Annotated in this window: 197 protein-coding genes, 2 tRNA genes and 5 pseudogenes (2 of these 204 running past the window's edge); 113 read left to right on the plus strand and 91 right to left on the minus strand. The window is 65.2% G+C overall.

From position 1 onward, the window contains the following. On the plus strand, positions 1-44 hold the 3' portion of the coding sequence (locus ACZY0R_RS05460) for an MFS transporter (RefSeq protein ID WP_488857481.1). 1282 nt of this gene lie to the left of the window's left edge; 44 of the gene's 1326 nt are visible here — the last part of the coding sequence; its start codon lies beyond the left edge, outside the window; it ends in the stop codon at positions 42-44. A gap of 252 nt (positions 45-296) precedes the next feature. Beyond that, positions 297-2381: pseudogene (locus tag ACZY0R_RS05465) on the plus strand (putative bifunctional diguanylate cyclase/phosphodiesterase). A gap of 40 nt (positions 2382-2421) precedes the next feature. Here the strand turns inward: ACZY0R_RS05465 and ACZY0R_RS05470 are convergent. From ACZY0R_RS05470 to ACZY0R_RS05520, 11 genes and pseudogenes are all read right to left on the minus strand, one after another. Continuing rightward, complete coding sequence (locus tag ACZY0R_RS05470; RefSeq protein ID WP_488857483.1) at positions 2422-3096, minus strand: MlaC/ttg2D family ABC transporter substrate-binding protein; 675 nt, start codon at positions 3094-3096, stop codon at positions 2422-2424. A gap of 122 nt (positions 3097-3218) precedes the next feature. Beyond that, positions 3219-4283, minus strand: coding sequence for a 2-aminoethylphosphonate aminotransferase (locus ACZY0R_RS05475; RefSeq protein WP_488857484.1), 1065 nt, complete (start codon positions 4281-4283; stop codon positions 3219-3221). Next, positions 4283-5479: a phosphonopyruvate decarboxylase gene (gene aepY / locus ACZY0R_RS05480; protein ID WP_488857486.1), complete on the minus strand. Its 1197-nt coding sequence runs from the start codon at positions 5477-5479 to the stop codon at positions 4283-4285. The genes ACZY0R_RS05475 and aepY overlap by 1 nt, the downstream gene beginning before the upstream one ends. Further along, the gene (gene aepX / locus ACZY0R_RS05485; RefSeq protein ID WP_488857488.1) at positions 5476-7182 is read right to left on the minus strand and encodes a phosphoenolpyruvate mutase; all 1707 of its coding nucleotides are present in this window, start codon (positions 7180-7182) and stop codon (positions 5476-5478) included. Before aepX ends, aepY begins: the two co-directional genes overlap by 4 nt. Beyond that, positions 7179-7943: a phosphocholine cytidylyltransferase family protein gene (locus ACZY0R_RS05490; protein WP_488857489.1), complete on the minus strand. Its 765-nt coding sequence runs from the start codon at positions 7941-7943 to the stop codon at positions 7179-7181. The genes aepX and ACZY0R_RS05490 overlap by 4 nt, the downstream gene beginning before the upstream one ends. 130 nt (positions 7944-8073) lie before the next feature. Next, positions 8074-9099, minus strand: coding sequence for a flippase-like domain-containing protein (locus tag ACZY0R_RS05495; protein WP_488857491.1), 1026 nt, complete (start codon positions 9097-9099; stop codon positions 8074-8076). Next, on the minus strand, positions 9096-9938 hold the full coding sequence (locus ACZY0R_RS05500; protein WP_488857492.1) for a HalD/BesD family halogenase: 843 nt from the start codon (positions 9936-9938) through the stop codon (positions 9096-9098). The genes ACZY0R_RS05495 and ACZY0R_RS05500 overlap by 4 nt, the downstream gene beginning before the upstream one ends. After that, on the minus strand, positions 9935-10621 hold the full coding sequence (locus tag ACZY0R_RS05505; RefSeq protein WP_488859517.1) for a CDP-alcohol phosphatidyltransferase family protein: 687 nt from the start codon (positions 10619-10621) through the stop codon (positions 9935-9937). Before ACZY0R_RS05505 ends, ACZY0R_RS05500 begins: the two co-directional genes overlap by 4 nt. A 307-nt stretch (positions 10622-10928) precedes the next feature. Then, on the minus strand, positions 10929-13400 hold the full coding sequence (locus ACZY0R_RS05510) for a penicillin-binding protein 1A (RefSeq protein ID WP_488857493.1): 2472 nt from the start codon (positions 13398-13400) through the stop codon (positions 10929-10931). A 233-nt stretch (positions 13401-13633) separates the two neighbouring features. Beyond that, positions 13634-14068, minus strand: coding sequence for a type VI secretion system baseplate subunit TssE (gene tssE, locus ACZY0R_RS05515; RefSeq protein WP_488857494.1), 435 nt, complete (start codon positions 14066-14068; stop codon positions 13634-13636). Next, positions 14065-15111 (minus strand): annotated as a pseudogene (locus ACZY0R_RS05520) (AAA family ATPase); the annotation flags it as partial. The gene tssE and the pseudogene ACZY0R_RS05520, both read right to left, overlap by 4 nt. Before the next feature lie 51 nt (positions 15112-15162). On the opposite strand from ACZY0R_RS05520, the gene ACZY0R_RS05525 reads away from it, so the two are divergent. The 4 genes from ACZY0R_RS05525 to ACZY0R_RS05540 all read left to right on the plus strand — a co-directional run bounded on the left by ACZY0R_RS05525 (position 15163) and on the right by ACZY0R_RS05540 (position 17435). Next, positions 15163-15444, plus strand: coding sequence for a hypothetical protein (locus tag ACZY0R_RS05525; RefSeq protein WP_488857495.1), 282 nt, complete (start codon positions 15163-15165; stop codon positions 15442-15444). Between the two features lie 135 nt (positions 15445-15579). After that, the gene (locus ACZY0R_RS05530; RefSeq protein ID WP_488857496.1) at positions 15580-16200 is read left to right on the plus strand and encodes a flavodoxin family protein; all 621 of its coding nucleotides are present in this window, start codon (positions 15580-15582) and stop codon (positions 16198-16200) included. Between the two features lie 299 nt (positions 16201-16499). Then, positions 16500-16628 (plus strand): hypothetical protein, encoded by a 129-nt coding sequence (locus tag ACZY0R_RS05535; protein WP_488857497.1) that lies wholly within the window; start codon positions 16500-16502, stop codon positions 16626-16628. 51 nt (positions 16629-16679) lie between these two features. Continuing rightward, complete coding sequence (locus ACZY0R_RS05540; RefSeq protein ID WP_488857498.1) at positions 16680-17435, plus strand: gamma-glutamylcyclotransferase; 756 nt, start codon at positions 16680-16682, stop codon at positions 17433-17435. Positions 17436-17616: 181 nt separating this feature from the next. Here ACZY0R_RS05540 and ACZY0R_RS05545 read toward each other — a convergent pair whose 3' ends face one another. Then, a complete protein-coding gene (locus tag ACZY0R_RS05545) occupies positions 17617-17997 on the minus strand; it encodes a VOC family protein (protein ID WP_035871754.1) in 381 nt (126 codons plus the stop codon). A 290-nt stretch (positions 17998-18287) separates the two neighbouring features. Between ACZY0R_RS05545 and ACZY0R_RS05550 the strand changes: the two genes are divergently transcribed. Continuing rightward, entirely contained in the window at positions 18288-19490 is a 1203-nt protein-coding gene (locus ACZY0R_RS05550; protein ID WP_488857499.1) for an MFS transporter, read from the plus strand. Positions 19491-19565: 75 nt separating this feature from the next. Here the strand turns inward: ACZY0R_RS05550 and ACZY0R_RS05555 are convergent, their stop codons facing one another. Together ACZY0R_RS05555 and ACZY0R_RS05560 are read right to left on the minus strand one after the other, a co-directional pair. Continuing rightward, entirely contained in the window at positions 19566-19883 is a 318-nt protein-coding gene (locus tag ACZY0R_RS05555) for a hypothetical protein (protein WP_488857500.1), read from the minus strand. Between the two features lie 253 nt (positions 19884-20136). After that, complete coding sequence (locus ACZY0R_RS05560; RefSeq protein WP_488859754.1) at positions 20137-20439, minus strand: hypothetical protein; 303 nt, start codon at positions 20437-20439, stop codon at positions 20137-20139. Positions 20440-20473: 34 nt separating this feature from the next. Between ACZY0R_RS05560 and ACZY0R_RS05565 the strand changes: the two genes are divergently transcribed. Beyond that, positions 20474-20677, plus strand: coding sequence for a hypothetical protein (locus ACZY0R_RS05565; RefSeq protein WP_488859756.1), 204 nt, complete (start codon positions 20474-20476; stop codon positions 20675-20677). A gap of 9 nt (positions 20678-20686) precedes the next feature. Here the strand turns inward: ACZY0R_RS05565 and ACZY0R_RS05570 are convergent. Both ACZY0R_RS05570 and ACZY0R_RS05575 read right to left on the minus strand, forming a co-directional pair. Then, positions 20687-21055 (minus strand): annotated as a pseudogene (locus tag ACZY0R_RS05570) (GyrI-like domain-containing protein); the annotation flags it as partial. A gap of 123 nt (positions 21056-21178) precedes the next feature. Further along, positions 21179-21568, minus strand: a complete 390-nt coding sequence (locus ACZY0R_RS05575) for a winged helix-turn-helix domain-containing protein (RefSeq protein ID WP_488857501.1) — start codon at positions 21566-21568, stop codon at positions 21179-21181. A gap of 203 nt (positions 21569-21771) precedes the next feature. On the opposite strand from ACZY0R_RS05575, the gene ACZY0R_RS05580 reads away from it, so the two are divergent. The 5 genes from ACZY0R_RS05580 (at position 21772) to ACZY0R_RS05600 (ending at position 26238) form a co-directional block, all read left to right on the plus strand. Then, on the plus strand, positions 21772-22626 hold the full coding sequence (locus ACZY0R_RS05580; RefSeq protein ID WP_488857502.1) for a hypothetical protein: 855 nt from the start codon (positions 21772-21774) through the stop codon (positions 22624-22626). Further along, the gene (locus ACZY0R_RS05585) at positions 22563-23042 is read left to right on the plus strand and encodes a DUF2325 domain-containing protein (RefSeq protein ID WP_488857503.1); all 480 of its coding nucleotides are present in this window, start codon (positions 22563-22565) and stop codon (positions 23040-23042) included. Before ACZY0R_RS05580 ends, ACZY0R_RS05585 begins: the two co-directional genes overlap by 64 nt. A gap of 170 nt (positions 23043-23212) precedes the next feature. Further along, the gene (locus ACZY0R_RS05590) at positions 23213-23713 is read left to right on the plus strand and encodes an ester cyclase (RefSeq protein WP_488857504.1); all 501 of its coding nucleotides are present in this window, start codon (positions 23213-23215) and stop codon (positions 23711-23713) included. A 69-nt stretch (positions 23714-23782) separates the two neighbouring features. Continuing rightward, on the plus strand, positions 23783-24895 hold the full coding sequence (locus ACZY0R_RS05595; protein WP_488857505.1) for an MBL fold metallo-hydrolase: 1113 nt from the start codon (positions 23783-23785) through the stop codon (positions 24893-24895). After that, positions 24892-26238, plus strand: a complete 1347-nt coding sequence (locus tag ACZY0R_RS05600; protein WP_488857506.1) for an MFS transporter — start codon at positions 24892-24894, stop codon at positions 26236-26238. Before ACZY0R_RS05595 ends, ACZY0R_RS05600 begins: the two co-directional genes overlap by 4 nt. 119 nt (positions 26239-26357) lie before the next feature. On the opposite strand, the gene ACZY0R_RS05605 is transcribed toward ACZY0R_RS05600, so the two are convergent. Both ACZY0R_RS05605 and ACZY0R_RS05610 read right to left on the minus strand, forming a co-directional pair. After that, entirely contained in the window at positions 26358-27860 is a 1503-nt protein-coding gene (locus ACZY0R_RS05605) for a sensor histidine kinase (RefSeq protein WP_488857507.1), read from the minus strand. Beyond that, positions 27857-28588, minus strand: a complete 732-nt coding sequence (locus ACZY0R_RS05610; protein ID WP_441626030.1) for a response regulator transcription factor — start codon at positions 28586-28588, stop codon at positions 27857-27859. The genes ACZY0R_RS05605 and ACZY0R_RS05610 overlap by 4 nt, the downstream gene beginning before the upstream one ends. Before the next feature lie 253 nt (positions 28589-28841). Here ACZY0R_RS05610 and msrB point away from each other — a divergent pair, with 253 nt between their 5' ends. The 4 genes from msrB (at position 28842) to ACZY0R_RS05630 (ending at position 33182) form a co-directional block, all read left to right on the plus strand. Next, positions 28842-29354, plus strand: a complete 513-nt coding sequence (gene msrB, locus ACZY0R_RS05615) for a peptide-methionine (R)-S-oxide reductase MsrB (RefSeq protein ID WP_488857508.1) — start codon at positions 28842-28844, stop codon at positions 29352-29354. A gap of 43 nt (positions 29355-29397) precedes the next feature. Then, complete coding sequence (locus ACZY0R_RS05620) at positions 29398-31191, plus strand: cytochrome c biogenesis protein DipZ (protein ID WP_488857509.1); 1794 nt, start codon at positions 29398-29400, stop codon at positions 31189-31191. Between the two features lie 65 nt (positions 31192-31256). After that, a complete protein-coding gene (msrA, locus tag ACZY0R_RS05625; RefSeq protein WP_488857510.1) occupies positions 31257-32000 on the plus strand; it encodes a peptide-methionine (S)-S-oxide reductase MsrA in 744 nt (247 codons plus the stop codon). 681 nt (positions 32001-32681) lie between these two features. After that, a complete protein-coding gene (locus ACZY0R_RS05630; protein WP_488857511.1) occupies positions 32682-33182 on the plus strand; it encodes a GAF domain-containing protein in 501 nt (166 codons plus the stop codon). 38 nt (positions 33183-33220) lie between these two features. Here the strand turns inward: ACZY0R_RS05630 and ACZY0R_RS05635 are convergent, their stop codons facing one another. After that, entirely contained in the window at positions 33221-34039 is an 819-nt protein-coding gene (locus ACZY0R_RS05635) for a class I SAM-dependent methyltransferase (RefSeq protein ID WP_488857512.1), read from the minus strand. A 375-nt stretch (positions 34040-34414) separates the two neighbouring features. Between ACZY0R_RS05635 and ACZY0R_RS05640 the strand changes: the two genes are divergently transcribed. Both ACZY0R_RS05640 and ACZY0R_RS05645 read left to right on the plus strand, forming a co-directional pair. Beyond that, complete coding sequence (locus ACZY0R_RS05640) at positions 34415-34798, plus strand: DUF2946 family protein (protein WP_488857513.1); 384 nt, start codon at positions 34415-34417, stop codon at positions 34796-34798. 90 nt (positions 34799-34888) lie between these two features. Then, positions 34889-37324: a TonB-dependent receptor gene (locus tag ACZY0R_RS05645; protein WP_488857514.1), complete on the plus strand. Its 2436-nt coding sequence runs from the start codon at positions 34889-34891 to the stop codon at positions 37322-37324. Positions 37325-37367: 43 nt separating this feature from the next. Here ACZY0R_RS05645 and ACZY0R_RS05650 read toward each other — a convergent pair whose 3' ends face one another. Further along, a complete protein-coding gene (locus ACZY0R_RS05650) occupies positions 37368-38327 on the minus strand; it encodes a Bug family tripartite tricarboxylate transporter substrate binding protein (RefSeq protein ID WP_488857515.1) in 960 nt (319 codons plus the stop codon). Positions 38328-38386: 59 nt separating this feature from the next. Beyond that, positions 38387-39340, minus strand: a complete 954-nt coding sequence (locus ACZY0R_RS05655; protein WP_488857516.1) for a 2-hydroxyacid dehydrogenase — start codon at positions 39338-39340, stop codon at positions 38387-38389. A 427-nt stretch (positions 39341-39767) separates the two neighbouring features. Between ACZY0R_RS05655 and ACZY0R_RS05660 the strand changes: the two genes are divergently transcribed. Both ACZY0R_RS05660 and ACZY0R_RS05665 read left to right on the plus strand, forming a co-directional pair. Continuing rightward, positions 39768-40961 (plus strand): M48 family metalloprotease, encoded by a 1194-nt coding sequence (locus ACZY0R_RS05660; RefSeq protein WP_488857517.1) that lies wholly within the window; start codon positions 39768-39770, stop codon positions 40959-40961. After that, positions 40958-46486 (plus strand): AAA domain-containing protein, encoded by a 5529-nt coding sequence (locus tag ACZY0R_RS05665; RefSeq protein ID WP_488857518.1) that lies wholly within the window; start codon positions 40958-40960, stop codon positions 46484-46486. The genes ACZY0R_RS05660 and ACZY0R_RS05665 overlap by 4 nt, the downstream gene beginning before the upstream one ends. Before the next feature lie 34 nt (positions 46487-46520). Here the strand turns inward: ACZY0R_RS05665 and ACZY0R_RS05670 are convergent, their stop codons facing one another. Further along, positions 46521-46694: a hypothetical protein gene (locus tag ACZY0R_RS05670; RefSeq protein WP_488857519.1), complete on the minus strand. Its 174-nt coding sequence runs from the start codon at positions 46692-46694 to the stop codon at positions 46521-46523. Between the two features lie 361 nt (positions 46695-47055). Between ACZY0R_RS05670 and ACZY0R_RS05675 the strand changes: the two genes are divergently transcribed. Continuing rightward, complete coding sequence (locus ACZY0R_RS05675) at positions 47056-49821, plus strand: UPF0182 family membrane protein (protein ID WP_488857520.1); 2766 nt, start codon at positions 47056-47058, stop codon at positions 49819-49821. A 258-nt stretch (positions 49822-50079) separates the two neighbouring features. Here ACZY0R_RS05675 and ACZY0R_RS05680 read toward each other — a convergent pair whose 3' ends face one another. Further along, complete coding sequence (locus tag ACZY0R_RS05680; RefSeq protein WP_488857521.1) at positions 50080-51612, minus strand: CYTH and CHAD domain-containing protein; 1533 nt, start codon at positions 51610-51612, stop codon at positions 50080-50082. Between the two features lie 307 nt (positions 51613-51919). Here ACZY0R_RS05680 and ACZY0R_RS05685 point away from each other — a divergent pair, with 307 nt between their 5' ends. The 7 genes from ACZY0R_RS05685 to ACZY0R_RS05715 all read left to right on the plus strand — a co-directional run bounded on the left by ACZY0R_RS05685 (position 51920) and on the right by ACZY0R_RS05715 (position 58206). Next, positions 51920-52174 (plus strand): hypothetical protein, encoded by a 255-nt coding sequence (locus ACZY0R_RS05685; RefSeq protein WP_488857522.1) that lies wholly within the window; start codon positions 51920-51922, stop codon positions 52172-52174. A gap of 89 nt (positions 52175-52263) precedes the next feature. Continuing rightward, positions 52264-52494 (plus strand): hypothetical protein, encoded by a 231-nt coding sequence (locus tag ACZY0R_RS05690; RefSeq protein WP_045236903.1) that lies wholly within the window; start codon positions 52264-52266, stop codon positions 52492-52494. Between the two features lie 439 nt (positions 52495-52933). Continuing rightward, positions 52934-53371, plus strand: a complete 438-nt coding sequence (locus tag ACZY0R_RS05695) for a MarR family winged helix-turn-helix transcriptional regulator (protein WP_488857523.1) — start codon at positions 52934-52936, stop codon at positions 53369-53371. Between the two features lie 37 nt (positions 53372-53408). Further along, positions 53409-54881, plus strand: a complete 1473-nt coding sequence (locus ACZY0R_RS05700; RefSeq protein ID WP_488857524.1) for an efflux transporter outer membrane subunit — start codon at positions 53409-53411, stop codon at positions 54879-54881. A gap of 45 nt (positions 54882-54926) precedes the next feature. After that, entirely contained in the window at positions 54927-56210 is a 1284-nt protein-coding gene (locus tag ACZY0R_RS05705) for an EmrA/EmrK family multidrug efflux transporter periplasmic adaptor subunit (protein WP_488857525.1), read from the plus strand. A gap of 119 nt (positions 56211-56329) precedes the next feature. Then, the gene (locus tag ACZY0R_RS05710) at positions 56330-57892 is read left to right on the plus strand and encodes a DHA2 family efflux MFS transporter permease subunit (RefSeq protein ID WP_488857526.1); all 1563 of its coding nucleotides are present in this window, start codon (positions 56330-56332) and stop codon (positions 57890-57892) included. A 95-nt stretch (positions 57893-57987) separates the two neighbouring features. After that, on the plus strand, positions 57988-58206 hold the full coding sequence (locus ACZY0R_RS05715) for a hypothetical protein (protein ID WP_488857527.1): 219 nt from the start codon (positions 57988-57990) through the stop codon (positions 58204-58206). Between the two features lie 97 nt (positions 58207-58303). On the opposite strand, the gene ACZY0R_RS05720 is transcribed toward ACZY0R_RS05715, so the two are convergent. Then, positions 58304-59890 carry a methyl-accepting chemotaxis protein gene (locus ACZY0R_RS05720; protein ID WP_488857528.1) on the minus strand — a complete coding sequence of 529 codons (1587 nt, stop codon included), beginning with the start codon at positions 59888-59890 and terminating at the stop codon, positions 58304-58306. Between the two features lie 158 nt (positions 59891-60048). On the opposite strand from ACZY0R_RS05720, the gene ACZY0R_RS05725 reads away from it, so the two are divergent. Together ACZY0R_RS05725 and ACZY0R_RS05730 are read left to right on the plus strand one after the other, a co-directional pair. Then, entirely contained in the window at positions 60049-61371 is a 1323-nt protein-coding gene (locus ACZY0R_RS05725; RefSeq protein WP_488859518.1) for an IS4 family transposase, read from the plus strand. 419 nt (positions 61372-61790) lie between these two features. Then, positions 61791-62876, plus strand: a complete 1086-nt coding sequence (locus ACZY0R_RS05730) for an IS630 family transposase (RefSeq protein WP_488857529.1) — start codon at positions 61791-61793, stop codon at positions 62874-62876. A 177-nt stretch (positions 62877-63053) separates the two neighbouring features. Here the strand turns inward: ACZY0R_RS05730 and ACZY0R_RS05735 are convergent, their stop codons facing one another. From ACZY0R_RS05735 to ACZY0R_RS05755, 5 genes are all read right to left on the minus strand, one after another. Further along, entirely contained in the window at positions 63054-63485 is a 432-nt protein-coding gene (locus tag ACZY0R_RS05735) for a hypothetical protein (RefSeq protein WP_488857530.1), read from the minus strand. A gap of 190 nt (positions 63486-63675) precedes the next feature. After that, positions 63676-64038 (minus strand): nuclear transport factor 2 family protein, encoded by a 363-nt coding sequence (locus ACZY0R_RS05740; protein WP_488857531.1) that lies wholly within the window; start codon positions 64036-64038, stop codon positions 63676-63678. 56 nt (positions 64039-64094) lie between these two features. Beyond that, positions 64095-65249, minus strand: a complete 1155-nt coding sequence (locus ACZY0R_RS05745; RefSeq protein ID WP_488857532.1) for a branched-chain amino acid ABC transporter substrate-binding protein — start codon at positions 65247-65249, stop codon at positions 64095-64097. Positions 65250-65327: 78 nt separating this feature from the next. Further along, positions 65328-66560, minus strand: coding sequence for an NAD(P)/FAD-dependent oxidoreductase (locus ACZY0R_RS05750; RefSeq protein WP_488857533.1), 1233 nt, complete (start codon positions 66558-66560; stop codon positions 65328-65330). Next, positions 66560-67915, minus strand: coding sequence for an amino acid permease (locus tag ACZY0R_RS05755; protein ID WP_488859519.1), 1356 nt, complete (start codon positions 67913-67915; stop codon positions 66560-66562). The genes ACZY0R_RS05750 and ACZY0R_RS05755 overlap by 1 nt, the downstream gene beginning before the upstream one ends. 382 nt (positions 67916-68297) lie before the next feature. Here ACZY0R_RS05755 and ACZY0R_RS05760 point away from each other — a divergent pair, with 382 nt between their 5' ends. Continuing rightward, entirely contained in the window at positions 68298-69719 is a 1422-nt protein-coding gene (locus ACZY0R_RS05760) for an aminotransferase-like domain-containing protein (RefSeq protein ID WP_488857534.1), read from the plus strand. Between the two features lie 49 nt (positions 69720-69768). Here the strand turns inward: ACZY0R_RS05760 and ACZY0R_RS05765 are convergent, their stop codons facing one another. Next, on the minus strand, positions 69769-70488 hold the full coding sequence (locus ACZY0R_RS05765; RefSeq protein ID WP_035874714.1) for a Coq4 family protein: 720 nt from the start codon (positions 70486-70488) through the stop codon (positions 69769-69771). Positions 70489-70676: 188 nt separating this feature from the next. Between ACZY0R_RS05765 and ACZY0R_RS05770 the strand changes: the two genes are divergently transcribed. Next, on the plus strand, positions 70677-71381 hold the full coding sequence (locus ACZY0R_RS05770; RefSeq protein WP_488857536.1) for a Crp/Fnr family transcriptional regulator: 705 nt from the start codon (positions 70677-70679) through the stop codon (positions 71379-71381). Between the two features lie 45 nt (positions 71382-71426). Here the strand turns inward: ACZY0R_RS05770 and ACZY0R_RS05775 are convergent, their stop codons facing one another. Further along, a complete protein-coding gene (locus ACZY0R_RS05775; RefSeq protein WP_488857537.1) occupies positions 71427-73001 on the minus strand; it encodes a methyl-accepting chemotaxis protein in 1575 nt (524 codons plus the stop codon). A 70-nt stretch (positions 73002-73071) separates the two neighbouring features. Then, the gene (locus ACZY0R_RS05780) at positions 73072-74835 is read right to left on the minus strand and encodes a putative bifunctional diguanylate cyclase/phosphodiesterase (RefSeq protein ID WP_488857538.1); all 1764 of its coding nucleotides are present in this window, start codon (positions 74833-74835) and stop codon (positions 73072-73074) included. A 338-nt stretch (positions 74836-75173) separates the two neighbouring features. Here ACZY0R_RS05780 and ACZY0R_RS05785 point away from each other — a divergent pair, with 338 nt between their 5' ends. Then, complete coding sequence (locus tag ACZY0R_RS05785; protein WP_488857539.1) at positions 75174-76052, plus strand: LysR family transcriptional regulator; 879 nt, start codon at positions 75174-75176, stop codon at positions 76050-76052. Between the two features lie 46 nt (positions 76053-76098). Here ACZY0R_RS05785 and ACZY0R_RS05790 read toward each other — a convergent pair whose 3' ends face one another. Then, on the minus strand, positions 76099-77004 hold the full coding sequence (locus ACZY0R_RS05790) for a LysR family transcriptional regulator (RefSeq protein WP_488857540.1): 906 nt from the start codon (positions 77002-77004) through the stop codon (positions 76099-76101). Between the two features lie 136 nt (positions 77005-77140). Here ACZY0R_RS05790 and ACZY0R_RS05795 point away from each other — a divergent pair, with 136 nt between their 5' ends. After that, a complete protein-coding gene (locus tag ACZY0R_RS05795) occupies positions 77141-78010 on the plus strand; it encodes an oxidoreductase (protein ID WP_488857541.1) in 870 nt (289 codons plus the stop codon). Between the two features lie 269 nt (positions 78011-78279). Here the strand turns inward: ACZY0R_RS05795 and ACZY0R_RS05800 are convergent, their stop codons facing one another. Beyond that, positions 78280-78468, minus strand: coding sequence for a hypothetical protein (locus tag ACZY0R_RS05800; protein WP_045236890.1), 189 nt, complete (start codon positions 78466-78468; stop codon positions 78280-78282). A gap of 471 nt (positions 78469-78939) precedes the next feature. On the opposite strand from ACZY0R_RS05800, the gene ACZY0R_RS05805 reads away from it, so the two are divergent. The 5 genes from ACZY0R_RS05805 (at position 78940) to ACZY0R_RS05825 (ending at position 88127) form a co-directional block, all read left to right on the plus strand. Next, the gene (locus tag ACZY0R_RS05805; RefSeq protein ID WP_488857542.1) at positions 78940-80994 is read left to right on the plus strand and encodes a CHAT domain-containing protein; all 2055 of its coding nucleotides are present in this window, start codon (positions 78940-78942) and stop codon (positions 80992-80994) included. 1 nt (position 80995) lies between these two features. After that, positions 80996-84796 (plus strand): WD40 repeat domain-containing protein, encoded by a 3801-nt coding sequence (locus ACZY0R_RS05810; protein ID WP_488857543.1) that lies wholly within the window; start codon positions 80996-80998, stop codon positions 84794-84796. 94 nt (positions 84797-84890) lie between these two features. Then, positions 84891-86213 (plus strand): hypothetical protein, encoded by a 1323-nt coding sequence (locus ACZY0R_RS05815; RefSeq protein ID WP_488857544.1) that lies wholly within the window; start codon positions 84891-84893, stop codon positions 86211-86213. Between the two features lie 44 nt (positions 86214-86257). Then, entirely contained in the window at positions 86258-87694 is a 1437-nt protein-coding gene (locus ACZY0R_RS05820; RefSeq protein WP_488857545.1) for a C25 family cysteine peptidase, read from the plus strand. A 280-nt stretch (positions 87695-87974) separates the two neighbouring features. Next, positions 87975-88127: a hypothetical protein gene (locus tag ACZY0R_RS05825; RefSeq protein WP_488857546.1), complete on the plus strand. Its 153-nt coding sequence runs from the start codon at positions 87975-87977 to the stop codon at positions 88125-88127. A gap of 14 nt (positions 88128-88141) precedes the next feature. Here the strand turns inward: ACZY0R_RS05825 and ACZY0R_RS05830 are convergent, their stop codons facing one another. The 10 genes from ACZY0R_RS05830 to ACZY0R_RS05875 all read right to left on the minus strand — a co-directional run bounded on the left by ACZY0R_RS05830 (position 88142) and on the right by ACZY0R_RS05875 (position 100212). Then, positions 88142-88459 (minus strand): chaperone modulator CbpM, encoded by a 318-nt coding sequence (locus ACZY0R_RS05830; protein WP_488857547.1) that lies wholly within the window; start codon positions 88457-88459, stop codon positions 88142-88144. Between the two features lie 4 nt (positions 88460-88463). Further along, complete coding sequence (locus ACZY0R_RS05835) at positions 88464-89414, minus strand: DnaJ C-terminal domain-containing protein (protein WP_488857548.1); 951 nt, start codon at positions 89412-89414, stop codon at positions 88464-88466. A gap of 126 nt (positions 89415-89540) precedes the next feature. Next, positions 89541-90665 carry a DUF294 nucleotidyltransferase-like domain-containing protein gene (locus tag ACZY0R_RS05840; protein WP_488857549.1) on the minus strand — a complete coding sequence of 375 codons (1125 nt, stop codon included), beginning with the start codon at positions 90663-90665 and terminating at the stop codon, positions 89541-89543. A 20-nt stretch (positions 90666-90685) separates the two neighbouring features. Further along, positions 90686-92839, minus strand: a complete 2154-nt coding sequence (locus tag ACZY0R_RS05845) for a 3'-5' exonuclease (protein ID WP_488857550.1) — start codon at positions 92837-92839, stop codon at positions 90686-90688. A gap of 14 nt (positions 92840-92853) precedes the next feature. Continuing rightward, positions 92854-93222, minus strand: a complete 369-nt coding sequence (locus ACZY0R_RS05850) for a response regulator transcription factor (protein ID WP_035874675.1) — start codon at positions 93220-93222, stop codon at positions 92854-92856. Next, positions 93219-95975 (minus strand): ATP-binding protein, encoded by a 2757-nt coding sequence (locus ACZY0R_RS05855; protein WP_488857551.1) that lies wholly within the window; start codon positions 95973-95975, stop codon positions 93219-93221. The genes ACZY0R_RS05850 and ACZY0R_RS05855 overlap by 4 nt, the downstream gene beginning before the upstream one ends. A 1-nt stretch (position 95976) precedes the next feature. Then, on the minus strand, positions 95977-96237 hold the full coding sequence (locus ACZY0R_RS05860) for a hypothetical protein (RefSeq protein ID WP_488857552.1): 261 nt from the start codon (positions 96235-96237) through the stop codon (positions 95977-95979). Between the two features lie 10 nt (positions 96238-96247). Further along, positions 96248-97912, minus strand: coding sequence for a cation acetate symporter (locus ACZY0R_RS05865; RefSeq protein ID WP_488857553.1), 1665 nt, complete (start codon positions 97910-97912; stop codon positions 96248-96250). Further along, positions 97912-98217 carry a DUF485 domain-containing protein gene (locus ACZY0R_RS05870; RefSeq protein WP_488857554.1) on the minus strand — a complete coding sequence of 102 codons (306 nt, stop codon included), beginning with the start codon at positions 98215-98217 and terminating at the stop codon, positions 97912-97914. Before ACZY0R_RS05870 ends, ACZY0R_RS05865 begins: the two co-directional genes overlap by 1 nt. 693 nt (positions 98218-98910) lie before the next feature. Then, entirely contained in the window at positions 98911-100212 is a 1302-nt protein-coding gene (locus ACZY0R_RS05875; protein WP_488857555.1) for a UDP-N-acetylglucosamine 1-carboxyvinyltransferase, read from the minus strand. A gap of 231 nt (positions 100213-100443) precedes the next feature. On the opposite strand from ACZY0R_RS05875, the gene ACZY0R_RS05880 reads away from it, so the two are divergent. Continuing rightward, positions 100444-101913: a dipeptidase gene (locus ACZY0R_RS05880; RefSeq protein WP_488857557.1), complete on the plus strand. Its 1470-nt coding sequence runs from the start codon at positions 100444-100446 to the stop codon at positions 101911-101913. A 27-nt stretch (positions 101914-101940) separates the two neighbouring features. On the opposite strand, the gene ACZY0R_RS05885 is transcribed toward ACZY0R_RS05880, so the two are convergent. The 5 genes from ACZY0R_RS05885 to cyoA form a co-directional block, all read right to left on the minus strand. Next, positions 101941-102699: an SURF1 family protein gene (locus ACZY0R_RS05885; RefSeq protein WP_488857558.1), complete on the minus strand. Its 759-nt coding sequence runs from the start codon at positions 102697-102699 to the stop codon at positions 101941-101943. Between the two features lie 65 nt (positions 102700-102764). Further along, on the minus strand, positions 102765-103163 hold the full coding sequence (gene cyoD / locus ACZY0R_RS05890) for a cytochrome o ubiquinol oxidase subunit IV (RefSeq protein ID WP_488857559.1): 399 nt from the start codon (positions 103161-103163) through the stop codon (positions 102765-102767). Beyond that, the gene (cyoC, locus tag ACZY0R_RS05895; protein WP_488857560.1) at positions 103160-103816 is read right to left on the minus strand and encodes a cytochrome o ubiquinol oxidase subunit III; all 657 of its coding nucleotides are present in this window, start codon (positions 103814-103816) and stop codon (positions 103160-103162) included. Before cyoC ends, cyoD begins: the two co-directional genes overlap by 4 nt. Next, entirely contained in the window at positions 103809-105812 is a 2004-nt protein-coding gene (cyoB, locus tag ACZY0R_RS05900) for a cytochrome o ubiquinol oxidase subunit I (protein WP_488857561.1), read from the minus strand. Before cyoB ends, cyoC begins: the two co-directional genes overlap by 8 nt. Positions 105813-105864: 52 nt before the next feature. Then, the gene (gene cyoA, locus ACZY0R_RS05905; RefSeq protein WP_488857562.1) at positions 105865-106938 is read right to left on the minus strand and encodes a ubiquinol oxidase subunit II; all 1074 of its coding nucleotides are present in this window, start codon (positions 106936-106938) and stop codon (positions 105865-105867) included. Positions 106939-107078: 140 nt separating this feature from the next. On the opposite strand from cyoA, the gene ACZY0R_RS05910 reads away from it, so the two are divergent. Next, entirely contained in the window at positions 107079-108404 is a 1326-nt protein-coding gene (locus tag ACZY0R_RS05910) for an MFS transporter (RefSeq protein ID WP_488859521.1), read from the plus strand. Between the two features lie 62 nt (positions 108405-108466). Here ACZY0R_RS05910 and ACZY0R_RS05915 read toward each other — a convergent pair whose 3' ends face one another. Then, the gene (locus ACZY0R_RS05915) at positions 108467-110062 is read right to left on the minus strand and encodes an alpha/beta hydrolase family protein (RefSeq protein ID WP_488857563.1); all 1596 of its coding nucleotides are present in this window, start codon (positions 110060-110062) and stop codon (positions 108467-108469) included. Positions 110063-110616: 554 nt separating this feature from the next. On the opposite strand from ACZY0R_RS05915, the gene ACZY0R_RS05920 reads away from it, so the two are divergent. Both ACZY0R_RS05920 and ACZY0R_RS05925 read left to right on the plus strand, forming a co-directional pair. Continuing rightward, on the plus strand, positions 110617-111315 hold the full coding sequence (locus tag ACZY0R_RS05920) for a YceH family protein (RefSeq protein WP_045236874.1): 699 nt from the start codon (positions 110617-110619) through the stop codon (positions 111313-111315). Positions 111316-111960: 645 nt separating this feature from the next. Further along, entirely contained in the window at positions 111961-112089 is a 129-nt protein-coding gene (locus ACZY0R_RS05925; protein WP_255350714.1) for a hypothetical protein, read from the plus strand. Between the two features lie 85 nt (positions 112090-112174). Here ACZY0R_RS05925 and ACZY0R_RS05930 read toward each other — a convergent pair whose 3' ends face one another. Further along, positions 112175-113065 (minus strand): LysR substrate-binding domain-containing protein, encoded by an 891-nt coding sequence (locus tag ACZY0R_RS05930; RefSeq protein WP_488857564.1) that lies wholly within the window; start codon positions 113063-113065, stop codon positions 112175-112177. A 144-nt stretch (positions 113066-113209) separates the two neighbouring features. Between ACZY0R_RS05930 and ACZY0R_RS05935 the strand changes: the two genes are divergently transcribed. The 4 genes and pseudogenes from ACZY0R_RS05935 to ACZY0R_RS05950 all read left to right on the plus strand — a co-directional run bounded on the left by ACZY0R_RS05935 (position 113210) and on the right by ACZY0R_RS05950 (position 116311). Continuing rightward, positions 113210-114331 (plus strand): TauD/TfdA family dioxygenase, encoded by a 1122-nt coding sequence (locus tag ACZY0R_RS05935; protein WP_488857565.1) that lies wholly within the window; start codon positions 113210-113212, stop codon positions 114329-114331. A gap of 234 nt (positions 114332-114565) precedes the next feature. Next, positions 114566-114748 (plus strand): annotated as a pseudogene (locus ACZY0R_RS05940) (tripartite tricarboxylate transporter substrate-binding protein); the annotation flags it as partial. A gap of 73 nt (positions 114749-114821) precedes the next feature. Continuing rightward, entirely contained in the window at positions 114822-115367 is a 546-nt protein-coding gene (locus ACZY0R_RS05945) for a tripartite tricarboxylate transporter substrate-binding protein (protein ID WP_488857566.1), read from the plus strand. A 77-nt stretch (positions 115368-115444) separates the two neighbouring features. After that, positions 115445-116311, plus strand: a complete 867-nt coding sequence (locus tag ACZY0R_RS05950) for an isocitrate lyase/PEP mutase family protein (protein ID WP_488857567.1) — start codon at positions 115445-115447, stop codon at positions 116309-116311. Positions 116312-116354: 43 nt separating this feature from the next. Here ACZY0R_RS05950 and ACZY0R_RS05955 read toward each other — a convergent pair whose 3' ends face one another. The 3 genes from ACZY0R_RS05955 to ACZY0R_RS05965 form a co-directional block, all read right to left on the minus strand. Beyond that, the gene (locus ACZY0R_RS05955) at positions 116355-117353 is read right to left on the minus strand and encodes a tripartite tricarboxylate transporter substrate-binding protein (protein WP_488857568.1); all 999 of its coding nucleotides are present in this window, start codon (positions 117351-117353) and stop codon (positions 116355-116357) included. Positions 117354-117429: 76 nt separating this feature from the next. Further along, a complete protein-coding gene (locus ACZY0R_RS05960) occupies positions 117430-118938 on the minus strand; it encodes a M81 family metallopeptidase (protein WP_488859523.1) in 1509 nt (502 codons plus the stop codon). A 25-nt stretch (positions 118939-118963) separates the two neighbouring features. Next, positions 118964-119941 carry a Bug family tripartite tricarboxylate transporter substrate binding protein gene (locus ACZY0R_RS05965; protein ID WP_488857569.1) on the minus strand — a complete coding sequence of 326 codons (978 nt, stop codon included), beginning with the start codon at positions 119939-119941 and terminating at the stop codon, positions 118964-118966. Between the two features lie 245 nt (positions 119942-120186). Here ACZY0R_RS05965 and ACZY0R_RS05970 point away from each other — a divergent pair, with 245 nt between their 5' ends. Both ACZY0R_RS05970 and ACZY0R_RS05975 read left to right on the plus strand, forming a co-directional pair. Further along, on the plus strand, positions 120187-121191 hold the full coding sequence (locus tag ACZY0R_RS05970) for a LysR family transcriptional regulator (protein ID WP_488857570.1): 1005 nt from the start codon (positions 120187-120189) through the stop codon (positions 121189-121191). A 77-nt stretch (positions 121192-121268) separates the two neighbouring features. Next, positions 121269-121631 carry a translation initiation factor Sui1 gene (locus ACZY0R_RS05975; RefSeq protein WP_488857571.1) on the plus strand — a complete coding sequence of 121 codons (363 nt, stop codon included), beginning with the start codon at positions 121269-121271 and terminating at the stop codon, positions 121629-121631. A gap of 21 nt (positions 121632-121652) precedes the next feature. Here the strand turns inward: ACZY0R_RS05975 and ACZY0R_RS05980 are convergent, their stop codons facing one another. Then, the gene (locus tag ACZY0R_RS05980) at positions 121653-121829 is read right to left on the minus strand and encodes a hypothetical protein (protein WP_200876849.1); all 177 of its coding nucleotides are present in this window, start codon (positions 121827-121829) and stop codon (positions 121653-121655) included. 419 nt (positions 121830-122248) lie between these two features. Between ACZY0R_RS05980 and ACZY0R_RS05985 the strand changes: the two genes are divergently transcribed. The 8 genes from ACZY0R_RS05985 (at position 122249) to ACZY0R_RS06020 (ending at position 129496) form a co-directional block, all read left to right on the plus strand. Further along, positions 122249-123439 carry an amine dehydrogenase large subunit gene (locus ACZY0R_RS05985; RefSeq protein ID WP_488857572.1) on the plus strand — a complete coding sequence of 397 codons (1191 nt, stop codon included), beginning with the start codon at positions 122249-122251 and terminating at the stop codon, positions 123437-123439. Further along, positions 123436-124041, plus strand: a complete 606-nt coding sequence (locus tag ACZY0R_RS05990) for a MauE/DoxX family redox-associated membrane protein (protein WP_488857573.1) — start codon at positions 123436-123438, stop codon at positions 124039-124041. The genes ACZY0R_RS05985 and ACZY0R_RS05990 overlap by 4 nt, the downstream gene beginning before the upstream one ends. A gap of 7 nt (positions 124042-124048) precedes the next feature. Beyond that, positions 124049-124636, plus strand: a complete 588-nt coding sequence (gene mauD, locus ACZY0R_RS05995; RefSeq protein ID WP_488857574.1) for a methylamine dehydrogenase accessory protein MauD — start codon at positions 124049-124051, stop codon at positions 124634-124636. A gap of 69 nt (positions 124637-124705) precedes the next feature. Next, a complete protein-coding gene (locus ACZY0R_RS06000; RefSeq protein WP_488857575.1) occupies positions 124706-125227 on the plus strand; it encodes a methylamine dehydrogenase light chain in 522 nt (173 codons plus the stop codon). Next, positions 125224-125709: a c-type cytochrome gene (locus tag ACZY0R_RS06005; protein ID WP_488857576.1), complete on the plus strand. Its 486-nt coding sequence runs from the start codon at positions 125224-125226 to the stop codon at positions 125707-125709. Before ACZY0R_RS06000 ends, ACZY0R_RS06005 begins: the two co-directional genes overlap by 4 nt. Before the next feature lies 1 nt (position 125710). Continuing rightward, complete coding sequence (locus ACZY0R_RS06010; RefSeq protein WP_488857577.1) at positions 125711-126217, plus strand: cytochrome C; 507 nt, start codon at positions 125711-125713, stop codon at positions 126215-126217. A 339-nt stretch (positions 126218-126556) separates the two neighbouring features. Further along, the gene (locus tag ACZY0R_RS06015) at positions 126557-127999 is read left to right on the plus strand and encodes an amidase (RefSeq protein ID WP_488859525.1); all 1443 of its coding nucleotides are present in this window, start codon (positions 126557-126559) and stop codon (positions 127997-127999) included. 504 nt (positions 128000-128503) lie between these two features. Further along, positions 128504-129496 carry a M35 family metalloendopeptidase gene (locus tag ACZY0R_RS06020; protein ID WP_488857578.1) on the plus strand — a complete coding sequence of 331 codons (993 nt, stop codon included), beginning with the start codon at positions 128504-128506 and terminating at the stop codon, positions 129494-129496. A gap of 171 nt (positions 129497-129667) precedes the next feature. Here the strand turns inward: ACZY0R_RS06020 and ACZY0R_RS06025 are convergent, their stop codons facing one another. Further along, a complete protein-coding gene (locus ACZY0R_RS06025) occupies positions 129668-131389 on the minus strand; it encodes an IS1634 family transposase (RefSeq protein WP_488857579.1) in 1722 nt (573 codons plus the stop codon). Between the two features lie 42 nt (positions 131390-131431). Between ACZY0R_RS06025 and ACZY0R_RS06030 the strand changes: the two genes are divergently transcribed. Together ACZY0R_RS06030 and ACZY0R_RS06035 are read left to right on the plus strand one after the other, a co-directional pair. Next, positions 131432-131782 (plus strand): DUF6788 family protein, encoded by a 351-nt coding sequence (locus tag ACZY0R_RS06030; RefSeq protein ID WP_488857120.1) that lies wholly within the window; start codon positions 131432-131434, stop codon positions 131780-131782. 803 nt (positions 131783-132585) lie between these two features. Then, entirely contained in the window at positions 132586-133620 is a 1035-nt protein-coding gene (locus ACZY0R_RS06035) for an IS630 family transposase (protein ID WP_477115608.1), read from the plus strand. Positions 133621-133688: 68 nt separating this feature from the next. Here ACZY0R_RS06035 and ACZY0R_RS06040 read toward each other — a convergent pair whose 3' ends face one another. After that, positions 133689-134681, minus strand: a complete 993-nt coding sequence (locus ACZY0R_RS06040) for a helix-turn-helix domain-containing protein (RefSeq protein WP_488857580.1) — start codon at positions 134679-134681, stop codon at positions 133689-133691. Positions 134682-134922: 241 nt separating this feature from the next. Here ACZY0R_RS06040 and ACZY0R_RS06045 point away from each other — a divergent pair, with 241 nt between their 5' ends. After that, positions 134923-135147 (plus strand): hypothetical protein, encoded by a 225-nt coding sequence (locus tag ACZY0R_RS06045; RefSeq protein WP_488857581.1) that lies wholly within the window; start codon positions 134923-134925, stop codon positions 135145-135147. Between the two features lie 17 nt (positions 135148-135164). Here ACZY0R_RS06045 and ACZY0R_RS06050 read toward each other — a convergent pair whose 3' ends face one another. From ACZY0R_RS06050 to ACZY0R_RS06095, 10 genes are all read right to left on the minus strand, one after another. Further along, a complete protein-coding gene (locus tag ACZY0R_RS06050; protein WP_488857582.1) occupies positions 135165-137579 on the minus strand; it encodes a CHASE2 domain-containing protein in 2415 nt (804 codons plus the stop codon). Continuing rightward, positions 137569-139335 carry a FecR family protein gene (locus tag ACZY0R_RS06055; RefSeq protein WP_488857583.1) on the minus strand — a complete coding sequence of 589 codons (1767 nt, stop codon included), beginning with the start codon at positions 139333-139335 and terminating at the stop codon, positions 137569-137571. Before ACZY0R_RS06055 ends, ACZY0R_RS06050 begins: the two co-directional genes overlap by 11 nt. Positions 139336-139411: 76 nt before the next feature. After that, positions 139412-140158: a response regulator transcription factor gene (locus ACZY0R_RS06060; protein ID WP_488857584.1), complete on the minus strand. Its 747-nt coding sequence runs from the start codon at positions 140156-140158 to the stop codon at positions 139412-139414. Positions 140159-140401: 243 nt separating this feature from the next. Next, entirely contained in the window at positions 140402-141772 is a 1371-nt protein-coding gene (gene pelG, locus ACZY0R_RS06065) for an exopolysaccharide Pel transporter PelG (protein WP_488857585.1), read from the minus strand. 1 nt (position 141773) lies between these two features. Further along, positions 141774-143375 (minus strand): GT4 family glycosyltransferase PelF, encoded by a 1602-nt coding sequence (gene pelF, locus ACZY0R_RS06070; protein WP_488857586.1) that lies wholly within the window; start codon positions 143373-143375, stop codon positions 141774-141776. After that, positions 143372-144358: a tetratricopeptide repeat protein gene (locus tag ACZY0R_RS06075; protein WP_488857587.1), complete on the minus strand. Its 987-nt coding sequence runs from the start codon at positions 144356-144358 to the stop codon at positions 143372-143374. The genes pelF and ACZY0R_RS06075 overlap by 4 nt, the downstream gene beginning before the upstream one ends. Continuing rightward, a complete protein-coding gene (locus tag ACZY0R_RS06080; protein WP_488857589.1) occupies positions 144351-145796 on the minus strand; it encodes a PelD GGDEF domain-containing protein in 1446 nt (481 codons plus the stop codon). Before ACZY0R_RS06080 ends, ACZY0R_RS06075 begins: the two co-directional genes overlap by 8 nt. A 13-nt stretch (positions 145797-145809) precedes the next feature. After that, positions 145810-146367: a penicillin-binding protein activator LpoB gene (locus ACZY0R_RS06085; protein ID WP_488857591.1), complete on the minus strand. Its 558-nt coding sequence runs from the start codon at positions 146365-146367 to the stop codon at positions 145810-145812. Between the two features lie 57 nt (positions 146368-146424). Beyond that, entirely contained in the window at positions 146425-150588 is a 4164-nt protein-coding gene (locus ACZY0R_RS06090) for a tetratricopeptide repeat protein (RefSeq protein ID WP_488857592.1), read from the minus strand. Next, the gene (locus ACZY0R_RS06095) at positions 150551-153421 is read right to left on the minus strand and encodes a bifunctional glycoside hydrolase/polysaccharide deacetylase family protein (protein ID WP_488857593.1); all 2871 of its coding nucleotides are present in this window, start codon (positions 153419-153421) and stop codon (positions 150551-150553) included. Before ACZY0R_RS06095 ends, ACZY0R_RS06090 begins: the two co-directional genes overlap by 38 nt. 925 nt (positions 153422-154346) lie before the next feature. Between ACZY0R_RS06095 and ACZY0R_RS06100 the strand changes: the two genes are divergently transcribed. The 3 genes from ACZY0R_RS06100 to ACZY0R_RS06110 all read left to right on the plus strand — a co-directional run bounded on the left by ACZY0R_RS06100 (position 154347) and on the right by ACZY0R_RS06110 (position 157015). Beyond that, a complete protein-coding gene (locus tag ACZY0R_RS06100; protein ID WP_488857594.1) occupies positions 154347-155465 on the plus strand; it encodes a GGDEF domain-containing protein in 1119 nt (372 codons plus the stop codon). Positions 155466-155719: 254 nt separating this feature from the next. Continuing rightward, a complete protein-coding gene (cysK, locus tag ACZY0R_RS06105; RefSeq protein WP_488857595.1) occupies positions 155720-156637 on the plus strand; it encodes a cysteine synthase A in 918 nt (305 codons plus the stop codon). Positions 156638-156814: 177 nt separating this feature from the next. Further along, entirely contained in the window at positions 156815-157015 is a 201-nt protein-coding gene (locus ACZY0R_RS06110; protein WP_035871790.1) for a hypothetical protein, read from the plus strand. Positions 157016-157087: 72 nt separating this feature from the next. Here the strand turns inward: ACZY0R_RS06110 and ACZY0R_RS06115 are convergent, their stop codons facing one another. Together ACZY0R_RS06115 and ACZY0R_RS06120 are read right to left on the minus strand one after the other, a co-directional pair. Further along, positions 157088-158833, minus strand: coding sequence for a M14 family metallopeptidase (locus tag ACZY0R_RS06115; protein ID WP_488857596.1), 1746 nt, complete (start codon positions 158831-158833; stop codon positions 157088-157090). Then, positions 158781-160250, minus strand: coding sequence for an SEL1-like repeat protein (locus ACZY0R_RS06120; protein WP_488857597.1), 1470 nt, complete (start codon positions 160248-160250; stop codon positions 158781-158783). Before ACZY0R_RS06120 ends, ACZY0R_RS06115 begins: the two co-directional genes overlap by 53 nt. Before the next feature lie 580 nt (positions 160251-160830). Between ACZY0R_RS06120 and ACZY0R_RS06125 the strand changes: the two genes are divergently transcribed. Further along, positions 160831-161841: an IS5 family transposase gene (locus ACZY0R_RS06125; RefSeq protein ID WP_488857598.1), complete on the plus strand. Its 1011-nt coding sequence runs from the start codon at positions 160831-160833 to the stop codon at positions 161839-161841. Between the two features lie 322 nt (positions 161842-162163). Here the strand turns inward: ACZY0R_RS06125 and ACZY0R_RS06130 are convergent. Both ACZY0R_RS06130 and ACZY0R_RS06135 read right to left on the minus strand, forming a co-directional pair. After that, a pseudogene (locus ACZY0R_RS06130) lies at positions 162164-162283 on the minus strand (H-NS family nucleoid-associated regulatory protein); the annotation flags it as partial. Positions 162284-162508: 225 nt separating this feature from the next. Continuing rightward, on the minus strand, positions 162509-163411 hold the full coding sequence (locus ACZY0R_RS06135) for a LysR family transcriptional regulator (protein ID WP_488857599.1): 903 nt from the start codon (positions 163409-163411) through the stop codon (positions 162509-162511). Between the two features lie 218 nt (positions 163412-163629). On the opposite strand from ACZY0R_RS06135, the gene ACZY0R_RS06140 reads away from it, so the two are divergent. The 8 genes from ACZY0R_RS06140 (at position 163630) to ACZY0R_RS06175 (ending at position 172423) form a co-directional block, all read left to right on the plus strand. Then, positions 163630-164778, plus strand: a complete 1149-nt coding sequence (locus tag ACZY0R_RS06140) for an alpha-hydroxy acid oxidase (protein ID WP_488859527.1) — start codon at positions 163630-163632, stop codon at positions 164776-164778. A 63-nt stretch (positions 164779-164841) separates the two neighbouring features. After that, positions 164842-165519: an RraA family protein gene (locus ACZY0R_RS06145; protein WP_488857600.1), complete on the plus strand. Its 678-nt coding sequence runs from the start codon at positions 164842-164844 to the stop codon at positions 165517-165519. Continuing rightward, a complete protein-coding gene (locus ACZY0R_RS06150) occupies positions 165516-166583 on the plus strand; it encodes a hydroxyacid dehydrogenase (RefSeq protein ID WP_488857601.1) in 1068 nt (355 codons plus the stop codon). The genes ACZY0R_RS06145 and ACZY0R_RS06150 overlap by 4 nt, the downstream gene beginning before the upstream one ends. Positions 166584-166641: 58 nt before the next feature. Then, on the plus strand, positions 166642-167649 hold the full coding sequence (locus tag ACZY0R_RS06155) for a tripartite tricarboxylate transporter substrate binding protein (RefSeq protein ID WP_488857602.1): 1008 nt from the start codon (positions 166642-166644) through the stop codon (positions 167647-167649). Beyond that, positions 167634-168614 (plus strand): Bug family tripartite tricarboxylate transporter substrate binding protein, encoded by a 981-nt coding sequence (locus tag ACZY0R_RS06160; protein WP_488857603.1) that lies wholly within the window; start codon positions 167634-167636, stop codon positions 168612-168614. Before ACZY0R_RS06155 ends, ACZY0R_RS06160 begins: the two co-directional genes overlap by 16 nt. 940 nt (positions 168615-169554) lie before the next feature. Beyond that, positions 169555-170877, plus strand: a complete 1323-nt coding sequence (locus ACZY0R_RS06165; RefSeq protein ID WP_488859529.1) for an IS4 family transposase — start codon at positions 169555-169557, stop codon at positions 170875-170877. A 401-nt stretch (positions 170878-171278) separates the two neighbouring features. Beyond that, on the plus strand, positions 171279-171614 hold the full coding sequence (locus ACZY0R_RS06170) for a helix-turn-helix domain-containing protein (protein ID WP_488857604.1): 336 nt from the start codon (positions 171279-171281) through the stop codon (positions 171612-171614). A 599-nt stretch (positions 171615-172213) separates the two neighbouring features. Continuing rightward, positions 172214-172423: a hypothetical protein gene (locus ACZY0R_RS06175; protein WP_488857605.1), complete on the plus strand. Its 210-nt coding sequence runs from the start codon at positions 172214-172216 to the stop codon at positions 172421-172423. Between the two features lie 211 nt (positions 172424-172634). On the opposite strand, the gene ACZY0R_RS06180 is transcribed toward ACZY0R_RS06175, so the two are convergent. Continuing rightward, entirely contained in the window at positions 172635-173669 is a 1035-nt protein-coding gene (locus ACZY0R_RS06180; protein WP_477115608.1) for an IS630 family transposase, read from the minus strand. Between the two features lie 267 nt (positions 173670-173936). Here ACZY0R_RS06180 and ACZY0R_RS06185 point away from each other — a divergent pair, with 267 nt between their 5' ends. The 5 genes from ACZY0R_RS06185 to ACZY0R_RS06205 all read left to right on the plus strand — a co-directional run bounded on the left by ACZY0R_RS06185 (position 173937) and on the right by ACZY0R_RS06205 (position 178784). After that, positions 173937-174095, plus strand: a complete 159-nt coding sequence (locus tag ACZY0R_RS06185) for a hypothetical protein (protein ID WP_488857606.1) — start codon at positions 173937-173939, stop codon at positions 174093-174095. Positions 174096-174259: 164 nt separating this feature from the next. Beyond that, complete coding sequence (locus ACZY0R_RS06190) at positions 174260-174541, plus strand: hypothetical protein (RefSeq protein WP_045238891.1); 282 nt, start codon at positions 174260-174262, stop codon at positions 174539-174541. Between the two features lie 313 nt (positions 174542-174854). Then, entirely contained in the window at positions 174855-176024 is a 1170-nt protein-coding gene (pobA, locus tag ACZY0R_RS06195) for a 4-hydroxybenzoate 3-monooxygenase (RefSeq protein ID WP_488857607.1), read from the plus strand. A gap of 71 nt (positions 176025-176095) precedes the next feature. After that, on the plus strand, positions 176096-177517 hold the full coding sequence (locus tag ACZY0R_RS06200) for an MFS transporter (protein WP_488857608.1): 1422 nt from the start codon (positions 176096-176098) through the stop codon (positions 177515-177517). A 433-nt stretch (positions 177518-177950) separates the two neighbouring features. Next, positions 177951-178784 (plus strand): hypothetical protein, encoded by an 834-nt coding sequence (locus tag ACZY0R_RS06205; RefSeq protein WP_488857609.1) that lies wholly within the window; start codon positions 177951-177953, stop codon positions 178782-178784. A 173-nt stretch (positions 178785-178957) separates the two neighbouring features. On the opposite strand, the gene ACZY0R_RS06210 is transcribed toward ACZY0R_RS06205, so the two are convergent. Further along, positions 178958-179485 (minus strand): metal-dependent hydrolase, encoded by a 528-nt coding sequence (locus ACZY0R_RS06210; RefSeq protein WP_045238894.1) that lies wholly within the window; start codon positions 179483-179485, stop codon positions 178958-178960. A gap of 181 nt (positions 179486-179666) precedes the next feature. Between ACZY0R_RS06210 and ACZY0R_RS06215 the strand changes: the two genes are divergently transcribed. Next, on the plus strand, positions 179667-180089 hold the full coding sequence (locus ACZY0R_RS06215; RefSeq protein ID WP_045238895.1) for a hypothetical protein: 423 nt from the start codon (positions 179667-179669) through the stop codon (positions 180087-180089). A 15-nt stretch (positions 180090-180104) separates the two neighbouring features. Here ACZY0R_RS06215 and ACZY0R_RS06220 read toward each other — a convergent pair whose 3' ends face one another. Next, positions 180105-180551, minus strand: coding sequence for a hypothetical protein (locus ACZY0R_RS06220; RefSeq protein WP_488857610.1), 447 nt, complete (start codon positions 180549-180551; stop codon positions 180105-180107). A gap of 195 nt (positions 180552-180746) precedes the next feature. Between ACZY0R_RS06220 and ACZY0R_RS06225 the strand changes: the two genes are divergently transcribed. Both ACZY0R_RS06225 and ACZY0R_RS06230 read left to right on the plus strand, forming a co-directional pair. Then, positions 180747-180822, plus strand: a tRNA-Glu gene (locus tag ACZY0R_RS06225). 77 nt (positions 180823-180899) lie between these two features. Next, positions 180900-180976, plus strand: a tRNA-Asp gene (locus tag ACZY0R_RS06230). A 247-nt stretch (positions 180977-181223) separates the two neighbouring features. Here ACZY0R_RS06230 and ACZY0R_RS06235 read toward each other — a convergent pair. Then, the gene (locus ACZY0R_RS06235) at positions 181224-182768 is read right to left on the minus strand and encodes a sensor histidine kinase (protein ID WP_488859531.1); all 1545 of its coding nucleotides are present in this window, start codon (positions 182766-182768) and stop codon (positions 181224-181226) included. A gap of 191 nt (positions 182769-182959) precedes the next feature. Between ACZY0R_RS06235 and ACZY0R_RS06240 the strand changes: the two genes are divergently transcribed. Continuing rightward, on the plus strand, positions 182960-183565 hold the full coding sequence (locus tag ACZY0R_RS06240) for a response regulator transcription factor (RefSeq protein ID WP_488857611.1): 606 nt from the start codon (positions 182960-182962) through the stop codon (positions 183563-183565). Positions 183566-183853: 288 nt separating this feature from the next. On the opposite strand, the gene ACZY0R_RS06245 is transcribed toward ACZY0R_RS06240, so the two are convergent. Next, positions 183854-185014, minus strand: coding sequence for an alpha/beta hydrolase family protein (locus ACZY0R_RS06245; protein WP_488857612.1), 1161 nt, complete (start codon positions 185012-185014; stop codon positions 183854-183856). A 232-nt stretch (positions 185015-185246) separates the two neighbouring features. Here ACZY0R_RS06245 and ACZY0R_RS06250 point away from each other — a divergent pair, with 232 nt between their 5' ends. Continuing rightward, entirely contained in the window at positions 185247-186086 is an 840-nt protein-coding gene (locus tag ACZY0R_RS06250) for a helix-turn-helix domain-containing protein (protein ID WP_488857613.1), read from the plus strand. A gap of 86 nt (positions 186087-186172) precedes the next feature. Here ACZY0R_RS06250 and ACZY0R_RS06255 read toward each other — a convergent pair whose 3' ends face one another. From ACZY0R_RS06255 to ACZY0R_RS06265, 3 genes are read right to left on the minus strand one after another with little or no spacing between them, the layout of a single operon-like run. Further along, entirely contained in the window at positions 186173-187321 is a 1149-nt protein-coding gene (locus ACZY0R_RS06255; RefSeq protein ID WP_488857614.1) for an acetamidase/formamidase family protein, read from the minus strand. A 42-nt stretch (positions 187322-187363) separates the two neighbouring features. Next, complete coding sequence (locus tag ACZY0R_RS06260; protein ID WP_488857615.1) at positions 187364-188011, minus strand: c-type cytochrome; 648 nt, start codon at positions 188009-188011, stop codon at positions 187364-187366. A 34-nt stretch (positions 188012-188045) separates the two neighbouring features. Then, complete coding sequence (locus ACZY0R_RS06265; RefSeq protein WP_488857616.1) at positions 188046-189041, minus strand: Bug family tripartite tricarboxylate transporter substrate binding protein; 996 nt, start codon at positions 189039-189041, stop codon at positions 188046-188048. Between the two features lie 293 nt (positions 189042-189334). On the opposite strand from ACZY0R_RS06265, the gene ACZY0R_RS06270 reads away from it, so the two are divergent. After that, complete coding sequence (locus ACZY0R_RS06270) at positions 189335-190099, plus strand: alpha/beta fold hydrolase (RefSeq protein WP_488857617.1); 765 nt, start codon at positions 189335-189337, stop codon at positions 190097-190099. Positions 190100-190236: 137 nt separating this feature from the next. Here ACZY0R_RS06270 and ACZY0R_RS06275 read toward each other — a convergent pair whose 3' ends face one another. The 3 genes from ACZY0R_RS06275 to ACZY0R_RS06285 form a co-directional block, all read right to left on the minus strand. Then, a complete protein-coding gene (locus ACZY0R_RS06275; RefSeq protein WP_488857618.1) occupies positions 190237-190896 on the minus strand; it encodes a GlcG/HbpS family heme-binding protein in 660 nt (219 codons plus the stop codon). Positions 190897-190928: 32 nt separating this feature from the next. Beyond that, positions 190929-192038 (minus strand): porin, encoded by a 1110-nt coding sequence (locus ACZY0R_RS06280; protein ID WP_488857619.1) that lies wholly within the window; start codon positions 192036-192038, stop codon positions 190929-190931. Between the two features lie 240 nt (positions 192039-192278). Further along, complete coding sequence (locus ACZY0R_RS06285; RefSeq protein WP_488859533.1) at positions 192279-192914, minus strand: sensor histidine kinase; 636 nt, start codon at positions 192912-192914, stop codon at positions 192279-192281. A gap of 368 nt (positions 192915-193282) precedes the next feature. Between ACZY0R_RS06285 and ACZY0R_RS06290 the strand changes: the two genes are divergently transcribed. The 7 genes from ACZY0R_RS06290 (at position 193283) to ACZY0R_RS06320 (ending at position 200587) form a co-directional block, all read left to right on the plus strand. Next, complete coding sequence (locus ACZY0R_RS06290) at positions 193283-193939, plus strand: response regulator (RefSeq protein ID WP_488857620.1); 657 nt, start codon at positions 193283-193285, stop codon at positions 193937-193939. Positions 193940-194061: 122 nt separating this feature from the next. After that, positions 194062-194202, plus strand: a complete 141-nt coding sequence (locus tag ACZY0R_RS06295) for a hypothetical protein (RefSeq protein ID WP_488857621.1) — start codon at positions 194062-194064, stop codon at positions 194200-194202. A 612-nt stretch (positions 194203-194814) separates the two neighbouring features. After that, positions 194815-195696: a hypothetical protein gene (locus ACZY0R_RS06300; protein ID WP_488857622.1), complete on the plus strand. Its 882-nt coding sequence runs from the start codon at positions 194815-194817 to the stop codon at positions 195694-195696. A gap of 512 nt (positions 195697-196208) precedes the next feature. Beyond that, positions 196209-197090 carry a hypothetical protein gene (locus tag ACZY0R_RS06305; protein ID WP_488857623.1) on the plus strand — a complete coding sequence of 294 codons (882 nt, stop codon included), beginning with the start codon at positions 196209-196211 and terminating at the stop codon, positions 197088-197090. Then, positions 197087-197923, plus strand: a complete 837-nt coding sequence (locus tag ACZY0R_RS06310; protein WP_488857624.1) for a hypothetical protein — start codon at positions 197087-197089, stop codon at positions 197921-197923. Before ACZY0R_RS06305 ends, ACZY0R_RS06310 begins: the two co-directional genes overlap by 4 nt. Positions 197924-198192: 269 nt before the next feature. Beyond that, positions 198193-199449, plus strand: coding sequence for a hypothetical protein (locus ACZY0R_RS06315; RefSeq protein WP_488857625.1), 1257 nt, complete (start codon positions 198193-198195; stop codon positions 199447-199449). Positions 199450-199876: 427 nt separating this feature from the next. Next, entirely contained in the window at positions 199877-200587 is a 711-nt protein-coding gene (locus tag ACZY0R_RS06320) for a DUF746 domain-containing protein (protein ID WP_488857626.1), read from the plus strand. Positions 200588-200662: 75 nt separating this feature from the next. Here ACZY0R_RS06320 and ACZY0R_RS06325 read toward each other — a convergent pair whose 3' ends face one another. Next, positions 200663-201562, minus strand: coding sequence for a LysR family transcriptional regulator (locus ACZY0R_RS06325; RefSeq protein WP_488857627.1), 900 nt, complete (start codon positions 201560-201562; stop codon positions 200663-200665). Between the two features lie 155 nt (positions 201563-201717). Between ACZY0R_RS06325 and ACZY0R_RS06330 the strand changes: the two genes are divergently transcribed. From ACZY0R_RS06330 to ACZY0R_RS06345, 4 genes are all read left to right on the plus strand, one after another. Then, a complete protein-coding gene (locus tag ACZY0R_RS06330; protein WP_488857628.1) occupies positions 201718-202476 on the plus strand; it encodes an SDR family oxidoreductase in 759 nt (252 codons plus the stop codon). Between the two features lie 58 nt (positions 202477-202534). Then, positions 202535-203440: an SDR family oxidoreductase gene (locus tag ACZY0R_RS06335; protein ID WP_488857629.1), complete on the plus strand. Its 906-nt coding sequence runs from the start codon at positions 202535-202537 to the stop codon at positions 203438-203440. A gap of 69 nt (positions 203441-203509) precedes the next feature. Then, complete coding sequence (locus ACZY0R_RS06340; RefSeq protein ID WP_488857630.1) at positions 203510-204091, plus strand: cyclic nucleotide-binding domain-containing protein; 582 nt, start codon at positions 203510-203512, stop codon at positions 204089-204091. Positions 204092-204196: 105 nt separating this feature from the next. Next, positions 204197-205039 carry a DUF3047 domain-containing protein gene (locus ACZY0R_RS06345; protein WP_488857631.1) on the plus strand — a complete coding sequence of 281 codons (843 nt, stop codon included), beginning with the start codon at positions 204197-204199 and terminating at the stop codon, positions 205037-205039. 69 nt (positions 205040-205108) lie between these two features. Here ACZY0R_RS06345 and ACZY0R_RS06350 read toward each other — a convergent pair whose 3' ends face one another. Both ACZY0R_RS06350 and ACZY0R_RS06355 read right to left on the minus strand, forming a co-directional pair. After that, positions 205109-205525 carry a type II toxin-antitoxin system VapC family toxin gene (locus ACZY0R_RS06350; RefSeq protein WP_488857632.1) on the minus strand — a complete coding sequence of 139 codons (417 nt, stop codon included), beginning with the start codon at positions 205523-205525 and terminating at the stop codon, positions 205109-205111. After that, positions 205512-205748: a FitA-like ribbon-helix-helix domain-containing protein gene (locus ACZY0R_RS06355; RefSeq protein WP_081862371.1), complete on the minus strand. Its 237-nt coding sequence runs from the start codon at positions 205746-205748 to the stop codon at positions 205512-205514. The genes ACZY0R_RS06350 and ACZY0R_RS06355 overlap by 14 nt, the downstream gene beginning before the upstream one ends. Positions 205749-205999: 251 nt before the next feature. On the opposite strand from ACZY0R_RS06355, the gene ACZY0R_RS06360 reads away from it, so the two are divergent. Further along, the gene (locus tag ACZY0R_RS06360) at positions 206000-207721 is read left to right on the plus strand and encodes an IS1634 family transposase (protein WP_488857633.1); all 1722 of its coding nucleotides are present in this window, start codon (positions 206000-206002) and stop codon (positions 207719-207721) included. A 123-nt stretch (positions 207722-207844) separates the two neighbouring features. Here ACZY0R_RS06360 and pcaD read toward each other — a convergent pair whose 3' ends face one another. From pcaD to ACZY0R_RS06380, 4 genes are all read right to left on the minus strand, one after another. Beyond that, entirely contained in the window at positions 207845-208630 is a 786-nt protein-coding gene (gene pcaD / locus ACZY0R_RS06365; protein WP_488857634.1) for a 3-oxoadipate enol-lactonase, read from the minus strand. A 7-nt stretch (positions 208631-208637) separates the two neighbouring features. Next, the gene (locus ACZY0R_RS06370) at positions 208638-209621 is read right to left on the minus strand and encodes a tripartite tricarboxylate transporter substrate binding protein (protein ID WP_488857635.1); all 984 of its coding nucleotides are present in this window, start codon (positions 209619-209621) and stop codon (positions 208638-208640) included. 141 nt (positions 209622-209762) lie between these two features. Continuing rightward, positions 209763-210041: a muconolactone Delta-isomerase gene (gene catC, locus ACZY0R_RS06375; protein WP_488857636.1), complete on the minus strand. Its 279-nt coding sequence runs from the start codon at positions 210039-210041 to the stop codon at positions 209763-209765. 50 nt (positions 210042-210091) lie between these two features. Further along, positions 210092-211213 carry a muconate/chloromuconate family cycloisomerase gene (locus tag ACZY0R_RS06380; protein ID WP_488857637.1) on the minus strand — a complete coding sequence of 374 codons (1122 nt, stop codon included), beginning with the start codon at positions 211211-211213 and terminating at the stop codon, positions 210092-210094. Positions 211214-211330: 117 nt separating this feature from the next. Between ACZY0R_RS06380 and ACZY0R_RS06385 the strand changes: the two genes are divergently transcribed. Both ACZY0R_RS06385 and ACZY0R_RS06390 read left to right on the plus strand, forming a co-directional pair. Continuing rightward, on the plus strand, positions 211331-212227 hold the full coding sequence (locus tag ACZY0R_RS06385) for a LysR family transcriptional regulator (RefSeq protein WP_488857638.1): 897 nt from the start codon (positions 211331-211333) through the stop codon (positions 212225-212227). A 175-nt stretch (positions 212228-212402) separates the two neighbouring features. Further along, positions 212403-212885 carry a hypothetical protein gene (locus tag ACZY0R_RS06390; protein ID WP_488857639.1) on the plus strand — a complete coding sequence of 161 codons (483 nt, stop codon included), beginning with the start codon at positions 212403-212405 and terminating at the stop codon, positions 212883-212885. A 67-nt stretch (positions 212886-212952) separates the two neighbouring features. Here the strand turns inward: ACZY0R_RS06390 and ACZY0R_RS06395 are convergent, their stop codons facing one another. Then, the gene (locus tag ACZY0R_RS06395) at positions 212953-213657 is read right to left on the minus strand and encodes a FadR/GntR family transcriptional regulator (protein WP_045238921.1); all 705 of its coding nucleotides are present in this window, start codon (positions 213655-213657) and stop codon (positions 212953-212955) included. A gap of 424 nt (positions 213658-214081) precedes the next feature. On the opposite strand from ACZY0R_RS06395, the gene ACZY0R_RS06400 reads away from it, so the two are divergent. From ACZY0R_RS06400 to ACZY0R_RS06470, 15 genes are all read left to right on the plus strand, one after another. Continuing rightward, positions 214082-215329 carry a branched-chain amino acid ABC transporter substrate-binding protein gene (locus ACZY0R_RS06400; protein ID WP_488857640.1) on the plus strand — a complete coding sequence of 416 codons (1248 nt, stop codon included), beginning with the start codon at positions 214082-214084 and terminating at the stop codon, positions 215327-215329. A 129-nt stretch (positions 215330-215458) separates the two neighbouring features. Next, entirely contained in the window at positions 215459-216400 is a 942-nt protein-coding gene (locus ACZY0R_RS06405; RefSeq protein WP_488857641.1) for a branched-chain amino acid ABC transporter permease, read from the plus strand. 2 nt (positions 216401-216402) lie between these two features. After that, entirely contained in the window at positions 216403-217698 is a 1296-nt protein-coding gene (locus ACZY0R_RS06410; protein WP_488857642.1) for a branched-chain amino acid ABC transporter permease, read from the plus strand. Beyond that, a complete protein-coding gene (locus tag ACZY0R_RS06415) occupies positions 217695-218453 on the plus strand; it encodes an ABC transporter ATP-binding protein (RefSeq protein WP_488857643.1) in 759 nt (252 codons plus the stop codon). The genes ACZY0R_RS06410 and ACZY0R_RS06415 overlap by 4 nt, the downstream gene beginning before the upstream one ends. Then, positions 218450-219184, plus strand: coding sequence for an ABC transporter ATP-binding protein (locus tag ACZY0R_RS06420; RefSeq protein ID WP_488857644.1), 735 nt, complete (start codon positions 218450-218452; stop codon positions 219182-219184). Before ACZY0R_RS06415 ends, ACZY0R_RS06420 begins: the two co-directional genes overlap by 4 nt. Beyond that, positions 219181-220005 (plus strand): SDR family NAD(P)-dependent oxidoreductase, encoded by an 825-nt coding sequence (locus ACZY0R_RS06425; protein ID WP_488857645.1) that lies wholly within the window; start codon positions 219181-219183, stop codon positions 220003-220005. Before ACZY0R_RS06420 ends, ACZY0R_RS06425 begins: the two co-directional genes overlap by 4 nt. A 59-nt stretch (positions 220006-220064) precedes the next feature. Further along, complete coding sequence (locus ACZY0R_RS06430) at positions 220065-222254, plus strand: alpha-ketoacid dehydrogenase subunit alpha/beta (RefSeq protein WP_488857646.1); 2190 nt, start codon at positions 220065-220067, stop codon at positions 222252-222254. A 57-nt stretch (positions 222255-222311) separates the two neighbouring features. Next, positions 222312-222800, plus strand: coding sequence for a VOC family protein (locus ACZY0R_RS06435; RefSeq protein WP_488857647.1), 489 nt, complete (start codon positions 222312-222314; stop codon positions 222798-222800). Position 222801: 1 nt separating this feature from the next. After that, positions 222802-224034 (plus strand): pyruvate dehydrogenase complex dihydrolipoamide acetyltransferase, encoded by a 1233-nt coding sequence (locus ACZY0R_RS06440; RefSeq protein ID WP_488857648.1) that lies wholly within the window; start codon positions 222802-222804, stop codon positions 224032-224034. A 10-nt stretch (positions 224035-224044) separates the two neighbouring features. Continuing rightward, the gene (lpdA, locus tag ACZY0R_RS06445; protein WP_488857649.1) at positions 224045-225445 is read left to right on the plus strand and encodes a dihydrolipoyl dehydrogenase; all 1401 of its coding nucleotides are present in this window, start codon (positions 224045-224047) and stop codon (positions 225443-225445) included. Positions 225446-225460: 15 nt separating this feature from the next. Beyond that, a complete protein-coding gene (locus ACZY0R_RS06450) occupies positions 225461-226201 on the plus strand; it encodes an SDR family NAD(P)-dependent oxidoreductase (RefSeq protein ID WP_488857650.1) in 741 nt (246 codons plus the stop codon). A gap of 103 nt (positions 226202-226304) precedes the next feature. After that, positions 226305-227753 carry an NADP-dependent succinate-semialdehyde dehydrogenase gene (gene gabD, locus ACZY0R_RS06455; protein ID WP_488857651.1) on the plus strand — a complete coding sequence of 483 codons (1449 nt, stop codon included), beginning with the start codon at positions 226305-226307 and terminating at the stop codon, positions 227751-227753. Positions 227754-227836: 83 nt separating this feature from the next. Next, positions 227837-228673 carry a shikimate dehydrogenase family protein gene (locus tag ACZY0R_RS06460; protein ID WP_488857652.1) on the plus strand — a complete coding sequence of 279 codons (837 nt, stop codon included), beginning with the start codon at positions 227837-227839 and terminating at the stop codon, positions 228671-228673. A 430-nt stretch (positions 228674-229103) separates the two neighbouring features. Beyond that, positions 229104-229382, plus strand: coding sequence for a type II toxin-antitoxin system RelE/ParE family toxin (locus tag ACZY0R_RS06465; protein ID WP_488859535.1), 279 nt, complete (start codon positions 229104-229106; stop codon positions 229380-229382). Positions 229383-229393: 11 nt separating this feature from the next. Beyond that, positions 229394-229696, plus strand: coding sequence for a HigA family addiction module antitoxin (locus ACZY0R_RS06470; protein ID WP_488857653.1), 303 nt, complete (start codon positions 229394-229396; stop codon positions 229694-229696). A 390-nt stretch (positions 229697-230086) separates the two neighbouring features. Here the strand turns inward: ACZY0R_RS06470 and ACZY0R_RS06475 are convergent, their stop codons facing one another. Further along, positions 230087-230686: the 3' portion of a CaiB/BaiF CoA transferase family protein gene (locus tag ACZY0R_RS06475; protein WP_488857654.1), read on the minus strand. 558 nt of this gene lie beyond the right edge of the window; 600 of the gene's 1158 nt are visible here — the last part of the coding sequence; its start codon lies off the right edge, out of view; the stop codon is at positions 230087-230089.

The raw sequence follows: 230686 nt of genomic DNA on the forward strand, positions 1-230686 counted from the left end.
TCGCCATGTGGGCCGGAGTGCCCAGGGGCGAGCCGCGGCACTGATCGCCGGCCGGCGCGGGACAAAAACCAACGCAGGCGTAGCGCCCGGCCGGTCGCCGGGCCTGCACGGAAAGCCGGACAACCTATTTTTCAAGCCTTACCTAAATTTGCCAGTTAACATGTCGTTATGAGCGGCGAACTGGCGCCTTCTCTATCACGCACCCGTGCGAGTGCACATCAGGCGAAATCCAGGCAGATCAAAGTCAACGTCTAGAAAGAGAAAGAGAAAGAGAAAGAGAAAGAGAAAGGGCCTCAATGCTTGCCGGCAGCCACAACAGTTCGCTCGTACTGATCTCGCTGCTTGTCGCGATCCTGGCCTCATACACCGCCCTTGACATGGCGGGGCGCATCGCCACCGCGCAGGGCCGCGCGGCGCATTGGTGGCTGGCCGGCGGCGCGTGCGCGATGGGAATCGGCATCTGGTCGATGCACTTTATCGCCATGCTGGCATTCCATCTGCCGATCCCGCTCGGCTACGACCTGCCGATCATCGGGGTCTCGCTGCTGATCGCCATCGCGTTGTCGGCGCTTGCGCTCTGGCTCGTGGGCCGGGAAACCTTGCCCTGGCGGCGCCTGGCCGGTGGCGCCTTGCTCATCGGCGCGGGCATCGCCGGCATGCACTACACGGGCATGGCCGCGCTGCAGATGTCGCCGGGCATCCGCTACATCCCGTCCTTGTTCATCCTTTCCATCGTGGTCGCGGTCCTGGACTCCGGCACGGCATTGTGGATCGCATTCAACCTGCGGCGGGAGTCGATCTGGGTGCGGCCCCTGCGCGCGGGCGCCGCTGTCATCATGGGCGTTGCCATCGTCGGGATGCATTACACCGGCATGGCGGCTGCAGAGTTCCCGCTCGGCAGCATTTGCGGGGCGGCGCGCGACGGGATGGATACGGGATGGCTGGCGGTGGTGATCATCGTCGTCACGCTGGCGGTGCTTGCCATTGCCCTGATCACCTCGGTGCTCGACGTGCGCATGGAGGCCCGCACCGCGATGCTATCGCTATCGCTGGCCGAGGCTAACCAGGAACTGACCTACCTGGCGCTGCACGACAACCTGACAAAACTGCCCAACCGGGTGTTGCTGGAAGACCGGCTCGACCGGGCAATCCAGGAGGCCGCGCAGAAGAACACCCGCTTTGCCCTGATGTTCATGGACCTGGACGGCTTCAAGGCGGTGAACGACGCCTATGGCCACCCTGTTGGCGACCAGTTGCTGGTCGAGGTCGCGCGGCGCATCGGGGCCACCGTGCGCGCGCAGGACACCATTGCCAGGCTGGGCGGCGACTAGTTCGTGCTGCTGGCCAGCGTCGGCGAGCCGGCGGACGCGGCGACTCTCGCCGAGAAGGTGTTGACGGCCATTCGCGAGCCCTTCCAGGTTACCGGCCGCGAGTTGCGCGTCTCCACCAGCATCGGCATTGCGATGTACCCCGGGGACGGCACCCTCCAGCACGACTTGTTGACCAACGCCGACGCGGCGATGTATCACGCGAAAGCGCTGGGCCGCAATACCATCTGCTTTTTCGAAGCGTCGATGAACGCCAACGTGCACGAGCAGCTGCAACTGGTGCAGGACCTGCGCCTGGCACTGGAGCGCAGGGAGCTGATCCTGCAATACCAGCCCAAGCTCACCGCGCCCAGCGGGCCGGTGGTCGGCGTGGAAGCGCTGGTGCGCTGGGCGCACCCCACCCGCGGCCTGATTGCCCCGGACCAGTTCATTGCCCAGGCCGAAAAGACCGGCCTGATCGTGCCGATGGGGAACTGGATCCTGGACGAAGCCTGCCGGCAGATGCGGGAGTGGCGCGATGCGGGCCATCCGCATTGGAGCGTGGCAGTCAACCTGTCGGCCCTGCAGTTCCGGCATGCCAGCCTGATCAAGACAGTGCGGGATACCCTGGCGCGGCACGCGCTGGAGCCAGGCCGCCTGACGCTCGAAGTCACCGAATCGACTGCGATGCGCGACACCGATGCCAGCCTGCAGATCCTGAAGCAGCTTCACGACATGGGCGTGCGCATCTCGATCGACGACTTTGGCACCGGTTATTCCAGCCTGCTGTACCTGAAGCGGCTGCCGGCCAGCGAGCTGAAGATCGATCGCGGCTTTATCCGGGATCTCGCCCGCGACACGGAAGATGCGGCGATCGTCTCGGCCATCGTGGCGCTGGGCCGCACGCTGAACCTGGACATCGTCGCGGAAGGGGTGGAGACGGCCAAGCAGCAGGAATTCCTGACGCGGCTGGGCTGCGATTCGCTACAGGGCTTCCTGCTGGGACGGCCGATGTCGGCGGAGACGCTGATCGCATCGCTCGCCGGCAACGATAAGCTGGCGAACGCCGCGTAGCCGCCAAAGCGCATAACCACATAGAGGCCAGCAGCAAGCCTCAGGCCGCGTTGTGGCTCGTCAGGTACTTGACCAGGCCATCGATGCCGCTGCGCGCCACGATGTCGGCGAACTGCTGCCGGTAGATCTCGATCAGCCAGGCACCGCTCATATTGATGTCGTAGATGGCCCAGCCCGCAGGGCCGCGCTGCAGGCGGTAATCGATCTGCACCACGTCCCCTTTGTTGATCATGCTGGTCTCCACCACCACGTCGTTGCCGCTGGTACGTGGCGGCTTATAGCGAAACTTCAGTGCCTGGTCACGCACTTGCGACAGGGACAAGGCGTAGCTGCGTACGAGCAACGTCTCGAACTGCTCGTAAAGTTGCTTTTGCTGCTCAGGCGAGGCGTTGCGCCAGGCGTTTCCCACGGCAAGCCGCGTGGTGTGCCGGAAATCGGTATAGGGCAGGAACTGCTTGCGCACCACGGCAGTGATCTTGTCGAGGTCGCCGCTGCGGGTGTCGGGATTGGCCTGGATGGTGCCGAGCACGCCCTCGACGGCGGCGCGGACCATGCGGTCCGGCGAGGAGCGGTCGACGCTGGCGGCGGCGGGCGCCGCGTCGGGGCCGGCAGCCGCTGCGCTCCCCGGCACGGCTGCGCCGAGGACAAGCACAGCCAGGACTGCAACGGCTGTGCCACCGGAACTGGCAAGGGCAAGGCGGAAATGGCGACGCATCGCAATGCTCCTCCGCAAGGGTTGGCTGGATGCGGCTGCGCCGCATCCATTACCCCATGCTAGTGCTTTGCCCGCAAAAACAAAATAGCGATCACAAATGGCGATGACGCCGGGCGGCGCGATTACTGCGTCAGATCCTTGAAGCCCTGCAGCAAACGATCGATGTCATCCAGCTGGATATTCCCCATCGTGGAAATACGGAACAGCTCTGCCGAGAGCCCGCCCTGCCCCGCGTAAATGACAAAACCGCGTTCCTTCAGGCCATCATGCAACTGCGCGTACGTCAGGCCGGCCGGCAAACGGTAGGCACGCAGCACCACGGAGGACTGCTCCGACGCCCACAGGGCCGGCATGCCCAGGGCCTCCAGCCCGGCGCGCGCACGTTCCGCCAGCGCCGCATAGCGCGCGTGGCGGGCGCGCCAGCCGCCCTCGTCCGCCAGCTCGCGCAAGGCTTCCACCAGTGCGTAATAGGCATGCACGGAGGGCGTGAACGGCGTATTGCGCTGGTCCTGCAGCCGCGCCAGGCGCCCCAGATCCAGGTAGTAAGTCCGGCTGGCGGCTTGCTCCAGCGCGTTGCGCCGCACAATGACGAAGGACGCGCCGGGCACGCCATGCAGGCACTTGTTGGCCGTGGCCGCCACCGCCGCAATGCTGCCGCCAAAATCGATCGCTTCGGCGCCAAAGCTGCTCACGCCATCGACCAGCAGGCGCACATCGCGCGCGCGGCACAGTGCGTCGAGCGCCTGGAGATCGTTCAGGCGTCCGGTGGTGGTTTCATGGTGGATCACCGCCACGTGGGTGATGGCGCGGTCCGCGTCGAGCGCGGCGGCAATGCGGCCGAGGTCGGGAGCCTGCATCCAGTCGTGCGCGACCACCTCGTGGGCAATGCGGTATTGCGTGGCGATCTGCGTAATGCGCTCGCCGTACACGCCGTTCTGCACGATCAGCAGCTTGCCCTGCTCGGGCACCAGCGCGGCGATCATGCTTTCCACCGCCGCCGTGCCTGAACCCGTCATCAGCACCGCGGCCCATTCGGCCGGATCCAGCTCATAGATATCCAGCAGCCGCGCGCGCGCCTCGTCCTGCAGGTCGAAGAACTCGCTTTCGCGATGGCACAGGTCCGGCTGCAACAGGCTCTGGCGCACACGCGCCGACAAGGTCACGGGGCCCGGGTTGAGTAGCAGCATTACTTCTCTCCTTGGTCGGCGCCTTGATCGGCGCCAATATGGCGCGCGAGGCGCGTCTTCACATCGACAGGGGTAATGGTCGGGCGCGGCAGGCCGTCCGGCGTGCCGGCGCGGATCGAAAGCGCCACGAAACGCGGCCCGGCAGCGGGCTCTTGCACCGCGGCAGCGAGCGCCTGGTCGAGCGTGCCGAGCCGATCGCCTTCCACCGCCGAGGCATAGCCGCAAGCGGCCGCCACGCCGGCGAACGAGACATTGGGCGACACGGTCGCCTGTCCGCCGGTGGAGTCATGGGCGCCGTTGTCGAGCAGCACGTGCGTGAGGTTAGACGGGCCATAGGCGCCGAGCGTGGCGAACACACCCATGCGCATCAGCGCCGCGCCGTCGCCGTCGACGGCCACCACGTTCAGGTCCGGACGCACGAGGGCAAGGCCCAGTGCGAACGGCGTAAGGCAACCCATCGAGCCCACCATGTACAACTGGTTGGCGCGGTCATCCAGCGCGTAGAGTTCGCGTCCGCAGAAGCCGGTGGATGCCAGCACCACGTTCTTGCCGGGGGGCGTATGTGCGATCACGCGCTGCAGGGCTTCGCGGCGCGTGGGCAAGCCGTCCTGCGAAGCGCCCGGCGCCGGCGAAACCGGCGTGCATCTGGGGCGCGGCGCGGGCCGCTCCTGCTGCTTCAGCTCATAAGGCGCGACACTGCCCTTCTGCATCACCAGCGCGTACGGACGGCCCGTGGCGTCCATATGCGCCACCGCGCGGTCCAGAGCCGGGCCCACCTCGGCCGCATCGGTCGGGAAGGTTTCCCATGGGATCTCCATGGTGTCGAGCATGGCCGGCGTGACCGGCCCCATCAGCGCGTGCTGCGGCTCATCGGCAACGCCGGGTTGCCCGCGCCAGGTGACGATCAGCAACTGCGGCAGGCGAAAGGTCCAGGTGAGCGAGGTCAGCGGGCTCACCGCGTTGCCCAGGCCGGAGTTCTGCATCATGGTGATGCCGCGCCGACCACCCTGCGCGCCCAGCGTCACGCCGGCGATCAGTGCCACCGCATCGCCTTCGTTCGCCGCCGATACGTAATGCAGCGACGGATCCTGCAGCACGTAGTTGATAAACGGCGTCAGGTACGAGCACGGCACCCCGGCATACCAGTCGAAACCGCGCGCGCGCGCGGCTTCGACAAACTGTGCCGCTTCGATCATCGGGCTTCCTCTGCATCCGTGCCGCCAACCGCGAACGGCGTCTGCGTGTGCGCGAAATCGCCGGCGCGGCGGAAGTCGTCGAGATCGTTCACGCCGCGCCAGTGGCCGTGCACGTACTTCACTTCGATCTCTTCGCCTGCTGCGACCAGCGCGTTGAGCAGCGCGGGCATATCCAGCGTGTTGAAATCGTCGCGCGTGCGCAGTTCGGCGATCAGCTTTTGCAGACGCTCGCGCCCTTCGCCACGCACATTCAGCAGGCCGATCCAGCGGCCGTGCGGCGCCTGCGCCTGGCCGGCGCCCGGCTCCTGGCCCTTGCTGGACACGTGGCGCAGCAAGACCTTCTGGCCGAACAGGTCGCGGTCGTCCGCCGCGGAGCAATACGCGAAGTCGCGCACGCTCTGGTTAGACTCGGTGGTCAGCGAGGAGTCGACGACGACGCTGAACGGCGCATCGCTCTCCAGCAGGTCGCGCAGGATATAGCTGCGGAACAGCAGGTCGCCGTAGGCGATCACGGTGTCGGTATGCAAGCCATCGGCCGCGCACGCCAGCGAGGCCAGTTCGCCGGTCTGCGCGTACTGCTCGTTGAGCACCAGCTTGATGCCCGCCGTGTCGATGGCCTTGGCCTGGTAGCCGCCGACCACGGTGATATCGTTGATCGACTGTTTCTTGAAGGCATCCACCAGCCAGCGCAGCAGCGGCTTGCCGGCCACCGGCAGCATCACCTTCGGCCTGTCCTCCGTGAGAGGCTCAAGCCCGGTGCCGCGGCTGGCCGCCAGCACCACCGCCGCGCCAGGCGCTTGCGAGCCGGACAGGTACATCTTCTCGGCGGCCGAGTATTCGTCGGCATCCTGCAGGCGGAAGATCTCGTTGACGGAGGCGATGCGGTCTTCGACGTTGACCAGCGTTTCGCTGTCGTGGATTTCCTTGGCCACGGCCTGCATCGACGAGGCCGCCACGCGGATCAGGTGATTGGCCCAGATCACCACGCTGATGCCGGCCTTACGGAAGACGTCGGTCGGCGTGCTGTAGTACTTGGTCGGCACGATCACCAGCGGGCCACGGCCAGCCCACTCACGCGCGAACGCCAGGATCTCGTCGGGGCGCGACAGCTTGCTGTGGATCAGGATGGCGTCGGCGCCCGCCTGGCGATAGGCTTCGGCGCGGCGCAGGGCTTCGTCCATGCCCCAGCCGGCGATCAGGGCTTCCACGCGGGCAACGATGGAGAAGTTGTCGTCCGACTGCGAATCCTTGCCGGCCTTGATCTTGCCGCAGAACTCGTCGATCTCGGCGAGCGGCTGGCGCTCGCCATCGATAAAGCTGTTGGTCTTGGGGAACTGCTTGTCCTCGATGCAGACGCCGGCAATGCCGCGCTGCTCGAGCTTGCGCACCAGGCGGCGCACATTGTTGAAGTTGCCGTAGCCGGTGTCGCCGTCCAGCAGGATCGGCAGGTCGCTGGCATCGGCCATGAATTCCAGCGTGTCGACGACCTGGGTCCAGCTCGCTTCGTTGTTGTCGCGCACACCGTACTGGGCCGAGATGGCCAGGCCGGAACCCCAGATGGCCTTGAAACCGGCTTCGCGCACGATCCGGGCGGACAGCCCGTTGTGCGCTTCCATCATGAATTCCAGCTCATTGCCGACGATCATCTGGCGCAGGCGGGCAGTGCGCGTGGCAGTCGAGAAAATCGGGTCAATCGCGTTCACTGTGCTACCCCCACAATCGGCTGAAGTTCAGGCAGGACTTCGTCGCGCGCGCGCGCGACATCGTTCGGAAAATCGATCTCGATCCACGGAGCGCCGCTCACGTCGGCGATATCGAACACATGGCCGCCTTCGAGCAGCAGGTCGCGCACCGCTTCTTCGTGCGGCATGTTCGAGCGGCCGCTGTCGACATAGCCCTGGACGATCTGCGCCAGGCGGCGCGCGGTCTGCTCCTGGAAGCGGAAGAACCCGACCGACTCGCCAATGGTGTCGTACTCCAGGCCAACCGCGAGCTGCTTGCGCAGCTCCACCGGAATGCCGCTCTTCACGCACAGCTTGACCGGCTCGTCGCCGGCTTCGAAATCGCGGTCGATCAGCAGGCGGTTGGTGGTGTCGCCGGCCACCAGGGCGCTGAGGATGCGCTCGTCGTACAGCACGTCGGCATCCATCAGCAGGACGTCGCCGCCGCGCGTAAGCGCATCGGCCACCGTATGCACGGTCAGCACGCTGCCCAGGTCGTAGCGCGGATTCAGCACGATCTCCGGGTAGGGGTCGCGCCCGAGCCGGTCGAGCTCGGCTTCCACGTGCTCCGGCTGGAAACCCAGCGCCAGCACGATCTCGTCCACACCCGCCGCATCCAGCATGCGCAGATGCCGCTCCAGCAGGGTGACACCGTCAAAACGCAGCAGGCACTTCGGGAACTGCTCCCCGGGCTGTTGCTGTAGTCGCAGGCCAAGGCCCGCGGCAAGGATGATTGCTCGCATTCGTTCTCCGCACCCATGCAAATTGCATCAATCAATCGGCAGCGTGCGGCCGGCTCGCTGAATCACTGAAACCGCCTGGTGCCTGGCCTGGCTTGCGCACGCGCCGCGGCGCCGCCAGGTCCGTCACCATCTATTTCAGGGACTCGGCAGGCATGGCCGCGCGCCGCCGCTGGAATTTCCGTTCGCTCAAATGTAAATACAGCAGGCCCGGCGCGCCGAGCCCGATCTCGCGCGCGCGCTTGGCCAGCGACAGCGCCAGCGCCGCCTCGGGCGGCAGTCCGACGATGGGGGCCAGCAGCAGGTAGCCGCCTTCCTGCGCACCCAGCGAGCCGGGAATGGCGAACGCCGCGCCGCGAATGGCCTGCCCGACGCTCTCCAGCAGCAAGGCGTCGAGCCAGCTGACCGGATGCCCCAGGAAATGCAGCGCCAGCCAGACTTCGCCGGTGCCGACCAGCCAGCCGGCCAGGCTCAGCGCGAAGGTGCCCGCCACCTTGCGGCGGTCGCGGTACATGCCATGCACGGCCGCGTCCACGGCATCGGCACGCATCGTCAGCCCGGACCAGTCGCGCTTGCCAAACAGCTTCGACAGCACGCGCAGGACCCGGCCGAACAAACCCCGCTTCTGGATAACGTAGAACGCCACGATGCACAGCGCCAGCACAGCCGTGACAATCAGGGTCGGCGTGCGCAGGTCCGAGAGCGCATCTTGCCCGCCGCGCCCGCCGTGTCCACCGTACAAGGCAAACAGCGCCAGGCCGATAAACGCGAACACCATCTGCGCGAGCGCCTGCATGGTGGTGCTGACCGTAATGGCGGCGGCGGCGTCGCGCATGCGCGTGCCGCGCTGCGCCAGGTAACGCACCATCAGCACCGGCCCGCCGATCTGCCCGGCGGGCAGCAGGCTGTTCACGGACTCGCCCGCCCAGCGCGCCAGCAGTGCGTTGCACATGGTGCCGCGCCCGGCCCGGCGGTCGAACAAGACGAAGATGGCGCCGGCGTCCAGCGCCAGCGGCAGCAGGTGGAATGCAGCGACCAGCGCCAGGCCCCAGCCTGCGGACATCAGCGTCGACGCGACGGAGCCGAATCCTTGCCAGGCGAGCAGCGCGACAAACAGCGCCGCGCCGATCGACAGCAGGAAGATGGCGGCACGGGTCATGCGCGGGGTTTCTGGCCTGGCGCCAGTCTCTTGAATACCTGCTTGAAGCCAAAATAGGCGATCGCGTCCTTCATATTGGAAATGAAGCGCAGCCACGGGCGCATGCCCGGATCGGTGACGTACTCAAACGTCAGCGACACCCGCATTTCGTTGGCGCCGGCCGGCGTAATGCGGTGCCGCAGCTTGTCGCCGTCGAAGAACACCAGGCCGCCAGGGGTGGTCTGCACCGAACCGGGCTCGTCGGGCACATCCGCATTGCGGGTGTGCAGTTCGTAGTCCAGGCGGCAGGAGGATTCTTCGATCACGCCCAGCAGCAGCGTGTAGCGGCGGCCATCGTAATAAGAGGTGTCGTAATGCCAGCCGATGTGATCGCCGGGACGCGTGTAGTAATAAAGCGCGTAGGCATGCGGGTCGGTGTCCGGGGACAGCAGCAGCTTTTCGCCGCACATCTGCTCCAGCCAGCCGATCAGCGCCTTCGACCGATACAGTTCGGCGATAAACGGGGCGAGTTCGTCGATGGTGTGGCGGCTGACGCTGCCGCCCTGCTTGTGGCCGGGCAGGTAGTTGCGGTTGATCTTGGGCACCAGCGCGCGGGCGCTGGCGACCAGTTGCGCGGTGACTTCCGGCGCCAGGAATTCCTCCAGGTGCAGGAAGGCGTCCTGGCGCCCGAAATCGGCGCGCAGCTTCACGTTGTCCAGCATGGCGGTGCGGCTGGCCACCGCGGAGTCGGGATCGGGCGTGCCGGTTGGCGTGGCCGGCTTCGGGCGTGGCGAAACCGTTGCGGCGGCCTGGACGGAAGGGGCGTCCAGCGTGATGTCGTTGGTAGCTTGCTCGCTCATCGGGTTCCTCGGATCTTCGTCGAAGTCGGAGCCGTGACCGGCCGGGGGCGCCGCATGACGCGCCAGTAGTCGAAGACGACCCATGCCGCGAATAGCGGCGCGCCGATCGACGCCGCCGTCAGGAACGGCGCGATGCCGCTGGTCAGCGTCACCAGCGGGAGCAGGTAAAGCACGTCTTCGGTCTCGAATCCCCCGGCAGATGCCTGCTTCGTCCCGCTTTTCCCCACGCGCTCTTCAATGCGCATGCGGAGAAAGAAGATCAGCGCCACGGCCACGCCCGCCAGCGTGCCTTGCAGCACCGGCGACAGCGCCCCATTTGAGGCCTGCTCCGAAATAGCCATGCCCATGCCCACGAACAGCAGCACCGTAATCAGCGCATCGCTCGCCAGGTCATAAAAATGGCCTATCTTGCTGGATTTGCCGCTAATTCGCGCCAACTCGCCGTCCGTATGGTCAACGAAGTTGGAGATCACGATCAGCAGGGCCCCGTAATTCGTCCACGCATAACCGCCCTGCATCAGGCAGGCAACACCGGCCAGGCCAATCAGCAGCCGCAGCGTGGTCAGGTGGTTAGGGGTGATCCAGGAGTCCTTGAGCGGGCGCACAAGCGCGCGCGCCAGACGGGCGTCCCAGGTACGTGGAGCGGGAGGCTCGCCGCGAGAATTCTTTGGATTGTTGTTCATCTGAAAAAAGGTCCACCGGCAGGAAAGCTGCCACACGGCTGGCATACTAGCGCCAGCTCCCGCGCCCTGCATTGCGGGAACTCAACGACTAGGCCGGCCGGATCGCTTTACAGGGATACCGCCAGTCAAACCGCTATGGTAAGCGATGTGACCCGCAACGGTACGCGCGCGGTGCCGGATTGACAAGTCCGGGCGCGCTTGCCGGCGCTGCGCTGCACCTTCATCGGCTTGCCTGCAAGCAGCCGGCGACCGGCATGGAGCAGGCGCCGGCAACAAGATAAACCGGCGCAGAGCGCGATGCCTGGCGTCAGGGCACGTTGCCCTCACTTGCCGGCGCCGCGGCTGCATCCTGCGCCGGCTTGGAAGCGCCGGCTGCCGGGGCTGCGGGCATATCCCGCACGCGCGGCGCGCCTGTCAAGGTCTCGACAGGCGCACTCGCCGGCGAACTTGCGGATACCGGCCCCGGCACGGCATCCGCAAATTCCCGCCCCAAGGGCGCGCTGGCGCCACCGGGCGGCAAGGCCGTTGGCGGTGCCGCCGCCACCGCGCTGGCCTCCATTGCAGGCGCCGGCTCCGGCGCCTGCGCCGAGTGTGCCGGGCGCCTGGGCGCGGGCGGGGCTTCAGGCTTCGAGGCCGGCCCGAAGAAGCGCTGGTACCAGCCGCGTATGGTCCAGCCCAGCGCCTCGAACAAGCCGGTCTCTTCGTGCTTCACGAAGCGGACGTTCGGGTCGATCACGCGGGCCCGGAGCGAACGCTGGAAGAAGTCACCCACCATGGGCAGCGCGCTGTGCGCGCCCTGCCCCCAGTAGTCGCTGCGCAGCGTCACCCGGCTGTCGTTGAACCCGACCCAGGCGCCGGCTACCAGTTGCGGATGCATCAGGATGAACCAGCCGTCGGCGTTGTCCTGCGTGGTGCCGGTCTTGCCGGCCACATCCGCGCGGATGCCGAAGCGCGTGCGGATGCTTGTACCCGTGCCCCGGTCGATCACGCCGCGCATGACATCCAGCAGCGTCTGCACTGTGGCGACGGGCAGCGCCTGCTCGGGCGACGCCTGGCGGAACGTCTCCAGCACCTCGCCCTTGCGGTCTTCGATGCGGGTGACCATCACCGGCTCCAGGTAAGCGCCCTGGTTGGCTATGGTGCCGTAGGCGGAGACCATCTCCTTCAATGTCACCGGGCTGGTGCCCAGCGCCAGCGAGGGTACGGTGTCGAGACGGCTCTGCCGCACGCCCATGGCTCGGGCCAGCCTGGCTACCTTGGCAGGGCCCACACTCTGCATCAACTGCGCGGTGATCGTGTTCTTGGAATACACCAGGCCGTCGCGCAGGCTTATGGCGCGCCCGCTCGGGGGGCCATCGTCGGAAGGCCGCCAGACCTCGCCGCCGGCCAGGGGGATTTCCACCGGCTGGTCGACGAAGGTATCGTCGGGACTGGCGCCTTGCTCGAACGCCGCGCCATAGACAAACGGCTTGAACGTGGAGCCCGGCTGGCGCTGTGCCTGCTGCACGTGGTCGAAGGCATCCTGGCTGAAATCGCGGCTGCCGACCCAGGCCTTGATCTCGCCGCTGCGCGGGTCCAGCGCGAGGAAACCGGCCTGGATGCGGGTCTTCGACTGCCGCAGCGCCTGCATGAAGGCACCGTCGGCCAGCAACTGCTTCATGGCCGCCTCGGGGGTCAGCCCGGATTCCCGCGCCGCCCGGTACTCCGGCGTCTCGCGCACGAAGGCCTGCACCAGCTCCTTGTTGGCAGCCCAGCCCGAGCGCGGCGCCCAGGCTGCATTCGCTATGCCCTGCAACTGGTTGCCCTGGCGCGCCACGGCCTGGTTGGCCATCGCCTGCAGGCGCGAATCGATGGTGGTGCGTACCACCAGCCCGTCGGTGTAGATGTTGTAGTCGTTGCGGTCCGCCCAGGTGATCAGCCATTTGCGCAGTTGCTGCGCGAAGTGCGGCGCGGGGCCCGGCGGCTCGGTCTGGCGCTCGAAATCGATGCGCAGCGGCCGCTTCTTCAGCGCCTCGTACTTGGCAGGATCCAGCTTCTCGTACTTGACCATCTGCGCCAGCACGGTATTGCGCCGCTGCACGGCACGCTCGGGATTGATGACCGGGTTGTAGTAGCTGTTGCCCTTGAGCATGCCGATCAGCGTGGCGCTCTCCAGTACGTCCAGCTTGCCGGCGGATTTGTCGAAGTAAGTACGCGCCGCCATCTCGATGCCGTACGCGTTGTACAGGAACGGTACGGTGTTGAGATAGGTCTCGAGGATCTCGTCCTTGGTATAGAGCGCCTCGATCTTCAGCGCGGTGATGGCTTCCTTGAGCTTGCGCGTGAGCGTGGGCGCGCGGCCGATCTCATCGGGGTAGAGATTGCGGGCAAGCTGCTGGGTAATGGTGGAACCACCCTGCCGGTTGCCGGAAAAGGTATGCAGCGCTGCCGACCCCATGCGCCGCCAGTCCAGGCCGAAGTGCTGGTAGAAGCGGTGATCCTCGGTGGCGATCAGCGCTGTCGTCACATTGGGCGAGATGTCAGCCAGCCGGACCCAGTCGCGGTTGGCCCATTTGAACACCGCCAGCTCCTTGCCGTCCGCCGAGAGCACTTGCGCAGGCTGGTCCGACTTGGCCTTGCGGATATCGCTGATGCCCGGCGTGAACGGGATCAACACCAGCACATACAGCAGGAACAGCGCCGGCACGGCAGCCAGCGCCTTGAGGACACCGCGCCGCGTAGGGCGCCGCAGGCGGGCAAGCCGCTCGGCGGCGAGGGTCTTGATCTGGGCCAGGTTCATGAAGCAAGCAACATCGGAGTCACATTCCGGCGCAACGCACTGGCACACCGTCGATGGAAAGGCCTGCATCCTACCAAAATCGCTCCGGACTTCCTTCGTCGGTGCGTTCCACGCGCCGCCCGGTGCCCGGCGGCCTTCGTCCCAAAGTGATTGCGTACCAACGCACAGTCACTTTTCCGCCATCTCGTGAACCGCCTGTCTATGACGAGCCGACGTTATCCGGTCACTCAAGGTCACTCACGGTCAAGTTCGGCCTTCAGCAGCTTGAGGCGCGTCTGCCCATCGGGCGTGAAGTGGGTGCCGAACCGCATCAGGCCGGCCTGATGCAGTTGACAACTCATGGTAAAGCTGAGCAGCATCCCCGGTTCGGTCTCTTCGATCGTGATGCCGATGGATTTCAGCCTCGGCTCGTAGCGCAGCAGCGTCGTTTCGATTTCGCGCTTGAGCGTGTGCGTCGACGCGGGTAGATGCCGGTAGATCCTGGACAGATCGCCAAGCCCGTAATCCGGCAGATGCGCCAGGCTGCCGCGGCGACTATTGAGGATGCGCTGGATGTTGTCCCGCACGGACAGGAACGTCTGCGTTGCCGCATCGAAATCGTCGACAGCCACGCCGTTCGCAAAGTATCCCGTCACCGCTTCAAAGAGTCCCGGCCCGCCCCGGGTCACGCGTCCGCCCCGGTTGTCGTTGCCGGCGCCTCGAAGTCCAGGCCGATGCCATCGTCCTCGGAGAACGACAGGTGAATCGATGCCAGCGCCTGCTGGCCCGCCAAGCGCACCAGCAGTTCACGCGACAGTACCGGCAGGATCTGCTGATCGAGCAGGCTGTCGATATTGCGGGCGCCGGAATCGGGCAGCAGGCAGGCCCGCACCATCTCGACCACCAGCGTGTCGTCGCACCGCAGTGGCACGCCAAAGCGGCGCGCGATGCGGTCAGCCACCTTGCCGAGCTTCATCCGCACGATCAATGCCATGGCGTCGGCCGACAGCGGTCGGTAGACAATGGTCTGGAAGCGTGCCAGCAGTGCCGGCTGGAAGTGCTCGATCAGCGTCGGGCGGATCGCTTCCATCAGCATGCCGTTGGCGAGTTCGGCGCCGGCCGCGACGGCGGCGTCGGCTGCCGCCAGAATCTGCTCGCTGCCCAGATTCGAGGTCATCAGGATGACGGTATTGCGGAAGTCGATCACCCTGCCTTCGCCGTCACGCATGAAGCCGCGATCGAAGACCTGGTAGAACAAATTCAGTACGTCACGGTGCGCCTTTTCGACCTCGTCGAGCAGGACGACGCTGTAGGGCCGCTGACGAACCGCCTCGGTCAGGACGCCACCTGCCCCGTAGCCGACATACCCCGGCGGCGAACCCTTCAGCTGTGAGACGGTGTGGGCTTCCTGGTATTCGGACAGGTTGATGGTGACCAGTGAACGCTCGCCGCCGAACATCAGGTCGGCCAGCGCGCGCGCTGTTTCGGTCTTGCCAACGCCCGAAGGGCCCACCAGCAGGAACACGCCCAGCGGCGCTTCCTCGGATTTGAGTCCTGCCTTGGCGGCCCGCAAGCTCTTGCCGAGCGCGGCTAGCGCCTCGTCCTGGCCGGCCACGATATGCCCCAAACGCCTTTCCAGTTCCAGCAGCGCGGCCAGCTCGCTGGACAGCAGGTTGTTGACCGGAACTCCCGTCCAGTCGGCAATCACCTGTGCAATGGCGGTTTCGCTGGAACTGGCGGGAGCCTCCTTTGACGGTCCTGCCCGTGGACGGTAGACGGCATCATGCTGGCCGGGATCGGGCCTGGGTACCGGTTCAGGGAAACATCGCGGATGCTGGCTATGCGCAGCTGGGTGCACGAGCGGACGATTCGCGATACGGCCGATGGTTTTTGCGAGGTACGCGACCGGCTGGCTTTCGAGTTGCGGGGGCCTGCAGCCTGGCTGCCAGGCTGTGAAGGCGCGATGGCCGCCGTGGTGAGATGCCTGTTCCGGCACCGGCACGCGCGGCTGGCGCGATGGGCCAGGCATACCAAGCTTCTCACGCCGCCCGTTCATTCAAAATAATTCAATAACTGGTTGATATTGTTCCCACCAGCTGCGCCGGCCGACGCCTAGACTTGCTTCACCGGCCCAGCAATCAAACGATCAATGCGATGCAGGCCACATTCAAATATTTCAAATTTCTTTGAGGCCCACATCATGAATGCCAACGCTACCCAGATCGCCATCGTCTACCACAGCGGCTACGGCCACACCGCCAAGCAGGCACAGGCGGTCGCTCGCGGCGCCGCCAGCATCGATGGCGTGGAGAGCCTGCTGATCAGTGTCGACGACATCGACCAGCACTGGGACACGCTCGAGAACGTGGATGGCATCATCTTCGGCACGCCCACCTACATGGGCAGCGCATCGGCGCAGTTCAAGGGATTTATGGACGCCACCTCGCGCAATGTCTTCGCCAAGGGCGGCAAGTGGGCCAACAAGGTGGCGGCGGGCTTCACCAACGCGGCATCGCGTTCGGGCGACAAGCTGGCCACGCTGCAGCAGATCTCGATCTTCGCCGCCCAGCACGGCATGCACTGGGTCAACCTTGGCCTGCCGCCGGGACACAACAACTCGAAGTCGACCGAGGATTCGCTGAATCGCCACGGTTTCTTCCTGGGCGCGGCGGCGCAGTCGAACGCTGACGAAAGCTCGGATGTGGTGCCCCCGCTGGCGGACCTGCGCACGGCCGAGCACCTGGGTGCGCGCGTCGCGGAAGTGGCGCAGCAACTGGCGGCTGGCCGGCAGGCGCTGGCGACGTTGAAGAAGGCGGCCTGAGGCGCTTACCGCAAGTCCGCTCCGCGCGATTGAATCGTTTCATGCCCATGCTACACAGCCGGCACAAGGAAACGACGACATCCGCGGAGACCCATGAAGAAGACCACTGAAGCGCAGCGCAAGCCGCCCCTGAAGGATCTGGCCGAGCAAGCGGGCGTTTCGGTGGGCACCGCATCCAATGCGATGGCGGGACGCGGCGCTCCCGGCTGGTGGCCTGCCTGGTGCCGGATATCACCAACCGCTCCTATGGCGTCATCGTACGCGCGGCCGAACACGTGCTGCGCGAAGCCGGCTAACTCTTGCTGCTGGTGGACACGCATAACGACACCGAGCTGCTGCTCGACGTTTCCCGCGTCGGCGTCGACGGCGTGCTGTTTGCGCCGGCACCTGGCCGGCCCAGCCTTGTTCTATGTTGCCGCGTGGTCTAGCGTTACAGCAGCCGAGCCACATCGCCGCGAGGCAGTGAATGGGGAGCACGGATGCAACCGCCCGCTACGACACATCAACACCGCTCGGCACCGCCGCGCCTGACGCCCGACCTGGTGGGGCGCATTGCGCGCAAGGTCGAGGACGCCGGGCCCGCCCCTGGCGTCGTCGTCCACAACGAGGCCGATTACGACGCATCCCTGGATGCGCTATTGGCCGCCGGTGCGTGGCACGGCCAGGACGTCTGGCTGTTCGCTTATGGCTCGCTGCTGTGGAACCCGGGCTTTGAGGTTGACGAACAGATGCCAGCCGCCCTGCACGGCTGGCATCGTGCCTTCTGCATTCGGCTCACACGGTTTCGCGGTACGCCCGAACAGCCCGGGCTGATGATGTCGCTGGTACCGGGTGGCAGTTGCCGTGGCGCGCTGTATCGAATCGCCGGGGACCGGGCCATGAAGGTCCTCCGCATCCTTTGGCGACGGGAGATGACCGTCAAGCCGCCCACCAGCCCACCCCGATGGGTGACCGCCAGGGCGGGACAGACCCCCGTGCGCGCCATCGTCTTTGCCGCCGATCGCAAGGGCCGCAATTTTGTCGGTGGCGTGACCAACGAGGAAATCGCAAGCGTGCTGAGCAAGGCAGTCGGCCATTGGGGATCCGGTGCCGAGTACCTGATGCAGACCGTTGATCACCTGGAGCGCCTTGGCATCCGGGATGCCAGTCTCTGGAACCTGCAGCGGCTTGTCGCCAGAAACCTGGCGGATCTTCGAGCCACCGGCACGCAGTCAGGCGCGGGACACCGCGCGTAGCCACGCCGTTTGCCAGCCTGTCAGGCAGGTTCATGGCCAGATACCAACGCCATCGTTTCAGTATTTTGAAAATTACCGAAACGATGGCTGGAAGTGGCATGAGCGGTCCTTCTTGCGTCCGCGATGTCACATCGGATATCGCGGAGAAATCTGCAGCAGCCCCGCTGCCTGCTGCAAAGACCTACATCGGTTCAAGCACCGAGAGGATGTTGCCCGCCGGATCCTTGAACCACGCAATGACCGGGCCGCCGCTGTCCCGGCAGACCCCGCGTTCGTCGGTCTTCAGTCCAGGCAGGTCGTAGATCTCGAACCGCACGCCGCGCTTGCCCAGTTGCTCCACGGCGCGGTCCACGCTTTCCACGGGAAAATTCAGCACGGTGAACGTGGCTGGAGAATGGTTTGCCTTGGGATAGAGCAACACGTTGTTGCCGCCAGCAAGGTACAGCGTCAGCACGCCCCCCGTCTTTGTCACTTCCAGGCCCAGCGTTCCGCCATAGAAGTCCGTCGCTTTTGCGATGTCGTCGACCGAGAATCCGCTGAATGCATGACTGTCGCGCAACATGGATCGCTCCTTGAGATGACTTCGGCATGCGCAGGTCCCGCCCACTCCGGCCTGCGAGCCTATGGCCCAGTATTGTTCATCGTGGCGGGGGACTCAAGCCGGCAACGCTGCGGCATGCACAGCGGGATGAATCCGTCCCGGGACATGGTGCATGTCCCGCACAAAGTGCGCGCTTTCGCGCAACAAGCGCCTGCTCTATGCTTGGTGGTGAAGGGTTTAGCGGCATGGGCATGTTGCCGCGCGGACGCGGGTGAATGACCGATTCCCTCGATGCATAGCCGGAGAGATCAATGCGCGCCCTGATCTTTTGTTCCGTGCAATTCCTGCTCGCGGTCACGTGGACGCTATATCTTGCGTTTCTTCCGCAACTGGCGCCGCAGGCGGGCATTCCCCGGGAACATGCCGCCTGGATCCTGTTGATGGACCAGGTGATCTTTGTCGCCATGGATTGCGCGCTGGGCATTGCCGCGGATCGTGTCGCGAATGCGATGCGGCATCTTGGCGGTTGGATACTGGCCATGACCGTGGCTTCGTGCGCCGCGTTTGTCCTGCTGCCGCACGCAACTTCACCAGTGCTCCTGATTGGCCTGACCGCGGTGTGGGCTGCGACATCTTCGGCGCTGCGCGCGCCACCCATGGTGATCATCAGCAGGAGCATGAAGACATCGGCCACGCCGTTTTTTGTGGCGTGCTCCTTTCTCGGCCTTGGCATCGCCGCCGCGCTGGCGCCCACGCTTACTGTCTGGTTGCGCGGTATATCGCCGACCTTGCCCTTTGTCGTTGCAAGCGCGGGCCTCGTCGTTGCTGTCGCAGCGCTACGCTGGGCCGAGACATTGCCTGCGCCCCTTGTTGACGATGCAGGAACGACAGCACGGGGTGCTGGGCGTGCGCGGATGATCTGGCTGTTCTTTGCTGCCGTCTGGTCCCTGGCGCTGGGATTTCAGATCCACACAACCGTCAACTCGGCGCCGGCATACCTGAAGTTCATGCCGGCGCCCGATCTGGTGCGCGTCATGCCGGCATTCTGGATCGGCTTTGCGCTGTGCGTGCTGTTGCCGGGAACCGCAGTCTTCAGACGCCTCCCGGCCTATGTTCTGCTGCTGGCAGCCACCGCGCTTGGCACGCTGGCCCTGTACGGATTCGCGTCGGCGGCTTCGCTTGCCGGGGTCCTGGCCATGCAATGCGTGACAGGCGGGCTGTGGGGAGTGATCTTCGGCACCGCTGCGAACGCCGCCATCGATGCAGGCCATGTCGGGCGTGAAGGCTGCTTCACCGGGCTGGTGTTCGCGCTGTCCGCGCTCGCTGCGTTCACACGGATTGCCATCGTCGCGTCAGGGGCCAGCAAGCATCCGGAGATAGCGGCCCTGTTGCCCTGGTTGCCACCGCTTGCCTGGAGCGTAGCTGCGATACTGCTGGCGCTGTTTGTCGCGCACAACCTTGCCTACCTCGCGGGGCGGATGCACGCGACGCGCTGCGCGGCCGATTCCGGATAGGCCGGGATCCAGCCCTCGCCAGGCCCGCATGCGCGGACCTGGCGAGATGCTGGCGTGGCGGGTGCCGCCAGCCACTCACGTATTGGCGCCGTCGGTGTAGACGTCGAAGCTGCGCGAAGGCTCGGCCGATACGCCCCTGCGGTCCATGCCCGAGACCATGCGTCCACCGTCGGTGTACGGATCGACCATGCGGGCGCCGTCACTGAAGGTGTCGAACTTGCCGGTACGGCCACCGTCGGTGAACGCGTCGGTCTTGCCAGCGCGGAAGTTGTAGCCGTATTTGTCACCGGAGACGGTACTGTCCCGCGGGCCAGAGGCGTAGGCGGTGCCTCCCAGGAGAGCGGCGGCAATTGCGGCGGCGGTGATGGCGGTACAGGCGGATTTGCGATTCATGATGTGCTCCTTCGAAGTAGGGAACGAACGCCGCGAAAGGCGCTCTACCTTCCCACAGAGCACACGCCATGCCATAGGCGTGAAGCCACGCGGTGTGCGCGGAGGAGCCCAAAACGGGGAGCAAATGATGGTGCGCGGCCAACACCCGGCTGAACGCGTCAGTCGCGGCCCAACACCCTGCGCGGATGGCCTTTTGGTGGCTGATGGCAAAAATACTGTCAAGCTCCCCGTGTGCGCCTGCGCGCCGGCTGCGCTATCGATTCTGGCTTGCCGTCTCGCCCGCTTCGGAGCGCTGGAGGGCGCGGCCGCATTTTTTCAGCAGCCTCCGGGGTGATTGCTCCTCGTCGAGTTCCTTCGCGGCAGCAGCCAGCATCTCTGGCAGAGCGGGGTCGCGCGCCGCCTCGGCCATGGCTTGCCGGTCCCCGGCGCCCAGCTTGCCAAGTTCCGCCTGCAGGGCTGCCGTGTAGCGAGCGGCATTCGCGGGATCCAGCTTCGCGCACGCCATCGGGAAGGCAACGATGGAGGCGTACATCGCCACCTTGAATTCCGGCTTCAAGGGGCCGCAGGACGCGTCGAGTGGACACTGTGCCGTGGCGAAGCTGCTTGCCGAATGCAGTATCAAGAACGTGACGCCGGCTGGCTTTCTGTACATGCTGGTAGCTAGTCCCTATACCGGCCCGCTCACTGCGTCCCTGAGCGGCAACCAGATTTCCACCGTGCCCGGTTCCGGCGACAGGATCGAAGTCCGCGCTATGGCGCTCGAAATCGGGAGCATGCCCCGACTGGAAGCCTGACGCCGGCAGCCACGTTTGCCAGATGGTGCGGCAGGTCACGTGCAGCGTCGAGATATCGCCAGCATGCTCGAACACGGCATAGCGCTGCGGGTCGACCTTGATACAGCGAAAGGACGGTAGCAGCCCGTCCGGGCTCTGCACCTCGACACCGGCGACATACTCGAAGCTGCCGTCCTTCCCGGGATTGCAGCACAAGCCGTAGGTGATCCAGCCAACCTGGCCCGGGACCTGTCCGATATAGGGAATGAACGTCTGCCAGAGTGCGGGGATGCCCGCGTGCGTGTCCGGCGTGAAACGGCCACTGAGTCCGGCTACCCATAGCGTCGGGCCGGTTTCGAAACGTGGCGAAGGGAGATCGGCGGCTTTCGGTTCTTGCATGCGTACAGGCTCCGTCAAGGGAATACTCAAGGAACGTCTCAAGGAACGACGATGGGCAACGCACGACAAGCGCTGCGCCGGGCATCACCGGAACCAGCCAGACAGCGCCCGCGGGGTCCCCCGTCAAGGCTTGGCCAGCAGCCTGATCAGGCCTTCGATCTCGCTCGCGGACGCCGTGGCCGCGCGCAGCTCGGCGGCCCGGTAGAGCCGGATCACTTCCTCGCCGACCGGGGTCAGCACAGTGCCGCCACCCTGCGCGCCGCCATGCTCGGAATCGACCGCCGGCCGATTCAGGGAACGATTGATCTCGTTGAGCAGATCCCAGGCCCGCTTGTAGGACATTTCCAGGCGCCTGGCCGCGGCGGAAATGGAGCCGCATTCGCGGATCGCTTCAAGTAGCGCGATCTTGCCGGGGCCAATGGCAATCGTATCGCCCAGCATGACGCGCATGCGAAACAGTGCCTGCGGCGTATCGGGGCTGACCGAGGTTCGGGAGCGAGCAAGTTTGACCATGGCGGCATGGTACCCCGGCGAGGCACTCCGGAGGAATACGCGTGCCCGCCGAGTCCATGGCGTCAGGGCTGAGAACTCGCCGGAACTACGCACCGTTATATTCAATGGTATATTTCGATGACCGGCAAGGGAAATCGGGGCTGCGCTGCGTCGCGGCACGGCAATGCCCGCTCCCGCCAGTTCTTCTCCGACGCGAGGTACGCATGCACACGCCCCCGTTTCGCCTTGCACGCGCGAACGGCATCGGCGCCGCCCTTGGCGACAAGCCATCGCCGGCGGCCGGATGCTGCACGCCGGCCGAACCGCAGAGCCGCGCCGGCCGGCGGCGCGTTCGCCTGGCGGAGCTGGATTCTCATCTGCATTGCTCGGTGATTGGCACCTGCATGACGACCAGCGAGCTGCGCAAGCTGGTGCCGCGCTTTACCTCGCTGGACCGGCAACGCGCCACGGACCTCGAGATTCACCACGAAGCGGTCAGGCTTTCCAGCGGCGGCGGCGAGGGCTGCAAGGCCCTCCAGAAAGCGCTGGACGAGCGCCATGCCCATGCCTTGCGCCGCTTCGGTGCCGCCCGGGATGCGGATGCCGTGCTGAAGCTGTGGGAAGACGCCGTACGCTGCGGCGATATCCCGCCGGCCTACTGGGCGGTGATGACACATCCCGACGCCACCACCGCGGTACGCCAGGCAGCGTTCGGCGAGGTGCATATGCTGTCGCATCTGGTGGGCGCCGCGAACCGTGCCGACATCCGCCGGCTGATCGCACTGGAGGAAGATAACGCCGCGCTGCGCGACAAACTCGAACGCCAGCAGGAACGTTTGCAGGAAGCGGGCGCGCGGCACGAAGCGGCGATCCGCCAGATGCGCGAGCATCTCAGCCTGTTGAGCGTCCGTGCGATACGGACGCTGAGTTGCGGACGCTGCGCGATACGTTGGCCGCCCGCGATAAAGACCTCGCGCTGCAGGCAAGCCGCCGCGAAGCCGCGGAGCAGCGCGCCATGCGCGAACACCAGGAGGCGCAGGCCGTGCGCGCGCAGCTCGACGATGCCCTGGCCCAGCTGAAGATCCGCCGCGCCGAGTCGGAGGCCATGGAACGCGCCATGTTTCCCGCCGCCCCGCAAGGCGAAGCGCGCCATCCCGGGCTGCGCCAGTTGCAGGGGAAACGCATCGTCTACGTCGGCGGGCGGCCCGGCTCCAACAACGCGCTGAAATCGCTGGTGGAATCCACCGGCGGCCAGTTCGTCGTGCACGACGGCGGCATCGAGGACCGCAAGGGCCTGCTGGCTGCCACCGTGGCGCGCGCGGACATGGTGGTATTTCCCGTCGACTGCATCGACCATGACTCGATGAGCATGCTCAAGCGCGTCTGCGACCGTCACGAGGTTGCCTACTACCCCTTGCGAACCGCGAGCGTAGCCAGCTTTGTCGAGCTGACGACGCGCATGGGCATGCCGGCGCAGGAAGCGGCGGACGCGTAGCCGCCGGCCCGCCGCCCGGGACTCATCAACCCCGCCACGGGGTTTATCCGGATCCGCAACTGCCAAGCCGCGACAGTCTTCCCCCGGTGCGCTGCAGATAATCGCTCCAGGCAACGGATGGCGGCACCGGCCGCAACCGATCCGCAGATTGCCCCGCATGGAGCTACAAGATGACCATTTCCTCCGATCTCAAGGCACACCGCGAACGCCTTGTGCTTGACCACTTTGCCGACGAAACGCGGCAGGATTTCGACGCGGTGCTCGCTACCTTTCCGCATCCGCACTATGAGCTGATCCCGAGCGGCGAAGTGCACGACGGCACCGATACCGTGCGCCAGTACTACATCGACAGCCGCAAGGCCTTCCCCGACCAACGGCACGAGATCATCCAGCTTCGTCACACGGACGATTCCGTCATCGTCGAGTTCTGGCTGCTTGGCACGCACCGCGGTCCGCTGCGTGGCCTGCCGCCGACAGGCAAGGCCTTTCGTTGCCGCATGATCGCGCTGTTCATCTTCGAAGACGAGCGGCTGGTTTGCGAACGCGTGTATTTCGACACGCTGACGATGATGCGTCAGCTGCTGGCCGGAACGCCGCCCGAGATGCTGCCCAGGCTGATCGGCGGCCTGCTGGGACAGCCGGAGGCGCGCCAGGCCGAACCTGCTTATTGAACATTGCCACGCTGGCGGGGAAAGAGAACAAACAAAAAGCGATAAAGCAAAGACCACAGGAGACACCGCATGAAACGTGAACCCGATCCGTCCGGCCCGTTGCCGCTCTCCGATTTCGACGGTGCCCGCGGCGCGCCCGCGCCGCAGGACCGCTTGCGCGCGCTGCGCCGCGCGGGGCAGCAGTTCCGCGAACAGTTCCTGGAGGCGCCGCCGGTACGGTTCGCGCGCAGCTTCAACCTTTTGCGGGTCCCGTACCCTGCCTGGTATGCGTTCAACGGCGTGTACTCGCAGCAGATGCTCAAGCCGCACCTGATCCACCTGTTATCGCGCATGACCTTGATCCAGTACGAGGACTTCGCGGGACAGTTGCGCACGCTGTTGTTCACCCCGGCGGACTTCGAGGCGGGCGCCGAGACGCCTTACTTCAAGCGCATGGGCGCGCGCACGCCGCAATTCCTGCATGGCACCATCGCGCCCGTCTATGCCACGGTGCCGCAGGCGCTCGAGCGCTGCGGCGTGGCGCCGGAGCAGATCGACTACATCACCTACGATCACCTGCACACGCAGGACGTGCGCCGCTGGCTCGGCGGCAATGGCCACGCCGGGCTGTTGCCGAACGCCAGGTTGCTGGTGCACCAGCAAGAACTGGCCAGCGTGCACGGGCTGCTACCAGTACAGGCCGACTGGTACTGTCCCAATGGCCTGGCGGGCGTGCAGCCGGAACGCATCGTCGCCTTCAACGGCAGCCTGCGCCTGGGGCGCGGCCTGGCACTCGTGCATACGCCAGGGCATACGGAAGGCAACCACTCGCTGGTGTACCGCACGCCAGACGGCATCCGCGTCAGCAGCGAAAACGGCGTCTCGGCGGATAGCTGGGCGCCAGCGAACTCGTGCCACAACGGCATCCGGCGCTTTGCCCGCGCCACCGGCGCGGAAGTGATCCTGAACGGCAATACCCAGGAGGGCAGCAACGACCAGTACCTGTCGATGGTGCTCGAGAAGACCATCGCGGGCACTTCGGACGCCCATCCGTTCAGCAATGTCGTGCCTTCGTCCGAGTGCACGCCGTACTGGCTGTTCCCCGGCGCGCCATCCAGCCACCTGTGGGGCGAGACCGCATTCGGCGAACTGGCAGGCGCAAAGACTGCCGCGCTCCAGGAAGACAGGAGCGCCGCGCAATGAATACTATCACCCTGACAAAGCCGGCCAGCATGGTGGCCGGCGATCCGGCCAGCGACAGCGAACTGTTCCGCAAGATCACCTGGCGGCTGCTTCCCCTGCTTTGCATCTGCTACGTTTTCAACTACCTGGACCGGACCAACGTCGGCTACGCGCAGTTGCAGATGCGCGAGGATCTCGGCTTCAGCGATGCCGTGTTCGGCCTGGGAGCCAGCATCTTCTTCCTCGGCTATGCGCTGTTCGAGGTCCCCAGCAACCTGATGCTGGCGAAGATCGGCGTGCGGGCCACGCTGCTGCGCATCATGGGCCTGTGGGGGCTGGCGTCGGCGGCCATGATCTTTGTCAGCACGCCCACGCAGTTCTATGCGCTGCGGTTCCTGATCGGGGTGCTGGAAGCCGGCTTCGCGCCGGGCGTGCTGTTCTACTTCACGCTGTGGTACCCGTCGCGGCGGCGGGCGCAGGCCACGGCGCTGTTTTTCATGGCTTACGGCGCCGCGCCGATCGTCGCGGGCCCGCTGGCCGGACTGGTGATGACCTTTCTCAACGGCACGTGGTCCTTGCGGGGATGGCAGTGGCTCTTCCTGCTGGAGGGCATCCCGAGCGTGCTGCTGGGCATCCTGGCCTTCTTCCTGCTGGCGGACGGGCCCGCCCGGGCAAGGTGGCTGACCGCCCCGGAACAGCAGCGGGTAGCCCGCCTGCTCGAAGAGGACCAGGCCACGAATGGCAACCGCACCAGCCACGGCTTCGGCGCCGCGATGCGCGACGGGCGCATGTGGCTGCTCGGCCTGATCTCCTTCCTGGTCATCCTGGGCATCTATGCCTTGTCTTTCTGGCAACCGACGTTGCTGAAGATGATGGGGCTGAGCGTGCTGCAGGTGGGTTTCTACGCAGTGGTGCCGGCGGTCGCCGGCATCGTGGCCTCCATCGCCGTGGGACGCCATTCGGACCGCACCGGGGAGCGCCGCTGGCATTTCGCCGTGGCGGCGCTGGTTGGCGCGCTCGGCTTGTCGCTCACCACGATGTTCATGCACAGCCCGCTTGCCGCGGTGTTTTGCCTGGCGCTGTCGTCGGCGGGCGTTGCCAGCGCCTTCACGATCCTGTGGACCGTTCCCGGCAGTATCCTGGCGAACCGCGGCGCGGCCGGCGGCATCGCCATGATCAGTACGATCGGCGGCAGCGCCGGCCTGGTCGCACCGGTCATGGTCGGCGCGATCAAGGCGGTGACAGGCGGCTTTGCCTATAGCCTGTACATCCTGAGCGCCGCGCTGGTGCTGGCCGCGCTGATCTTCGTGCTGGCGTTTCCGATGCGCGCATTCCGTCCGGCCGGCAACGGCCGCGTAGCGTGAAATCGCACCCGGCGGCGATCCAATCCCGGTACACCGGCGCTGCGTCAGCCGAAGGTCTTCCTGACGATGGTGGATGAGGGCAGCTTTGCCGGCCAGGCCGCGGGCTGAGCTCCGCCCCTTCAGCGGGATGCGCCACCAGACACCGGCAGCTCGAAGCAAAACACCGTCCCCCTGCCAGCCCTTTCCACCAGCCGGATCTGGCTGTGATGCAACTGCAGCATGCGCTGGACGATCAGCAAGCCCAGGCCGCCGCCGCGATGCGCGCCGCCGGAACTGAACGGCCGCTGGAACAGGCTGTCGCGCAGTTCCGGCGGAATCCCGGGGCCGGTATCGCTGACGGTGACCGACACTTTGCCCTCGCGCAGGGCCAGGTCGACGTCGATGGCGCCTTCGGCGGGCGTATGGCGGATGGCGTTGTCGAGCAGGTTGGTCAGCACGCGCTCGATCATGCCGAGGTCGGCCGTGACAGCGGGCAGCCGCTGCGGGATGCCCGCGCGCAGCCGCAGGTGCCGCGCTTCGGCAGGCAATTCGAACTTCTGGAAGACATCCTGTATCAGGTCCACCAGTGAAAAATCCTCCAGCGCCGGCTGGACGATGCCGTGCTCGAGCCGGGCCAGCTCGAAGAGCGATTGCGCCAGGCGGCCCACCTTGAGGCTTTGCGCGAGCGCAATGGACAGATAGCGCCTGCGTTCGGCTTCGCTGAGCTTGTCGGCCTTGAGCGACAGCGTCTCCAGGTAGCCATGCAGCGAGGCCAGCGGCGTACGCAGATCGTGGGAGATGTTGGCGACGAGTTCGCGCCGCTCCTGGTCCTGCTTGGTCAGCGCGCGCCATTGCTCGGCGATGCGGTCCGCCATCTGCGCGAACGCCGCCTCCAGCGCGACGATTTCATCGCGGGCGTTGGCGGACGGCGAGCGCGGCACGCGCGGCTGCGCGGGCGGCGCGGCGTCGGCATCGAAGCGGCGCATCGCTTCGGTCAGGCGGCGCAGCGGCCGGGTGATCAGCCCGAACGCCATCAGGCCCGCGAACAGCCCCAGCAGCGCCACCAGCCCCATCGACCATAAGGTCGTGCGCAGCACCGAGTTGGCCGACGCCCTCGCCGCCAGTTCGTCATGCGCCTCGCCCAGCAGCACCACGTAGATATAGCCGGAGGGCTCGCCGCCGCCCGCGCGCAGCGGCGCCGCGCTGAACACCTTGCGCCCGCCCGCGCTGCGCGGGTCGTCGCCGAGGATGGGCAGCGGCTCGCCGGCCAGCAGGCGTTGCACCGGTTTGAGGTCCACCTGCCCGCGCTGCAGGTGGCCGGCCGGCGCGTCGTGTCCCTGGATGCGCCCCTGGCTGTCCAGCAGGTACACCTCCACGCTCGGGTTCACCACCATCAACTGGCCGAACAAGCGGCGCAAGGCATCCGGCTTCAGCCCGTTCGCATCCATCAGCGACGCGTTGCGCGCGATGTGTCCGGCAAGCCCGCGCGACAGGTCCTGGATGACCTCTTTCTCGCGCATGTCGTTCGAGCGGACCTGCAGCCAGGCGGAGGCGCCGCAGCAGGCCAGCAGCAGCACGGAGAAAACAAGCGACAGCCGCTGCGTCAGGGTGAGGCGCCGGCTCAGGTTCAGGCCGAGGTTCACGGCGCATCCCCCTGCGCCGCCGCGGGTCCCGCCGCGAGCTTGTAGCCATGCCCCCAGACGGTCAGGATGCGGCTGGGTTGCGCCGGATCGGCTTCGATCTTGGTGCGCAGCCGGTTGATATGGGTATTGACCGTATGTTCGTAGCCCTCGTGCTGGTAGCCCCAGACGGCATTCAGCAGGTCCATGCGCGAGAACACCTTGCCCGGATGCCGGGCGAAGAAATACAACAGGTCGAACTCGCGCGGCGTCAGCTCGATGCGCCGGCCGTCCACGGTGGCCTCGCGCGTCAGCGGATCGATCGAGAGGCCGCCAAGCTCCAGGCTGCCAGCGTCGATCCGCAGATCCTTTGCCATCGCATCCACCCGCCGTAGCAGCGCCTTCACGCGCGCCACCAGTTCAAGCACCGAGAACGGCTTGGCGAGGTAGTCGTCGGCGCCGAGTTCCAGGCCGAGGATGCGGTGCACCTCGCTGGACCGCGCGCTGGTGATGATGATCGGCGTGTAGCGCGCCATGGCGCGGGCGCGCCGGCAGATCTCGAGGCCATCGACGCCGGGCAGCATCAGGTCAAGGATCAGCGCGTCCCAGTTGCCCTGCTCCAGCAGGCGCAAGCCCTCGTTGCCGTCGGCGCTGTGCACGACGTCATAGCGCTCGTCGCGCAGGTGCAGGCTGAGGATATTGGCGATGTCGACGTCGTCTTCGACAATCAGGATGCGCTTGGGGTGATCCACTTGGGGTGATCCGTTTGAGGTGATCCGTTTGAGGTGATCCGGTTCTGGCCTCGGGGCGCGATCCCGCTCGCGCCTGGCAGGGCAGCCGCGGCAAGTGCGCCGGCCTGACTATTGTGCAAAATTTCGAGGCTTTGAGTTATCACAATTAATTTAACCTTTCGTGAGGACTTCGGGATTGCGCCAGGCCTACGATGCGCCAACGATCAGCAACGGGCGGCCGCAGCGGCCTGCCAATCAAGGCCAGGAGCACATCATGGGAAGCAGAAGGCGCTTTTTGGTATCGGGGAGTGCCGCCATGGCGGCACTCGCAGCCGCCAGCGGCTGGCGGGCGCTGGCGGCCGGGCAGCCGGGCGCGGGCAAGCCCGCCGAAACCTTCGAGGTGGTCCGCTCCGACGAGCAATGGCGCCAGGTGCTGACGCCGGCCCAGTACAACGTGCTGCGGCAGGAAGGCACGGAGCGGCCCTACAGCAGCCCGCTGAACGACGAGCATCGTGCCGGCATCTTCGCCTGCGCGGGGTGCCAGCTGGATCTCTTCTCGTCGCGCACTAAATTCGACAGCCGCACCGGCTGGCCCAGCTTCTGGGCACCGCTCGACAACGCGGTCGGCACGCGCACGGACCGCTCCTTCGGCATGTCGCGCACGGAAGTGCACTGCCGCCGTTGCGGCGGCCACCTGGGCCACCTGTTCGACGACGGCCCCAAGCCAACCGGGCTGCGCTACTGCATGAACGGCCTGGCAATGGCGTTCAAGCCGCAAGCCGCCTGAGCCCCCGGGCATCCGGGCCTCCAACCCCAACCGCGAAGATTCCATGCTCCTCCTCGTCCTTGCCTATCTGGGCGGTGCGCTCACCATCCTGAGCCCGTGCATCCTGCCCGTCCTGCCCTTCGTGTTTTCGCGGGCCGACCAGCCATTCGTGCGCAGCGGCCTGCCGCTGCTGGCCGGCATGGCGCTGACTTTCGCAGGCGTGGCAACGCTGGCCGCCGTCGGCGGTGGATGGGTGACGCAGGCCAACCAGTACGGACGCTGGCTGGCGATTGCGCTGCTTGCCGTATTCGGCCTCACGCTGCTGCTGCCGCGCCTGGCGGACCGGCTGATGCACCCGCTGGTCAGCGCCGGCAGCCGGCTCTCCGCGTTTGCCCAGGCCGATGGCCAGCAAGTCCGGCCGGGCTCGTCGTTCCTGCTGGGCATCGCCACCGGTTTGCTGTGGGCACCCTGCGCCGGCCCGATCCTGGGCCTGGTGCTGACCGGGGCCGCGCTGCGCGGCGCCAGCGTCGGCACCACGCTGCTGCTGGTAGCCTACGCCGCCGGCGCGGCCACGTCGCTGGCGGTGGCGTTGCTGATTGGCGGCCGGGTCTTTACCGCGATGAAGCGTTCGCTGGGCGCGGGCGAATGGGTCCGGCGCGGGATCGGCGCCGCCATGCTGCTCGGCGTGGCCGCCATTGCGCTGGGGCTGGACACCGGCGTGCTGGCGCGCGTGTCGACCGTGGCCACCGGCGGGATCGAGCAGCACCTGGTCGACCGGCTGTCGGCAAGGCCCGCGCCCGCGCAGGACGCGCAAGCCGGCGCGGCGATGACCGCATCGTCCGGCGCGATGATGCGCGCGGCGCTCGGCGGCCCGGCAGCGCTGCCCGTGGAAGGCCAGCTGCCGGCGCTGACGGGAGCCGTGCAGTGGCTGAACTCTCCCCCGCTCACGGCGGAAGGCTTGCGCGGCAAGGTGGTACTGGTGGATTTCTGGACCTACTCCTGCATCAACTGCCTGCGCACCCTGCCGTACGTGAAAGCGTGGGCAGAGAAGTACCGCGACCAGGGGCTGGTGGTGATCGGCGTGCACGCGCCGGAGTTTGCCTTCGAGCGGAATATCGATAACGTGAAGAAGGCCACGCGCGACCTTGGCATCGACTACCCCGTCGCGGTCGACAACAACTACGCGATCTGGCGCGCCTTCAACAACCAGTATTGGCCGGCGCACTATTTCATCGATGCGCAGGGGCAGATCCGCTTCCACCACTTTGGCGAGGGCGAGTACGCGAAATCCGAGCAGGTGATCCAGCAACTGCTGGCGGAAGCCGGCCACGCCGGCGCGGCAAAGGTGGCCACGGGGCTGGGCCCCGCCGGCGCGCAAGGCGTGCAGATGGCTGCCGACAAGGCGGAGATTCAGTCCGGCGAAACCTATCTCGGCTACGAGCGGGCGGAGAACTTTGCGTCACCGGGCGGCGAGGCGCAAGACAAGGCGCACACTTACACCGCACCCGCGCAAACCGCGCTCAACGACTGGGGCCTGGCCGGCACCTGGAAGGTCGGGGCCGAGCACGCGACGCTGGCCGGCGCGTCCGGGCGTATCGTCTACCGCTTCCATGCGCGCGACCTGCACCTGGTGCTGGGGCCGGGCCAGGACGGCAAGCCGGTGCGCTTCCGCGTCACGATCGACGGCGCCGCGCCGGGCGACGCGCACGGCACCGACGTGGCGGCGGATGGCAGCGGCACGGTCACGGAGCAGCGGCTGTATCAACTGGTGCGGCAAAACGGCAAGGTCGCCGACCGCACCTTTGCCATCGAATTCCTCGACGCCGGTGTCGAAGCCTACGCATTCACCTTCGGCTGATGCGCGCACCGGCAACAGACAGCATCAACAGCATCACCAACGGCAATATTCAAGGACAGGCAATCATGACCACGAACTCTTCAGCCGGCGCCTCCTCCTGGTGGACGCGCTCGTCCACCACCAGGCTCGCGGGCCTCGTCATGCTGGCCGCTGGCATGCTGGCCTGGCAGCGCGCGGCGAACTCCGCCGAGGACGCCGTCAGGATCCCCCCACCCGCGCTGGACGAGAAGGCACCTTCTGCCCAGACCGAAACCGCCGTGTTCGCGGGCGGCTGCTTCTGGGGCGTGCAGGGCGTGTTCCAGCACGTGCGCGGCGTGAAGCAGGTGACGTCGGGCTATGCCGGCGGCGCGGCCGGCACGGCGCAGTACGAGACCGTCAGCGGCGGCGACACCGGCCATGCGGAATCCGTGCAAGTCACGTTCGACCCGGCGCAGGTCACCTATGGCAAGCTGCTGCAGGTCTTCTTCTCCGTCGCGCACAATCCCACGCAGCTCAACTACCAGGGTCCGGACCACGGCACGCAGTACCGCTCCGCGGTGTTCCCGCTTAGCGCCGAACAGCGCAGCATAGCGCAGGCGTACATCGCGCAACTGGGCAAGGCCAATGCCTTCAAGGCGCCGATCGTCACCCGCATCGAGGACTACAAGGCCTTCTACCCGGCGGAAAGCTATCACCAGAATTTCCTGACCAACCATCCCGCGCATCCCTATATCGTCATCAACGACCTGCCCAAGATCGGCTACCTGAAGCAGATGTTCCCCGACCTGTATCGCAACGATCCGGTGCTGCTGAAGGTGGCGGGCTCGTGATGGCGGCGGCGATCCGCCTGCGCAGGCGGATCGCCGTTCGATCAGGGCCGGCCCTTGAGAATGGAGGTGCCGGCGTACTGCGCCCGCGCGCCCAGCCTTCGCTCGATGCGGATCAACTCCCAAGCGCCGGAAAAGCCCCACGGGACGCACCAAAGCATAGCGAGCGCGCCCTGTCCCCCGGCCCCTCCCGCAAGCGGGAGCGTGGAGCAAACCAGTGGATGCCCGAAGGCAGTTCGCGTCGAACGTAGGACCGAAACGAAGGCCACGAAGGACCGAAGGATGTCAAAGAAAAGCGATATCGCCAGATCACGATTCGATGTAGCCGTGTGTAGCGCCCGAGGGGCGGGCCACACCAGCCCGCGATGCGAAGCGAGCCGTCAAGGTGTACCAGGCCGTATGGGGCGCCTCGTCGGCAGGCAAAAAGAGCGGAAAAGAGGGGGCCATGTCTGAGCATCGCCCTAAGGCGATGTGAGTTTGGCCCCCGGCCGCTCTTTTTGCCTGCCGACGAGGGGGGGTCGCCCCATCCGGCGCGCCTTTTTTGCCTACTTTTTTGGCAAGACAAAAAAGTAGGTCGCCGCCCCGAAGGGGTGGTGAAACTGCCTTTGACTTTAAGCCTTTGACGTTAATCTGTTGCAGTCGCAGTTGAAGTAAGCATCAGCAATCAGCCCATCGGACCCAACCATGTTCCAACAACCCACCACCCCCACCCCCAACTCCAAACCCGAGCAATACCAGAACCTCATCACCCAAGCACGCTCACTACTGGCAGACGAATCCAACCCCATCGCCAACGCCGCCAACTTCTCCGCCCTGGTATTCCACTCCTTGCAAGATCTCAACTGGGCAGGCTTCTACTTCTACGACGGCACCGATCTGGTCGTCGGTCCATTCCAGGGCAAACCCGCCTGCGTACGCATCGCACTCGGCAAAGGCGTCTGCGGCACCGCAGCCCAGACCCGCAGCACGCAAGTCGTCCGCGACGTCCACGCATTCCCCGGCCATATCGCCTGCGACGCCGCCTCCGAGTCCGAGATCGTGGTCCCGCTGATCGCCGCCAACGGCACGCTCATCGGCGTGTGGGACGTGGACAGCCCCATCGCTGGCCGTTTCGACGACGAAGACGCAGCGGGCATGGAAGCGCTGTGCAAGGTTTTCATCGAACTGGGTTGGCCGCAGGCATAACCGAACTGGATTACCTGATCACCTCGCGCGGCGGTTCTTCAAGCCTCAATCGTGACGATGTGCGCCTGGATCTTTCCGTCGACGGGGCCGGGCCCGAACTTCTCTGCCATTGCCGCCGAGCACACGTCCGTGGCTCGCGATAGTTCATTCGGGCCAAGTGCTTCGATTTCTTGCCTCAGCGGCGTTCCCTGGCAATAAGCGATCGCAGGCAGGCGGGCAGCGGCCGCACGGCTGCGCAATGCGATGGTTTCGAACATGGGTTCCGCGCGGAAGCCGCCAAGCCGCAGGTGCTGCCCGATTGCCTGCCGCTCGTGGTACCCGTGTGGCGTCCGGGCCAGGAAGGCGGGAGGGGCCGCGGGAAAGAGTCCAGCCAAGGCGCTTGTGACGACATACGCGAACTCGTTCTCTTCGATCCGATCCCAAACGTTGAAGAGAAATGTGCCTCCTGGCGCCAGTACGCGGCGCGCCTCGGCGAAAGCCCTTGATTTGTCGGGGAAGAACATGACGCCAAACTGGCATACGACCACATCGAACTGGCCATCGTCGAACGGCAATTGCATCGCATCTGCCTGACGCCACACCATGGTCCGGCGTACGCCTGCAGCCTGGGCGCGATCGAGCATGGGCTGGCTCAAGTCTGTCGCCACGATGGCGGTGCTATCGGGCAATGCCATGGCCAGCGCGCGTGTCACCACGCCCGTGCCAGCCGCTACCTCGAGCACGCTCCCTGGACACCTCGACGCGACGCGGCCGGCTAGGTCGAGCGCGTACGGCTCGAAGATCAACGGTACAAGGTATGTATCGTAAAGCCCGGGAATCGAGCCGGCGAAGACCTTGTCAGTGCCATGCGTGTCCATCGACCCAACCTCCACCTGGTGCACTTTTTGGGCGAGCGCGCCATCGAGCCGGGCATGCGAGCACGGGACAGGGCCGCAAGCCTCTCCGGCTACAGCGTGAATCGCTGCCGGAGCTGTATCGTGCCCAGCATCGCACGGCGCTCTCTCACAAAACGTGGCGAACCGTACACAACACAGGGAAATGCGCCGCAAGGGAACATAAGCTGACAGTATGCAAGGACACCGGCTGATTCCGATGCCTGGTGCTGCACATGCCTGTCCAGCGGCAGCGGGTGCGGCCCTGCGCCGCACCCCGATCCAGCGGAATCAGGCCTACAGCGCCCTTGCAGGCGGCGGCTCGCCACTATAATCGGCCACCCATTGTCTCCACACAATATGTCCCTCACCCGTCGACTCATTCTGTGGCTCGCGCTGCTCGGCATGGTGCTGCATGCACCGTGGCCGCAGATGGCCCACGGGCGGGTGGGCGGGCAGATGGCGGAAATGACGATCTGCAGCGCAAGCGGTATGCGCGTTGTCCCGATCGACGAGCAAACGCACCTCCGTGAGGACGCACCCGGCAGCCATCACAGCCTCGACGACGCCCTCTGCTGCCTGGTCTGCGCGGATCTTGGCAACACCAATGCGGTACCGCACGCGCCGTTTGCCTTTCTCCCCCACCTCACCCAGCTTGGTCTTGCGCGGCCGGCATTGCAGCGCAATGCCTACCAGCCTCCGGGCCTCCTGCGCGCAACGGCCCGGGCGCCACCCCTGGCATGATCGCCTTCGCCTGATCGCCCGCCCGCTCCGCGGGCGCGCGTCCATGCCACGAGCGGGCAAACGGTCCGCTCCAGACTTGCCCGGTACACCATGAATCCAGACCCTCGCGCCGGCATCGCCGGTGGCGCCTTGCCGTCACCGGCATTTGCATTAGCTTTCGTCAGCTGCGGCTGTACCTTGCTGTCGGCTGCCATCCTGGGGGCCGGCAGCGCCCACGCCCAGGACAGCGGCACAACGCCAGCCGTCGCGGCAGGCCAGGGGGCGGCGCCGGGGGAACGGACCCTGCCTGCGGTACAGGTCACCGAAACCCGCTCCTTCGCCGAAAAGAATCAACTGCCGCAAACGACCGAGGGCATCACGGCACAGCAGGCGGCCGAGACCATCAACGTCATGGGCACCGAAGACATGCTCAAGTACCTGCCGGACGTGCTGGTGCGCAAGCGGTTCATCGGCGACACCCAGTCGCCGATGGCCACGCGCACCACCGGCATCAATGCCAGTGCGCGCAGCCTGATCTACGCCGACGGCGTCCTGCTATCCACGCTGATCAATAACAACAACGGCAACGGGTCGCCCCAGTGGTTCATGGTGGCGCCGCAGCAAGTCGATCGCATCGACGTGATGTATGGCCCCTTCTCCGCGGCCTACCCCGGCAACTCGTATGGCGCCGTGACGGAAATCACCACACGCATGCCGAAGGCCTTCGAAGGCAGCCTGGAATTCACGGGCGCCGTGCAGCATTTCGGCAAATACGGCACCAGCGAGAACGAGCCGGCCCAGCAATACAGCGCCACACTGGGCGACCGCGTGGGCAAGCTGTCGTGGTGGTTCAATGCCAACCACCTCAACAGCTTCAGCCAGCCGCTCAGCATTGGTACTGTCGGCCAGTCGACGACCCCGGCCGGCGCCGGGCTGCCGGTCATCACCGGCGCCATCGCGGACCGCAACCGCACAGGCGGCGCGATCCAGGTGATCGGCGCGGGCAACTTCGTCCACACATTGCAGGACAACGCCGCCGTCAGGCTGGCCTATGACTTCACGCCGACGCTGAGCGCTGCCTACACGCTGGGCTACTGGCAGAACAGCTCGAAGGCAAACGCCCAGACCTACCTGAGCACCACCGCGGGCACGCCCTTCTATGGCGCCCAGAGCGGCAGCGTCAATATCGGCGGGTTCTCATACAACGCCAACACCATCGCCGGCCAGTTCTCGAGCAACAACATCGAGCAGCAGCACCTGATGCAGAGCCTGAAGGTGGAAACCCATACGAAGGGACTGTTCGACTGGGAGATGACCCTGAGCAATCTCTACTATCTGCGGGACCTGAGCCGCCTGTCCACCGGACTCTACCCGGGCGCGCAGAGCGGCGGCCCCGGCCGCGCCACCGACATGAGCGGGACCGGATGGACCACGGTCGATCTCAAGGGAACCTGGCGGCCGCAGGGCGCCGCGGGGGCGAACATCGTCAGCTTTGGCGCGCACTACGATCAGTTCAAGCTCTCCAGCCCTACGTACACGACGACGAACTGGACGTCGGGCAGCAGCGGCCCGCTGTTCAGCAACTCGCTCGGCAAGACACAGACCAGCGCGCTGTGGCTGCAGGACGTCTGGCGCGTGGCACCGGGCTGGCAGGCCACGCTGGGCGGCCGCTACGAATGGTGGCGCGCATATGACGGCTTCAATTTCTCGACGGGCAGCAATGGCGTGGGGGTGCCGATCAACCAGCCCGGCGTGGACAAGTCGGCCTTCTCTCCCAAGGCGTCGGTCACCTGGGACGCGACCGAGACGTGGTCGGTCACCGGCTCGTTCGGCAAGGCGTATCGGTTCCCCACCGTCGGCGAACTGTATCAATCCATCCAGACCGGCACGACTTTTGTCCAGGCGAATCCCTTCCTGCAGCCGGAGCGCGTCATGTCCGGCGAACTGGCCGTCGAGCACCATGCCAACGACGGCAAGATGCGTCTCTCGGTATTCAACGAGTACGTGTCGAACGCCCTGATCTCGCAAACGTCGACGATCCCCGGCTTTGCCACGCCGGTCTCCTTTACGCAGAACGTGGGCAAGACACGTCAGGTCGGCGTGGAGCTGGCAGGCCAGCAGGACAACGTGCTGATCCACGGCCTGTCGTTCTCGGGCAATGTGACCTACGTCGATTCACGCATACGGTCCAACGACAGTTACGTCCCCACCATTCCGGGCGCGACATCGGTCGGCAAGCGGGTCCCCTACGTGCCGACGTGGCGCAGCACGCTGGCGGTAACGTACCAGCCGGACAACAAATGGGCCTACACGCTGGCGGCGCGCTACAGCAGCCGCGTCTATGCGACGGTCGACAACACCGACATCAACCCCGCCACCTATCAAGGCTTCGAGAGCTTCTTCGTCATGGACGCGCGGGTGCGCTACCTGTTCGACAAGCACTGGAGCGGCGCGCTGGGCGTGGACAACCTCAACAACCGCAAGTATTTCCTGTTCCACCCGTTCCCGCAGCGCACGTTCTACCTGACGGTGAAGTACGCGCTGTAGGCGGTGGCGGCCCTGGCAGTACCCCACCACATACCGCTGGCTCCTATTCAGGCTGGATGCCCGCCGTCTTGATGATCTTGCCCCAGCGGTCCAGCTCGGCAAGCTGGAATCTGGCGAGTTCCTCGGGCGAAGACACCTTCACCTCCATGCCGTTCTCCGTCACGAAGCGGCGGATCGACTCGGTTGCCATGGCTTTGCGCATCAGGTCGTTGAGCCGGTTGATGACCGGCGCCGGCGTGCCCGCTGGCGCGTAGAGCGCGTTCCAGTAGCCGGACTCGTAGCCCGCCACGCCCTGCTCCGCGATGGTCGGCACGTTGGGCAGCAGCTGCGAGCGCTGCGGGCTGCTGACGCCGAGCGCGCGCAACTTGCCGGCCTTGACCTGCGGCAGGCTGGTGGTCAGGTCGACGATCATCACGTCGGTCTGTCCGGCGACAAGGTCAATCACGGCGGGCGGATTGGCCTTGTAGGGGACATATGTGAGTTTGGTCCCGGTCATGTGCTGGAACTGCTCGGTGGCAACCCGCGCCGACGATGAGCCGGAGCCGAACGTCAGCTTGCCCGGCTCCGTCTTCGCCAGTGCGATGAATTCGGATACGCTCCTGGCCTTCACGTTGGGGTTCACGACCATCAGCATGTAGCCCTGGACCACCTGGCCGATCGGTGCGAAGTCCTTGATGGGGTTGTAGGGCAGGTTCTTCACCAGATGCGGATTGGCGGCCTGCGTCGTGTTGGTGGTCATGAACAGCGTGTAGCCGTCAGGGGCCGAGCGCGCGACGAACTGCGCCGCGATGCCGCCGAATGCGCCGGGGCGGCTGTCGACGATGACCGGCTGGCCGGTTTCCCTGGTGATCTGGGCGCCCATGGCGCGGGCCAGGCCATCCGTGGTGCTGCCGGGACTGGAGCCGATCACGATGGTGATCGGCTTGGCCGGATAGGATTGCGCGCTGGCCATGCCGCACGCGAGCACGCCCATGGCGATGGCCGCCAGAAATTTGATTCGCATCTTGTCTCCTGTGATCCTGGTTATTGTCTTTTGGGGCGGGGGAAGGCGGCTGCCGGCGCTCAGGTGGTGAGGCTGAACTCCGGCCGTTGCCCAGCCAGCGCCTGGGCAATGCTTGCCAGGACCATCTCCCCCATGGCCGCCCGCGTCTGGTGCGTGGCGCTGGCGCGGTGCGCCTGCAGCGTGACGTTGTCCAGCGCGAACAGGGCTTCGGGCACGTTAGGCTCATCGACGAAAACATCCAGCCCGGCGCCCGCGATCCGGCCGGCAACCAGCGCCGCGACCAGATCGTCTTCCTTGACCAGCCGGCCGCGCGCGATGTTGATCAGGTAGCCATCCTTGCCCAACGCGTCGAGGACCTCGGCATTGACGATGCCCTCTGCCTTGTCCGCGGCGGCGGCAAGAATCAGCGCATCGCTCTGGCGGGCCAGTTGCACGAGGCCGGCCACGAAGGTGTGAGGGACATCCTCCATCGCCCTGAGGTCGGTGTAGGCGATGGGGCAGCCGAACGCCGCCATGCGGGCCGCGATGGCACGGCCCACGCGGCCCATGCCGACAATGCCCACGCGCATGCCGCTGACGCGGCGGGCCAGCGGGATAGCGCTTGGCTGCGGATGCCGGACCCAGTCGCCGGCGCGGATAAACCGGTCGCCCGGGCACATGCCCCGGCAAGTGGCGATCAGCAGGCCCACGGCGAGATCGGCGACGTCCTCGGTCAGCGCCCCGAACGTCCCGGTAACCGGCAGGCCGCGCGCACGGGCGTATTCGAGGTCGACCGCATCGGTGCCGACACCGTTGACCGCCACCACCTCGAGCGCGGGCAGCTGCTCCATCATCGCCCTGGCGATGCCGGTATGGCCGCCGGTGACGACCGCGCGGATCGAGGCGCCGTGCTCGCGCAGATAGGCATCCTTGTCGGCTTGCTCGAACAACCGGTGCACCGTGTAGAGCGAATCCAGCTTGTCGTTGATCGCAGGGACCAGGATCGGGTTGAGCTGGAGGATGTTGGCTTTCATATCGGGGGTCCTGTCAGGAGGGAACCGCGTTTGAGGTCCGGGCTTTCGGATCGGTCCTTGTTTCGGATTCTTTGGCGTAGGCTAGTTATCAGTCATCCTACGACATGGAGAGCATTCAGACAAGAAAGTGCGACGAGTTTCAGGGTTAACACCGGGGAATTCGGGATCATGACCAATATCTAGCTGAGGATTCTCCATCTCTTGTTGTAGGACAACGGAACATGTAAATGGGGAATCACGCGATCCCCAGGCCTTGGTCTGCCGGCGGGCATCTACTCCTTCAGTGCGGCGGATGATGCATCCCGAACCGGTCGCCGCGCTGGCAAAGCCAACCCACAAGAAGCGATGAAGCGGTGGTCCTGGCGAATCTCGCCGGCCATCCCGCCCCCTGTAGAATCAGCCTCCATGCAACCCTGGGATTTCCCGCATGGACTCTCACGCCCCGGATCGCAGCGCGCTGACGCCGCTGGCCTATCACGCAACGGTGGTCGACTACCTGCGCAGCCACGAGCCCGACGTCTGGCGCTGGGCCAGCGCGCGCACGACCCGCGCCGAGCACCTGGAGGCGCTGCGCCTGATGCTGTTGCGCGATACCTATCGCATCGATGCCGAGGCGCATGCCGATGTGCATGCGGCGCTGGCCCAGGCCATGGCGCGGCTGGGCGTCGATGCGCGGGCTACGCTGTACCAGTCACCCGGGCAGGAGATGAACGCCTCGCTGGTCTATGTGCCCGGCGAGGTCCACATCATCGTGCAAGGGCCGCTGCTGGAGCGCCTGTCGGCGGTTGAGCTGCTTGCGGTGTTTGGCCATGAGCTGGCCCATTACCTGCTGTGGTCGCGCGACGACGGCCGGTTCCTGGTGGCCGACCGCATCCTCAACGACGCGCTGGCCGCGCCCGGCACCAGCGGCAGCCATCGCGAGACCTACCGGCGCTATGCCCTGCACACCGAGCTGTTTGCCGACCGGGGTGGCGCGGTGGCCGCCGGCGCGGTGGCGCCGGCCGTGTCGACGCTGGTCAAGGTGCAGACGGGAATAGGCAGCGTCGATGCGGCGGCCTACCTGCGCCAGGCCGCCGAGATCGAGTCGCACGAGGCGGGGGCCAGCAACGCGCACAGCCATCCGGAGACCTTTATCCGCGCCCGCGCGCTGGCGCTGTGGTGGGAGGGCGCGGCCGGCCTGGACCAGTGGATCGAGACCCGGCTGCATGGTCCCCTGGCGCTGGAGCGGCTGGATCTGCCGGGGCAACGGCGGCTGCAGGCACTGACGCGCGGCTTCCTTGCCCATTACCTGGCCGGCACGCCGCTGGCGAGCGAGGCGGTGCTGGCACAGGTGCGCATGCTGTTTCCCGACTGGCGCGACGACGAGCCCGCAGTGGGCCCGGAGGCATTCGCCGCGGAGGTGGCCGGCGATGACGTGCGCGCCTACCTCAATGCGCTGATGATGGACCTGGCCCTGGCCGACCCCGACCAGCAGGAGGCGGCGCTGCTGCGCGCCGGCCGGGTGGCGCAGGCGCTGGGCAGCCTGGACGCGCTGCACGGCAACTTGCGCCGCGATGCCGGTTTCGGCAAGCGCGAGATGGACCGCTACAACCGCCAACTGGCCAAGGAGGCCCAGGCATGAACGACAGCACGATCGCCAACAGCGCGCCGCGTACCCTGCGTGCCTTGATCGAGGCGCAGGCGGGCGCGGCATTGCCCACCGACGACGTACTGGTGCTGATGCTGCCGCTGTTCCAGCAGGTCGCCGCGTTGCACGCGCAGGGCAGGGTCGCCTCGCTCGACGCCGACAGCATCCTGGTGGGCGAGGATGGCGCGCTCGGCCTGCGCCGGCCGGACGGCGAGCTGCCGGTCATGGATATCGGCGCGGTACACCGGGTGCAGCCGCATCCGGCCTCGGGCCTGAACATCGTCGGCACACTGCAGCGCGGCCGCGCCGACGACGGCCGCCGCGAGGAAACCGACCTGACGCTGCAACTGGATCCCGCGGCGCCGATCGAGCGCCCGGTGTACCTGCCCGGCCCGGCCAGCTGGGAGTTGCTGGTCGGCCACCACGACGAGATCGGCGACATCTTCCTGCTCGGCATGGCGCTGGCCAGCCTGGCTTGCGGCGCGGACCTCGCCGACGAGGACGATCTGCGCGAGTTCGTTGCCTGCCGCCGCAACCTGTTCCTGCTGCACGAGCGGCTGCACCCCATCGTGGCCGCGGTGATCGTGGAGATGACCGAGATCAACCGGCACGACCGCGCCACCGACGTGGCCTCGCTGGCCACGCGGCTGCGCACCTGGCGCGAGCAGCCGCTGGCCCTGGAGGTGGAGCGTGCGCTGGCCGGCGCCAGCGGTGCCGCGCCGCGCCGCACGGCGGTGCTCGCGCATCTGCGCGACCGCCTGTTCGACCTGTCCCGGCGCAACCGCCTGCTGTACTTCCGTCCCACCGCGGCCAGCGTCAACCTGACCGTGGCCAGCGTGCCGCTGATGCTGCAGATCGAAAGCGTGCGGCCGGAGCACATCTGCACATGGGGCGGCCCGTTCGCCGCCGAGCTGGTGGACGGCAAGCCGGTTTCGCTGCAGCGCTGGCTGCGCTTCGACGACCAGCCCTACCTGCCGGCGGCGCTGGACCGGCTGATCGCCGAAACGCGCCGCGACCGAGCCGAGTTCGGCTTCAGCAACCTGCGCCTGGTGGTGGCGTTCCTGCGCTGGCACAACCTCAAGGAAGCACCGGACGAGCGTATCGTGACGCCGCTGCTGTGGCTGCCGGTGGAACTGGTCAAGCGCAAGGGCGTGCGCGACCAGTACGTGATCCAGTGCACCAGCGGCGAGGCCGAGTTCAACCCGGTGCTGCGCCACCACCTGAGCCAGCTGTACGACATCCGCCTGGACGAGACGGTGGACCTGGGCAAGACCGCGCTGGCCGAGATCCATGCCAGTCTCCTCGCGCAGATCCGCGGCTCCGAGCCGTCGGTGGAGCTGCGCCTGGTGGACAAGGCCGCGGTGCGGCTGGTGCGGCAAAAGGCGCTGCAGCGCATGCAGCAGTTCCAGCGCCGCAAGCCGGGCGTGGCTTCCGCGCGCGCAAGCGGCGGTGGCTGGCTGCCGCCCTACAGCTATGCGCAGGACGACTACCGCCCGCTGGGGCGGGCGCTGTTCGAGCACTGGGTCCGGCCGAGCGAGCTGCCACAGCGCTTCGAGGCGGGCGCCGCGCCCGGCGCCGGCCCGCGCCAGCCGAACATGGCCCAGCCTGCCGCCGGCACCGCCGATGCTGCCGATGCCGGCGACCGCAAAGGCTTTGTGCTGCAGGAATCCGAAGGCCACCGCTATGCCTGGGACCTGGACCTGACCCAGGTGACGCTGGCCAACTTCAACTACAAGAAAATGTCGCTGGTGCGCGACTACGCGCAACTGCTGGACGATCCCGGGCCCAACCCCGCCTTCGACCGCGTGTTCTCGATCGAGCCGCGCGACATCGAGACCCAGGCGCCGGCACCGCTGGCGCCGGGCGAGCAGTGGAGCGTGGTGGCGTCCGACGCCACGCAGAACGCCGCCGTCGGCCTGGCGCGCAGCCAGCGCAGCTTCATCATCCAGGGCCCGCCCGGCACCGGCAAGTCGCAGACCATCACCAACCTGATCGCCGACTACGCCGGACGCGGCAAGCGCGTGCTGTTCGTCTGCGAGAAGCGCGCCGCGCTGGACGTGGTGTTCCACCGGCTCAAGCAAAGCGGGCTGGATCCGCTGTGCTGCCTGATCCACGACTCGCAGACCGACAAGAAGGCCTTTATCGCCGATCTGCGCGCCTGCTATGAGCAGTGGATCGCCCAGCCGCACGACGGCGACGCGGTGGCGGCGCGCCGGGCGCAGGTGGCCGGGGCCCTGGCGGGGCAACAGCAGCGTATCGACCGATTCGAGTCGGCGATGGCGGCCGCGCCCGAGGCGCTGGGCGATAGCGTGCGCGCGCTGCTGCGCCGCGTGGCCGGACTGCCCGCGGCGCCCGAGACCGGCCCGGCCATGCGGGAGCGCCTGCCGGCGCTGGCCAGCTGGGATCGCCAGCGCGAACTCACCCAGCGCGTGCACCGCGCCATGCGCGAGCGCTTTGGCATGGACGCGCTTGCCGCGCACCCGTTCGCCCGGCTGTCGCGGGAGCTGCTGGCCGACGAGCGCGCTTTCGGCCGCGCCGAGCAGTTGTGCAGCGATACCGAGGCGCTGTTCGACGCGCTGGACCCGCTGCTGGACAGCACCGCCAGCCTGATCGGCCACGACACCGCGCTGGAACAGGCCCGTGCGATCGCCGCCGATTGCCAATGGCTGCTCGAGACCGGCCTGGCCGCGCACCTGGACCTGCTCGATCCGGCCTCGCCGGCACAAGGCGCGCTGCGCCAGGTGCGGGCCGAACTTGAAACGCGCGCCCAGGCGCTCACCGCCGCCCAGGCGGCGACGTCGAACTGGCACGACAAGCTCAGCGCCGGCGACACCGAGTCGGCGCTGGCGCTGGTCCGGCGCCTGGAGCCGTCGCTGGCGCGCTGGCTGCAGCCGGCCTGGTGGCGCCTGCGCGGCGAACTGAAGCGCCGCTATGACTTCGGCAAGCACGCCGTGCATCCGGGCTTCGGCAAAGTGCTGCAGGCGCTGGCCGCCGAGCACGCGGCCAGCGCCGCGCTGGCCGCGAGCGATGCCGACAGCCGCCAGCGCTATGGCGTCAGCGCGATGCAGGACTTCCTGCGCGCGCTGGCCGAACTGGAGCGGCGCCTGCAGGCAGCCAGCGGTCCGCGTGAACTGGTTGCCCACCTGCGCCAGGCTGTCGATCCGGCCGCCACGGCGCGCGCGCAAGCCGGCGCGCGCGAGGCGCTGGACAAGCTGGCGCTGCGCGTGCGCGACGGACTGACACTGGCCCCGGACGCGCGCCTGGGCGACATTGCCGAGTTGCTGCGCGACCTGCGCGAAGCACTGGATGACCTGCCCGACCTGCTGCCACTGCTGCGCGCCGTCCATGCCGCCGATCCCGCCTGCGCCGCCACGCTGCAGTTGCTGGACCATGAACCGGCGCAACTGGAGGCGCTGGTCGCCGACGAGGCATTGCGCCGCCTGGAGCGCGAGAGCCCGGCGCTGGCGCACTTCAGCGGGGCGGCGCTGGCGCAGGCCGCGCGCGCGGTAGCGCAGGGCCAGCGCGAGCTGCTCGCCCTCAACGCCCAGGTGATACGCGCAACGTTGCACCGGCAGTTTGCCGAGCACGTGCGCCAGTCCTCGCTGTCGGCCACGCAACTGGATGCCGACGGCAAGGCGTTCAAGAAACGCTATGCCACCGGCCGCCGCGAACTGGAACACGAGTTCGGCAAGAGCATGCGCCACCGTTCGATCCGCGACCTCAGCGACGACGAGACCGGGCTGGTCATCAACGACCTGAAGCCGATCTGGCTGATGAGCCCGCTGTCGGTGTCCGACACGCTGCCGCTGTCGCCGGACCTGTTCGACGTGGTGATCTTCGACGAGGCCAGCCAGATTCCCACCGAGGAAGCCGTGCCTGCGCTGAGCCGGGCGCGCCAGGTGGTGGTGGTCGGCGACGAGATGCAGCTGCCGCCGACCAGCTTCTTCTCGGCCAGCGGCGCCGAGGGCGACGACGAGATCGTGGTGGAGGAGGAAGGCGAGCGCGTCGCCATCAACCTGGACTCGGACAGCCTGCTGAACCAGGCCGCGCGCAACCTGCCCGCCACGCTGCTGGCGTGGCACTACCGCAGCCGCCACGAATCGCTGATCAGCTTCTCCAACGCCGCCTTCTACGACGGCCGCCTGGTGACCATTCCCGACCGTCTGCTGGAGCAGGCCGAGGACGAGGCAGCGCCGCTGCGCTCGGACCAGGAAGACGCCGGCATCGCCGGGGCCGACGCGCTGCTGGGGCGGCCGGTCAGCTTCCACCGGCTGGGCGATGGCGTCTACCTCGACCGGCGCAACGCGCCGGAAGCGCGCTATATCGCCCAGACCGTGCGCGAGATGCTGCGCCGCGAGACCGGGCTGAGCCTGGGCATCGTCGCCTTCTCCGAGGCGCAGCAAACCGCCATCGAGTCCGCGCTGGAGGCGCTGGCCAGCGAGGACGCGGACTTTGCCATGCGCCTGGAGCGCGAGTACGTGCGCGAGGACGACGACCAGTTCAACGGCCTGTTCGTCAAGAACCTGGAGAACGTCCAGGGCGACGAGCGCGACGTGATCATCCTGAGCATCTGCTACGCGCCTGGCCCCGACGGCAAGATGCTGATGAACTTCGGCCCGATCAACCAGCGCGGCGGCGAGAAGCGCCTCAACGTGATTTTCAGCCGCGCGCGCCACCGCATGGCGGTGGTGTCGACGATCCAGGCGGAAGCCATCACCAATGTGCACAACGATGGCGCTGCCGCGCTGCGCGCCTTCCTGCAGTTCGCGCAAGCCAGCGCGCGCGGCCAGTTCGAACGCGCGCAGGCGGTGCTCGGCGCCCTGAACCTGGGCGCGCGCGATGCCTTCACGCGCCAGGCCGGGTCCGACAGCATCCGTGACGCGATGGCCGAGGCGCTGCGCTCGCGCGGCCACCAGGTGCACGTCAATGTCGGCCACTCCCAGTTCCGCTGCGACCTGGCCATCGCCGATCCGTCCGCGCAGGGCTATGCGCTGGCGATCCTGCTCGATGCGCCGGCCGAGGCCGTGGCGGACACCGCCGAGCGCTACGTGTTCCGTCCCGGCATCCTGCGCAGCTTCGGCTGGCGGGTGCTCGACATTCCCGGCAAGGACTGGCTGCACGATGCCGGCGCGGTACTGGCCCGCATCGAAGCCATGCTGGCCGATGGCGAGGACCGCGCGCTGCATGCGGAAGTCGAGCCGCAGGCACCGGTGCTGGCACCACCAGCGCAACCGGTGGCGCCGGCGTCGGCTTCGGATTCGGCCAACGACGCCAGCACCGGCACTTCCGCAACCGGCGCCAGGCAAGCGGAACTGGTGCGGGCGCTACGCTTCGAGCAGGGCAGTTCGCGCAAGTTCTGGCGCGCCAGCCTGAGCGGCACCGAGCTGAGCGTCAGCTACGGCCGCATCGGCAGCAGCGGGCAGGTCAACCTCAAGCAGTTCGACACTGCCGAGCGGGCCCGTCGCGAGATGGACAAGCTGGTGGCGGAGAAGCTGCGCAAAGGCTACGTAGAGGAGTAGGAGGGATCGCTGCGGGGGGCTCCCGCCCCCTCATTCACAAGGCGTACAACAGGCCAAGCACGAGCAGGCATCCGGCAAGCTTCAGGTAATAGCTGCCGCCGTGACAGGGTTCGCTTGTGCGCGGTGCTTTGGTGAAGTGCGGCGTCATATTGCTTACCAGGTTGGTCAGGGGAAGTACAGCCAATGCGCGCTCATGGCTCGTGAGCATGCCGGTTCCGCGGCACCACCGAATTGCCTGTCCTTGCAAGGTTAAGAACTGGCCCATGCAAATGGCGTAAAGAGGTATTGCCCTGCCATAAAACTTCCGTAAATCCCGACTCCGCCGCTGTGCAGTTTCATGTACTTGGGCGCAGACGGTATCCCGACGCGCCCTGGCAAGCGTGCTGCCCGGTGATTCCCCACCTACAATTGATTATCCGGGGTGATTCGGCGCGGACTTTTGCTTTGCTGCGAGCCGGCTATCGCGGTCACCCTGGCAACCCGTCCGGCCAGGTATCGGGCAGACCGGCAGCGCACCGTGGTCCGCTCGCAGCAGGCCATGGATGGCGTTCCGGCAAGGAGCACGATCGATGCGATCGCCAGGAGGACCCGGCACGCGGCTGAGACGCATTGCAGCCAGGATCGTGGCGGTCATCGCCGGGCTGGTCGTCGTCAGCCGCGTCACCGGCATGCTGGTTGACTGGCTGTGGTTTTCCTCCGTCGGCTACGTGGACGTTTTCTGGACGATCCTTGCCACCCAGGTGCTTCTTTTCGTCGCCGTCTTCGTGGCTTCGGCGGGCGCGATATGGGCGTCGGGATGGCTGGCGCACCGCTACGCGAGCCCTGGCGCCTGGAAGCTGGAGACGGCATCTCCGCCCGGGATGCCGGAGGTCCTGAGCGAACTGGTCGGCGACGTCGCGCCACACGTCCACTGGCGCACCGCCATCGCCGGGGCCGCCGTCCTCGTGGGCCTGTCCCTCGCCATCAGCGAAGCCTCGGACTGGGACATCGCGCTGCGCTATGTCAATCAGGTGCCCTTTGGCAAAGGCGATCCGATCTTTGGCAAGGACATCGGCTTCTACCTCTTCTCGCTGCCCGCCTATATCGCGCTCAGGAACTGGCTGCTATTGCTGCTCGGCTGCAGCGCGGGCGTCGCCGCCGTCGTGTACGGACTGCGCGGCGACATCGCATTCTTGCAGTCGCCGCGCGGGCTTTCGCCAGCGGCCGCCACCCACGGCTCTGTGCTGCTGGGACTGTTCTTCCTGCTGCAGGCCTGGTCTTACTGGCTCGACCGCTTCCTGCTGCTCTACGGCGACAACGGCGTCGTGGTGGGCGCCGGCTATACCGATGTCCATGTCGGGCTGCCGGTCCTGTGGCCGCTGATCGGCCTGGCCACCGCTGCCGCGATCGCCTCATGGGCCAATATGCGCTGGCGGAGCTATCGGATTCCTGCGGCGTCGGCGCTGATCGTGTTCGGCGGCGCATTCGTATTCGCCGTGGCCTACCCGGCGCTGTTCCAGCGCTTCTATGTCAAGCCGAACGAGCTGCAGCTGGAAACGCCCTATATCCAGCACAATATTGCGCTGACGCGGGAGGCCTATGGCCTGGCGCAGATTGCGGCAAAGCCGTTTCCGGCCCAACAGAACCTGAATCTCGCCACGCTCCAGGCCAATCGCCCGACCATCGACAACATCCGCCTGTGGGACCTGCAGCCGTTGCGGGATACCTATGCGCAGTTGCAGGAGATCAGGACCTATTACAAATTCCTGGCGACGGACATCGACCGCTACCGGTTTGACGCCGGCTATCAGCAGGTCATGCTTTCGGCTCGGGAACTGGAGCCGTCGTTGCTTCCGGCAAATGCCCAGACCTGGGTCAACCTGCATCTGCTGTTCACCCACGGCAACGGCGTCGTGATGTCGCCGGTCACGGAGAAATCCGCGGAGGGCTTGCCCTCCCTTTACCTGAAGGATATTCCGCCCGTCTCCAACGGCGGCCCCGCCATCCGTGAGCCACGCCTGTACTTCGGCGAAGGCGGCAAGGGCTACGTTATCGTCAACGGCAACGCGCCAGAGTTCGACTACCCCAAGGGCGACGAGAACGTCTATACGAACTACAGCGGGCGCGACGGCATCGGCATCGGCAGCCTGGCGCTGCAGGCCCTCTTCGCCTGGCAGTTCGACGATCCCAACATCCTGGTGACCGGCTACATCACACCCGCAAGCCGGATCCTGCTCCATCGCAACATCCAGGACCGGGTACGCACGATCGCCCCGTTCCTCAGCCTCGACCATGACCCCTACATCGTCGCGAGCGGCGGGCGGCTTTACTGGATTCAGGATGCCTATACCACCAGCCGCTGGTTCCCGTACTCCCAGCCGGCCAGCGAAGACGGCGACAATTACATACGCAATGCGGTCAAGGTGGTGATCGATGCGTACAACGGGACTGTCGACTTCTATGTCAGCGATCCCGCCGATCCCATCGTGCGGACGTACCAGCGCATTTTCCCGGGCCTGTTCAAGGCACTGGGCACGATGCCGCAGGACCTGCAGCAACATATCCGCTATCCCGAGGACCTGTTCCTGATCCAGGCGCAGATCTACCGCGCCTACCACATGGAAACGCCGGAAGTCTTCTACAACCGGGAGGATCTCTGGCAGTTCCCCCGCAAGCTGGCCGACATTGACGCCGGGACCGGGACCGGGACTGCCCCCGGCGCGCCGATGACGCCCTACTACATGATTGTGCGGCTCCCGGCGGAGCCGCGCGCCGAGTTCGTTCTCATGCTGCCGATGGTGCCAAGCCGGCGCGAAAACATGATTGCGTGGCTGGCGGCACGCTGCGATCCTCCCGACTACGGCAAGCTCGTCGTCTACGCGTTTCCCAAGGACAAGCTGATCTACGGGCCGTTCCAGATCGAAGCGCGCATCCAGCAGAACACCGAGATCTCTCAGCAGATTTCCCTGTGGAACCAGATGGGTTCGCGCGTCATCCGCGGCCATCTCCAGGTCGTGCCCATCGAGAACTCGATACTCTACGTCTCCCCGCTCTACCTGCGCGCCGAGTCCGGGCAATTGCCCGAGCTGAAGCGGGTGATCGCCGCCTACGGCGACCATGTGGTCATGGAGGAGACCTTGGGCGCCGCGCTGGCGGCGCTCTTCAAGGAAGCCGCCCCCGCGGCGGCGCAGCGCCAGGGCACGGCGGACAGCCGCGCCCGCGAGGCGCTCGCCCACTATGACCGCGCCATAGAGCGATTGAAGGCGGGCGACTGGACCGGTTTTGGCGCGGAACTCGATACCCTCCGGCCACTGCTCGAGGCGCTTGGCGCCGGGCGTTCCAATGAACAAAAATGACGGCCGGTCATTCCTTGGCCTCGAACGCCCCGTGGCAACGCACGGTGCCGGCGGGGGTTTCGGGGCGGATTGTCAGTGGGAAAGCCGCCGGGTAGTCTGCGCTCCGTCCTTGCGGGTGAAGCGCCAATTCCCGTCGTCGCCCGGCGTGCGGTCCCCCAGATCAAGAAACACTCAATCACGATCTGTGCGGATTTCAAGGTGGTGCGCCATGCCGCCCGCCGCTACCGGCAACCATGCCCGGGCAAAGTCGCACCTACCTTACTGTGGTCGTTCCGTGCGGCGGAACCGCTTCCAGAGCCGTCGCTGATTTTCCCGATCAGCGACGATGCGTGCCGCCAGGAATCCCCTGACATAGATTGCGCCGCATGCGACACTTTCGTTGGCCTGCTGAAGACAACCGAGGAGGTGGCCAGCCACGGCCATGTCATTGCCCCAGCCAAGGTCATCCTGCAGCCTGGCGAGCACGCCGCGATAATTGTCCAGCGACTTCCTCCGGAACAGCGACGCGAAAAATTCGGCTGCATAGCGCAGCTTCTTTGCGGCAATACGAGCGCGATGCCGCCGTGGCGCGTCCAGTTTGTGCAGCCCTCGCCCGCGACGGACAAGCTTGCGATGGCGCGCGCGCAGCACATCGCGAGCCAGCTCGCTTGCCGGCATCGTCAGCAGCATTTGCTTTGACGGTTCCGCATCACCCTGCCAGGACGCAACCGCCATCCAGTGTCCCAGCGCGAGAACCAGCCGCGCATAGCGCGCGGAATGAACCGCTTCGGCGGCATCAAGCCGTCGAGCTCTCGCAATCTCGGCGGCGGCCTCGCTGACACTCCGCAGGCCAGGGAGGTCCTCCTCCTCCGCCGAAACCTGAGGCAGCGTCGAATGGGCAAACACCTCCCAGTCCCTGGACTTGCCCAACTCGCCTGCAATCCATTTGAGTTCGTCCTGCAGTTCGGCGGGCAGCGTGACCACGCCGGAAAACATATCGAGCGCAGAGCGAAAACGGCGTAGCCCGACGCGCATCTGATGTACGCCCTCCGGTGACTGCGCGCTCGCGACTACAGCTTCGTTGGCGTGAACTTGCGCAAGGCAGTTCTGCGCGATCTCGCGGAAAGCATCGCCCACGGAGCCCTGCCGCTCCAGCACTAGCGGCTTCGCACGCACGGCTTTCGGCTTATCGCAGACAAGCAGCCCGTAGCCGCGATCGCCTTTGCTCGCCAGGCTAAGGCGCATCGGCACCGTGTCGGCCAGATTCAGCGCCAATACATAGAGGTGGTCCGCCTTACCACGCTTGAGTTCCAGCTCCAGTTCGGAAAATGACTGGCTTGATTCGCCGGCAACCACGGTACAGGTATCGATCGCGAGCTCGACTTCATCTCCCTCGGGAAGCCCTAGCAGCCACACGGTGCGACAAACGTCCGTACAGAACGCCGGTGCCAGCTGCTCCTGTAGCTGGTGCGTCTTCAGGACCGGTGAGAGTGGCGATGTCTCCGGCACGATCGCCAGCAATGCAGCAATATCGGGCGCGTTACCGGCAACCGGCGTTTCGTACTCTTCTCGCTCGAACAGGCCCGCATGGCGTGCGCCCGCTGACTTCAAGGTCTGCACATGATGACCGGCCGCCAGACGAACCCGGAGCGATGCGGCCTGCCGCCAGAGCAGCAGATCCGGCGTGTCGAAATAGTCGCTAAGCAACGCTTCCTCGTGCGGCGGTTCCACTTGCAATGTCGGGAGTAGGGGAAGGTCGCGCAGGACGTGAGACTGTTCTTGCGCAAGCTCGAACTTCAGTTCCCTCTCCATGGCATATCTCCCCGCCTGAACCACGAACGTGCGTTTGAAGGGCGCTACGGGATTCTCCGGCGGGCGGGGCGCCGCCCATGCCGCGCAAGCGGTCTCCGGGAAATTCCCTGAGGAACGCCAGCCTGCGAATTGATATCCTCAGGTTAGACCCTCGTTACTGCCAGGAGGGTCGCACATTGCGTCGGGGAGAAATCCACTCGCCCGCGTATGCACACCCAGGCAGCCCGGCGGGTGGGTCCGCAAGCTGAGCCGAAGTTCGCCACTGCGCGCTGGCGGACTCCGTGCACACCATAAAAGCGAGAAGTGCATGGAAAGTAACAAGCGCGCCGGTTATTACGAATTTAAAGCCTACACCGAGCCACTTACGAATGGAAAGCACCAGGGATTCGTTCTTGTCCGCCATCACACACTTGCCGGGACACTGCAGACGGTGTTTCGCGCGGGACGGCCTTCCATGGAAGAAACCGAGGCCTTTTCCATAGCCGAGGCGCGGGTCGCCGATCTCATTGAACTGATCGGCAGCGGTCGGCTGCCCCCGTCTTCGCGGGCGCTTCCCGGCTAGCTGCCTTGGGACGAACGCCGTGGAAGTGGTTGCTACGCCAGTTGAAATTCGAGCCCCCATTTACAACAGCACTGAGAGCCCCGGAACCTATGTCCAAGACCATCAAGAAGCAGTACCTGAAGGCGCTCAACCGACGCCTGAAGAAGGAATCGGCAGGCCGGTTCGATACGGTGTTTGTCTTCTATCCGGTCGGCTCAAAGCCGAAAAAGGCGACCGGCGTGACAGCAAGCGCGCCCGCGGATGAGCGCGTCCTTGCAGTCATGGACGCCGTCCAGGCTCGGGTATTCGCCAGGTTCGAGGATTCGGCAAAGCGCGGATAGGCAGATATTCCGGCGGCGGCAGGCCGCGTCGACTCCCTGACGCAAATGCAACCCGAGTCGAGGACTAGTTCCTTTTTCTTGCCCCGGCGCCTCTTCGCCTGCGCGATGAGGTTCCAGGCCTCATGCTGCTGAAAGCTCCCTGCCACGACCCGGATTCCGGTCAACGCGACGCTCCCGCCGATATGTCCGGGAGCGCTCTTCGGCGTTGATACGTCATGCGCTGCCGGCGCTTGAAGCACTCGCGCCGGCGAATGAATTGCGGTCGCGCCGCCAGGTCTGGTGCTGGCTGTGCCAACCCATGCTACCTAAAGTAGTCACCATACAAATCAGCGGCTTGGACGAGATCAACCGTCGCGCAGCGCTTCAGGCCAAAATTCTATCTTGCATATATCTGACTTATCAACTACTGTTCCGTCAACAACATCGATGAGGTCTCGCCGTGGATCATTACTCGAAGGAGAACTATCAGCTCATGCAGAGCGTCGGGTTCTTTCTTAACCGCGCCCGCGACGGCCTCCTGTGCGAAATGGATGCGGCTCTGAGAGACCTGGAAATCACTGCCCAGCATATGGGGATTCTGCTCCTCCTGACGCGTGGCGTGGCCCACACGCCGTTCGAGATGAGCAAGCTGCTCTGCATCGACAGCGGCCTGATGACCCGCATGCTGGACAAACTGGAAAGCAAGGGCCTGCTGGCGCGCAGCCGTAGCGTCGACGATCGCAGGATGGTCAACCTCGCGCTGACGGAGAAAGGCATGGCCGTCGCAGAGCGCATTCCGGAAGTGGCGCCAAAGGTGCTCAATGCCCGATTGAAGATGTTCAGCCCGGAGGAATTCACCGAATTTCGCCGGCTCCTTGCCAAATTTGCGAATATTTGATCGCTTTTTTTTGCTCATTTAACTGACAGGTCAAATAATGTACAATCAGATTACCTCCTCGACACGTCGCTTCGCAGGCCCCGCGCTCTCGGTGCTGATGGCGGCGGTCCTGGCCGGCTGCGCCAACTATGCCGGCATCCACAGCGACAAGCACATCGCCGAAGCCACTTCCTACGCCACCACGCAGAGCATCCCCGCCGAGCAAGGCCGCTGGCCTTCGGCGGACTGGACCGACCAGTTCGGCGACGCCCAGCTCAAGGCACTGATCGGCGAAGCGCTGCAAGGCAGCCCGTCGCTGGAAAAGGCCCGGGCTCGCGTGGCTTCCGCCACGGCGCTCAGCGAGGGTGCCAACGCCAATACGCTGCCGCAGGTGGGCGCCGGCTATTCCTGGACGCGTCAACGTTTCTCGGAAAGCACGCTCGTGCCGCCCCCGTTTGCCGGGTCCTGGCAATCGGAAAACAAGGCGGTCATCAACGCCTCTTATGAACTCGATCTGTGGGGCAAGAACCGCGAAGCCCTGAAGTCCGCTGTATCCGCGGTGCACGCCAGCGAGGCCGAGGCGGAACAGGTGAAGCTGACGCTAAGCAGCGCGATTGCCCGGGCCTACAATGAGCTGGCCCGCCTCTACGCGTTGCACGACATTGCGCAGGACGAAGTGAAGCAGCGCCGTGGCGTGCTGCGCGTGACCAGCGGGCGCGTGACCATGGGACTGGAGACCGAGGTCGAGAAGCGCACCGCCGAAGCCAATCTGGCCGCCAGCGAAGTCGCGCTCTCCTCGCTCGACGGCAATATCCAGCGCACGCGCTACCAACTGGGCGCGCTGCTCGGCCAGGGTCCGGACCGTGGCCTGGCGATCAGCCGCCCTGCCCTGGCCACCGGCGAGGAAGTCCGCCTGCCCGACAACCTGCCGGCCGATCTGGTCTCGCGCCGCCCCGACATCGTCGCCGCCCGCTGGCGCGTCGATGCCACCCTGCACGACATCAAGGTGGCCAAGGCGGAGTTCTATCCGGACATCAACCTGTCCGCCGCGATCGGCCTCGACGCCTTTGGCTGGGGCCGCTTCCTGCGCGCCGCCAGCCGCACGGCCTCGGCCGGTCCCGCGATCCACCTGCCGATCTTCGATGGCGGCGCGCTGCGCGCGCAGCTCAAGGGCCGCTACGCCGAATTCGACTTTGCCGTCGCGAACTACAACGAAACCCTGGTGAACGCCCTGACCGATGTTGCGACCCAGCTCTCCGATATTCGCGCCACCGACGCGCAGATCGACAGCGCGATCCGCAGCGACACCGCCGCGCAGCGCGCGCTGACCCTGGCCCTGGCGCAGTACAAGGCAGGCCTGACCAACCAGCTCACCGTGCTGAACGCGCAGACCAATGCGCTCTCCAGCAGCCAGGCGGTAGCCAACCTGCGCATGAATCGCCGCGACCGGCAGATTGCCCTCGCCGCGGCGCTGGGTGGCGGCTATACGGATGCCTCTGACTCGACCAAACAGGCGGCACAGTCCCGCTAACTCCGCTCTCAACGAACACGAAAACGAAAACGAACAGGTGACACCATGAACGAAACGACCAAGACCGACCAGGCTACCGCCGAAGCCCAACCCGCCAAGTCCCCCAGGCAAAACACCCGCAAGCGCCTGCTTGCCTTGCTCGGCCTGGCCAGCGCGCTCGCCGTGGCCGGCTACGGCGCCTACTACTACAGCGTGGCGCGCTTTCACGAGGAGACCGATGACGCCTATGTCAACGGCAACCTGGTCCAGCTCACGCCGCAAGTCATCGGCACGGTGATCGCGGTCAATGCCGACGACACGCAGATCGTGAAGGCCGGCGAGCCGGTGGTGTCCCTCGACGCCGCCGATGCCAGGGTTGCGCTCGCCAGCGCCGAAGCCGCGCTGGGCCAGACCGTACGCCAGGTCAGCGCCCTCTATGTCAACAACAACGTGCTCGACGCCACGGTGCGGCAACGCCAGGCGGACCTCGCCCGCGCCAGGGACGACCTGCGCCGCCGTACCGAGGTGGGCGAAGCCGGCGCCGTAGCCGCCGAAGACGTGGCGCACGCCCGCGATGCGGTCAAGGCCGCCGAAGCCGCGCTCGAAAGCGCTCGCCAGCAACTGGCCTCTAACCATGCGTTGACGGACCAGGCGTCCGTTGCCGACCACCCCAGCGTGCTCGCCTCCGCGGCCAAGGTGCGTGACGCGTATCTGGCCAATGCCCGCAACACGCTTCCCGCCCCGGTCACGGGATACGTAGCGCGGCGTTCGGTGCAGGTAGGCCAACGCGTTGCCCCCGGCACGCCGCTAATGGCGATCGTGCCGCTCGACGGCGTTTGGGTGGACGCCAATTTCAAGGAAGTCCAGCTCAAGCACATCCGCATGGGCCAGCCGGTCGAACTGCATGCCGACCTGTACGGCGGCGGCGTGACCTACCACGGCAAGGTGGTGGGCTTCTCGGCCGGCACCGGCAGCGCCTTCTCCGCGCTGCCCGCGCAGAACGCCACCGGCAACTGGATCAAGGTCGTGCAGCGCCTGCCCGTGCGTATCCAGCTCGATCCGGCGGAACTGCGCGCGCACCCGCTGCAGATCGGCCTGTCGATGCAGGTCGACGTAGCAACGCACACGGCCACCGGTTCGCAGCTCGCCGCCGGCGGCGAAACGCCGTATCGCACGACCTATCGCACCGATGTGTTCCAGCGCTATGGCGAAGAGGCCGACCGCGAGATCACGCGGATCATTGCGCAGAACAGCAACGGCAAGTCCGGCGCGGACGTGGCGAAACTGCCGGCGCAGCGTACGGAGCAAGGCGCGAAGCCTCAGCCGCTCATGCAAGCGGCCGGGGCCTGAGCACTGCATTGCACCAGCCCTCTCTCGCCCATTTATCTGACATATCAGATTACTAGCCGGGCCGCCGCCGCAGATCGTGCGGCGGCTTCCCCAGAGCGAATCTCTTTCGGAACGCCCCCATGCAATCCCCAGCCCAGACCCAGACCGCACCCGCCCCGCTCACCGGCGGCAAGCTCGTGCTGGGAAGCTTCGCCGTGGCCCTGGCCACCTTCATGAACGTGCTGGACTCGTCGATCGCCAACGTCGCGATCCCGACCATCTCCGGCAACCTCGGTGTGTCGATCGACGAAGGCACCTGGGTGATCACATTGTTCGCCGCGGCCAACGCCGTCGCGATTCCGTTGACGGGTTGGCTGACCCAGCGTGTGGGTCAGATCCGCCTGTTCGTCACCGCGATCCTCCTGTTCGTGCTGTCGTCCTGGCTGTGTGGCATTGCCCCCAACCTGACCGTGCTGCTCGCCGCGCGGATCCTGCAGGGCGCGGTGGCAGGACCGCTGATCCCGTTGTCGCAATCCATCCTGCTGGGCTCGTATCCCAAGGAGAAGAGCGCCGTGGCGCTGGCGCTGTGGGCCATGACCGCCACCGTGGGCCCGATCGCCGGCCCCGCGCTGGGCGGCTGGATGACCGACAGCTACTCGTGGTCCTGGATCTTCTACATCAACGTGCCGGTCGGCCTGTTTGCCGCAGCCGTTACGTGGGCCGTCTACCGCGACCGCGAGACGCCGGCCCGCAAGCTGCCGATCGACCTGGTGGGCCTGGCCTCGCTGATTACCTGGGTCGCCTCGTTGCAGATCATGCTCGACAAAGGCAAGGACCTGGACTGGTTCAGCTCCCCGGTCATCATCATCCTGGCCGTGGTGGCGCTGCTCAGCTTCCTCTTCTTCGTGATCTGGGAGTTGACCGAAGAGAATCCGATCATCGACCTGCGCCTGTTCAAGGGACGCAACTTCCTGGCCGGCACCGTCGCCATCTCGGTTGCCTTCGCGGTCTTCTTTGCCAACCTGGTCGTGTTGCCGCAATGGATGCAGCAGTACCTGGCCTACCCGGCCGTCAACGCCGGCCTTGCGACCGCACCGCTGGGGATCTTCGCCGTGCTGCTCACGCCGGTGCTGGGCAAGCTGATGCCCAAGGCGGAATTGCGTGTGCTTGCCACGCTCTCCTTCGTCGGCTTCGCGGCTGTCTTCTTCATGCGCTCCCACTACACCACCGGCGTGGATACCTTCACCCTGGTGCTGCCCACCTTGCTGCAAGGCATTCCGACCGCGCTCTTCTTCGTGCCGCTGACCGCGATCATCCTCTCGGGCCAGCCGCCTGAGAAGATTCCCGTAGCCGCCGGCCTGTCCAACTTCGCCCGCGTGTTCTGCGGGGCGGTCGGTACGTCGCTGGCCACGACCGGCTGGAACAACCGCGCCGTGCTGCACCACGCCCAACTGGCCGAGCAAGCCAGTCCGAACAACCCGCTGTACGGTGCCGCCCTCCAGTCGATCCAATCGACGCTGGGCTTCACGCCGGGCCAGGCCGTCGCGTACTTCGAGCGCAGCCTGAACACGCAAGCCATCATGCTGGGCCTGAACGACATCTTCTGGATCTCGGGCGTGATCTTCATCATGATCGTGCCGCTGATCTGGCTCACCAAGCCGGTCAAGGGCCAGGTATCGGAGGCCGCCGCGGCCGCGCACTGAAGCGTCCGTTTCGCATGAGGTGAATCTGTCTGCGCGCGCCGCAAGGACGGATTGCCTCCCAGCAAGGACCATCCACTGATAAGCCGGAGCCATCGATGATGCAACGCACTTTCCCCATCGCCGCCGGCAAGCGAATCGGCCGTGCGTCGTACCGCCTTGCCGCCGCTAGCTGGCGCAGCGCGACCTTCCTGTCGGTGATGGCAACGCAAACGATGACCGCTTCGATGGTGGGCGCCCTGCTGCTGATGACACTGGCGTGCTCGTTGTACGCCATCGGAATGGGACTGGGACATGTGGGCGGCATCCTGCGCTAGCGCGGCCGGGCAAGCGCGGGGCGGGATCCTCACAACAGCACAGCCAGCGGTTGGACTAATCCGAATGATCGGAGCCGGTCACGCTCGTTTAAGTGCTTTAGGCCCCAAGCTTGAAAGTTGCCGCATCCGCGGCAAGACCTTCGGCTTGCTGATGCAGCATGCTTGCCGCAGAAGCAACTTGCTCAACCAAAGCAGAGTTCTGCTGTGTTGATTCGTCCATCGCATGCACCGCTGTGCGAAGCTTCTCAAGCCTGTCGGCCTGACCCTGGCTAGTCGCCTGCATCGCGGTTGCGAACGCCACTGTTCGCTCGACCGAGTGCCGGACACCGGCCATCGAAACCGTAGCATCGCGAGCCAGGGCCGCACCGGCACTCACGTCCGCGACGGTTTTCGAGATGACGCCACCAATCTCCTTTGCCGCGGCGGCGCAGCGTTGAGCCAGCGTCCGGACCTCGGCGGCAACGACAGCAAAGCCCCGCCCCTGGCTACCTGCCCTGGCCGCTTCCACGGAAGCGTTCAGGGCCAGTATGTTGGTCTGGAAAGCGATGGTCTCGATAAGCTGCACAATCTCTGCAACCGCGCGGGAATGGCCATGCAGGTCGGCCATCTTTCCGGCCAGGCGCTCTGTGACCCGACTCCCATCCGCCGTCGCCTCCAGCATTGCTGCCGCGATCGCGCTGGACTCCTTGGCTTCGTCGTTGGCACGGTTAACGTCCTCAAGCAATTCCTGCATTGACGTCGCTGCCCGCTCGAGCAACACCGCCTGCTGCTCAGTGCGCAACGACAGGTCCTGATTGCCGGACGATATCTCTTTCGTCGCGACCGAGACAGAGGCCGCCGCATCCGTAATGCCAGACAGGGTGCTCTTGAGTGCCGACTGCATCTTGGCCAGATTTGCCAGCATGCTGGAGGTATCCCCTTTTCTCACTGCAATAGGCAGGCTAAGGTCACCGACGGCGATACGGTCGACAGCGCGCGTCGCGTCCGCCGGTTCACCACCGAGTTCCCGCTTGACCTGACGAGCAATGACATAGGCCATAACCACCGAAGCAAGCAGGCTCACGGCAAGCAGCCCGACCATGATGATCTGGGCTGAGCGCTGCGACGCCGAAGCGGTTGCCATCGTAGCCTTCGCCTGCGCCAACTGCTGGTCCTTGAGTCGCCGGACGGTTTCCGTTAGGTGTTGCAGTTGTTCCGCAAGGAAATGGCCATCCACGGATACGGTGGCATCGAACTGGATTGCATCGAGTGGCTGTCGCAGCATCAGGTCGATATAGGCGAGAGCCATCTCCCTCGCCTTTTTGTGTTGGCTGCGCGCGTGTGCGACAACGCTGTTCGAGGCAAGGCGGGAGTCTGCCAGCAGGGCATCGAGTGTCGTCAACCCGTTCAACATCTCCTGCTTTGCGACCTCGCGCTCCTCCCCGCTCGTGGCGGCCGTCAATGAAAGCTGAGCACGGGCGGTCTCTGCAATGACGGATTGCGCCTGCTCCGTAATCAAGGCACCACCGAGGTCGTTATCGTATAGATGGTCTGCCGTATGCCTGACGAATGCCAGGCTTCCAATCCCGGTCACGCCGACGGCCGCGCCGAATACATAGACAAAAGCGAGGGCAAGGCACAGCCGGGCGATGAGCGATAGCGAGCGGAAACGCCGCACCAGAAGGGGTTGGGTAGGCAGAGACATAGTGAACCTAGTGAAGGCAGTACAGCCCTTAACGCCCACCCCTTTCAAGGTGACGAAAATTAGGGCACCCTCCGTGTTCTCGAACAGAAACCGGAGTCAATGTCGTGGTACTGGACGCAGTGGTGGAACGCTTTCTCGAACACAGCCCGATCAGCGTGATGGCGCGCCTGGGGTTGCAACGCGCCCTTGATCCGGCCTGGATCGACGAGTTGTTCGAGCAAGAGCGTGAAACGCAGTACACGCGGGAGTTATTGTTCTCGACGACGGTGGAAATCATGTCGCTGGTCGCCGTGGGGCTGCGCCCGTCGGTGCATGCGGCAGCCAAGGCCAGTCCGGCGCTGCCGGTTTCCATCACCGCGCTGTACGACAAGCTCAGCCGGACCGAGCCGGGGCTGGTTCGTGCCCTGGTGCAAGGCAGTGCGCAGCGGTTGGGGCCGGTCGTGCAACCGATGTTGCGCAAGCAGTCGCCATCGGTGAATGGCTATCGCCTGCGCATCGTGGATGGCAGCCATTTGCCTGCGAGCGAAAAGCGCCTGAAACCATTGCGGGGGTTTCGGGGTGCGGCCTTGCCAGGGCAGTCATTGGTGGTCTATGACCCGGACACGGCGATGATCGTCGATCTGGTGCCCTGTGAAGATGCGCATGCCCAGGAGCGGGCCATCATGGAAACCCTGCTCGCATCGGCCCAGCCGGCCGAACTGTGGATCGCCGATCGCAACTTCAGCACCCGGGCGATTCTTGCCGGGTGGCAGCGTCGCGGCAGCGCCTTCATCGTGCGGGAGCACGGCCGCAATCCGAGCCCCAGCGAGCTGGAGCCGTTACGCGAAATGGGCCGGGTCGAAACCGGCATCGTGTACGAGCAAGCGGTCAGCATCCCAGATGAATCGAACGCGCCGCTGGTGCTGCGGCGCATCGAGCTGCGTCTGGATGGCGCCACCGAGGATGGTGACACCGTCATCCGCCTGCTGACCAATGTCCCGGCCGCCCATCTGACGGCCGAGGCAGTCGCCCGGCTATACCGACGACGCTGGAGCATAGAGAATCTGTTTCAGCGGCTGGAATCGGTGCTCAATAGTGAGATTCGTTCGTTGAGCCAACCGCGCGCGGCGCTGCTGGCCTTCGGCGTGGCGGCGCTCGCGTATAACGTACTGAGCGTGATTGCGACTGCGGTGAGAATCCGGCATGAGCTGGATACCAGCGACATCGAGCTCTCACCGTATTACCTCGCCAGCGAAATCCGGGCAACTTATGCCGGCATGATGATCGCGGTGCCGCCCGAGGTGTGGCAGGCCTATGACCTCCTCACCCCAGCTCAGCTCGGTCGCGAGTTGATCAGGATGGCGACGCACGTTGATCCCCGCGCGATGCGCAAACATACGCGGGGACCGAAAGCGCCGAAGAAGAAAGGCTATGTGGCCGGATGCGTAGCACGGCGGCATGTTTCTACCGCCCGTGTCATCAAGGCTGGACGTGTCGTCTAATCACCTTGAAAGGGGTGCCCTTAACGCCAGGACTTGCGCCTCTTTTAGGTTATGTCACAAAAACTTCATAAAACCGGGGCGCTCCCAGTGTCATTCACGGCGATCGCTCGATGCCGGCGGCGCACTGCTGGGAGAATTTGGGTTGAGTTCCGCGTTGCGCGCGGGAACTTAGAATGCTTAGCGTGCTGAGCGAGCGGCAAACTTCGCTTCGCAGAATGACTTGCTCGGGTATTTAGCATTGCGCGCAGGCGCGCGGCAGGGGCTCATCGATACGGATTTCGTCAAAAAATTGCCTCCCCGAGAGGGTGGTGTACCGACGGCCCCTCTTAAGCAGGCTAGTGTAGTGTTGCACTCTTGAATGAACGTATAATATTCGCATGCCTCCAAGGTTCCACTATGAGGCAGAGTGGAGAGAGTGAATGCGAGTTGCCCCTGAGATTGTGCTGACCGACGAAGAGCGCGCCGAATTGACGAGACTGGTTCGTTCGAAGCTGACCAGTGTGAGGCTGGTACAGCGTGCGCACATCGTGCTGCTTGCGGCTGAGGGGATGCAGAGCAAGGACATTGCCGCGCAACTGAGCGTGGGCCGGGTGCAGGTCTCGCGCTGGCGCGAGCGCTATGCCCAATCGCGGCTGGCGGGCATTGAGCGCGACCGTCCACGTGGCGCGCCGCCGGTCAAGGTGGACGTCTCTCGCCTCGTGACGCTGACCACCCAGAGCCAGCCCGAAGCGGCCACGCACTGGAGCACGCGCAAGATGGCCGCCGAGTTGGGCGTGAGCGCCAGCACCGTCATGCGCCATTGGCACGCCCACGGGTTGAAGCCGCACATCGTGCGCGGCTTCAAGGTCTCGCGCGATCCGAAGTTCGTCGAGAAGCTTGAAGACATCGTGGGCCTCTACATGTCGCCACCCGAGCACGCGCTTGTGCTGTGCTGCGATGAGAAGAGCCAGGTGCAGGCGCTGGATCGCACACAGCCCGGGCTGCCGCTGAAGAATGGGCGCGCGGCCACCATGACTCACGACTACAAGCGCAACGGCACGACCACGCTGTTTGCCGCGCTCAACGTGCTCGATGGCCAGGTCATCGCCCAGTGCCAGCAGCGCCACCGCCATACCGAGTGGTTGACGTTCCTGCGCAAGATCGACCGCGAGACGCCCAAGGACAAAACGCTGCATCTGATCGCCGACAACTACGCCACGCACAAGCATCCTGCGGTGCAGGACTGGCTGGCCAAGCATCCGCGATTCAACATGCACTTCACGCCCACCTCGGCATCATGGCTGAACATGGTCGAGCGGTTCTTTCGCGACATCACAACCGAGCGACTTCGCCGCGGCGTATTCACCAGCGTGCCGGAACTGGTCGCCGCCATTAACGAGTACATCGCTCACCACAACACCAACCCCAAGCCGTTCATCTGGACCAAGAGCGCTCGCGACATCCTGCAGAAGGTCATTCGCGCCAACCGCCGCTTAAGTTCCAAACAGAATGCAACACTACACTAGCCGATGCATATGACATTTCCGAGAACCCCTGAGAACCCGGAATCAACGTCAAAGGCAATCAGCAAGCAGTACCTGACGCTCAGCCGGCGCCTGAAGCAGGAATTGGCAGGCTGCTTCGACGCCATGACGCATGCGAGGCTGGCCGACCGGCGAGCCGCGCAGGCACGCTACAAGCGCCTAGGCCTTCGGTGGACGCCCGGTCTTGACGGCTTCGACTTTTGAGACCGCAGCCAGCAATTGCTTTGGCGACGTCGCGGCAAGAAGCAGCAAGCCTGCTCGCAGAAGCTCGCTCTTCTTGATGTGCACACCCGCATCGAGGCATCGCTGCTTGAGTTCGTCGATTCTTGCGTAGTCGGACTTTGGCATCGTGAAGCTGTCACGCAGCACCTTTTCCTTCTTGGCACCAGGCGCCTTTTTCGGCGCGGCCGAGCCGGCGCGAGCTTCCACCTTTGGTGGCTTGCTCTTGTCGGCCTTCGTCACTGGTTTCTTGCTATCCGAGCCCCGCGGCGCTTTGCCCTTGGTTGCGGATGCGGCACTAGCGGCCACGTCCCCGCTCTTCGGAAAATGAAATGCCTCTTTCGTGGGCGACTTGATGATCGGTGAGTTCACGGCGAATTTCGAAGGAGAACAGGATAAACAGTATATACCGTTTATCGGCGATTTCCCGCGCCGTGCCAGTTCGAGTTCGCCGGTGCGTTGCAGCCGGTGCCCCGGCGACCAGGCTCAGATGCACGCTTCGGTGGACGAGCGAGCATCCGGGATCTGCCTGCGAAAGGCCACAAGTTGCACCGTCCTCCGCTTATCTGGTTTTTTCTTGCGGCGCTGCGCTGAACGTCTTGTTGGAAATCTTCCACACGCCATCGATCTCCAGCAGCGTCATATAGTCCGTGAATGTCACTTCCGGATATTGCAGTACAACCTTGGCGCTGCCGGCATTGCCGACGACGTCGAAATGCGTAATGAAGCGTTTGCGCTGAGCTTCATCAGGTGCGGGTTGGCCCTGAAAACGAGCGGAGAATTCATCGACGCTCAGGGAATGCAGCACGCCGTCGCGAAACGAGACAATCCTCGCGTCCGGGCGCCTTTTATTGGCTGGCGGCTCTTCGTGGCAAGCCTGGGAAACGGACCGAGATACTGAAATGAAGGCATTTGCCTGCGCCATCCCACCTTGACGCTATCGGGACTCTCTTCCTGCCCCCGGTCCGGGACCAGGCGCGGTCAGTTCTCTCCCTCGCCGCCCAGCGTCCTGACGCTCTTCCACTGCCCCTGCCGGACTTCGAACAGCGTATAGGGCGGCTTGATCAGGTCACCGTAGGGATCGAATGCGATCTTGCCGGTGACGCCAGTCACGGTCACCTTCGCCAGGCTGTCGACGATCTTCTTCCGGTCGAGCGAGTTGGCATCGTGGATGGCCTTGATCATCGCGAGCGCCGCGTCGTAGGCAAACGGCGCGTACAGTTCGACATCCTGGTTGAAGCGCGCCTTGTAGCGCTTGCCGAACTCCTGCGCCGCGGGCAGCTTGTCCAGCGCGGGTCCGGGCTCCAGGTCCTGCGTGCCCTCGCCGGCCGCGCCGGCGATCTGCAGGAAGGCATTGCTCTTGAGCGCGCCGGCGCCGAACAATTGCGCCTGCATGCCCAGCGAGCGCATCTGCTTGACCACCATCGCGCCTTGCGCGTCCAGGCCGCCGAAGAAGATCACGTCGACATTCCGGCCCTTGAGCGTGGTCAGGATGGGGCGGAAATCGACGGCCTTGTCGTTGGTGAACTCGCGGCGGACGATGCTGCCCCTGGCTTCCTTCACGCCCTTCTCGAAGGCATCCGCGAGGCCTTGCCCGAAGGCCGTGCTGTCATCGATGATGCCGATCCGCCGGGCCTTGACCTGTTCGACCACGAAGCGCCCGGCAACGACGCCGCCCACGCCGTCATGCCCCATCGTGCGGAACACATTCCTGAAGCCTTGCTTGGTTAGTTGCGGATTGGTCGAGCCGGGCGTGATCATGGCGATACTGGCCTGGTGATACACCGCCGATGCGGGGATGCTGCATCCCGAGTTGTAGTGGCCGATCACACCCACGACGCCGTCGTCGTCCAGTTTCTGCGCAACCTGCATGGCCACGCGCGGGTCCGCCTGGTCGTCCTGCACATCCAGCACGAACTTGACCGGCGTGCCGCCGATCATCGGGTTCCTGGCGTTCTCCTCGTCGAGCGCCAGTTGCGCGCCATACTGCAGATCCTTGCCGACCCGCGCGACCGAGCCGGTCAGCGGCGCGACAAAGCCGATTTTCACAACCTTGGGCTCGGCGGCCCGGGTCAGCGGCGCTTGCGCGCACAGTGCGCAAACTGCCAGGCTCAACAGACAATGGCGGCGATTCATGATGCGCTCCTTGCAAAATATGGTGTCGCGCCTGGGGATGATCGACCGGCCGATGCGCGACATGTCGGAGTCGTATGGCTAGAAACGGGTTGCCGCATACGGCGCAAGATCGAGCAAGGGGCTGCGCCGCGCGACCAGGTCCGCGACCACGCGGCCGCTGATGCCCGCCAGCGTCAGGCCCAGGTGCTGGTGGCCGAATGCGTAGATCACGCGGTCGCTGGCACGTGAATGCCCCAGCACCGGCACGCCATCGGGCAGCGTCGGGCGAAAGCCCAGCCAGCTGCTGTCCGGCGCCCTGAGCGCGGGCAAGGCGCGCCGCGAGGAAAATGCCAGCAGGTCCAGCAGCGAGCGATTGCGCGTGTCGCTGAATCCGCCCAGTTCGACCGTGCCCGCCACCCGGATGCCGTCGCTCATCGGCGTCATGTAGAAGCCGCGTTCGGCCCAGCCGACCGGCCGCGAGATCAGTTGCGCCGCGCCGGCATAGCGCACGTGATAGCCGCGCTCCGTATCGAGCGGCACCGTGTCGCCGCACTGCTTTGCGAACTTCGCCGAACGCGCGCCAGTGGCGATCACCACATGATCGTAGCCACGCTGCGCCATGCCTTCGGCAACCACCGTCACGCCGCCCGCGGTGGGTTGCACGGCGCTTACCCCGGCATGTTCGAGTTTCAACCCGCGTACGGCCAATTGCGCGTAGAGCGCCAGCAGGAAAGCATGCGGATCGGAGAAGTGCCAGCTGTCGCTGAAGAGAACGCCGCGCTCGAAGATCGGCGCAAGCGCGGGTTCGAGCTGTTGGATATCGCCCGCGCCGACAACGTCGAATTTCACGCCCAGTTTGCGCCGCAAATCCAGCGCGGGCCGTGCCGCGTCGAACGCGGACGCACTGGAGTAGAGGTACAGGCATTCCCGCGCCCGCACGAAATGCGCAAGGCCGGGATCGGCCAGCAGCGGCGCATATCCGTCCTGCGCATGACTCAGCAAAGCGGCCAGGGCACCGGCGCTGGCCTCATAGCGGCGCGGTAGCGAACTCATCATGAAGCGGGCGAGCCAGGGCGCAAGCTGCGGCAGGTAGCCCCAGCGCAGCCGGAACGGGCTCTGGCTTGACAACAGGAAGCGCGGCAGGTCCCGGAACACGGATGGGTTGTTCACGGGAATGCACCCATAGTGCGCGAACGTGCCCGCGTTGCCGTACGACGCGCCCTGCCCCACGCCGGACGGGTCGAACAGGGTCACGTCGTGCGCGTCACGCATCAGCCAGGCGGCGCTGGCAAGCCCGATGAAGCCGGCGCCGATGATGGCGACTTTCGCCATTACTTTCTCCCTTGCAGTACGGGCACGCCGATGGCCGAACGGTAGCCGGTTGCCGTCGCGCCGTCGGTGCGGCGCTTCGCACACAGCCAGTATGCCGCCAGCGCAACCGCAAGACTCGCGACGCTGGCCAGCAGTTGCGGCCGCAACTCCGCATCGGCGGCCATCGCCAGCAGCACGCCGGCGATGGCCGCTACCACAGCGTACGACAACCACGGGAACAGCCACATCTTGAGCGTCAGGCGCTGGGGCGCGGCGGCCTCGATGCTCCTGCGCAGGCGTATCTGCGAGACCGCGATCGCCAGGTAGACGAAGAGCATGATCGCACCCGACGCATTGACGAGATAGAGGAACACGCCTTGCGGCGAGACAATGGCCGCGACGATGGCAACATAGCCGACCACGCTGCTCAGCAGCACGCCCAGGCGCGGTACCTTGTGCGCCGAGAGCTTCAGCAGGCGGCCCGGCGCATCGCCGCGCTGGGCCAGGCGGAACAGGATGCGCGACGACACATACAGCCCGGAATTCAGCGCCGACAGCACGGCGACCAGCACGATCGCGTTCATGATGTCCGCGGCGCCGGGCACGTGCATCGTTTCCAGCGCGGTGACGAAGGGCGAATAGCCGACCTTGATCTGCGCCCACGGCACGATGCAGGCAATGACGAACATCGAACCGACGTAAAACGTGATCACGCGCAGGATCACGGAGCGCGTCATCGCCGCAACGCTCTTGCCGGGGTCGTCGGATTCGGCGGCGGCAATGGTTGCGATTTCCGCGCCGCCCACTGCGAAGATCACGGTCGGCACCCCGGCAAAGATCGACATGGCGCCGAAGGGCAGGAAGCCGCGGTCGCCGGTCAGGTGCGCGGCCGTTTCGTGCCACGACGAAAAGCCAAGCAGGTAGCCCGCGCCGATCGCGATAAACACGATGATCGCCGCTACCTTGATCGATGCGAACCAGTACTCGAACTCGCCATATGACTTCACCGACATCAGGTTGATGACGGTCATCACCGACAGCAGCACGAGGCCGATCGCCCACACCGGCGCGGGTATCCAGCGCTGCAGGATGGCGGCGCCGGCCACCGCCTCCACGGCGACCACGATGACCCAGAAATACCAGTACAGCCAGCCATTGGTGAAGCCGGCCCAGTTGCCCAGCCCGAGGCGCGTGTATTCGGTGAACGAACCGATGCCGGGGTTGGCGAGCGCCATTTCGCCAAGCATCCGCATGACGAACAGCACGACGATGCCGGCCAGCAGGTAGCTCAGGCATGCCGCCGGCCCCATCGCGCTGATCGTGGCGCTGCTGCCGACGAACAGCCCTGCGCCGATGATGCCGCCGAGCGAAATCATCGTCACATGCCGTTGCCGCAGGGACTTGCCAAGGTCGGCCGGGGCCGGGGGGTTGGATGGGGCCGGCGTCGGGCGTGCCGGTCGCGATAATGCTTGATCTGCCACGGGTGTCTCCTCCTGTAATACAGTTCGGGTCGTGCTGCCGGACTGAGGGCATACAAACGACACAACAATCGTCACACAAAACTTTTTTGAGTGCAATTTGTTTGTCTTTGTGTGGACGTCGGTATTTTCCCTGAGCCCAGTGGAATTGTTGCGTGGAAAGCCCGCCGCCATGGCCGGACAGCGACGCGAAGGGTTAATATGTGGCTAGCGCGTGGATCTGCCTCTCCGCGCGGCGCAACCGCAGGCCAAAGGGTATTTGTATGGAGATCACGACGGGATGAATACTGAGACACACCACACAAACGACGGCGACGATCTCCAGACAAAAGTACGTCAGGCGCCATACCTGGAAGTCTCGCGTGCGCTGGAAGAGAAGGTGCGCAGCGGCGTCTACCCCACTGGCAGCCGGCTGCCCGCGCAGCGCGACCTGGCCGTGGAGCTGGGCATCAATGTCTCGACCGTATCGCGGGCCTACAAGGAATTGCAGGCCCGCGGCCTGATCGTGGCCAGCAAGCGGCGCGGCTCCGTCGTCACCGGGGGTGCGATGCCGTCCGTCCAGGCCAGGCCGGCGCGCAGCGCGACCGGCGAAGCGTCGAATACCGTCATCGACCTCACGGTCAACCGGCCGGCAACGGGCGAGTTCCTGGCGCAGCTTGCGCGGACGATGGGTGCCGTCCCGCGCGATCCGCGCTATCCGGAAACGCAGGAGTACCAGCCGCCGCAGGGGCCGGACTGGGCGCGCGCCGCGGGCGCGCGATGGATGGCGGCGCCGGGCTTCACGCCCGCGCCGGAGAACGTGGTCGTCACCAGTGGCGCGCAGCATGGTCTCTACGCAGTGCTGAGCAGCCTGATGGGCAACGACGGCGTGATCCTGTCCGACCAGCTCACCTACTACGGGCTGAAGGCGCTCGCACCGGTGTTCCAGTTTGAACTCGTCGGCATTCCCAGCGACGACGAAGGCCTGTTGCCCGAGCAACTCGAGGATGCGTGCAGGCGCCTGCGCGTCAAGGCCATCTTCACCGTGCCCAACCTGCAGAACCCGACGGTAGTGACGATGAGCCTGGCGCGGCGCGCGGCGCTGGTCGACATTGCGCGCCGGCACCACATCGCCATCATCGAGGACGATGTCTACGGCCCGCTGTTGCGCACGCGCCTGCCCACGATTGCCAGCCTGTGTCCGGAGCTGACCTTCCATGTCACGTCGACATCGAAGGTCCTCGCGCCGGGACTGCGGGTGGGCTATGTGCTGACGCCGCCCAACGGCGCCGCGCTGGCGGCTGAAGCGGTGCGTACCACGGCGTGGATGCCCGCGCCGCTATCGACGCTGATCGCCACGCGCTGGATCGAGGACGGCACGGCGCAGTGCATTCTCGATGCCCAGCGCGCGGAGCTGGCGGTGCGGCAGGAGCTTGCGCGCGAACTGCTGCCCAAGGAGCATCTGAAGAGCGATCCGGCCTGCATGTTCGTCTGGCTGCGCGTGCCGGCGCCGTGGCGCTCGGACGACTTCGCGGCGAATGCGCTGGCGCGCGGCGTCAACACGATGCCGGCCTCGGCATTCGCCGTGGACCGCTCGACCAGCGAGCACGGCGTGCGGATCAACCTTGCCTGCGCCGCCTCGCGCGATCAACTGGTGAGCGCATTGCGGATCGTGGCGCAGACGCTGCGCGACCGGCCGCGCGCGCTGTTCGGGACCATCTGAGGCTGGCCGCCCGGCATGGTGCGGCCATTGGCCGGTCTCGCCGGCCCGGTCAGGCCCATTGCTTCTCGGGACAATCCAGGTACGCAACGGGTTCGGCGATGCCGAGCCGTGCGCGCGCCGCGTCGAGCGGCTCGTGCAAGAGCGCCTCATAATCCTCGCCGAGCAGCCACTTTGCCTTGCGGCCGTTGCGATACCCCTCGATCACGGCACGCGCATAGGCGGTGGTGCCAGTCTTGCGCAGACTCTTCAGCGCGGCGGCTGCCGCAATGAACGCCCAGCCAAGGCCGCCGGTCTGCGCGTAGCTGAACGCCACCAGCGCCGCCTCACCCAGGTTCTCGTCGGCCTTGTAGCCGGTCAGCGCGTGCCAGATGTCGTGGACGTCGCGGGTTCGCCTGGCGCTCCAGGCGTAGGGACTCTCGATGAGCGGCTCCCGGTTGATGTTCGAGACTTCGGCGAGGCCGGCGGCGCTGTATCCCGTTTCCTCGAGAAACGCGCGGTAGGCCGCGCCGAGCGTACCCGGCGCGAAGCTCGCGATAAACGCCGGATCGGAGAACCGCTCCGCCAGCTCGACGCGCCGATAGGCCAGCTTGCGCCCCTGCGGCGTCTTCATGAGCCGGTCGAAATTCTTCGCCGCGGCGGGCCCGTTGAGCGCGCGCATGATGAGGAACACCTGCGTCGTATCGTCGCCGTTCGCGAGCAGCTTGCGGATCGCGCGAAATGCGGCGGGTAAATCACGCTTGTAGAGATCGGGGGCGGTCTGGGTGGCCATTGCCTCGTTCCTGTTGATGACGTCATTGCCGGGACCGCGACGCCGCCAGCCGCTGACGTTGCGGTTTTCATGCTCGCGCCCTCGTTTCCGAGGGTTTTTATCTAGGGGTCGTCACGACAAGTGAAGATCTTTGCCGGGAATGGCCGAATACAATGTCGTCTTCCTGACATAAAGCCAAGATTGACGCTGTGTCAAAGCCATTTACCACTGAAGACCGCCTGGCCGCACTGAAATCCAGTGCCTGGTTTGCAGGCCTGACTGCCGGGCTTCAAGGGTGGATCGCCGAGCATTCAAGGGTCAGGGCCCTGGCCGCCGGCGAGCCCCTGTTCCGCCGCGGCGATGCGCCCGACGGCCTCTACTTCGTGGTGGATGGCGCGGTCCGGATGACAAGGACCTCCGAGCAGGGCAAGGAGGCGCTGCTTGCCTTTGCCGAGGCGCCGCAATGGTTCGGGGAAATTTCCCTGTTCGACGGCTTGCCGCGCACCCACGATGCATGGGTGCAAAGCGATGCGCTGCTGCTGCACACACCCCAGTCGGATCTGCTTCACTTTCTTGCGCAAAACCCATCGCACTGGAGAGCGTTCGGGCTCCTGCTGACGCAAAAGCTGAGACTGACGCTAAACGCCATCGAAGCATCGGCATTGCTGCCGGCGCCGGTCAGGCTGGCCCACCGGCTACTGGCCATAGCCGGGGGCTACGGCGAGCGGCATGGCCGCAGCAAGCGGGTCATCCACGTGCAGCAGGAGGAACTCGGGCTGATGCTCTCCGTCTCCCGGCAGACGGTGAACCAGATTCTCAAGGATCTCGAACTGCGGGGCGTGTTGCACCGCACGCGAGGCGCAATCGAGATCCTGGATATCGAGCAGTTGCGGGCGTTTGCGAATGCGGGCTAATGTCCCGGGCCTGAAACACTGAGCGCCCGATCCCTGCGCGGCAGCTCATTCGGTCAGCATGAATACATTGACGCAGTCCTCCAGATGCTGCGCCTGCTGACCCAATCTGGATGCTGACTCAGCGGCCTGCTCGACGAGACCCGCATTCCGTTGCGTCAGCTGCGCGACTTGTCCTACCGCCAGATCGATATGCCCGATCTCCTGGCTCTGCTCCCTGCTGGCGCTGGCGATGACCGATACAGACTCCATCAGCGCCCTCACCTTCTCTTCGACGCCCGCCATCGCCCCGCCTGCGCATACGGCCACTTCCCCGGCCTTGGATATGGCTTGATTTGAATCGTCGATCAGGAGCTTGATCTCCTTGGCTGCGCTTGCCGTCTTGGTTGACAAGCCTCGAACCTCGGTAGCCACGACAGAGAAACTCCTGCCGCTTTCGCCTGCCCTGGCGGCTTCGACAGCGGCGTTCAGCGCAAGAATGTTCGTTTGAAACGCAATGCCGTCAATCATGGACGTTATGTCAGCGATCTTCCTGGACTGACGGTCCAGATCGCCCATGAGGTTCGCCAGCTTGCGAACATCGCTTGCCGCAGACATCGCCGCGCTGGAAGCCGCCTGTGCCGCCTCGTTGACATGTTCCGCGCCCAGTGCGTTCCGCCGCGCCGTTTCAGTGATCTGCGACAGGCTTCCTGTCGTTTCTTCAATTGAACTCGCCGTTTCTTCATTGCGCCGGGAGAGATCCGCATTGCCGCGCTCCTGGTTTGCCGCCGCCACACGGATGGTATCGACGGCCGCCCTCGTATCCAGCAAGACGCCTACCAGCTTGGCGTTCATCTGGTTCAATACGCGTCCCAACATCTTTGCCTGAACGTCGCCGTGCTCCGGGAACCGGGCCTGTACCTGCCCCGAAGAAACGGCAAAGGCCGTCTCATTCAGCCTTTTGAGTGGCTCCAGGACCTGCCGCGAAAGATAGAACGCCGCCCCGAGGCCAATCACCACGCCGGATGCGGTGAGCATCCATATCCATTCCACGAGGATGCCAGCCTCCGCTTTCAGGAGGCTGACGCCGATGGCTTGTGCCAACAAAATGCCTACGAGCACAAGCATGACGGCCCAGAGACGGATGCCGACAGGCAGTCCCAGAATCCGGCTCGCGAGGCCAGCGAGTCCTACGCGCTTTACTTCGCCATGTTGCAACCGGAAATGCTTGTCCTCCCCCTCCCGAATCCGCCTGTAGAGCTCGGTTGCCGTTGCCACTTGCTCCCTGGATGGCTTGGTCCGCACTGACATATAGCCAACCTTCTGCCCCGATTTGAAGACGGGCGTGACATTTGCGACCACCCAATAGAACCCGCCGTCCCTGCGCCGATTCTTGACGACCCCTGTCCACGGACGGTCATCCTGCAGCGTTGCCCACATATCTTCGAACGCCTTTGCCGGCATGTCCGGATGGCGGACGATGTTCTGCGGCTCGCCGATGATTTCAGCCCTGGCGAATCCGCTGCTCCTGACAAACGCTTCGTTAGCATAAGTAATGCGGCTGAAAATATCCGTGCGTGTAATGATGACCTCACCATCCGGCAGCACGTACTCTTCATTTTTGACTGGAAAATTCCCGCGCATTGCGTTTATCCGACAAGTATTCCGTTACATATAAAATACGCAGAAATAAGATCACGTGTTTTGACACATCTTACTTCTCATTTCCAGTGCCGCCTCTCAACCGATCTGCTTCCTTGCTATATGAATTCATATAGTTAATAAGATCTCCTATCGGCATAGGGCGGGCAATCAGGAATCCTTGTATAAGACAACAGCCTTCTTCCTCCAGGAACTCCAGTTCACTTGAAGTTTCGACACCCTCGGCTATCACCCCAACGCCGAAATTCGAGGCGAGCATCATGATTGCCCGGATTATCTTTTTTGAATTCTCGCTTCGTCCGCTTTTCTCAATGAATGAGCGCGCGATCTTCAGTGAACTTACGGGAAGGGTACTTAAGTAGCCGAGATTCGAGTACCCCGTTCCGAAGTCATCGATCACGATCTCGACGCCGGCGTTCGCGAGCGCCTCCAGTGCGGAGGTAGAAGACTCCCCCTGGGGGATGAGCGCACTTTCTGTAATCTCGACCTTCAGCGAGGTCGGTGCAAGCGCGCTCCTGCGCAGCGCCGCCTCAACCTTGCCCGCAAATCCGGGAGCATGCAGCTCTTCGGCCGGGACATTTACCGCCACGGTCAGGGACACGTCGAGTTCCGCGTTGGCGCGAGCGATATCGGAGGATGCTTTCTCGAGAACGAAGTCCGTGAGCTTGTGGCCAAGCCCCAGGTCACAGACCACCGGGAGAAACTCGGCGGGCATGATCGTACCCAGGGTCTGGGAATTCCACCTGACGAGGGCTTCCACCCCGACCACCTTCCTGGCCTTCAGGTCAAAGACTGGCTGGTAGGCAACCCACAGTTCCCTGGCACCAAAGGCATGCCGCATCGCCTGGTAGATCTGGTGATATCGCTCGGCATTCTTTCTTAGCGCAGGGGAGTAGTGCTTCGCCCTGCCGCGCCCTTCACGCTTGGCCTCATACAGCGAAATGTCGGCCTGCTTGAAGAGCGCCTTGCTATCGCCGCCGTCGTCGGGGAACCGGCTTACGCCGATGCTGGCGCCTACATAGAGCGGCGTTCCGGATACCACGATCGGAACCTCGACCGTGGCGCAAATGCGCTGAAGAATCGACTCCCTGTCGGCATCCGTCAGCGGGCCGGCAAGAGCCACCGTGAATTCATCGCCCCCGAGCCTCGCAACGATATCGCCAAGCCGGGTGGCATCGACCAGGCGCTCCGCCACCTTGATCAGTACCTGGTCCCCTATGTCATGCCCCAACGCGTCATTGATGCCTTTGAAGCGGTCAAGGTCGATCAGCAGGAGCGTGACCCCGTTGCAGCGTTCGCTGCTGGCTGAGATCAGTACGTCAAGTTGCTCGAAGAAAGAAACCCTGTTGTATAGCTTCGTCAAATCGTCGAAGCACGCCAGCTCTCGCAGTCTGCGCTCGGATTCCAGGCGCGAGGTGACGTCCCTTCCCGCCGAGATGAAATGGGTAATCGCGCCGTTCAGATCGCGAAGCGGCGTGATGACTTTCTCTTCGGAAAATAGCCCGCCGTCAATTCTTCTGTTTACAAATATCCCTTTGAATGTCTCACCCGCGCCTAGAATCGACCATAGCCTCTCGTAGAACGATTCCGCCATCTTTCCCGACTTCACAATGCCGGGCGTATTGCCAATCGCCATCGAGCGGTCATAGCCCGTCTGGGCTTCGAACGCCTTGTTGACGTAGGTGATTTTTCCCATCGAGTCCGTAATCACGATGGAATCGGCCACTTGCTCCATCGCAAATGCGTACAAGGACAAATTGTCCACACCCCATGTTGACTCGATTCGCTCCACCGCATCGCCGCACAAATCGACCATCCTGTTGCAACCCCCCGTAAAGCCCGCGTCGCCGTGAGGACGACGCCTGCACCCGAAAGCCCCGACAATTGAGGCCCATTTTTTTACCGGATGCGCCGGGTATGAGCGAGTCACGAACGGACCAGGGGTAGCATAACCCCGCAACTAATTCAGCAGCCTCTGGCCCTATGCAGCCGACTCTTGGGTCGATTTGCATGTTCTCTACACACTTCGATTTACACCGCTATCGTAAAGACAATCCTTTTTTGACATAGGTCATCCCGGCGCGCCGCCAGTATGGCGTAGACTGCGCCGACGAATAAAGCAAGAAAAATTGATGGGGTGGACAAACTTCGCTTATGGGCCGTAGACCTAGCATCGAGCAACTTCGGGTTTTTCTGGCAGCCGCAGACCGTCAGAGCTTTACGCTTGCAGCGCGGGCTTGTCACAAGACGCAAGCTGCTGTGAGCATGCAGATGCGCCAACTGGAGCAAATGGCCGAGGCCAAGTTGTTCTGTCGGGAGAATAGACAGCTAAAGCTGACCGCTTCCGGGGAAGCGCTTTACGCGTACGCGATGCGTGTGGTTGCGCTGGAGGAAGAAGCCTGGGTGGCAATTCGCGGCAGCGCGAAGCACCGTCTGCGCGTCGGGGCTCCCGACTTCTATGCGAACGGACTGCTTCCCATCGCAATCCGAAACTTTCATGCAATCCACCCGACGGTCCACATCGAGCTGGTTTGCGCATCGACCGCGCACCTGACCGGAAAGCTGCAGAGCGGCCAGGTGGACCTTGCAATCGGCGTGCGAGGGGCCCACATGGATGGAGACCTCCTGTGCACCCAGGAGCTACGCTGGGTCGCGCATCCGGACGGGCCTCACATCTGGCAGCGGAATCCAATACCCATTGGGCTGTACGAACTTGGGAGCACGGTCCGCGCCCATATCCTGGCCGCGTTGGAGACAGCCGAAGCCGACTATAGCTGCGTATATGAAAGTGCATCCGTACCCGGCATCCTGGCAGGGGTGAACGCTGGCATGGTGGTGGCGGCAGTACCCTCGCAGGCCGCCTGTGAAGACCTGCGGATCCTTGACCGCGACGATGGATTGGTGGATATCGAGCCGCTGGACATTGTCATGGCGACCAGTAATACCGTCGCCCCTCCCGAGGCAAGGCTGTTTGGCGAAATGCTGAGACTGGCAGCCCAACGCTGGAATGCAGTAGCTGCAGTGGCCGAATAGCAGGAATCCATCGCCGCTATCCTTGCATTGCATTTCGCAAAGCCGCTCAACCTGCCGGCGGCAGCACCATCTTGAGCACATCGATAAATGCGCGCAGCTTCGCCTGCGACTGCGTGCGCACCGGGAAATACAGGTACAAGCCATCGCTGCGCGGCACATACGGCGCCAGCACGGCCTCCAGCTCGCCCGCCGCGAGTTCCCGCCCGGCCTCGAACTCCGCGACGTAGGCCAGCCCAAGCCCCCTGCGGGCAAGATCAACCAGCGTGTTGCGATCGTTCACCGTGACCTTGCTGTCGATATCGACCCATACCTTGCGGCGGCCCACCTGGAAATCCCAGCGATGGATCAGGCCCGATTTGACGAAGCGATACTGGATGCCCTGGTGGCGCATCAGGTCCGCCGGCGCCTTCGGCCGCCCTGCCCTGGCGAAGTAGGCGGGGCTGCCGACCACGCACCAGGTGACGCCCGGCGTGAGCCGCAGCGCGACCATGTCCTTGGCCAGCGTCTCGCCCAGGCGTATCCCGGCATCGAAGCCGCTTTCCACCAGGTCGACGACGCCTTCGTCCAGCGTCAGGTCCAGGTGTACCTCGGGATGCAGCAGGCGAAAGCGCTCGATCATCGGCTCGACCAGCAGCGCGCAGGCCGCACGGGTCATGGTGATGCGCAAGGTGCCAGAGGCATGGGTGCTGAAGCCGCCGAGCGCTTCCAGCGCGCCGCCGATTTCCTCCACCGCGGGACGTAGCCGCGCGTACAGCGAGGCGCCGGCCTCGGTCAGGGCCACCCTGCGGGTCGTGCGCTGGAACAGCGGCACGCCGTGCCGCCGCTCCAGCAGCCGGATCGCCTTGCTGACGGCGGTCGGCGAGACCTGCAGCCGGCTGCCGGCAACCGTAAAGCTCTTGTGTTCCGCCACCGCCAGGAACATGGCGATACCGTCGAAGGCGTCCTTGTCCATTGCTCACTCCATTATGAACCTCTGGTTCATGACGAATGTACCTCGTTCCGCTTTTTGCCGGGCAATCGGATGCGTAGGATTTGCTTCATCGGCACCGGCTCTTCCGGTTGCCGAACCCGACCAAGGAGCAACGAACATGAGCAAGCAACAAACTCAACAAACGCAAACCCAATTCAAGCGCGTCTGGCTGATCACGGGCGCATCGCGCGGCATCGGCGCGGAGATCGTCTCGGCGGCGCTCGCCCACGGCGACGCCGTCGTGGCGACCGCGCGGAATTCGAAGACCGTGGCCGGCAAGTTCGGCGCCTTGCCGGGCCTGCTGGCGGTGGACCTCGATGTCACCGACGAAGCGTCCGCACGGGAAGCGGCGAAGCTGGCGGTGGAACGATTTGGCCGTATCGACGTGCTCGTCAACAACGCGGGCTTTGGCATGGCCGGCGCGGTGGAGGAGGCCAGCGCGGCCGAAGTCCGCAATCTCTTTGAAACCAATGTGATGGGCCTGCTCAACGTGACGCGCGCCGTGCTGCCGCAGATGCGCAGCCAGCGCGCGGGGCACGTGATCAATGTGTCGTCACTGGGCGGTTACCGGGCAGCCGCCGGTTTCGGTGTCTATAGCTCGACCAAGTTTGCCGTCGAAGGCCTGTCGGAAGCGCTGCATGACGAGCTTGCACCGCTTGGCATCCACGTCACCGTGATCGAGCCTGGTTACTTCCGCACCGACTTCCTGGATGCTGCCTCGGTAGTGGAGTCCGCCACGGTGATCGGCGATTACGCCGGGACGGCAGGCAAGGTGCGCATCACGGCCAAGGCCTATAACCACCGGCAGCCCGGCGACCCCAGGAAACTCGCGCAGGGATTGCTTGAGCTGGTAGCGGCACAGCAGCCTCCGCAGCGCCTTCAGTTCGGCACCGACGCGGTGAACCGCGTGCGCGAAAAACATGCGCTGGTGGAGCAAGAACTGCAGGCGTGGGAAGCGCTGTCGCGGTCGCCTGACTTCCCGGCCTGAGTGCGTGCGGCTCGAATGCGGCTGACGTGGCACGGGGCCGCGCCACGTCAGCCGCATCGGGCTCGCGTTCAAGGCCTGCCTGTTGGTACTAGCCGCCGTTGCCTGACGATGCGGCTACGCGGCTGCGGCCACCATGCAAGCTGGCGCGTCTCGCACCGGCAAGCGTCCACACGCTCCAGCGTGCGCTGCCCGGCGGACAGCGCGATCGGGCAGGCCGGGCTGCTGGTGCCCGGTTCGGCCGGGTCTCCCACTGGGGGCGGCGTCATCGCTCAGGCCGGTCCGGGATGCAGGCGGCCATCGTCGCCGAGGATCATGCCTTGCCAGGTGGCCGGCTTGCCCGACAGCTCCCACGCAAGGATCTGCACAGGCGTTCTGCCGATGCCACCGCGCACCTCCGCCATCGCTTTCTCGTCCAGCGCTTCGGACGCCGGCAGGTCTTTAATGTCTATCGTGTTCATCACAGTCTCCTGAGAATCGGCAAAACAGGTCGGGATGTTGAAGTGTTGGATCGGGGGATCCGTGTCGAGCCTATTGCGAGGCTTGAGGTCATAGGAGCATGGAGCGTGCCAATCGCGCGCATGCTCTGTCTGCGCCACGTGTGGGGCGCACTGCTGCGGCACTTCCCGGACAAACCCGCTCAATGCGGCTGAAGCGGCCTATTCCGTGTTCGACGCCGGTCCGTGCGGCGAGAAGCGATGTTGGCTTGCCGGCAACAGAAGTGCGGGGTGTGGCGTTCCGGCCAACAGTTGCGCCATGGCGGATGCAGCTTGCATCACCACAGGCATCCTCCAGATCCGTGCGGCAGCGACGCAAATTGCATTTTTCGCAAATATCATATTCATTAGTTCTTGGGCAGGCGTGTCTGGATCAGGACACCCGTCGCCGGCAACGCATTCCGGCCCCGCGTCACGGACTCCGCGAGACGGCCTATGCCACGCAACTACTCCGAGCTAGAAATCGTCATCGACAACGATGGCGGCGGCAGGTACGAGGTGGAAGCACGTCATCGGGTGCCTGAAGGAGACGCCATTACGCCGCGCGTGCCACTGGCGCTGTCACCGGATGACCCGGCCCTGCGCGATGCGGACCCGCAGGTGTGCGGGCGCGCACTGGCGGCCAGCCTGTTCGCGGCGCCGGCCGTGCGCGATGCCTTTGTCGCCGCGCAGACCGCGGCGGGGGAGCGCCGCCTGGACCTGCGCGTGCGCCTGCGCATCAGCATCGATGCGCACGAACTGCACGCGCTGCCATGGGAGACCTTGTTCGACCCCGCCGGCGAGCATCCCCTCTTTATCGGGCAACACTGCTTTTTCTCGCGTTACCTGTTCGCGCGGGAGATGCGCCTGCCCAAGCTGCGTGCAAAGAGCGATGTGACAGCGCTGGTGGTGGTGGCAAACCCAAGCGGGCTCGGCCCGGAGATGGCGGCGATCGATGCCGCCGGGGAAGCCGCGCGCGCGGCTGCCGCACTCGCCCCGGTCCCGGTGACCACGCTGGCCGAGCCGGGACACGCCACCGTGGAGCGAATCCTCGCCGCCTTGCGCGACGGCGTGGACGTGCTCTATATCGTGTGCCACGGCGCACTTGTGGACGACACGCCCATGTTGTGGCTCGAACGCACTGACGGCACGCGCGACCTGGTGGCCGGCAGCGTGCTGGTGGACCGCATCGGCACGCTGGAGCGCCCGCCCAGCCTGGTGGTGCTGTGTTCCTGCCAGAGCGCCGGCGCGGGCGCGGCGCGCGGCGGCAGCACGCTGATGGCGCTCGGCCCGCTGCTGGCACAGGCCGGCGTGCCGGCAGTCCTCGCCATGCAGGGCAATGTGAGCGTGGCCACCATGGACGCCTTCATGCCGGTGTTCTTTACCGAACTGCGCGACCACGGCGAGGTGGACCGCGCCGCGGGCATCGCGCGCGCGGCGGTCAGCCAGCAGCCCGACTGGTGGATGCCGGCGGTGTTCACGCGGCTCGACAGCGGCCGCATCTTTTATCCGCCGGGCTTCGGACCCGACGAAGGCGATGGCGCCGATGCCTGGCGCGCCGTCATCGAGAACATCCAGCATGGCGAGACCACGCCGATCCTCGGACCGGCCATGAGCGAGACGGTCTTCGGTTCGCGCCTGCAACTGGCGCAGATGTGGGCCGAGGCCTATCACTTCCCGATGGCGGCGCACGAACGCGATGAGCTGCCGCAGGTGGCGCAGTACCTGGCCGTGTCCCAGCAAGGGGTGTTCCCGCGGCGGCTTTTCTTCAAGTTCGCATACCAGCACCTGAGCCAGCAGTACCGCGACATCCTGCCACCCGCACTGTCGGCGCTGCGCAACGAAGACATCATCGCGCAGCTTGGCGAGGTGGTTTGCACCGTGGGCCGCGCGCAGCGCCAGCAGGATCCCGCTAACCCCTACCGCGCGATGGCGCGGCTCAAGCTGCCGGTGTACCTGACGACGGATCCCAGCGACCTGCTTGCCGATGCCCTGCGCGAGGGCGGCGCCGACCCCGGCATCCGGCTGTGCCGCTGGAACCGCCAGGCCGAAGCTTGCGACGACGTGCTGTCCGAAGGCCGCAAGCGCGCGAATCCCACCGCGCAGGCGCCGATGGTGCTCAAGCTGTTCGGCGACCTGCGCGAGCCCGGCTCGCTGGTGCTGACCGAGGACCAGTATTTCGATTACCTCACCAGCGTGTCGATGAACCGCAACGCCATCCCGCTGGCCGTGCGGGCGCGGCTCAACGACAGCGCGCTGCTGTTCGTCGGCTTCGACGTGCAGTCGTGGGAATTCCGCATCCTGTTCCGCAGCCTCCTCAACCTGGAGGGTGCGGACCTGCGCCAGGAATACCAGCACCTTTCCGCGCAGCTCGACCCCAACAGCATCGTCGACCCGGTGAGCGCGCGCCGCTACCTGGAGCGCTACTTCCAGGACAAGGCCCGGCTCAAGCTGTACTGGGGCGACGTCGGCATGTTCACCGCCGAACTGCTGCGGCGCCTGGAGGGGTGAGATGGCGGCCAATCCCGAACTTCCGGACACGGCACACAAGGCGCACAACGCGGCACGCAGCGCCCACGGCCCGTACATCGGCCCCATGCCGCTGGACGAGACGGACCCCATCTTCGGCCGCGATGCCGAGATTGAGGAACTGCGCGACCGCCTGATCGCCGACCGCGTCGTCTTGCTGTATTCGCCCTCAGGCGCGGGCAAGACCTCGCTGATCGAGGCCGGCCTGCGCCCGCGCCTGGCGGATCGCTTCGACGTGCTGCCCACCGCGCGGGTCAGCGTGCCGTATGAAGGCAGCAACCGCTATGTCACCAGCGTGCTGCACTGCTGGGCTGCGCGCGCCGAACTGAAGCCGCGCGCGGACGATACGCTGCTGTCCTGCCTGTCCCGCCTGGAAGACCACAATCCGGGTGGCCGCGCGCGGCGGCTGCTGATCGTGCTCGACCAGTTCGAGGAGATCTTCACGCTCGACAGCACCGACACCGGCGCCAAGCAGGTGTTCTTCACGCAGCTGGGCGAACTGCTGGATCGCAGCGGCAGCCCGGTATGGGCCCTGGTGGCGATGCGCGAGGAATACTTCTCGTGGCTCGATGCCTATCGCGACCTGGTGCCGACGCACCTGATGAACACCATGCGGATCGACCTGCTGTCGCGCGACCAGGCGCTGGAGGCGCTGCGCGGACCGGCGCTGGCGGCGGGCGTGGATTTTCGCGAGGACGCGGCGCGGCAGCTGGTGAAGGATCTGGCCCAGGTGCGCACGCGCGACGCGGCCGGCCAGGTAAGCCTGCGCGAGGGGCGCTTTGTCGAGCCGGTGCAATTGCAGGTGGTCGGCCTGAGCCTGTGGCAAGCCTGCTTCGGCCAGGATGGGCCAGCGTCCGGCGGGGGCGCCATCACGCTCGAGCAGGTTCGGCGCCTGGACACCGGCGCGGCGCTGGCTTCGTATTGCAATACGGTGTTCGACACGGCCGCCGCCACGCGCCCACGGCAGCGCGTGGTACGCGACTGGGTCGAGAGCCGCCTGATCACCGCCACCAACATGCGCGCCCAGGCAACGCTGGATGCCGGCTCGCGCAGCGCACCCACGGCGGCCGAACTCGACCGCTTGCAGCAGTATCACCTGGTGCGCGCGCAAAGCCGGCAGGACGCGCAGTGGCTCGAGCTTGCGCACGACCGGCTGATCGAACCGGTGCGCGCCAGCAACGCGCAATGGCGCACCCAGTACCTGCCGCACTGGAAGCAGCTGGCGCGCGCCTGGGCCCTGTCCGGCGAGAATCCCGGCGTCTTCGGCAAGCTCAGTTCCACCGAGGAACTCGACGACACCTTGCTCGAAGCCGAGGACCGGCACAGCGAAGCGGAAAACCGTTTCCTGGCGGCCTACCAGCGCTTTCGCGCGGAGCAGGAGCGCGCGCGGCGCTGGCATATCCTTGGCTATTCGCTGGCGTTCATCACGTTCGTGGTTCTGATCGGCGTTGCGATACTGGCCTGGCAACTGCGCGCCACCAAGCAAGACATCGCCCGGCAAAACGCCCTTTTCTCGCTGCTCGGCTCGCGGCCCGCGCCGGACGCCGCGCTGCTGGCGGCCGTGGAGGGCACGCGCGACCTGCATGGCCACTCCCCGCCGGCGGGCTTCGATTTCCGGCGCTCACTGGTCAGCACCATGAATCGTGCCCGCCATATCGAGGCCTACCTGGCGCGCGCGGATGAGCAAACCCTGGAGGTGCAGGCCGATACCGGCTATCGGGTCAGCGCCAGGCTCGGCGCGAATCACTGGATCGTGGACGTCACCGGGCTTGGTCCCGGCGCCCGCACGGTGCGGCTGGACGAGGCCGCGCTGCGCAACCAGCATCCCGACGGCGTGCGCGTGCTGGCGCTGACCGGTGCCGGCACGCTGGCCACGGGCGGCCAGGACGGCAGCGTGGCGTTGTGGAACATCGCGCAGCCCGCGCGTGCCACGGTGCTGCAGCCGCCGGGGGCGAGCCGCGCAAGCGGATGGGGACCGGTCTCGGCCCTGTCCGGCGACGGCCAGCGCCTGGTCGCGGGCTACGACGGCGGCCGCGTCGCCGTGTGGGATCTCGCCAAGGGCGGCGACACCTGGCGGCGCCCGGTGGCAAGCGGGCGCGCGCATGCCTTGCGCATCACCGACGTGGCGCTGTTCGATCAAGGCCGGCAGCTCGCCACCGCGTCGCGCGACGGCAAGGCCCGGCTGTGGCGCCTGCCGTCCGACCCCGGGGCGGACCCGGCCGTGTTGAAGACCCCCGCACGGGAACTGTCGGCGCCCGCGGACAATACCGACTGGTTTGCGGGCTACCACAGCATCGCCGTCAGTCCGGACGGCAGCCTGGCCGTGGCCGGCACGCGCGGCGGCCGCATCAGCGTGTGGCGCACCGCCGATGGCGTGCTGTGGCCGCGCGCGCTGCTGGGCCACGACGATGCCGTGGTGCGGCTGGTCTTCACCGACGACAAGCAATTGCTCTCCGGCGGCTGGGATGGCCGCGTGATCCGCTGGCGGCTCGACCCCGAGCGTATGCAGTTCACGCGCAACGAGCTCCTGGACCTGCCGAGCCAGATCACCGGACTGGCGCTGGCCGGCCGCGACCAGCGCCTGTTTGCCTCCACCGAACAGGGCGAGCTGCTGCAGATGCGCTTCGACGCGCCGCGCCATCCGATGGCCCGGATCCTCTCGCGCGGGCAGGACGGAGCGCCGCCGCTACTGCTGGCGCTGACGGGCGTCACCCCGCCGGTGGCCGCCGCGACCGAAAGCGGCAGGCTGGTCATATTGCAGGCGGAGGCCGGCAATCCAGCCAGCCGGCGGCCGGTTGCCATGCCGGCCGCGCCGGTGCGCGCGCTGGACTGGGCACGTGGCGCGCGGCGCCTTGTGGTGGCGGACGACAACGGACAGGTCTGGATGCTTGCGGCCGATGGCACCGGCAATGCGATCCTGCCTGGCGTGATGGCGGGCACCAGCGCGCGCCTGACGCTCAGCGACGATGCGCGCCTGCTGGCAATCCGTTCGGGCGAACCCGCCGAAGCCCGGCGCCTGGAACTATGGCGTCTGCCGCCCGACGCCGGCGCAGCCGCGCCTGCCGCGGCCGCTGCATCCGCCACTGAAGCCACCACCGAAGCCGGCGCCTGCCGGATCCCGCTGCCCGAGCCGCTGGCGCGCGCGGCCTATGCCACCTTCCGGCCCGGCGCCAGCGAACTTGCCGTGGCCGAGGACGACAGCATCGGCCTGTGGCGGATCGAGCTCGCCGGGACCGATTGCGCCGACGCCAGGGCGGTCATGGTCCAGCGTTTCGAAGACCTGCCGCGCGGCCAGATCACCAGCCTTGCCTTCGGCGCGCGCGGCGACACGCTGGTGGCCGGCAACTATCTGGGCAAGGTGTACCGCCTGGCATTGCCGAAGTCCCCGGCATCGCCGGGCCAGCCGGTGCGGGCCCGGGCCACCATCCTCAAGCAGGACGCCGCGGGCGTCATCACCGCGCTGGCCGCGCCAGACGCGCCGTTTGTCGTCGCCGGGGACGACCATGGCAATCTCTTCCTGCTCGACCGCGAGACCGACCGGCCACTGCCGATCCCGCAGACGCTCTATCGCGACCCGCGGCAACCCGTGGCCTCCCTCTCCGTCAGCGACGACGGACGCTGGCTGTATGCGGCCGGCACCGGGCTTGCGGCGATCTGGGATCTCGATATGGAGCAATGGCGCAAGCAGGCCTGCGCCATTGCCGGCGGTGGCTTTACGGCCCGGCAGAAAGCCGATTTCTTCAAGGGCGATACGCCATCGCCGACCGCATGTGAAGCACGTTGAATGCGGTGAATGTGGTGAATGCGTTGATCAACAGGTTTATCGACGCCTTTATCGACGCCTTTATCGACTGAGTTGACCGGAAGAGGAGCACGCCATGCCCATCCAGACCATTGCGGGTACCAGTGCCAGCTATGCGCTGCTGGCACTGGACGCCGCCGGCAACGAACGCAACGGCGACCCGGACGGCGTCGCCGGACGTTTGTCCGAGCGTCTGCTGCCGCAATGGCGGGACAGCGCGCCCACCGACGTCTTTCTCTGGAGCCACGGCTGGCAGGGCGACCTGCCAGCGGCGCGCAACCAGTACGACCGCTGGATCGGCGCCTTCGCGCGCAGCGTCGGCGACGAGCAGGAGATGCGCGCGCGGCACCCGGATTTCGCCGTTGCCCATATCGGCGTGCACTGGCCCAGCCTGCCGTGGGGCGACGAGGAACTGGGCGGCGATGCCAGCTTTGCCCCGTTCGCAGGGGCGGGCGCGCAAGCCATGATCGATGCTTATGCGCAGCGCCTGGGCGACACGCCGCCAGTGCGTGCCGCGCTGGCCGCCATCTTCGAGGCCGCGCGCACCCAGGCGGATGCCGCCAGCCTGCCGGAAGCCGCGCGCCTGGCCTACCTGCAACTCGACCAGGCGCTCGCGCTTGGCAACGAGGGGGTGGGAGGCGATGCCGGCGCCGACCGCCTGCCGTTCGATCCCGATGCCTCCTTTGCCGAAGCCACCCAGCTGGGCACCGCGTTCGGCGGCTCCGTGCTGGGCGGCTTGCTGGCACCGCTGCGGCAGCTGTCCTTCTGGAATATGAAGAAGCGCGCCCAGACCGTCGGCGAAAACGGCGTGCATCCCCTGGTCAACCGCATCAGCGATGCCTTGCCGGCGGCGCGCATCCACCTGATGGGCCACAGCTTCGGCGCCGTCGTCATGTCCGCCGCGCTGGGCGGGCCGGGCGGCACGGCGGCGCTGCGGCGCCCGGTGGCGTCGTGCGTGCTGGTACAGGGCGCGATGTCGCTGTGGGCCTACGCGCCGGATATCCCCGTGCGGCCCGGCACGGCGGGCTACTGCCACCAGGTGCTGCCGGACGGCAAGGTCAGCGGGCCGCTGGTGGTGACCCGCTCGCGGCACGACACGGCAGTCGGCTCGCTGTATCCCTGGGCCGCCGGCGTGGCTGGCCAGGTCGCGTTCGAACCCGCGCAGGCCTATCCCGCCTTCGGCGCCATCGGCGCGTTCGGCATCCAGGGCATCGACGGCGCCACGGACGCGCCCCTGCAGCCCTACGACGGCCGCTACACCATGACTGGCGGCAAGGTGCTGAACATCGAGGCCAGCGAGTACATCTGCCACAAGTGCGGCGTCTCGGGCGCGCACAACGACATCGACGGCCCCGAAGTCGCCCACCTGATCTGGCAGGCCGCGCTGGCGGGGGCCTGAATCCGAACCTGAGCGAAATTGCGAGCGCGACCAGGAACACCACCATGACCATGTCCGACGAATCCATGCCCATCCCGCTCGGCATCCAGGCCGACACCGGACGCCCGCTCGCGGAGATCGACGCGCAGGCTGTCGCCGCGTTCACCGCGCACGAGCACGTGGGACGCCGCGCGCCAGAACGCGCCGCGGAAAAAGCCAGGCAGGCCGAGACCTACGCCGTGCTGGGCGATGTCGACGGCGACAAGCTGGACGAAGCCGGCTGGGGCTTGCTGTTTCCCTCCGACGTCGATCCCGCGCCTTACCTGGACGCCCTTGCCCCGCTGATCGCCTGGCGGCACCGGGAAGCCGGACAGGTCACGATATTCCAGGGCGCGGACGGTTGCCTGCCCGGCGAGAGCGCCGCCACCTGGCTGGCGCGGCACAAGGTTTCGCTCAACGTGGTCGATCCGGCCCTGGGCGTGCCCTACTATCTTGTGCTGGTCGGGCCGCCCGACAAGATATCGTTTGCCTTCCAATACACACTCGACCTGTACTGGGCGGTGGGACGGCTGGATTTTCCGCAACTGGCTGATTTTCGCAGCTACGCGGACAGCGTGACGGCCTATGAAACCATGGCCAGCGTGACGGCCCGCCGCCGGATCGCGCTGTTCGCCACCTGCCACGATTTCGATCGCGCCACGCAGTTGCTCACGCGGCAACTGGCCACCCCGCTCAGCCTTGGCACCGCGCAAGCCAAAGCCCTTGGCGAGCGCCAGGGCTTTGCCATGCAGGCCTTGCTGGGCGAAGCCGCCACCAAATCCGCCCTGGCCGAAGTCTTGCGCGGCAAAGGCCCGGACGGCCCGCCCGCCCTGCTCTTCACCGGCTCCCACGGCATGGGCTTTCGCGCGGACGATGCGCGCCTTGCCGGAGCCCAGGGCGCCATCGTCTGCCAGGACTGGCCTGGCTACGGGGCGATCGGCCCCGAGCACTGGTTCGCCGCGCAGGATATGCCCGACGACGCGCAGTGCCACGGCCTCATCCAGTTCTGCTTTGCGTGCTATGGCGCCGGCTGCCCCGAGTTCGACAATTTCGGCCGCGACGCCAGCGCCCCCGCGCGGCTCGCGCCGGCCCCCTTCACCGCCCGCCTGCCGCAGCGGCTGCTTGCCCATCCCCACGGCGGCGCGCTGGCGGTGCTCGGGCATGTCGACCGGGCCTGGGCTTACGGCTTCCAGTCAGAGCGCGCGGACCCGCAGACCCAGGGATTCCGCGACGTGATCGGCAGCCTGCTGCGGGGCGAGCGAGTCGGGCAGGCCACGGATCGCTTCAACATCCGCTGGGCCGCGCTCAGCACGGAACTGGCGGAGTTGCTGCACGACCGCGGCGCGGGCGCCGCCGTTTCCGATGCCGAGATCGCGCTACGCTGGGTGGCGCGGGATGATGCGCGCAATTACGTGGTGCTGGGCGACCCGGCGGTACGGCTGAGAGTGCGCGACATCGCCTGACCTTCGCCTATCGGGGCGTCGCCCATTGGCCCGACCGGTCATCCGGGGGCGTCATGCACTGTCGCGCCCAGACATACACAAGCCGCCAGGACTGTGTGGCACAGCCCAACGACTCCTCCTCCGCGTGTATCCCCTGAAGCACAATCCGGCGCCAGTGTCGCCTGCCGGACGCGGGCATGAGAAATGCGTACAGACGTGTGAGCACCGGCCCCGGTGCTTGAGGCCTCGTCAGGAGAACGCACATGCCATCGACGTCTAACGATTGCCGGAGGGCTTAGCCATGCAAAAGCTATCCATCCTGACGCTCTGCCTGCTTGCCACCCTCGCATGCATGACCGTGTTTATCTGCCTGTCCGGTGCATTCACCTCGCGCGATACCGAATATGGCAGCGGCACGGCCGTGTTCTGCTACATCGACGAGCAGCTTCGCTAAGACGCGGATGCCACTCAGGCCAGGTTGGCGCGGCGTAGCTTCGCCTTGAGCGCCTCGATCTCGTCCAGCAGGTCAAGCACGAGGGCAACGCCCGCTGGCCGCAGCTCCAGGTCGCGTGTCAAACGCAGCGCCGCACGGGCGCGCGACAGGGCGGTGCCGTCAAAAAGCCACCCTTGCACGTCCTCGCCACGCGGCGTCAGCACGCCTTCCTCGACAAGGGCCACCACCTGCTCCATGTCGGCATGACAGGCGAAGCTCAACTCGACCAGCGTGAACTGAACCTCTTCCTCGACAAGCACGCCCTGCAGCGTCGAACCACTTTGATCGCTCATCGCATCAAGCCTCCGTTGAACGGCGCGGGGAAAAGCCGCCAAAGGTCTTGGCCATCTCCCGGTACGCCTGCCTGGCCTGCTCCGTGTCGGCGGGCGGCAAGACAATGGAGAGCACCGCGTACAGGTCGCCGGGCGGCGTGCTGGGCAGGCCCTTGCCCCTGAGCCGCAGCTTGCGGCCCGCCGACGAGCCGGGCGGCACGCTGAGTTGAAGCACGCGGCCGTCCGGCGTGGGTATGTCGACGCTGGCGCCCAGGGCAGCGTCCCAGGGGGCGACCGGCAGGTCCAGGTAGACGTCGCGATCGTCGACGCGGAAGCGCGGGTGGGGCGCGATCTCGATCTCGAGATACAGGTCGCCGGCAGGCGCGTCTCCAATCCCCGGTCCGCCTTGCCCGGCAAGCCGGAGATGCTGTCCGCCGCGAATGCCCTTGGGAATATTCACGTCCAGTTGCCGCTCCTGCAAGCGGACATGGCCGTTGGCATCCACCTGCGGCGTTCGCAGCGAAATGGTGCGGTTCCCGCCCCGATAGGCGTCCTCCAGATCGATCCGCACCTTGGCGTGATGATCCGCCCCGGCCATGCGGCCGGCATGACGCGCGCCGCGGCCCTGCGCCCGCCTTGCCCCGAACAGCGACTCGAAGAAATCGCTGTAATCCATCTCCGGGTCGCGACCGGCATCGCCGCCACTGAACTCGAAGCCGCTATCCCATCCCGGCGGCGGGGTGAACTCGCGGCCATGCTTGTACCGCGCACCCACGTCGTCGTAGGCCGCGCGCTTTTCCGCGTCCTTCAGCGCCTCATACGCTTCGGCCACGTCCTTGAACCGGGCTTCCGCATCCGGCTCCTTGCTGACGTCAGGGTGATACTTGCGCGCGAGCTTGCGGTAGGCACGCTTGATGTCATCCTGCGTGGCCGTGCGCTCCACGCCCAGCATCGCGTAGTAGTCCTTGAACTCCATCAGTGCCCCTCCGGCGGCTCGCGTGCGGGACGCGCACGGCGCTTGCGAACAACTTGTCCCTGAGTATAGGCAAAAGGCACGGCGTGCGCCTCTCAGGACGCACGCGGCTGGCCAGCGCCGGCGGGATCAGATGCCCTGGCGAAAGCCGAGGTAATCCAGCGCGAGGTGTCTTTGCAGTGCGCGGGCCTGGCGCAAGGCGTCGAGCAATGCGCGCCGCTCGTCCGCGTCCAGTTCATTCGGGTCCACATGATTGTGCATGGCCTTGCCGCGTTCGAAACAGCGCTGCTGTGTCTTCATGCGCAACATCTGGATGCGGTTGAACGCGCCGATCCATGCTTGCACATGATGTGGTTCCAGCCGCCGCGTCTCGCCGGCGCGCCGGAGGCGATCGGCCGTATTGCTGGCGCGGGCGCGGCAAGCCAGGCCGTAAATGCGGGCCGCGTCGACGAACAGCGTGGCGGCGTCCAGTTTCAGATCGATCGTGCCGGCGAAAGCCCCGCTCTTCGCCACCGCGAAGTCGCGCAGCAGGCCGAGCGGCGGTTTGCGTCGCAGCGCATTCTCGGTCATCTGGTACAGAAAGCGCGGGCTGTCCGGCGCCATGTCCGCGAGCCAGTCGGTCAGCGCCTGCGCCAGATCGTGGGCGCCATGAAGCGGCCGCAGGTCGAAGAAGATGGTGGCATTGAGCAGCGCCCGCGGATCGCCTTCGATGATCCAGCTCGCGAAGCGCTCCCGCCATTCGTGCAGGTCGAGGCACCACTGCGGATTGCTTGCCATGATTTGCCCGGTGCACAGCGGGAACCCGCAGGCATCGAGCGCTTCGTTGATGCGTAGCGCCAGCGGCAGCATCCGTTCGCGCAGTGCCTGGGCGCTGCCTCTGCCGCTGCCAGCCAGGATGATCCCGTTGTCCTGATCGCTCGACAGCGTCTGTTCCTCGCGGCCTTCGCTGCCGAGCGCGATCCAGCACCAGCGTACGTCCTGCAACTGCTGCCCCACGCAGGCCAGGTCGATCACGCGCCGCGTCAAGGCATCGTTCAGCGCCGAGATCAACCGCATGAGCGCCTGCGCTTCCGCCTCGCCCGCCACGCGATGCCAGAGCGCCCGGATCTCCGCGGCGGCCCGTTGCAGCCCGCTTCCGTCCTGCGCGGCGGCGATACGGCGGCGGGCGTCCTCCATGTCTCGCATGAATGCGCTCGCCTGGACATTGGCCGGATCGAAAGCGGCATCGGGACGGATCGTGGGCGGCTCGTTCATGGGCTGTGCGTTCCTCGTCCTCAGTACCGGACCCGCGCGTACAGGGTCTGTTGCGCGGCATCGCGGGCATCCTTCAGCGTGACAATGCTTTTTTCCGCGAGCAACGGGACCATCCTGAGAAAGATCTCTCCGGTGACGATCGCGTCGCCCAGGGCGGTGTGGCGGCCAATGACCGCCACACCGAGGCGGCTGGCGATCGCTTCCAGTGAGTGCTCGGCCTGATGGGGGTGGATCACCTGCGATAGCAGCAGCGTATCGAGGACGGGTTGCGTGAAGGCGGTGCCGGTTCTTTCCTCCAGCATTTGCAGGAACTTCATGTCGAACGCGGCATTGTGCGCGACGAGCACGGTATCCGCGGCGAAACGGTGAAACTGCGGCAACACGGTTTCGATCGGCGGCTGGCCGTTGAGCATCGCGTGCGTGATGCCGTGAACCGCGATCGACGAGGCGCTCAGTGCGCCCCGCGGCTGGATCAGCTGCTCGAAACTCTCCCGCTGCAACAACCGGCCGTTGACGATGCGCAGGGCGCCGATGGAGATGATTTCATCGCCGGCGGCAGGCGCCAGCCCCGTGGTCTCGGTATCGAACACCGTGTAGCTGAGTTGCGAGAGCCGGCACTGGTCGATCCCGGCGTTTTGTCCCGGCTGGTGGAACAGGTCGAAATCGTAGAACTCCGGGCGGCCTTGCTGTGCCGGCAGTCTGTCCAGCGCCGACCGGGGCTCGGAAACCGGCAGCATCAGACGATAGCGCGCCGTGTCGGGCGATGCACCGGACGAGCACACGGTCTCGCCGCCCTGACGCGCCATCAGCGCGCTCAGTGACAGCGCCGAGCCGGCTTGCAATGGCGCGTTTTCCCAAGCCCGCAGCATATCGGCGGTGGGGGGCGCGCCGTGCCAGGTGAGGTCGAGATAGGCCAGCCGCCCGGCACGGCACAGGCCGAAGCGCAACTCGGTAACGCCGGCTTCGGTGGCGAGCCGCTGCGCCAGATAAGCCAGCGCCTGGGTCAAGGCATAGCTGTCCACCCTGAGCCACAGCGTGGCATCGACCGCATCGCTGGCGGCTACGCTGAGCGACGGGCTGCCGATCCGCCGCAGCAGCAGTGCAAGCAGGTCGGCGCCCCGCATCTCTTCGAGCTCCTGATGGCTGTCCATCCCGGCGCCGCGCTGATCCACGGCGCGGCCGATCTGGCCCACCAGGCGTTGCGATTCGTCGTCGATGATGCCGGTAAGCTGGGCTCGCTTCCCGGCGTTCATATCAGGGAACGCCTGGATGGTTTCCACCGCCGCAAGCAGATTCGCCAGCGTGGCGCGCGCATCTTGCGTGAGCGACTGCAGCAACGCGTCGCGGCGGTTGTCGGCCTCGACGTTGCGGGTGATGTCTTCCAGCGTCAGCACGAAGCCGTTGAGGGTGTGCACGTTGTCGAACACGGGTGCCATGTGCGCGCGCACGATCTGGCCCTGTGAGAGCGTGGCGACGAATCCCGATACCGGCCGAGCCGCGCCGGTCCCGCCCTCCCGGAGCTGGTGCTGGAGCTGTTCCAGCGCGTGCAGGATGAGCCCCCGCTCGATCACGCCGAACACGGAGCGGCCCAGGCCGATTGCCGCAGTGCCAGCCACTGACGCGCCGGCCCCGCCAGCTTCCAGCAACTGCCTGGCGCTGTCGTTGTACAGCAGTATTCGCCCTTCGATATTGCAGACCAGCACGCTCAGCGCGAGCTCCGCCATGAGCGCGGCGAGCCGGTTCTTCTCCTCGGCCAGCGCGCGGTTCGCCAGCGCGATCCTGGCCTGCACGTCGTCGTGCACGGCCTGATGGGAAGCCGCCAGCAGGTTAAGCTTGTCGGCGAGGACGCGCACGTCGCGCGCGCCTTGCGGCGCGATGCGATGACCAGGGTTGGCCGCAAGCAGCACGGCATCTTCGGCCAGGCGCGCGACCGGCGTCAGGTAAGCGTCGAACAGCGCTTTCAGGCCGATGCCCAGGCCGAGCAGCAGCAGCAACGCGAGGGCAATCCATAGCGCGCCGCGCTGCAGCAGCAACGCGCGCATCCATGTGCGCTGCGCGTCCGGCAGGTCGATCGCGAGCGGTAAGAGGATCGCGCCGGCGAGAAGCAACTGCGCCAGGAAGAGCAGCGCCAATGTCACGCCGAAGCGGTGTCCGGCGATCCAAGTCCGAAACATTCGAGGTCTCTCTGTCAGCTCGCGAGCAATGCGCCCACCTTTTCAACCAGCTCCCTGGTGGAAAACGGCTTGGTGATGTACGCATCGGCGCCCAGCGCGAGGCCCTTGCTCACCTCAAGCTCCCGCCCCTTCGCCGATAGCATGACCACCCTGACCCGATCCCAGGCCTTGTTCTCGCGGATCTTCTGGCAGACCTCGAAGCCGCTGCGCAGCGGCAGCATGATGTCGAGCAGGACAAGATCGGGCTGGAACGCGGTCATCTGCGCCAGGGCTTCCTCCCCGTCGCGAGCGATGCCCACTTCGTAGCCGCTCTGCTGCATCAGGAATTCCAGGGAGATCACGATGTTCGGTTCGTCGTCGGCGATGAGGACTTTGTGGGTCATGACGTTGTCTCCGGTGCATTCGGCAGCGGCAGCGTGAATACGAATACCGCACCGTTGTCCTGCGTCGCCTCCAGCCACAGCGCACCGCCGAAATGGCGAACGATTTCCCGGCTGATCGGCAATCCGAGCCCGGTGCCCTGTGGCTTGCCCGCCAGCCTGTCGCCGCCCTGGCGGAACTTGTCGAAGATCAGCTCCCGATCCTGCGGGCGCACGCCGCAACCGTTGTCGCGCACCGCGACACGCAAATTGCCGCCTGCGGCCTCCAGGCTCACCGCGACCCGGCCGTCCGCCCGGTCGCAGAACTTTGCCGCGTTCGACAGCAGGTTGAGCATCACTTGCATCAGCCGGTCGGGGTCGGCCAGTATCACAGGGACCTGCGGCGGCAGGTGCAACTCAAGCTGAATGCGCTGGTCCGCGAACAGTTGCCGGGTGGCGCTTACCGCATCCTCTATCACTTGTTTCAAGTCTAGTGGCACGGTGCGCCATCCGGTGCCGCCGGATTCGATCTTGGCAAGATCGAGCACGTTGTTGATGAGACGTGTGAGGCGCTCGCTTTCCCTGATCACAATGTCAAGGTATTCGCTGCGCCTGGCAGCGGCAAGATCGGGATGGTCGCGAAGAATCTCGGAGAATGCGCGGATTGACGTGAGTGGCGTGCGCAACTCGTGGGTCACGGTCGAAATGAAGTCGTCCTTCATGCGGTCGAGTTCGGTGAGCCGCAGGTTGGCCGCCTTGAGTCCGGCCGAGACCGTTTCCAGTTCGCGCGATTTCTGTTCCAGTTGCCGGCTGTAGGCGACCGCTTGCGAGGTCTCATCCAGTATCGCCATGACTTCGTCCAGGCCGAGCGGCTCTTCATTCACCGCCGAGGCGATCATGGCGCGCGCCGATGCGGCACCGATCGCACCGGCCAGCTGGATTTCCGCGAAATGCACCAGCGCGGCGTCGGCCGCCAGCGGGCTGGCGCCGGCGCGCTCGCGGTGGAATCGCGCGTACGCTTCGTCGGCCCTGGCGCCGCCAAGGAAACGCCGCAACAACGCGAGTACCGCTTCGGCCGAAGCGCTGCCGCGCCACACATGGGAACCGAGCGCGCTGCCGCTGTGGGCGTAGGCATCCACGAACAGGATGGCCTGCACCCGTTCCGCCGCGCTTTGCGGACTCGTGAGCGACACGCCGGCATAGCTGCCGGCATTCGCCAGCATGCTCCAGAACAGCGCATGCGAGACCGGGTCCAGCCCGGCCAGGCCAAACAGTTGCTGCGGCTTCAGCCACCCGATGCCGAACGGCCCGTATTCGACAAAGCTGGCCGGCAGCCAGCCGGACTGCGCGAACGATGGCAGCAGGAGCGTGTACAGCCAGATCAGGAACCCCACGCCCAGGCCGGCCAGCGCGCCGCGCCGCGTGCCGTTTTTCCAATAGATGGCGCCCAGCATCGCGGGCCCGAACTGCGCCACGGCCGCGAATGAGATCAGGCCGATCGAAACCAGCGCGTACGCTTCGCCGGCGAGCCGGAAGTAGGCATATCCGAGCATCATCAACAGCACGATGGCCGCGCGCCTGATCGCGAGCAGCATCGCGCTGATATCGGCGCGATGGCCGAACCGCAAGGGCTTCAGGCGCAGCAGCAAGGGCATCACCAGGTCATTGCAGACCATGGTGCTGAGCGCAATGGTTTCGACGATAACCATGCCGGTCGCGGCCGACAGCCCGCCGATAAACACAAGGAGCGTCAGCGCCGGAGAGCTTTCCTGCAGCGGCAACGCCAGCACGAACATATCCGGGTCGACCTGGCCGCCCGGAAAGCGCAGCACCCCTGCGAAAGCGATCGGCAGTACAAAGAGATTGATCGCCAGGAGGTACAAGGGCAGCAGCCAGATGGCTTTCCTGAGGTGGTTCTCGTCGACGTTCTCGACCACGGCGATCTGGAACTGGCGCGGCAGGAGCAGGATCGACAGCATCGACAGGAATACCAGCGCGGCCCACCTGCCGAACGTCACGGTACCGCCACCCGCCGCGCCGCCATCCAGCGTCAGGAGCGCCTTCAGCGCGGGAACCGCGCCGGCACGCCCGAACAGATCCCCGAAGCCATCGTACAGGCCAAAGGTAACGAAGATCCCCACCGAGAGGAATGCCGCCAGCTTTACCAGCGATTCAAAGGCAATCGCGGCGACCATGCCCTCATGGCGCTCCGCCGCATCGATATGGCGGGTGCCGAACAGGATGGTGAACATGGCCAGCATCAGCGCGAGGTACAGCGTGGTGTCCGACCACACCGGCCCTGCCGCGCCGCGCGGGATGCCGAGGTTGGCGGAATGCACCAGTACCGCCACGCTCGCCGAGACGGCCTTCAGTTGCAGCGCGATATATGGCACGATGCCCACTACCGACACCAGGGTGACAAGGCCGCCAAGCAGCGCGCTCTTGCCGTAGCGCGAAGCCAGGAAATCGGCAATCGACGTGATGCGGTTGTTCTTGCTGATACGGATGATCTTGCGCAGCACGGTCCACCAGAGCGCCGCCATCAGCGTGGGGCCGAGGTAGATGGGCAAAAAGCCGATGCCGCTGACGGCGGCGCGGCCGACGCTGCCGTAGTATGTCCACGAGGTGGCGTACACGGCCAGCGACAACGCATACAGGTACGGGTTGTTGATGACGCTGGCGCCCGCGTCCGAGCGCTTGTCGCCGTAATACGCAATGGCGAACAGCACGCCGAGGTACGCGAACGACGCCAGCGCAACGACCCAGCCCTGCAGCATGTCAGTCTCTCGGCGCGGGTGCGGGCGGGGCGGGCTGTGGGTTTCCCTGTGGGTTTCCTTTTCGCGGTGCTTCCTGTTCCGCGGTGAATGCCAGCAGAACGATAAGCACCGCCCATGCGGCAAACAGATAGGCGTACAACCGCGGGATGCCGAACCAGGTGAGCGTGTTGTTGAACAGGGCCAGCAGCGGATAGTTGAACAGCAGCCAGCCCAGGGCAAACAGCGCGATCAGGCGGTGTCCGGCGAGGTTACGGCGCAACATGGCAAATCCTTCAGTGGCCGGAAGCGCCCGCCGCGCCAATGCCGGTTTCCGACCGGACTCTCTGCGCCTCGTAACCTTCGCGGTCGACGCGGGCACGATCGCTCCTGTCGAGAACCGAGAACAGCCAGATGCCGACAAAGCCGGCGGTCATCGAAAACAAGGCAGGCGACGTGTACGGAAAGATCGCATCCTTGTAACCGAATACATCCACCCAGACCGACTTGGAGACGATGGTCAGCCCGACCGCGGTAATCAGGCCGAGAAAGCCGCCGATGGTCGCGCCGCGTGTCGTGCAGTCTTTCCACAGCACGGCCATGAACAACACGGGGAAGGTAGCCGATGCCGCAACAGCAAAGGCCAGCGACACCATGAAGGCGATGTTCTGCTTCTCGAACGCGATCCCGAGAATCACCGCCACGATGCCCAGCGCCACTGTCGTATACCGCGAAACGCGCAATTCCTTATCGCTGGTCGCCTTGCCTTTCTTGAACACGGTCGCGTAAAGGTCATGGGACACGGCGGTAGCGCCGGACAGCGTCAATCCGGCGACCACGGCAAGAATCGTGGCGAAGGCCACGGCGGAGATAAAGCCGAGGAACACGTTGCCGCCGACGGCGTTCGCAAGGTGGATGGCCGCCATGTTGTTGCCGCCCAGCAAGCCGCCAAGCGCATCCTTGTAGACCGGGTTGGTGCTGACCAGCACGATGGCGCCAAAGCCGATGATGAACGTCAGCACGTAGAAGTAGGCGATCCACGTCGTCGCCCAGAACACGGACTTGCGTGCTTCCTTGGCGCTTGGCACGGTAAAGAATCGCATCAGGATGTGCGGCAGCCCCGCCGTGCCGAACATCAGCGCCATGCCGAATGAAATGGCGGAAATCGGATCCTTGATGAAGGTGCCGGGGCCCATGATGGCGTCCTTCTTGGCATGGACGTCGACCGCCTTGGCAAACAGCGCTTCAGGATTGAAATGGAACTGCGCGAGCACCATGACTGCCATGAACGTCGCGCCCGCGAGCAGCAGGCCGGCCTTGATGATCTGGACCCATGTGGTCGCCGTCATGCCCCCGAACAGCACATAGACCATCATCAGCGTGCCGACGATCACCACGGCAAGCCAGTACTCCAGGCCAAACAGCAGCTTGATCAGCTGTCCGGCGCCGACCATCTGGGCAATCAGGTAGAACGCCACCACCACCAGCGTGCCCGAGGCCGCGAATACGCGGATCGGCGTCTGCTCGAAGCGATAGGCAGCCACGTCGGCGAAGGTGAAGCGGCCGAGGTTGCGCAACCGCTCGGCCATCAGGAAGGTGATGACGGGCCAGCCGACCAGAAAGCCGATCGAATAAATCAGGCCGTCATAGCCGTTCGCATAAACCGCAGCCGATATCCCCAGGAAAGAAGCCGCGGACATATAGTCGCCCGCGATTGCCAGGCCATTCTGGAAGCCGGTGATGCCGCCGCCGGCCGTATAGAAATCCGCGGCGGACTTCGTTCTGCTAGCCGCCCATTTCGTGATGAACAGGGTGAACACCACAAAGACAGCGAACATGGCAATCGCCGTCCAGTTGGTCGGCTGCTTCTGCATCTGGCCAAGGTCGCCACCGGCTCCCCAGGCCGCCCCGCACAGGGCAAGCGGCGTCAGTGTGCTCAGGATGCGGCTCCGGGTCGACATTAGAGCACCTCCTTGCGAATCTGAGCCGTCAGGTCATCGAATTCGCGATTGGCGCGCCAGACGTAGATGCCGGTGATCGCCACGGTAAATACGATCACAAAGAGTCCGATCGGAATGCCCCAGGTCATCACGCCGCTGCCGATCCTGATGGAGAGCAGGGTCTTGCCGAAGGCAACCAGGAGGATGTAGCCGTAATACACAACCATCATCATCCCGGCGAGCACCCATCCGTAGGTGGAACGGGTCGAAACCAGCCGCTGATAGTTGGGATTGGACCGTATCCGCTGAACGAGATCTTCTTCCATTTTTTATCTCCGGTTCTTCGGGCAGGAGGTGCGCATGCGACACGCTGTCTTCAGTCTTATGTCGAACAGCGGCAACAATCAATGGGGATATGCATGAGGCCCATGGGCAAGTGCCGTAAAGCCGATTTTCACCGCAATCTTGTCCGTGCCATCCGACATGTGCGGACAATCGAAGGGAAAGCGGCGAACTCATGATCGCGATCGAATCGCGATTGAAATAGGAATCGGTACGGTCCCGGCCCCACGAAACGGGAGGGGAGCTACGGCAGTGCAGGAATTAGCCCAGCGATAAATCGACCCACACAAAAGTCGGATGAACTCATTCTTTGAACTTATCGACTCCATAGACGCTATCCCGGCGCCTGGTTCGATGTAGTGCTGCCGCAGGGGCGTATTACGCTGGTGTTGCACGATTGCGGATCGGCGCCGGGCTTTCACCAGGCGCGCCGCCATCCGCTCCGCGTGCGCGCCGTCGCCTATATGCGCGGCGCCGCGATACGCGAGCGCTGCGGACTCGCGGCCGCGCTCGTGCCCGGCAAGGGGGCATTTTCGAAGTCACGGTCGGCGACAAGGTGGTCGCGCAGCGAACCAGGACGAGCTTTCCCGGCGAGGCGGAAATCGCCGAGGTGGTCGCCGCAGCGTCTCGTTGCAGGCAGCGGGCCGCGCCTGCGGAAGACCCGTGTTGCCCTGCCCTTAATCTTCGCTCGTCCACTCCACCTGCACGCCAAGGCTGCGCAGGTTCTCGACGAAGCGGGGATGGGCCCGGCGGATCGGCGCGGCGTTGCGGATCTCGGACCGGCCGTCGATGCTGGCGGCCACCATGAACAGTGCGATCGCCACCCGGATGATGTACGGGCTTTCCACCACCGCCGGCGTCAGCGGATTGCCGCCGAAGGTGATGAGCCGGTGCGGGTCGGACGAGAACACATGGGCGCCGAACTTCGACAGTTCGCCGGTCCAGCCCAGCGCGCCGTCGTACACCTTGTTCCAGAACATGGCGTTGCCCTGCGCGCGCACGCCCAGCGCGATAAAGATCGGCAGCAGGTCCACCGGGAAGTACGGCCATGGCGCGGCCTCGACCTTGGTGAGTACGTTGCTGGTGAAAGGCGTCTGCACTTTCAGCGGGCCGGCGCAGGTGGCCCGCGACCAGCCGTCCTCGTGCGTGATCTGCACGCCGAACTTGGCAAAGGTCCGGTCGATCAGCGGAAAATTGCCGGGTGCGCTGTTGCGCACGACAACATCGCCGCCGGTGATGGCGCCCAGCGCCAGGAAGGTCGTGATCTCGTGGAAATCCTCGTCGAAGGTGAACTCCCCGCCACGCAGGGTATTGCCGCCGTGCACCGTCAGGCGCGAGGTGCCAATGCCTTCGATGCGCGCGCCGATCATCGCCATGAAGCGGCAGAACTCCTGCACATGCGGCTCCGATGCCGCATTGGTCAGCGTGGAGGTGCCGCCCGCGGCGGCCGCGCACAGCACGAAGTTCTCCGTGGTGGTGACCGATGCGTAGTCCAGCCAGTGATCGGTCGGTTTCAGCAGGCCGGCACTGCGCACGAGCAGCGAGCCGTCGACGCGCTCCACCTCGCCGCCGAAGCGGCGGAAGACTTCGACGTGCGGATCGATCTCGCGCACGCCAAGCGTACAGCCCTTGACGTTGTCCTCCAGCCGGGCAACGCCGAAGCGCGCCAGCAACGGGGGCACCAGCATGATGGAGGAGCGCATTTCCTCGGGCAGCCGATGGCGGGCGGCGTCGAAGACCGTTTCGCAATGGTGCAGTTCCAGCGTGCCGGTCGCGTGGTCCATATGCACCTTGCTGCCCAAAGCGCGGAAAATCTCGAGGATCTTGCGCACGTCGGTGATATCGGGCACGCCATGCAGGCGCAAAGGCTCATCGGTGAGCAGCGTGGCGCAGAGCACGGGCAGCACTGCATTCTTGTTGGCCGAGGGAGTAATGCGGCCACGGAGCGGCTTGCCGCCGTGCACGATGAGATTGGACATGGAATCAGGTATAGCGGGGCGGACCCGGACAGTCCGGGACGAAGCCCAGCATTGTACTTGCTATGCGAGTGATGGGAATGGCGCGGAGACGGGTCCCGGTGCAGGCAAAGGCGCTTGTGGCCCCGCCGGCACCGCCGCCCGCGTATTTCGCCGCGATATCATGTGGATCGCAAGCCAGCCGTGCCTGACCGGCCAACGCTCAGGTCCGAATGCCCAACGCGTGGAGCGGCAATGCAGATTGAGCAGATTGACTGGACGACAATCCGTACCGGCGCGGCCGACGCGCTGCATGGCACGCTGGTCGAGGTGACAGGCTGGATGATGCCGCTGGATCCCGCGGGCGAGACCGCCGACTATGCCTTGATCACCGCCGAGGCGCCATGCTGCGGCGGGTGCGTGCCGCGCGATCCGCTGGCCAGCATCGAGGTGTACCTTGCGGCGCCGCTCGCGCGGCAAGAGCGCGCCGTTTGCCTGCGGGGGCGTTTGCTGCGGCTGCGCGACGATCCGGCGGGCTGGCGCTATCAGATGGTGGAAGCCTCGGCGCTTGCGCCCGCGCCGCAAGCAGGGGCAGCGCCGATCACCCGGCGCGTGTTCCTGGCGTCCGGCGCGGCGCTCGGGCTTGCCGCCTGCGCGCCGGGGCGCTTCGCCGGCTACACCGAAGCGCGCGAGCCATCCGCGGCATCCACCCCACAAGCGGCTGACGCCGCCGCCAGATGGACGCCGCCCGCCAACGCGCTGACGATCGACATGCACAGCCACGGCGGCCGCGTGACCGTCTCGCGCGATCCCGCCATCGGCGCGGACCGTCCCTTCCAGCCTCTCGCCTCGCCGATGCGCGCCGGCGGCATGAACGTGATCTGCCTGGCGATCGTGACCGACACCACCGTCACGCGCGTGTCTGCGGACCGCACGCGCTTCGAAGCGTGGCGAGCCCCGCAGGAGGGCGAGCTTTACGCACTCGGCGTGACCGAGTTCGCGCGCGCGCATCGGCTGATCGAGCGTGAGCAGATGCATGTGGTGATAGACGCGGCATCCCTGGCCGCCCGCGGTCGCGCCGGGCCGTGCGCGATCATCGCTTCTGAAGGCGCCGATTTTCTTGAAGGCAGGCTGGAACGCGTCGACGAAGCGTACGCGATGCATCAGTTGCGCCACCTGCAGCTGACGCACTACCGCGTCAACGAACTCGGCGATATCCAGACCGAGGCGCCGGTGCACGGCGGCCTGACGGATTTTGGCGCGGAGGTGGTGCGGCGCTGCAATGCGCGAGGCATCGTCGTCGACGTCGCGCACGGCACCTATGCGCTGGTGAAGCGCGCCGCGGCGACGTCCACCAGGCCGCTGGTGATCTCGCACTCCGCGCTGGCGACGCGTCCAGGCACGCGCAGCCGGCTGATCACGCCCGACCACGCCCGCGTGATCGCCGGCACCGGCGGCGTGATCGGCGTCTGGCCCAGTTCGGGCACCTTCCGCGACCTGCGCGCGATGGCCGAGGGCATCAAGCGGATGGCCGACGTGGTTGGCGTCGAACACGTCGGCCTGGGCACGGACATGCTCGGCTTTATTTCCCCGCCGGTGTTCAGGAGTTACGAGCAATTGCCTTCGCTGGCCGATGCGCTGCTGGCGGCGGGCTTCACGCAAGACGAAACGAACGGGATTCTCGGCGGCAACTACCGGCGGGTATTCGAAGCCTCGGTCGGCTAGGCGCCGCGCGAGCTGGACGGCGGCGCGCTATTGCCGCCTGCGCTGCCCGTCTTCTCCCTTGCCCTGCCCGGCGCCGCCGCGCAGCCGCCGGTATTCCTCGCGGCCAACGTAGCACGCGGCGCCAGCCGCCATCAGCGCCAGTACATACCAGGTAATGGCATAGCTGAGATGGTTGTTGTTGAAGGTGACCACCGTCAGGCCGCCTTCCGGCCAGACGCGCTTGCCGCCGTCGCCGGCCGGCGCGGCCGCATCCGCGTCGATGAAATACGGCGCCACGTTCGTGAGCGCGCGGGCGGCGGCGATGGCGGGCACATCGCGTCCGTACCAGCGGCCGGCCGCCGGGTCATTGTTGCGCAGGAATCCGTTGCCGGGCTCGCTGAAGCGCAACAGACCGGTCACCGTGGTCTCTCCGGCCGGGTCGCTCCCGCTGCGTGTGGCGCGATCGCGCTGCTCCGGCGGCACAAAGCCCCGGTTGACCAGCACCACGCTGCCGTCCGCCGTGCGCAGCGGCGTCAGCACCCAGAAGCCGCCACCCAGTTCCGTCACGGCCTGGACCAGGGTTTCGCGGTCATGCAGGAAAGTGCCGGTCACTTGCACGCGCCGGTATTCGTCGTCCGTCTTGTTCAGGCGCGGCCACTGAGCGGGGCCCGGCGCCGCCGTGGCGGGAGCATGCACCCGCTGGTTCACACGCTCGATGAGGTCGAGCTTCCAGGCGCGCCGCTGGACTTGCCAGGTGCCAAGCGCAAGCAGCCCGGCGACCGCGATAGCGGCAACCAGGGCCAGCACTATCAGTGCACCGGCGGTTCGTCTGCGAGTGGGGGTCGGGCGGGCTAAATCTTGTTGCGGGAGAGTCAAGGCAGGTTCTTCATATCGTGCATCGGCATCATGTTCTGGTCGAGGTGGAACATCACCCATAGCGAGCCAGTCAGCGCGATGACCACCAGCACGATGGTGAAAATCAGCGCCAGCATGGTCCAACCGCCTTCCGACCTGGCATTCATATGCAGGAAATATATCATGTGCACGACGATCTGCACCGAGGCGCAGGCCAGCACGAGCAGCGCCGTGGTGCTGGACTTGTCGAACACCTTTGCCATCACCAGCCAGAAGGGGATGGCCGTCAGGACCACCGCGAGCACGAAGCCCGTCATGTAGCCCCTGAAGGTGCTGGGGGCGTGGTCGTCGTGGCCATGGTGGTCATGTCCATGGGCATCGCCGGCCCCGGCGAGGGCATTGTCATGCGCGCTCATGGCAGCACTCCCATCAGGTAGACGAAGGTGAATACGCCGATCCAGACCACGTCCAGGAAGTGCCAGAACATGGACAGGCACATCAGGCGGCGCTTGTTTTCCGGAATCAGCCCATGCTGCCCGACCTGCGCCATCAGCGTGATCAGCCAGACGATGCCCACGGTCACGTGCGTGCCGTGCGTGCCCACCAGCGTGAAGAACGAGGACAGGAAAGCGCTGCGCTGCGGCCCCGCTCCGTCGTGGACCAGGTGCGCGAACTCATGGAGTTCGATACCGATGAAGGTGGCGCCCAGCAGGCCGGTAATGCCGAGCCAGATCAGCGTCGTGCGCACCTTGTCCTTCTGCATCTCCAGCACGGCAAAGCCATAGGTGATCGACGACAGCAGCAGCATGGTGGTGTTGAGGGCGACCAGCGGCAGTTCGAACAACTCCGCGCCCGTGGGACCTCCGGCATAACGGCGGCCCAGCACGCCATACACGGCGAACAGGCAGGCAAAGATGAGGCAGTCGCTCATCAGGTACAGCCAGAAGCCGAGCAACGTGCCGTTCTGCGGATGCACCTCGCTCGGTTCATGAAAGCGGAGCGCTTCCGCGCGCGTCCGCTCAGGCAGGCTGGTGTCGCCGCTGCCGTAGGGGAGAGAGGTTTCAACCATGGCTGGCAAGCAGGCGCGAGCGCTCTGCCTCGGTGCGGACTACGACGTCGGCCGGGATGTAGTAGTCGCGCTTGTAGTTGAAGGTATGGCCGATTGCCACTACCAGGGTGGCGACGAACGAGACCACGGCGATCAGCCACATATGCCAGATCATGGCAAAGCCGAACAACGTGCTAAGCCCCGCGATAATAATCCCGGCGGCGGTGTTCTTCGGCATGTGGATCGGTATGAAACCCTGCTGCGGGCGCTGGTATTGCAGGGACTTCATCTGCCACCATGCGTCGTTGTCGTGGATGATCGGCGTAAAGGCGAAGTTATAGGCGGGCGGCGGCGAAGAGGTGGACCACTCCAGCGTGCGGCCGTCCCACGGATCTCCGGTGGTGTCGCGCAGCGACTCGCGCCGGCGGAAGCTGACCACCAGCTGGATCAGGAAGCTGCCGATGCCGAGCGCGATCAGCAGGGCGCCAAAGGCCGCGAGCTGGAACCAGATCTGCAGGGACGCATCCTCGAAATGGCTCATGCGGCGCGTGATGCCCATCAGGCCGAGCACATAGAGCGGCATGAAGGCAACGTAGAAGCCAACCAGCCAGAACCAGAACGAGCACTTGCCCCAGAAGGGATCGAGCCGGTAGCCGAAGGCCTTGGGGAACCAGTAGGTAATGCCGGCCATCATCCCGAACAGCACGCCGCCGATGATCACGTTATGGAAGTGCGCGATCAGGAAGAGGCTGTTGTGCAGCGAGAAATCCGCGGGCGGCACGGCCAGCAGCACGCCGGTCATGCCACCGATGACAAAGGTCACCATGAAGCCGATGGTCCAGAGCATCGGCACTTCGAAGCGGATGCGGCCGTGGTACATGGTGAACAGCCAGTTGAACATCTTCGCCCCGGTCGGGATCGAGATGATCATGGTGGTGATGCCGAAAAAGGAATTGACGCTGGCGCCCGATCCCATGGTGAAGAAGTGATGCAGCCAGACGAGATAGGACAGCACCGTGATCACCACCGTGGCGTACACCATCGACGCATAGCCAAAGAGGCGCTTGCCGCAGAAGGTCGACACCACTTCCGAGAAGATGCCGAAGGCGGGCAGGATCAGGATGTACACCTCCGGGTGGCCCCAGATCCAGATCAGGTTGACGTACATCATGGCGTTGCCGCCGAGATCGTTGGTGAAGAAGTTAAAGCCCGCGTAGCGGTCCAGCGCCAGCAGGGCCAGCACGGCGGTCAGCACCGGGAAAGCAGCGATGATTAGCACGTTGGTGCACAGCGCCGTCCACGTAAAGACCGGCATCTTCATCATGGTCATGCCCGGCGCGCGCATCTTCACGATGGTCACGAGCAGGTTGATGCCCGAGAGCAGCGTCCCCAGCCCCGCGACCTGCAAGCCCCATATGTAGTAATCCACGCCCACATCCGGACTTTGCAGGATGCCGGACAGCGGCGGATAGGCCAGCCAGCCGGTGCGCGCGAACTCGCCCACGAACAGCGACATCATCACCAGCACGGCACCGCCGACGGTCATCCAGAAACTGAAATTATTGAGGAAGGGAAAGGCCACGTCGCGCGCGCCGATCTGCAACGGCACCACGAAGTTCATGAGCCCGGTGACCAGCGGCATGGCCACGAAGAAGATCATGATCACGCCGTGCGCGCTGAAGATCTGGTCATAGTGGTGCGGCGGCAGGTAGCCCAGCGAATCGCCAAAGGAGATCGACTGCTGCAGGCGCATCATGATCGCGTCGGCAAAGCCTCGCAGCAGCATGACGATGCCGAGCACGACATACATGACGCCGATCTTCTTGTGGTCGATGCTGGTGAACCACTCGTGCCACAGGTACCCCCACACCCGGAAGTACGTCAGCGCGCCGACCAGCGCCAGGCCGCCGGCCGCGACCACCAGGAAGGTCACCAGCAGGATGGGCTCGTGGAAGGGAATCGCTTCCCAGGTCAGGCGGCCGAATATCAGCTTCGCGAGGTCAAGGTGCTCGGGCATGGTGGTCACCAGGGCCGCAGGGGCGTTGTTGCGGGAATCGGGGAGCGGCGGGTCATCGCGGCGACACCCTCGCGGATGCTGCGGCGGGACCATTGCCAATGCCGGCGGGGTCGCCCGCGGTGCAGATGGCGCCGGTTCGTGTTCCGGCCCCGCCCTCGAGCGCGGCCACATCGAAGGACCGCGGCTTGCCCTGCCCGCGGCTCGCGCTCATGGCCATCATGTCCTTGATGCAAGTGCGATTGGGTTCCACGCAGCGGTTCAGGATCGCATCGTACAAGCCTGGCGCCACGCTGGCGTAACGGCGTACCGGCTCCAGTTCGCTGGGTTTTTCCAGCTGCAAGTAGGCGTCGCGCGTCAATACGCCGCCTCCGGCCCTGGCTTGCCGGACCCAGCGCTCGAACTCCTCGGTGCTCATGCCATGGAACTTGAAGTACATGCCGGAGAAGCCCGCGCCGCTGTAGTTGGCGGAGAAGCCCTCGTAGACCCCGGGCCGGTTGATGACAGCGTGGAGCTGGGTCTCCATGCCGGGCATGGCATAGACCTGTCCCGCCAGCGAGGGGATGAAGAAGGAATTCATCACCGTGGAGGCCGTGATCTTGAAACGGATCGGCTGGTCCACCGGCGCCGCCAGTTCGTTGACCGTGGCGATGCCCAGCTCGGGGTAGAAGAAAAGCCACTTCCAGTCCAGCGCAACCACCTCGACCGTCATTGGCGCCACCCCCATGGGCACATCGCGCTGTGCGTCGATGCGGCTCAGCGACTGGTAAGGGTCCAGCTTGTGGGTGCTGACCCAGGTCAGCGCGCCCAGGGCGATGATGATGAGCAGCGGCGCGGCCCAGATCACCAGTTCCAGCAAGGTGGAATGGTCCCAGTCCGGCTCATAGACCGCCTCCCGGTTGGAGGCGCGGTAGCGCCACGCGAACAGCAGCGTCAGGGCGATCACCGGCAGGATGATCAGCAGCATCAAGCCGGTTGAAATGATGATTAGATCACGCTGCCTGACCGCAAGGTCGCCGGCCGGGGCTAGCAATACCGCGTTGCAGCCCGTCAACAGCAGGATGGCAGGAAGCAACAGCCACCCTCGCCTTGCGTAGCGGGATGGCACTCTCCGAATGCGAAATTGCATAGCCGTGGAAGTGATCGTTGAAACTACGCCGGTGGTCTGGCCGCGGAAACTCAACATTTCCTATGGCACTGTAGTCAAAGAAGTGCCATTCTTAAAGGAGTGACACAAAACGCCACCCCGAACCACGAGAGGGCCTGATGATGTCAAGCGTTACGCACCAGCACGACCCGTCACCATCCCCCGCCCTGACAGAGCGCGAAGCCATGCACCGGGAGGTCGCTCCGGGAGAGATCGCCGCCGGCGTCGTCATCGGACGCGCTTCCGAGTATTTCGACTTCTTCGTGTACGGCATCGCCTCGGTGCTGGTCTTTCCCTCCGTCTTCTTCCCCTTCGTCAGACAGCTTGACGGACTGCTGCTCTCCTTCACCATCTTCTCCTTCGCGTTCATCGCCCGGCCCTTCGGGACGGCGCTGTTCATGGCCATCCAGCACCGCTGGGGGCGCAGCATCAAGCTGACGGCGGCGCTGTTCGTACTGGGCACGGCTACCGCGGGAATGGCGTTCCTGCCTGGCTTCGACACGCTCGGGCGTACGTCCATCGTATTGCTGGCCCTCCTTCGCATCCTGCAGGGCATTGCGCTGGGCGGCTCGTGGGACGGGTTGCCTTCGCTGCTGGCGCTGAATGCCCCGCCACACCGCCGGGGCTGGTATTCGATGCTGGGACAGCTAGGCGCGCCAATCGGCTTTCTGATCGCCGGCTCGTTGTTCCTCTTCCTGCGCGTTACCCTGGAGTTCGATGAGTTCCTGGACTGGGGCTGGCGCTATCCGTTCTACGTAGCGTTCGCGATCAACGTGGTTGCCCTTTTCGCGCGCCTGAGGCTGGTGGTGACCCGTGAGTACACCGAGTTGCTCGACGAGGGAGAACTGGAGCCGATCAACCCGGTCGCATTGCTTCGCGAGCAGGGCTATAACCTCTTCATCGGTGCGTTCGCCGCGCTGGCGAGCTATGCGCTGTTCCATCTGGTCACCGTGTTCCCGCTGTCGTGGGTCGCGCTGCACGAGACGCAGGACATCAGCTCCGTGCTCATCGTCCAGATCGCGGGCGCGGGGATCGCCATGGCGGCCACCATCGCATCCGGCCTGATCGCGGACCGCATCGGCAGACGCACGACGCTGGCGCTGATGGCGATCCTGATCGCCATCTTCAGCTTGTTCGCGCCCTATCTGATGGATGGCGGACCGGCCCGGCAAGACACGTTCATCCTGATCGGCTTCGGCTTGCTGGGCCTGTCTTATGGGCAGGCCGCGGGCGCCGTCACGGCGAACTTCGACGCCAGGTTCCGCTATACCGGCGCGGCGCTGACTTCCGATTTCGCGTGGCTGTTCGGGGCGGCATTTGCGCCGCTGGTCGCGCTGGGGTTGTCGGTGGAGTTCGGGCTGGTTGCTGTCAGCGGCTATCTGCTTTCCGGAGCGGTCTGTACATTGCTGGCGCTTTGGTTTAACCGGAAGATGGAGGCGCGCGACTAGCTCGGCCGATGGCTGGGCGGGACAATCCGCGGCACGTACCGGCCGCGGTCGCCCCGCCAATCTCAGAAATTCTGGAAGAAGCCCCGCGCGGCAACCATGCAGAACGGCGCCACCAGTTCGTCGTGGTAGGCCTGCAGCACCGCTGACGCACCACCATCCCTGGCGCCTCCCGCTACCGCCTGCGCAGCGAACGTTGCCTTCGCGAGCGCGAAGCCCTGCTTGATCGCGGCATAAGGATCGCCAGGCCCGGAGACAGGTGCGTCGACATCCAGCACAGAGGTCAACTGCGCCGGCACCTTCGCGCTCTGCCAGTACGCCTGCTGAACGGTCGCGTTGAAAAAATACACCGTCGGGTCGAATCGCCCGCCGCAGAGCTGGACCGGGACACGCGGTGCCCAGTTACGCAGATCGTTTCGCTTGAATGCCTGGCGCAGCGGGGTCGCCGGGCTGCTTGCAGGCGCCATTGCCGCCGTGGTGGCCGGGAACGCGCCATCCGGATTCACCAGTTGGTCTTCCAGCAGCCTGAGACGGTAGGTGTTACGCACCAGGTGGGGCCTGCCGAATCCAAGGGTAAAGAATGCCGTCAGCTCGGGGGGCACAAGCGGGGGCGAAGCCGGCGGCGTCATCGAGGCGAACTGCGGGGCGGGAGTGTGGGGGCTGAAGAGCGCCGTGGCGGGGAGTTCTCCGTTGCCGATCAGGGTATCGATCGGCGTTACGCTGGGCAGGAGATCCTCGATGCCGCGCACGTAGGCGGGCTCATAGAAGTCGCCGGGCCTGCGGTAGAGGTTGCCGTAGGCATTCTGGTAACTCGTTGCCACCAACGTCGTGAACACGGTAGCGCCAAGGTTCACCTCGCCCGCAATCAGCGCGTCGCCCGTAGCGGCCAGGGCATAAGGCCCTGAACCCGTCGAGGCCGCCGTTACGTTGATGCCCGCCGCCTGCAGCGCGCGGTGCGTGGCCATGGCAACGTGGCCGCCCTGCGAATATCCCGTTATAAAGAGCTTGCCGTTTTCGCGGGCCGCCTTTCCCGCGTCGGCATTGCTCAGGGCAACCCGCGCGGCCCGGAGCGAGTCGATCATGTCGGCCGACTGCTGATCGGCATTCAGGTAGGGGTGATAGGACAGATCGGAGCCCGCGTATCCCGCGTAGTTGCTTGCCACCACGATATAGCCCTGGGCGGCGTACATGGCGGCAACGCTGATGCCTTCCAGGGCGCCGTCGCCGTTTCCTTCATCTTTTTGCGTCAGGTCGGCGAGATTGTAATTGCGGTAGGTTGTGGTGCCGTGCGCGTACATCAAGGTCGGGCGGGGTCCGCCGCATGCGCTGCCTCCCGGGATCATCAGGGCGCCGCTGGCGTTGGTGGCTTCGCGCGCGCCGCCGATGGTGCGGTAACGGAAGTAGACGATCTCGAGGTCGCAGGTTGGGGTGCCGGCGATCTGTAGTAGCTGGCGGCCTGAGTCGCTTGCGTTCAGGAGACCTGTGAGCGCGCTCGCGCTCAGGCGGAGCGTGGTTTTCTGGTCCAGGAGTTGGCCGCGTCCACTGTCATTGCCGTTGCAGCCGCCCGCGCCGCACCATGACGCCGACTGGGCGATTACGCCTGCGCTAAGGGCGAAACACATCAGGGCTGCGAAGCCCACCTTCCGCATGGTCAAACGCATCTTGGGTCTCCCCGCTGTTGTTGGTGTATGTCTGCCGCCGGATTTAACCGGCTGGCGGAGTGTAGGTAAACGGATTAATGCGCCACCAGCGTCATGGCCAAGGATTTTTCATTGTGAAACAGGAAAAGACGAGCGACGAAAACAGGATGGCATCCCGTTTCACGGATGTAGCATTTTTGTTTTCGTGAATACCAGAATTAGATAATGCTTAATCCATTCCGCTCCAGACCTCGGAGACACCGTAAATCGTGCCTGCCTCATCTGTATCTTTCGGAAACACCAAATGATTTTATCCAGTTTATTTTCAAACGCTGGAATTATTTTCATAACGCGCAAGCCTTGCAGAACTGCGAGATCGTTGCAAGGAACCTGGCCGAGATACGCCGGCGCACGCCGCGGAAATTTCGCGGCAAACAGCAAGCCGCCTTGCCCGCGATCACTCCGCCCCGGCTGCTCGCAACGTCCGACCGGATATCATATGGCCACCAAACAAAGCGCTCCTGACTGACCCACGACCGGGCCGGAGCAAGTAGCTTCACCTAGCGATGCGAACAATGACCCCCGATTCCGACACCCCTGCGCGCCCAGCCATTCGTTCCCTGACCCAGCTTGAGGGCCGCGTGCTGGCCGTGCTGCTCGAAAAGCAGCACACCGTGCCAGACACTTACCCGCTGTCGCTCAACGCGCTGACTTCGGGCTGCAACCAGAAAACCGCGCGCTCTCCGGTGATGAATGCCACCGAGGCCGAGATACTCACCGCCATCGATGGCCTGAAACGCCTGAGCCTGGTGATGGAAGGCAGCAGCAGCCGCGTGCCGCGCTTCGAGCAGAACATGAAGCGCGTGCTGGGCGTGCCAAGCCAGTCGGTCGCGCTGCTCGCGACGCTGCTGCTGCGCGGTCCGCAGACGGTAGCGGAGTTGCGGCTGAACTCCGCGCGCCTGCATGCCTTTGCCGACATCTCCTCGGTCGAAGTGTTCCTGGAAGAACTCGCCTCGGCCGAGCCGCCTTTCGTGGTAAAGCTGCCGCGCGCGCCCGGCGGACGCGAGAATCGCTGGATGCACCTGCTGTGCGGCGAGGTCAGCCTGGAGGATATGCCCGACCGCGGCACCGCCGACGAGTCGATCCCGCCTTCGGAGTTCGAGGCTCTGAAGGCCGAGCAGAAGGAGTTGGCCGAGAAGGTGGCACGGCTGCAGGCGCTGGTTGAGCGCATGGCTGGCGAATTGGGGATATCGCTCGACAAGACCGGCCTATAGCCCAAGGGACCCGGCGTCAGTGACATGAATGCCGGACTCCGTCCTGCGAATCCGAGGCGGACCGGCTTAGCCGAAGATTGATTTCGCCCGGCGATAGACGTGGACAGGTGTCCCGACTGCCAGCCACCCCCAGCCGCAAAAACTGACCCAGAAGAAAATCGGATGGAGGTGGAACTGCGGCATTCAAGCGATGCCAGTCTGGCATCAGGTCCGCGTGGAATACGGGATCAGGCGTCCTGGTAACCGCCTTTGTGGAGGAAGCCAGCGGGAGGCTATCACACGCTTGTGACGCAAGCGGCGCTCGCAGACCTGTATAAACGCCACAACAGTCGACATTGGCTCGGCAAGGACTTGCGGCGTATGATCGTGAATAGCCGCTCCAGATCAACGGCGACGCCGCAAACCAGAACTGCCGCGGCTTCGCCAGGCGCCTCATTGCAGGCACCATATTGGCGCTGCAGCCGGGCACACTACTTGTCACAATAGTGTCGTTTGAAGGCAGCGATAATTTGCAGTCCAAACACGTTGAGGCCGTTGACGATGCGCGTGACGATTCGCACCATTACGATTCCGGGAAGCCAGGGCCGGGCCGCCCTTCACCAGGCCGTTGTGTACGCGACTACGGAGCAGGAGGCTACGCCACTCATGACGAGTGACTGGAGCCAGCGCGAACCGGAAGTCTTCATGGCTGCCCAGACCTGGGCCAGGCGCAATACCTATATCGTATCCAACCCCCGCACCGGCGCGTATTACGGCAGTCCTGCCGCCCGCTAGTCCGGGGCCACACGGCGCCTTCGGCCATGCCGATAATGTATGGACATGGCGCATTGCCCGCGCGCGGCCGCGCATTGCCCGCAATCTACATTGCCGCATAGGCGGAACGCCCGCCCAGCGTTGCGGTCATGGCCTCGTGCAGCGCCAGCAGCAGGCGGCTGTCTTCGTCGGCCTTGCGGATGACCAGTGAGATCCGCAGCGTAGGCGCGTCGGCGCCCAGCCGCACGATCCGCACCGGATAGATCTGGCAGATACCGGGATCCATCAACTGCACCAGCGAGACGCCAAGCCCGGCGCTGACCATGGCGACGATGGCGGGCACGGTGTCGAGTTCCAGGGTGCTGCGCTTATCGGGCATGCGGGCGTGGACATAGCGCGCAGCCATTGCGCCGGTGGCCGTGCCGCGGTCGTAGCGGATCCAGTCATGCCTGCGCAGCAGCGCCTCCGCCGAATCCGGGCGCTCCCCCGGTGGGGCCACCAACACGATTTCCCGTTGCGTGAGCGGGTGCCAGCGCAGGCTGGCCAGGCGGCCTTTCTCGGGCTGGGCCACCACCGCCGCATCGAGTTGGCCAGCCTTGACGGCATCCATCAATCCCGCGCTGCGCCCGCGCATGGGCCGCACCGCCAGGCGCGGGTAACGATCCTTCAGGTAGCGCATGGTGCCGGGCAACAGCACCGGCTGGATCGATTCGATCATCCCCAGGCGCAAGGTGCCCTCGATGGCGACCGACGTGCGTCGCCGCAAGGCATTGAGATGGTGCAGCCCGTCGCGCATCGCTGCCACCACCTCAACGGCCGCCGCGGTCGGGCGCACCTGCAGGCCGGAGCGGTCGAAGAGCGTCTGGCCCACGTACTGCTCCAGCTGCTTCATCTGCATGCTCACGGCGCTGGGGGTGAGATGCATCACCGCCGCGGCCGCGGCGAACGAGCCCTCTTCGATCACCGCCTGGAGGGTGGAAAACGCCTCGATCTTCATCAAGATTCCTTATGTAAGGCGCGAATTTTCATCACTATTTCTTGGCTCTCGCGCAGCTTAGACTGGTCTCAGGGCACAACGCAAGATCGGCAAGGCCGCTGCGATTGCGCCAGCGATACCCATCAAACGGAGACCAAACCCGCCATGACCGCCTTCAGCCCCGCCGCCTGGTATGCCCCGGATGCGCAAAGAAATACCTCGTGGATTCAACGCCTGACGGCCGATGAGGTGGCCAGTTTCGACGCCGCGCTGGCGCATGCCAAGGCCACCGGCAAGTCCTTTCTCGACCTGGCGCAGGAAGACTTTCCACTCAGCCCGGCGGCGCGGGCAGCGCTGGACCGGGCCATCGCCGCCACGCAAGGCCGGTGGGGCATGTGCCTGCTCAAGGGCTTCCCGGTCGGCAAGTGGACCGAGGACGACACGCGCCTGGCCTACTGGTGCATGGGCCTGCACATGGGCGTGGCGCGCACGCAAAACCGCGCCAGCGAATTCCTCAATGATGTGCGCGATATCGGCGCGGCCTACAAGACCAGGAACGGGCGCGGCTACAACACCAATGCCGCGCTGGATTTCCACACGGACTCCAGCGACGTGGTTGCCCTGCTGTGCCGCCGGGCGGCCAAGAGCGGCGGGGAGAGCAAGGTGGTCAGCTCGATCGCATTGCGCGACGAGGTACGGCGCAGGCGGCCGGACCTGGAGCCGGTGCTGCGCCAGCGCTTCTACTTCAGCTACCAGGGCGCGCAGGATCCGGCCCAGCCGCCCTATTACGGCTTGTCCATCCTGGGCAATCACCCGGACCATTTTGCGTTCCGCACCAACCGGAAGAATATCGTCGCCGCGCAAGCGGACTTCGACACCGTGCCTCGCCTGACCGGCCCGCAGCAAGACGCGCTGGACCTGCTCGACGAACTGCTGACGGACCCGCAACTCTGCTTCTCGATGTCGCTGGAACCCGGCGACATGCAATTGCTGAACAACTACGTGACGGTGCACTCGCGGACCCATTTCGAGGACTACGAGGAGATGGACCGCAAGCGCCATCTGTTGCGCCTGTGGCTGGCCGTGCCGTCGGCGCAGGCCTTGCCCGATGACTGGGCCGAGTATTTTGACGACGTGCGTGCCGGCGCGGTCAGGGGCGGCCTGCGCGGCGCCGCGCGGCCGGAGGCGTTTGCCGTGTTCGAAGCGCGGCAGGCTGCGGCGATGGGCATGCCGTTGCGGGCATGGACGCCCGGCGTGCCGGCGCCAGCATCGGCAATGGCCGACTGATCCTGCCGCCAGGTAGCAAGTAGCAAACACGCCCCACGCGGCGGGCTCGATCCCGCCGACGCACTATAACGACAAGCAAGAGATGGAGACAACATGCAACGACGCGACTTCATGGCGCTGCTGTCCGCGGCCCTGCTGATCCCGCCCGACCTGAGGGCGGCGACCACCGTGACCAAGCTGCTGGTCGGCGCAACGCCGGGCGGCGGCACCGACATCGTGGCGCGTTCGCTTGCGATGGAACTGGAAAGCCGGCTGGGGCGCACCTTCATCGTCGACAACAAGCCGGGCGCCGCAGGCAACATCGCGGCGGGTGCGGTGGCCAAGGCCGAGCCCGACGGCGGTACGCTGTTGCTGAGCTATACCAGCCATGCGATCAACCCGTCGCTGTTCCAGAAGCTGCCGTTCGACACGCTCAAGGATTTCACGCCCATCAGCCTGATCGCCAGCTCTCCGCTGATCCTGGTCGCCCGGCCCTCGCTCAAGGCCGGCAGTGATCGCACTGGCCAAGGCGCAGCCCGGCCACCTGAGCCTGGCCGTGGCGGGCGTGGGCAGCGCCAACCATCTCGCGGGCGAGATGCTGAAAGCCGAAGCCGGAGTCGACATCATCAGCGTGCCGTACAAGGGCGCGGGACCGGCCGTGGCCGATGTGGTCGGCGGCCAGGCAGACCTGCTGCTCGGCAATGTCGCCACCGTTCAGCCCTTGCTGAGCGCGGGCAAGCTCAAGGCCATCGCCGTCAGCACGCCGCAACGGCTGCAGGCGTTCCCCGATGTGGCACCGATCGCGGAAGTGTTGCCCGGCTTCGATTACAGTTCATGGTATGGCCTGTTCGGCCCGGCCAATATGCCGGCCGACCTGGTCCGGCAAATCGAGAAAGCCGCGCGCGCGGCGGTCGCGTCGCCAGCCACGCGCCAGCGCTTGCTCAAGGAGGGACTGGTTCCGGTGGGGAGCAGCGCGCAGGAGTTCGCGCAGTTCGTGCGCAAGGAGATCGACCGCTGGGCCAAGGTAGTCGCCGTGACCCATACCAAGGTTGCCTGACGATGCAGCCTGACGATGCGCCTGATTACGTTGCCTGATGACTTTGCCGCCATACGCGGCCACACCTGGAAAATACAATGACCACCCCATTGCTCGAACACCGCCTGCGCGAACCGCGCGTGCTGCTGGCGCCCGGCGTCTATGACGCGTTCTCGGCGCTGGTGGCCGCGCAAGCGGGATTCGAAGCCCTCTACCTGTCCGGCGCCGCCGTGGCCTACACCCAGCTTGGCCGCTCCGACGTGGGGCTGACCACCGCGACGGAGACGGCGGACATCGTCGGCAGGATCACCGACCGCGTCGGCGTGCCCCTGATCGTCGATGCCGATACCGGCTACGGCAACGCGCTCAACGTCATCCGCACCGTGCGTTCGCTCGAACGCGCCGGCGCCGCCATGATCCAGATCGAGGACCAGACCTTCCCCAAACGGTGCGGCCACCTGGACAACAAGCGCGTGGTCCCCACCGCCGAGATGTGCGGCAAGCTGAAAGCCGCCCTGGACTCGCGCACCTCGCCGCAAACCCTGATCCTTGCCCGTACCGACGCGGTTGCCATTGAAGGACTCGATGCGGCAATCGAGCGCGCCGAGGCCTATGTGGAATGCGGTGTCGATGCGCTCTTTATCGAGGCGCTGCGCACCGAGGAAGACATGGCCCTCGTGTGCGAGCGCTTCGCGGGACGCATTCCGCTGCTTGCCAATATGGTGGAAGGCGGCAAGACACCCGTGCAGAGTGCTGCCGCGCTCGGCAACAAAGGCTTCCGGATCGTGATCTTCCCTGGCGGCGTCGTGCGCTTCCTCGGTGCGCAGATGAAGCACTACTACTCGACGCTGCTTGAGCATGGCACTACCGCCCCGATGCGCGATGCCATGCTGGACTTTGACGGGCTGAATGCCGTGATCGGCACCCCGGAACTGATCGCGCGGGGCCAGCGCTACGGCGAGTGAGGGCGGCGGCCATCTCCCGGGAGATAGCCGGTTCCGCCTGGCATCAGTCGTCGGCCGTAAAGCCGGAAGCCTCCACGATGGGCTTCCACTGCGCGCGCTGCGCCTGGATGGTCTTGCGGGCTTGCGCGCCGGGCTGTCCCGCCATCTCCATGCCGAGCGCCGCCATCCTGGCGCGCACGTCAGGCTCCTTCACCGCGTCTAGCAATGCCTTCTCCAGACGTGCCACGGTCGCCGCGTTTGTGCCCGCGGGCACAAACGCGGAATACCAGCCCGATGCCATGTCGAACCCCGGTACGCCGGCCTCCTGCAGCGTTGGTACATCGGGCAGCAATGCCGAGCGCTTCGTGCCGGTCACGCCGAGAAAGCGGATCTTGCCCGCCCTGTGCAGTTCCATCTGGCCGCCTATCGCATCGACGCCGATGGGCAGCGTGCCCCCGATCTCATCCGTCAACATCATCGCCGCGCCACGGTAGGCCGTCGGGGTCAGCGGCACATCGATGGCGTTGCGCAGCGTGAGCACACCGAAGTGAACGGTGCCGCCCAGCGTGACCAGGCCAAACCCCGTGGATGCCGGATTGCGTTTCACCCACGCGATGTACTCCGGCATCGTCTTGTAAGGCTGGCTGACACTGGCAGAGGCGACCAGGGGCACGTCCGCCAGGTAGGCGACGGGCACGAGATCCTTGTCGGGATCGTAGGGCAGCCGCTTGTAGGTCAGCGGAAAAATGGTGAACGGAGGCGCGGGCGAGATGAGGATGGTTTTTCCATCCGGCGCGGCACGCTTCACGGATTCGAGCGCCAGCCGGGCTGAAGCGCCGGGCCGGTTCTCGACCAGAATGGTTTCGCCAAGCGAGACGCGCAGCTTTTCCGCGACCGTGCGCGCGAACACGTCCAGTGCTCCGCCCGGTGCAAAGCCGATGACGATGCGTGTGGGGGTGTCGGCGCTGGCGGCACCGGCCGCAGCCGGCACGCCCACCGCGACCACGGCAACGGCGGCCGCGAGCGCGGTTGCCAGCTTAGGCCAAGAGAAGCGATTGTGCATGTCTGAGTCCTGTGTGGTGTGTGGTGTGCGGTGTGGTGTGCCGTGTGGTGTGCCGTGTGGTGTGTGGTGTGCCGGGTCATGCCGCGGCCGGCTCAAGCGTCGTGTCCGGCTCCAGCGGATATATCGGCCGCCGGAGGTTCTCGAACGGAAACAAGCTGTAGTCCGAGCTGCAAACCCCCGGTCCGGCCACCAGCACGATATGCCGGGCAATCGGGCCGAACCCTGCGCGGAAGTGCTGGCGCGACTTGATCAGGATGTACTTCTTGCGCGCCAGGTCGATGCCCGCATGCGTGAACACGCCGGTATCGAACGGCTCCTGCGGCTTCTCGCAGACCATCACCAGGACGCCGCCCGCCTCGAGCACCGCGACCCGGCCAAGGCTTAGCCGTACGCCGGTGAACATCGGCCCGGTCACCAGGTAGTTGCCATCGGTAATGCACTTCACCCGCCCGGTCAGCGTCAGGGGCTGGCCTTTGAGGCGCAACGCGGGCATGTCGGTCCTGCCGCCCACCGCGACCGTGATCTGCTGGCCTATGCCCGCCCGGATCATCTGTTCGACGGCGGCCGGGTCCCAGAACGGGCCGGCCACGACATCGTCGAGGCCCTGGCGCATCACTTCGGCCAGCACGCTCATCTGGTCGGTCGGGCCGCCGGCCCCGCAATTGTCGCCATGGTCCACCAGCACCACGGGGCCGCCCTCGAGCGTCCTGGCATGCGCCACCGACTCCGCCATCGGCTCGATCGGGAAGACAAAGTCGGCGCGGCGTGCCCAGGCCATTGCCGTCAGTTCGTCCAGCAACTGGCGTGCGGCATGCTCGCGCCCGGCATCGGCCACGATCACCACGGTCAGGCCAACGTGCGGGATATCGGCGAGCGGAAATCCGCCAAACACCGAGGCATTGAGCACTTCGCCATCGCGCTCCGCCGCCATGGCGCGGTCCATGATGTCTTTCATGGGCTGATCCTGCGGGGTCTGCCGCAGCATATGCGTGAGCATCGGCAAGGTGCGCGACAGGATGACCGGCGTGGCCTCGCCGCGCAGCGCGGCCATCAAGGTACGCGCCGCCCGGGCGCCGGTCTCGTACACGTCTACGTGGGGATAGGTGCAGTAGCCGGCGATGGCCGTCGCATTGCCCACCAGCGCATCGCTGAAGTTGGCGTGGAAATCCAGCGCCACCGCAATGGGCACGCCCGGCGCCACGGCACGGATGCGCCTGAGCAGTTCGCCCTCGGCATCGGGATAGCCCTGCGCCACCATCGCGCCGTGCAGGTCGAGCATGACCGCGTCGCAGCCTTCGCGCACCGCCGCCACGATGGCCCCGGCCATCGATTCGAACGCTTCGGCGGTCACGATGCCGCTCGGCACCGCGTTGGCCAGCAGCGGCATGGCGAACTCGTCGCCCTGGCTGCGCACCATGTCGATAAAGGCCGCGGCGGCATTGTTGGTGCCTTCGCAGGCGCGGACGGCAGCCTCGCCGGATACCGGCCCATCCACGCCCGTGCCCCGGCAGAACGACGAGAGCGGCGTCGCGATAGGGGAGAAAGTATTGGTTTCATGCCGCATCAGGGCAATGACAAAGCGCATCTTCTTATCCTTAGGGTGCATGGCTTTAGTTTGCATCGAGGTTGACTGCCTTCGCGATCGTGCCATAGCGGGCGGACTCGGCCTGGAGGAACTTGCGGGCCTGCGCGGGCGGGCTCAGCACGGGTTCGTAAGCCAGCGACTGCAGGCGTGCGATGAAGTCAGGCTCTTCCACGCTGCTCTTCACTTCCTTGTACAACCGCTCGATGATCGGCTGGGGCGTGCCGGTCCTCACCACCAGCGCCAGGTTGGCGCGCACCAGCAGTGCATCGGGGCTATCGGCCTTTTGCGTCTCCAGCCTGGAGAACTGCGTGACGGCGTGGCCCTGCAGCGTGGCCAAGGGCTTGACCTTGCCGTCGGTGACATAGGCCGCCGAGGAACCGATCACGTCGACGTGCGCGTCGGTCTGGCCGCCGATGAGATCGGCCATGGCCGGCGGCGAGCCGCGATAGGGAACGATGGTGAAGTCCAGGCCATTGCTTTGCTTCCAGCTGGCCAGACCCAGGTGGGCCGCACCGGCCACCGTGTTGATGCTGATCGAGACCTTGCCGGGGTTGCTGCGGATGTACGCCTTCAGGTCGGTCAGGCTTCCCTCCTTGCGGTCGGAGCGGGCGACGATCCAGTGCGGCACCGTGCTCAGGATGGTGACCGGCGTCAGGTCGGTGTCCGGGTTGTAGCGCAGGCCCTTGATGACGTACTGGTTGATGTTGAGCGAGCCATCGCTGGCGAGCAGCAGGGTATAGCCCTCCGCCTTGTCCTTCAGGGCCGACATGACGCCAGGCACGGTGGCGCCACCCGCGATGTTCTCGACCACGACGGTTTGCCCGAGCCGCTTCCCCAGCTTCTGGGACAGCGTGCGCGCGACGATGTCGTAGGACCCGCCCGCGGGGAACGGCACGACCAGCCGCAACGGCCGCTCTGGCCAGGCTGCATGGACCGCGAAACTCGCGGAGAGAAGGCTGGCGCCGGCGATGGCCGCCTTGACTGCTGCACTGAACTTGATCACTTGCTTGTCTCCTGACCTTGGATCTTTGTGCTTCCCGTTGCCGCGGGGGCGGCGGCGCGGCGCAGGCTTGCCGGGGAAGAAGCGTGCTCATGACGGCACTCCGATGGCTCACTATAGAGGACCCCACAATCAACCAAAAGCGAATTAAAATTGATTGTTGTTTAGCATTTGGTTAATGATCTGGTTAATGCCGCGGCGCGGTCTTCCTGCTTTTTTATCGCCGCAGATCTCCCTCGGAATCCCCCATGCCGCCCGCCGTCCATCCCGTTCACGCCCTGCTCGCCCGCCTCAAGTTCCGGCACCTGCGCGTCATCCTTGCGCTGGACGAGCTGCAGAGTGCGGCCGAAGTCGCGGCACGGTTCCATATCAGCCCGGCGGCGGTGTCGAAGACATTGGGAGAAGTGGAGGCCATCGTGGGCATGCCCTTGTTCGAACGCGGGCGCCGCGGCATGCGCGCCACCGACATCGGCCGGGAGATGATCGACGGCGCAGCATTGGTGACGGCGCAACTAAGCCGCCTGGCCGAGTCCCTGCAAGCCGTGCGCGAGGGCGCGCGAGGCCAGATGAGCCTGGCCTACCGGACCACCTCGGTCCAGCCTGCCCTGGCGCAGCTGCTCTGCGCCTTTCATGCGGGCAATCCAGGGGTGGATATCAGCGTGATCGATGGCGGCATCATGGACCTGATCAGCCAGGTCGAAGAAGGCGAACTCGATCTGTTGTTTGCCTACGAAGACCCACGCCTCGAGCGCAAGGACTTGCGCCATGCGCCCATCATTCCCGGACAGAAACTGGTCATCGTCGCCAGCACGACGCATCCGCTGCTAGGGCGCGCGCGCATCACCGCGCAGGACCTGGCCGACCAGCAGTGGTGCATTCCGGCGCATGGCGCGCGCATGCTGCACCACCTGCACACCGCATTCCGCGCGCTGGACATGCCGCCACCGGAGCGCGGCATCCGGACCAGCGACGTGACCATGACGGTCAACCTGCTCCAGGCCGCGCACTTCCTGGCCGTGTACCCCGAGCGCATCGCCGCCCAGCTGGCGGCGGCGAATCTGGCCAGGGTACTGCCGTTCAAGCTGGCAAGCCAGGTGGAACCGGTGGTCATGGTGTGGAATGGCGCGCTGGCGCCGCGAGCCCCGGCACGCGCCTTCCGCGATTTCATCCTGCAGCACGCGGCGGAGATGCCGGCGGATCCGTCGGCCTGGCTGGCCAATGTGGGATTGATGAAACCGGCGAACGGCTCGTGACAAGCGGCGCGCGCCTCTTGCAGCGCGCGCACGCTTGCCGTACGCTGCCTGCCCTGCCCGCCAACCGGATCCCGGACATGTCACAGCAAAAACCCGCCAGCTCGCTGGTCTACTCCACCGAACACGGCCGCATGTGCCCCGGCTGCGGCAATGCGCTGGTGGCCTGCACCTGCGGCAAGGCCCGGCCGGTCGCGCAGGGCGACGGCATCGTGCGGGTTTCGCGGGAGACCAAGGGCCGCAAGGGCAAAGGGGTGACCCTGGTGCGCGGCATGGCGCTGGACGCGCTGGCGCTGGCGCAACTGGCCAAGGAACTGAAAGCCGCCTGTGGCTCGGGCGGCACCGTCAAGGATGGCGTGATCGAGATCCAGGGCGACCACTGCGACACGGTGATGGAAAAACTCCGTCAGCGCGGCATGACCGTGAAGCGGGCCGGTGGCTGAGCAAGAGGCCGCGGGATCCGCTTACCTGGTGCGCTGCTTGTAAACGATGCTGCCGTCGGCCTTGCGCTGGGGCACGACCGGGTTGCGGGAATTGCACACCGGGCAGCGGAACAGCGGGCCCTGGCCTTCGTCCTTGACCGTCACGTCCTTGGGGTCCCAACGCGTCTGGCACGACTGGTTCTGGCAAGTAAAAAACATCTTCATTCTCCGTAATAGGCGCGGATCGTAGCACGGCGGGCGAATGCGGCCCCGGCTGGTGCGCCATCCTGCGCATCGGCGTCCCTGCCTCGCCTCCTTCGCGCTCTCTGCCTATTCTGCTCCGTTTCCGAAAACGGATAGCCCTGCGCCCGCGCGCCAGCCCGCCGCGCAGCTGGCCGCGCACAGCCGCGGTGCAGGATCGCGCGGCGGCCAGATGGCGAGCACCCCGGCGGGCGCAGCCAAGTTGGCGGCCCGGCGGCCATGTACCCGTTGTGGCGCTGAAGGCATGTGCTGCGGAAAGCCATCGCCCGCCGGCATTGGTGAATATCCCCGTGCCGCGGTTGCCGATTTCGGATAACGCCCCTGCCACGCGCGTTCGTAGACTGGCCCCATTGCAAAGCGCACCAAGGAGCCAGCAAGTGAACGAGGTAAGCACCAGGGCCTTCACGCGACGGCCGGGCACGGGACTGGCGGCAGCGGCGATATTGAGCGCGCTCGCCATGCCTGCCCCCACCGCCAACGCCGCCGAATTGCCGCCCGAAACCCTTTCCGTGCAGGCGCTGGCGCCTGCCGACGACAACCGCCTCTATATCTCCGATGTGGCGTTCAAGCACATGGTGGACGGGCGCCTGCACGTGGTGGATGGCAAGCGCATGCGCTACCTCGGGCTGGTGCCCACCGCGTTCGGCGGGCAGAGCGTGCTGTCGCCGGACAAGCGCACGCTGTATGTGATCTCCACGTTCTACACGCGGCTGGCGCGCGGCGAGCGCACCGACGTGGTCAGCCTCTATGACACCGCCACGCTGGCCTACCGCAGCGAGATCGTGATCCCGCCCAAACATGCGCAGTCGCTGAACTACCGGGGCATCGCCACCGTGTCCGCCGACGGGCATTTCCTCTACGTGCAGAACGCCACGCCAGCCACCTCGGTCAGCATCGTTGACCTGCAGGCCGGCAAGTTCGTGGCGGAGGCGCAAACCCCGGGCTGCTGGGGCGTGTTTGCCACGGAGGCTTCCAGCCTGCGCTTTCGCACCCTGTGCGGCGACGGCACCATGCTGACAGTGACGCATGACGCCAGTGGCCAGCCCAGCGGTCAAAAGCGCAGCGCGCGCATGTTCGATCCCGATACCGATCCGGTCTTCCTGCACAGCGAGCGCGTCGGCAACACGCTGACCTTCGTGTCCTTCAACGGCAATGTGTACAGCGCCGACCTCTCGGACGAGACGCCAGCGTTCGCGCAGCCCTGGCCTGTGGTCGGCGCCGCCGACCGCAAGGCTGGCTGGAAGCCGGGCGGCTACCAGTTGTTCGCGCTGCACGCCGCCAGCGGCCGCCTGTACCTGGGCATGCATCCGCGCGCCAGGGACGGATCGCACAAGTCGCCCGCCGCCGAGATCTGGACCATCGACCTGGCCCAGCGCAAGCGCGTTGCCCGCGCGCCGGGGCAAAACGCGCTGGCGCTCACGATCACGCAAGGTCCCCAGCCAACGCTCTACGTGCTGGACGCGGCAAAAGCCGGTGTGGTGTCGCTGGACCCGGCCCGCGGACTGAAGCCGATATCCCGCCTGGACCAGGTGGCGGAGAACGCGGTGCAACTGGAGCTGCATCAATGAGCGCCGCCGCCGGAATCTCCGACGTATTGCGCGATCCCGTCGTGGTGGCGGCCTGCTCCGCCGCCGCCGCACTGGTGCTGGCGCATTCCCTCTGGCCCAAGCTGCGCGACTTCGCCGGCTTCCGGGGCGCCATGAGCGCTTACCGGCTGGTGCCGCAGGCATGGTCGGGCTGGGTGGCGCTGGCCTATGCCGGCGCCGAGGCGGCCAGCGTGGCGGCGCTGGTAGCCGCGCCGCTGCAGCCGGGCGCGGCGCTGCTGGCGGCCCTGGTGGTGGCGATCGCCAGCGGCGCGGTGGGCATCAACCTGCTGCGCGGCCGGCGCGACATCCGCTGCGGCTGCGGCAGCGCCGCCGACAGCCTGCGCCTTTCGCCGGGCCTGCTGGCGCGCAACCTTGGACTGCTTGCGGTGCTGGGGCTGGCCGCGGCAACGGCGGCCGGCCTGGCAGCGGATGCGGCGCCGCGCGCGTTCACCTTGCTCGACTACCTGGCGGCCGGCTTCTGCGCGCTTGCGCTGCTGTTGCTGTGGCTCGGCGCCACGCAAGTGCTGGTCAATGCCGATCGCGCCGCCGCGCCCTCTCGCCGCACCCATTCAACCTACTCGTGAGACTGCCATGACTGCCCTTGTGATTGCCAATATCGTGCTGTGGATCGCCGTGCTGGCGCTGCTGTTCGGCTTCTACGCGCTGGCCCGCCAGGTCGGCATCCTGTTCGAACGGGTTGCGCCGATGGGCGCGCTGGTGATCGACGCCGGCCCGCGCGTGGGCGATGCGCTGCCGCCCTTTGCCCTGCGGGACGTGCGCGGCGGCCCGGTTGCGGTGGGCGGCGCGCAGCCGCGCAGCACGCTGCTGTTCTTTCTCTCGCCCACCTGCCCGGTGTGCAAGAAGCTGCTGCCGGTGCTGAAGTCGATGCAGGCCAGCGAGGCCGGCTGGCTGCGCGTGGTGCTCGCCTCGGACGGCGAGCAGCCGGAGCACCTCGCCTTCCTGCGCCAGGCCGGGCTGGAGGCCTTCCCCTATGTGCTGTCGCCCGAGCTAGGCATGCACCTGCAGATCGGCAAGCTGCCGTATGGCGTGCTGATGGACGAGCAAGGCACGCTGCGCGCCAAGGGCCTGGTGAATTCGCGCGAGCAGCTGGAGAGCCTGTTCACCGCGATGGACCTGAATGTGAGTTCGGTGCAGCAGTTCCTGGAAACGCGCGCCTGAACGCGCCTGAACGCGGCTGAACCTGACTGAACCCGAGTGAACCTGACTGAAGGCAGGAGAGAACAAGCAATGTGGCTTGACCGATTTTTCGAACACCAGACGCGGCGCGCGGCGCAGCGCACCGGCCGGCGCAGCATGCTGGCCACGCTTGGCAAGGTCATGGTGGGCACGATGGCATTGCCCGTCCTGCCCTTCGACCGCAGCGCACATGCGGCGGGCGCGCATGGCGGCAAGGCCGGCGGCCCGCAGGCAAAGGACGAGACCGCCTGCGACTACTGGAAATACTGCGCCGTGGACGGCTTCCTGTGCTCGTGCTGCGGCGGCAGTTCCACCACCTGCCCGCCCGGCACCGAGCCCTCCCGCGTCTCGTGGGTAGGCACCTGCCACAACCCGGCCGACGGCAAGGACTACATGGTCAGCTACAACGATTGCTGCGGCAAGACCACCTGCGGGCGCTGCGAATGCAATACCAACGAGCGCGAGCGGCCGGGCTACCGGCTGGGCGTGCACAACGATGTCAACTGGTGCATGAGCAACGACAGCACCATGTTCCATTGCACTACCTCGATCATCCTCGGAGTCCAGGAATGAAGCTGTCCTTGCCGTGGCTGCCGCCACGCTCCGTTCCCGCTCGCCTGCTGGCCGTGTGCATGGCTTGCGCAGCGCCCGCGGGCACCGCCCTTGCCGACTCGCTGGCCGATCAGGGCAAGGCTTTGTTCGGCACCCATTGCGCCGCTTGCCACAATGCCGACGGATCCGGCATTGCCGGCGTGGCGCCCCCGCTGGCCGGCGCGCTGCGCGAGCGGCTGGCATCGCCGGCGGGGCAATCCTATCTGGCCAATGTACTGACCCATGGACTCGCCGGCCCGATCCAGTCGCAGGGCCAGTCGTTCAACGGCATCATGCCCAGCTTCGCCAGCCTGCCCGACGATTCGCTCGCCGCCGTGCTGTCCTGGCTGGCCGCGAGCAACGGCGTGCCGGAGCAAGCGGTGAGCCCCGATGCGCTGGCCCGCGCACGCGCCGAGCGCAAGACCCCCGGCGCCGTGCGCAAGCTGCGCGATGCAGGGCAATGACATGGCAGCGCCGCGACCACGCTCCTTGCGTCCGGCCACGCTGCGCGGCCTCGCATTCGTGGCGCTGGCCACGCTGTCGGCCGCCGCGAGCGCGCAGGCCGAGCTGCGCCACGCGCGCGACAACTATCTGCTGCACTGCTCCGGCTGCCACCAGCCCGACGGCCGCGGCAAACCCGCGGCCGGCATTCCCGACATGCGCGAGACCGCGCCGCTGCTGCTTGCCACGCCGGCCGGCCGCGCCTTCCTGATCCAGGTGCCCGGCACCTCGGCCTCCGCGCTGAGCGACAGCGAGATCGCCGGCCTGATGAACTGGCTGCTGCCCGAGCTGACCGGACACCGCGATGTGGCCGCGTTCAGCACCGAGGAAGTGGGACGCTATCGCCGCCAGCCGCTCGACGACGTAAGCGCGCATCGCGCCGCCATCCTGGGCGGCGCCGGTGCCCTACCTGATGCAACACCTGCGGCAACGCCGGGCACCACCGCCCGCGCGAGCCCGCGGCCGATGTGACAGACTCACGTACCCAGGCGCATCATCGCGGCAGGACAAGCCAGAGACGCGGGACAAAGACAAAGACCGAGGAATGAGACGATGAACCCCATTGGCAACACCACCAATAGCGGCAAACCACAAGACGCAGGCACCAGCGCCGCGCCGGCCAGTCCCGAACAACGCTCGCGGCGCGACTTGCTGGGCCGTCTTGCGGGCGCGACGCTTGCCGGCATGGCAGCGGGCGTAGCCGCGAGCGGCGCCAGCGCGGCGCCTCCCGCCGGCAGCGGCGGCGCATCGAACGCATCCGGCACGTCCTCGCCCGGCCCCGCGGCAGGCGGTCCGAACCCCATCGTGATGATGCCGGCATGGCAGCTCTCGCGCGCCATCCATGCACGCCAGCTTTCCAGCCGCGAAGTGATGACCGCCTACCTGGACCATATCGCGCGGGTCAATCCCGGCGCCAATGCCATCGTGGCGCTGCGCGAGCGCGAGGTGCTCCTGCAGGAAGCCGCCGCCTGCGACCAGGCGCTCGCCGCCGGACGCCCTGCAGGCTGGATGCACGGCATGCCGCAGGCACCCAAGGACCTGGCGCTCACACGCGGCATCCGCACTACCTTCGGCACCCCGATCTTTCGCGACAACGTACCGACCGTGGACGCCATCATCGTAGAGCGCGCACGCGCCGCCGGCGCGGTGCTCATCGGCAAGACCAACACGCCGGAATTCGGGCTGGGATCGCAAACCTTCAACCCGGTCTATGGCGCCACCCGCAACCCGTTCGACGCCGGCCGCACCGCCGGCGGCAGCAGCGGCGGCGCGGCCGCGGCGCTGTCGCTACGCATGCTGCCGGTAGCTGACGGCAGCGACTTCGGCGGCTCGCTGCGCAACCCGGCCGGCTTCTGCAACGTCTACGGCATGCGCCCCTCCGCCGGCCGCGTGCCCTACGGGCCGGCCGCCGAAGTCTTCATCCAGCAACTCGGCTACGAAGGGCCGATGGCACGCACCGTAGCCGACGTGGCACTGCTGCTCGCCACGCAAGCCGGGCCCGATCCGCGCACACCGCAAGCGCTGGCGCAAGACCCCGTGCTGGCCACGCTCACTCCCGCCAACGTAGCCGACGCGCTGAAGACCAACCTCAAGGGCAGGCGCGTGGCATGGCTGGGTGACTGGAATGGCTACCTGCCGATGGAAGCCGGCATCCTGCCGCTGTGCGAAGACGCGCTGAAGGCCTTCCCGGCCTTCGGCGTCAGCGTGGAAGCCATCAAGCCACCGTTCTCGCCCGAGCGGCTCTGGAAGACGTGGCTGGTGCACCGTCATTTCCTGGTCGGCAACGGCATGCTGGCCTTCTACCAGGACCCGGCCAAGCGCGCGCTGCTCAAGGACGCCGCGATCTGGGAAATCGAAGGCATGCTCAAGCTCGGCGCCAGCGACATCTACGCCGCCAGCATGGAACGCACCGCGTGGTATCAGGCACTGCTCGGTGTATTCAAGGATTTCGACTACATCGCCGTACCGACCGCGCAGGTGTTTCCCTTCGACGTGAACCAGCCCTGGCCGAAGCAGATCGCCGGCCGCGAGATGGATACCTATCATCGCTGGATGGAAGTGGTGTTCCCGTGGACGCTGTCGGGATGCCCCGCGATCAGCGTCCCGGTGGGATTCGGGCCGCAGGGGTTGCCGATGGGGATGCAGCTGATTGGAAGGCCGCGGGATGATCTGTCGGTGTTGCGCCTAGCGCGGGCTTATGAAGAAGAGCGGGATTGGGTGGGTAAGCGGTTGCCGTCGGCGATGATGGTGTGAAGGACGGCATAAGGATTATGCATTCAACGGGTCAGCAGTAGGTGGGGTTCGAGCAGAGCACTGCGTGCAGTTGGTCACGGCCCGGCCTTCGCTGTCCTTGTGGGGAGCGTTCCCGCCGCTGCCAGCGTTGCCTGTCTTGAAGTTCAAGATGTGAACGTGGCAAACCGGGCAGCGCTCTTGCAGCTCGGGATTTCGCGGAGCGCAGCCGTCTTGCAATCCTGCGCGTGCAACCAGCAGCGGTGTCGCACCTTCCGAATAGCGCCGTGCAGCCGTGGCCCTGCTGCTTCCACGCATCTCTTCGCAATTTGATCCCCGCTTACCACCTCGGCAGGCTTGGCTTCGCTAGCGACTCCCGCGATCTGCCCATTTTTTGCATTCTTGCGGATTTTTCCTAAGAAATATCCACCATTTTCTCGGTATAAATTCGTAGTTTTCAACCCACTCGAAAGACCATTGCTTGACACAGCAACGGACCAACCAGAGGCCAGCAAGGAGAAACTGCCAATGCCTGATATCCGACGTGCACTATTGAACGGAAACAGAACGACTTCTGGAGGCGCACTCATTGGTTCATGCGAAACGATGTCGCATCACGGCACGCGGGTAGCTGTTCAAGGCGATTTTGCGACTTGTCCAGCGTGCAAGAATGGAGGCCCGGTGTTCAACGACTGCGAGCCAAACTTCAATCTAATGGGGCAATCCATTCTCGTTGAGGGTGCTCGCGTCCACTGTAAATGCCCGGAGAAGCCATACGTCATTCCCTCCCAGAATGACTTTCCTATTGAGGTTAATCGTGGAAGCGGCGTTCGCGTTCCAGCAGATACGTCTAGCGCCATGACGCCAGAGGCGTCTAACAAGCTGGTGGCGGCCATGCAAGACAAGACGTTCGCGGAGGATCAGACGCTTATTTGTCCGAACATGCCCAATGCGGAGTTCCGCGCATTGATGCTTCGATTGCGCGATAAGGCTGTGAAGGACGTAGACAATCGGCTCAGGGAGATTTCTACCTGGGGCAAGACAGATCAGGCAAAGATGGCGCTGTATTTTGGCCCTCCAGACAGCGACCTGCGATCAAGGCTGAAGGACGGGCTCGCGAGGATCCGGGCGTTGCTGGTATCACTGTCTGAGAGCAACTTTGAACGGTACTCAGAAGAGAGCCTCGCGCGGACCGGGTGCGTGCCGAAGGCTCCCAAAGACAATCTTGGGGCGGCTTCCGTCTGCGGGCCCGACGGACTGCACCGTATTTTCATCTGGCCGGCGTTCTGCAGGCTACCTGACGAACTCAAAGACTCGAAGGGGAACCCTGTCGATGGGGATAGTAAGCTGCTCCCTCTCATTCATGAGGTCTCTCACTTCCAGGATGCAATGGGAACGAGAGATGTCTGGTATAGCACCCGCAACTCGCGCTGGAAGGCGGCTAACGCCAATCGCTTCTGCATCGAAAACGCCGAGAATATCGCAGCGTACACAGTTGGGATTTGGGATGATCGAGTATAAGACGCTCCTGGCTGGAGCATGCCTACTCTTGTCGCTAGACGTTTTTGCCTGCAAACCACCAGGGCTTGACACCGAGGTTCAGTTCGCCGGGGGTGCTTCGAAACTCTCAGCCACAAATATCGGGACTTACATTCCGCACGTCGAGGACACAATTTGACGCGAATTTCGTTGCTAGCCTGGCGTCCGAAAGGCGTGCTCTGAGACGCCGAGTAACGTGAGCACCTGACGCTGCAGATCCGTGAGCGGCACGTCAAAGACTTGCACGGTGTGCGCACCTTCGATCAACTTGTGGCGCTCAGCGAGACTGAATAAACGTAAGATTTGTTCGGTAGTGGGGCGTCTGCACTGACGCTGCTCCGGGTACAGAGGAAGTTCATCGATGTGCTCGCGCTTCATAGCAAGACGTAGCTCGCGCTCGATGAGCGCCTGCACGAGTAGCGCGAGGAAGTAGAGGGTGAAGAGCGCCTCGATTCTGCCCTCGTCCTTCAGGAACACGGGCGCGATCTCGTGCACGGTCTTGACCTGTTCGAAGCGCTTTTCGATCATGGGCTGGCCCTTGTGGGCTTCCAGCACCTGGGCCGGTGACAGGCTGCGATCGTTGGTCATCAGCGGGTACATGCCATCGCTTTTGTGGTCATAGGCGATCGCCTCATCGTCCGTGGTCCACTCGATGTCAAAGCGCCGCTTGGTGATCTTGCGGTAAGCGGTCTCGGGTCCGGGGCGACCCCGCTGCGTCTGCTTGTACTGATGTTCTTCGCGCACGGTGCGGCGGACTTTCAGGTAGCGGCCGACGTGGTGCTTCTCGAGAATCCCCTTGATCTGCAGATCGATCTCGGCGGCGCCCCGCAGTCTCGTCTTCGCGCCGGCGAGCCGCGCGCGTAACTGTTGGAGCGCTTCAATGGCCGCGGCAATGTTTCTGCGCCGCCGGGCCTCCTGGCGTAGCGTGAGTAGCGGGCTCCAGACCCACACGACTGGCCAGGCTTCGGCAGACGGTAACGGCGCCCGATAGACATACCAGCAGTCGCGCGGCCCGTCGCTGTGGCGTCGATTGGGGTGGTCGCACACACAGGTCCAATCAGGGGTGTTGGTCTGGATCCAGTGGCGGAACTCGCTGTCTTCCAACCGGTTGCGGGGCATCACGGTAACAAAGCGCCCGCCCGCGCGATCAATGTAGTCCGTGTTTTCTCGCGAACACAGTTTTGAATCGGCCACATAGAGAAAGTCGCTGCGCCCTGCCACGGCGCGCAGCGTATTCCAGGTCTCGATGTGGGTACGCGAGTCGCTCGCGTTGCCGTCGGCACAGCGAAACGCGATGGGGATGTTGCCGTCGGCGGTCATGGTGAGGATGAACAGCAACTGCTTCAGATCGGGGCGATGGTCCTTTGAGTGGCCATAGGTGATCACCGGTGCGGTTCGCCCGCGAATCTTGCGGCCTGAGGCGCCACGATAGCTGCCGCAGAAGCGGATCGAAGTGCTGTCGTTATGGCACTCGTCGAAGTTCACGCCGAAACGCTCCCCGACTGCCAACGCCACCTCGGTCAACAAGGCCGCCCGGTCGGCGTCAAACAGCCGATCCAGCGCGCGTCCGAGCCGATCATCGCCGAGGTGCGCCATCTCCTCCGCATGGATGCCGAACATCCCACTGGCGAAGCCGTGCACGGTGTCGTGTTGGCGGTAAATCGGCTCGCGTTCGACGATGATCGAGCGCAGCAGGACGCCCAGGGCTCTGGCGTGAGGAACCGCACAGCGTGCGTCCGAGGGGACGTGTCGATCGAGCACGTCCTCCAGGCCAATGCGTTGAATGAAGTGATTGATGAGGGGTAAAGGACCCAATCGCTCGCTGCGAAGGATGAAGCGAGCCTTGTGCGGAGAAGGTTCTTGCGTGCCTTTCATTCTGTCGCTAAGCTTAGCGACAGACGCCTAAAAGTCAAGTTTATGCCACGCCGTCCCGAAACCATCATCAAGCAAGCTCGCGAGCGGATCGAGCGCATCCGGGAGAGGCTAAATGCGATCGACTATCTGTGTTCCGGGACGCTACTGGAACGCATGAAGGTCTGCGGCAAACCGGGCTGCCGCTGCGCGCAGGATCCCGACGCACGCCACGGCCCGTACTATGAGTGGGGGCACATGAAAGACGGCAAGCTTGTCCATCGGACGGTCTCACCCGAGCAAGCCGCCGTGTTACGGCGTGCCATCGCCAACTACCGGCAGGCGAAGAGGCTGATGCAGGCCTGGGAGGACGAAACCGAACGCCTGATAGACGCCGAAGCGCCCCGCAAACCCTGACCTACCGGCGCCCGGGAAATTACGCGGAAATTCAATCGGCGACCTGCGGAAAGTAAGCCTGGAATGCGCTGATCATCGCAAACTTCCAGACCAAGGGACGCTACCTCGTGGAAGTCAAGACTGCGCCTTCCCTCGGCGTGTCGAGAGGTCTGTCTGAGCAACGCCAGACCCACCTGAGGAACCTCCTGTCCCAGTTTGGTGCTGAGCCTGGGCAGATCGAAAACAGATCGTTCGCGTTCAAGGGGTCGAACTCCGAACGCGCCAATTTGGCGGGGATATCTTTCGAGCCCGCGTGCCCCCATCCATGCTGCCCCGGCCCCGAACCCATAGAGGAAAGGTAAGGGCAAGGAACTGGTTTGAGAGGGGAGCAAACCAGCGGCTGCCAAGCGGTAGCGCCCGTCTCTCCCGCAGGCGGCGCAAAGAAGAGCGATGGCGCCAGATCACGACTCGGTGTCGCCGTGTGGAGCGCCCCCAAGGGCGGGCCACACCCCAGCGCGATGCGAAGCGAGCCGTCAAGGTGTACCAGGCCGGCCGTATGGGGCGCCTCGTCGGCAGGCAAAAAGAGCGGAAAAGAGGGACCCATGTTTGAGTATCGCCTTAAGGCGATGCGAGTTTGGGTCCCGGCCGCTCTTTTTGCCTGCCGACGAGGGGGGTCGCCCCATCCGGCGCGCCTTTTTTGCCTACTTTTTTGGCAAGACAAAAAAGTAGGTCGCCCCCCGCAGGGGGGTGAAACCGCCTTTGACTTTGCAGTTAAGCAGTTACTAACCTTTTAGAAAGTATTGTCATGTGAGACAATGCATTTCATGAAATGCAAACGAAACTCGGACGCTCGGTCGATCGAGCATCAAGCCTTGCAGGTAATGCGGCAGCAGGCAGTGAAGGCTATTCGCGAAGGCCAGACGGTAGAAAGCGTGGCTGCGGCCTTTGGTGTCAATGTGCGCAGCGTCTATCGCTGGCTGGCCGACTTTGCCAACGGCGGGCAGACGGCGCTGCTGGCTAAGCCGATACCCGGCCGCCCACCAAAGATCAGCGCCGAGGAAATGCGCTGGCTGGCCAAGGCAATCAGGGACAACACGCCGCTGCAGTACAAGTTCGAGTTCGGGCTGTGGACGCTGTCGCTGATCGGTGAGCTGATCCATCGCCAATTCGGCAAGAAGTTGTCGCTGGCCTCGGTCAGCCGGATCATGAAGCTGCTGGGATTTAGTGCGCAGAAGCCGCTCTATCAGGCTTGGCAGCAGGACGCCAAGCTGGTGCGGCAGTGGGAAATTGAGACCTATCCGGAGATCCGGGCTCAGGCGCGAGCGGCGGGCGCAACGATCTACTTCGTGGATGAGGCGGGCATTCGCTCGGATTATCACACCGGTACGACTTGGGCGCCGCGTGGCCAGACACCTGTGGTTGGCGTGACCGGCCGGCGCTTCTCGCTGAACATGATCTCGGCAGTCAGTCCACGTGGGGAGTTCCGTTTCATGGTGCATGACGGCTCCGTCAATACGACGGTGTTTATCGAGTTTCTCAAGCGATTGATGATCGGCGCGACCAAGCCGGTTTTTGTGGTGGTGGACGGGCATCCGGTACACAGAAGCAAGCTAGTCAAAACATACGTCGAAAGTGAGCAAGGCCGGCTGAAGCTGTTCTACCTGCCGCCGTATTCTCCTCACCTGAACCCCGACGAGCAGGTGTGGGCGCACGTGAAGCGGCAAGTCTCCAAGCGTTTAGTCCAGGGAAAGAACGAAATGAAGAAATTGGCGAGAAGTGCGTTACGTCGCATTCAACGACTGCCTGAGTTAGTCAAGTCGTTCTTTCGCCAGCCGGAGTGCCAATACGCTGCGGCCTGACAATACTTTCTGAAAAGTTAGTAAGCAGTTAAGCAGTTAAGCAGTTAAGCAGTTAAGCAGTTAAGCAGTTAAGCCTTTGACGTTGACCTAGAAACAGTCACCGATGGCAACTCCCCAAAAAACGCCCGATACTGCGCCGCAAACCGCGGCAAATGCGTAAACCCCCACCGCGCCGCCACAGCCCCCACCCCTTCCAACTCCGGCGCCTGCCGCCCCCGCAACGCCTGCCGCACCCCATTCATCCTCACCGCCCGCACAAACTCCAGCGGAGCCAGCCCGGTAACCTCGTTAAAGCTGTATTGCAACGTCCGCCGGGAAACCCCGAGCCGCTCGCACAGCGCCAGCACGCTCCACGGCGCCTCCGGCGCAGCCCGCACCATTTCATAGGCCTGCGCAACCAGCCGCCGCCGCGCCGGCGGCGTAGGCAGCAAGGCATCGCCGCTGTCATGCGCAAGGGTGGAGACCACCGCCATCAGCAACGCATCCCGCATCGCGCTTTCAACAAACCGTTGATTGAACAAGTCGCTCTGCACCGCCGCCGCGGCCAGCACCGCCAGCATCGCCGCGCGGAACTCTTCCGAAGCGGCACGCCGCACCTCGGTAGCCGGCTGCAAGCGCATCAGCAGACCGGCCTCCCCTTCGCGTTCCAGCACGCGCTCCAGCGCAGGCAAGGGCAAGGTCACGCCAAGCAGGTCCAGCCCCGGTGGCGTGCGCATGGCCAGCGGCTTGCCATTGCCTGCCTGCAGCACGGTATCGCCGCTCATGCGGTAGCCGGCGAACCAGCCGTCCTGGCACTCGCGGTGCGGCAGCGCGATCGAGAGATAGCCGCGCCGCGCCTCGCCCTCTTCCAGCAAGGCCTGGTTGGTCTGTTCGCGGAATACGTGGACGTCGCCGTAGGTAGCCTGCTGTACTTCGGCAAGAAAACGCCCCGGCGTGAGTTGCTGGTAGCGCTGCTGCCAGCCGTCGAGGCCGCCTGCCGCCATGGCTGCCTCGGTGGCTACCAGGTGGCGTACCGGGCGCGCGCTGGCGCCTGTGTCGAGGGGCTCGGTGTTGCTGGGCATGGGTGGCAGCCTGTGGGGGCCAATCAACACCATCGGCGCCGGCCTGGCATGGCCACGCGCGCCAAGGCTTTCAGGTGCGGGACTGCGCAACGATTGTATCGCCGGCCCGGACCGCCGTCGATGCGCGGCGCAACAAGCCGGCGCAACGGCAGGCATTGCCCGGAACCCGCCTTTGCATTTGTTGACAATAACCGAGGCAAAGGCCGCCTAGAATGCGGCGCTATTCAAAGCGGGCATCGATATGGGATCCAATCGCAACAAGTTGCTGGGCTACGTCGCGCTTTGCATGGTGGCGTTCGCGCTGATCACCGTGCTGTGCGTCACGCTGCAGGACGACAACGAGCAGCGCGCTGCCCGCAAGGTCCGGCAGATGGATAGCCGCGCCATCGCTTCCGCCACGGCCCCCACCACCGTGCCCGCCGCCGGCCAGGCTGGGCAGCATACGGCCGCGAACACGCCGCGCTGAGCGCCGGCGCACCCTGCTCAACAGGGCAGGATGATGGTAAAGGTGGCGCCGGCGCCCGCGGCGCTGGCCAGCCTGATCTCCCCGCCGTGGCGCTCCACCACCGTCTTGACGAACACCAGGCCAAGCCCGCTGCCGGCGGGCGCATCGCGGTCCGTGTCGTGCAGGCGCGCGAAGGGCTGGAACAGTCGCCCCTGGTCTTCCTTGGCAATGCCCCTGCCCTGGTCCGCCACATCGATCGCCAGCCCCTTGGGCACGCGGTACAGGCGCACCGTCACGGTGCTCTGCGGGGGGCTGAACTTGATCGCATTGTTGACGAGGTTGGCAATGGCCCGGACCAGCAGCACCGGCTCGGCCACCACCTGCGTCTGCTCCTCTTCCATCTCGATCTTCAGCGCGATGCGCGCGGCGCTGGCCAGCGCCCATAGTTCGTCGGTGGCGTCCAGCACCACGCCGGCCAGGTCGACTTCGATGAAGCTCAGGTGCGGCGCCTCGGCGCGGGCCAGCCGGATAAAGTCGTCGGCCAGGTCCAGCGTACGGCTGGCGTGCTCGCCGATGCGGGCCAGCAGGGTCGCCTCAGGCAGCGCCCGGGCGGGCTCGTTCTGCAGGTCGATCAGGGCGAGGATGGAGGACTGCGGGGATCGCATGTCATGCGAGATAAAGCGCAGGGACTCCTCGCGCCGCCGCTCGGCCACGCGCACCTGGGTGATATCGATGACGCTGACGATCAGGCCGGCCACGCCCCCGGTGTCGCTGCGCAGCGGTGCGCCGCGCAGCAGCATGGGACGTTCGTCGCGGGCTTCGATTTCCACGCCGGGCGGGGCCTGCACCGGCTCCGCATGGACGGCCTCGCCGTCGGCAAAAGCGCTGCGCAACTGGTCCCAATAGTCCAGCCCTGCCTTGGGCTGGGCGAATACTTCGTCGATCAGTTCGCGAATGCCGGGGCGCGGCGCGCTCATGTCGGCCAGCGGCCCGAGCGTGCGCGGCGCCAGCAGCAGGCCGCGCCGGTTGGCCAGCAGCACGTGCCCGGACGGATCGCAGATCACGGTGGCTTCGGGCAGGCCTTCCAGCCCGTCCGACAGGAACTGGCGCAGGTCGCGCAGGCGGGTGGTCATGCGGTACACCGCGCGCATGCGGGTATCCAGATTGCGGCCGGATTCGCTTGCGCCGGCGGGCATGGCCAGCAGAGCCGGCTCCTGCTCCAGCTGCGCCAGCTCATCCGTGAGGAACTTCAGCGCCGCTTCCTGGCGCCGCCAGCTCCACAGCGGGTAGAACAGGCTGCAACCCAGCAGGGCGCTGGACGGCGCGAACCAGAGATGCCCGAGCACCACCAGCAGCAGGCTGGCGGCCAGCGAGCCGATCAGGAGCACCGCGGTGACCAGCAGCGCGTTGCGCGGCGTCGTCGCCAGCGAGGCAAGGCTCGCCAGCAGTACCGGCAGCAGGGTGCATAGCCAGAACCACGGCGCAGGCAAGGTGACGATGGCGCTGCCGTTCTGCAGCGTCTGCATGGCGTTGGCGATGATTTCCACGCCACTCATGCCATGCCCGCTGCGCGATACCGGCGTGGGGAATACGTCGCCCAGCCCGCTCGCGTTCGCACCGATCAGCACCGATTTGCCGCGGAAGAAATCCGCGGGCAGCGCGCCGCCCAGCACATCGAGCACTGAAACCAGGCGGAACGTGCCGGGCGGCCCGGCAAACGGAATGCGCAACCGGTAGTTGCGCATCCAGCCATCGGCGCCCAGGTCGTTTGCCTGGTCGTCGTGCCGGTAGGTGGACACCGGCCGCGGCGGCTTGCCGAAACCGACCATCGCCGCCGAGAAATGATCGAGTTGCCGGCCCGGCAACCCTTCCTGCAGGAAGACCTGGCGGGCGATACCGTCGAGGTCTACCGCGATATTGATGTGCCCCACCCCGGCACCCAGGCCGGTCAGCGGATAGCGCACCATCAGGCCATCCTGCCCCGCTTCGGCCAGCGCGGGCAACACCACATTGCCCGCGCGCGCCATGCTGCCTGCCAGCGCGCGGTCGTCCTCGGGATGCAACTGGTCGGGCTCGGAGAGGATCACGTCGACGCCGATCACGCGTGGGGCATCGGCCGCGATGCGCCCGATCAGGTCGGCCAGCACCCAGCGGCGCCAGGGCCAGCGGCCAATGGCGGAGATGCTGGGATCGTCGATGGTGACGATGACAATGTCGTCGCTGGGCGCGTGATGCTGCGCCGCGACAGACAGGTCGTAGACCGCCTTGTCGGCGCGCTCGCTCCAGCCGAATGCGGCGCAAGCCACCACCAGCGCCAGCACCGCGGCCGTCAGCACGGCCCACTCGATCAGCGTGCGGCGCTGGTAGCCAGCCAGGATGCGCGCGAACACACGGCGCACGGAGTGCGCGAGCGAACCGGCGCGCGCGGCCAGCCGGGCCAGGCTAGTTGGCACGATTGAGCAGACGCCCGCCAGCGCTCACGGGCCGGCCCTGCACATCACGCACATACTGCTTCACCTCGATGCGCTGGGGCGCGGAGAAGTGCGTCCGCGCGGCCGGGCTGGCGGCGGCATCGGTTGCGGCAGCCGGTGCACCCTCACGCCCCACCCGCACGAAATACGTGCCGCCGCCAGGACGGGGCAAGCGGCCTTCGTTCGTTTCCGTGCGCACGTCCGCCACGATCTGCGTAAAGGCTTCGTCGGACGCCATCTGCAGCCGGTAGGCTTGCGCCGCGCCGGCGGCGCCGGCCGCGGGCCAGGCGATGCGCAGCGTGTCGCCGCCATCGTCCTCCAGGCGCGGCTGCGGCGGCGACGGTTCCAGCGCGAACGCCCCCGGCTCGCTCCAGGGACCGGGCTGGCCACCGGCGTCAAGCGAGCGTACCCGCCACCACCAGCGGCCCGGCGCGAGCGCCTGGCTGGCCGACGGCGCGGCGCTTCGCGCCTGCATGGCGCCCTGCCTGAAGTCCGCGTCGGCCGCCACCTCGAATTCGTATTGCGCCGCGCTAGCGACCTCGGCCCAGCCGAACGCGACCGTCTCGCCGTACGCAGTGCCATTGCGCTCGGGCTCCAGCGTAAAAGGCGGGGGCGGGTTGAGCCGTACCGCGAACGGCATCACCACGCCGGCGCCGCCGAGGTGCGTGGCATCCAGCGCGCTTACGCCCAGGTAGAGCTCGCCTTCGGGCAAGTCCTGAAGCGCGGCTTGCTCGGCGCTGACGGTCTGGGAGGACAGCAGCTCGGTCTGGGCCGCATCGCGCGAGACCACCACGCGGTAGCCGGCGGCTTTCGCCACCGGCGACCAGCTCACCGTGGCGCGGCTGGCCAGCAGAGGCTGGGGCAGCGGCGCCAGCACCGGCGCGGGCAATAGCGCGGCCGGCCGCGCCAGCACGCCCGTGGGCGATGCGCTGACGCCGTAGCCGGCGCGCACCACCGCCTGCTGGCCACGGCGCGAGCGTGCCTGCACTTGCCCTTCGAGCACGGCGCTCTGGCTGGCGCCAGCCTCGGTGCCGACGCGAAAACGCGTGCCGCGCACGCCAGTCACCAGCGAAGGGGTACGGATTTCGAAGCGCCCGACGCCCATGCCGCGCGGCGCCACGCGGGATTCCACCTCGCCCTGGCCGACGCCGAACACGGCGTCGGTCAGGCCCGTGCGGGCGAAGGCCCGCAGCCTACTGACTTCCATCCTGGAGGCGGGCGGCAGCGTGACGCGGGAGCCGTCGCCCAGTTCCATGGTGACGGTGCCGCCGGCGCCGGTTTCAATGCGGGCGCCTTCGGCGAGTTCCATGCCAGCCTGCAGCTCGCGGCCATCCGCGCTGGCCGGCCCTGTCACAAACACCACGCGGGCGGTGCCGTTGGTGACCGGGATGTGGACCAGCGGGATGCACAGGCGCATGCCGGGCGGCAGGCGGTAGGGGTCCGCCACCTTGTTCAGTGCCTGCAACTCGCGCCAGCGCGCGGGTTGCGCCATGAAACGGTCGGCCACGCCGATGAGCGTGTCGCCCGGGCGAACCAGATAGATAAAGTTGGCGCCCTCTGTGCCAGCTGCCTGCGCGGCGGCGTTGAGCGGCCATGCGGCCCCCAGCACACCAATCCATCCTGCCACGCCGATTGCACCGATTGCACCGATTGCGTCGATCGCGCCCTTCGCGCCCGCCTCGCCGGAACGCACTGCGATGTCGCTCTTCCTGCCTGCCGCCATGTCGAACCACTTCATAAACTCAGCTTTCCTGCTTATCCTGCAAACCCTGCGAATCCCACAAATCCGTCAACCCCTGCAAGTCCTGCAAACCCTACAAGTCCGGCTTGCCCAAAGCGTCCGGGGTATTCTGGTGCTCCTGCTTGTCGCCGTCTCCCGCGGCTTCGAAACGGTAGCCGTGCGAATACACGGAGGTCAGGCGCACGCCGTTCTCGGGCCGCAGCGCCAGCTTGATCCGCAAGCGCGAGATATGCGTGTCGAGCGTGCGCGAGCCCGCCCCGATGGCGCGGCCCCAGACAGCTTGCTCCATCACCTCGCGCGAGACCAGGCGGCCAAGGTTGCGGAACAGGAACAGCGCCAGGTCGAACTCGCGCGGCGAGATCTCCGCCTGATTCTCGCCGCAGGTCACGGTGCGCGCCTGCGGATCGAGGCGGTAATTGCCCACCCGGATCACCGCGCTGTCCTGCTGCGCCTGCGGATAGGTGCGGCGAAGCAAGGCGGACACACGCGCCACCAGCTCGGCGCGCCGGATCGGCTTGATCATGTAGTCGTCGGCACCGGCGCCCAGCCCCGCGACGATGTCTTCCTCCATCGAGCGGCTGGTCACGAACAGGATGGGCGGATTGGGGCCGGAGTTCTGCCGTACCCAGGTCACCACCTCGAGACCGCTCGTATCGGGCAGTTGCCAGTCCACGACAAGAAGGTCGAACGCCTGCTCGCGCAGCGCCCGCAGGAACGTGCTGCCATTGGCGAAGCACTCGCACTCATGGCCAGCCGAGACCAGGATCTGCTGGATCAGCTCGGACTGGCTCTTGTCGTCTTCCACCGAAGCTATTCTCATACTTACCTCTTCCTTGCCGCCATGTTCTGCCCCGCACGTCTTGCGCACCTCTTTGCGCAACTCCTGCGTTTATCCCGCGTTTTCCGTCAAGGAGAAAGCGCGAGCGCGGTCAGGCCAGGCGTGTAGGGGGGAATGGTACAGAATCGGGCGTCGCCACGCCAAGACTGGCGTGGCAGGGGTACCGCGGCACCGGCATCGCCCCCGCCCGCCTGGCATGCCCTGGCGCCCCGGGGCAGAGCACCATTATTGCAGCATGTAGGTTTCGTACTCGAGGCGATCGAGCTTGCGGTCAAGCATGTAGACGGCCAGCGCCACCACGACCAGCAGCGAGATCGCGAAACCGTAGCCGTACCAGGCCGGGCCCAGTTGCAGCGTCACCGCGGTGAGCGCCAGGTTGAGGATCACAAACAGCCCGGTGAGCAGCAGCACTTCGCGCCGGCGGTCGAGGTAGAAGTAGATATTGAGCACGCCGAGCAGCACCACCTGCAGGCTGGCGCCGATCACGTCCACATACAGCAGCGGCAGGTAAAGCTCCGAGATGCCCAGCGCCCCCAGCACCCAGCTGCCCACCACGAACAGCAGCAGCGCCGCGATGGCCTGCACCTTGACGATCTCGTACAGCCCCAGGCGGATCGTCTGCACCATGGTGTTGCGCATATCCTCGATATGCTCAAGCGAGCTGCCGCCGCGCACGGCGTTGTAGAAGGCGTCGTAGTACTCGACGAAGTCCGTCTCGATGCGCACCAGGAACACCGCCATGCCGGGGATGATCGCCAGGTAGGCCAGGAACACCGGGATGTCGTAGATGATCGATGCGTGCAACGGTCCGATCACTTGTTGCCCGGTGGACGGCGAATACCAGAACATGAACTTGTCGAGCCAGATGCCAAGGTTGTACAGCAGCCCGATCGCCATCAGGCTCGGGTAGGCATAGCGCCGCTGGAACACCTCGAACGACATGAAGCGCTGGCTGGTGTAGTTGCGGTAGATCAGCACCACCATCGCCGTCAGCAAGCTCAGCTGCCCGGCCACGAAACCCAGGAGCAGGCCTTCAAGGCCATAGCCGCGCAATGCCAGCGCCGCCACCACCGTCAGCGTATAGCCCAGCAGGAAGGTCCAGACAATGGCCTTGTACTGCTTCATGCCCGTCAGGAAGATCACCGCGATCCAGATATTGCTCATGACCACGAAGCCCGCGGTCATCAGCAGCCGGTAGAGCACCGACTGGCCCTGGAAGGCGAAGAGCGCGCAGCCGATGCCGGCCGCGCCCGCCAGCACCGTGACCAGCAGGGCCACCGCATGGTAGTTCGACAGCACCAGGCCATCGCGCTTCTCGAACAGACGGTCCGACGTGAAGCGGGTAAACGAGAGCTGCATCGGCCCGGTCAGGATCAGGCTGACCGCGATCAGGTAGGTCACCGACACCTGGAACTGTGTCACCAGGCTGCCCGGCACCACGAAAGGCAGGCTCAGCAGGCCGATCAGCAGGATGCCGACGATCGACAAGATCCACGGCCCGGAGCTGATGATGCCGGCATAAGCGTACGCGCCGAGCATGCCCGACAGGCTGTCCCGCCGCAGCATCTTGCGTAGTTCGAAACCAATCCCCGCCATTTCAGCGCCCTCCCTTCATGGGGCAGCCCGCGGCCCGGGCCGCCCTGGCGGGCGATGCGCCCGAAGAGGACGCCACCCGTGGCTGCGCCATCAGGCGCGTGTACAGTTCGCGGTAGCTGCCCACCATCATCTCCTGCGTGTAGTACCGCTCCACGCGCTGGATGCCGGCTTGCTGCGCGGCATGCCAGGCGCGCGGGGAACCTAGCAGGCCGATCGCCTTCTCGGCCAGCGCGGCCGGATCGGCGATACGCACCACGTCGCCGGCGGCGCCCAGCGCGGCATCCTCGCCTGGCAGGCCGAAGATCAGTTGCCGGCACGAGCCCACGTCGGTGGTCACGCACGGCACGCCAGCGGCGAAGCCTTCCAGCACCACCAGCGGCAATGCCTCGCTGATGGAGCTGAGTACCAGCACGCCCACCTTGGGCAGCAGGTCGTCGATGCGCTGGAAACCCAGGAACCTGACCTTCCCGGCGAGGCCCAGGCTCTCGGCGAGGCTACGGCATTCCCGCGCGTATTCGGGATCCTCGTCCTCGGGTCCTGCGATCCAGCCCTCGGCATCCGGGCATTGCCGCACCACGGTCAGCATGGCGCGGATAAAGGTCTTGATGTCCTTGATCGGCACGACCCGCCCGATCAGGCACAGCACGGGCGGCACGCCGGACGCGCGCCGGGTGCGCAGCGCGGACAGCCGCGGCAGGTTGATGCCGTTGGGAATATTGCGGGTGCGCTCGGTCCTGGCGCCGTCGGTCACCTGGCGCTGGCGGTTGCCCTCGTAGAGCGCGACGATGGTGTCGCCGGCGTCGTAGCACACGCGGCCCAGCGTTTCGAAGAAGCGCACCCACAGCTCGCGGAAATAGCTGATCTGCGAGATGTCGCGCTCGAACACGTTGCGGTTGTCGCGGATCCACTGGCTCTGGAACAGGTCGATCTTGCGTTCCTTGGTGTAGATGCCGTGCTCGGAAACCAGCAAGGGCCGGCCCGTGCGGTAGTGCAGCATGGCGCCGAGGAAGCCGGCATAGCCGGTGGAAACCGTGTGGTAGACCCTGGCCGGGATCAGCCCCTCGGCAATGCGCGCCAGTTGCCACAAGGGCTTGTGCATGATGCGCACGGTCCAGAAGTAATCGGTGAAGGACGGATCGGTGCAGTACTGGCGATATTGCTCGGTGATGGTGCGCCAGGCATTGCGGCTGTACAGGAATGCATCTTCCGACAGGTTGCCGCCGTCATTGAGCTCGGGCATCAGCTCGCGGATCAGCTCGCCGGCCTCCTGCTCGCGGCCGGGCTGGCGCAGCACCTCGTGCAGTTGCGCCGAGGCGGCGAAGGTGTCCGGATCGCCTTCGCTGCCGTGCACCAGCGGCGGCGGCGCGAAGTCGTAGAGGAAATGGGTCTCCAGGTGCACGACATTGTCCGGCAGCGCATAGACCATATCGCCGTAGTCTTCGCGGCGGCTGCCGATAAAGACGATGGCGAAGCGGATTTCCGGGAACGCCCGGATCATCTGGTTGACCCAGCTCGACACCCCGCCGCTCACATACGGAAAGGTGCCCTCAAGCAGCAGGGCCACATCGGCCGAATCGGCGCGGGGCGAAAGGGTATTCCTCATGATTGCCAGTAACGCAGCAGGGGCCGTACCAGTGGCAACGGCGATGGGCTGTCGAACGACAGCAGGATGGTGCGCACGGCGGCGTAGTCGCGCTCCAGGTAGGCGGCTTCGGCCAGCAGCGGCAGCGTGCGCTCGCGCGCAAAACCCAGCGCCTCGGCCCGCTCCAGCCACTCGCGCGCTTGCGCGGGCTCGTGGCGGTTCAGGGCCAGGCGGCCACGCATGTACCACAGCCCGGCCTGGTCGGGGTCCACCTCCAGCGCGGCGCGGGCGTAGCGCTCGACCTGGTCCGCGGTGTAGCGGTAGACGTCGCCTTGCACAAGGTTCTGGTAGATCAGCTCCCAGTGCAGGTCGGCCAGGCGCTTGTTGATCTCGCCGCGCTCGCTCGCGTCGAGGGCCTCTTCAAGACGCGGCAGCTCGGCCATGATCTGCTGGGTCAGTTGCTTCTCGGCGCCGTCCAGCATGCCGTAGGCCAGCAGGCGCACGTCGTCGGCGCTATCGGCCAGCAGTTCGCGCAACACCGGGCTGGATGTGCGCGCCGGCATCGATTGCATGGCCACCAGCGCGGTCATGCGCTCGGGCAGCGGCGCGCGCGTATTGCCAAGCTGCGCGCGCAAGCGGGCGCCTCCGCCATGGGTCACGCGCGAGATCAGGTGAGTGACGAACACCGGCAGTCCGACCAGGCCAATGCCGGCCGTCGGGCGCGGGCCCGGGAACAGGCGCGCGATCAGCAAGCTGCCGAGGCAGACGATGGCACCCGCCATCGGCACCAGGAAGCAGAACGCGAACAGATAGCCGTAGCTCCACGCGAACGGCACGCGGAAGCGCCGAGGCAGCAGGCGCCACAGCACCATCGCGATCATCGCGGCGGCAATCCCCTGCGACAGCAGGAAGGCTAGCAGCAACGGCGTGCTGGTACCGGCGCGCGCCAGCAGCGCCAGGGCTGCGATTTGTGCGGTGAAGCCGCCGACGCCGAGCTTACCCACGGGCAGCCTCGCCTAGTGCCACGGGCACCGGTACCGGCGCCGGTTGTCCATCCACATGACAACGGTGCAGCAGCCGGATCAGCGGCTCCACCGGCGCGCTGGCTGGCACGGCCAGCATATGCACGCCGATGCGCGCGGCTTCGAAATCCGTGCCGAACTGGGCTCGCAACATGTCCTCGATCCGCACCAGGTAGGCCGAGGCCGCCTCGTTGCCGGACAGTGGCATCAGGGTCAGCAGCGCGCGCTGGTGCACGCTGGTAAGCGGCCATGCCACGTCGAGCGCGCGGCGGCTGCGGATGACCTGCTCGAACAGCGCATCGCGGGATTCGTCCAGGTCGAACACCAGCGCAACGATCGTGCTTTCGATGCCGCTGTCGCGGCGCAGCCGGGACAAGCGGGCGTAGTCCAGCGCGAAGTCGTACGGGCAGCCTGGCACGGCCGCCTCGATGGCTCGGGTGGACGCGGCATGCTCGACGCCATCGGCGTAGTAGCCCATCAGCACCATCAGAAGTTGCAGGTTCTCATAGCTGAGCGACAGGAACGGCATGCGCTCTACCACCAGCAGGCCGACCAGCTTGTCGGCCCCGGACAGCACCGGTGCCACCGCCACATAGCGGGTCTGCGGATGATCCGGCGACTGGCGCGACAGCCCGCCGGCCTGCAGGTGCGCCAGCTGACGCGTCTCCAGGCAATGGCGCACCAGCGCATCGTTGGCGTCGAACCCGAATGCCGGGCCGACTTGCGCAGAGGCCTCCTCCGCCACCTTGTCGCCATCGACCGCGTACAGCGCGGCCGCTTCCACCTGGCAGGCCTGCGCCACCACTTGCAGCATGGGGCGCGCGCCAACCAGCGCACTGCCGGACGCGGCATCTTCCAGCGTCACGGCACGCATTTGCGACAGCGTATCGCGCAGCGTGGTGGGCCTGGCCAGCAGGTCGTTCTCCAGCCGCGCGTGGGATACGCGCAGCAGGTAGTGGTTCTTGGTCAGCGCGGCAAGTCGCTCTTCCAGGTAGCGATTGACAGCGCGCGCGCGCGCCAGCCGCGTGCCCCATACATCGCCGAACTGCCCGGCCACCAGCACCGTCAGCAGCCCTCCCAGGAAGAACAGGCGCGGGAATTCCCCCGGCTGCGCTCCGATCCGGTGAAAAAAGAACCAGCCACCCAGCATCATCAGCACGCTACCCACGCCAATCAGCGTGCCATAGCGCAGCGCCAGTATGATCGGCAGCAGCCATGCCCAGGGGAAACCCAGCCCGAGCAGCAGGGGGTTGTCGGGCAGGACCGCGTATCCCAGTCCCATCGCCAGGGCCATCGTCACCACCAGCTCGACCGCAGAGACCGGTCCGCTCGTGGCGGGCGCGAGCAACCGCAAATAGCGGCCGCCCGCGCCTATGCCTTGTCCTTCCCGTATCTTGTCGGCTGTATTGGCCACGATCACGCCCTCCCGCGACTCAACCCTGGCGCAGCGGCGCCAGCAGGCGGCGCAGCAGCTTCTGCGCGGTACCGGACAGCGATTCGCGGCTCCAGCCACTGTCGCTGCCGGTAGCGGTCCACACCACCTCGCCGGTACTCACGTCGAGCAGCTGCAGGGAAATGCCCACTGCCGGCTCGCCGTCCACGCCGACCTTGTAGCGCCATTCCTGCACCGCGCCGGTGAGGGCGTAGCGCATCTTCTGGGTACGCGCCCATTCCAGCGCCTTGCCCACCGATTCCCGCTCGGCCGGCTCGAACAGCGTTTCCGGGTTCAGGCTGGCCGGATAGCGCTTGACGTTGGCAATGCCGCCGGTCTTCAGCAAGCTCTCGGCAATCGCCTCGGCGCGCAGGCCCGCTTGCGGCGTCTCGGTGTAGTTGACGATCGGCAAGACCGCCAGCGATTCGCCGGCAGGCAGCGCGGGGGCGCGGCCCACGTCGGTCACCGCGCATCCGGCCAGCCAAAGGGCCGCGCCCAGCGCACCGCACCAGCCCGGCAGTCGTGCTGCGCGGTTCTGCTTCGTGCTAGTTTTTTCCATGACTCACTCCCCTTCTCGATTGCGTACAGTGAACCGGCACGCGTGTGCCCGCCCGGATTAAAAAAGCCATTTGTACAGCATGCCAACCTGGGTCAATGGCGTACCGCCATTGCGCGCGGCGGTTTCGTGCTGCACATACATGGACAGGTGATCGTTACCGAAAGCCCTGCCGGCCACGCCAAGCTGCACCCGGAAGTTCTGCCCCGCACGGGTATCGTGCAGCAGGCCGACTTCGGCAAACGGCCGCCACTTGCGTGTGTAGTCGTCGATCAGCTCGGTACCGAAACCGAACGTTACGCCGGCCTGCGTGAAGCTCTGGGGCATGTAGAACGCGGGCGTGGCTTCGCCACCGGCCGGCACCAGCGATGCCAGCTTGTTGCTGAGCGTGCCGCCGCTCGTGTTGTAGCTGCCGTGGGTGCCGACCAGGCGCACCGTGTAGTTCGGATAGGCGGTACGAATGCGATAGCCAAGCTCCACGTCGTACACCATGCCGTTGCCCAGGGACGTACCGTCCTGCCCGTGGAACCAGCTGTACTCGGCACGGCCGCCGACGAACTCGCGCAGGCCCGGGCGCCAGGTCGCCCCCAGCCCCAGCACGTCCTTGGCGCCGCCCACGCGCAGCGCCGCGGACTCGTCGGCACTCTGATTGAGGCCGGCCAGCGTGGTAAAGCTCAGCCGGCTGTCCTGGCGCCATTCGCCAAAAAAACGCGCGGTCGTCATCGTGTCCAGGCCGTCGCGGCGGCCCACGCCCAGACGCCAGCGCTGATGCTGGTCCCGGTAGCCGAGCGACAGCTCGGCGCGGCGGTCGGACGCGGGCACGCCGGCCAGCTGGGCCTCGTCGACGCTGCGCTGGGTGCGCCACGCGCCGCGCAAGTTGAGATCGTAGCCATCCCAAAGGCGTACGCCGCCGCCCAGACTGAAGTCGAAATACGCCAGCGGGGCCTGGCGCTGGTAGATCACGCGCGGCTCGATGGCTTGCGCATTGAACAGCAGCGCATCCTGCAGGGTCTCCTGCAGGCTGTCGTCGGTGCGGGCCACATCCTGGCTCTCGAAGGCCAGGGTCTGCGCGATGCCGAGGCGGTCGAGACGGACATTGGCTTCGATCCCGTTAGTGACCGGAATATGGCCGGTCTGGCGCGCCAGCACGCGATCTAGCGCGGCCAGGTCCTGGTCGGCCAGCGCCAGGGTGACCTCGGCATAGGCCGGGCGCTGCATCTGGCGCGCATACTGCCGGGCCAGCCAGGCCCGGGCCAGCTCATTGGATTCGCCCGATAGCGCCCAGGCGAGGGTCACTTCCTTGGCCGCGGCGGAAACAACGGCCTGCTGGCGCGCCTCGCGCTGTGCCAGCGCCGGCGGCAACTGGAGCGGCGGCAGGCCGGGCATATCCCCGAGGCGCGAGGCTGGCTGGGTGGCCTTGCCGCCCGCCGTGACGTTGCGGTCCGCGCGCAGCAACTCCATCACCAGGCGCCGCGAGACGTCGCCCGACGCAAAAATCTGACCCAGCGCCACGGTCTGGCGCCGCAACTCGGCAGGCGCGGGGCCGCCCCGCGCGTCTTCTTCCTCTTCCTCGGCCGCGGGATTGGCGCGCGGGTCGGAGGCGCGGCGCCCGGCCACTGCCTGGCCGGTGCGCAGCCCGATCCAGGCCTGGCGCCGGATGCCCCAGGCGGTATCGGTCTGGCCAATGGATTCATAGGCGTCCGCGGCCAGCCCCAGCCAGAGCGGATCGGCACTCCTGCCATCGGCCATCTTGCCCAGGTAGTGCAGCGTGGCGCGGCCGTCGCGAAAGCGCATGCTGCCGGCGGCGAACGGGCCCCAAAGTTCAGGGCTGTGCTCGGCCTCGCCCTTTAGCCGCAGCATCATCGCGCGTACTTCGGTATCGGTGCCCAGGTCCACCAGCGACCACATCAGCTCAGCCATCGTCTCGCCACTGGCATCCGGACGGCTGGCGGCAAGGCGCAGATCGGCCAGGGCCTGCTCGCGGTGGCCGCTGGCTTGCAGATACCTGGCCCGCATCGCCAGGAAGCGGCTGGATTGCTCGGCCTGCTGCCGCTGCCCGGCCGACATGCCCTGCAGCAGGCTGGCGACATGCGCGTAAGCGTGCGCACGGGTGTAGTAATGGACCGCCAGTTCAAGGAACTCAGGATTCCCGCTCTTGCGCCAGCCAGCTTCGGCAATGCGCCCGGCGTCGATCGGCGTGCCGTCGTAGAAGGCGATCAGGTTGGAGACATCGGATTGCTCGGTATCGCGCAGCTCGGACAGGCAATCGTTGCGCGCCCCGCCGGCGGGCATCGCAAGGCAGTGGTCGTCGTGCGGCTCGGCCATGGCCAGCATCATCTGCCGGTAGCCCTGCTCCAGCAGATCGTCGCGCTGATTCAGGCGCGCCAGTTCCGTCAAGGTGCGCCAGTACCCGATGTCGGTGGAGCGCGCGGTGCGCATGGACGGCACCATGGCCTGCAGCGCTTCGGCCAGTTTGCCGCGCACATAAAGCAGGTTGGCCTGCTTGAGCGCGTATTGCGGGCGCGGGCCGAAACGCTCCTGCAGTTCCGTATAGAGCGCGAAGGCGCGGTCATCCTTGCCGGCGCGCTCGGCCAGCGCCGCCTCGCGCTCCTTGATCTGGCGCGCGTTCGGGCCGTGGCTCAGGCGTTGCAGGAAGGCCAGGCCTTCCTCGGGCTCGCCCAGGCGTTCATAGGCGGCGACCACCTGGTCGAAGGTGGCGAGATCGCCGTTGCCGGCGCGATGGCGCAGCGCGGCCAGGTAGGCGCGATCGTCGTTCAGTCCGGGGGCCAGGCGCAGTACGGCCTTCCAGGCGGTCTCGTCGTTGGTGGCCTGGGCATATTCGAGCCAGCTCTTGAGCGCGACCGAGGGCTGGCGATTCCATTCCGCGACCTGGGCCAGGCGTTCGCGCCAGCGCGCGTCGCCGGGCAGGCGCCGCACGGCGGTCTCGGCGACGCGCTGGGCGTCGTCGAGCTTGCCGGCGGCCAGAAATACCTGGAATGCGAGTTCGTAGTCGTCGGCATTGAAGGCGCGCTCGGCGGCTGGCGGGGCGCCGGTGGGCGCGGCTGCAGGTGGCGACGCCACGGCTGGCTTGGGCTGGCCCGGCACGGCGGAGGCGGGCGTGCCAGCGCCGGCGGTGTACGCCACACGGCGCAGGTGCGGTATCGCGGCGCCGCCCATGGCACGGCGCAAGGCCAGCCCACGCGGGCCGTCCAGGAAAATCATGCCCTGCGCGACCCATGGCTGGGTAGCGGCCACGCGGCGCGCTTCGGCGCGTTGCAGCGAAGCGCCCAACGGCACGGGCTGCATGCTCGGCGGCAGGCGCAGCAAGCGCTGCACATAGCGCGCCGCCAGCTCGGGCCGGTTGGCGGCCAGCGCCAGCTTGGTCAGGTAGCGCAAGACTTCGGCGTTATCCAGCAGCTTGCCGCCGTGCTGCTCGGCCTGGGCCAGCGCCTTGTCGAGATCGTTGCCGGACTGCAGCGTCTTGAGCGCGGCCAGGAAGAGCCGGCGCTGCTCGGCAGGATCGGTGGCGCGTGCCTGCGCGGCAAACAGCGCGTCGGCCGCTTGCCGGTAGTCGCCACTGGCCAGCGCCGCCGAGGCGGCCTGCGCACTCCACAGCTCGGCGCGGGCGGGATCGCTCTTGGCCAGCGCGCGGTAGAAATGCTGCGCCGGCTTGAGCGCATTGATCGAGCGAGCAGTGGTGGCAAGCTCTTCCAGGTCGGTACGCCCCCATTGCATCGGCAATGCCTGGTCGAGCAACCCGGCGAGCCGTTCGATGTACTGCTTGCGCTCCGGCGCTTCCGGCAACGCGGCAAACGCGCGCTGCTGCGTGATCTCGATACGGGTGCGCAGGATCTGGTTGGGTAGCTCGGCATCGGCGGCGGTGCGCGCGCGCGCCGGCCCTTGCTGGCTGGCGGCGTGGCGCGCCTCCAGCCGGGCCAGCATGGCTTCGGCCTCGTCCAGGCGGCCGGTACGCGCATATTGCTCGGCAAGCACCGCCATGAAACCAGTCTCTTCCGGCGCGGCGCGCGACCAGGCTTCCAGGTAGGCCATGCTCAGGCCATCGACCGCGCGGCCTTCGCCCAGCAGGCGTTCGCGCAAGGTTTCGCGCGGAAACATCAGCGCCAGGCCGATCCCTACCATGGCGGTAAGGGTCAGCACGAACGCCGGCGGCAGCAGCCGCTCGCGCTCAGGCGGCGCAGGTGATTTCGACGCTTTGCTTGGCATTGTCGGGATTGGAAACGGGCATGGTATCGAAACGCAGCGTGCCGCGCTCCCGCACGCCCTGCACCGGCTTGCCATCGATGGCAACCCGGCAACGGTCCGCGCCTGCGAGACGGAAGAAAGGCTTGGTGTAGCCGCTGAACTCAAATCGGATCTGCAGTGCGCCGCCCTCGCCGGCGCGCTGCCAGTTCCGCACGAAGCCGCTGGCTTCCGCGATCTCCGGGCCGGCAGGCACGGCCGCTGCACTGGCGGCGCGCATCACGATGCGCGAGGCGCCGTCGGCCAGGTGCACGTAGACCCCGCCGCCGGGCGCCGCAGAGGTGCCGGTCACGCCTTGCGAGCCGGCCACGTCGACGCCCGTGCCGGTCCAGCGCACGTTGCGCAGGTTGCCGTCGCCGCGCACGATCCACGCGCCGGCTTGCTCGCCGTCGCCGCCAAGCTCGCGCGCCACCGCCATGCCTTGCCAGTCGATCACCTTGCGCACGTAGTCGGTGGCATGCAATGGCATCAGTGGCTGGCCCAGCACGTAGTCATAGACCTTGCGCAGCGCCCTGAGCGAAGCCACCTTGGTACCCGAGTAGCTGTGGTAGTAGATGTTGACCGGCTTGAAGCGCAGCGGCCGGTCGGTCAGTTCATAGGTTTCGATCACGCGCTCGAAACCATAGTAGGGTCCGTGCCAGAGATTGGTGTAGACGTTCTCGTTCTGGTTGGGAGCAAAGACCTGGAAGGTGCCGTCAGGCTTGTTGATGCCAAGCGGGGATATCTGGGTCCAGCTCGGGTTGCTGCGCGTGATCAGCGTGTCGCCGCCATTCATATTGAGTACGCCGGCCTGGTCGGCCAGTTTGATCGCAGCGGCCGGCGGCTGGCAATCGCCAGACCACAGCAGCAGGCTGACAGGCTTGCCCGCGGGCGCCAGGGTACGGTTGATATAGTCGATCGAGCCGCCGATCTCGCGCCGCAAGTCCATCCGGTAACCGGGAATCGCCAGGTGGAAGTCTCCGGCGCCTTCATTGGCGACTTCGTTATTATTTCCCGGGCGCGTCGCGGCTGGCACGGTGCGGCCCCACTCGAACGGATGCGAGAAGGTATGGCTGGCCACCTCGACATAAGGCTGCGCGAAGATCTTGCGCGCGATCGGCTCCAGTTCGGCGGTCAGCCTGGGATACATGCCGTCGCTGGCGACCTCGCCCTGGATAATCGACATCGTCATCGGCAAGCGGTAGCGGTCGAAGATCTCGCGAAACAGTACCTCGCCGGAAAAGCCGCCACCGGGGATCTCCGCGCGCGAGGCAAAGCCGTCGCCGTCGATGTGGATGATCAGCAGGCGCCGCCCGTTCTCGGTGGTGACATCGGGCACCGGCATCGCCGGCAGGCGCAGTGCCTCGCGCAGGAAAGACAGCGGCTGAAGGATCCAGCGGCTCTGGTCGGTACCCGCGCTCTGCCGCACGGCGTAGGGGCTGAGCACGTACCCGCCCCAAGGTGTGATCGCGGCAGCGTCGTAGGTCAGCGTGCCCGAGCGCAAGCGCAGCAGCGAGCGGCTGCCCCCTCCCTCCTGGACTTGCACGGCCACGGCCTGGGTCCGGTCCGGCGCTACCGGCATCTCGAATCCCATCATCGGGTCTTTCGACACGACCTCCACCGGCCCGCTCACCTTGCCCTTGACGGACTTGAGCTTCAGGGCGGCCGCCAGCGGGCCGCCAATGGGTCCGCCGAAGTCGTTCATGAACACCACCGGCACGCCCTGTTCGATCAGCTTCTGCACCCAGTTGGCGAACCGCATGGGCTGGTCGCGCGCGCCGCCCAGCCAGATCACCACGCCGGCGTAGCGATCCGGGCCGACCTCGGGCAACGGCTCGCTGGCTTCGGCGAAGTCCACGCGATAGCCCAGGTAGTTCAGCGGCATCGCCACGAAACGCGCGCCCGGGGAACGATCGACCAGCACGCCCGGGTCGCGGTCCTGCATCATCAGCACGCGGCGCGGCATCACCTCGATGTTGCCGATGCCGACCGTCTGCAAGCCAGGGTCGGCCACGTAGGGGATGATGTCCAGCGCCCGGATCCGCGCGGCGGTGTCGCGCGCGCATTTGCGGTCGGCGGGCGGGCAGTAGTCGATCGAGATCACCGGCAGGCGGTACTGCTCGCGGATAGTGCGGGCCTGGCCGAGCAGCCAGTTGCGATCGGCGTCGCTGACCTCGGTGTAGCGCTTGCCAGCCTGGTCCCAGCCGCGGTAGAGCGACTCGAACGCAACCGCGTACGCCAGTTGGCTGACCTGCGGCAGGATCTCGAAGCCGCGGTTGAAGATCAGCCTGGCCTCGGGATAGCAGGCCTTGATGGCACGGATCACCGCCACCATGCCGGCTTCCTGGCGGACGCGCTCGGCATCGGTCTTGGCAACGAGCTGGTAGGAATCGAGCGTGTCGAGGAAGAAGCCGCGGAAGCCGCGCTGCCACAGCGGCGTGATGACCTTGTCCACATAGAAGGCCGGCCAGCCCTCGGCCGCCTGGTCGACCACCTTGGCGCCCCAGGCGTCGTTGTTGCCGGTCAGCCATGCCTTGGGGATGTCCTTCAGGTAGGGGCGCGAAGGATAGACCTCGCCAATGCTGACGTAGGAGAACCATTGCGTCTTGGGCGTGGCAGCGGTACGCGGGTCGAAGCCGCTGTCGGGTTCGACCACCGCGATATCGAAGGCTTGCAGGGAGTCCACCGGCGGCTTGCTGCCGTAGTGGAAGGCAATGTTGGGGGTGCGCACACTGGCGGATGCCAACGTCTGCGCCTGCGCCGGGCTTAGCCAGGCAGCCAATGCGGCCAGCAGTGCGCCAAGCCAGGCTCTCGTCATTGACGTGCCCCGGCTTGCTTGGCGCAAGCCGGCCACACGGCGCATGACGCCGTCCAATCGCAACAAATTCACTTGCTGACCCCTATTCTTTTCATTTTTTCTGTCCCGCTCCGGAAGTGCTCGCCTGGCTCGCCTGCCTGCGCGCTTTCGCGCGCTGCCGCCAGGCGATGCATTCCGGGTATGGCTGATCCCATCTACGGCTTCCCGCGCTGCCGGAAATTCCGGCAGTCCCCCGCAGGTTATTTCTCAAAGCGCCATATTTAAAGTGCATATATAAGCACTAAAGACGCAAGATTCTGAGGCACTCGGGTAATCGTGGATATAAGCATTTCGGACTAGGAATGACGTACCAGGCAAACGCAAGCTGGTATTGCCTGGTAAATCATGCCTGACAAGTCCGCCCGCCTGGCGTTGCACACCTGGGGATGACCTGCGGCGGCGCACCCTGGCAGAGTGTTCCCGCGTTCGGCAAGCTTCTTACAGTTTCAGCCTTTTCTGCATTTTTGTTGTTTTCGCCCCGGCAAAGTTATCACAGTACGTGTCGAAAGCTCGACTCCGAACGTGTCTGGTGGGGACGAAAATCCACAAATCGCGCCATGGTCCCAGCCGGCATATAACGCTCCGCACCCGGTCGGCGCAACGAACAAGCGCATCTTAGATCACGCGTCTCGGCACTAATGTCAACAATTGTCACACACGGTGGATGCAAGGCATTTGCAGCACTTCGCTGTGTAGAATTTTCTCAAACAGAAAAATAACTTCACCTCGGCAAGACCACACCAGACATGCGCCGACGGCACGCCACATTCGGGAATGTCGCAACCCAACCAGGGCGCACAGACGGGCTCCACGCAACACGCGCGAACCCACCTTCGAAGGAAAACTCCGGCGCATCGACCACGCGCCGAACTCGATGGGGATTCTCATGCAGTCAGATGAGGGCACTGCCGTGATGGCATTGCTTGTCCTGTTCACCGCCACGCAATGCATCCTCGCGGCCCTGATAATGGCCCTGCGCCAGAGCGCGGCCGGCCGCGCCTGGGGTGCAGGACAGGTGTTCGCCTGCGCCGCGGGCCTGCTGGTCATCGATGCCCGCGGCGGGCCTGCCTGGTTCCTGCTGCTGGCGCCGCTCTTTGGCGTGGCCGCCCAGTTGCTGATCCATCGCGGCGTGTTGCTGGCCGATGGCCGCCCATCGGCGGACTCCCGCCCGCTCACTGCCGGTGCGCTCGCCATCGTCGCCGTGCTCGCTGCCGCCGCGCTGGGCAATGGCAGCCGCCTGGCCGAAATCACTGGCTACGCGGTGGCTGCCATCACCGCCGGCTTCACGCTCGCTTACCTGTTGCAACGGCCGCAAGCACTGACCCACCGCAGCCGTCCGCTGGTGCTGACGGCGTGCGGCCTGCAATGGCTGGCGCAGTGCTGCGGCCTGTATGCGGTACTCAAGGGGGGCGCCCCGGCGTCCAGCCTGGATACTGAGGTCCTGTCCCAACTGCGCCTGCTGCCTGCCTTCGTGGCAATCCTCGCCGGCCTGGCTGGATTTACGCTGATGACCATGGAGGGGATGCTGGCCGAACAAGAAAAGCAGGCGCGCCTCGATCCGTTGACCGGGCTGTTGAACCGCGGCGCCATGGATGACGCCGCCCGGGTGCTGTCCGCCGAATTCACGCGCCACGGCCATCCGCTGAGCTGCCTGGTGATCGACATCGATCGCTTCAAGCGCATCAATGACAGCAGCGGACACCGGGCGGGCGACTGCATCCTGCAGCAGATCGGCAAGATCCTGAAGGCAACGCACCGCGCCACGGACCTGGCGGGCCGTTATGGCGGGGAAGAATTCTGCGTGCTTTGCCCGCATACCACCGAAGCCGATGCCATCCTGCTGGCCAACCGCATCCTGCGAGGCATCCGCGCCATCGCGTTGCCGCACGAGCTTGGCGGATTCGCCAGCGCCAGCATCGGCGTGGCGCAGATCCGCGACGGCCAGGGCGGCGGGACAGCCACCTGGGACAAAGCTCTTTGGCGGCGCCGACCGCGCTCTGTATGAGGCCAAGCGGCGCGGCCGCAGCCGCGTCGTCCTCGCCTCGGAACTGGAGTCGCTGCCCGCGCGCGACCGCTGCCTGCCTGCGCACACTGAAGCCTGCCACTGAGCGCCGGGAAGCCGCGCGCCCGCCAGCGCTTGCCTGTGCCGATATGACGGGAAAATCGCATGGCCATCGACTGCCCGGCTAGAATCCCCCGGCGCATGCTAGTCCGGACGCACTCGCGAGTCCGGTTAGAAAACATCCCTGGAGATTCCGAATGAAGGTCGACAACATCCTGCAGACCATTGGCAATACGCCCCATATCCGCGTCCAGCGGCTCTTTGGCGATACGCATCAGGTCTGGATCAAGTCCGAGCGCTCTAACCCCGGAGGTTCCATCAAGGACCGGATCGCCCTGTCGATGGTCGAGGCAGCCGAGCAGTCCGGCCTGCTCAAGCCCGGCGGCACCATCATCGAGCCCACCTCGGGCAATACCGGGATCGGCCTGGCCATGGTGGCCGCGGTCAAAGGCTACAAGCTGGTGCTGGTGATGCCTGACAGCATGTCGGTGGAGCGCCGCCGCCTGATGCTGGCCTACGGCGCCACCTTCGACCTGACCCCGCGCGAAAAAGGCATGAAGGGCGCGATCGCCCGTGCCGAGGAACTGGTGGCGGCCACGCCCGGCGCATGGATGCCGCAGCAATTCGAGAATCCCGCCAATATCGAAGCACATGTCCGGGCCACGGCGCTGGAGATCCTGGCGGACTTCCCGGAGGGCATCGACGCGCTGATTACCGGCGTGGGCACGGGCGGCCATATCACCGGCTGCGCCCGCGTACTGAAACAGAAGTGGCCCGCGCTGAAGGTATTCGCGGTCGAGCCTGTGGCCTCGCCGGTCATTTCCGGCGGCGCGCCCGCACCGCACCCGATCCAGGGCATCGGCGCCGGCTTCATCCCCAGGAACCTGGATACCGAACTGCTGGACGGCGTCATCCAGGTCGACGCCGAGCCGGCACGCGAGATGGCGCGCCGCGCCGCACGCGAAGAGGGCATGCTGGTGGGTATCTCCTCCGGCGCCACCCTTGCCGCCATTGCCCAGAAGCTGCCCGACCTGCCGGCCGGTGCCACCGTGCTGGGCTTCAATTACGACACCGGCGAGCGCTATCTCACTGTGGAAGGCTTCCTGCCGGCATAAGGCCGTGTGCCGCCGCGGGATTCTCTTCGGGCAGCGCGGCCCGCGGTGAACCATACTGGAGATTGACAGGTGCCGGCGCAAGAGCGCGCCGGCTGCCGATTTTGCCGATCTGGCGCACCTCCGGTCCCGCTGCCCCGCGCGGCGGGGCCCGGTAAAGCGTTGACACAAGGAGTTGAGATGAGCATCCCAAGTTATGAAGTCGCACGACTGGCATCCCTGGCGGTGCGTCTTGCGTTATCGTCCGGCCTTTCGCATGAAGAGATGCAGGCTGCGCTCAGCCTCGCGGCCACCATGATCGAGCAAGACGAGGGCGCCACGCCCGAGAGCACGGCAGCGACAACGGTGCCGCACGTCAAGGTGACACGCACAATCCATTGAAGCCATCTGGCCGGGGCCCTTGCCCTGCCCCGCCACACACCCATCGGCATGCGGCCCCTGAGCCGCCTGGCCTCAGTTCAGCAGCCCCGCCCAATACAGTTCCGCCGCGGCCAGCACGGTCCGCATCTGCGTCGTATGCGCCAGTCGGAAGGCGTCACCATAGATGGTCTGGTCCGGGAATTCGGTGACCAGAGTGAAGGGCACCGTTGAGCGATGATCCTCGACGATCATGCAGGGAATCCCGTTAAGCACCGGGAATGGCACCTCGCCGGCATGGCTGCCCCAGGTGGCGAGTTGCCGGGCGTTGAATCCGGCCAGTTCCGGCGAGGCCGCGAGTTGCGCAGTCAGCGCCTGCATGAATGCCGTGCCGTCACGCCCCGCATGGTGGCGCAGGATCAGGAAGAAGCCCTTGGGAATGGTCCAGGTCTCGAAGCCGGGCGGCACATAGCCGGTAAGCGGGCGCGTCCATTCGTGGGCGGGATAGCCATGCAGGCTCATGTGCAGGCCCGCGCCGGTACGCTCGATCGCCTCCAGCCGCGCCGCCTTCTCCCCGAACGGCGGCGCCATGCGTGCCTCGAGGTCGTCGCCTAATGCCGTGTAGCGCGCGGCATGCGACATATGGTGGGGGTTGTCCTCGCGCAAATGCACATGCAAGGCCGCGCCGTCGGGATTTTCCAGCGCGATCAGGGCGAAGTGCGCATGCGGGCGCTGCTTCAGCGCGTGTGCCGCGCGTAGCGCACCCACCACGCCAGAGGTTTCGTTGGCATGCTGGCCACCGGAAATCACCAGCCCCGGCAGCGAGCCTTCGATGTGGGTGGCGTGGACCACGCGCCCCTGCGTGGACAGGACGCTGAAGCGCTTGCCGCCAAGCGCTTGCATCTCGACGGCGGCTTCATCCGGCGTCAGCGGCCGGGAGAGCCCCGCGAGCGCGTCGGCGGAAAGCGCCTCCCCGACAGCGTCGGCCGCCTCTACGCGCGGATGCGGCAGCAATTCCACGCGCACCCGTGTAGCGCCATCGGCGCCGTCCGCGCCGCGCACATCGGGCACGATCTGGCCGGGTTGCAAGGTACGATCGCCGCGCGGCAAGCCGGCGCGATCCTGGAAGAACTCCAGGATGGAGAAGTACAGGTCTTCGTGCAGGGCTTCGCGCGTACTGATGCACTCGTCCTGACAGGACAGCCGGCGCTCGATGCCGCCTGTGCCGATGCCAATGCGCAGGACATCGAAATAGGGTGCCTGCCCCCCCCAGCCATGGCTGCGGATCGCGTTCATGGCGGCGGCGAATGCCAGTTCGAACTCGGTCGCCAGCGGCCCATCCTCCAGGCAGGTGTCACCCTGCCACACACGCAGCCACCCGCACGGCGCGCCCGACGCCGCAAGCGGCACGAATACGCGATGGGCGACGCCGCCATCGAGCTGGACGGCATAGTGCCCCGGGTCGTCGCCTTCGCCCAGGCGCAGCCTGCCCTCAGGCAGCATGCCGGCGAGCGGATAGGCTTCCAGCCGGAAACGCTGTGTCGTTGCTGCCGCCGTTGCCGTCGTGGCGGCAGGCAGGCGCACGGCGATGTCGCGCGCGCCGGCAAGCGGGCCGCGATCGAGTTCCAGGCCCAGTTCATCAAGGAAGAAATGCAGCAGCGGCTTGTAAGCGCTGCGGATGACCGCCGCCACACCCGCTGCGGCCAGGCGATGCTCTGCAGCGCGGCGCGCGGCGGCATCCTCGAACACCCAGGCTTCCACGCGCGTGCCGGGCAGGGAGGCAAGGCGCTCAGTCAGGCAGTCCAATGTGCGTGAAATGGAGGTATCGAGCAGGATCGTCATGGCTGGCCTTGGCGCCGCGCGCGGCGCGCTGGGGATCGGATCCGGCATTATAGGCAGGCTCCCGATCCTGCGTGCGGCCCCATCCGGGCCCGTTGGCTGCCGCGCCGGGCAGCACCTTCCGCAGCCTCGGCCGGGCCAGTTCCAGCAGCAGGTCGAGGCGAGCCAGGCGATCACTTTCACCGCCTTCGCCAACCTCGCCGCCAGCCTTCCGCGCGCCCCTGAACAGCGTGCAGGCCTCGGCAAGTACGCGCTGCTGCAGCGCGCTGTCCAGCAGGATCAGTCGCGGCCTGGTGCGAAAGCAGGCGGCAGACACGTCGACAGCGAGACAGTGCCCGTGCCGGGCCTGCAGCGGATCCAGCCACATCATCTCGTTGCGCTCCAGCCCGAATGCCTGCGCCAGCCGTACCCGCATGCCCATGAGCCGCAGGGGGCCGCTCAGGGACATGCGCATGACGTAGCGCGCCGCCTGGTCCCACTGGCGCTGCGAGGCGAGGCGTGCGGGTTCGATCAGGCGGCGCAGCATGTCATCGGCCTGGGTCACGCCATTGCGTCCGCTCAGCCATAGCCAGGCACTGGCGTCCAGCCGGCTGGCCAGGTCCGCGCCGCGCCTGCGCCACAAGCGCCGGCCTAACTCGTATTGGGCCTCGGCATGGCCAAGCGCCGCGGCCTTGCCAAGCGCCTCGTCTGCAAGCCCCACGCTGTAACGCGTGAAGTGGCGGTTGCGGTAGAGGCAGGCCAGCGCGTAGCTTGCTTCGGCATGTCCCTGCGCCGCGGCACGCGACAGCCAGCGTTGGGCCTCGGTATGGCTGGCCTTGCCAATGCGGTCACCGGCATCGAGCGTGCGGGCCTGGCGATCCATCTGGCCATGCCAGAGCCCCAGCCGGAACTGGGCCTCGGCCGAACCGGTGCGCGCCGCGCGTTCGAGCAGCTGGCGCCCGAACCGGATCACGTCGGGATGCCTGTCGGCATGGTCAAGCAGCGCCTCGGCCTGCGCCAGCAAGCCAGGCGGATCGGCCGCTTCGGTGCCGCCAGCGGCTGGCCCGGCTCCGCCGGCCGGCGGGACCGCCGCGAGCCGCGCCAGCCGCGCCAGTTCGTCGGCATGCGTTGGCTGGGCAGGCTGCGCTCGCAGCCATGCCAACAGCCTGAAAGCTGCCTCGGCATGGCCCTCGTCGGCAAGTTCGCGCAACCATGCCAGCGCCAGCGCGCGATCGGATTGCGGCCGGGCATCCGGAGCCAGCGCCCATTGCGCGTAGCGCCAGCGTGCCACGCTCGAACCGGCCCGGCCGCCTTCCGCGTAGCAGGCCAGCGCCAGATCGGCTTGCAAAGAGCGGCGCGCCACTTCCAGCGCGATGTCTTCCCAGATCATCCGCCGCACCCAGGCCGCGCCGCCCTGCTCCGCACGCGCCAGCCAGAACAAAGCGCTGTGCTGGTTCGCGGCGGCACCGTCATGCCCGTAGAGATAGGCCTTGCCAAGCGCGATCTGCGCGGCGACATCGCCGCAGGCAAGCGCCCGTTACACATTCCAAGGTGCCCCTTGCGCTGTCGAGGTTAGAGGCGCGCTCCATGAGGGGATTTGTTCGCTGTCACCATCCATCGGCATCTGCTCCGGGGCTCACTGAGAATCTGAGCACCACCCATCTTCTCGCCCGGCTTCTGCTGGAGTTCGGCGATTTTCCCTACCCGCCCCAGACAGGGCTCAAGAAGGATGAAGAAGCCGCCCGCGTAGCGCAAACCATCCAGGCATCTCGATTGCTCGGCAGCACAACCCTGAGGCTGCGCTAGAAATACTCGGTGCTATCAGCATCCGGGACAACCAGTTTCACCGATTGAACAGAGGCATTTCGCGAGCTTGCAGTCTTTCTCTTGGCTCTGGGAGTGCCAGAGTCAGCCCCGGGCACCACTGGGTGTGTTAGGGAAATGCTGATCAATTCAGCCACAAGTCATCCGACGGAAAGTGTGGCGCGTTGAAGGGTGAGGCATGGGAAACAAAGACGAGCATGAAACAAACGAGCTTTGCAGATGTTGAGTTCGCGAAGAAGAAGCGCGTGACACGGCGCGAGAAGTTTCTCGGAGAGATGGATCGGATCGTGCCGTGGGCACGGTGGACGGCGTTGATCGAGCCGCTGTATCCGACGAGCGGCCGTGTTGGGCGGCAGCCGATTGGCGTGGAGAGGATGTTGCGGATGTACTGTCTGCAACAGTGGTTCAGTCTTAGTGATGAGGCCGTGGAGGACGCGCTCTACGACAGCCAGGCGTTGCGTCAATTCGTGGGGGTGGATCTGTCGCAAGAGTCGGCGCCGGATGCGACCACGCTGCTCAAGTTTCGCCGGCTGCTCGAGAAGCACGCGTTGACTGCCGCGATGTTCGACGAGGTCAAGGCGGTGCTCAGTGAACGCGGGCTGCTGATGCGAGAAGGCACGATGGTGGATGCGACGCTGCTCGCGGCACCGAGCTCGACCAAGAATAAAGACAAGTCGCGTGATCCGGAGATGCACCAGACGAAGAAGGGAAACGAGTGGCATTTTGGAATGAAGGCGCACATCGGTGCCGACGCGGACTCAGGACTGGTGCACAGCTTGCACACGACGGCGGCGAACGAAAGCGATATCGCTCACACCCATCACCTGCTGCATGGCGAGGAAAGCCAAGTGCATCTTGATGCGGGTTACACGGGTGTGGAGCGCAGGGATGAGATCAAACAAGCCCAAGGGCAAGGGACGATCCGCGCTGACATAAACTGGAACGTAGCGGCAAAGCGCAGCAAGATTGAAAAGATGCCGGCAGGTCGGTGGAAGGACCTGACGAAGGCAGTGGAACGCAAGAAGGCCCAGATTCGGGCGCGGGTGGAACATCCCTTTCACGTGGTGAAGAACTTGTTTGGCCACAAGAAGACCCGCTACAAGGGCTTGGCCAAGAACAAGGCACAGATGTTCAGCCTGTTTGGCCTGGCAAATCTGGTGATCGCCAAAAAGTCGTTACTGGCGTTTCAGGGGGGCAATCCGTCTTGATTACGCAAATCGGGCCCGAAAGGGCGCGAGATGGGGGGCATGCGGCTCGAAAACGGCCTCAGACCCCTCCCGTCTTCCGCATGGTGAAAATCAGACGCCAAACAGCCGCCGACCTCCAGCGCGACTGTTATTGATCAGCAATTCCTTAGAGCGGATACCTTCTCGTCATCATCTTGCGGTCGCTCTAGGATAAGCCTATAGCCCGCCTGAGTCGCACAAACAAAAAGCCCTTCTGTCACATCGAAGGGCTTTCTTGCTTCCAGACTTCTAAGTCAATGCTGCACGTCTGTACCAAGCAGCGGCAGATGCCGCTGCCTCGAGCTCACGCCTCTGGAATCAGAAATTTGTCGCGATTTTTACCGAGCCAAGCCGGTGCACGACCACGGCCAGTCCAAGTTGCACCCGTCTTGGGGTCTTGATACTTTGGCGGCAAGGCCGCTCGTCTGGGCAGTCAAAGAAGCATTGGGCCTTTGCATAGCACAACTACCGTGCTCCGATGTTGCAAACAGGAGCCTGTCGGACTTTCAGCGTCCGCTAAGCAATCGCCTAAATAGTAAGCACATTTCGCGAACTACAGGGCGATAGAACAGCTTCGCATCCAGTTTTGAATCGCTTTGTCGCTTTGTCGCTTTGTCGTGCGCATCTTTTGTTCAAGTCCGACAGTCTCCTAGACGAAACAACGCGGAGCTTGGAAGTCGATTACGCCACGGACAATCTCGCGCATCACCAGAATCAACGGCCGGGTGTCATCGCGGCGCCACTGCACTGCATAGTGAAGCGGCTCCAGAGCGTCGCTATCCGGCAAGATTCGGAATGCTCCCCGTTCGACAAGTGCGTCAGCCCACAACCTCGGAACGAATCCGAAACCCAGCCCTTCAACCAGCATTCCAACGACAGCGCCCCAGCTATTGCACATCAGGCGCCGGCTGACCATGAGCCCATGGCGAGCCAGCCATTGGTCGAGCACTCTGGTCCCCCCGGCACCAACGGGGAGCGTCAGCAACGTCTGCTCTCCCATCAGCATCCATGGTTCGTCGGTGCCGGCCGTCTTGAGGAACGACTGGCTAGCGACCCACGCAAAGTCCACCTGACCAATCCTCTCGGCTGCCAAGCTGCTGCGGGTGGACGGCCCAGCGAGAACTCCGATATCCAGCTCCCCGTCATGGAGGCGCTGCTCAAGGACCTGCCCAATATCGAGATGGGGCTCCAGCAACAGGCCCGGATGGCGTGACGACACTTCACGCACGAGCTTGGGCAACCAGGTAAGTCCGCTCAACTCGCCCAAGCCGATACGGCATCGTCCAATCAAGCCCTGACGCTGCCCTGCGGATTGCCGCAACTCTGCGGCGGCGTGCAGCATCGCGCGAATCTGCGGCAGCATCTGCTCGCCCTGGGCGGTCAGCTCGGCGCTTCGCCCGCTGCGGTCGAACAACTCCACGCCCAATGAGGCCTCCAGTTCGGCAATCCGTTTTGAGAGGGACGAGACGGACAGGTGGACGCGCTCCGCCGCCACCGTGAAGTTGACACAGGTTGCCGCCCAGTAGAAAGCTTCGAGTTGCTTAAGAGTCATAGCGAGTCCCAACGACCGATGGTCGACTTTTTCCAAAAAGCGAAATTATATCTTCGGTATTTTTCACTTTTTTCGTTGCGTGCGAGTTGCTAGATTTGCTCCAACCCATAGCAATCGCTCCCATGTCAGCCGCTCCCCTCTACGATGCCGCACAGACTTCTGCACTTCAACCCGGTGGCAACGATACGGTTGAAGCAAGTGGGCACGACATCGCCTGGATGAAGCAGCAGGTGTTGTCGCTGAAGGACTTCGAGCCGTTGGCTCGCAAGCGGCTGCCCAAGCCGTTGTACGCCTACGTAAGCGGCGCGGTCGAGGACAACATCTCCCTGGGTCAAAACCGACGGTCGTTCGAGGAAATCGCACTGCGACCACGCGTGCTGGTGGGCGTCTCTACACGAGACCTGAGCTTAACCCTGTTCGGCCAACAATATGCCGCGCCATTCGGTCTTGCACCCATGGGCATCTCCGCGCTTTTCGCGTACCGCGGGGACGTCATCATGGCACAGGCAGCTTGCCAGGCGTCCGTACCGGCCATCATGAGCGGTTCGTCCCTGATTCGGCTCGAAGAGGTCATGGAAGCCGCTCCAGGGACGTGGTTCCAGGCCTACCTGCCCGGTGACATGCGCCACATCGAGGGCCTGCTTGCGCGGGTTGAAGCGGCCCGGGTCGAGACCCTCGTCATCACAGTGGACACGCCGGTGGCGGGCAACCGCGAAAACAACGTGCGTGCGGGCTTTTCCACCCCGCTACGGCCTAGTGCTGCCCTCGCCTGGCAAGGCATCACCCATCCGCGCTGGCTGCTCGGCACCTTCGCCCGAACCCTGCTGCGCCACGGCGTGCCGCACTTCGAGAACGCCTACGCCCACCGCGGTGCACCCATCGTCTCGCGCGACGTGCAGCGGGATTTCTCGGACCGCGCCCATTTCACTTGGGACCACCTGGCGACCATCCGTCGCCGCTGGCGGGGGCAGCTCGTCGTCAAAGGCATCCTGACTGCAGAAGATGCGCGCCTCGCTCATCAGCACGGCGTCGACGGCATCATCGTCTCCAACCACGGTGGCAGACAGCTTGATGGCGCCATCGCTTCAATGCGGGCCCTGCCTGAAATCGTCGAGGCTGTCCCGCAACTGCCTGTGATGCTCGACAGTGGCGTGCGTCGCGGCACCGATGTCATCAAAGCACTTGCCCTGGGCGCCCGATGCGTTTTCATTGGACGACCGTTCGCCTATGCAGCGACGGTCGGTTCCTGCCATGGCGTTGCACATGGCATCGACCTGATGCAAGCCGAGATTTCTCGCGACCTGGCCATGCTGGGCATCACTCGCGTGACAGATGTTGATGCGCATTGCATCCAGCGCCCCTTCTGAACTGAGTTGCAACTTCCAAGTCAATCCAACAGGCCCTTCACGGCCGACACAGGAGACAGAACAATGACTTCGCCGCATGGTTTTCGCATCCATCCGCGCCCCGCACACCTTGTCAGTTCCTCGCTGATGGAACGGTACCGGAATTTCCCCGTCGCCAATGTCAGCGACGCGATGAGCCGCACGACCGGAACCAGTCAGCTGCGCCCGTTTCACCGCCGCGATGGCAACCTGGTCGGACGAGCGCTTACCGTTCGCACGCGTCCAGGCGACAACCTCATGGTCCACAAGGCGATTGACCTCTCTGGCCCTGGTGACGTTATCGTAGTAGATGCGGGTGGCGTGGGTCCTAATGCAATCATCGGCGAGATTATGCTTGCGCTCGCAATGTCGCGCGGAGCAGCCGGCTTTGTCATCGATGGCTTGATTCGCGACAGTGACGCAATTGGCAAGGAGCCGCTGCCTGTCTACGCGCGCGGTGTCTCGCACCGTGGCCCCTATAAGGATGGTCCGGGTGAACTCCACGTACCCGTCTCCATCGACGGCATGGTGGTCCGACCTGGCGACCTGATTATTGGCGATGGTGATGGACTGCTGGTTGTTCCCGCCGAAGGAGCCGAAGTGATAGCGGTCCACGTGGAAGAGGTACAGCGAGCCGAGGCCAGCATTCTGGAATCGATTGCACAGGGTCGCGCGGACCGCGCCTGGGTGGACCGCTCGCTGGCTGACAAGGGGGTACTGTGAGCCAGTCCATCACAACAATTCAAGGGCAGCGTCAGGTAGTGCGCTTTGACTACTGGCTCGACCCCGCCTTTAACCGGATTGTGGGCGAGCGCCCCGGCGTCAGTCTGCACACATGCCAACGCGAAGGCGCCGACGACGAGGCTTGGGCACGCCTATCTCAGGCACACGTGTACCAGATTACGGCCGCCAAGGACGAACTGCCCCGACGCTGGTTCATTACCGCGGAACTGCTTGCGCGTTGCCCGAATCTCATCGCAGTGTCATCAAGCGGGTCTGGCTGCGACACGATTGACATCGATGCCTGCACGGCGGCGGGCGTTGCCGTGATGAACCAGGCCGGCGGAAACGCCGATTCTGTAGCTGAAATGGCAGTGGGATTGATGTTGTCCGTAATGCGACGCATCCCCGAATCCGACCGTCGCATGAAAGCGCATAGCACCGGAAGCCGCGAGGACCTGATGGGCCACGAACTACGCGGGCGCACGCTGGGTCTGGTCGGGGTCGGACATGCAGGAAGTCGTGCTGCAGCACTTGGCCGTGCTTTCGGCATGCGCGTGATTGGCTATGACCCCCTTCTCGATAGTGCGGAGATGGCCAAGCGAGGCGCCGAGTTTGTCTCCTTCGGCGAGTTGCTGCGCACCGCTGACGTCGTTTCGCTGCACTGCCCCCGAGACGCCAGCACCCTGGGGATGATGAATGCAGACACCTTCGCGACAATGCGCCGTGGAAGCATATTCGTCAGTACGGCGCGTGGAGGCATCCACGACGAACAGGCCCTATATGCCGCGTTGTCGTGCGGCCACCTTGCCGGTGCCGGTCTGGACGTCTGGGACCAGGAGCCGCCAACGCCAAGCCATCCGCTCCTGACCCTTGAGAACGTCGTAGCCACCTTCCACACGGCTGGAGTAACGCATGACGCTCGTCGCAGGAACGCGACATTGGCCGCCACGCAAATTGTGGAGCTGCTCGCAACAGGCGAGAAGCCCGAGCGCCTTGTGAATCCCGAAGTCTGGCCCAGAGCGAGGCAACGGATAGAGGCCGCCTTGCTCGCTGCCGCCAACTGACTAAGCAATAGCCACAACAATACGCCGGCTTCATGAGGGCCGGCGAGGAGACAAAACCATGCATCCCACTTCCGACTCCCGTCGTCGGCGTCTATCCGTTCTCCTGGCTGCGTGCTCGCTCGCCGGCATGGTTGGCGCTCTTGCGCCAGTCGCAGCCAGGGCCGAAGCCGCACCATGGCCGAATCGCCCAATCGAGATGATTGTCGCGTACGCTCCTGGCGGCGGCACCGACCTGGTTGCCCGCTTGCTCGCACGACATCTCGAGAAGGAGCTAGGCGCAACCATTGTGGTCCAGAACAAGCCAGGCGCGGGTGGCGCCATTGGCTTTGCCGAGCTGGCACGCGCCGCACCGGACGGCTACACCGTCGGCTTCATCAACACGCCGAACCTGCTGACTATTCCGATTGAGCGCAAGACGACGTTCACCTGGAAGAGCTACGACCTCATCGGCAACCTGGTGGACGACCCGGGTGCCTTTACCGTCAATCAGTCCAGCAACCTTGATTCGCTGGCGACGCTTGTGAAGTACGCCAGGGCGAACCCTGGCGCGGTCACCGTGGGCACCACGGGCGTCGGCTCCGACGACCATCTCGCCATGCTGCTGTTTGAAAAGGCGTCTGGCGTAAAGATGACGCATGTGGGCTACAAGGGCGCCGGCGAAGTCCGTGGCGCCCTGGCTGGTCAGCAGATTACGATTGGTGCCATCAACGTCGGTGAGGCCTTGGCCTACCAGAAGGGTGGCACGCCGCTGAAGTTCCTGGGCCAAATGGGAGTTTCACGCGCGGTACTTGCGCCGAATGTGTCGACCTTCCGCGAGCAGGGCTACAACATCGAACTGGCTTCGTTGCGCGGGCTGGCGGCACCGAAGGGACTACCCGAGCCGGTAAAGAAGAAGCTCGTCGACGCCATGGCGAAGGTTGCAGCGGACCCGCAGTTCAAGCAACAATCTGACGCCATGTTTGCGCCCCTGCGCTATCTCGCACCTGCGGCCTATGCAGCCGAACTCGAGCGCGGTGAGGCGAGCTTCCGTCAACTGTGGAAGGAGATGCCATGGCAGGAAAAGTAAACCGACTCCTCCGTGTCGTGGCCGGCTCCGCGGCACTGGCCTGCTCCAGCCTCCTGTCGGCGCAGACGGCGTGTCCGCCCGGCTCAATTACCATAGTCGTCGGATGGCCTGCGGGTGGACCGTCGGACGCCGTTGCCCGTCTGGTGTCTTCGCAAATGTCCAAGGTGCTGGGGCAGTCCATCGTCATCGACAACCGTGCTGGGGCAGGCGGAAACATCGGCACGGATGTCGCCTCTCGCGCGAAACCCGATGGCAGCACCATCATGCTTGCCACAGCGACCTCGCACGGGCTCAATTCCGCGCTGTACAGCCGGCTCAACTACGACCCGATAAAGGACTTTTCGCCTATTGGCCTGATTACCACCTCGCCAGGCGTGATGCTCGTTCCCAAGGACTCTCCGTATCGTTCTGTCCGAGAACTGATTGAAAAGGCGCGCGCTCAGCCTGGTCAGCTGAACTACGGCTCAGGTGGTGTCGGCTCAAGCCAGCATCTCGCGGGCGCGGTATTCAGGAAGCTGGCCAAAGTGGACGTAGCACACATCCCGTTTAAAGGGACCGCCCCCGCAATGACCGACCTGATGGCCGGCCGGGTCGACTTCGTCATCACGACGGGAGCGCTTCCTTTCATCCGCTCTGGCAAGGTTCGTCCGCTTGCTGTGGCCGCGCATGAGCGACTGCCAGCGCTTCCCGACGTGCCAACATTCGAAGAAGCCGGTGTGAAGGGGTTCTATACCGATTCTTGGTATGGGTTGGTGGCGCCAGCGAACACTCCAAGGCCAGCGCTGGAGAAGCTGAACACTGCGCTGAACCAAGCATTGCGAGACCCTGAGCTTCATAAGCAGTTCTCGGAGCAAGGCTCACTGCCTGTCAAGCCGATGGGTGTGAATGAGTACTGGACCTTCGTCAAGAAGCAGATGCCCATCGCTGCAGAACAAGTTCGCATCTCCGGGGCAAAGGCGGACTAGAGAAGACTCGACAACGAGAATGGCTTGGGACGCTGGCGTTGAAGCAGCGCCTCTCGCCGGCGAGCCAGCCTACCCTTCGATACGCTCTTCGCGTAGCTCCTGGATGCGCGCACTTAGCCTGGGCACGGAAGGTGGTGGCGGCATTCTCTAGTGTGGGGGCCTCAGGCAATGTACGCCTTGGCGATACCATGATTGACCGCCCTCATCTCCGCCTGGCCCACAGAATACTTTGCCAAATCGACGGCGAGGATTGACTCCTCAAACCCAATGAGGAGCGAGGCCAGTTCGCTCCTCGGCGGGGTCGCGGCGAAGCAATGCACTGAGCGCTGTCAAAAATATCCATCCGGAATTCGGCGTCCTCCTGCGAGGGCCTTCTCGGCCCACGAGCGGTAGCCGGAACAATGTTGAACACCGATGAGGATAGGGTGGAAGCATTCCCGGATGCGGCCAATGTGGCGGTCGTACGTTTCAGGCGTTTTGGCGTTGTCCCTATACCCAGGTTACCTGAGCTTTCGGGGCCGAACCGATGCGACAGGGGCACTCGGCCATCCAGCAGTTCTGCGAGCCACTGCGAGCTTGACCGACATCAACAGGCGACCTGTCAGCTCGGCCGTATGGCTTTAGCGATGGGTAAGAACAGCTCATACCATCACTCCGACCAATTCCCGGAAGGTGGCATTCTCCAGACCCAACACCATCTTCCCTGCTCGGCGAGCCGTAGCCACAAGGCGTAGGCACCGGGCATTGGGACTCGCCCGTGGTGTAACGACGGGTTTCCGAAGTCGCGTATTGCGAAGAAAAAAGGGAGGTCTCACGCCCACCCCTTTCAAGGTGACGAGAAATAGGGCAGGCTCCGTGTTTTCGAACCGAAAACGGAGTCAGTGGCGTGGTACTGGACGCAGTGGTGGAACGCTTTATCGAACACAGCCCGATCAGCGTGATGGCGCGCCTGGGGTTGCAACGCGCGCTGGATCCAGCCTGGATCGACGAGTTGTTCGAGCAAGAGCGTGAAACGCAGTACACGCGGGAGTTACTGTTCTCGACCACGGTGGAAATCATGTCGCTGGTGGCCGTGGGGCTGCGCCCGTCGGTGCATGCAGCGGCCAAGGCCAGTCCGGTGCTGCCGGTATCCATTACCGCGCTGTATGACAAGATCAGCCGGACCGAGCCGGGACTGGTTCGTGCCCTGGTGCAAGGCAGCGCGCGGCGGCTGGGGCCGGTCGTGCAACCGATGTTGCGCAAGCAGCCGCACTCCGTGGACGGTTATCGCCTGCGCATCGTGGATGGCAGCCATTTGCCGGCGAGCGAAAAGCGCCTCAAGCCATTGCGTGAGTTTCGGGGCGCGGCCTTGCCGGGGCAATCATTGGTGGTCTATGACCCGGATACGGCGATGATCGTTGATCTGGTGCCCTGTGAAGATGCGCATGCCCAGGAGCGAGCCATCATGGGAACCCTGCTCGAATCGGCCCAGCCAGGCGAGTTGTGGATCGCCGATCGCAACTTCAGCACCCGGGCGATCCTTGCCGGCTGGCAGCGGCGCGGCAGCGCCTTCATCGTGCGGGAACACGGCCGTAATCCGGGCCCGAGCGAGCTGGAGCCGGTACGCGAAATGGGCCGGGTGGAGACCGGGCTCGTGTACGAGCAGGCGGTGAGCATCCCGGATGAATCGGACGCCCCTCTGGTGTTGCGGCGCATCGAGTTGCATCTGGATGGCGCTACCGAGGACGGTGACACCGTCATCCGCCTGCTGACCAATGTCCCCGCCACCCACCTGACAGCCGAGGCCGTGGCCAGGCGCTACCGGCAACGCTGGAGCATCGAGAATCTGTTTCAGCGACTCGAGTCCGTGCTCAATAGCGAGATCCGGTCGTTGAGTCAGCCGCGTGCGGCGCTGCTGGCCTTCGGCGTGGCGGCGCTCGCGTATAACGTGCTGAGCGTGATTGCGACGGCGGTGAGAATCCGCCATGAACTGGATAGCAGCGACATCGAGCTTTCGCCGTATTACCTCGCCAGCGAAATCCGGGCGACGTATGCCGGCATGATGATCGCGGTGCCGGCCGAGGTGTGGCATGTCTATGACGTCCTCACCCCGGCCCAACTCGCCCGCACGCTGCTCAAAATCGCGACGCACGTTGATCCCCGCGCGATGCGCAAACATGCGCGGGGACCGAAAACGCCCAAGAAGAAAGGCTATGTTGCCGGCTGCGTGGCACGACGGCATGTTTCTACGGCCCGTGTCATCAAGGCTGGACGTGTCGTTTGATCACCTTGAAAGGGGTGGGTCTGAGTAGTCGTCGGGCGTCGTGGCACCCGCCGAGCCGAATCTATAGCGGGCTATGAACGCGTACGGGGCCGTTACGGGCCTGCACACCGGTCGTCGGGACTTATGGTGGGTAGTCAACGTGTTCAGCAAGCCCTAGGCCTGCTTGCAAGTGTTGGGGACAAGGAACTGGCGACAAGCCTGGTTCAAGGGCTGCACACAGTCTTGGCCGACTTTGATTTCGGGCCGGCCGAAGACTGAGCGGACATCAAAAGCAGAAAAACCGCCTCGTTGTGTCCGGACGCAACGAGGCGTGAATACAAAAGGTGCCGCCTTCTGCTCATGGCGGTGTTGGTTGGATGATTGCGACATGTCCAACCACGCCGCATCTGCGGTCACCTCGTATGAACCTTGAACTCTTTTCGCAGCCGGACGAGCCCGGACGGAACTGGCCTAAGACTTCCCTGGCCAAAGCTATTACAAGGCAAGACCAGCTTGCTGCCATCTACGGCAAGACTCGCGGCAACCACCACACGACACAAACTGCACGGATGGCGATGGCCCTGAAAGAACTGGGGTCAGTGTCCACCTATGAGTGCCGCCAGCTTCTGGACATCTATTGCCCGCCTGCTCGCAAATTTGACCTTGTTCAGCAGGGCTACCAAATCGGGACCTACCGGGAGACCGTCCAGTTGGAAAGCGGCGAGTTGCATCGTGTTGGGTTGTACGTACTTAGTTAGCCGCGGCAGTTGCCCCGTCTTTGAAGAATTGAGACGGGGCACGCAGAAACTGTCAGTGCTCACAAACTTTCTGGCAGCAGGCAGCCCGTGGAGCCTCGAACGCTATTGGTTGTCATCATTCGCCCCGCTCCCGGAGCCACTGCAGCACGTCAAATTGCCGCCAGCGCAGCGGGAAATTTGGGCCCAAGTAGGCAACTGGCGGCAAGGTCCAGGGAGCCGTTCGAGCGCGGCGGAGGATGGTGGCGGGGGTGACGCCTAGTAGCGAGGCTAGGTCGTGGGCGTCGAGGTAGCGGAGAATGAGTTCCATGGTTGATATAGCAACCAGTCACTGCAGACATCCAATGGCACGTTCATCGTCATCATTCGCAATCCCGTGACGTCTTAGCCAAGCCCGTCCAACCACCTGCCAGCGAGACACGCGATGGGGCTCGCGATGTGCCCGCCTGTGCTACTAGAACGTATAAAGCCTGGCCCTATACAGACACGCTGGTAAGCGAGACAGCGGATGAAGATGCGGCGGCGCGGGACGAAAGCCATACAGAACAGTGTGACGCGGAGACCCCCGGTAAAGCAGTTCGGCGTCTATCCCAGGAGTAGCGGTGAAACTCAATCATTCTTCAGAGGACGTCGCGTTCAATTCGAAGCTTCTGCCAGGCAAACGACATTTCTGGGGCAGAAAATGGGGGGTAACTGACCGTTTACCTGGCGGGGTTATCACCGAGCTATCAGTTTCTGTTAACGGCATGCAGAGCAACGGTCCGAAAACAGACCAAGCCCTGCCATTAACAGGAACCAAGCTTGCTCGTTAACAGATACTAATTTTGCTCTCCATTGGCGCGAATCGACTCGAGGATAAACGGATGGTCGTCCACAGCCACAACGGATAACGGTTCTTCCACTTCGACTTGGTCCATATCAGCCCCTGTTAGCTAGCGTGCGATTTTGGCTGAGACTCTACCGAACAGGCTCTAGGAATTTTCTGCTATGAGGCGTGAATTACTAACTTTTCAGAAAGTATTGTCAGGCCGCAGCGTATTGGCACTCCGGCTGGCGAAAGAACGACTTGACTAACTCAGGCAGTCGTTGAATGCGACGTAACGCACTTCTCGCTAATTTCTTCATTTCGTTCTTTCCCTGGACTAAACGCTTGGAGACTTGCCGCTTCACGTGCGCCCACACCTGCTCGTCGGGGTTCAGGTGAGGAGAATACGGCGGCAGGTAGAACAGCTTCAGCCGGCCTTGCTCACTTTCGACGTATGTTTTGACTAGCTTGCTTCTGTGTACCGGATGCCCGTCCACCACCACAAAAACCGGCTTGGTCGCGCCGATCATCAATCGCTTGAGAAACTCGATAAACACCGTCGTATTGACGGAGCCGTCATGCACCATGAAACGAAACTCCCCACGTGGACTGACTGCCGAGATCATGTTCAGCGAGAAGCGCCGGCCGGTCACGCCAACCACAGGTGTCTGGCCACGCGGCGCCCAAGTCGTACCGGTGTGATAATCCGAGCGAATGCCCGCCTCATCCACGAAGTAGATCGTTGCGCCCGCCGCTCGCGCCTGAGCCCGGATCTCCGGATAGGTCTCTATTTCCCACTGCCGCACCAGCTTGGCGTCCTGCTGCCAAGCCTGATAGAGCGGCTTCTGCGCACTAAACCCCAGCAGCTTCATGATCCGGCTGACCGAGGCCAGCGACAACTTCTTGCCGAATTGGCGATGGATCAGCTCACCGATCAGCGACAGCGTCCACAGCCCGAACTCGAACTTGTACTGCAGCGGCGTGTTGTCCCTGATTGCCTTGGCCAGCCAGCGCATTTCCTCGGCGCTGATCTTCGGTGGGCGGCCGGGTATCGGCTTAGCCAGCAGCGCCGTCTGCCCGCCGTTGGCAAAGTCGGCCAGCCAGCGATAGACGCTGCGCACATTGACACCAAAGGCCGCAGCCACGCTTTCTACCGTCTGGCCTTCGCGAATAGCCTTCACTGCCTGCTGCCGCATTACCTGCAAGGCTTGATGCTCGATCGACCGAGCATCCGAGTTTCGTTTGCATTTCATGAAAGTATTGTCTCACATGACAATACTTTCTAAAAGGTTAGTATCTCAATGCATCGACGAAACCAAGCGAACTCTCAAGGTAGCGGGATGAGCCATGGCGAGGCTGGTGCACTTTTGTCCCGTGCACATTTCCTTACAACCCGGACACACACCCGCGTCACCGGGGCGCTAAGCTGCCCCCTTGTGCAAGCCGTGTCTTGCCTAGCCAAGGAAAGTAAGCATGAGCCGCTCCCGTCCGAAGTTATTGCCACTGCCCGCCACGCTGCCATGCGCCACCTGCCTCACGCCACGCATATCGAACGTGGCGCCCGCGCGGCAGCCCCGGTGAAGTGGTCGACCATCGCGCTGGTGCTGCTTGGCTGGCTTGGCGCCTGCACCGGCATCGGATGGTTGCTGATGGCGTGGTCCGGCCTGGCCGGGCAGTGAGTTTCCAAAGCCCGGTAACATACCTCGCGCCACCGGCCCATCCTCCGCCCGGGCCCCAGGGCCATCATCAACGCTCCATTTGGTAACGGCGTATTTCAGCCGCGCCACGGAATCCCGCTGCGCCCCCAATCCAAACCGCCCCATTCCCAAGGCAAGGAGAGACCATGTACGATCGCGCCGCCCTGCCGCGACAGATCCACCGCTCCATCACCGCCGGCGTCACGCAAGACGCGCCCGCGCCGCGCGCCAAACCCGCTTGTCACGCCGGCGCCAAGCGGGCAACCGCCGATCTCCTGATGTCCGATATCGGTCCGCTGAAACTGTGCCGGCATTGCGGCGAGCACTGGCCCGCCGACGGCGAGTTCTTCGCGCGCGACGCGCGGCGCCAGGATGGCCTTGAGCACGTCTGCAAGGCTTGCCGCAAAGAGCAGCGGCTAGTTCGCTGACGGCCCCCGGCCTGAAGCGTGCAGCGAGCGCCACCATCGATATTTGCATGTATGGAATGTGAAGGCTATCTCGCCCTGGCGACGTGCCTGACGGTGCTCCCCCGCGCAGGAACCGATCTCACAATCCTGGCTGATTTCAGGCAAACAACCTAGGGTTATCCCTCGTTTCCACAGGACATTCCACCTGGCGTGGCGACAAACCTGGATGTTCGTTTTGTCCTGTTGATGGTTCGTTCCGTCTATTCCCTCCCGTGCCCGGCGCCGCTATTGTTGCGTTCAACAACAATCTGCTTACCGCACCAGGAGACACGCGATGCGTACACAAGTCGCCATCATCGGCGCCGGCCCCTCGGGCCTGCTGCTGGGGCAATTGCTCGCCAAGGCCGGCATCGATGCAGTCATCATCGAACAGCGCAGCCCCGACTACATCCTCGGCCGTATCCGCGCCGGCATCCTTGAAAGCGTGACCGCCGATGCGCTCGAACGCGCCGGCGTGGCGCAGCGCCTGCATCACGACGGCCTGGTTCACCACGGCATCGAACTGTCTTACGGCGGCACGCGCCACCGCATCGACTTCCAGGCACTGATCGGCCGTTCCGTGACCGTCTACGGACAGACCGAAGTTACCCGCGACCTGATGGCCGCGCGCGAAGCCGGCAACGCCCTGACCGTCTATGACGCCGAGGAGGTGAGCGTGCACGATTTCGATACGGCCACGCCCATCGTGCGCTATCGCAAGGACGGCCAACAGCACGAGTTGCGCTGCGATTTCATTGCCGGCTGCGACGGCTTTCATGGCGTCACGCGGCGCAGCGTGCCGGCGCCGTCCAAGCGCATTTTCGAGCGGGTCTATCCCTTCGGCTGGCTCGGCGTGCTCACCGATACGCCGCCGGTGGCGGATGAACTGATCTATGCCAGCCACGAGCGCGGCTTCGCGCTATGCAGCATGCGCTCGCTCACTCGCAGCCGCTATTACGTCCAGGTGGCCGCCGACGAACGGGTCGAGGACTGGTCCGATCAACGCTTCTGGGACGAACTGCGCAGCCGGCTGGACGCGCCCGCCGCCGAAGCGCTGGCGACCGGCGCGAGCATCGAGAAAAGCATCGCGCCGCTGCGCAGTTTCGTGTGCGAGCCGATGCGCTTCGGCAACCTGTTCCTGGCTGGCGACGCCGCGCATATTGTGCCGCCCACCGGCGCCAAGGGCCTGAACCTGGCCGCCAGCGATGTGCTTTACCTGGCCGACGGCCTGATCGCGCGCTACCTGCACGACGATGCCAGCGAGCTTGACGCTTACTCGCAGAAATGCCTGCGGCGGGTATGGAAGGCGGAGCGCTTCTCATGGTGGATGACATCCCTGCTGCACCGCTTCCCCGATGCCGACGACTTCGCGCTGCGCATCCAGCAAGCCGAGCTGGACTACCTGACCGGCTCGCGCGCCGCGCAGATGTCACTGGCCGAGAACTACGTCGGCCTGCCTTACTGACGGCTCGCGCCAAACCTTCAGAAATACAGAGAATCCGCCGCCAACGAGCGGCATAGCAGGAGACCCGCATCATGACGCCCCCGAACAGCGGCCAGCCGGCCGCCACCCACGACCCTGCGCGCCTGCCGGGCGCCAGCATCGACGTCCAGCAGTTCATCGACAACCAGCCGTTCTCGCGCTTCCAGTGGATCATCCTGATCCTGTGCTTCCTGATTGTCGCCGCCGACGGCTTCGATACCGCGGCGATCGGCTTCATCGCGCCGGTGCTGGCCAAGGAATGGGGCGTCAGCCGCGCCCATCTCGGGCCGGTAATGAGCGCCGCCCTCTTCGGCCTGGCCGCTGGCGCGCTGGTGGCGGGGCCGCTGGCCGACCGCTTTGGCCGCAAGAGCGTGCTGGTGGGCTCGGTGCTGTGCTTCGGCGGCTGGAGCGTGGCCTCGGCCTTCTCGACCTCGCTCGAAGCGCTCACGGCGCTACGCTTCCTGACCGGCCTCGGCCTCGGCGCGGCCATGCCCAACGCGGTCACGCTGATGTCGGAGTACGCGCCCACGCGACGCCGCTCGCTGGCGATCAACGCCATGTTCTGCGGCTTCACGCTGGGCTCATCGGCCGGGGGCTTTGCCGCGGCCTGGCTGATTCCCCACTACGGCTGGCATTCCGTGCTGCTGGTTGGCGGCATCGTGCCGCTGGCACTGGCCGTGCTGCTGGTCTTCTGCCTGCCGGAATCGGTGCGGTTCATGGTGGCGCGCAAGGCGCCGGCCGCGCGCATCGCCGCCGCGCTGTCGAGAATCCGCCCCGGTGCGCTACGCGGCGACGAGCGCTTCCATGTCCAGGAGGCCGCACCCGCGGATGGCGCGCCCTCGGCAACGTCCTCGCTGCGCGCCATCCTGATGCCGCGGTTTCTCTCCGGCACGGTGCTGCTATGGACCACCTACTTCATGGGCTTGCTGATCTTCTACCTGTTGACGAGCTGGTTGCCGACGCTGTTCGCCGACGCCGGCTACCCGATCGAGAAGGCCGCTCTCATCACCGCGCTGTTCCCGCTGGGCGGTGGCATCGGTACCCTGACGGTAGGCTGGCTGATGGACCGCGGCCATCCCTGGCGCATTGTCGCCGGCACCTATGCGCTGACAGGCGCGCTGGTCTATGCGGTCGGCCACGGTGCAGGCGATCTCTTCCTGCTGGGCGTGCTGGTGTTCGCCGCGGGTACCTGCATGAACGGCGCGCAATCTTCCATGCCCACGCTGGCCGCCGGCTTCTATCCCACGCAATGCCGGGCCACCGGCGTGGCCTGGATGCTCGGCATCGGCCGCTTTGGCGGCATCGTCGGCGCGCTGCTGGGCGCGCAGATCCTGGGCCTGGGATGGAGCTTTGGGAAGATATTTGGCCTGCTTTCGCTGCCGGCCTTCGTCGCTACCGCCGCGTTGCTGATCGCCTCGGCGCGGCCGGGGACAGCGGCGCGCCAGGCCGTTGGCCAGCACGACGCCGCGCATTGACGGCACACGCATCGCCGCCGGGATGTGGGCACGCGACGTGCGCAAGCACGATCAGGGCCGCATTTTCGTCGAGCGCGACCTGATGGATATCTGAATGCCGAGGCGGCGCTGCGTGGACTTGCATCGCCTTCTCAGCGCCACATCCACGCCACATCCCTGCCACACATCCGCGGCGGCATGGCCCGGTGCACCACGCGGTCGTCCATGCCTGCAATCCACCGATTCCCCAAATCACCGCATCGCGTCCATCCGTCATCAGGATGAGCACAGCGGCGCGATTGGTTCGCTGTCCCACACAGCATGTGTTGCCGCAGGCAGGAAACAGCACCGCCCGCTTTGCCTGCGGCACTGCCGCGGCCTAACATGCAAGGAAAGCTAAGCCCGGTTACAGGGCCGATGTACCAGAGAGAAATCGTGGTAATGCGGGGACACCTTGGCGAATTACCTGGAAGAGTACTGCGCACGGATCAGGCGCGGGTCGGCGACGGCTGTCATCGACAAACCGGTGCTGGTTGATCGCGACGGCATCTACGCGATGTCCTACGTACCATTCGAACACACTCATGCGAACGCGCGGCTGGTGTTGGTGAGCACCACGCCGGGACACACGCACGTCAGGCTGGCGGCCGAACTGACCGAGAGCCTGATGCAACGGCATGCGCCCGGACGCACCATCCAGCGCGAGAACAAGCGCCAGGTGGAGTTGGGGGGGCGGCTGGTGCGGCCCAACCTGATTCGCATGCTGGATCATTTCCGCATCGCGCAGCTGATCGACCTGCCCGGCGCGGCGGCGCTCTGGGACAAAGGCTTCGAGCAGCTGCAGCCGCTGGCATTGCTGCCATATGCCACCACCCGGCGCGGCCTAGCCTTCGATGGCGACCTGGAGGAACTGATGGCCGTGCCGATGCTGCGCACGGTGTTCGAGGCGATCTTCCTCGGCGCGCTTGCGCATACCCATGACGAGGCACTCTTCGTCGCGCTGGGGCGCACGGCGTGGGCCGCGCTGGGCCATGCGGCCGATCGCGGCCTGCTGCAGCGATGGCAGTTGCTGGGCATGATGCCCGTGCCCGCCCGCGCGGGCAGCATGGTGAAGTATTTTCTGCGGGAGGTAGCCGCCGGCGAACTTTCGCCGCGAGATCCCGTGCGCCACCGCACCGTCTGGCTCGACGCCGCGCATGCCGAACTGATGGCGGCAGTGCGCAGGCAAGACCGGCGAGACTCGGATTCGGGCCTGCCGGGTATTGCGGACACCTGCCTGGAGGCATGACGCCGCGGCGCCGCTCCTCGCCCACTGCGGATTAATATGCCGAAGACTGCACCCCACCTCGGTGGGGTTCATCTGGCACTTTTGGCCGCCGATAGCCTTCAGTGAGGGAATTGCCCCCCTCACCATTCCCGATCGGCGGCCCCTTGTGGCCGCCTCTTTTTTTGCGCACGCCCTCAAACCCGCAGATGCCAGGCCCGCAGGTAGTGCAGCAGGTCCAGGCCATGCGTCCCGTGGAACCAAACATGGCGCGACAGCGCCAGCGCGCCGATCCACGAGGCAGCCACCACCATCAGGTCGCAGCGGCCACTCTTCCACCAGTTCAGCGAGTGCCGTCCCAGGATCCACGGCACGCCAAGCGGATTCGGCCAGTCGGCCAGCAAGTGCATAAGGCCGCCGCAGGCAAAGCCAAACGCCGGCGCAGCCAGCCAGTGCAAGCCCAGCGAGCGATGCGCCACCGCCAGCAAGGCCAGCCAGGCGATGCCCCAATGCGTCCAGGTGCGATGTGTGATCCACAAGCGGCGGGATTTTGACCACCAGGCCACCTCCAGCCAGTCGGGCGCACCGCCGCCGGCCACGCCCGCCAGGAAGGCAAGCGCGGCGGCGAAATGGAAGGTGCCGCCGGCGCCTGCCTTGGTCACCACCGCGGCGGCGATCAGGCCGGCCGCCCATCCGGTGGCATGGTGTGCTTTGCTGGAAGCCATTGTCGTGCGCTCTGCGGTCGCCGTGAAATCGAGGGCCGCAATGGTGGCAGATCGGGCCGCAAAAGGACAGCGTTGACGGGCCGCATCGTCAAGGCCGTGGGCCGGCCTTGCGTGCAACCGCGACGCACACTAAGTTGGAAGCAGCCTGCGGCTACCCTGCCGCTGCACCCTGGGAATTGTCATGAGATGGCACATTGCCCGGCAAGCCCGCGTCATCCTGCCGGCGATCCCGCTGCTGGCGGCGGCCCTGTGGCTGGCGCCGGCAGTCCACGGCCAGCCGGCGGAAACCGGCCCCCTCACCGTTGGCGGTTCGCTGGTGGTGGAAGGGCCGCTCACCGTGCATGGCTCGCTTACCGTGGACGGCAGCATCCTTGCGCACGGCCCGCTGAGCGCGGCGTGGTTTGCCACCCTGCCGCCAACCTATGCGCCGCCGCCGGGGGCTGGCCGGCAAAAGGTCTTTCATGGCCCGCTCACCGTGCACGGGCCGCTGGTGGTGCAAGGCAACGTACAGGTCAACGGGCCCGTGAACATCGACGGGCCGCTGAGCGCGGGCGGCAGCATCGACGCAGACGGCCCCATGCGCGAGCGGCGGCGCGGCCGCTGAGGCACGCAGTAGGGCTCAGGCGGAGCGGGGCAACGCCGGCGGACGCGGGGCCATCATGGCGAGCGCCGCGCCGCCGACGATCAGCGCCGCCGCGCACGCCAGGGCCCACGTCAGCATGGCAAATCCGAACCACACCAGCAGCAGCGTAGCCACCAGGGGCGTGCTGTAGGAAAGTACCCCCAGCAGTGCCAGGCGGCCATGTTTGGTGCCGTGGTCCCATGCCACGAAGGCGATGCCGGTGGGCCCCGCGCCAAGCAGCAGCAGCACCGCCAGCCATGGCAGGCCCATCAGGAACGCCACGCCGAAGCTCAGTGCCAGCAACTCGAATGGCGGCAGGCGGCGGGCCTGGGCGGTCAGCAGCGGCAGCGTTGCCCACAGCAACAGGGCGAAGGCGCCGATCGCAGTCGGGCTGATCATGCGCCCGCCCAGGGAAGGGCTGCCAGGCTGGGAGCGAATCGGCATGGCAGTGGCATCCTGGTTCGGCGCGGGGAGATGCCCCCGCATGCCCTGCATGCTGGCAATGGCTTTGCCGCCAGTCTTGGCAAAAACGGCTGTTCCGGCGCGGCGCGGCCCATCCCCCTTCCCATATTCGCCAAAGGGCGCTACAATCGCGCCCCTCGCGACACGAAATTCACATGACGTAGCGAGCAAGTCTAAGTCCCCTTCGTCTAGAGGCCTAGGACATCACCCTTTCACGGTGAGTACAGGGGTTCGAATCCCCTAGGGGACGCCAGTTTAGAGAGCACGCCATACAGGCGGTCTCTTACAAGCGCGTCGGAAATCGTTCAGAGCGGTTTCCACAGCCACTGCGGAGTGGTAGTTCAGTTGGTTAGAATACCGGCCTGTCACGCCGGGGGTCGCGGGTTCGAGTCCCGTCCACTCCGCCAGCATTGCCTGGATACCGCGCGAAGATTGCGCCGCCAAGAATAATATAGCCCGCCATCAAGGTGGGCTATTTTTTTGCCTGTAGTCATCCCGGCAGCCTCCTGGCACGCTACGGCTACTCGTCGATCTTCATCGCCACGTCGGTCGCGACCGCGCTCGGCGTGATCCCCATGCTCCAGGTCCGCCCAGGTGTCGGTCCCCGCCTCGAAAGCGGCGTGGGCGCCATGGCAGCGGCGGAATATGCCACCTTCAGCCCGCCGCGGCGCGCGGCAGGCGGACCGCAAAGCACGAGCCCTGCCCTTCCTTGCTGGTAACCACGACCTTGCCACCGTGCAGGTCGACCGCCAGCTTGACCAGGTACAGGCCAACGCCCGCGCCTGCCGTGCCGGCGACGTTGCCGCCGCGCACAAAGCGCTCGAAGATCTGGTCGCGGTCCTTGTCGGGAATGCCCATGCCGCGATCGGACACGGAGATGCTGATCGCCTCCGTGTCCGCGGATAGCTGCACGGCAACCGGGACGCCCGCCGGCGAGTACTTGATCGCGTTGCCGATCAGGTTGCTGATTGCCTGGAACAGCAGCTTGGCGTCGCCGTGGAAAATCTCGCCAACGCCCGGTTCGATGGTTTCCTCGATCACGGCCGCTGGAGAGCTCTCCCGGTGCATCTCGCACACCTCGTGCACCAGCAGCGCCAACGAAAAATCAACGCCCTGCAGCGTGGCAAGGCGCCCGCCATCGAGCAACTGCGAGGAGTCAAGCAAGTGGTCGATGAGATTGGTCATGCGTCGCACGGCCACGCGGATGCGCCCGCAGCGCTCGGCAAGAACGTCGGCGGAGGGCGCATCCTTCATGCGCATGAGCCGCTGCGCGTGGCCGTCGATCACATTAAGCGGCGTGCGGAACTCATGCGAGGCCATGGAGACGAAATTGCGCTGCAGCACCGCCAGGCGCCGCTCGTTCTCCAGCGTGTCCCGCAGCATCGTGGTCTGCGCGGCCAGCGCCGCCTTGCTGCGCTCCAGCTCGATCGTATTGTCCCGGAAGCGCACCACCGCGCGGGCAATCTCGCCAATTTCGTCCTTGCGCCCGGCACCCGGGATATCGACGTGCGGATCGTTGTCGGTGATGCGGTGCATACGCTCGACAAGCGCCGCGATGGGATTGGATACCGCCCGCACCAGATAGGCCACGGCCGCAATCACCAGGAAGCCCGACACCAGGATGGCGCCGGCGATCAGCCGGCGAGCCTCGTGGTAGGCATCGGCTTCACGCGCGGTGGCCTGCGCGGCGCCCACGACATTGCGCTCCGTCAGCACGCCCAGCGTGCCGTTGGCCTGCTCGAAAGCGTGGCGCGACTCGCCGCGGTAGAGCGCCACGGCTTGCGTCGTGTCCTTCTGGTGGGCCAGCGACACCACGCGGTCGACCAGTTGACGGTAAGCGGACCACTGCGCCATGAACTGCTGGTAGAGCGCCAGCTCCGCCGGCTCATGCTCGATCTTGCCGTAGCGGGCCTCAACCTCCTTGATCACATCGTCCAGCTTGCCGATCTGCCCTTCGGCCGCGCGCAGGTCGGCGCGCGAAGTCGCGATCAGCGCATCGCCTTCGAAGGCGCGGTAGTCGGAAATATAATTATTCAGGTCGCCCAGGATGCGATTGCTCTGCAGCCAGCGGCCGCTGATCTGCGCGGACACGCTATGAAAGTTGCTCAGCCGGTTGATGCCGAACAGCCCCACGCCCACCACCAGGAGCAGGAACAGCACGAAGACGAGCGACAGCCGCACGCGGATCGGCCTGAGCATCGGCACCGAATCAGGCAGCCCGACCAGGCGCCGCCCCAGGCTGCGGCGCACCCGCCGGCTGGCGGGCTCCTGACGAATTGAGTGATTCATAAGACTTTCATCCTGAATTTCGCTACGCTGTGCGCGGGGCGTGCCGCGCGTCCCGACGGCCTGCCGGAAGTCCCTCCCCGCCTGCGCTACCAAGGACCACCATGAACGATGCCCGCCGGAAGATCCTCTGCGTCGAGGACGATGCCGAAACGGCCGCGCTGATTGCCGAAGAACTGATCGAACGGGGCTTTGCCGTCAGCACCGCGCACGACGGCCAGCAAGGCCTTGCCGCCATCCTGCGCGACACGCCGGATCTCGTCCTATGCGACGTGAGTATGCCAGTGATGACGGGTTTCGAACTGCTCGAAAAGATCACTTCGCTGGCGCCGCGCTTCGCCGACATGCCCTTTGTGTTCCTCACGGCGCTGGCCCAGCGCGAAGCCGAACTCAAGGGCCGCAGGCTCGGGGCCGACGACTACGTGACCAAGCCGGTCGATTTCGACATCCTGACGAGCATCGTCGAAGCCCGCCTTGCCAGGGTAGCGCGCACGCGGCCGGGCTTGCCGGCCGTGCAGCTCAGCGACCGGGAAGTGGAGACACTCGTGTGGTCCGCACGCGGCAAGACCTCGGGAGAGATCGCCACCATCCTGGGCCTGTCCAAACGCACGGTGGACTTCCATATCGACAATGCGCGCCAGAAGCTGGGCGTCGCCACCCGCATCGAAGCTGTCGTCAAGGCCGCGTCCGCCGGCATCATCAAGCCGTAGCGCGCCCGCGCGTTCGTCACTGGCAACGGTTGCAGCGTGGCGCCCTTCGTCGTGCGCGGATCAACCTTGTGATCCATCTCTCCGCGCGTGTAGATCATCGTCCTGTCGTTGTTTAGACCAGGGAAGAACTGCACATCGAATCCGTTAGCGTCGAAGGGAAGATTGATGGGCGTCTTTTTTCCGTGGTCGTAGAAGAACAGTTTCCCAAGGAAGCCTGGTGCAATCAGCCAACCTTCGCAGGCACCGCTGTAGCGGAGGTCCACCTCCGCTGCATAGGGATGCCGACGCCTACAGGCGTTCGGAGAACCAGTCGCAGATCATGCTAAGCGCGGGTTCCGGACGGTCCAGCTGTACGTGCGCGGCGCCGCCCTCTTCCTCCCTGAAGACCCGCAGCACCTTGTGCTCCGAGCTGACTTCGGCAAACAGTTCCTCGGCCTCCCCAAGGGGGGTCTGACGGTCGTGCTCACCATGAACGATCATGAAGTCGCACGTGATGTTGGAGGCCACTCCCTTGAGCCGGAAATGCTCCAGCTTGTCGAAGGCCTGGTCCCAGTTCTCGACCCCCATGATGCGCAGGAAGTGCTTGCCCGTGGTACCGAGCGCGGCGTTGCTATCGAGTTGCTTGATGCCTACGCCCTTTTCATAACCCACGCGGCGCTGCCAGCAAGCGTAGTAGTCATAGATGGCGGCCCAGGCGACGCAAGCCTTGACCCGCTTCTCGAAGCACACGGCGCGCGGCGCGTAGTAGCCTCCCATGGACGCCGCCATCAGCCCGATGCGGGATGCATCCACATCCGCCCGTTTCGATACGTAGTCCACGACCGCGCCGAGGGCGATCTCCGAATCGTGCCTGGCCACGAGATTCTTCAGACGCAGTGTCGCGCCTTGTCCTGGGCCGTCAAAGCCCATGCAGTTCATACCGCGAGCCGAGAGGGCACGTGCCACGTAGAACATTTCTTCCTTGGTGCCGTCGAGTCCATCGTGCAGCAGTACGGTTGGCGCGGGCGAACTGGCATTCTGTGCCTTGACAAAATAAGCCGTGATAGCGGAACCGTCGAAGGGAATATCGAATATCTCAACTTCAGGCGTCGACAATTGGGCGAAGCGTTCAAAACACGCCAGATGCTTGGCATAGGCCACAGGGGCGCGGGCATCGTCAGGATCCAAGAATGCCTCTGTCCATTGGTAGTACTGTGCTGCACGAAAGTACGCTTCCCTGGCGGTCACATTCTTGCCGTCGCGTGCGGCCTCGATGGCAACCGCCTCGACCTGCCCGGAAAGTTGACCCCAAGCCTTGTACCAAGCCTCCGCATCGCCCGCCGCGCCCGTCCGCGATGCTTCATGAAGGTTGCGGCACGCCCAGTCGACCTCACCAAACAGCCCTCCGCCCGCCAGGCAGCGAAGGACTGACAGAGACCACATATAGTTGCCAGGAAAATACTGAAACATACCATCTCCAAGTTTTGTAGGTCGTCGGCTTCAAGCGGTGAAAATGTATGCAAACATGAACACCGCAATGACACCGTGATTCCGCAGGGAACTACCTATTGTTGCGGCCGCCCCCTGACACGTAGACTCTAGAGAGATTTGACTGTATCGGCATACCCCAACGATCATGATAATTACCGGATCGTCCGATGAAAGCCCATCAAACACATAGTGGAGTTGCTGGAGATTCACCATGACGAAGGACCGCCTGATTCGCATTGTGCGAGGTAACTTTGGCCGCGCAACTTTGCACCTGATCGAGGGCCCGCTGGTTTCCCACGCGCATGCTGAATTCCACCTCATCTTTAAACTTGGCGGTGCCGATGCGACCTTCGTCGCCGACGGCGAAACCGTCCGCGTTCGCGATGGCTCCGCGCTCGCTTTCAATCCATGGGTCCCGCACTTGAAGCTCGACAGCGATGGAGAGCCTTCGCTCCTCTTGGCGTTGTTGATCGAGCCGGAATGGCTTGGCAATGCCATGGGCGTAAGCAATCCTGCATCGGGTTGCCATTTCTGCAGCGCCAGTGTGGAGATAAGCGAAAAGACCGCTGCCGACCTGCAATGGCTGGCAACGCTGATGGCGCAGCACGGTACTGATGACAACGCGAACGACGTCGAAGTTGTGCTGGCAGGCCTGATTCAAGGTGTAGCCCAGAACCATCTGCGGCAGCGGAACATGACCGAGATACTGGCCAATTCGCGACCGCTGGATTTCCGGGTTCGCCGGGCTGCCGAGTACATACGCCAGCATGCCTCGGAAAATCCAAATGTGGAGCACGTGGCCGCCGCGGTGGGCATGTCGCGCAGCCGGCTGTTCGATCAGTTCAAGGCTTGCATGGGCGTGTCACCCCAGCAATACCTGGACTGGGTCCGGGTACGCCACGCTACGCGACTGCTGGCCCAGCCCGGCGTGAGCGTCGGCCAAGTCTCGCATCAACTGGGATTCAGCGCCCAAAGCCACTTCACTCGCTTCTTCGTGCAGCACCTTGGCCTGAGTCCCACCGAGTTTCGCCGGAATGGGGCATTGGCCTGAGCATGCTCAGGCACGCGGGGACAACCCGCTCCCTGGGAATACAAGGGCGGCCGCATGGCCGCCCCGACACTGCAGAAAGCGGTGCGTCAGGCCCGGAGGGACTGCGAGATCCGGTCGCGAAGCGCTTTGCTGAACGCCGATTTCGGCATCATCCCGTGCACCGTCTTGGACGGAATCGCACTATATGCGGTAGCCGTCTGGTTTGAGTACTGCGTGACCCGAAAGCTGGCCAAGATACTCGATAGCGAATAGACATCCTGGGGCTCGATGCCGGAGGCCGGGCTAAGCCACGCGATCATCTGGCGCACGCAGGCGGTGAGCGCGTCATCCAGATTCTTGCCAAAGCCCAGCGTTATCCAGTGCGTCGGCGTCTCCGCCATGGGCTGCACGAGGGGAATTCTCTTGTGCAGAAAATACTGGATCTGCAAATCCTCCATCGCAGTTTCAATGGCCGTCTGATTCACGACGCCGTCGCCTTGAACCGCGTGCGAGTCGCCTGTCCAGATAAACCCTCCCGGCCGCTGCACCGGCAGGAAGAGCGACGTCCCCTCGACCAGTTCCCGCAGGACGAGATTGCCGCCGTAAGGCCCGCTCAAAATGCCGCTGACCGGCTCGTCACCCGCTGGCTGAGCCGCCATGACACCCTGGAATGGTGCGAGCTTGATCTGTACGCCGGGCGCAAACTCGGTATGGCGCCGCGACTCGTCGAACTTGAAATACCGCAGATAGGGCTTGTCGAAATCGCCAGGCAGCGCGCCAACGCCCTTGGGCGCAGAGTTCCAGCCCCATTCGATTGGCCGCAGCTTTACCATCCGGCACTCGACCACATCTCCAGGCATCGCGCCACGGATTTCCACGGGGCCTACGTTGGAGTACGGCCCCTGGGGAAACCGCTTTCGTACCGGCTCGCGCTCGTCATAGGCCATGCCATACCTGGCCCCGTTAGCCCAGTTCACCCAGGTATTGGGATAGGCGACAAGGTCGCCGGAGTCGATCGTGGCAACGGGCGCCGCTATTGGATCGAGGATACCGACCCGGACCGATTCTTCGCTCGAGACCACGCGGTGAACTGCCCGTGGCTTCGTGACCGGCAGCGGCTCGGCCGCCTCCTGCCCCGCAATCGAAGTAGGATTCCTGACCGTCGCGCCAAGAACGTTCGCCGAGATCGCTCCCAGCCCCAGGGAACCTGCCGCCTTCAATAGCTGCCGTCTGTCAATAATCGTGGGATTTTTCATTGATCCTCATCAGGTTTCCGTGTCGCGCCGACAATCAACTTCCTACTTGAGCTGCGCAACGTACTGTGCAACTGCCGAGATTTCCTGCTCCGTCATCAAGGGTACGAGAAGGCTCATCAGTTTTCCCGGGCCGCCTCGCGTCCCGGACTTCCATGCTTTGAGCTGCCCGACCACATACTCCGGATGCTGACCCGCTATCCTGGGGAAATCGGGGGCGATCCCCTCGCCGTTCGGCCTGTGGCAAGACACACAGGCTGGCAGGCCATTGGCGGGATTCCCCTTCCAGTAGACCGACCGGCCAGACTCGACCAGGGTAGTATCGGTTGCCTTCCCCGGACCCGGGAGCTGTCGACTGTAGAAACGCGCCAGCGCCTTCATCTGCTCGTCGTCCAGACTCTGTGCGATTGGCCCCATCACCTCGCTCGTGCGCAGCGGCCGCCCCCCCGGGCTGCCCTTGAATTGTCCTAGTTGCTTGTATAAGTAGTCTTCGTTCTGACCAGCCAGGTTTGGAAATCCCCCGCCTGCGCCGGTGCCGGCCGGACCATGGCATGCCGCGCATTTCTGCGCTGCGATCTGCTCCACCGGCGTGCCACGCGCGGCCTGCGGTGTCTGCGCGGAAGCTACGCCGAATGCGAGCAGCAGGACACCCGCTGCGGCTACGCCAAAACGGAAAATGCCAGGCAGTCTCAAGTTGCTATCTCCTTGCATCCGACAGACATCCGCGTCAATTAATATAGCCACCGGTTCTGGAGACAATCGCCAGGGACTTGTTGGTCTCCGCCCTCACTCGGCTGGCCAGCGCATCCGCTCCATCCTGGCTGAAGCTTGCATCGACACTCAGCTCTGCCAGATGCCTGCGAACCGCCGGATCGTTCAGGATGGCTTTCGTTTCCGCACGCAGGCGCGCAACCGCCTCCCTGGGCGTCCCCTTTGGCACAAACATGCCATACCAGACGGTAACGTCATAACCGGGAATGCTCTCGGCCACCGTCGGGACATCCGGCATCTCCTTGAGTCGCGTTGCCGTACCTACGGCCAGCAGCTTCAGCTTTCCCGCCTTGACATGCGGGATGTACTCCAACAGCGGTCCCGTGGCCAGATCGATATGGCCGGCGATAATGTCATTGATCGTTGCCCCGCTGCCCTTGTATGGAATATTGGTGATGTCGACATTCGACATCGATTTAATCATTTCCAATGGATAGCCGGTCGGGCCACCGTAATTTATCTTTCCCGGGTTGCTCCGGGCATAGGCAAGAAGCTCTGCCACGGTTTTGTAGGGTGCGTGCGGATTCGCGACAAGAACCAGCGGCGATTCACCAAGGGGCGCCACCGGGACGAAATCATTCGACAAGCTATAAGGGAGCTTCCTGTAGTAAGCCGCATTGACGGCGTGAATACTATTCAGGATTCCGACGGTATGCCCGTCAGGTATCGCTTTTGCAAGTGCGTCGGCACCGATATTGCCGCTTGCGCCAGGCCTGTTTTCCACTATGACCGGCTGGCCGAGTATCTTTCCAAGCCGCTCGGCAAGCATCCTGGCAAGTACGTCATTGATGCCGGCAGGTGGAAACGGGACAATGAACATGATCGGCTTTGTCGGCTTCCATTCGCCGGCAGCCTGAGCCATGGATGACCCCAAAAGCAGGCCCGTAAGGGCTGCACACAACGCTACACCGGCTTTTCCCGCGCGCAGGATCGATCTCTTCTTGCAAAACATGGGATGTTGCCTCCTCATTACCAAAGCGGTTCTATACTTTATCATTTCCCCGCAATACTGATTTCCAAATCCTCCGGATATTTACCAATTCGTCCACTCCATCCTTAATTCTTATTTTCCAAATAGCTATTTAAACATTAACCATGTAGACCGCAAACCCAACATCCGATGACCTTACATCGCCAACAATCCCGCGATTTACCCGATCATCCGACACTTGATCTCGGATTGTTTCGTTGCAATCCTATATGTTGCAAGATATGGAAATCATAAACAATCAGAGGACAACTCGGATGAACGAGAACTCGTACACGCTGATCGGTTACGGTCCAGTCCCGGTGATTGCCTTGCACGGCTGGTTCGGGCATGCCAAAGCTTGGGGACCCTTCCAGGAACTCCTTGATGTCGAGAAATTCTCCTATGCCTTCCTCGACTACCGGGGTTATGGCGACTCGCGCGAGATGGCTGGCGAGTTCAGCATTGCTGAAATCGCCGACGACGCCCTGCGGCTCGCGGATCGGCTGAACTGGAAGCGATTCTCCCTGCTGGGCCATTCGATGGGCGGCAAAGCCATGCAGGGCGTGGCAATCCGTGCGCCGGAGCGCGTGGCGGCCATGGTGGGGATCACGCCTGTCCCGCCAGGTCCAGTCGTGTTCGACCAGGCAACGCGTTCTTACTTCGAGAGTGCCGCGCACAATACGCAGGCGCGCTACGGCATTATCGACAACACAACAGGGAAACGGCATTCGAGAGTTTGGCTGCAGGCAATGGTCCAAGACTCCATCCTTCATTCAGAGCGGACTGCATTCGAGAGGTATTTTCGCGCTTGGGCGGACACCGACCTGTCCGCCCAGGTCGCCGGAAATGAAACGCCAACATTGCTGGTGGTTGGCGAGCATGACCCCTCGCTTACAGCTGCCTTGATGGAAAATACATACGGCCGGTTATATCGCAATACTTCGCTGGAAGTCATCCGGAACGCCGGCCACTATCCAATGAACGAAACGCCGGTGAACCTGGTTTCGGTCGTCGAGTCATTCCTGCAAGGCCAGCGCTAAGCCGGCGAAAGGGGGAATACGGGGGGCCAGCCTGACTGGATGGCGGACCGGCGCATCCGGTCGTTCGGCCTCAAGTCGGGCTGGCTTGCCGTCGCGGACATTTGGACTCACCGGAATGCCAGCGGAGAGCCGCGGTTCTACGGCGTTTCGCTTGCCCCGATCGCAGAAATTCCATGCCGCGCAGTCTCCTCGTCGGCGTCCGAAGCGCCGCCGCTGACACCAACAGCCCCTGCGAACTTGCCTGCCACAAAGACCCCGAGCGAGCCTTGGGACGGAAAAAGCGGCCCCCCATAGACCAGACTGCTCATCTGCCCGAAGACGATAGGGTTGGCCTGATAGCGCTTCACCAGTTCCGCACCCGACGCGCCTCCAGTGGCTGCGGTGGCCGCTGCCTTGCCGCGTGCCACGTCAAAGGTGCCAAAGGGGGCACCGTCCATTCTCACCCCGGAGAGAAAGTGGCCGCCCGCGTCGACGACCACGATACTCACTGCCATCCTGTTCTTCGTCGCGTACTGCATGGCGGCCGCGATCAGTTGGCTGGCCCGTGCCAATTCAAGCGACTGGGCGTGGGCCTGCATCGAAAAGAGCGAGCTGCACATAAAAAGTGCAGCAATCGCACGACGAAACAACCAATGCGCACAATCAGGCATGTCACTCTGTTCCTTGCGATGCGGAAGTGAAGCAAGGGATCCTTCCTTGCCATGTAGATAGAGGCCAGCCTTCCAATGCGGGCCAGCCGGCACAGTGTGTGCGCAGTCGGACGGAGGGAACAGACGCGGATTTATCGGATCGTCCAATTCTTTTCCTTCCGTGCCTTGCTCGCGCGACCTCAGAACAGATGCCGAATGCCCGCCATCACGCCGCGCGGATCGGATACGCTGCTCTTGCTGACCTGGTTGGGGATATTGGAGAACGTATAGTTGGCCAGGTTCGTGTTCCAGATCTTGCTGGCGTTGGCGTAAAGTGTTGTCCGCTTCGAGGCGCTGTACTGGTAACCGATTGACAGTTGATCACCACGATTGCCCGTGTTCGTTGTCCACTGGGTGCCATAGGCAAGCAGTACCAGGCTATTCGCCCCAAGCGGTGCCGTCAGGCCGAGTTGCCATCCGCGATCCCTCAACTCAGCCTGGGCCGGCCTGTAGAGAATTGCCTGGCGTACATTCGCATAAACCTTGACCAACGTGAAGTCATAACTGGCCCCCAACGCCCGCTCGTCACGATCCATCCCGTCGACCGCGCCGATACTGCTGGTCCGTTCATAGGCCAGTCCCAGCCATAGCGGCCCGCGGCCATAGTTCAGCCCCAATGCCTTGATCCGATCGGCATCCTTTGGCGCCGATGTACGTTCCGAACCGAAGGAATAGATCAAGGAGCCCTGCAAGCCGCCGTAATCGGCGCTCTCGAAGCGAACCGAATTGTCGGCTCGCGCGGTCAGGCTGCTGCCCGCAGGGCCGCTGTTTTGCAGGCGCCCAAGCGGGCCATACGGGGAAAAGCCAAAAGCGGATGCCGCCCCTTCAATATAGTAGATCGGCGTATTCTGACGCCCAAAGGTCAGCGCCCCCCATTTGACACTGCTCAAGCCGACCCAGGCCTGACGCCCGAACAGCCGCCCGCCTTGTTGCAGGGTTCCACTGTCGACGGCCAAGCCAGACTCCAGCGCGAATACCGCAGCCAGTTCATTGCCCAGCTCTTCCTTGCCTCTCAGCCCCCAGCGGGACTGATAAAGGCCTCCGTCTTCCAGGCGCGCCACACTGTTGCTGCCGGTCTTCACATATTCCACGTACGTGTCCACGACACCATACAGATTCACACCGCTTTCGGCGTTCGCTAGCGCGGGACCCATCAACACCACTGCCGCTAGAACTCGTGCCTTCCTCATCCCTTTCTCCTCCGGCTTTATGCTTGTAACGTTAAAAACTTGCCAGTCTGGTTTCTGCATCTTCACACCACGTCTTCGGCATTCGACGTGGTCGCGTATCGGCAGTAGGAGATTAAGGTGCGACGGGCTTAATTGCCTATCCCAATCGTCGCATGGCTTGCGGTTACGTCCAGAAAGACAGGACCGTTAGCGTGGGAAGCGAAAGAAGCGCGTATTCCGCACAGCCTTATCGACAACGGCCATTCTTCTTTCGTCGTATGTATGCGCGGGGCGCTTACGCGGCGCTCGCATTGCGCGCCATCACGGCTGTCGCCAAGCCTGATCGCAGGACTGCCTCGCGATAACCAGCTCAACCACGGTGCCCTTGCCTTGGGCCGCATTTAATACGAGCCGGGCACCGATCTCCTCGGCTCGCTCGCGCATTCCGGTGAGGCCGAATCCGGACGTGGCCGCCTTTGGATCGAAACCCATCCCGTTATCGAGAAACGCCAGGCACAGTGCATCGGGGCGATACGCCAGATTGACGCAAAGCCGCGTGGCCCCCGAATGCCTGGCGGCATTGGCGAGCGCTTCCCTGGCTATCAGTCTGACGGCTCGCTCGGCATCCAGCGATAGACGCCACTGGTCGCCCCTGACATTGACTTGCACCCGGATTGGGAACGGCGCATCCCCGCTGCGCAAGCAAACGGCCAAGCGTGCGCCCAGGCAGGCATCCCGAAACGCCGCAGGCGTCCGGAGCGTGCCGATAGCGACGCGCGTTTCTTCCAGCATTTGCTTGAGCAATGCCTGAGCCCTGGATATCTGCTCCGCCCCCGGCGCGCCGTCGCTGTGTTGAATGGCAGCTTGCGCTCCGCGCAGCAACAGCAGCGTGCCAGTCAGATTCTGGGCCAGCGAATCGTGCATCTCGCGTGCAATCCTGGTGCGCTCCTTCTCCACCGCCAAGGCGCACTCGCGGCATGGACGCTGTCCGGTGCCTCTACCGCCGCGCACGGCCGAGGGCGGCGCCGTGCAGGCCCTCTGTGTTGAGTATGGGCATGGGGAGTAGCGAGATCTACGCATCTTTCTTTTCCTGCTGGCTGGCCCGCTGGCGTCGACTTCATGGGCCAGTTCAAGCGTAGTCAATGCTGCACTTACTGCCTAGTGGCGCGGCGGACCCGGGCGTGACGCGCCCTATACTGCAATCAGCACATCAGGCATTGCGCAAGCCAGTGCATAGCGCGATCGCACGTCGTGTGCCGACTGCTGCTCTATCGCCGATGGCCTGCCTGTCTGCGATTTTTGTCCGAGCGACAAGGGAGCCGCGAATGGATACGGATACGCCACTTCGAATCCTTGTTGCCGACGACCATCCGGTTGTCAGGCAGGGCATCGCAGCCTTGATTGCCAGCGAACCCAGGCTTGGTCTCGCAGGTGAAGCCGCATCGGGACCCGAAGCCGTCATCGCCTATGGAAGGCTAAAGCCGGACATTGTGTTGATGGACCTGAGCTTGCCGGGAATGAGCGGCATCGAAGCCATCGCTTCCATTCTCCGTTCGGATGCCGCTGCGAAGATCATCGTGCTGACCGTCTTTGACTGCGAGGCCGATATTTCCAATTCGCTCAGAGCGGGAGCAAAGGCCTATCTGCTCAAGGACGTGCCCACGACTGAGCTGATCGATTGCATCCTGGCCGTCGCCAATGGCCATCGGTGTCTCGCGCCCGCGGTGGCGGAAAGGCTCGCAGAAGGCTTGAATGCCCAGGAACTTTCAGAGAGAGAATGCGAAATCCTGATGCACCTCGCGGCCGGCAAGAGCAACAAGCAGATTGCAAGATCGACGCTGATCTCGGAAGGAACCGTGAAGTTCCATGTGAACAATATTCTCGCCAAGTTGGGGGCCAACAACCGGATGCATGCCGTGGCCATGGCTATCAAGCGTGGCATCGTGCATGTCGGCCCGGCTCACGACCTGATCAAATGGTAGGGGCCTCCACCTAACCGGCGATGGGTTTCGGCTCGCAGGTTAAGTGGTACTGTCAGTCGTGGCCTGTTCAACCGGCATCGTTGCATTGGCAACTGCCGGCAAGAGTCGCTTGGAGGCATATCATGGCACGTCTGATTGCTCTTTCAGTCCTTGCAATACTGGTCCTGGGCACGCATGGCTGCGCAAGCGCAGGCTCGAAACCGGATGGCTACCAGCGGACCGGGCAAAGCATCTACGACTACGACCTGAACAAATACTTGTAGGTGCCCGCATGCCGGTGCGGCACTTCAAGTTGACAGTGCCGCCATCACCCATAGAAGCGATCCTCAACACCGGATTGCGCGACGCAGACGTCACGGCTCCACTGTGCCCCCATCCGCCATCGGCAACTCTCCTCGTCGCTCCGCACTCATCCCGTACGCCTGCGGCTGCCGGTGCGTGTCGAGGTTGAACATGGCGCGCTTGTAGACCTCGCGGAAATCCAAGTCGCAGCGGGCGATAGCGACCGGCCAGCGCCTCGCCAGAGGGCGCGACGATGCAGTTGCCGCCAATGCCGTCCACGCCCTCCTCCATCCCCGCCTTGGCCACGCCGACCACCCAGGTGCCGCCCTGGTAAGCGCCGGCCTGCATGGTATCGGATGAATCCGCGACAGATTCGGAAGTTTCCCAAACGAAGCTGGGTGCGGCCTTGATACGCTACCTCCATCCAAATTCATCGCTGATTTCTTTGGATGCTCCCTGGCGGACTCTTCAACCCGTCAGTTTCGGCCCGGCCGCCTCATACGTGGAGCCGGGCATCTTTTCAAGGGAGCGCGGTAGCCATTGCCTTCGCGCCATAGACAGGCGGTTGCCGGATAACGAAAAGCGAAGAGGCCATGCGCATGTTGATCCGTTCATCAATGAAGCCGACCACGCGACGTCGATTGCTCGATGCGATGTTGCTTGTCGGCGCGATCCTCTTTGCCACGGTTTCGCTCTGGGCCTATTCCCAGGAACGTCATGATCTGCCACCGTTTGACTACGAGAAGGCAAAACAACTCTCGCAGGAGAAGCGGTCGGAATATGAACGGAGTCTGTTCAATGAACTGTACTTCTGGAACACAGGAACGCCGAAGTACATGGGTAATGACGGGACCAATCGTCGGGAGGCAGATTGGTTGGCCATGGCCCAGGACGGCTACGAGTTGGCCTATATCACGTTGCAAGTCCTGCAGCCGTCCACGGGGATCCGTTATGCGGTTGAGAAGCCCTTGGCCCGGCTCACCGAGCTAGCGGAAGGCGGAGACGCTGGGGCCATGTGTTTGTACACCCATCTCATCGACAGAGATCCCAAGGGCGGCGAAGCAAAATATGTTGACCCGGCATTTTCCTATAAGCGACAAGGCGCAAGGCTCGGACACCCAGCCTGCTTGCAGGATACCGGCTACTTTCTCATGATCGGGATACACGGATTTTCAAAGAACGTGCTGGCGGGCTTTGAGGAGGCCGTTCGGGCGGAGCGCGCGGGATATGACGGTGCTGGATCGATAGCCGCCTATCTTGCTCGGCAGCCAACTGAGAGCGATGTCGCATGGACCAGGTACTACTGCTGGGAGGCGCTCGCCAGCCAGCCGAGCGATTATGCGGACCCTGGAATTGTGTTGCGCAAACTGAGAGCCGATACAAGTAGACCTGGCAATCACGCCCTTTCAAGCAGGCTGGAGAACTGGAAGCCGACGCTGGATGAATGCGTGGCCTTTAAGCTCGGAGATCAATGATGGCAGGACCGATTGCGCAATGGAGATGTGAAGAGGTCGGCTGCATACTCAGCTTAATCACTGGCAGCAGAGTGTAGTGCATTTGTCGAAATACCATGCTCGTCCGGAGCAAATTGCTAGCGCCGAGATCAGCAGGCTCGCCGCCGTCAAACAGTACAACGACTTCTAGATACTGCGAAGCGGGACTACACGAAGGCTGGCCACTACGAGGCACGGCTTCGCAACGATCCGAATCTATCGGCACTCGAGCGCCGGTAATTGCAAGTTACGCGCGATGCACGCCGGAGTCCGCTTCCGGAACCATCGAAGAGGGTCGTGCCGCCGCTTGCACGAGCGGAACTGGAAAGAGCCCGATCGCGAGATGGGCACGCCAGAAACGATGTCGGACGAATCCGCGACAGATTTATCGCTGATTTCTCTGGATGCTCCCTGACGGATCCTTCATCGGCCCCAACGCCTCATACGTGGAACCGGGCATCTTTTCAGGGGAGCGCGGTAGGGGGCCATGCAGCATGCTGATCCGTTCATCCATGAAACCGACCACGCAGCGTCGATTGCTCGATGCGATGTTGCTTGTCAGCGCCATCCTCTTTGCCACGGTTGCGCTCTGGGCCTACGCCCAGGAACGTCGTGATCTGCCGCCGTTTGATGACAGGAAGGCGAAAAGCCTGACGCCTGAAAAACGAGCGCAGTATGAACGAGATCTGTTCAATGAGGTGATGTACTGGAACTCAGGCTCTCCGAAATACAGGGAAAGGGATGGATCTGGAGCTCGCCGTCGAGAGGCCGACTGGCTAACCATGGCGCGGGATGGCTATGAGTTGGCCTACATCACCTTGCAAGTTCTTCAGCCGCCCTCGGGAATCCGCTATTCGGTCGAAAAGCCATTGGCGCGGCTCACCGAGTTAGCGGAAGGCGGAGACACCGGGGCCATGTGTTTGTACAGCTATCTCATTGACAGAGACCCCAACGGCAAGGAAGCCAAATACATCGAGCCGGCGTATTACTACAAACGACAGGGTGCAGAGCTTGGACACCCAGCCTGCCTGCGGAATGTCGGCTACTTTCTCATGACCGGGATACATGGATTTCCAAAGGACGTGCCGGCGGGCTTTGCGGCGGCTGTTCGGGCGGAACGTGAGGGATATCAGGGAGCTAGCGCAATAGCCGTGTACCTTGCTCGGCAGCCAACTGAGAGTGATGTTGCATGGACTAGGTACTACTGCTGGGAAGCACTTGCCAGCCAGCATAGCGTTTATGCGGATCCTGGAATTGTGCTGCGAAAACTGAGAGCCGATACAAGTAGACCTGTCCATCAGGCACTCTCAAACAGGCTGGAGAACTGGAAGCCAACGATGGATGAATGCGTGGCCCTCAAGCTCGGAGATCAATGATGGCAGGAGCGATCGCACAATGGCAAAATGAGGAAGCTCGGCTACATGCGCAGCTTGATCATTGGCTTCAGAATGTAGCGCACTTGAAGGGAAACAATGCTTCTGCGGAACGAATTGCTAGAGCCGAGATCAGCAATCTTTCCGCCGTCAAACAGTACAACGATTTTCTAGATACTGCGAAGCGGGACTACACGAAGGCTGGCCACTACGAAGCACGGCTTCGCAACGATTCGAATCTATCGGCACTCGAGCGCCAGCAATTTCAGATTACGCGCGATGCGCTGAATACCCGGGCCGCAGCGTTCCAGCAGTTCGCCAGCGAAAACAAACTACATCCGGCATCCGCTATTCCCGTTCATGCAAATGGCAAAGTCTACTACGACAACGGCCAGACCGAGTGGGACACAGGCACCGCGCGCGGGATCCTTGGCTCCGCCATCGACAGTAGCAAGGCCGTGGCCTCCACAGGACTCGCGTGGATCACCCCCACTAACGCCACGAACCAACTGGCTTGCGCCGAGGGCTTTAATAGTGTTGTGGGCGCTGTGACCAGCAAGGTCCTGCCGAATCCGCGCGGCGCAGTGAATCCCGCCGCCGAGAAAGCACTGGAAGAGGTCTGGGGACAAGGCAAGGGTGGCGTGATGAAGCCGGGCGACGGCATCTGCAAGATGCTGTACCCGAAAGACGACCCGCATGTACAGGACATGCGGAAAGCCGGGCTGATCAGCGCGTTGGAGCTTCCCGGCGAGTTCGGCGATCAGTACGTGGTGCTTGATATCCCCGCCGAAGTTGTCGCCTATGGTGTAAGCGTCGCGTACATGCCGGCGAGATGACGGCGGAAGCAGCCTACGCCATGCTTGGCCCGCAGCGAAACGCGGTGCCCGGGCATGCGCTGGGCTTTCTTCCAGGCGAAGGCATCAATGAGTTCGAGTTCTTCGAGCTTGCGGGGCCGGCGGATCCCCTGGTGCTCGATCCTGTCATCGGGCCCGATCCTGGCAATATGGCGCCCGCGACCGATGCGCCATCGGGTACCAATTCCACCGACGGGCCTGGCGGACAGAATGGTCCAAGTCCGGAACAAGTCCTCGGCGGCATACAAAGCATGCTGTCGCTCATCCAGGCCATCGAGTCTGGCAATACGGTGGCAATTGCCGCTGCCAGCGCCGCCATGCTGGCGAACCTGGACCGGCTTGGCGGTACGCAATTGTTGCCGAATGGCGCAGCATCGGGTCTGAATGCACTGGCGACTGGGTTGAACCTGATCAATGCCATCCGGGACGGCAACGGCTTGGGCATCGCAGCCTCCGGCCTGAACCTGGGCAGCCAGGCGGCAAGCCTCTATGCCAATATGCTCAAGGACCAGGGCATCGCCGCGTTCCAGGCTGAGTCCGCGTCAGCCGGAGCTCTACTGGACAACGCTGGTATGGCTGGACGAGTTGCAGGCGCACTTGCCTTGGCCGCCAGTGTTGCCTCGCTAGCGATGGCGATCGAAGACGGCAGGGGCTATCAGATCGCCAGTGCCTCGCTGGGTGTTGTCTCGGTAGCCTTTGCCGTTCTCCAGAAGGGAGGACCGAGCGTCCTTGCGGCCGCCGCCGCCATGGGCGTGACACTCATTGGTTCCTATCTCTCGGATAAGGACAGGCCGACTCTCGAAGGCGAAGCCACAGCGGTGTGGAATCCGGATGGCAGTATCCACGTACTGAGCACCCTGGATGTCGAGCAAGGCGGAGCCACACCGACCAAGCTGCTGCAAAACCTCGTCAACGGACTACAGCAGTCCATCGCCAGCCGGGTGGACGCAAACGGCAATCCGCTCTACGCGATCATCCCCCAGCGCCTGCCAACCATCGGCTATGCCTACGATCCGGATGGCTACTGGGGTGATGAGTCGGCGATCTTTGGGTTGGCGGCACACGGCCATCTCTATCTCAAGTGGATCGACGACAACAGCCAGGTGCAGACACGCTACTTCGACGGCAATGGCAGCCGCGATCAGGAGGGGCAGGCAACGCTCGCGCAGGAGTTCATGGCGCATGCATTGCGGGCCGTCGTTCCTGCCTGGGAAGCGCAGTCCGTGCTGGAACATATGCGCGAGGCCGGCGCGCTGGCCGCGCCCGTCACGGGCAGCATCGACGAGAACCGGGCGCGCGTCGCGCAGCAGCTTCATAGCCAGGACTGGCAGCAGCCGGACGCAAATCATCACACTGTGAGTAGAGCCTGGCCAACGCAATCCGTGAGGCCTTCGTCAGGCAAGCCAACAGTTGCCCGTACACGCGTGGAAACTGCACAACGTGCAGACGACCTCGCGCAAGCTCAAAACTGGAGAGTTGCGGATATCCGATCGATGATGCGGTCCTGAGAGCCCTTTCGCCATACCGGACTAGCCATATCACCCGCTTTGGGGACCATAAGCCGGACTTGCCACGGCCTATCTCACCAATGGAAAAAACAACATTCTCCTTACAGATCAAAAGGTTACGTTCATTTTTTTGATAGCTTCACGAGTCCATGCCGCCCCTCTACTGTGATCAATCACAGTAGAGGGGCGGCATGCATTCCACCTAGAATCGGCGCTATTCCATCGCTCCCCGACCGGGGGCCACGGGATTAAGAGCCCTGGGAGGCCACGACGCCCCCAACAATGCACTGCCGCTGCACGATCTGATGCCGCGGGGCGCGGGCGTCCTTGAATCAGCTGGTAGCGCCCACTGCGCTGCCGCGCATCGGAGCAGGCAGCGCACCAGTCCCGGCCCCCTTCCGGGACCGGTCCCGCTCGCGTCTACGATATGAGCAGATTGCATCAGCAACAGCCAACGCCGCCCGAGCGGGATATCCCGGCAGCGGGCCGGGCCGGCCGCGTGCCACCCCAGCGGCCCCTGCGCCCCTTCGCGGACGAGTTGCGGCGGGCGACCACGTTGATCCATGTCCGCGCGAGCGGTGCTGCAGACACCGGTGATGCCGGGCTGGCTGCATACCTGCTGTCCGCATGGCGCGAGTTGCATAGCGCGAGCCACGTGCCGCCGCATTGCCCGCGTTGCGGCGCGCACAAGACGGTCTACGACGGCACCGATGAGGGCAGCGTGCCCTTCTTCCATTGTGGAGGCTGCCGCCAGCGCTTCACCCGGCTGACGGGCACGCCCATGGCGAGGCTCAGGCTGGAGGACAAGGCGGAGACGTTCTTTCAGCTGGCCTCGCAACAAGTGTCGGTCGCCGAAGCGGCGCGCCGGCTGGCGATCAAAAGCGAGACCGTCAGGCATTGGTCGGTCCAGACGCGCCTGTGGCTGCTGGAACTGGATCCGCAAGGCGAGTGGGAGCGTCGCGTGCAACTCGGCGTGCGTTACGCGGTCATGCCGGCCAGTGCCCCTGGCGAATCCGCGCCCGCGATGCACGCATGCAGGTGCACCATCGCGTCCGACGACAGCGAAGCGCTCGCCGAAATGGAGCACGCACCGTTGTTGATACGGGTGTGCCCCTTGTGCGAACAATCGGCGCATTAGCTCGGAGCGGCCTCGGCTCTTGCCGCGATAGTTCTCGCCGGTGCCCGCAGGATTCCCATGCGCCAGCGCGCGGCATCATGCCTTTGCGCCCGCCACCTCGAACACTTCGCGCAACCATTGCACAAAAACCCGCACGCGCGACGAGAGCTGGCGGTTTTGCGAGTACAGCACCGAGACCGGCATCGGCGGCGGCGGCACGTCCGCCAGCACGACCTGCAGGCGGCCGTCCTTCAGTTCGGCTGCCACGCGATAGCGCGGCACCTGTACCAGCCCGAGCCCGGCCACCGAGGCGCCGGTGTAGAGGTCGGCGCCGGTGACCGCGACCGTGGCCGCCAGTTGCACCGCCGTCACGCGGCCATCCACGGTGAACTCCATCGGCAGGGCCTTGCCTGTCCCGCTGGAGATGTAGTTGACCGCGTGATGCGCCGACAGCGACTCCAGGTCCTTCGGCTCGCCATGCTTCGCCAGGTACTCCGGGCTGGCCACGGTGACCTGCTCCAGCAGGGCGACACGCCGGCCCACCATCGAAGAATCCTGCAGGTTCCCTGCACGCAGTACGCAATCGATGCCTTCGCGCACCAGGTCAACCAGGCGGTCATCCTCGCCGATGTGGACTTCCAGGCCGGGATACTGCGCCAGGAAATCCGGCAGCGCAGGCACGACGAAATGGCGTGCGAGCGTCCCTTGCAGGTTCACGCGCAGGAGGCCTTTGGGCGCAGCATTCCTGAATGAGCCTTCCGCTTCTTCCAGGTCGGCTATCAGGCGCACGCAGCGGCGGTAATGCGCCTCGCCGTCGTGGGTCAGCCGTACCGTGCGCGTGGTGCGCTCCAGCAGCCGCGCACCGAGCCGCTGCTCCATGCGCTTGATCAGGTTGGTGATGGTGGCGCGCGGGATCCGCAGGTCCTCGGAGGCCTGGGTAAAGCTCTGGCGCTCGGCGATGCGCACGAAGGCCTGCATTTCCTGGAATCGGTCCATTGCGCTTCTCCGGGTGATCGCGTGGCCAACAGGCAACCCGGTTCGCCCTATTGTTAAAGCAAATGGATCAATGATATCAAGTTTCGGATAATTATCTGCTCAGCCGAATGGTCCATGATTCGTTTCACCAACCCACCACCCGAAAGGAAACGATCATGAGCAACGCCAACAACACCAATACCAACACCGCCAGGGTCGCCATCGTGACCGGCGCTTCCCGCGGCATTGGCGCCGCCATTGCCCGGCGTCTCGCCCTGGACGGCTTCGCGGTCGCGGTCAACTATGCGGCCGGCGCGGCGCAGGCCGAGGCCCTCGTGGCCGAGTTGAAGGCGGCAGGCGCAACAGCCATCGCGGTACAGGCCGATGTATCCAGGGCCGACGATGTGCGCCGCATGTTCGAGATCACCGAGCAGCAACTGGGCAAGGTCGACGTGCTGGTCAACAACGCCGGCGTGCTCAAGACCGTGCCGCTGGCCGACACCAGCGACGCGCTCTACGACCAGACCTTCGACATCAACGTGCGCGGCACCTTCAACACCTTGCGCGAAGCCGCCGCGCGGCTCAACGACGGCGGGCGCCTCGTCAACTTCTCCAGCACCACGCTGGCGCTGAACATGCCTGGCTACGCCGTCTACAACGCCACCAAGGCCGCCGTCGAATCGTTCACGCATGTGTTCGCCAAGGAATTGCGCGGCCGCAACATCACTGTGAACGCGGTGGCTCCCGGCCCGATCGCCACCTCGCTGTTCCTCGACGGCAAGACCGACGAGCAGATCCAGGCGTTCGCCAGGATGCCCCCGCTGCAACGCCTGGGCCAGCCGGAGGACATCGCCTCCGTGGTGGCCTTCCTCGCCGGCCCCGACGCCGGCTGGGTCAACGGCCAGATCCTGCGCGCCAACGGCGGCGTCGCCTGAACCCGATCCGTCGCGCTGAGCCATCAGACACAAGCAGACACAACGCAAGGGGAACATCATGCGAAACGCCAATCAACAAGTCATCCTCGTCACCGGCGCCGGCACAGGCATCGGCAAGCTGAGCGCGCAGGCACTGGCTGAAGCGGGCCATATCGTCTACGCGACGATGCGCGATGTGGAGGGCCGCAACCGCGGCCGTGCGGACGAACTGCGCGCGCTCGCCAAGTCCGGGAACATCCTGTTGCATCCGCTCGAACTCGACGTGTTGTCACAGGAATCCGCCGACGCCGCAGCCGCGGCGATCGTCCGTGAACAAGGGCGCATCGATGTCGTGATGCAGAATGCGGGGCACCTGGTGGTCGGGCCCGCCGAGGCCTTCACGCCCGAGGAAATGATGCGCGTGTTCGACACCAACCTGTTCGGCGCGCAGCGCGTGAACCGCGCCGCCCTGCCCTATATGCGCAAGCAGGAAGCCGGGCTGATGCTGTGGATCAGCAGCACCACGACCAAGGGCGGCTTCCCCCCGTTCATGGGGCCTTACGGCGCAGCCAAGGCAGCCATGGATTCGCTGGCCGTCACGCTGGCCTATGAGATCGCGCGCTTTGGCATCGAGACCTCGATCGTGGTGCCTGGCGCGTTCACCCGCGGCACCGCGCACTTCCCCAGCGCGGGCAAGCCCGCCGATACGGCCACGGCCGCCGCCTATAGCCGCTATGACGGCGTGATGGACCAGATTGGCGAACGCCTGAGCGCACTCACTCCCGACGACGCCGAACCGAAGGCCGTGGCCGATGACATCGTGCGGATCGTGGGCCTGGCCGCCGGCACGCGCCCAATGCGTTCGGTGATCGATTTTGTCGGCGATGGCGCGCGGGAAGTGCTGGAAGTCTCCGAGCGCGTGCGGACCGAGTTTGCGAAGCGGATCGGCATGGAGGACTTGCTGCAAGCCACGGTCTCCCGCTGAGCCATTCCCCGCCAACCGAAAAGCCGGCCCGGGCCGTACCCCGGCCCGGACCCACCGTCAGGAACGGCGATGAAACGATGGATTCCACTCGCATTCGCCGCGCTGCTGCCGGCTCTGCTCGCATCCTGCGAAGCCCGCCCGCTCAGGCAATGCGATACCGCTATCACCCGGGGCAAACCCATGAAAGCGTCGACGACCTACCTCTACCTGCTGCGGAAGACGCCGTTCTTCACCGGCCTGACAACCGCGCAACTGCGCTGGACCATCGACCATTCGCGCGAGTGGGAGGCGGAACCCGGCACCGTGGTCACGCAGTGCGCGGACGCAGGCGACAGCGCCGCCGACGTCTGGGTGCTGCTGGACGGCGGCTGGCAGCTCGAACACGGGGGCCAGGCCTACCCGTCCGGCCATGGCGACCCCGGCAAGTGGTTCAGCGCGCGCCAGGCCACCGGCACCTGCCGCCTGGTCGCGCACGAACATAGCTATGTGATGCAGATCGCTCAGGCGGATTTCGACGCGATGCTGGCCCTGGGCTTTGCCTTCGGCAAGCATATGGACGCCGGCTACCGCTACTACGGAGAAATTTTTGGGAGCATGCCGGCAAGCACGGCGGGCAGCCGGGAAGGACGGCGTCCGCAAGCCCCGCCCTAGCCTGCCAATTCCGAGCTGCGCCACACGCGGCACGCGCAAATGCCCCGGCCGCTGCCTACAATGAAAACAATAAGAACAAAGACGGCGACCAGCGGACAATCCATCATGACCTTCCATCTGGCTTCGAAGCCCTTCCCCGCTGCGGCGGCAGGCCAGGCATTGCCCGGCGCGCACGGCGCGCGCATGCGGGCTGGCCTGCTGGCGTGCGGCTTGTTGCTGGTGCCTGCCGCGCCCGCCCTGGCGCAGGTATCCGCCGCAACTGCCACATCCGCGCCAGCGGCACCCACGGCCGCCGGCGCCGCCTTCTCCGCCGGCACGCCCGGCGGCCCGCTACCGGCCGGCTGGAAGAACCTGCCGGTCGCGCATGGCAAGGCGCTGACCCGTTACAGCCTCGTAACAGACGACAGCGCCACGGTGCTGCAGGCCGATGCCGCCGCCTCCGCCTCCGCGCTGATGCACAAGGGCAACGTCGACCTGGGAGAAACGCCGCAGCTGACCTGGCGCTGGAAAATAGACCGGCCGATCGACGATGCCGACAACAGCGTCGCGTCGAAAGAGGACGCGCCTGCGCGCCTGGTATTCATGTTTGAAGGAGACAAAAGCAAGCTGCCGCTGGGCGACCGTGCCGCCATCCAGCTTGCCAAGACGCTGGCGGGCGAGGAACTGCCCTATGCCACGCTGATGTACGTCTGGTCCAATACCGCGCCGGTCGGCTCGGTCATCGACAATCCCCACACCTCGCGGGTCAAGATGATCGTGGTCTCGGGCAGCGCCGACGGCACCGGCAAGTGGCTGGCGCTGAGCCGCAACGTGGCGCAAGACTTCGAGCAGGCCTTCCACGAGAAGCCGGGCAAGGTGAGCGCCTATGGATTGCTTACCGATACGGACAACACCAGGGCGAGCGCGCGCGCCTGGTATGGGGATATCCGGTTCGGGCCGGCGAAGTAGCCGTACGGACGCGATCCAGTTCCGGGGCTCCGCAACGGAAATCCGAAGCGTCTTGTCCTTGCTTCCCGATCACTCAAAGGGGTTCAGAAGACGTACCCCTGTACCAGCAAAATCCTCAACGTTGCGGGTCACTACGGTGAGGTCGTGAATCAGCGCTGTGGCTGCGATCAACTTGTCCAGTGCATGCTCTGGATGGGGAGCACGAAGCCGTCCCCATATCTGGCCGATTTCCTCGTCTACCGATAGTATGTGCTGCGCGAACTCGCACAGCACCGATTCGAGCCAGGTGGCAAGGATCGCTGCTTGCGCGTGGTCTCCGCGATGCTGGATCAATTCGACACCACGCCGCAATTCGCCGACTGTAACCACCGACAGATACAAGTCGGTCTCTTGCCTCGCCGCCTGTCGAAAGAAAGCGCGAACGCCCTTGTTAGCACGTTCGCGCTTCCTCACCTCACTGATGACATTGGTATCAATCAAATACACGTGCACCCCCAACCGGCTCATCAACGCGTTCGAAATCGGCGTCCTCACCAACGTTGGGCATGCCAGCCAAGACCTCAGCAAAAGTCTTGCGTTTCGTCGTGCGCAGAGCCTGCGCAAGAATCTCACGATGCTCAGCCTCCGCACTCCGACCGTGTGCAGCAGCCTGCTCCCGCAGCCTTTGTACCAGCGACTCGTCAATCCCGCGAACCAAAAGATTTGCCATGATCACCTCCTCCGATACCAGGCTAAAAAGATAGCATTGATATCACTGGAATGCAATCATTGATAGCACCTCAATGGTACGCGTCAGGTCGGTGCCCGGCGTAGGTGCGCTTTAGCACAAACTTTGGTCCCTGAACTCGCCGGAACCCGCGCCACCGTTGGGTTTCGGCTATTTTTTGGGGTGCATATGTACCCATGTAAATACATTATATTAGCCTTGTTTTTTGCTGAATATGTCCAATAATGGTGTTCATGTATATCGAACACGTCCCCAACCGCAATTCCCCGCCGGCGATCCTGCTGCGCGAGTCCTATCGCGAAGGCAACAAGGTCAAGAAACGCACCCTGGCGAATTTGTCCGCACTGCCGCCCGAGGTGATCGAGGGCTTGAAGGTCTTGCTGCGCGGCGGGGCGGCCGTGGCCTCGGCCGATGAGGCCCTGGTGATCGAGCGCAGTCTGCCGCACGGCCATGTGGCCGCCGCGCTCGGTACGGCCCGCGCCTGTGGCGCGCAACACTGGTTCGCGGCGGCGCCGGGCCGCGTGCCATCGGTGGCACGCCTGATTTCGCCCGCCTCCAAGCTGGCCACGCACCGCATGCTGCAGCAAGAGACCGCGGCCCATTCGCTGTCGCGCATGCTCGGCATCGGCGATGTGGAGCCCGAGGAGTTGTACGCCGCGCTGGACTGGCTGGGAGAGGCCCAGGAAGCCATCGAGAAGCGCCTGGCGAAGCAGCATCTGGCTGGTGGCACCCTGGTGCTCTATGACCTCACTTCCACCTGGCTGACCGGGCGCTGCTGCGACCTGGCGGCCTACGGCTACAGCCGCGATGGCAAGCGTCACGAGCCGCAGATCGTGTTCGGTCTGGTCTGTACGCCGCAAGGGTGTCCGGTGGCGGTCGAAGTCTTCGCCGGCAACACTGCCGATCCGAGCACGGTGGCGTCTCAGGTGGAGAAGCTCAAAGACCGTTTCGGCATCGAGAAGCTCGCCTGGGTAGGGGACCGGGGGATGCTGACGCAAGCCCGTATCGACACGCTGTTGCGCCCGGCAGGACTGGACTGGGTGAGTAGCCTGCGCGCCCCGCAGGTAGCTGAACTCGCCCGCGAACAAGGCCCCTTTCAGCCCTCGCTGTTCGATGAACGCAACCTCATCGAACTCACCAGCGAAACGTTTCCTGGCGAGCGACTGGTGGTGTGCCGCAATCCGCTGCTGGCCGACGAACGGGCCAGGAAACGCGAGGCGCTGTTGCAGGCCACCGAACAGGAGCTCAACAAGATTGCCGAGGCCACCACGCGCGCGCGCAACCGGCTCAAGGGCACGGAGGCGATTGCCCTGCGCGTGGGCCGGGTCATCGAGCGCTTCAAGATGGCCAAGCACTTCGAGCTGACCATCACCGACACCAGCTTTGCCTGGGCGCGCAAGACGCTACAGATCGAGCAAGAGGCGGCACTCGATGGCCTGTATGTGGTGCGCACGAGTTTGCCGGCGGCGCAACTGTCAGCCGAGGCGGCCGTGTCGGCCTACAAGGGCTTGGCGGCGGTCGAGCGAGCGTTTCGTTCGCTCAAGACCATGGACTTGCACGTGCGCCCCGTGTTCCATTGGAATGCCGAGCGCGTGCGTGCTCATGTCTTTCTGTGCATGCTGGCCTACTACGTCGAATGGCACATGCGCGAAAAATTGAAGCCGATGCTGTTTGACGATGAATACATCGAGCTAGCGCGCGCTTCCCGTGCCTCGCCCGTGGCCAAGGCACGGCGTTCGGAACAGGCGAAAGCCAAGGACGCCACCAAGCGCACCGAGGATGATCTGCCCGTCCACAGCTTGCGCACGTTGCTCGGTGATCTGGCCACGCTCACCTACAACATCTGCCACACGCCGCTGAATCCGGAGGCCAAGATCATCATGACCACTCGGCCAACGCCCATTCAGGACCGCGCCTTCCGCCTCCTCGGTATCAGCCCGGCAGCTCTTCTGTAGCACCTGTACCCAGCAAGCCCTCGCTACGCACTCGCATAACTGCGTGGAATCAACACCTTACGTTCGCAGTGAACTCAAAGTTGGGTTTAGCAAGGCGCGCACAGTGCAAGCCTGTCCTCCACCTCAATCCGCCAGGAACCCACACACCGCCTCGGCAAATTCCCGCGGCTGCTCCCAGTTGGACAAATGGGCCCCGTCCAGCTCCACATAGCGCGCACCGGCGATCCCCTCGGCTACCTCGCGGCCTTGCGCCGGCGTGGTCGCCAGGTCGTGCGTGCCGGCGATCACCAGCACCGGGCTGGCGATGCGCGATAGCAACGGGCGCAGGTCGGCATCGCGCACGGCGGCGCAATTGGCCGTATAGCCTTCGGGCGAGGCGTCCAGCAACATCTGCCGCACCGGGGCGATGCGCTCTGCGTTGCCGGCCAGCCAGCCGGCGCTGAACCAGCGCGCCAGCACGGCGTCGACGATGGCGGCCATGCCTTGGGCGCGTACCGTCTGGATACGGGTGTCCCAGCCGCTGGCCGGCCCGATCAGGGCGGCGGTGTTGGCCAGCACGAAGCGCCCGAAGCGCTCCGGGTGGCTGGCCGCCAGCCACATGCCGGTCATGCCGCCCATCGACAGCCCGCAAAAGTGGGCGCGTTCGATGCCGGCGTGATCCATGATCGCCAGCACGTCCTGCCCGAGTTCGGCAAACCCGAACGGCCCGGCCGGGGCCGGCAGGCCGGAACCGCCGTGGCCGCGCGTGTCGTAGCGCAACACGCGGAAGCGGGACAACAGGCTGTCCATCTGCGGCGCCCACATCTGCAGGTCGGTGCCGAGCGAGTTGGACATGACCAGAACGGGCGCGTCCGGCGCCCCCTCGATCTGGTAGTGCAGCGCGATGCCTTGGTTGAATGCGGTGGTCATGACGATCTCAGTCTGCGCGGATGCCGCGTTCGCGGATCAGCTTGCCCCATTTGTCGGTTTCAGCGGCGAGGTGCTTGCCCAGTTGCGCGGGCGTGCTGCCGATCGGCTCGGCGCCGATGCCAGCCAGGCGGGTACGCACCGACGGCTTGGCCAGCGCGTCCACCATCGCCTGGTTCAGCCGCGCGACCACGGCGGGCGGCGTCTTGGCCGGCACGAAGGCGGCGAACCACGGCGACAGGTCATAGCCCTTCACGCCGGCTTCGGCCAGGGTCGGCACGTTCGGCAGCGTCGACGAGCGCTTGGCGGTGGTCACGGCGATCGGCGTGAGCTTGCCGGAATCGATATGCGGCTTGGCCGAGGTGATGCTGTCGAACATGTAGTCAACCTGGCCGCCCAGCAGGTCCGTCATGGCCGGGCCGCTGCCCTTGTAAGGCACATGCAGCATCTTGACCCCGGTCAGCGAGGTAAACAACTCGCCGGCAAGGTGGACCGAGGTGCCGTTGCCGGCCGAGGCATAGGTGTACTTGTCCGGCGTGGCGCGCGCGGCTGCGATCAGGTCGGGCACCGTGGCGGGCAGCTTCTTGGCCTTGCTGGTGACCAGTACATTGGGCACCACCGCCAGCAGCGACACTGGCGCGAAGTCCTTCACCGGGTCATAGTTCAGCCGGCCGTACAGGGCGGGGTTCACCGCCATGCCGTTGGCCACGATGATCAGCGTGTAGCCATCCGCGGGCGAACGCGCCACCAGCTCGGCGCCGATATTGCCGCCTGCGCCGGGGCGGTTTTCCACCACGATGGCCTGCCCCATCGACTTCGACATTTCCTCGCCCAGCGTGCGGGCGATATTGTCCATGGCGCCGCCGGCGGGGAATGGCACGACCCAGCGGATCGGGTGATCGGGATAGGCGTCGGCGTGTGCGGACGGCAGCACGGCCAGGGTGGCCAGCGCGCAGGCGCAGGCGGCCCAGGCGCGCACGAAAGGCAAGCGCATCAAAGTCTCCTCCAGTTGGATTCGGAGTTGGAGTTGGAGTTGGAGTTGGAGTTGGAGTTGGAGTTGGAGTTGGAGTTGGAGTTGGAGTTGGAGTTGGGTCGCGGCCATCGCGGGCCGCGGCGGTATTACTTGATTACTTGATTACTTGATCGACGACGGGTGCCGCGCCAGCGGCGTGACATGGATCTCCATGTACGGGAACAGCGGCAGGCCGGACAGCATCGCGTGCAGCTCGTCGTTGGACTCGGCATCGAAGATGCTGTAGTTGGCGTACTCGCCCACCACGCGCCAGATATGCGGCCATTTGCCCTGGCGCTGCAGGTCCTGCGAGTACGCCTTCTCGCGCGCCTTGATCTCGTCCGCCTGCGTGGCAGGCATGTCGGCCGGGATCTTTACGTCCATTCTCACCAGAAACAGCATGCTTTTATTCCTTGGGTCTGTGTTTGCTCATGGGTGGCGGCAGGTGCGCCTCAGGCGGCACAGCGGTAATGCGCCAGCTTATCCTCGTCCAGCGTCAGGCCCAGCCCCGGCCCCACCGGCAGGTGCAAGGCAAAGTCGCGGTACTCGGGACGCGCCGTCACCACATCATCCTTGAGCAGCAGCGGGCCGAACAGCTCGGTGCCCCAGGCCAGCCGCGGCAGCGTGGAAAAACCGTGGGCGGCGGCGATGGTGCCTACGCTGCCCTCCAGCATGGTGCCGCCATAAAGCGCGATGCCGGCGGCGTCGCCAACCGCCGCGGTGCGCAGCATCTCGAAGATGCCGCCCGACTTGGAGATCTTCAGCGCGAACACGTCTGCACCGGCGATACGCGCCAGTTCCATCGCATCCTCGGGGCCGCACACGGACTCGTCGGCCATCACCGGTACCACGAAGCGCGCCGCCAGCCGGGCCAGCGCGCCCCGCTGCTCGCGCGGCACCGGCTGCTCGACCAGGTCGATGCCGGCGGCTTCCAGCATGGCGATGCCGGTGGCGGCGTCGGCCTCGTTCCAGGCCTGGTTGACATCCACCGTAACGCGGGCGCGGTCGCCCAGCGCACGCTTGATGGCCGACACGTGGGCCACGTCGTCGCGCACGGAGCGGCGGCCGATCTTGAGCTTGAAGGTGTTGTGGCGGCGGGCCTCGAGCAGCGACTCGGCCTCTTCGATGTCGCGGCCGGTATCGCCGCTGGCCAGGGTCCACAGGCAGGCCAGGTTCGGCCGCACCGCGCCGCCCAGCAGTTCGGACAGCGGCAGGCCCAGGCGCTTGCCCTGCGCGTCGAGCAGCGCGGACTCCAGCGCCGACTTGGCAAAGCGGTTGCCGCGCGCCACCGCAGCCAGGCGCTGCATGGCGGCGTGGATATTGGACGCATCGAGGCCGGCCAGCGCGGGCGCCAGGTAGGTATCGATGGTCAGCTTGATGCCCTCGGGGCTTTCGTCGCCGTAGCTCAGGCCGCCGATGGTGGTGGCTTCGCCAATGCCCTCGACGCCGTCGCTGCAGCGCAGCCGCACGATCACCAGAGTCTGGCGCTGCATGGTGGTCATGGCGAGCTGGTGCGCCCGGATGGTGGGCAGGTCGACCAGGATGGCTTCGACGGAGGTGACGGTTGCTTTCATGCTGTATGTCTGCCAAGTATGGAATACGCTGGGATGCAGTATGTGGCTTGACATTCAGGGTGTCCAAGACCGAGTATGTCCCGATCAATACCTTTAAAGTATGGAGGGGCAGGCGCCATGGAGCTTCGTCACCTGCGCTATTTCCAGGCTGTCGCGGCCGAACTCAACTTCACCCGTGCCGCCGAACGCCTGCATATCGCCCAGCCGCCGCTGTCGCGCCAGATCCGCCAGCTGGAGGACGAAATCGGCACGGTGCTGCTGGACCGCACCGCGCGCGCCGTGCGGCTGACCGAGGCCGGACGCTTCCTGCTGGAGCAGTCGCTGCAACTGAACCAGCGCATCGACGAGATCGTGGAAGGCACGCGGCGCATCGGCCGCAATGAGAAGCGCTGGTTCGGCATCGGGTTCGTGCCGTCGGTGCTGTACGGTTTCCTGCCGGAGCTGATCCGCCAGGTGCGCGGCTCCGACGCCGCGCTTGAGGTCGGCCTGTCCGAGCTGACCACGGTGCAGCAGATGGAGGCGCTCAAGGCCGGCCGCATCGATATCGGCTTTGGCCGCATCGTGCTGGATGACCCGGCCATTACCCGCACGGTGGTGATGGCCGAGCCGCTGATGGCCGCCCTGCCCAGCGGCCACGCCGCGCTGAAGGGTCCGCCCATGACGCCAGCGCAACTGGCGGCACACCCCTTCGTGCTCTATCCGGCGCGGCCCCGCCCCAGTTACGCCGACCATGTGCTGGCGCTGTTCCGCACCCAGGGCCTGCAACTGCGCGTGGCCCAGGAAGCCAACGAACTGCAGACCGCCGTCGGCCTCGTGGCCGCAGGGCTCGGGATCTGCCTGGTGCCGGCATCCGTGCAGCGCCTGCATCGCGACGACGTGGCCTACATGCCGATTGATGCACCCGGCTTTACGTCCCCGGTGATGATGAGCTATCGCAGCGACGACCGCTCGGCACTGCTGGCCGAAGTGGTGAAACGGGTGGGCGAGCTAGCGCGCACGCCGCCACGGGACTGATTTCCGCCCCGGCGGCGAGATGAATAACGTCCGGCACCCCACAAACGGGTGATGCGGGCCGCGCGATCGGTTTGTACAGTGCACGCACAAAAAAAGAGACGGGGAAATCGTGCCACCGATGCAATCAGGGTCACTATCGGGCCATGCCGCCGGGCCACGGCCGGGCGGCCTGTTCATGGCTCTCCTTCAAGCCTGCGGCGACACGCTGCGCAAAGCCTGGGGCGGCACACAGGGTGAGGTAGCGCTCACCGCGCGCGAGCCGGGTAGCGCGCCCGGCCAGCCACAAAACGGTGCCTTGCGCCTCCGGCTCAGCTACGCGGATACGCCGCTGACGCCCGGCGCCACCCGCGTCACCGCCACCGCCGCGGTGCTGCAATGCGACGGCACCGACATCACCGCCAGCGTCGCGCCGTCCGCATGGACCTGGCGCCAGGCTTCCGGCCTGTCGATGCGGGCCGGCTATGGCGCCGTCTCGGTCGATACCGAGGGCCAGGTACGTTCGGTGAGCGTGTGCCCGCAAGGCCGCAGCTTGTCGCTCTCCGGCACCAGCCGCTTAGCCTGCCACGATATGGCCTCGGGGGTGGAAGTCAGCGTGCTGCTCGGCAACGGCGAACGCCTGGTCCAGCGTTTCCAGCCGGGGCTGGCTGGGCTTGAGTAAGGACTTAAGGACGTAAAGACGGAAGCGCTGGACAGCGCGGCGCAAGCGTGAGCGGTCCGCCGCGGAATCAGCCCTTCAGGTACATGTTCAGCCGCTTGGCCGCGTTGCGCAGGTGGGTTTCAGCCGCCTCCGCCGCCCGCTCCGGATCGCCCGCCACGATCGCGTCGTAGATGGTCTTGTGCTCGTCCTGCACAGCCTCGACCATGTCCGCGTGATGGCTCTTGGTATTGCTCCTCGCCTGCCGGATCACGCGCCGCGCGCCGTGCTCCAGGTGTTCGCTCAGCGCCTGGAAATGCGGGTTGTGGGTGGCCTCGACAATGGCCTGGTGAAAAGCGAAGTCCTCCTCGTCCCCCAGCCGGTCGTTGGCGATCTCGTACTCCATGCCGATCAGCGCCCGCCGGATCCGCTTGAGATCTTCCGGCGTGCGGCGCATGGCCGCGAACCTGGTGGCCGCCACTTCAATCGTCACCAGCAGCTCCATCACCATCGCCAGCGAGTCCTTCTCGTCGATGGCCACATCTTGCATGCGAAACGCCTGCCGCTGGCTGCGCTCGGTCACGAACACACCGCTGCCCGCCTTGGGCGCAACCAGACCCTCCGACTTGAGCTGCGACAGCGCTTCACGGACCACCGCTCGGCTGACCGAAAACTGCTCGCATAGCACGCGCTCGCTGGGCAGGCGGTCGCCCACGGCGAACTCGCCGGTCTGGATCGCCTGGATCAGCCGCCTTGCGATCTCGTCCGGCAGGTGTTTTGGCTCGGGATGGAACATGGTTCCCTCCGCGCGCTGGGTGGACGGCGGCGCTGCGGCACCGGGCACTGTCTTGTTCACTACTGGCTCCCTGGCGCCAGCCGGCATCTGGCTGGCGCTCGATCGTAAATTGGTCTTACAGGTCAATGTAGCACGACTCAACTCGTCTGAAACGTGCGGAATGTACCAGCACCAGACCGTAGCAGCGCCTGTTATGTGCCCGCAAGCCAATCCCTGCAAGGGAAGATGACCCGTACTCCGATGCGCGGACAGCCGTCCAATCCGACCCTCAGTAGAAACCCTCACGGCACGCATGTCGCCGTTGACGCCTGTCATCCATCTCCCTATAGTAAACCTGTCAGACCACTTTAACCACAGGTCAGACCACTATGTCGGGCCAGTTTCAGCGCCCGCCAGATGATCCCAACAAAGCTAGGAGACACCCATGAGCGGTAGCCGCATTCCCCGTCCTTTGTTCGCAGCCGCGGCACTCTCGGTGCTGGCTGGCACGGCATCGGCGGCGCCGGTAAAGATTGCGCTGGTCGAGACGCTGTCCGGCCCGCAGGCATCGACCGGCCTGATGTTCCGCGCGGCGGCGCGCTATGCGATCGACAAGATCAATGGCACCGGCGGCTGGAATGGCGAGCCGCTCCAACTGGTGGAGTACGACAACCAGGGCGGCCCGGCGGGCGCGGCGGACAAGCTGAAGGCGGCCGTGGCGGATGGCGCCCAGATCGTCATGCAGGGTTCGTCGTCGGCCGTGTCCGGCCAGATCACCGAGGACGTGCGCAAGTTCAACCTGCGCAATCCGGGCAAGGAAATCCTGTTCATGAACGTCGGCGGCGAGGCCATGGAGCTGACCGGCGAGAAGTGCCACTTCTACCATTTCAAGTTCGCCACCAACGCGCAGATCCGCGTCAAGGCGCTGGTCGGCGCGATGAAGCCGCTCAACGCCCTCGGCACCCGTGTCTATTCGATCGACCAGAACTACTCCTGGGGCATCGATATGGAAAAGGCCACGGGCGACTACGCCGGCGCGGGCGGTTACACGGTCGTGGAAAAGACCCTGCACGACGTCAACAAGGTCCAGGACTTCTCGCCGTACGTGGCCAAGATCGCTGCCGCCAAGGCGGACAGCGTGATCACCGGCAACTGGTCGAACGACCTGCTGCTGCTGATGAAGGCCAGCAAGGCGGCCGGCCTGAAGACGCGCTTCGCTACGGTGTTCCTCGACCAGCCGGGCAATATCGGCAACGCCGCCGATGTGGCGCTCGGCCACTATGTCGCCCACCCCTTTAACGCCGAAGCGGGCGGCGCGGAGAGTGAGCGCTTCGCTAACGACTTCAAGGCCAGGCAGGGCCATATGCCTGCCTACATCGAGCCGCAGACGGTATTCGCGGTGGAGATGCTGGGCGAGGCGCTGAAGACGGTGAAGCCGGAAGGCGGCAAGCTCAACACCAGCACGCTGGCCAGGGCGCTCGAAAACGCCAGGATCAAGACCCCGATGGGTGAGATGAGCATGCGCGCCGCCGATCACCAGGTGCTGCTGCCGATGGTGGTGTCCGTCGTCGCCAAGGACGCGAAGTTCAAGGTCGACGGCACCGACATGGGCTTCAAGCCGGTCAAGACGTTCTCCGCCACCGAAGCCGCCACGCCGGCCCAGGCCAGCTGCAAGATGCCCCGCCCCGTCTGACTCCCCCTGCCATTGCCATAGCAAGACCTGCCAGCTCAGCGCCACCCGGCGCGGCGCTGGCAAGCGCGGCCGTTCACTCCGGCGACCGCGCGCCATATGGCCGCACAGGCTCGTTCCAAGGAAGCCTTCATGGAATACCTCATCGTCTCATTGCTTAACGGCGCCATCTACGGCTTGCTGCTGTTCATGGTGTCGGCAGGCCTGACCCTCATCTTCGGCATGATGGGCGTGCTCAACTTTGCCCATGCATCGTTCTACATGCTGGGCGCTTACTTTGCCTACACGCTGCAGGGCGCAATCGGCTTCTGGCCGGCCATCGTGGTTTCGCCGATCCTGGTCGGACTGGTCGGGGTGGCGGTGGAGCGGTTCTTCCTGCGCCGCGTCCATCACCACGGCCACGCGCACGAACTGCTGCTGACCTTCGGCCTGTCTTTCATCATTGCCGAGCTGATCAAGCTGTTCTTCGGCAACTTCCCGGTGGACTACCGCATCCCGGCATCGCTGGACTTCGCGGCCTTCCACCTGGGGGTTTCCTCCTATCCCTTCTACCGCGTGTTCATGGGCGGCATCGCCGTGGCCATGTTCGCCGTGATCTACCTCCTGCTCACGCGCACCCGGGTCGGCATCGTGGTGCGTTCCGCCATCTACAAGCCGCGCATGGCCGAGGCGCTGGGCCACAACGTGCCGCTGGTCTTCATGGGCGTGTTCGGCATCGGCGCAGCGCTGGCCGGCCTGGCCGGCGCGGTGGCGGGCGCGTTCTACACCACCAACCCGAACATGGCGCTCGAACTCGGCGTGATGGTCTTCGTGGTGGTGGTGGTGGGCGGCCTGGGCTCGCTGGAGGGCGCCATGCTCGCCTCGCTGCTGATCGGCCTGATCACGGCGTTCTCGGTCGGCATCGACCGCAGCCTCGCCGACCTGCTGGCCCTGTTCGGCGCGGGCGCCTGGGCCGGGGAAGTGGGCGGGCTGCTGACCCTGAAGCTGTCCAGCCTGGCCGGGACCATCCCGTTCGCGCTGATGCTGCTGATTTTGCTGGTCCGCCCGTCAGGGCTGATGGGCGAGAAGGAGTGACCATGACCAATGTCTCCAACACGCAGAAGACCTTGCTGCTGCTCGGCACAGGCGCCCTGCTGGCGCTGCCGCTGGTGCTGTCGCAATCGCTGGTCAACGCATCGATCCAGATGCTGATCGCCGTGCTGTTCGCCGCCTCGTTCAACCTGCTGAGCGGCCAGGGCGGCATGCTGTCGTTCGGCCATGCGGCGTACTTCGGCATCGGTTCCTTCGCCACCGTGCATGCGATGAACGCCTTCGGCGGCAGCGGCCTGCTGCCCACGCCGCTGCTGCCGCTGGCAGGCGGCGCCCTGGGCCTCGTCGCCGGCCTGGCCGCCGGCTGGTTCGCCACCAAGCGCACCGGCGTCTACTTCGCCATGATCACGCTGGCGCTGGCCGAACTGCTGCACTCGCTGGCGCCGCACCTGAAGGGCTGGTTCGGCGGCGAGGCGGGCCTGTCCACCATGCGCATGCCGGCATGGGGCCTTACCTTCGGCGACAGCAACCAGGTCTACTACCTGACGTTGTTCTGGGTGCTGCTGTCGCTGGCGCTGCTGTATCTGTTCACCCTGACCCCGGTGGGCCGCCTGACGCTGGGCCTGCGCGAGAACGCCAACCGCCTGCGTTTCCTCGGCTACGACACGCACCGCCTCGGCGTGCTGGTGTTCGCCGTCTCGGCCATGTTCGCCGGCATCGCGGGCGCGCTGCAGGCACTCAACATGGAAGCGGCCAACTACGTGGTGTTCGAGTCCTCGGCCTCCGCGGCGGTGGTGCTCAACAGCTATATCGGCGGCGTGAAGCTCTTTCTCGGCCCGGCGCTGGGCGCGGCGGTGATGACCTTTTTCGGCTATGCGGTATCCGACCTGACGCGCTCATGGCTGCTGTACCAGGGCATCGTGTTCGTGCTGGTGATGATGTTCATGCCGACGGGCCTGGCCGGGCTGATCAAGGCCTTCGCCGCGCACGGCAAGACCTATGGCCTGCGCCCGTTGCTGCCGATCGCGCTGGTCTTCGCCATCGGCACGTTGCTGCTCACGGGCGGCACCGTGTTCACGGTGGAGATGCTGCAGCGCTTCTTCTCGCAAGACTACCGCTCCATGGCCGCCCTGAATGGCGGCGGCTGGCCCGCGATCCCGCTGTTCGGCCGCGAGTGGGATCCCGTCTCGCCGCTGACCTGGCTGGTGCCCGCGGCGCTGCTGGCGGCCGGTATCGCGACGGTGCGCCTGGCCAACGGCCGCTGGCTGCGCCTGAAGGACGCCGCCCCCGCCGCCGAAGCCGTTGCCCACGCCGCCACCAACGTCCGGAGGAACCCGGCATGAACACGCAAGCGATTCTCTCCCTGCGCGGGTTGCGCAAATCTTTCGGCGACGTCGACATCATCCGCGGCGTGGACCTCGATCTCGTCAGCGGCGAACGGCACGCGCTGATCGGCCCGAACGGCGCAGGCAAATCCACGCTGTTCCACCTGATCTCCGGCCGCCTGCCACTGACCAAAGGCGAGATCGTGCTCAACGGCGAGCCCATCCAGGGCCTGACGCCGCAGCAGATCAACCATCGCGGCCTGGCGCGCTCGTTCCAGATCACCAATATCTTCGCTGGCCTGACCGTCTTCGAAAACCTGCGTCTCGCCGTGATGCGGCGCCACGGCCTGCAATACACGCTGTGGAAGTTCGCCCACAAGCTGCGCGCCGTGCGCGAAGAAACCCAGCACCTGCTCGAACAGGTCCGGCTGGCCGAACGCGCGCAGGCCATCGCCGGCGAGTTGTCGTATTCGGAGCAGCGTTCGCTGGAGATCGCCATGACGCTGGCCTCGGACCCGAAAGTCATCATGCTCGACGAGCCGATGGCGGGCATGTCGCAGGAAGAAACCGATTACACCGCCGGCCTGATCCGCGAGATCGCGCAGGGCCGCACGCTGATGATCGTGGAGCACGACATGGACGTGGTGTTCTCGCTCAGCGACCGCATCAGCGTGCTGGTCTACGGCGAGATCGTCGCCACCGGCACGCCCGGCGAGATCCGCAACAACGCACGCGTCAAGGAAGCCTATCTGGGCGAGGAGGTCACCGTATGAGCGCACCGTCCATGCAATCCACCGACCCGCTGCTCAGCGTACAGGGCCTGCACGCGCACTACGGCAAGAGCCACATCCTGCACGGCGTGGATTTCCACGTGGGGAAAGCCGAGGTGGTGAGCCTGCTGGGCCGCAACGGCTCGGGCCGTTCCACCACGCTGAAGGCCATCATGGGCCTGGTTCCGCCGAGCGCGGGCCACGTCAGGCTGCGCGGCCGCGATCTCGCCGGCGCGCAATCCTATGCGATCTGCCGGCGCGGCATTGCCTACGTACCGGAGGAGCGCGAGGTCTTCGCCAACCTCACGGTGGAAGAAAACCTGCGCATGGGCGAACAGCGCGCCACCGAAGGCGCGCCGAAATGGACCTTCGAGCAGATGTTCGACTACTTCCCGCGCCTGAAGGAACGCCGCAATACCAAGGCCGGCAGCCTCTCCGGCGGCGAGCAGCAGATGCTGACCATGTGCCGCTCGCTGCTGGGCAACCCGCTGGTGATCCTGATCGACGAGCCCACCGAAGGCCTCGCGCCCAAGATCGTGACGGTGGTCGGCGAGGCCATCCAGGACATTCACCGCCGGGGCGTATCGGTGGTGCTGGTGGAGCAGAAGCTCGCCATCGCGCTGAAGGTATCGAGCCGCGTCTGCGTGATGGGCCACGGGCGCATCGTCTTCGAGGGCACGCCCGCACAACTCACTTCCAATACCCAACTTCTGAAGGACTGGTTAGCCGTATGAGCACTTCCCTGCCTATTGGATACCCGAACGCGCAACCCTTCGCGCGCGCCAGCTACCCCGGCCTGGCCGGCAAGGTCGTGCTCAACACCGGTGGCGCCAGCGGCATCGGCCGCGCGATGGCGCACGGCTTTGCCCGGCACGGCGCGCGGCTGATGCTGCTGGACCTGGACACGGAAGGACTCGCCAGCGCCAGGGCGGAACTGGAAGCGGCCTACCCGGAAGTGCAGGTCGAAGTCGTGAAGGCTTCGATCACCGATCCCGACGCCGTGGAGCAAGCCTGTGCCGCTACCGAGGCCCGCTTCGGCCGCATCGACATCCTGCTCAACAACGCCGGCATCTCGATGAACAAGCCCTCGCTGGAACTCACGCCGGACGACTGGCGCCGCGCCATCGATATCGACCTCTCCGGCGTGTTCTTCTGCACGCAGGCAGCGGCACGCCGCATGGTGCGCCAGGGCGGCGGCTCCATCCTCAGCACGGCATCGATGTGGGGCCTGGCCTCCTCGGCCCGGCGCCTCGCCTACTGCGCCGCCAAGGCGGGCGTGGTCTCGCTGACCAAGTCGCTGGCGGCTGAATGGGCTGAGTACAACATCCGTGTCAACGCGGTCTGCCCGGGCTACACCAGCACCGCGCTGATGGAAACGCTGCTGGCCAGCAAGGCCATCGACGGCGAAGCCTTGCTGGCGCGCACGCCGCTGCGGCGCTTCGGCGCGCCGGAGGAGATGGCGGAAGTCGCGCTCTTCCTGGCATCGGACTCGGCCGCGTTCATCACCGGCCATGCGCTGGTCTCCGACGGCGGCTGGACCGCCGACGGCTTCTGAGCACGCTGTTCCCAACATGATTGAAAAAACACCATCGACCGGTAATCAAGGATCCTCAAATGTCTGAACGTAGCGCCCTGCGCCCCGCCGCCGAATGGGTGGAACTGCGCACCACCGATGAAGACTGGGCCAAGGCCGACCCCGCCCTGCTTGGCACGCTGCTGAGCCACCTGCACCTGATCCGCGGCTTCGAGGAAGCCGTACTCGAACTCGCCGCCGAAGGCCTGGTCCACGGGCCCGCGCACTCCAGCATCGGCCAGGAAGGCGGCGCTGCCGGCTCCATCGTGCCGCTGACCGGGGCCGACCAGATCAACGGCTCGCACCGCGGACACCATCAATTCATCTCCAAGGCGCTGGGCTACCTCGCGCCCGGCGGCATCGACCCGCGCGCGCCGCTGCCGGCGGATGTGCAAACGCTGCTGCAACGCACGCTCGCGGAAATCCTCGGGCTGGCGCAAGGCTACTGCAAGGGCCGTGGCGGTTCGATGCACTTGCAGTGGGCCGAAGCCGGCGCGCTGGGCACCAATGCCATCGTTGGCGGCGGCGTGCCGATGGCCGCGGGCGCGGCGTGGTCGCACCGGCATGCGGGCACCGACGCCGTGGCCATCACCTACTTCGGCGATGGCGCGGTCAATATCGGCTCCGTGCTGGAGACCATGAACCTGGCCGCCGCGTGGAAGCTGCCGCTGTGCTTCTTTATCGAGAACAACCGCTACGCCGTCTCCACCACGGTGGAGGAGTCCACCGCCGAACCGCGCCTGTCCGCACGCGGCATGGGCTTCAATATCCCGAGCTGGAAAGTCGACGGCATGGACCCGCTCGCGGTCTACCTCGCCACGCAGGAAGCGCTCGCGCACATGCGCGCCGGCAAGGGCCCCACGGTCATCGAAGCCGATCTCTACCGGTTCTTCCACCAGAACGGCCCCTTCCCCGGCAGCGCCTTCGGCTACCGTACCAAGGAAGAAGAACAGCAATGGCGCGCGCGCGATCCGCTCGAACTGATGGCGCGCCGCATGCAGGAACGCGGCCTGATCAGCGCCGGCGAGATCGCCGCGCTGCGCGAACGCATCAAGCAAGGCATGCGCGATGCCATGGCGGCACTGACCGAGGCCGATCCTTCCGGCAAGCCTGGCAAGCGCCGCATCCGTCCCGAACTGTGGCCGAGCCCGGATTTCCGCGACGTGGGCATCCGTGGCGACCTGAGCGAGCTGGAAGGCCTGCGCTGCGAGGACGAAGCGGGCTTCCCGGGCAAGCTGGACAAGCGCAAGTTCATCGACGTAGTGGCGGACGTCATGCACCGCCGCATGGAGACCGACCCGTCGGTGGTGGTGATGGGCGAGGACGTGCACCGCCTCAAGGGCGGCACCAACGGCGCCACGCGCGGCCTGCGCGACAGCTTCCCGGACCGCGTGCTGGGCACGCCGATCAGCGAGAACGCATTCGTGGGCCTTGGCGGCGGGCTGGCGCTGGATGGCCGCTACAAGCCCGTGGTTGAGTTCATGTACCCGGACTTCATGTGGGTGGCCGCCGACCAGGTCTTCAACCAGATCGGCAAGGCGCGCCATATGTTCGGCGGCGAAAGCGACGTGCCGCTGGTGCTGCGCACCAAGGTGGCGATGGGCACGGGCTACGGCTCGCAGCATTCGATGGACCCGGCCGGCATCTTCGCCACCAACCCGGGCTGGCGCATCGTGGCGCCTTCCACACCGTTCGACTACGTGGGCCTGATGAACACGGCGCTGGCGTGCAAGGACCCTGTGCTGGTGATCGAGCACGTGGACCTGTACAACGCATCGGGCGTGGGGCCGGTCGACGACTTCGACTACCACCTGCCGGTGGGCAAGGCGGCGGTGCGCCGCAACGGCAGCGACGTCACCGTCATCACCTACCTGTCGATGGTCGGCCATTCGCTCGAAGCGGTGGAGCAGACCGGCGTCGACGCCGAAGTGATCGACCTGCGCTGGCTGGACCGCGCCAGCCTGGACTGGGACACCATCGGGCAGAGCATCAGGAAGACCAACAATGTGCTGATCGCGGAGCAAGGCGCGCGTGGCACTTCCTACGGCGGCTGGCTGGCCGACGAGATCCAGCGCCGCTACTTCGACTGGCTGGACCAGCCGGTGCAGCGCGTGACCGGGGCGGAAGCCGCGCCGAGCATTTCCAGGGTGCTGGAACGTGCCGCTGCCGCCCGCACCGAGGAAGTGGTGGAAGGCCTGCGGCAAGTGATGCGCGACAAAGGCGCGGCGTAAGCCCGGTGCCTACCGGCAAGCCAATTGAACGAATCCAAGGAAATCCAAGGAATTCCAATGACCCTGAACATGATAGTTCCCCTGGAGGTCGGCATCGCCGTGCGCGACCTGCCGCGCATGCGCCGCTTCTATGAGCAGGTGCTGGGCTTCACTTTCGTGAGCGAAGTTGCCGTGCCCGCGGCCAACGCCGTGCAGGCGGCGATGCATGCCGGCGGTTACACCGCCGTGCGCCTGCAGACTAACCATGGCGAGCGCATCAAGCTGCTGGCCCCGGTGCAAGCGCCCGCAGCCGAGCCCGCTCCCCAGTACATCCTCGACAAGGCCAATGCCACCTACCTCACGTTTATCGTGGACGACATCCAGGCCGCGGTCGAAGGGCTGATCGCCGCCGGCGTGGCGTTCATGACCGGCCCGCAGCGCATTGAAGTGCGCCCCGGCACTTACCTCGCGTTCTGCCGCGACCCCGAAGGCAATGTGCTCGAGATCGTGCAGTACGCGGATATCGCGGCTTATCGCCCCGACCTGCAACCGCCGAGGAATGCCTGACATGGCCACTCTGCTACGCATGCCCGAGGTGGCGGCCAATGCCACCCAGGCCACGCTGCAAGCGTGGACCAAGAACGAAGGCGATACGATTGCCGTGGGCGACTGCATCGCCGAGATCGAAACCGACAAGGCCGTGGTCGAACTCAATGCCGATTCGGCGGGCGTGCTTGGCCGCCGCCTGGTCGCGGCGGGCCAGGACGTGGAAGTGGGCGCGCCGATCGGCGTGCTGCTGGTCAATGGCGAAACCAGCGTGGATATCGATGCGCTGATCGCGGCGGCGGGTGGCGGCGCGCAAGCGCCTGAGGCCGTAGCGCCATCCGCCGGCGAAGCCGTTGCCGCTTCCAGGACTGCCGCACCGCAGGCCGCGCGCATCTTCGCCAGCCCCCTTGCCCGCCGCCTGGCTGCCCAACGCGGACTGGACCTCGCAGCATTGCGCGGCAGCGGCCCCAATGGCCGCATCGTCAAGCGCGATTTCGAGCAGGCCGCCGCGGTTCCTGCCGCAGCCGGCGCACCTGCCGTCGCGCGCCCGGCCGCACCGCAGGCCCGGGTCAGCGAAGCGTTCACCGAAGTCCCGCACAGCAATATGCGCCGCACCATTGCGCGCCGCCTGAGCGAGAGCAAGTCCACCATCCCGCATTTCTACCTCACGGCGGATTGCCGCATGGAGCGGCTGCTGGCGCTGCGCGCGGAGATCAATGCCAATGCGCCGCGCAAGATCTCGGTCAACGACTTCATCGTGCGCGCCGTGGCGGTCGCCTTGCGCGAGGTCCCGGCGGCCAACGTCGGCTGGACCGACGCGGCCATGCGGCATTACCACCAGGCCGATATCGCTGTGGCGGTGTCCACCGACGCCGGCCTGATCACACCCATCGTGCGCGCGGCGGACACGAAGCCGCTGTCGCTGATCAGCGCCGAGATCGCCGACCTGGCGAAGCGCGCGCGCGCTTCGCAACTACGGCCCGAGGAGTACCAGGGCGGCAGCTTCAGCGTTAGCAACCTGGGCATGTTCGGCGTGTCCGGGTTCTCCGCCATCATCAATCCGCCACAGGCCGCCATCCTTGCGGTGGGCGCCACGCAGGCGGTGCCGGTGGTGGAAGACGGCGAACTGAAGGTCGGGCAGGTCATGCGCTGCACGCTGTCGGTGGACCACCGCGCCATCGACGGCGCGCTGGCCGCGCAATGGCTGGCCGCGTTCAGGCGCCTGCTTGAAAACCCCTTGTCGATGCTGATCTGAGGACCATGACGTGGCGAATTCCTCATTTGACCTGATCGTCGTCGGCGGCGGCCCCGGCGGCTATGTGGCGGCGATCCGTGCCGCGCAGCTCGGCATGAAAACCGCGCTGGTCGAGAAAGAGCACCTGGGCGGCGTCTGCCTGAACTGGGGCTGCATTCCCACCAAGGCGCTCCTGCGCTCCGCCGATGTGCTGCGGCTGGTCAGGGACGCGGCGTCCTTTGGCGTGCGCGCAGCCGCGCCCACCGCCGACCTGCCAGCCATGGTGGCCCGCTCCCGCGCGGTTGCCGCGCAGCTCAACAAGGGCGTGGTCCACCTGATGAAGAAGAATGGCGTGACCGTGCTCAACGGCCACGGACGGCTGGCGGGCAAGGGCAAGCTGGAAGTCACCGCGCCGGATGGCAAGACGAGTACCGTGTCGTCCGCCCACATCCTGCTCGCCACCGGCGCGCGCGCCCGCCAGTTGCCCGCGCTGACGGCGGACGGCAAGACGGTCTGGACCTATCGCGAGGCGCTGGCGCCGCCCGTGGTGCCAAAGCGCATGCTGATCGTCGGTGCCGGTGCCATCGGCATCGAGTTCGCCAGCTTCTATCACGCGGTGGGTGTCGAGGTGACGGTGATCGAAATGGCGGACCGCATCCTGCCGGTGGAGGACGCCGACATCTCCGCGCAGGTGGCGAACAGCCTGAGCCGGGAAGGCATCGTGCTGCATACGGCCGCCAGCATCGGGAGCGCGGAACGCAAGGCGTCCGGCTGGTCCGTCGAGCTGCAAGGCGGCAAGTCCGGCGGCGCGAAGATCGAGGCCGATGTCGTGCTGGTGGCGGCGGGCATCGTCGGCAACGTCGAAGACCTCGGGCTGGAGAAGACCGCCGTCAGGGTCGAGAAAACGCATATCGTGACCGACGCGTTCTGCCGCACGGCAGAGCCCGGCGTGTATGCCATCGGCGACGTGGCGGGCCCGCCCTGGCTGGCGCACAAGGCCAGCCACGAAGGCGTGATCTGCGTGGAACAGATCGCCGGGCTGCACCCGCATGCGCTCGATGCAACGCGCATCCCGGCCTGCACGTACAGCCATCCGCAAGTGGCCAGCGTAGGGCTGACCGAGGCACAGGCCAGGGAACGCGGGCATCAGGTCAAGGTCGGCAAGTTTCCTTTCGTCGGCAACGGCAAGGCCATTGCCATGGGCAGCACCGCGGGCCTGGTGAAAGTCATATTCGACGAAGGCAGCGGCGAACTGCTCGGCGCCCATATGGTGGGCGACGAGGTCACCGAGATGATCCAGGGCTACGCCATCGCGCAGACGCTGGAGACCACCGAAGCCGACCTGATGTCCGCCGTCCTGCCGCACCCGACCCTGTCCGAGGCCATGCACGAAGCCGTGCTCGCGGCCTACGGGCGCGCGCTGCATATCTGACCTCCCGGAGAGAACATGTACAACTTCGATCAACGCACGCTGCTGCTGACCGGCGCCAATGGCGGCATCGGCCGTGAAACGGCCAGGCTGTTCCTGGCGCACGGCGCCAACCTGGTACTGACGGATCTCGACGAACCCGGCCTCGCCGGCTTTGCGCGCGAACTGGACCCCACCGGCGAGCGCATCGCCACGCTGCGCATGGACGCCGCCAACCCCGACGATTGCGCCGGCGCCGTGGCGCTGGCGCAGGCCCGCTTCGGCGGCATCGACTTCCTGGTGCCGTCGGCCGGCTTGTACCAGGCCCAGCCGGTCGCGCAGATGAGCGACGCGCAATGGCGGCAGACGCTGTCCATCAACCTGGATGGCGTGTTCTATCTTGTGCGCCGCGCCATTCCCGCGCTGCGCGAGAACAGCGCCATCGTCAACCTGACATCGGTGGCTGCGCATCGGGGCGCTTACTACAATGCGCACTATTCGGCCTCCAAGGGCGGGCTGCTCAGCCTCACCCGCAGCCTGGCGCGGGAACTCGGGCCGCGCACCCGCGTCAATGCGGTATCGCCGGGCGTGATCGAAACCCCAATGACCACCGAGCTGATCCAGAAACGCGGCGCCGATTCCGTCGAACAGACACCGCTCAAGCGCCTCGGCCACCCGCGCGAGATCGCCACCGCCATCGGCTTCCTGTGCAGCGACGCGGCCAGCTTTGTCACCGGCGAGGTGCTGCACGTCAATGGCGGGCTGTATATCGCGGGCTGATCATCCGTCCGGCGGCCAAACAAGATCGCCGGATCCTGCTAACCTGCCGTCAGCGGCGCTGCGCCGAATCCCCCCAACATCGCTACGGAACCGGAACCAGACCATGTTGCAACTCCGAGACCCCTCCCTGCTGCGCCAGCAGTGCTATGTCGACGGCCGCTGGATCGATGCAGAGCGTCACATTGACGTGACCAATCCCGCCACCGGCGAGCGCGTCGGCCAGGTGCCCCTGCTGGGCGCCGACGAGACACGCCAGGCCATCGAGGCCGCCAACCGCGCCCTGCCGGCCTGGCGCGCGCGTACCGCCAAGGAACGCTCCGCGCTGCTGCGCAAGTGGTTCGAACTGCTGCTGGCGAACCAGGACGACCTGGCCCGCATCATGACCGCCGAGCAAGGCAAGCCCTTTGCCGAAGCGCGCGGCGAGATCGGCTACGCCGCCTCCTTCATCGAGTGGTTCGCCGAGGAAGGCAAACGCGTCTACGGCGAGACCATTCCCGCGCCGGTCAGCAACCAGCGCATCGTCGTCACCAAGGAACCGGTAGGCGTGTGCGCGGCCATCACGCCGTGGAATTTCCCCGCGGCCATGATCACGCGCAAGGCTGGCCCGGCGCTGGCGGCGGGTTGCACGATGGTGGTCAAGCCCGCCTCGCAAACCCCGCTGACCGCGCTGGCGATGATGGTGCTGGCGGAACGCGCCGGCATTCCCGCGGGCGTGCTGTCGGTCGTCACCGGCTCGGCTTCCGCCATCGGCGGCGAACTCAGCAGCAACCCGCTGGTGCGCAAGCTCACCTTTACCGGCTCGACGGAAGTCGGACGTACGCTGATGGCGCAGACGGCGTCCACCATCAAGAAGGTCTCGATGGAACTGGGCGGCAACGCGCCCTTCATCGTGTTCGAGGATGCCGACCTGGATGCCGCCGTGGAAGGCGCCATCGTGTCCAAGTACCGCAACGCGGGACAGACCTGCGTCTGCGCCAACCGCCTTTATGTGCACAGCAAGGTCTATGACGCCTTCGCCGAGAAACTGGTCGCGGCGGTGCGCGCGCTGAAGGTGGGCAACGGCATGGAAGACGGCGTGCGCATCGGACCGCTGATCGACGGCAAGGCCGTGACCAAGGTCGAGGAACATATCACCGACGCGATCTCCAAGGGTGCGCGCGTACTGCAAGGCGGCAAGCGTCACGCGCTCGGGCAATCGTTCTTCGAGCCTACCGTGCTGGCCGACGTGAAGCCCGGCATGCTGGTAGCGCGTGAAGAAACCTTCGGCCCGCTCGCGCCGCTGTTCCGCTTCGAGACCGAGGACGAAGTGGTCGCCATGGCCAACGACACGGAATTTGGCCTGGCGAGCTATTTCTACGCACGGGATCTCGGCCGCGTGTGGCGGGTTTCCGAACGTCTGGAGTACGGCATGGTCGGCGTCAACACCGGCCTGATCTCGAACGAGGTGGCGCCCTTCGGCGGCGTCAAGCAATCGGGCGTGGGCCGCGAAGGCTCGCACTACGGCATCGAGGACTACCTGGTCATCAAGTACACCTGCATGGCCGGCATCTGAGCCATCGCCATGCCCGCGGGACGGAGCGCATCCGTCCCGCCTCCCGCCTCCCTCCCCTTCCTCTACATTACCCAAATCCCGCAATGCAGATCGATGGCAATACCCAGCTTGTCGGCATCATCGCCGCCCCCATCTCGCACGTGCGCACGCCGCAACTCTTCAATGCCTCGGTCGCCCGCCAGGGCCTGAACGCCGTGTGCGTGCCCTTCCATGTGGATTCGGCGCAATTGCAGGCATTCCTCGCCGGCGCGCCGGCCGCGCAAAACCTGCAAGGCATGGTCGTCACCATCCCGCACAAGGAAAACGTGGTTGCCGCCTGTGGCGAACTGACTGACACCGCCCGCCTGGTCGGCTCCGTCAACGCCATGCGCTTCGACCGCGAGAAAGGCCACTGGACCGGCGGCAATTTCGATGGCGACGGCTTCGTTGCCGGCCTGCGCGAACGCGGCCACAGCCTGTCCGGCAAGCGCGTGCTGCAGCTTGGCGCCGGCGGCGCCGGCAAATCGATGGCCTACGCCATCGCCCGCGAGAACCCCGCCGAACTGGTCATCTACAACCGCTCCGCCGACAAGGCCGAAGAACTGGCCGCGAGCCTGGGGAAAGCGCTGCCATCCGTCCCGATCCGCAGCGGCGACAACAACCCCTCCGGCTTCGACGTAGTCGTCAACGCCACGGCCCTCGGCCTGCGCGACACGGACCCCACGCCAATACCCCCGCAACAGCTAAGCGCAGGCACGCTGGTGTGCGAAGCGGTGGTGCGCGATGGCGATACGCCCCTGCTCAAAGCCGCGCGCGAACTAGGTTGCACGGTGCACCACGGGCAGTGGATGCTGTACGGTCAGATTGTGGAAATCTCGCGCTTCCTCGGCGTTCCGCTAGCACCGGAGTTTGTCGAACGGATCCTGGCGCCGGCGGACTGAGCGCGGCAACCTTCGAAATGCCCAGATAGAGCGCGCGCATGGCGGCATAGCGAACGCCCGCCCTCTCCCCCGGCCCCTCTCCCGCAAGCGGGAGAGGGGAGCAAGCCGGTGGATGGCAAACGCAGCCTCGCGCGATAGCCCAAACGTTCGACATCCGAGGACCAAGACAAGAGCGCTGCCGCCAGATCAACGATTCGGTGTAGCCGTGTGGAGCGCCCCAAGGGCGGGCCACACCCCAGCGCGACGCGAAGCGAGCCTCCCACGCGATGCGAACCTCCCACGCGATGCGAAGCGAGCCGTCAAGGTGTACCAGGCCGAATGGGGCGCCTCGTCGGCAGGCAAAGAGAGCGGCCGGAAAGGCACCGGCACGCCACAAATCCCGAAAATAATAACGCTTGACGTTAATAACGCACGACGTTATTATCAATCCATGATCACATCGTTCAATTGCCGGGATACTGAGACGGTCTTTGCTGGCAACCGGGTTGCCCGGTTCGCCAACATCGAGAAGGTCGCGATGCGAAAGCTACAGCAACTGCACGCCGCCACTGAACTCAACTTCTTACGCATCCCACCGAATAACAGGCTGGAAGCGCTAAAAGGAGATCGGGCGGGACAGTTCAGCATCCGCATCAACGATCAATGGCGCATCTGCTTCCGTTTCGCCAACGGCAACGCGACCGACGTCGAGATCGTCGACTACCACTAAAGGAGCAAACCATGGCACGAGAAATTCCGCTGGCCACGCCAGGCGAGATCCTGCAACTGGACTGGCTTGAGCCGCTTGGGATCAGCCAGTACGCGCTCGCCAAGGCAATCGATGTCCCGCCTCGGCGCATCAACGAGATCGTCAAGGGCGAGCGCGCCATCACCGCCGATACGGCCGTCCGGCTCGGCGTGTTCTTCGGCACCGATGCCCAAAGCTGGATGAACCTCCAAACCCACTACGACACCGAGATGGCAAAGGAAAAGATCGGCGCGGAGAAACTGGCAGCGATCAAGGAGCATGCCGTCGCCGCTTAGCAAACCAGCGCGAAGAAAAAGCGATATCGGCCAATCAACATTCGGTGTAGCCGTGTGGAGCGCCCCCAAGGGCGGGCCACACCGACCCGCGATGCGAAGCGAGCCGTCAAGGTGTACCAGGCCGTATGGGGCGCCTCGTCGGCAGGCAAAAAGAGCGGAAAAGAGGGACCCATGTTTGAGTATCGCCTTAAGGCGATGCGAGTTTGGGTCCCGGCCGCTCTTTTTGCCTGCCGACGAGGGGGGGTCGCCCCATCCGGCGCGCTTCTTTGCCTACTTTCTTGGCAAGACAAGAAAGTAGGTCGCCTCCCCGGAGGGGAGGTGAAACTGCCTTTGACTTTAAGCCTTTGAAGTTGCCTTTGACGTTAAGCAGTTGCAGTTGCAGTTGCAGTATCAAATCACCCCATCCCTCCGCAACCCCCCAATCACCTCCCCCCCCACCCCCCAATCCCGCAACACCGCCTCACTATCCGCCCCCGGCTCCACAGGCGCCCGAGGCACCCCCGCCGGCGTACGGCTGAAACGCGGCGCCGGCGCCGGCTGCATCACCCCATCGATCTCAAGAAACGTCTCGCGGGCCCGGTTATGCGGATGTTGCGGCGCCTCATCCCAGTCCAGGACCGGCGCAAAGCAGGCATCGCAGCCTTCCAGCAACTCGCACCACTGCGCGCGCGTGCGGGTGAGGAACAGCGCGGTCATGCGCGCCTTGAGCTCGGGCCAGTGGCGTTTATCGAGTTGCTTGTCGAAGAGAGGATCGTCCAACCCGCACCGCTCGCGCAGCAGCGCATAGAACTGCGGCTCGATAGCGCCCACCGCCACGTACTTGCCGTCGGCGCACGCATAGGTGTCATAAAAATGGGCTGCGCCGTCGAGCAGGTTGTCGCCGCGCTGGTTGTTCCAGCGCCCGGCCGCCTTGAATCCGTACATCATCGCGGACAGCAATGCGGTGCCATCGGTCATCGCCGCATCCACCACCTGCCCCTTGCCCGAATT

The organism is Cupriavidus sp. F041 (genome assembly GCF_057814235.1).

What these genes read in the sequence shown, in the direction of transcription:
- ACZY0R_RS05490 (WP_488857489.1), bottom strand. Translation starts at nt 7,943, where the DNA reads ATGCGAGCAATCATCCTTGCCGCGGGCCTTGGCCTGCGACTACAGCAA.
- pelG (WP_488857585.1), bottom strand. Translation starts at nt 141,772, where the DNA reads ATGGCGGGGATTGGTTTCGAACTACGCAAGATGCTGCGGCGGGACAGC.
- ACZY0R_RS05775 (WP_488857537.1), bottom strand. Translation starts at nt 73,001, where the DNA reads ATGCGCGGGAATTTTCCAGTCAAAAATGAAGAGTACGTGCTGCCGGAT.
- msrA (WP_488857510.1), top strand. Translation starts at nt 31,257, where the DNA reads ATGACCACGAACTCTTCAGCCGGCGCCTCCTCCTGGTGGACGCGCTCG.
- ACZY0R_RS05755 (WP_488859519.1), bottom strand. Translation starts at nt 67,915, where the DNA reads ATGATTTCGCTCGGCGGCATCATCGGCGCAGGGCTGTTCGTCGGCAGC.
- ACZY0R_RS06425 (WP_488857645.1), top strand. Translation starts at nt 219,181, where the DNA reads ATGAGCACTTCCCTGCCTATTGGATACCCGAACGCGCAACCCTTCGCG.
- ACZY0R_RS05795 (WP_488857541.1), top strand. Translation starts at nt 77,141, where the DNA reads ATGAGCAAGCAACAAACTCAACAAACGCAAACCCAATTCAAGCGCGTC.
- ACZY0R_RS05760 (WP_488857534.1), top strand. Translation starts at nt 68,298, where the DNA reads ATGAATACTGAGACACACCACACAAACGACGGCGACGATCTCCAGACA.
- ACZY0R_RS05845 (WP_488857550.1), bottom strand. Translation starts at nt 92,839, where the DNA reads ATGTTTCGGACTTGGATCGCCGGACACCGCTTCGGCGTGACATTGGCG.
- ACZY0R_RS05920 (WP_045236874.1), top strand. Translation starts at nt 110,617, where the DNA reads ATGACCCCCGATTCCGACACCCCTGCGCGCCCAGCCATTCGTTCCCTG.
- ACZY0R_RS05820 (WP_488857545.1), top strand. Translation starts at nt 86,258, where the DNA reads ATGACCATGTCCGACGAATCCATGCCCATCCCGCTCGGCATCCAGGCC.
- ACZY0R_RS05635 (WP_488857512.1), bottom strand. Translation starts at nt 34,039, where the DNA reads ATGGACACGCATGGCACTGACAAGGTCTTCGCCGGCTCGATTCCCGGG.
- cyoC (WP_488857560.1), bottom strand. Translation starts at nt 103,816, where the DNA reads ATGGTTGAAACCTCTCTCCCCTACGGCAGCGGCGACACCAGCCTGCCT.
- ACZY0R_RS06340 (WP_488857630.1), top strand. Translation starts at nt 203,510, where the DNA reads ATGAAACGATGGATTCCACTCGCATTCGCCGCGCTGCTGCCGGCTCTG.
- ACZY0R_RS05990 (WP_488857573.1), top strand. Translation starts at nt 123,436, where the DNA reads ATGAGCGCCGCCGCCGGAATCTCCGACGTATTGCGCGATCCCGTCGTG.
- ACZY0R_RS05710 (WP_488857526.1), top strand. Translation starts at nt 56,330, where the DNA reads ATGCAATCCCCAGCCCAGACCCAGACCGCACCCGCCCCGCTCACCGGC.
- ACZY0R_RS06245 (WP_488857612.1), bottom strand. Translation starts at nt 185,014, where the DNA reads ATGTTTCAGTATTTTCCTGGCAACTATATGTGGTCTCTGTCAGTCCTT.
- ACZY0R_RS05840 (WP_488857549.1), bottom strand. Translation starts at nt 90,665, where the DNA reads ATGAACGAGCCGCCCACGATCCGTCCCGATGCCGCTTTCGATCCGGCC.
- ACZY0R_RS06100 (WP_488857594.1), top strand. Translation starts at nt 154,347, where the DNA reads ATGCAGTCAGATGAGGGCACTGCCGTGATGGCATTGCTTGTCCTGTTC.
- ACZY0R_RS06145 (WP_488857600.1), top strand. Translation starts at nt 164,842, where the DNA reads ATGACTTCGCCGCATGGTTTTCGCATCCATCCGCGCCCCGCACACCTT.
- ACZY0R_RS06310 (WP_488857624.1), top strand. Translation starts at nt 197,087, where the DNA reads ATGATGGCAGGAGCGATCGCACAATGGCAAAATGAGGAAGCTCGGCTA.
- ACZY0R_RS05960 (WP_488859523.1), bottom strand. Translation starts at nt 118,938, where the DNA reads ATGCGCTTTGTCATTGCCCTGATGCGGCATGAAACCAATACTTTCTCC.
- ACZY0R_RS05950 (WP_488857567.1), top strand. Translation starts at nt 115,445, where the DNA reads ATGACCACCCCATTGCTCGAACACCGCCTGCGCGAACCGCGCGTGCTG.
- ACZY0R_RS05575 (WP_488857501.1), bottom strand. Translation starts at nt 21,568, where the DNA reads ATGGTCAAACTTGCTCGCTCCCGAACCTCGGTCAGCCCCGATACGCCG.
- ACZY0R_RS05540 (WP_488857498.1), top strand. Translation starts at nt 16,680, where the DNA reads ATGCAACCGCCCGCTACGACACATCAACACCGCTCGGCACCGCCGCGC.
- ACZY0R_RS05630 (WP_488857511.1), top strand. Translation starts at nt 32,682, where the DNA reads ATGTTCCAACAACCCACCACCCCCACCCCCAACTCCAAACCCGAGCAA.
- ACZY0R_RS06305 (WP_488857623.1), top strand. Translation starts at nt 196,209, where the DNA reads ATGCTGATCCGTTCATCCATGAAACCGACCACGCAGCGTCGATTGCTC.
- ACZY0R_RS06315 (WP_488857625.1), top strand. Translation starts at nt 198,193, where the DNA reads ATGCTGTCGCTCATCCAGGCCATCGAGTCTGGCAATACGGTGGCAATT.
- ACZY0R_RS05740 (WP_488857531.1), bottom strand. Translation starts at nt 64,038, where the DNA reads ATGGCGCAGGCAAATGCCTTCATTTCAGTATCTCGGTCCGTTTCCCAG.
- ACZY0R_RS06465 (WP_488859535.1), top strand. Translation starts at nt 229,104, where the DNA reads ATGATCACATCGTTCAATTGCCGGGATACTGAGACGGTCTTTGCTGGC.
- ACZY0R_RS06435 (WP_488857647.1), top strand. Translation starts at nt 222,312, where the DNA reads ATGACCCTGAACATGATAGTTCCCCTGGAGGTCGGCATCGCCGTGCGC.
- ACZY0R_RS05855 (WP_488857551.1), bottom strand. Translation starts at nt 95,975, where the DNA reads ATGCTGCAGGGCTGGGTCGTTGCGCTGGCGTCGTTCGCGTACCTCGGC.
- ACZY0R_RS05670 (WP_488857519.1), bottom strand. Translation starts at nt 46,694, where the DNA reads ATGCTCACGAGCCATGAGCGCGCATTGGCTGTACTTCCCCTGACCAAC.
- ACZY0R_RS06005 (WP_488857576.1), top strand. Translation starts at nt 125,224, where the DNA reads ATGAAGCTGTCCTTGCCGTGGCTGCCGCCACGCTCCGTTCCCGCTCGC.
- ACZY0R_RS05980 (WP_200876849.1), bottom strand. Translation starts at nt 121,829, where the DNA reads ATGTTTTTTACTTGCCAGAACCAGTCGTGCCAGACGCGTTGGGACCCC.
- ACZY0R_RS06335 (WP_488857629.1), top strand. Translation starts at nt 202,535, where the DNA reads ATGCGAAACGCCAATCAACAAGTCATCCTCGTCACCGGCGCCGGCACA.
- ACZY0R_RS05590 (WP_488857504.1), top strand. Translation starts at nt 23,213, where the DNA reads ATGACCATTTCCTCCGATCTCAAGGCACACCGCGAACGCCTTGTGCTT.
- ACZY0R_RS06115 (WP_488857596.1), bottom strand. Translation starts at nt 158,833, where the DNA reads ATGACGATCCTGCTCGATACCTCCATTTCACGCACATTGGACTGCCTG.
- cyoB (WP_488857561.1), bottom strand. Translation starts at nt 105,812, where the DNA reads ATGCCCGAGCACCTTGACCTCGCGAAGCTGATATTCGGCCGCCTGACC.
- ACZY0R_RS05720 (WP_488857528.1), bottom strand. Translation starts at nt 59,890, where the DNA reads ATGTCTCTGCCTACCCAACCCCTTCTGGTGCGGCGTTTCCGCTCGCTA.
- ACZY0R_RS05810 (WP_488857543.1), top strand. Translation starts at nt 80,996, where the DNA reads ATGGCGGCCAATCCCGAACTTCCGGACACGGCACACAAGGCGCACAAC.
- ACZY0R_RS05955 (WP_488857568.1), bottom strand. Translation starts at nt 117,353, where the DNA reads ATGCACAATCGCTTCTCTTGGCCTAAGCTGGCAACCGCGCTCGCGGCC.
- ACZY0R_RS06140 (WP_488859527.1), top strand. Translation starts at nt 163,630, where the DNA reads ATGAAGCAGCAGGTGTTGTCGCTGAAGGACTTCGAGCCGTTGGCTCGC.
- ACZY0R_RS06450 (WP_488857650.1), top strand. Translation starts at nt 225,461, where the DNA reads ATGTACAACTTCGATCAACGCACGCTGCTGCTGACCGGCGCCAATGGC.
- ACZY0R_RS05835 (WP_488857548.1), bottom strand. Translation starts at nt 89,414, where the DNA reads ATGGAGTTCAAGGACTACTACGCGATGCTGGGCGTGGAGCGCACGGCC.
- ACZY0R_RS06255 (WP_488857614.1), bottom strand. Translation starts at nt 187,321, where the DNA reads ATGAAAAATCCCACGATTATTGACAGACGGCAGCTATTGAAGGCGGCA.
- msrB (WP_488857508.1), top strand. Translation starts at nt 28,842, where the DNA reads ATGGGAAGCAGAAGGCGCTTTTTGGTATCGGGGAGTGCCGCCATGGCG.
- ACZY0R_RS05705 (WP_488857525.1), top strand. Translation starts at nt 54,927, where the DNA reads ATGAACGAAACGACCAAGACCGACCAGGCTACCGCCGAAGCCCAACCC.
- ACZY0R_RS05910 (WP_488859521.1), top strand. Translation starts at nt 107,079, where the DNA reads ATGTCAAGCGTTACGCACCAGCACGACCCGTCACCATCCCCCGCCCTG.
- ACZY0R_RS05600 (WP_488857506.1), top strand. Translation starts at nt 24,892, where the DNA reads ATGAATACTATCACCCTGACAAAGCCGGCCAGCATGGTGGCCGGCGAT.
- ACZY0R_RS05530 (WP_488857496.1), top strand. Translation starts at nt 15,580, where the DNA reads ATGAATGCCAACGCTACCCAGATCGCCATCGTCTACCACAGCGGCTAC.
- catC (WP_488857636.1), bottom strand. Translation starts at nt 210,041, where the DNA reads ATGCTGTTTCTGGTGAGAATGGACGTAAAGATCCCGGCCGACATGCCT.
- ACZY0R_RS05875 (WP_488857555.1), bottom strand. Translation starts at nt 100,212, where the DNA reads ATGTCCAATCTCATCGTGCACGGCGGCAAGCCGCTCCGTGGCCGCATT.
- pcaD (WP_488857634.1), bottom strand. Translation starts at nt 208,630, where the DNA reads ATGACCACCGCATTCAACCAAGGCATCGCGCTGCACTACCAGATCGAG.
- ACZY0R_RS05765 (WP_035874714.1), bottom strand. Translation starts at nt 70,488, where the DNA reads ATGGCCACCCAGACCGCCCCCGATCTCTACAAGCGTGATTTACCCGCC.
- ACZY0R_RS05545 (WP_035871754.1), bottom strand. Translation starts at nt 17,997, where the DNA reads ATGTTGCGCGACAGTCATGCATTCAGCGGATTCTCGGTCGACGACATC.
- ACZY0R_RS05700 (WP_488857524.1), top strand. Translation starts at nt 53,409, where the DNA reads ATGTACAATCAGATTACCTCCTCGACACGTCGCTTCGCAGGCCCCGCG.
- ACZY0R_RS05730 (WP_488857529.1), top strand. Translation starts at nt 61,791, where the DNA reads ATGCGAGTTGCCCCTGAGATTGTGCTGACCGACGAAGAGCGCGCCGAA.
- ACZY0R_RS05800 (WP_045236890.1), bottom strand. Translation starts at nt 78,468, where the DNA reads ATGAACACGATAGACATTAAAGACCTGCCGGCGTCCGAAGCGCTGGAC.
- ACZY0R_RS05685 (WP_488857522.1), top strand. Translation starts at nt 51,920, where the DNA reads ATGGAAAGTAACAAGCGCGCCGGTTATTACGAATTTAAAGCCTACACC.
- ACZY0R_RS06330 (WP_488857628.1), top strand. Translation starts at nt 201,718, where the DNA reads ATGAGCAACGCCAACAACACCAATACCAACACCGCCAGGGTCGCCATC.
- ACZY0R_RS06280 (WP_488857619.1), bottom strand. Translation starts at nt 192,038, where the DNA reads ATGCAGAAACCAGACTGGCAAGTTTTTAACGTTACAAGCATAAAGCCG.
- ACZY0R_RS06370 (WP_488857635.1), bottom strand. Translation starts at nt 209,621, where the DNA reads ATGCGCTTGCCTTTCGTGCGCGCCTGGGCCGCCTGCGCCTGCGCGCTG.
- ACZY0R_RS06325 (WP_488857627.1), bottom strand. Translation starts at nt 201,562, where the DNA reads ATGGACCGATTCCAGGAAATGCAGGCCTTCGTGCGCATCGCCGAGCGC.
- ACZY0R_RS06250 (WP_488857613.1), top strand. Translation starts at nt 185,247, where the DNA reads ATGACGAAGGACCGCCTGATTCGCATTGTGCGAGGTAACTTTGGCCGC.
- ACZY0R_RS05620 (WP_488857509.1), top strand. Translation starts at nt 29,398, where the DNA reads ATGCTCCTCCTCGTCCTTGCCTATCTGGGCGGTGCGCTCACCATCCTG.
- ACZY0R_RS06000 (WP_488857575.1), top strand. Translation starts at nt 124,706, where the DNA reads ATGTGGCTTGACCGATTTTTCGAACACCAGACGCGGCGCGCGGCGCAG.
- ACZY0R_RS06265 (WP_488857616.1), bottom strand. Translation starts at nt 189,041, where the DNA reads ATGTTTTGCAAGAAGAGATCGATCCTGCGCGCGGGAAAAGCCGGTGTA.
- ACZY0R_RS06090 (WP_488857592.1), bottom strand. Translation starts at nt 150,588, where the DNA reads ATGCCAAGCAAAGCGTCGAAATCACCTGCGCCGCCTGAGCGCGAGCGG.
- ACZY0R_RS06270 (WP_488857617.1), top strand. Translation starts at nt 189,335, where the DNA reads ATGAACGAGAACTCGTACACGCTGATCGGTTACGGTCCAGTCCCGGTG.
- ACZY0R_RS05915 (WP_488857563.1), bottom strand. Translation starts at nt 110,062, where the DNA reads ATGCGTTTGACCATGCGGAAGGTGGGCTTCGCAGCCCTGATGTGTTTC.
- ACZY0R_RS06460 (WP_488857652.1), top strand. Translation starts at nt 227,837, where the DNA reads ATGCAGATCGATGGCAATACCCAGCTTGTCGGCATCATCGCCGCCCCC.
- ACZY0R_RS06215 (WP_045238895.1), top strand. Translation starts at nt 179,667, where the DNA reads ATGAGATGGCACATTGCCCGGCAAGCCCGCGTCATCCTGCCGGCGATC.
- ACZY0R_RS06295 (WP_488857621.1), top strand. Translation starts at nt 194,062, where the DNA reads ATGGCACGTCTGATTGCTCTTTCAGTCCTTGCAATACTGGTCCTGGGC.
- ACZY0R_RS06420 (WP_488857644.1), top strand. Translation starts at nt 218,450, where the DNA reads ATGAGCGCACCGTCCATGCAATCCACCGACCCGCTGCTCAGCGTACAG.
- ACZY0R_RS05815 (WP_488857544.1), top strand. Translation starts at nt 84,891, where the DNA reads ATGCCCATCCAGACCATTGCGGGTACCAGTGCCAGCTATGCGCTGCTG.
- ACZY0R_RS06440 (WP_488857648.1), top strand. Translation starts at nt 222,802, where the DNA reads ATGGCCACTCTGCTACGCATGCCCGAGGTGGCGGCCAATGCCACCCAG.
- ACZY0R_RS05745 (WP_488857532.1), bottom strand. Translation starts at nt 65,249, where the DNA reads ATGAATCGCCGCCATTGTCTGTTGAGCCTGGCAGTTTGCGCACTGTGC.
- ACZY0R_RS06185 (WP_488857606.1), top strand. Translation starts at nt 173,937, where the DNA reads ATGCGCCACCTGCCTCACGCCACGCATATCGAACGTGGCGCCCGCGCG.
- ACZY0R_RS06320 (WP_488857626.1), top strand. Translation starts at nt 199,877, where the DNA reads ATGAGCAGATTGCATCAGCAACAGCCAACGCCGCCCGAGCGGGATATC.
- ACZY0R_RS06395 (WP_045238921.1), bottom strand. Translation starts at nt 213,657, where the DNA reads ATGTTCCATCCCGAGCCAAAACACCTGCCGGACGAGATCGCAAGGCGG.
- ACZY0R_RS06415 (WP_488857643.1), top strand. Translation starts at nt 217,695, where the DNA reads ATGAACACGCAAGCGATTCTCTCCCTGCGCGGGTTGCGCAAATCTTTC.
- ACZY0R_RS05500 (WP_488857492.1), bottom strand. Translation starts at nt 9,938, where the DNA reads ATGAGCGAGCAAGCTACCAACGACATCACGCTGGACGCCCCTTCCGTC.
- gabD (WP_488857651.1), top strand. Translation starts at nt 226,305, where the DNA reads ATGTTGCAACTCCGAGACCCCTCCCTGCTGCGCCAGCAGTGCTATGTC.
- ACZY0R_RS05825 (WP_488857546.1), top strand. Translation starts at nt 87,975, where the DNA reads ATGCAAAAGCTATCCATCCTGACGCTCTGCCTGCTTGCCACCCTCGCA.
- ACZY0R_RS05750 (WP_488857533.1), bottom strand. Translation starts at nt 66,560, where the DNA reads ATGGCGAAAGTCGCCATCATCGGCGCCGGCTTCATCGGGCTTGCCAGC.
- ACZY0R_RS05870 (WP_488857554.1), bottom strand. Translation starts at nt 98,217, where the DNA reads ATGGAAGAAGATCTCGTTCAGCGGATACGGTCCAATCCCAACTATCAG.
- ACZY0R_RS06095 (WP_488857593.1), bottom strand. Translation starts at nt 153,421, where the DNA reads ATGACGAGAGCCTGGCTTGGCGCACTGCTGGCCGCATTGGCTGCCTGG.
- ACZY0R_RS06345 (WP_488857631.1), top strand. Translation starts at nt 204,197, where the DNA reads ATGACCTTCCATCTGGCTTCGAAGCCCTTCCCCGCTGCGGCGGCAGGC.
- ACZY0R_RS06165 (WP_488859529.1), top strand. Translation starts at nt 169,555, where the DNA reads ATGGCGCGCCTGGGGTTGCAACGCGCGCTGGATCCAGCCTGGATCGAC.
- ACZY0R_RS06210 (WP_045238894.1), bottom strand. Translation starts at nt 179,485, where the DNA reads ATGGCTTCCAGCAAAGCACACCATGCCACCGGATGGGCGGCCGGCCTG.
- ACZY0R_RS05715 (WP_488857527.1), top strand. Translation starts at nt 57,988, where the DNA reads ATGATGCAACGCACTTTCCCCATCGCCGCCGGCAAGCGAATCGGCCGT.
- ACZY0R_RS06220 (WP_488857610.1), bottom strand. Translation starts at nt 180,551, where the DNA reads ATGCCGATTCGCTCCCAGCCTGGCAGCCCTTCCCTGGGCGGGCGCATG.
- ACZY0R_RS06385 (WP_488857638.1), top strand. Translation starts at nt 211,331, where the DNA reads ATGGAGCTTCGTCACCTGCGCTATTTCCAGGCTGTCGCGGCCGAACTC.
- ACZY0R_RS05860 (WP_488857552.1), bottom strand. Translation starts at nt 96,237, where the DNA reads ATGTTGCGCCGTAACCTCGCCGGACACCGCCTGATCGCGCTGTTTGCC.
- ACZY0R_RS05865 (WP_488857553.1), bottom strand. Translation starts at nt 97,912, where the DNA reads ATGTCGACCCGGAGCCGCATCCTGAGCACACTGACGCCGCTTGCCCTG.
- ACZY0R_RS06240 (WP_488857611.1), top strand. Translation starts at nt 182,960, where the DNA reads ATGAACGATGCCCGCCGGAAGATCCTCTGCGTCGAGGACGATGCCGAA.
- ACZY0R_RS06180 (WP_477115608.1), bottom strand. Translation starts at nt 173,669, where the DNA reads ATGAAATGCAAACGAAACTCGGATGCTCGGTCGATCGAGCATCAAGCC.
- ACZY0R_RS05505 (WP_488859517.1), bottom strand. Translation starts at nt 10,621, where the DNA reads ATGAACAACAATCCAAAGAATTCTCGCGGCGAGCCTCCCGCTCCACGT.
- ACZY0R_RS06200 (WP_488857608.1), top strand. Translation starts at nt 176,096, where the DNA reads ATGACGCCCCCGAACAGCGGCCAGCCGGCCGCCACCCACGACCCTGCG.
- ACZY0R_RS06430 (WP_488857646.1), top strand. Translation starts at nt 220,065, where the DNA reads ATGTCTGAACGTAGCGCCCTGCGCCCCGCCGCCGAATGGGTGGAACTG.
- ACZY0R_RS05790 (WP_488857540.1), bottom strand. Translation starts at nt 77,004, where the DNA reads ATGGACAAGGACGCCTTCGACGGTATCGCCATGTTCCTGGCGGTGGCG.
- ACZY0R_RS06190 (WP_045238891.1), top strand. Translation starts at nt 174,260, where the DNA reads ATGTACGATCGCGCCGCCCTGCCGCGACAGATCCACCGCTCCATCACC.
- ACZY0R_RS06055 (WP_488857583.1), bottom strand. Translation starts at nt 139,335, where the DNA reads ATGAAGTGGTTCGACATGGCGGCAGGCAGGAAGAGCGACATCGCAGTG.
- ACZY0R_RS05525 (WP_488857495.1), top strand. Translation starts at nt 15,163, where the DNA reads ATGCTGGCCGGGATCGGGCCTGGGTACCGGTTCAGGGAAACATCGCGG.
- ACZY0R_RS06170 (WP_488857604.1), top strand. Translation starts at nt 171,279, where the DNA reads ATGAACCTTGAACTCTTTTCGCAGCCGGACGAGCCCGGACGGAACTGG.
- ACZY0R_RS06390 (WP_488857639.1), top strand. Translation starts at nt 212,403, where the DNA reads ATGGCTCTCCTTCAAGCCTGCGGCGACACGCTGCGCAAAGCCTGGGGC.
- ACZY0R_RS06155 (WP_488857602.1), top strand. Translation starts at nt 166,642, where the DNA reads ATGCATCCCACTTCCGACTCCCGTCGTCGGCGTCTATCCGTTCTCCTG.
- ACZY0R_RS06025 (WP_488857579.1), bottom strand. Translation starts at nt 131,389, where the DNA reads ATGAAAGGCACGCAAGAACCTTCTCCGCACAAGGCTCGCTTCATCCTT.
- aepY (WP_488857486.1), bottom strand. Translation starts at nt 5,479, where the DNA reads ATGATCGAAGCGGCACAGTTTGTCGAAGCCGCGCGCGCGCGCGGTTTC.
- cysK (WP_488857595.1), top strand. Translation starts at nt 155,720, where the DNA reads ATGAAGGTCGACAACATCCTGCAGACCATTGGCAATACGCCCCATATC.
- ACZY0R_RS05510 (WP_488857493.1), bottom strand. Translation starts at nt 13,400, where the DNA reads ATGAACCTGGCCCAGATCAAGACCCTCGCCGCCGAGCGGCTTGCCCGC.
- ACZY0R_RS05645 (WP_488857514.1), top strand. Translation starts at nt 34,889, where the DNA reads ATGAATCCAGACCCTCGCGCCGGCATCGCCGGTGGCGCCTTGCCGTCA.
- ACZY0R_RS05785 (WP_488857539.1), top strand. Translation starts at nt 75,174, where the DNA reads ATGGGCCGTAGACCTAGCATCGAGCAACTTCGGGTTTTTCTGGCAGCC.
- pelF (WP_488857586.1), bottom strand. Translation starts at nt 143,375, where the DNA reads ATGAGGAATACCCTTTCGCCCCGCGCCGATTCGGCCGATGTGGCCCTG.
- ACZY0R_RS05655 (WP_488857516.1), bottom strand. Translation starts at nt 39,340, where the DNA reads ATGAAAGCCAACATCCTCCAGCTCAACCCGATCCTGGTCCCTGCGATC.
- ACZY0R_RS06290 (WP_488857620.1), top strand. Translation starts at nt 193,283, where the DNA reads ATGGATACGGATACGCCACTTCGAATCCTTGTTGCCGACGACCATCCG.
- ACZY0R_RS06045 (WP_488857581.1), top strand. Translation starts at nt 134,923, where the DNA reads ATGGGATCCAATCGCAACAAGTTGCTGGGCTACGTCGCGCTTTGCATG.
- ACZY0R_RS06020 (WP_488857578.1), top strand. Translation starts at nt 128,504, where the DNA reads ATGCCTGATATCCGACGTGCACTATTGAACGGAAACAGAACGACTTCT.
- ACZY0R_RS05850 (WP_035874675.1), bottom strand. Translation starts at nt 93,222, where the DNA reads ATGACCCACAAAGTCCTCATCGCCGACGACGAACCGAACATCGTGATC.
- ACZY0R_RS06355 (WP_081862371.1), bottom strand. Translation starts at nt 205,748, where the DNA reads ATGGCAAATCTTTTGGTTCGCGGGATTGACGAGTCGCTGGTACAAAGG.
- ACZY0R_RS05470 (WP_488857483.1), bottom strand. Translation starts at nt 3,096, where the DNA reads ATGCGTCGCCATTTCCGCCTTGCCCTTGCCAGTTCCGGTGGCACAGCC.
- ACZY0R_RS05550 (WP_488857499.1), top strand. Translation starts at nt 18,288, where the DNA reads ATGCGCGCCCTGATCTTTTGTTCCGTGCAATTCCTGCTCGCGGTCACG.
- ACZY0R_RS06400 (WP_488857640.1), top strand. Translation starts at nt 214,082, where the DNA reads ATGAGCGGTAGCCGCATTCCCCGTCCTTTGTTCGCAGCCGCGGCACTC.
- ACZY0R_RS06470 (WP_488857653.1), top strand. Translation starts at nt 229,394, where the DNA reads ATGGCACGAGAAATTCCGCTGGCCACGCCAGGCGAGATCCTGCAACTG.
- ACZY0R_RS05880 (WP_488857557.1), top strand. Translation starts at nt 100,444, where the DNA reads ATGCAGATTGAGCAGATTGACTGGACGACAATCCGTACCGGCGCGGCC.
- ACZY0R_RS05725 (WP_488859518.1), top strand. Translation starts at nt 60,049, where the DNA reads ATGGCGCGCCTGGGGTTGCAACGCGCCCTTGATCCGGCCTGGATCGAC.
- ACZY0R_RS05665 (WP_488857518.1), top strand. Translation starts at nt 40,958, where the DNA reads ATGAACGACAGCACGATCGCCAACAGCGCGCCGCGTACCCTGCGTGCC.
- ACZY0R_RS05930 (WP_488857564.1), bottom strand. Translation starts at nt 113,065, where the DNA reads ATGAAGATCGAGGCGTTTTCCACCCTCCAGGCGGTGATCGAAGAGGGC.
- ACZY0R_RS05660 (WP_488857517.1), top strand. Translation starts at nt 39,768, where the DNA reads ATGGACTCTCACGCCCCGGATCGCAGCGCGCTGACGCCGCTGGCCTAT.
- ACZY0R_RS06125 (WP_488857598.1), top strand. Translation starts at nt 160,831, where the DNA reads ATGAAACAAACGAGCTTTGCAGATGTTGAGTTCGCGAAGAAGAAGCGC.
- ACZY0R_RS06360 (WP_488857633.1), top strand. Translation starts at nt 206,000, where the DNA reads ATGTATATCGAACACGTCCCCAACCGCAATTCCCCGCCGGCGATCCTG.
- ACZY0R_RS06160 (WP_488857603.1), top strand. Translation starts at nt 167,634, where the DNA reads ATGGCAGGAAAAGTAAACCGACTCCTCCGTGTCGTGGCCGGCTCCGCG.
- mauD (WP_488857574.1), top strand. Translation starts at nt 124,049, where the DNA reads ATGACTGCCCTTGTGATTGCCAATATCGTGCTGTGGATCGCCGTGCTG.
- ACZY0R_RS06135 (WP_488857599.1), bottom strand. Translation starts at nt 163,411, where the DNA reads ATGACTCTTAAGCAACTCGAAGCTTTCTACTGGGCGGCAACCTGTGTC.
- ACZY0R_RS05830 (WP_488857547.1), bottom strand. Translation starts at nt 88,459, where the DNA reads ATGAGCGATCAAAGTGGTTCGACGCTGCAGGGCGTGCTTGTCGAGGAA.
- ACZY0R_RS06030 (WP_488857120.1), top strand. Translation starts at nt 131,432, where the DNA reads ATGCCACGCCGTCCCGAAACCATCATCAAGCAAGCTCGCGAGCGGATC.
- ACZY0R_RS05970 (WP_488857570.1), top strand. Translation starts at nt 120,187, where the DNA reads ATGCCGCCCGCCGTCCATCCCGTTCACGCCCTGCTCGCCCGCCTCAAG.
- ACZY0R_RS05680 (WP_488857521.1), bottom strand. Translation starts at nt 51,612, where the DNA reads ATGGAGAGGGAACTGAAGTTCGAGCTTGCGCAAGAACAGTCTCACGTC.
- cyoD (WP_488857559.1), bottom strand. Translation starts at nt 103,163, where the DNA reads ATGAGCGCGCATGACAATGCCCTCGCCGGGGCCGGCGATGCCCATGGA.
- ACZY0R_RS05780 (WP_488857538.1), bottom strand. Translation starts at nt 74,835, where the DNA reads ATGGTCGATTTGTGCGGCGATGCGGTGGAGCGAATCGAGTCAACATGG.
- ACZY0R_RS05595 (WP_488857505.1), top strand. Translation starts at nt 23,783, where the DNA reads ATGAAACGTGAACCCGATCCGTCCGGCCCGTTGCCGCTCTCCGATTTC.
- ACZY0R_RS05475 (WP_488857484.1), bottom strand. Translation starts at nt 4,283, where the DNA reads ATGCTGCTACTCAACCCGGGCCCCGTGACCTTGTCGGCGCGTGTGCGC.
- ACZY0R_RS06060 (WP_488857584.1), bottom strand. Translation starts at nt 140,158, where the DNA reads ATGAGAATAGCTTCGGTGGAAGACGACAAGAGCCAGTCCGAGCTGATC.
- ACZY0R_RS05650 (WP_488857515.1), bottom strand. Translation starts at nt 38,327, where the DNA reads ATGCGAATCAAATTTCTGGCGGCCATCGCCATGGGCGTGCTCGCGTGC.
- ACZY0R_RS05935 (WP_488857565.1), top strand. Translation starts at nt 113,210, where the DNA reads ATGACCGCCTTCAGCCCCGCCGCCTGGTATGCCCCGGATGCGCAAAGA.
- ACZY0R_RS06235 (WP_488859531.1), bottom strand. Translation starts at nt 182,768, where the DNA reads ATGCTCAGGCCGATCCGCGTGCGGCTGTCGCTCGTCTTCGTGCTGTTC.
- ACZY0R_RS06040 (WP_488857580.1), bottom strand. Translation starts at nt 134,681, where the DNA reads ATGCCCAGCAACACCGAGCCCCTCGACACAGGCGCCAGCGCGCGCCCG.
- ACZY0R_RS05675 (WP_488857520.1), top strand. Translation starts at nt 47,056, where the DNA reads ATGCGATCGCCAGGAGGACCCGGCACGCGGCTGAGACGCATTGCAGCC.
- ACZY0R_RS05640 (WP_488857513.1), top strand. Translation starts at nt 34,415, where the DNA reads ATGTCCCTCACCCGTCGACTCATTCTGTGGCTCGCGCTGCTCGGCATG.
- ACZY0R_RS05555 (WP_488857500.1), bottom strand. Translation starts at nt 19,883, where the DNA reads ATGAATCGCAAATCCGCCTGTACCGCCATCACCGCCGCCGCAATTGCC.
- ACZY0R_RS06300 (WP_488857622.1), top strand. Translation starts at nt 194,815, where the DNA reads ATGCGCATGTTGATCCGTTCATCAATGAAGCCGACCACGCGACGTCGA.
- ACZY0R_RS06410 (WP_488857642.1), top strand. Translation starts at nt 216,403, where the DNA reads ATGACCAATGTCTCCAACACGCAGAAGACCTTGCTGCTGCTCGGCACA.
- ACZY0R_RS05580 (WP_488857502.1), top strand. Translation starts at nt 21,772, where the DNA reads ATGCACACGCCCCCGTTTCGCCTTGCACGCGCGAACGGCATCGGCGCC.
- ACZY0R_RS06035 (WP_477115608.1), top strand. Translation starts at nt 132,586, where the DNA reads ATGAAATGCAAACGAAACTCGGACGCTCGGTCGATCGAGCATCAAGCC.
- ACZY0R_RS05925 (WP_255350714.1), top strand. Translation starts at nt 111,961, where the DNA reads ATGACGAGTGACTGGAGCCAGCGCGAACCGGAAGTCTTCATGGCTGCC.
- ACZY0R_RS05805 (WP_488857542.1), top strand. Translation starts at nt 78,940, where the DNA reads ATGCCACGCAACTACTCCGAGCTAGAAATCGTCATCGACAACGATGGC.
- ACZY0R_RS05975 (WP_488857571.1), top strand. Translation starts at nt 121,269, where the DNA reads ATGTCACAGCAAAAACCCGCCAGCTCGCTGGTCTACTCCACCGAACAC.
- ACZY0R_RS06380 (WP_488857637.1), bottom strand. Translation starts at nt 211,213, where the DNA reads ATGAAAGCAACCGTCACCTCCGTCGAAGCCATCCTGGTCGACCTGCCC.
- pobA (WP_488857607.1), top strand. Translation starts at nt 174,855, where the DNA reads ATGCGTACACAAGTCGCCATCATCGGCGCCGGCCCCTCGGGCCTGCTG.
- ACZY0R_RS05585 (WP_488857503.1), top strand. Translation starts at nt 22,563, where the DNA reads ATGCGCGAACACCAGGAGGCGCAGGCCGTGCGCGCGCAGCTCGACGAT.
- ACZY0R_RS06010 (WP_488857577.1), top strand. Translation starts at nt 125,711, where the DNA reads ATGGCAGCGCCGCGACCACGCTCCTTGCGTCCGGCCACGCTGCGCGGC.
- ACZY0R_RS06085 (WP_488857591.1), bottom strand. Translation starts at nt 146,367, where the DNA reads ATGGAAAAAACTAGCACGAAGCAGAACCGCGCAGCACGACTGCCGGGC.
- ACZY0R_RS06110 (WP_035871790.1), top strand. Translation starts at nt 156,815, where the DNA reads ATGAGCATCCCAAGTTATGAAGTCGCACGACTGGCATCCCTGGCGGTG.
- cyoA (WP_488857562.1), bottom strand. Translation starts at nt 106,938, where the DNA reads ATGCAATTTCGCATTCGGAGAGTGCCATCCCGCTACGCAAGGCGAGGG.
- ACZY0R_RS06405 (WP_488857641.1), top strand. Translation starts at nt 215,459, where the DNA reads ATGGAATACCTCATCGTCTCATTGCTTAACGGCGCCATCTACGGCTTG.
- ACZY0R_RS05690 (WP_045236903.1), top strand. Translation starts at nt 52,264, where the DNA reads ATGTCCAAGACCATCAAGAAGCAGTACCTGAAGGCGCTCAACCGACGC.
- ACZY0R_RS06015 (WP_488859525.1), top strand. Translation starts at nt 126,557, where the DNA reads ATGCCGGCATGGCAGCTCTCGCGCGCCATCCATGCACGCCAGCTTTCC.
- ACZY0R_RS05495 (WP_488857491.1), bottom strand. Translation starts at nt 9,099, where the DNA reads ATGACCCGTGCCGCCATCTTCCTGCTGTCGATCGGCGCGGCGCTGTTT.